The 230,686-nt window shown below is 68.0% G+C and carries 197 protein-coding genes, 4 tRNA genes, 1 other RNA gene, 2 pseudogenes and 1 riboswitch (2 of these 205 only partly in view); of the genes and pseudogenes, 65 read left to right on the top strand and 139 right to left on the bottom strand.

All coding sequences use genetic code 11. From position 1 onward, the window contains the following. Positions 1 to 250, top strand: partial view of an ABC transporter permease gene (locus AB6732_RS03955; RefSeq protein ID WP_370958485.1) — the end only. The gene continues 2,285 nt to the left of window position 1, outside the view; only the last 250 of its 2,535 coding nucleotides appear in the window; its start codon lies beyond the left edge, outside the window; it ends in the stop codon at positions 248 to 250. Between the two features lie 123 nt (positions 251 to 373). Here AB6732_RS03955 and metG read toward each other — a convergent pair whose 3' ends face one another. The 8 genes from metG to ilvD form a co-directional block, all read right to left on the bottom strand. Beyond that, a complete protein-coding gene (gene metG, locus AB6732_RS03950) occupies positions 374 to 1,930 on the bottom strand; it encodes a methionine--tRNA ligase (RefSeq protein WP_370958483.1) in 1,557 nt (518 codons plus the stop codon). Between the two features lie 43 nt (positions 1,931 to 1,973). After that, a complete protein-coding gene (locus AB6732_RS03945) occupies positions 1,974 to 2,786 on the bottom strand; it encodes an ABC transporter ATP-binding protein (protein WP_370958481.1) in 813 nt (270 codons plus the stop codon). After that, positions 2,783 to 5,578 (bottom strand): FtsX-like permease family protein, encoded by a 2,796-nt coding sequence (locus AB6732_RS03940; RefSeq protein ID WP_370958479.1) that lies wholly within the window; start codon positions 5,576 to 5,578, stop codon positions 2,783 to 2,785. The genes AB6732_RS03945 and AB6732_RS03940 overlap by 4 nt, the downstream gene beginning before the upstream one ends. A 181-nt stretch (positions 5,579 to 5,759) precedes the next feature. Next, positions 5,760 to 7,355 (bottom strand): phosphoglycerate dehydrogenase, encoded by a 1,596-nt coding sequence (gene serA / locus AB6732_RS03935; RefSeq protein ID WP_066210819.1) that lies wholly within the window; start codon positions 7,353 to 7,355, stop codon positions 5,760 to 5,762. A gap of 193 nt (positions 7,356 to 7,548) precedes the next feature. Continuing rightward, positions 7,549 to 8,574 carry a ketol-acid reductoisomerase gene (ilvC, locus tag AB6732_RS03930; protein WP_066210821.1) on the bottom strand — a complete coding sequence of 342 codons (1,026 nt, stop codon included), beginning with the start codon at positions 8,572 to 8,574 and terminating at the stop codon, positions 7,549 to 7,551. A 49-nt stretch (positions 8,575 to 8,623) separates the two neighbouring features. Beyond that, positions 8,624 to 9,136, bottom strand: a complete 513-nt coding sequence (ilvN, locus tag AB6732_RS03925) for an acetolactate synthase small subunit (protein WP_066210822.1) — start codon at positions 9,134 to 9,136, stop codon at positions 8,624 to 8,626. 2 nt (positions 9,137 to 9,138) lie between these two features. Continuing rightward, the gene (locus AB6732_RS03920; RefSeq protein ID WP_278266714.1) at positions 9,139 to 11,028 is read right to left on the bottom strand and encodes an acetolactate synthase large subunit; all 1,890 of its coding nucleotides are present in this window, start codon (positions 11,026 to 11,028) and stop codon (positions 9,139 to 9,141) included. Positions 11,029 to 11,347: 319 nt separating this feature from the next. After that, the gene (gene ilvD, locus AB6732_RS03915; RefSeq protein ID WP_370958476.1) at positions 11,348 to 13,051 is read right to left on the bottom strand and encodes a dihydroxy-acid dehydratase; all 1,704 of its coding nucleotides are present in this window, start codon (positions 13,049 to 13,051) and stop codon (positions 11,348 to 11,350) included. A gap of 287 nt (positions 13,052 to 13,338) precedes the next feature. Here ilvD and AB6732_RS03910 point away from each other — a divergent pair. The 5 genes from AB6732_RS03910 to AB6732_RS03890 all read left to right on the top strand — a co-directional run bounded on the left by AB6732_RS03910 (position 13,339) and on the right by AB6732_RS03890 (position 16,376). Continuing rightward, positions 13,339 to 13,414, top strand: a tRNA-Lys gene (locus AB6732_RS03910). Between the two features lie 630 nt (positions 13,415 to 14,044). Further along, complete coding sequence (locus AB6732_RS03905; RefSeq protein ID WP_370958474.1) at positions 14,045 to 14,941, top strand: hypothetical protein; 897 nt, start codon at positions 14,045 to 14,047, stop codon at positions 14,939 to 14,941. A gap of 105 nt (positions 14,942 to 15,046) precedes the next feature. Continuing rightward, positions 15,047 to 15,172, top strand: coding sequence for a hypothetical protein (locus AB6732_RS03900; RefSeq protein WP_370958472.1), 126 nt, complete (start codon positions 15,047 to 15,049; stop codon positions 15,170 to 15,172). 321 nt (positions 15,173 to 15,493) lie between these two features. Then, on the top strand, positions 15,494 to 15,709 hold the full coding sequence (locus AB6732_RS03895) for a hypothetical protein (protein WP_370958470.1): 216 nt from the start codon (positions 15,494 to 15,496) through the stop codon (positions 15,707 to 15,709). 457 nt (positions 15,710 to 16,166) lie between these two features. Continuing rightward, on the top strand, positions 16,167 to 16,376 hold the full coding sequence (locus tag AB6732_RS03890; protein ID WP_370958468.1) for a hypothetical protein: 210 nt from the start codon (positions 16,167 to 16,169) through the stop codon (positions 16,374 to 16,376). Between the two features lie 278 nt (positions 16,377 to 16,654). On the opposite strand, the gene AB6732_RS03885 is transcribed toward AB6732_RS03890, so the two are convergent. Together AB6732_RS03885 and AB6732_RS03880 are read right to left on the bottom strand one after the other, a co-directional pair. Beyond that, positions 16,655 to 17,107, bottom strand: a complete 453-nt coding sequence (locus AB6732_RS03885; RefSeq protein ID WP_370958466.1) for a hypothetical protein — start codon at positions 17,105 to 17,107, stop codon at positions 16,655 to 16,657. 88 nt (positions 17,108 to 17,195) lie between these two features. Further along, positions 17,196 to 17,396, bottom strand: a complete 201-nt coding sequence (locus AB6732_RS03880; protein ID WP_370958464.1) for a hypothetical protein — start codon at positions 17,394 to 17,396, stop codon at positions 17,196 to 17,198. Between the two features lie 325 nt (positions 17,397 to 17,721). On the opposite strand from AB6732_RS03880, the gene AB6732_RS03875 reads away from it, so the two are divergent. The 9 genes from AB6732_RS03875 to AB6732_RS03835 all read left to right on the top strand — a co-directional run bounded on the left by AB6732_RS03875 (position 17,722) and on the right by AB6732_RS03835 (position 28,818). After that, on the top strand, positions 17,722 to 18,975 hold the full coding sequence (locus AB6732_RS03875) for an APC family permease (RefSeq protein ID WP_370958462.1): 1,254 nt from the start codon (positions 17,722 to 17,724) through the stop codon (positions 18,973 to 18,975). A gap of 127 nt (positions 18,976 to 19,102) precedes the next feature. Further along, on the top strand, positions 19,103 to 19,588 hold the full coding sequence (bcp, locus tag AB6732_RS03870; protein ID WP_370958460.1) for a thioredoxin-dependent thiol peroxidase: 486 nt from the start codon (positions 19,103 to 19,105) through the stop codon (positions 19,586 to 19,588). A 129-nt stretch (positions 19,589 to 19,717) separates the two neighbouring features. Further along, positions 19,718 to 19,802: transfer RNA gene (locus tag AB6732_RS03865), tRNA-Leu, on the top strand. A gap of 77 nt (positions 19,803 to 19,879) precedes the next feature. Continuing rightward, positions 19,880 to 21,553: an ABC transporter substrate-binding protein gene (locus AB6732_RS03860; protein ID WP_370959587.1), complete on the top strand. Its 1,674-nt coding sequence runs from the start codon at positions 19,880 to 19,882 to the stop codon at positions 21,551 to 21,553. A 78-nt stretch (positions 21,554 to 21,631) separates the two neighbouring features. Then, positions 21,632 to 23,143, top strand: coding sequence for a malate:quinone oxidoreductase (locus tag AB6732_RS03855; protein WP_370958458.1), 1,512 nt, complete (start codon positions 21,632 to 21,634; stop codon positions 23,141 to 23,143). A 127-nt stretch (positions 23,144 to 23,270) separates the two neighbouring features. Beyond that, a complete protein-coding gene (locus AB6732_RS03850; RefSeq protein ID WP_370958456.1) occupies positions 23,271 to 26,378 on the top strand; it encodes an efflux RND transporter permease subunit in 3,108 nt (1,035 codons plus the stop codon). Between the two features lie 203 nt (positions 26,379 to 26,581). Then, positions 26,582 to 27,715 carry an LLM class flavin-dependent oxidoreductase gene (locus AB6732_RS03845; protein ID WP_307497380.1) on the top strand — a complete coding sequence of 378 codons (1,134 nt, stop codon included), beginning with the start codon at positions 26,582 to 26,584 and terminating at the stop codon, positions 27,713 to 27,715. After that, a complete protein-coding gene (locus AB6732_RS03840; protein WP_307497382.1) occupies positions 27,712 to 28,185 on the top strand; it encodes a MarR family winged helix-turn-helix transcriptional regulator in 474 nt (157 codons plus the stop codon). The genes AB6732_RS03845 and AB6732_RS03840 overlap by 4 nt, the downstream gene beginning before the upstream one ends. A 102-nt stretch (positions 28,186 to 28,287) precedes the next feature. Beyond that, positions 28,288 to 28,818, top strand: coding sequence for a GtrA family protein (locus tag AB6732_RS03835; protein WP_370958453.1), 531 nt, complete (start codon positions 28,288 to 28,290; stop codon positions 28,816 to 28,818). Between the two features lie 34 nt (positions 28,819 to 28,852). On the opposite strand, the gene AB6732_RS03830 is transcribed toward AB6732_RS03835, so the two are convergent. Genes AB6732_RS03830 through AB6732_RS03810 form a run of 5 tightly spaced genes read right to left on the bottom strand, consistent with a single transcriptional unit; the run spans position 28,853 to position 34,758 of the window. Next, a complete protein-coding gene (locus AB6732_RS03830; RefSeq protein WP_370958451.1) occupies positions 28,853 to 30,010 on the bottom strand; it encodes a cysteine desulfurase family protein in 1,158 nt (385 codons plus the stop codon). Further along, positions 30,007 to 30,909: a carboxylating nicotinate-nucleotide diphosphorylase gene (gene nadC, locus AB6732_RS03825; protein WP_370958449.1), complete on the bottom strand. Its 903-nt coding sequence runs from the start codon at positions 30,907 to 30,909 to the stop codon at positions 30,007 to 30,009. The genes AB6732_RS03830 and nadC overlap by 4 nt, the downstream gene beginning before the upstream one ends. After that, complete coding sequence (locus tag AB6732_RS03820) at positions 30,906 to 32,690, bottom strand: L-aspartate oxidase (RefSeq protein WP_370958447.1); 1,785 nt, start codon at positions 32,688 to 32,690, stop codon at positions 30,906 to 30,908. Before AB6732_RS03820 ends, nadC begins: the two co-directional genes overlap by 4 nt. Next, positions 32,687 to 34,000 carry a quinolinate synthase NadA gene (gene nadA / locus AB6732_RS03815; RefSeq protein WP_370958445.1) on the bottom strand — a complete coding sequence of 438 codons (1,314 nt, stop codon included), beginning with the start codon at positions 33,998 to 34,000 and terminating at the stop codon, positions 32,687 to 32,689. The genes AB6732_RS03820 and nadA overlap by 4 nt, the downstream gene beginning before the upstream one ends. Beyond that, on the bottom strand, positions 33,997 to 34,758 hold the full coding sequence (locus AB6732_RS03810) for an NUDIX domain-containing protein (RefSeq protein WP_370958443.1): 762 nt from the start codon (positions 34,756 to 34,758) through the stop codon (positions 33,997 to 33,999). The genes nadA and AB6732_RS03810 overlap by 4 nt, the downstream gene beginning before the upstream one ends. Positions 34,759 to 35,007: 249 nt before the next feature. Between AB6732_RS03810 and AB6732_RS03805 the strand changes: the two genes are divergently transcribed. Then, positions 35,008 to 35,832, top strand: a complete 825-nt coding sequence (locus AB6732_RS03805; protein ID WP_370958441.1) for an alpha/beta fold hydrolase — start codon at positions 35,008 to 35,010, stop codon at positions 35,830 to 35,832. A gap of 132 nt (positions 35,833 to 35,964) precedes the next feature. Here AB6732_RS03805 and AB6732_RS03800 read toward each other — a convergent pair whose 3' ends face one another. Beyond that, entirely contained in the window at positions 35,965 to 37,278 is a 1,314-nt protein-coding gene (locus tag AB6732_RS03800) for an MFS transporter (RefSeq protein ID WP_370958439.1), read from the bottom strand. A gap of 189 nt (positions 37,279 to 37,467) precedes the next feature. Here AB6732_RS03800 and AB6732_RS03795 point away from each other — a divergent pair, with 189 nt between their 5' ends. Then, entirely contained in the window at positions 37,468 to 38,886 is a 1,419-nt protein-coding gene (locus AB6732_RS03795; protein ID WP_370958437.1) for a DUF2130 domain-containing protein, read from the top strand. A 40-nt stretch (positions 38,887 to 38,926) separates the two neighbouring features. Here AB6732_RS03795 and AB6732_RS03790 read toward each other — a convergent pair whose 3' ends face one another. Beyond that, a complete protein-coding gene (locus AB6732_RS03790) occupies positions 38,927 to 39,292 on the bottom strand; it encodes a VOC family protein (protein ID WP_370958435.1) in 366 nt (121 codons plus the stop codon). A 93-nt stretch (positions 39,293 to 39,385) separates the two neighbouring features. On the opposite strand from AB6732_RS03790, the gene AB6732_RS03785 reads away from it, so the two are divergent. Then, a complete protein-coding gene (locus tag AB6732_RS03785; RefSeq protein ID WP_370958433.1) occupies positions 39,386 to 40,360 on the top strand; it encodes a helix-turn-helix transcriptional regulator in 975 nt (324 codons plus the stop codon). A 72-nt stretch (positions 40,361 to 40,432) separates the two neighbouring features. Here AB6732_RS03785 and AB6732_RS03780 read toward each other — a convergent pair whose 3' ends face one another. From AB6732_RS03780 to AB6732_RS03770, 3 genes are all read right to left on the bottom strand, one after another. After that, positions 40,433 to 41,371: an MIP/aquaporin family protein gene (locus AB6732_RS03780; RefSeq protein ID WP_370958431.1), complete on the bottom strand. Its 939-nt coding sequence runs from the start codon at positions 41,369 to 41,371 to the stop codon at positions 40,433 to 40,435. A 202-nt stretch (positions 41,372 to 41,573) separates the two neighbouring features. Beyond that, entirely contained in the window at positions 41,574 to 41,906 is a 333-nt protein-coding gene (locus AB6732_RS03775) for a DUF202 domain-containing protein (RefSeq protein WP_370958429.1), read from the bottom strand. A 2-nt stretch (positions 41,907 to 41,908) separates the two neighbouring features. Beyond that, a complete protein-coding gene (locus AB6732_RS03770) occupies positions 41,909 to 42,265 on the bottom strand; it encodes a YidH family protein (RefSeq protein WP_370958427.1) in 357 nt (118 codons plus the stop codon). Positions 42,266 to 42,336: 71 nt separating this feature from the next. Between AB6732_RS03770 and AB6732_RS03765 the strand changes: the two genes are divergently transcribed. Continuing rightward, positions 42,337 to 43,455: an ADP-ribosylglycohydrolase family protein gene (locus AB6732_RS03765; RefSeq protein ID WP_370958425.1), complete on the top strand. Its 1,119-nt coding sequence runs from the start codon at positions 42,337 to 42,339 to the stop codon at positions 43,453 to 43,455. Between the two features lie 89 nt (positions 43,456 to 43,544). On the opposite strand, the pseudogene AB6732_RS03760 reads toward AB6732_RS03765, so the two are convergent. From AB6732_RS03760 to AB6732_RS03745, 4 genes and pseudogenes are all read right to left on the bottom strand, one after another. Beyond that, positions 43,545 to 44,102: pseudogene (locus AB6732_RS03760) on the bottom strand (3'-5' exonuclease); the annotation flags it as partial. A gap of 63 nt (positions 44,103 to 44,165) precedes the next feature. Further along, positions 44,166 to 44,852, bottom strand: coding sequence for a hypothetical protein (locus AB6732_RS03755; RefSeq protein WP_370958423.1), 687 nt, complete (start codon positions 44,850 to 44,852; stop codon positions 44,166 to 44,168). Then, positions 44,849 to 45,796: an ABC transporter ATP-binding protein gene (locus AB6732_RS03750; protein WP_370958421.1), complete on the bottom strand. Its 948-nt coding sequence runs from the start codon at positions 45,794 to 45,796 to the stop codon at positions 44,849 to 44,851. Before AB6732_RS03750 ends, AB6732_RS03755 begins: the two co-directional genes overlap by 4 nt. Continuing rightward, complete coding sequence (locus tag AB6732_RS03745) at positions 45,793 to 46,200, bottom strand: GntR family transcriptional regulator (RefSeq protein ID WP_370958419.1); 408 nt, start codon at positions 46,198 to 46,200, stop codon at positions 45,793 to 45,795. Before AB6732_RS03745 ends, AB6732_RS03750 begins: the two co-directional genes overlap by 4 nt. Positions 46,201 to 46,364: 164 nt before the next feature. On the opposite strand from AB6732_RS03745, the gene AB6732_RS03740 reads away from it, so the two are divergent. Next, the gene (locus tag AB6732_RS03740; RefSeq protein ID WP_370958417.1) at positions 46,365 to 47,036 is read left to right on the top strand and encodes a DedA family protein; all 672 of its coding nucleotides are present in this window, start codon (positions 46,365 to 46,367) and stop codon (positions 47,034 to 47,036) included. Between the two features lie 91 nt (positions 47,037 to 47,127). Here the strand turns inward: AB6732_RS03740 and rdgB are convergent, their stop codons facing one another. Genes rdgB through clpS form a run of 6 tightly spaced genes read right to left on the bottom strand, consistent with a single transcriptional unit; the run spans position 47,128 to position 51,324 of the window. Continuing rightward, positions 47,128 to 47,781, bottom strand: coding sequence for an RdgB/HAM1 family non-canonical purine NTP pyrophosphatase (gene rdgB, locus AB6732_RS03735; RefSeq protein WP_370958415.1), 654 nt, complete (start codon positions 47,779 to 47,781; stop codon positions 47,128 to 47,130). Next, positions 47,778 to 48,563 carry a ribonuclease PH gene (gene rph, locus AB6732_RS03730; protein WP_370958413.1) on the bottom strand — a complete coding sequence of 262 codons (786 nt, stop codon included), beginning with the start codon at positions 48,561 to 48,563 and terminating at the stop codon, positions 47,778 to 47,780. Before rph ends, rdgB begins: the two co-directional genes overlap by 4 nt. 23 nt (positions 48,564 to 48,586) lie before the next feature. Next, positions 48,587 to 49,384 (bottom strand): MBL fold metallo-hydrolase, encoded by a 798-nt coding sequence (locus tag AB6732_RS03725; RefSeq protein ID WP_370958411.1) that lies wholly within the window; start codon positions 49,382 to 49,384, stop codon positions 48,587 to 48,589. Then, positions 49,381 to 50,379 (bottom strand): glutamate racemase, encoded by a 999-nt coding sequence (gene murI / locus AB6732_RS03720; protein WP_370958409.1) that lies wholly within the window; start codon positions 50,377 to 50,379, stop codon positions 49,381 to 49,383. Before murI ends, AB6732_RS03725 begins: the two co-directional genes overlap by 4 nt. Further along, a complete protein-coding gene (locus AB6732_RS03715; RefSeq protein ID WP_370958407.1) occupies positions 50,376 to 50,981 on the bottom strand; it encodes a DUF2017 domain-containing protein in 606 nt (201 codons plus the stop codon). The genes murI and AB6732_RS03715 overlap by 4 nt, the downstream gene beginning before the upstream one ends. After that, the gene (gene clpS, locus AB6732_RS03710) at positions 50,974 to 51,324 is read right to left on the bottom strand and encodes an ATP-dependent Clp protease adapter ClpS (RefSeq protein ID WP_066210903.1); all 351 of its coding nucleotides are present in this window, start codon (positions 51,322 to 51,324) and stop codon (positions 50,974 to 50,976) included. Before clpS ends, AB6732_RS03715 begins: the two co-directional genes overlap by 8 nt. 110 nt (positions 51,325 to 51,434) lie before the next feature. Here clpS and AB6732_RS03705 point away from each other — a divergent pair, with 110 nt between their 5' ends. Both AB6732_RS03705 and AB6732_RS03700 read left to right on the top strand, forming a co-directional pair. Next, positions 51,435 to 52,760, top strand: a complete 1,326-nt coding sequence (locus AB6732_RS03705; protein WP_370958404.1) for a nicotinate phosphoribosyltransferase — start codon at positions 51,435 to 51,437, stop codon at positions 52,758 to 52,760. Then, complete coding sequence (locus AB6732_RS03700; RefSeq protein ID WP_370958402.1) at positions 52,757 to 53,371, top strand: isochorismatase family protein; 615 nt, start codon at positions 52,757 to 52,759, stop codon at positions 53,369 to 53,371. The genes AB6732_RS03705 and AB6732_RS03700 overlap by 4 nt, the downstream gene beginning before the upstream one ends. Positions 53,372 to 53,478: 107 nt before the next feature. On the opposite strand, the gene AB6732_RS03695 is transcribed toward AB6732_RS03700, so the two are convergent. The 7 genes from AB6732_RS03695 to AB6732_RS03665 all read right to left on the bottom strand — a co-directional run bounded on the left by AB6732_RS03695 (position 53,479) and on the right by AB6732_RS03665 (position 62,085). Beyond that, complete coding sequence (locus tag AB6732_RS03695) at positions 53,479 to 55,257, bottom strand: DEAD/DEAH box helicase (RefSeq protein WP_370958400.1); 1,779 nt, start codon at positions 55,255 to 55,257, stop codon at positions 53,479 to 53,481. A 128-nt stretch (positions 55,258 to 55,385) separates the two neighbouring features. Then, the gene (locus AB6732_RS03690) at positions 55,386 to 55,694 is read right to left on the bottom strand and encodes a DUF3039 domain-containing protein (RefSeq protein ID WP_370958398.1); all 309 of its coding nucleotides are present in this window, start codon (positions 55,692 to 55,694) and stop codon (positions 55,386 to 55,388) included. Positions 55,695 to 55,782: 88 nt separating this feature from the next. After that, entirely contained in the window at positions 55,783 to 56,565 is a 783-nt protein-coding gene (gene nagB / locus AB6732_RS03685) for a glucosamine-6-phosphate deaminase (protein WP_066210911.1), read from the bottom strand. Positions 56,566 to 56,655: 90 nt separating this feature from the next. Beyond that, positions 56,656 to 58,227 carry a transporter gene (locus AB6732_RS03680; protein ID WP_370958396.1) on the bottom strand — a complete coding sequence of 524 codons (1,572 nt, stop codon included), beginning with the start codon at positions 58,225 to 58,227 and terminating at the stop codon, positions 56,656 to 56,658. Beyond that, entirely contained in the window at positions 58,209 to 59,027 is an 819-nt protein-coding gene (locus tag AB6732_RS03675) for an ABC transporter ATP-binding protein (protein ID WP_370958394.1), read from the bottom strand. Before AB6732_RS03675 ends, AB6732_RS03680 begins: the two co-directional genes overlap by 19 nt. A 168-nt stretch (positions 59,028 to 59,195) precedes the next feature. Further along, positions 59,196 to 60,182, bottom strand: a complete 987-nt coding sequence (locus tag AB6732_RS03670) for a tetratricopeptide repeat protein (RefSeq protein ID WP_370958392.1) — start codon at positions 60,180 to 60,182, stop codon at positions 59,196 to 59,198. A gap of 67 nt (positions 60,183 to 60,249) precedes the next feature. Beyond that, positions 60,250 to 62,085, bottom strand: a complete 1,836-nt coding sequence (locus tag AB6732_RS03665) for a hypothetical protein (protein WP_370958390.1) — start codon at positions 62,083 to 62,085, stop codon at positions 60,250 to 60,252. Positions 62,086 to 62,222: 137 nt separating this feature from the next. On the opposite strand from AB6732_RS03665, the gene AB6732_RS03660 reads away from it, so the two are divergent. Then, positions 62,223 to 63,566: an AI-2E family transporter gene (locus AB6732_RS03660; RefSeq protein WP_370958388.1), complete on the top strand. Its 1,344-nt coding sequence runs from the start codon at positions 62,223 to 62,225 to the stop codon at positions 63,564 to 63,566. A gap of 96 nt (positions 63,567 to 63,662) precedes the next feature. Here the strand turns inward: AB6732_RS03660 and AB6732_RS03655 are convergent, their stop codons facing one another. From AB6732_RS03655 to AB6732_RS03645, 3 genes are all read right to left on the bottom strand, one after another. Then, positions 63,663 to 64,478: an alpha/beta hydrolase gene (locus AB6732_RS03655; protein WP_370958386.1), complete on the bottom strand. Its 816-nt coding sequence runs from the start codon at positions 64,476 to 64,478 to the stop codon at positions 63,663 to 63,665. Between the two features lie 61 nt (positions 64,479 to 64,539). After that, complete coding sequence (locus AB6732_RS03650) at positions 64,540 to 64,881, bottom strand: ATP/GTP-binding protein (protein ID WP_370958384.1); 342 nt, start codon at positions 64,879 to 64,881, stop codon at positions 64,540 to 64,542. A 94-nt stretch (positions 64,882 to 64,975) separates the two neighbouring features. Next, positions 64,976 to 66,238 (bottom strand): hypothetical protein, encoded by a 1,263-nt coding sequence (locus AB6732_RS03645; RefSeq protein ID WP_370958382.1) that lies wholly within the window; start codon positions 66,236 to 66,238, stop codon positions 64,976 to 64,978. 264 nt (positions 66,239 to 66,502) lie between these two features. Between AB6732_RS03645 and nucS the strand changes: the two genes are divergently transcribed. Further along, on the top strand, positions 66,503 to 67,198 hold the full coding sequence (gene nucS, locus AB6732_RS03640; RefSeq protein ID WP_370958380.1) for an endonuclease NucS: 696 nt from the start codon (positions 66,503 to 66,505) through the stop codon (positions 67,196 to 67,198). 164 nt (positions 67,199 to 67,362) lie between these two features. Next, positions 67,363 to 68,595, top strand: a complete 1,233-nt coding sequence (locus tag AB6732_RS03635; RefSeq protein WP_370958378.1) for an N-acetylglucosamine-6-phosphate deacetylase — start codon at positions 67,363 to 67,365, stop codon at positions 68,593 to 68,595. 114 nt (positions 68,596 to 68,709) lie between these two features. Here the strand turns inward: AB6732_RS03635 and AB6732_RS03630 are convergent, their stop codons facing one another. The 13 genes from AB6732_RS03630 to AB6732_RS03570 form a co-directional block, all read right to left on the bottom strand. Beyond that, on the bottom strand, positions 68,710 to 69,141 hold the full coding sequence (locus AB6732_RS03630; protein ID WP_370958376.1) for a DUF2550 domain-containing protein: 432 nt from the start codon (positions 69,139 to 69,141) through the stop codon (positions 68,710 to 68,712). Between the two features lie 20 nt (positions 69,142 to 69,161). Then, on the bottom strand, positions 69,162 to 69,437 hold the full coding sequence (locus AB6732_RS03625; RefSeq protein ID WP_066210930.1) for a F0F1 ATP synthase subunit epsilon: 276 nt from the start codon (positions 69,435 to 69,437) through the stop codon (positions 69,162 to 69,164). Positions 69,438 to 69,439: 2 nt separating this feature from the next. Next, on the bottom strand, positions 69,440 to 70,894 hold the full coding sequence (gene atpD / locus AB6732_RS03620) for a F0F1 ATP synthase subunit beta (RefSeq protein ID WP_307497437.1): 1,455 nt from the start codon (positions 70,892 to 70,894) through the stop codon (positions 69,440 to 69,442). Positions 70,895 to 70,978: 84 nt separating this feature from the next. After that, positions 70,979 to 71,869 carry a F0F1 ATP synthase subunit gamma gene (locus AB6732_RS03615; protein WP_370958374.1) on the bottom strand — a complete coding sequence of 297 codons (891 nt, stop codon included), beginning with the start codon at positions 71,867 to 71,869 and terminating at the stop codon, positions 70,979 to 70,981. Positions 71,870 to 71,958: 89 nt separating this feature from the next. Further along, positions 71,959 to 73,596, bottom strand: a complete 1,638-nt coding sequence (gene atpA / locus AB6732_RS03610) for a F0F1 ATP synthase subunit alpha (RefSeq protein ID WP_370958372.1) — start codon at positions 73,594 to 73,596, stop codon at positions 71,959 to 71,961. Positions 73,597 to 73,678: 82 nt separating this feature from the next. Next, positions 73,679 to 74,506 (bottom strand): F0F1 ATP synthase subunit delta, encoded by an 828-nt coding sequence (locus tag AB6732_RS03605; protein ID WP_370958370.1) that lies wholly within the window; start codon positions 74,504 to 74,506, stop codon positions 73,679 to 73,681. Then, positions 74,506 to 75,060 (bottom strand): F0F1 ATP synthase subunit B, encoded by a 555-nt coding sequence (locus tag AB6732_RS03600; protein ID WP_370958368.1) that lies wholly within the window; start codon positions 75,058 to 75,060, stop codon positions 74,506 to 74,508. Before AB6732_RS03600 ends, AB6732_RS03605 begins: the two co-directional genes overlap by 1 nt. Before the next feature lie 50 nt (positions 75,061 to 75,110). Further along, a complete protein-coding gene (atpE, locus tag AB6732_RS03595; protein WP_066210942.1) occupies positions 75,111 to 75,329 on the bottom strand; it encodes an ATP synthase F0 subunit C in 219 nt (72 codons plus the stop codon). Positions 75,330 to 75,404: 75 nt separating this feature from the next. Further along, complete coding sequence (gene atpB, locus AB6732_RS03590; protein WP_370958366.1) at positions 75,405 to 76,205, bottom strand: F0F1 ATP synthase subunit A; 801 nt, start codon at positions 76,203 to 76,205, stop codon at positions 75,405 to 75,407. A 79-nt stretch (positions 76,206 to 76,284) separates the two neighbouring features. Then, a complete protein-coding gene (locus tag AB6732_RS03585) occupies positions 76,285 to 76,572 on the bottom strand; it encodes an AtpZ/AtpI family protein (protein WP_107002755.1) in 288 nt (95 codons plus the stop codon). Position 76,573: 1 nt separating this feature from the next. Further along, the gene (locus tag AB6732_RS03580; RefSeq protein ID WP_370958364.1) at positions 76,574 to 77,092 is read right to left on the bottom strand and encodes a hypothetical protein; all 519 of its coding nucleotides are present in this window, start codon (positions 77,090 to 77,092) and stop codon (positions 76,574 to 76,576) included. A gap of 101 nt (positions 77,093 to 77,193) precedes the next feature. After that, positions 77,194 to 78,201 (bottom strand): glycosyltransferase family 4 protein, encoded by a 1,008-nt coding sequence (locus AB6732_RS03575; protein ID WP_370958362.1) that lies wholly within the window; start codon positions 78,199 to 78,201, stop codon positions 77,194 to 77,196. Next, positions 78,198 to 80,051, bottom strand: coding sequence for a polysaccharide biosynthesis protein (locus AB6732_RS03570; protein WP_370958360.1), 1,854 nt, complete (start codon positions 80,049 to 80,051; stop codon positions 78,198 to 78,200). Before AB6732_RS03570 ends, AB6732_RS03575 begins: the two co-directional genes overlap by 4 nt. Positions 80,052 to 80,253: 202 nt before the next feature. Here AB6732_RS03570 and AB6732_RS03565 point away from each other — a divergent pair, with 202 nt between their 5' ends. Continuing rightward, positions 80,254 to 81,207 carry an NAD-dependent epimerase/dehydratase family protein gene (locus AB6732_RS03565; protein ID WP_370958358.1) on the top strand — a complete coding sequence of 318 codons (954 nt, stop codon included), beginning with the start codon at positions 80,254 to 80,256 and terminating at the stop codon, positions 81,205 to 81,207. Here the strand turns inward: AB6732_RS03565 and AB6732_RS03560 are convergent. The 11 genes and pseudogenes from AB6732_RS03560 to argS form a co-directional block, all read right to left on the bottom strand. Then, positions 81,187 to 82,209, bottom strand: coding sequence for a glycosyltransferase family 2 protein (locus tag AB6732_RS03560; protein WP_370958356.1), 1,023 nt, complete (start codon positions 82,207 to 82,209; stop codon positions 81,187 to 81,189). The two genes, AB6732_RS03565 and AB6732_RS03560, sit on opposite strands and share 21 nt — an antisense overlap. Further along, positions 82,206 to 82,976, bottom strand: coding sequence for a WecB/TagA/CpsF family glycosyltransferase (locus tag AB6732_RS03555; protein WP_370958354.1), 771 nt, complete (start codon positions 82,974 to 82,976; stop codon positions 82,206 to 82,208). The genes AB6732_RS03560 and AB6732_RS03555 overlap by 4 nt, the downstream gene beginning before the upstream one ends. A 234-nt stretch (positions 82,977 to 83,210) precedes the next feature. Beyond that, positions 83,211 to 84,026: pseudogene (locus tag AB6732_RS03550) on the bottom strand (L-threonylcarbamoyladenylate synthase); the annotation flags it as partial. Between the two features lie 81 nt (positions 84,027 to 84,107). After that, complete coding sequence (gene prmC / locus AB6732_RS03545; protein WP_370958352.1) at positions 84,108 to 84,992, bottom strand: peptide chain release factor N(5)-glutamine methyltransferase; 885 nt, start codon at positions 84,990 to 84,992, stop codon at positions 84,108 to 84,110. A 9-nt stretch (positions 84,993 to 85,001) separates the two neighbouring features. Continuing rightward, positions 85,002 to 86,075 carry a peptide chain release factor 1 gene (gene prfA, locus AB6732_RS03540; RefSeq protein WP_370958350.1) on the bottom strand — a complete coding sequence of 358 codons (1,074 nt, stop codon included), beginning with the start codon at positions 86,073 to 86,075 and terminating at the stop codon, positions 85,002 to 85,004. A 93-nt stretch (positions 86,076 to 86,168) separates the two neighbouring features. Further along, on the bottom strand, positions 86,169 to 88,304 hold the full coding sequence (rho, locus tag AB6732_RS03535; RefSeq protein WP_370958348.1) for a transcription termination factor Rho: 2,136 nt from the start codon (positions 88,302 to 88,304) through the stop codon (positions 86,169 to 86,171). Positions 88,305 to 88,513: 209 nt separating this feature from the next. Next, complete coding sequence (gene thrB / locus AB6732_RS03530) at positions 88,514 to 89,482, bottom strand: homoserine kinase (protein WP_370958346.1); 969 nt, start codon at positions 89,480 to 89,482, stop codon at positions 88,514 to 88,516. A gap of 3 nt (positions 89,483 to 89,485) precedes the next feature. Further along, positions 89,486 to 90,589: a threonine synthase gene (thrC, locus tag AB6732_RS03525; protein WP_370958344.1), complete on the bottom strand. Its 1,104-nt coding sequence runs from the start codon at positions 90,587 to 90,589 to the stop codon at positions 89,486 to 89,488. Further along, positions 90,590 to 91,894: a homoserine dehydrogenase gene (locus AB6732_RS03520; protein WP_370959586.1), complete on the bottom strand. Its 1,305-nt coding sequence runs from the start codon at positions 91,892 to 91,894 to the stop codon at positions 90,590 to 90,592. A 38-nt stretch (positions 91,895 to 91,932) separates the two neighbouring features. Then, positions 91,933 to 93,477 (bottom strand): diaminopimelate decarboxylase, encoded by a 1,545-nt coding sequence (locus tag AB6732_RS03515; RefSeq protein WP_370958342.1) that lies wholly within the window; start codon positions 93,475 to 93,477, stop codon positions 91,933 to 91,935. Continuing rightward, a complete protein-coding gene (gene argS, locus AB6732_RS03510) occupies positions 93,477 to 95,126 on the bottom strand; it encodes an arginine--tRNA ligase (protein WP_370958340.1) in 1,650 nt (549 codons plus the stop codon). The genes AB6732_RS03515 and argS overlap by 1 nt, the downstream gene beginning before the upstream one ends. Positions 95,127 to 95,313: 187 nt before the next feature. On the opposite strand from argS, the gene AB6732_RS03505 reads away from it, so the two are divergent. From AB6732_RS03505 to AB6732_RS03480, 6 genes are all read left to right on the top strand, one after another. Continuing rightward, positions 95,314 to 95,784, top strand: coding sequence for a hypothetical protein (locus AB6732_RS03505; protein ID WP_370958338.1), 471 nt, complete (start codon positions 95,314 to 95,316; stop codon positions 95,782 to 95,784). A 14-nt stretch (positions 95,785 to 95,798) separates the two neighbouring features. Then, positions 95,799 to 96,677: an FAD:protein FMN transferase gene (locus AB6732_RS03500; protein WP_370958336.1), complete on the top strand. Its 879-nt coding sequence runs from the start codon at positions 95,799 to 95,801 to the stop codon at positions 96,675 to 96,677. Beyond that, positions 96,677 to 98,206 (top strand): FAD-dependent oxidoreductase, encoded by a 1,530-nt coding sequence (locus tag AB6732_RS03495; protein WP_370958334.1) that lies wholly within the window; start codon positions 96,677 to 96,679, stop codon positions 98,204 to 98,206. Before AB6732_RS03500 ends, AB6732_RS03495 begins: the two co-directional genes overlap by 1 nt. A 129-nt stretch (positions 98,207 to 98,335) precedes the next feature. Continuing rightward, positions 98,336 to 98,411: transfer RNA gene (locus tag AB6732_RS03490), tRNA-Arg, on the top strand. Between the two features lie 294 nt (positions 98,412 to 98,705). Next, the gene (gene hrpA, locus AB6732_RS03485) at positions 98,706 to 102,794 is read left to right on the top strand and encodes an ATP-dependent RNA helicase HrpA (RefSeq protein ID WP_370958332.1); all 4,089 of its coding nucleotides are present in this window, start codon (positions 98,706 to 98,708) and stop codon (positions 102,792 to 102,794) included. A 111-nt stretch (positions 102,795 to 102,905) separates the two neighbouring features. After that, the gene (locus AB6732_RS03480; RefSeq protein WP_370958330.1) at positions 102,906 to 103,889 is read left to right on the top strand and encodes a beta-ketoacyl-ACP synthase III; all 984 of its coding nucleotides are present in this window, start codon (positions 102,906 to 102,908) and stop codon (positions 103,887 to 103,889) included. A 158-nt stretch (positions 103,890 to 104,047) separates the two neighbouring features. On the opposite strand, the gene AB6732_RS03475 is transcribed toward AB6732_RS03480, so the two are convergent. The 3 genes from AB6732_RS03475 to AB6732_RS03465 form a co-directional block, all read right to left on the bottom strand. Then, the gene (locus tag AB6732_RS03475; RefSeq protein WP_370958328.1) at positions 104,048 to 104,476 is read right to left on the bottom strand and encodes an HIT family protein; all 429 of its coding nucleotides are present in this window, start codon (positions 104,474 to 104,476) and stop codon (positions 104,048 to 104,050) included. After that, positions 104,473 to 105,636 carry an NAD(P)-dependent alcohol dehydrogenase gene (locus AB6732_RS03470; protein ID WP_370958326.1) on the bottom strand — a complete coding sequence of 388 codons (1,164 nt, stop codon included), beginning with the start codon at positions 105,634 to 105,636 and terminating at the stop codon, positions 104,473 to 104,475. Before AB6732_RS03470 ends, AB6732_RS03475 begins: the two co-directional genes overlap by 4 nt. 82 nt (positions 105,637 to 105,718) lie before the next feature. Beyond that, the gene (locus AB6732_RS03465; protein WP_370958324.1) at positions 105,719 to 106,558 is read right to left on the bottom strand and encodes a sulfurtransferase; all 840 of its coding nucleotides are present in this window, start codon (positions 106,556 to 106,558) and stop codon (positions 105,719 to 105,721) included. Between the two features lie 131 nt (positions 106,559 to 106,689). Here AB6732_RS03465 and AB6732_RS03460 point away from each other — a divergent pair, with 131 nt between their 5' ends. Beyond that, positions 106,690 to 107,799, top strand: a complete 1,110-nt coding sequence (locus tag AB6732_RS03460) for a PLP-dependent cysteine synthase family protein (protein WP_370958322.1) — start codon at positions 106,690 to 106,692, stop codon at positions 107,797 to 107,799. A gap of 96 nt (positions 107,800 to 107,895) precedes the next feature. On the opposite strand, the gene AB6732_RS03455 is transcribed toward AB6732_RS03460, so the two are convergent. Beyond that, positions 107,896 to 108,582 (bottom strand): MBL fold metallo-hydrolase, encoded by a 687-nt coding sequence (locus AB6732_RS03455; protein ID WP_370958320.1) that lies wholly within the window; start codon positions 108,580 to 108,582, stop codon positions 107,896 to 107,898. A 51-nt stretch (positions 108,583 to 108,633) separates the two neighbouring features. Then, positions 108,634 to 109,467: an aldo/keto reductase gene (locus tag AB6732_RS03450; protein WP_370958318.1), complete on the bottom strand. Its 834-nt coding sequence runs from the start codon at positions 109,465 to 109,467 to the stop codon at positions 108,634 to 108,636. A gap of 163 nt (positions 109,468 to 109,630) precedes the next feature. Here AB6732_RS03450 and AB6732_RS03445 point away from each other — a divergent pair, with 163 nt between their 5' ends. Further along, the gene (locus AB6732_RS03445) at positions 109,631 to 110,068 is read left to right on the top strand and encodes a Fur family transcriptional regulator (RefSeq protein WP_370958316.1); all 438 of its coding nucleotides are present in this window, start codon (positions 109,631 to 109,633) and stop codon (positions 110,066 to 110,068) included. Here the strand turns inward: AB6732_RS03445 and AB6732_RS03440 are convergent. The 6 genes from AB6732_RS03440 to AB6732_RS03415 all read right to left on the bottom strand — a co-directional run bounded on the left by AB6732_RS03440 (position 110,010) and on the right by AB6732_RS03415 (position 116,553). Then, entirely contained in the window at positions 110,010 to 111,323 is a 1,314-nt protein-coding gene (locus AB6732_RS03440; protein WP_370958314.1) for an MFS transporter, read from the bottom strand. The genes AB6732_RS03445 and AB6732_RS03440 overlap by 59 nt on opposite strands. Further along, complete coding sequence (locus tag AB6732_RS03435) at positions 111,316 to 112,200, bottom strand: metal ABC transporter permease (protein WP_370958312.1); 885 nt, start codon at positions 112,198 to 112,200, stop codon at positions 111,316 to 111,318. Before AB6732_RS03435 ends, AB6732_RS03440 begins: the two co-directional genes overlap by 8 nt. After that, positions 112,201 to 113,004, bottom strand: coding sequence for a metal ABC transporter ATP-binding protein (locus tag AB6732_RS03430; protein ID WP_370958310.1), 804 nt, complete (start codon positions 113,002 to 113,004; stop codon positions 112,201 to 112,203). Between the two features lie 54 nt (positions 113,005 to 113,058). Then, positions 113,059 to 114,075 carry a metal ABC transporter solute-binding protein, Zn/Mn family gene (locus tag AB6732_RS03425; RefSeq protein WP_370958309.1) on the bottom strand — a complete coding sequence of 339 codons (1,017 nt, stop codon included), beginning with the start codon at positions 114,073 to 114,075 and terminating at the stop codon, positions 113,059 to 113,061. Positions 114,076 to 114,158: 83 nt separating this feature from the next. Next, a complete protein-coding gene (locus AB6732_RS03420) occupies positions 114,159 to 115,241 on the bottom strand; it encodes a hemolysin family protein (RefSeq protein ID WP_370958307.1) in 1,083 nt (360 codons plus the stop codon). After that, positions 115,234 to 116,553: a hemolysin family protein gene (locus AB6732_RS03415; protein ID WP_370958305.1), complete on the bottom strand. Its 1,320-nt coding sequence runs from the start codon at positions 116,551 to 116,553 to the stop codon at positions 115,234 to 115,236. Before AB6732_RS03415 ends, AB6732_RS03420 begins: the two co-directional genes overlap by 8 nt. 345 nt (positions 116,554 to 116,898) lie before the next feature. On the opposite strand from AB6732_RS03415, the gene AB6732_RS03410 reads away from it, so the two are divergent. The 4 genes from AB6732_RS03410 (at position 116,899) to AB6732_RS03395 (ending at position 123,119) form a co-directional block, all read left to right on the top strand. Continuing rightward, positions 116,899 to 120,747, top strand: a complete 3,849-nt coding sequence (locus AB6732_RS03410) for a multifunctional oxoglutarate decarboxylase/oxoglutarate dehydrogenase thiamine pyrophosphate-binding subunit/dihydrolipoyllysine-residue succinyltransferase subunit (protein WP_370958303.1) — start codon at positions 116,899 to 116,901, stop codon at positions 120,745 to 120,747. A gap of 170 nt (positions 120,748 to 120,917) precedes the next feature. Further along, on the top strand, positions 120,918 to 121,520 hold the full coding sequence (locus tag AB6732_RS03405; RefSeq protein WP_278266808.1) for a GDSL-type esterase/lipase family protein: 603 nt from the start codon (positions 120,918 to 120,920) through the stop codon (positions 121,518 to 121,520). Positions 121,521 to 121,683: 163 nt separating this feature from the next. Next, positions 121,684 to 122,502 (top strand): DUF4097 domain-containing protein, encoded by an 819-nt coding sequence (locus AB6732_RS03400; RefSeq protein ID WP_370958301.1) that lies wholly within the window; start codon positions 121,684 to 121,686, stop codon positions 122,500 to 122,502. Continuing rightward, on the top strand, positions 122,502 to 123,119 hold the full coding sequence (locus AB6732_RS03395) for a PadR family transcriptional regulator (protein ID WP_370958299.1): 618 nt from the start codon (positions 122,502 to 122,504) through the stop codon (positions 123,117 to 123,119). The genes AB6732_RS03400 and AB6732_RS03395 overlap by 1 nt, the downstream gene beginning before the upstream one ends. Before the next feature lie 118 nt (positions 123,120 to 123,237). On the opposite strand, the gene AB6732_RS03390 is transcribed toward AB6732_RS03395, so the two are convergent. The 4 genes from AB6732_RS03390 to AB6732_RS03375 form a co-directional block, all read right to left on the bottom strand. Beyond that, entirely contained in the window at positions 123,238 to 123,312 is a 75-nt protein-coding gene (locus AB6732_RS03390; RefSeq protein WP_369299106.1) for a 50S ribosomal protein bL37, read from the bottom strand. A gap of 150 nt (positions 123,313 to 123,462) precedes the next feature. Continuing rightward, a complete protein-coding gene (locus tag AB6732_RS03385; protein ID WP_370958297.1) occupies positions 123,463 to 124,629 on the bottom strand; it encodes a zinc-dependent metalloprotease family protein in 1,167 nt (388 codons plus the stop codon). A 282-nt stretch (positions 124,630 to 124,911) separates the two neighbouring features. Further along, positions 124,912 to 125,163 (bottom strand): mycothiol system anti-sigma-R factor, encoded by a 252-nt coding sequence (gene rsrA / locus AB6732_RS03380; protein ID WP_066211000.1) that lies wholly within the window; start codon positions 125,161 to 125,163, stop codon positions 124,912 to 124,914. Continuing rightward, positions 125,160 to 125,972 carry a sigma-70 family RNA polymerase sigma factor gene (locus AB6732_RS03375; protein WP_370958294.1) on the bottom strand — a complete coding sequence of 271 codons (813 nt, stop codon included), beginning with the start codon at positions 125,970 to 125,972 and terminating at the stop codon, positions 125,160 to 125,162. The genes rsrA and AB6732_RS03375 overlap by 4 nt, the downstream gene beginning before the upstream one ends. A gap of 165 nt (positions 125,973 to 126,137) precedes the next feature. Between AB6732_RS03375 and AB6732_RS03370 the strand changes: the two genes are divergently transcribed. From AB6732_RS03370 to AB6732_RS03320, 11 genes are all read left to right on the top strand, one after another. Continuing rightward, on the top strand, positions 126,138 to 126,599 hold the full coding sequence (locus AB6732_RS03370) for a DoxX family membrane protein (RefSeq protein WP_370958292.1): 462 nt from the start codon (positions 126,138 to 126,140) through the stop codon (positions 126,597 to 126,599). A gap of 3 nt (positions 126,600 to 126,602) precedes the next feature. Then, positions 126,603 to 127,970, top strand: coding sequence for a 3-phosphoshikimate 1-carboxyvinyltransferase (gene aroA, locus AB6732_RS03365; RefSeq protein WP_370958290.1), 1,368 nt, complete (start codon positions 126,603 to 126,605; stop codon positions 127,968 to 127,970). A 1-nt stretch (position 127,971) separates the two neighbouring features. Continuing rightward, positions 127,972 to 129,096 carry a ribosome small subunit-dependent GTPase A gene (locus tag AB6732_RS03360; RefSeq protein WP_370958288.1) on the top strand — a complete coding sequence of 375 codons (1,125 nt, stop codon included), beginning with the start codon at positions 127,972 to 127,974 and terminating at the stop codon, positions 129,094 to 129,096. 64 nt (positions 129,097 to 129,160) lie between these two features. Further along, on the top strand, positions 129,161 to 129,982 hold the full coding sequence (hisN, locus tag AB6732_RS03355) for a histidinol-phosphatase (protein ID WP_370958286.1): 822 nt from the start codon (positions 129,161 to 129,163) through the stop codon (positions 129,980 to 129,982). Between the two features lie 72 nt (positions 129,983 to 130,054). Then, a riboswitch (SAM riboswitch) is annotated at positions 130,055 to 130,170 on the top strand. Positions 130,171 to 130,209: 39 nt separating this feature from the next. Further along, positions 130,210 to 131,619 (top strand): aminotransferase class V-fold PLP-dependent enzyme, encoded by a 1,410-nt coding sequence (locus AB6732_RS03350; protein WP_370958284.1) that lies wholly within the window; start codon positions 130,210 to 130,212, stop codon positions 131,617 to 131,619. 120 nt (positions 131,620 to 131,739) lie between these two features. Then, positions 131,740 to 132,516, top strand: coding sequence for a class I SAM-dependent methyltransferase (locus tag AB6732_RS03345; protein WP_370958282.1), 777 nt, complete (start codon positions 131,740 to 131,742; stop codon positions 132,514 to 132,516). 91 nt (positions 132,517 to 132,607) lie between these two features. Beyond that, positions 132,608 to 133,867: an Nramp family divalent metal transporter gene (locus AB6732_RS03340; RefSeq protein ID WP_370958280.1), complete on the top strand. Its 1,260-nt coding sequence runs from the start codon at positions 132,608 to 132,610 to the stop codon at positions 133,865 to 133,867. Between the two features lie 74 nt (positions 133,868 to 133,941). Then, the gene (locus AB6732_RS03335) at positions 133,942 to 134,655 is read left to right on the top strand and encodes a metal-dependent transcriptional regulator (RefSeq protein ID WP_066211017.1); all 714 of its coding nucleotides are present in this window, start codon (positions 133,942 to 133,944) and stop codon (positions 134,653 to 134,655) included. A gap of 73 nt (positions 134,656 to 134,728) precedes the next feature. After that, positions 134,729 to 135,478 (top strand): DUF3592 domain-containing protein, encoded by a 750-nt coding sequence (locus tag AB6732_RS03330; protein WP_370958278.1) that lies wholly within the window; start codon positions 134,729 to 134,731, stop codon positions 135,476 to 135,478. Between the two features lie 62 nt (positions 135,479 to 135,540). After that, on the top strand, positions 135,541 to 136,071 hold the full coding sequence (locus AB6732_RS03325; protein ID WP_370958276.1) for an SRPBCC domain-containing protein: 531 nt from the start codon (positions 135,541 to 135,543) through the stop codon (positions 136,069 to 136,071). 52 nt (positions 136,072 to 136,123) lie between these two features. After that, positions 136,124 to 138,334, top strand: coding sequence for a transglycosylase domain-containing protein (locus AB6732_RS03320; RefSeq protein WP_370958274.1), 2,211 nt, complete (start codon positions 136,124 to 136,126; stop codon positions 138,332 to 138,334). Between the two features lie 99 nt (positions 138,335 to 138,433). Here the strand turns inward: AB6732_RS03320 and ssrA are convergent. From ssrA to AB6732_RS03250, 14 genes are all read right to left on the bottom strand, one after another. Continuing rightward, positions 138,434 to 138,802, bottom strand: a transfer-messenger RNA (tmRNA) gene (gene ssrA / locus AB6732_RS03315). A 103-nt stretch (positions 138,803 to 138,905) separates the two neighbouring features. Further along, positions 138,906 to 139,376, bottom strand: a complete 471-nt coding sequence (gene smpB / locus AB6732_RS03310) for an SsrA-binding protein SmpB (RefSeq protein WP_066211021.1) — start codon at positions 139,374 to 139,376, stop codon at positions 138,906 to 138,908. A 148-nt stretch (positions 139,377 to 139,524) separates the two neighbouring features. Next, entirely contained in the window at positions 139,525 to 140,973 is a 1,449-nt protein-coding gene (locus tag AB6732_RS03305; protein WP_370958271.1) for a peptidoglycan DD-metalloendopeptidase family protein, read from the bottom strand. A 25-nt stretch (positions 140,974 to 140,998) separates the two neighbouring features. Then, the gene (gene ftsX, locus AB6732_RS03300) at positions 140,999 to 141,913 is read right to left on the bottom strand and encodes a permease-like cell division protein FtsX (protein ID WP_370958269.1); all 915 of its coding nucleotides are present in this window, start codon (positions 141,911 to 141,913) and stop codon (positions 140,999 to 141,001) included. Next, positions 141,910 to 142,662, bottom strand: a complete 753-nt coding sequence (gene ftsE / locus AB6732_RS03295) for a cell division ATP-binding protein FtsE (protein ID WP_066211025.1) — start codon at positions 142,660 to 142,662, stop codon at positions 141,910 to 141,912. The genes ftsX and ftsE overlap by 4 nt, the downstream gene beginning before the upstream one ends. Before the next feature lie 244 nt (positions 142,663 to 142,906). Next, positions 142,907 to 144,022, bottom strand: coding sequence for a peptide chain release factor 2 (gene prfB, locus AB6732_RS03290; RefSeq protein ID WP_370958267.1), 1,116 nt, complete (start codon positions 144,020 to 144,022; stop codon positions 142,907 to 142,909). 30 nt (positions 144,023 to 144,052) lie between these two features. After that, complete coding sequence (locus AB6732_RS03285) at positions 144,053 to 144,640, bottom strand: GNAT family N-acetyltransferase (protein ID WP_370958265.1); 588 nt, start codon at positions 144,638 to 144,640, stop codon at positions 144,053 to 144,055. Positions 144,641 to 144,738: 98 nt separating this feature from the next. Beyond that, positions 144,739 to 145,362, bottom strand: a complete 624-nt coding sequence (locus AB6732_RS03280) for a pilus assembly protein TadG-related protein (RefSeq protein ID WP_370958263.1) — start codon at positions 145,360 to 145,362, stop codon at positions 144,739 to 144,741. Beyond that, positions 145,359 to 145,742, bottom strand: coding sequence for a hypothetical protein (locus tag AB6732_RS03275; protein WP_370958261.1), 384 nt, complete (start codon positions 145,740 to 145,742; stop codon positions 145,359 to 145,361). Before AB6732_RS03275 ends, AB6732_RS03280 begins: the two co-directional genes overlap by 4 nt. Before the next feature lie 121 nt (positions 145,743 to 145,863). Then, complete coding sequence (locus AB6732_RS03270; RefSeq protein ID WP_370958259.1) at positions 145,864 to 146,211, bottom strand: TadE/TadG family type IV pilus assembly protein; 348 nt, start codon at positions 146,209 to 146,211, stop codon at positions 145,864 to 145,866. Positions 146,212 to 146,354: 143 nt separating this feature from the next. Next, on the bottom strand, positions 146,355 to 146,549 hold the full coding sequence (locus tag AB6732_RS03265) for a hypothetical protein (protein ID WP_370959585.1): 195 nt from the start codon (positions 146,547 to 146,549) through the stop codon (positions 146,355 to 146,357). Positions 146,550 to 146,962: 413 nt separating this feature from the next. Continuing rightward, the gene (locus tag AB6732_RS03260) at positions 146,963 to 147,901 is read right to left on the bottom strand and encodes a type II secretion system F family protein (protein WP_370958257.1); all 939 of its coding nucleotides are present in this window, start codon (positions 147,899 to 147,901) and stop codon (positions 146,963 to 146,965) included. Continuing rightward, positions 147,898 to 148,752, bottom strand: coding sequence for a type II secretion system F family protein (locus AB6732_RS03255; RefSeq protein ID WP_370958255.1), 855 nt, complete (start codon positions 148,750 to 148,752; stop codon positions 147,898 to 147,900). Before AB6732_RS03255 ends, AB6732_RS03260 begins: the two co-directional genes overlap by 4 nt. Next, on the bottom strand, positions 148,752 to 149,999 hold the full coding sequence (locus AB6732_RS03250; RefSeq protein ID WP_370958253.1) for a CpaF family protein: 1,248 nt from the start codon (positions 149,997 to 149,999) through the stop codon (positions 148,752 to 148,754). The genes AB6732_RS03255 and AB6732_RS03250 overlap by 1 nt, the downstream gene beginning before the upstream one ends. 174 nt (positions 150,000 to 150,173) lie before the next feature. Between AB6732_RS03250 and AB6732_RS03245 the strand changes: the two genes are divergently transcribed. From AB6732_RS03245 to AB6732_RS03230, 4 genes are all read left to right on the top strand, one after another. Continuing rightward, entirely contained in the window at positions 150,174 to 152,876 is a 2,703-nt protein-coding gene (locus AB6732_RS03245; protein WP_370958251.1) for a GH25 family lysozyme, read from the top strand. 61 nt (positions 152,877 to 152,937) lie between these two features. Then, entirely contained in the window at positions 152,938 to 154,950 is a 2,013-nt protein-coding gene (locus AB6732_RS03240) for a DUF6541 family protein (protein WP_370958249.1), read from the top strand. Continuing rightward, entirely contained in the window at positions 154,947 to 155,918 is a 972-nt protein-coding gene (locus tag AB6732_RS03235) for a hypothetical protein (RefSeq protein ID WP_370958247.1), read from the top strand. The genes AB6732_RS03240 and AB6732_RS03235 overlap by 4 nt, the downstream gene beginning before the upstream one ends. Before the next feature lie 396 nt (positions 155,919 to 156,314). Next, on the top strand, positions 156,315 to 156,362 hold the full coding sequence (locus AB6732_RS03230; RefSeq protein WP_370959584.1) for a hypothetical protein: 48 nt from the start codon (positions 156,315 to 156,317) through the stop codon (positions 156,360 to 156,362). 748 nt (positions 156,363 to 157,110) lie between these two features. Here AB6732_RS03230 and AB6732_RS03225 read toward each other — a convergent pair. Together AB6732_RS03225 and AB6732_RS03220 are read right to left on the bottom strand one after the other, a co-directional pair. Further along, positions 157,111 to 158,175, bottom strand: coding sequence for a glycosyltransferase family 2 protein (locus tag AB6732_RS03225; RefSeq protein ID WP_370958245.1), 1,065 nt, complete (start codon positions 158,173 to 158,175; stop codon positions 157,111 to 157,113). Further along, entirely contained in the window at positions 158,172 to 159,932 is a 1,761-nt protein-coding gene (locus AB6732_RS03220) for an ABC transporter ATP-binding protein (protein WP_370958243.1), read from the bottom strand. Before AB6732_RS03220 ends, AB6732_RS03225 begins: the two co-directional genes overlap by 4 nt. 185 nt (positions 159,933 to 160,117) lie before the next feature. Between AB6732_RS03220 and AB6732_RS03215 the strand changes: the two genes are divergently transcribed. Next, a complete protein-coding gene (locus tag AB6732_RS03215; RefSeq protein ID WP_370958241.1) occupies positions 160,118 to 161,116 on the top strand; it encodes a hypothetical protein in 999 nt (332 codons plus the stop codon). On the opposite strand, the gene AB6732_RS03210 is transcribed toward AB6732_RS03215, so the two are convergent. Genes AB6732_RS03210 through AB6732_RS03200 form a run of 3 tightly spaced genes read right to left on the bottom strand, consistent with a single transcriptional unit; the run spans position 161,089 to position 163,270 of the window. Continuing rightward, positions 161,089 to 161,463 (bottom strand): DUF2304 domain-containing protein, encoded by a 375-nt coding sequence (locus tag AB6732_RS03210; RefSeq protein ID WP_370958239.1) that lies wholly within the window; start codon positions 161,461 to 161,463, stop codon positions 161,089 to 161,091. The two genes, AB6732_RS03215 and AB6732_RS03210, sit on opposite strands and share 28 nt — an antisense overlap. Before the next feature lie 3 nt (positions 161,464 to 161,466). Continuing rightward, on the bottom strand, positions 161,467 to 162,132 hold the full coding sequence (locus AB6732_RS03205; protein WP_370958237.1) for a glycosyltransferase family 2 protein: 666 nt from the start codon (positions 162,130 to 162,132) through the stop codon (positions 161,467 to 161,469). Positions 162,133 to 162,178: 46 nt separating this feature from the next. Further along, on the bottom strand, positions 162,179 to 163,270 hold the full coding sequence (locus tag AB6732_RS03200) for a glycosyltransferase (protein WP_370958236.1): 1,092 nt from the start codon (positions 163,268 to 163,270) through the stop codon (positions 162,179 to 162,181). Between the two features lie 60 nt (positions 163,271 to 163,330). Between AB6732_RS03200 and wecB the strand changes: the two genes are divergently transcribed. Further along, positions 163,331 to 164,398, top strand: a complete 1,068-nt coding sequence (gene wecB, locus AB6732_RS03195) for a non-hydrolyzing UDP-N-acetylglucosamine 2-epimerase (protein ID WP_370958234.1) — start codon at positions 163,331 to 163,333, stop codon at positions 164,396 to 164,398. Positions 164,399 to 164,499: 101 nt separating this feature from the next. Here the strand turns inward: wecB and AB6732_RS03190 are convergent, their stop codons facing one another. The 9 genes from AB6732_RS03190 to glf all read right to left on the bottom strand — a co-directional run bounded on the left by AB6732_RS03190 (position 164,500) and on the right by glf (position 174,548). Then, the gene (locus tag AB6732_RS03190; protein ID WP_370958232.1) at positions 164,500 to 165,663 is read right to left on the bottom strand and encodes a glycosyltransferase family 4 protein; all 1,164 of its coding nucleotides are present in this window, start codon (positions 165,661 to 165,663) and stop codon (positions 164,500 to 164,502) included. Then, positions 165,663 to 166,655 carry a Gfo/Idh/MocA family protein gene (locus tag AB6732_RS03185; RefSeq protein WP_066211065.1) on the bottom strand — a complete coding sequence of 331 codons (993 nt, stop codon included), beginning with the start codon at positions 166,653 to 166,655 and terminating at the stop codon, positions 165,663 to 165,665. The genes AB6732_RS03190 and AB6732_RS03185 overlap by 1 nt, the downstream gene beginning before the upstream one ends. 3 nt (positions 166,656 to 166,658) lie before the next feature. Further along, positions 166,659 to 167,750 (bottom strand): DegT/DnrJ/EryC1/StrS family aminotransferase, encoded by a 1,092-nt coding sequence (locus tag AB6732_RS03180; RefSeq protein ID WP_370958229.1) that lies wholly within the window; start codon positions 167,748 to 167,750, stop codon positions 166,659 to 166,661. Continuing rightward, on the bottom strand, positions 167,747 to 168,346 hold the full coding sequence (locus AB6732_RS03175; RefSeq protein WP_066211068.1) for an N-acetyltransferase: 600 nt from the start codon (positions 168,344 to 168,346) through the stop codon (positions 167,747 to 167,749). Before AB6732_RS03175 ends, AB6732_RS03180 begins: the two co-directional genes overlap by 4 nt. Positions 168,347 to 168,364: 18 nt before the next feature. Beyond that, positions 168,365 to 169,654 carry a nucleotide sugar dehydrogenase gene (locus AB6732_RS03170; protein ID WP_370958227.1) on the bottom strand — a complete coding sequence of 430 codons (1,290 nt, stop codon included), beginning with the start codon at positions 169,652 to 169,654 and terminating at the stop codon, positions 168,365 to 168,367. A 111-nt stretch (positions 169,655 to 169,765) separates the two neighbouring features. Continuing rightward, positions 169,766 to 170,512, bottom strand: a complete 747-nt coding sequence (locus AB6732_RS03165) for an ABC transporter ATP-binding protein (protein ID WP_066211072.1) — start codon at positions 170,510 to 170,512, stop codon at positions 169,766 to 169,768. A 3-nt stretch (positions 170,513 to 170,515) separates the two neighbouring features. After that, entirely contained in the window at positions 170,516 to 171,379 is an 864-nt protein-coding gene (locus AB6732_RS03160; protein WP_370958225.1) for an ABC transporter permease, read from the bottom strand. Continuing rightward, positions 171,376 to 173,364, bottom strand: coding sequence for a glycosyltransferase (locus tag AB6732_RS03155; RefSeq protein WP_370958223.1), 1,989 nt, complete (start codon positions 173,362 to 173,364; stop codon positions 171,376 to 171,378). The genes AB6732_RS03160 and AB6732_RS03155 overlap by 4 nt, the downstream gene beginning before the upstream one ends. Then, positions 173,361 to 174,548 (bottom strand): UDP-galactopyranose mutase, encoded by a 1,188-nt coding sequence (gene glf, locus AB6732_RS03150; protein WP_066211078.1) that lies wholly within the window; start codon positions 174,546 to 174,548, stop codon positions 173,361 to 173,363. Before glf ends, AB6732_RS03155 begins: the two co-directional genes overlap by 4 nt. A gap of 166 nt (positions 174,549 to 174,714) precedes the next feature. Here glf and AB6732_RS03145 point away from each other — a divergent pair, with 166 nt between their 5' ends. Further along, positions 174,715 to 178,779 carry an FtsK/SpoIIIE domain-containing protein gene (locus tag AB6732_RS03145; RefSeq protein WP_370958220.1) on the top strand — a complete coding sequence of 1,355 codons (4,065 nt, stop codon included), beginning with the start codon at positions 174,715 to 174,717 and terminating at the stop codon, positions 178,777 to 178,779. A gap of 254 nt (positions 178,780 to 179,033) precedes the next feature. Here AB6732_RS03145 and AB6732_RS03140 read toward each other — a convergent pair whose 3' ends face one another. Next, the gene (locus tag AB6732_RS03140; protein ID WP_370958218.1) at positions 179,034 to 179,525 is read right to left on the bottom strand and encodes a hypothetical protein; all 492 of its coding nucleotides are present in this window, start codon (positions 179,523 to 179,525) and stop codon (positions 179,034 to 179,036) included. 290 nt (positions 179,526 to 179,815) lie between these two features. Between AB6732_RS03140 and AB6732_RS03135 the strand changes: the two genes are divergently transcribed. Continuing rightward, positions 179,816 to 180,064 (top strand): WhiB family transcriptional regulator, encoded by a 249-nt coding sequence (locus AB6732_RS03135; RefSeq protein ID WP_066211085.1) that lies wholly within the window; start codon positions 179,816 to 179,818, stop codon positions 180,062 to 180,064. A gap of 175 nt (positions 180,065 to 180,239) precedes the next feature. Here the strand turns inward: AB6732_RS03135 and AB6732_RS03130 are convergent, their stop codons facing one another. The 4 genes from AB6732_RS03130 to AB6732_RS03115 all read right to left on the bottom strand — a co-directional run bounded on the left by AB6732_RS03130 (position 180,240) and on the right by AB6732_RS03115 (position 188,664). After that, on the bottom strand, positions 180,240 to 181,742 hold the full coding sequence (locus AB6732_RS03130; protein WP_370958216.1) for a sensor histidine kinase: 1,503 nt from the start codon (positions 181,740 to 181,742) through the stop codon (positions 180,240 to 180,242). Positions 181,743 to 181,757: 15 nt separating this feature from the next. After that, complete coding sequence (locus tag AB6732_RS03125; protein WP_370958214.1) at positions 181,758 to 186,605, bottom strand: NAD-glutamate dehydrogenase; 4,848 nt, start codon at positions 186,603 to 186,605, stop codon at positions 181,758 to 181,760. A gap of 83 nt (positions 186,606 to 186,688) precedes the next feature. Beyond that, the gene (locus tag AB6732_RS03120; protein WP_370958212.1) at positions 186,689 to 188,161 is read right to left on the bottom strand and encodes a CpaE family protein; all 1,473 of its coding nucleotides are present in this window, start codon (positions 188,159 to 188,161) and stop codon (positions 186,689 to 186,691) included. After that, positions 188,158 to 188,664: an SAF domain-containing protein gene (locus AB6732_RS03115; RefSeq protein WP_370958211.1), complete on the bottom strand. Its 507-nt coding sequence runs from the start codon at positions 188,662 to 188,664 to the stop codon at positions 188,158 to 188,160. Before AB6732_RS03115 ends, AB6732_RS03120 begins: the two co-directional genes overlap by 4 nt. Before the next feature lie 280 nt (positions 188,665 to 188,944). Between AB6732_RS03115 and AB6732_RS03110 the strand changes: the two genes are divergently transcribed. Beyond that, the gene (locus AB6732_RS03110) at positions 188,945 to 189,175 is read left to right on the top strand and encodes a helix-turn-helix domain-containing protein (protein WP_370958210.1); all 231 of its coding nucleotides are present in this window, start codon (positions 188,945 to 188,947) and stop codon (positions 189,173 to 189,175) included. A 9-nt stretch (positions 189,176 to 189,184) separates the two neighbouring features. Here the strand turns inward: AB6732_RS03110 and AB6732_RS03105 are convergent, their stop codons facing one another. Both AB6732_RS03105 and AB6732_RS03100 read right to left on the bottom strand, forming a co-directional pair. Further along, positions 189,185 to 189,793, bottom strand: a complete 609-nt coding sequence (locus AB6732_RS03105) for a hypothetical protein (protein ID WP_370958208.1) — start codon at positions 189,791 to 189,793, stop codon at positions 189,185 to 189,187. Positions 189,794 to 189,916: 123 nt separating this feature from the next. Then, complete coding sequence (locus AB6732_RS03100) at positions 189,917 to 190,144, bottom strand: hypothetical protein (RefSeq protein WP_370958206.1); 228 nt, start codon at positions 190,142 to 190,144, stop codon at positions 189,917 to 189,919. Between the two features lie 764 nt (positions 190,145 to 190,908). Here AB6732_RS03100 and AB6732_RS03095 point away from each other — a divergent pair. After that, the gene (locus AB6732_RS03095; protein ID WP_370958204.1) at positions 190,909 to 191,373 is read left to right on the top strand and encodes an Rv3235 family protein; all 465 of its coding nucleotides are present in this window, start codon (positions 190,909 to 190,911) and stop codon (positions 191,371 to 191,373) included. Positions 191,374 to 191,411: 38 nt separating this feature from the next. On the opposite strand, the gene secA is transcribed toward AB6732_RS03095, so the two are convergent. From secA to AB6732_RS03035, 12 genes are all read right to left on the bottom strand, one after another. Continuing rightward, positions 191,412 to 194,129 carry a preprotein translocase subunit SecA gene (secA, locus tag AB6732_RS03090; protein ID WP_370958202.1) on the bottom strand — a complete coding sequence of 906 codons (2,718 nt, stop codon included), beginning with the start codon at positions 194,127 to 194,129 and terminating at the stop codon, positions 191,412 to 191,414. A 115-nt stretch (positions 194,130 to 194,244) separates the two neighbouring features. Further along, on the bottom strand, positions 194,245 to 195,462 hold the full coding sequence (locus AB6732_RS03085; RefSeq protein WP_370958200.1) for a winged helix-turn-helix domain-containing protein: 1,218 nt from the start codon (positions 195,460 to 195,462) through the stop codon (positions 194,245 to 194,247). 46 nt (positions 195,463 to 195,508) lie between these two features. Next, positions 195,509 to 196,189 carry a ribosome hibernation-promoting factor, HPF/YfiA family gene (gene hpf / locus AB6732_RS03080; RefSeq protein ID WP_107004430.1) on the bottom strand — a complete coding sequence of 227 codons (681 nt, stop codon included), beginning with the start codon at positions 196,187 to 196,189 and terminating at the stop codon, positions 195,509 to 195,511. A 141-nt stretch (positions 196,190 to 196,330) separates the two neighbouring features. Further along, complete coding sequence (locus tag AB6732_RS03075; RefSeq protein ID WP_370958197.1) at positions 196,331 to 197,308, bottom strand: ComF family protein; 978 nt, start codon at positions 197,306 to 197,308, stop codon at positions 196,331 to 196,333. A 101-nt stretch (positions 197,309 to 197,409) separates the two neighbouring features. Next, the gene (locus AB6732_RS03070; RefSeq protein WP_370958195.1) at positions 197,410 to 199,218 is read right to left on the bottom strand and encodes an LpqB family beta-propeller domain-containing protein; all 1,809 of its coding nucleotides are present in this window, start codon (positions 199,216 to 199,218) and stop codon (positions 197,410 to 197,412) included. Beyond that, positions 199,215 to 201,098 (bottom strand): MtrAB system histidine kinase MtrB, encoded by a 1,884-nt coding sequence (mtrB, locus tag AB6732_RS03065; RefSeq protein ID WP_370958193.1) that lies wholly within the window; start codon positions 201,096 to 201,098, stop codon positions 199,215 to 199,217. Before mtrB ends, AB6732_RS03070 begins: the two co-directional genes overlap by 4 nt. 37 nt (positions 201,099 to 201,135) lie before the next feature. Then, entirely contained in the window at positions 201,136 to 201,810 is a 675-nt protein-coding gene (gene mtrA, locus AB6732_RS03060) for an MtrAB system response regulator MtrA (RefSeq protein ID WP_066211108.1), read from the bottom strand. A 66-nt stretch (positions 201,811 to 201,876) separates the two neighbouring features. After that, positions 201,877 to 202,944 carry a hypothetical protein gene (locus tag AB6732_RS03055; protein ID WP_370958191.1) on the bottom strand — a complete coding sequence of 356 codons (1,068 nt, stop codon included), beginning with the start codon at positions 202,942 to 202,944 and terminating at the stop codon, positions 201,877 to 201,879. After that, on the bottom strand, positions 202,941 to 203,336 hold the full coding sequence (locus AB6732_RS03050; RefSeq protein WP_066211110.1) for a chorismate mutase: 396 nt from the start codon (positions 203,334 to 203,336) through the stop codon (positions 202,941 to 202,943). The genes AB6732_RS03055 and AB6732_RS03050 overlap by 4 nt, the downstream gene beginning before the upstream one ends. A 224-nt stretch (positions 203,337 to 203,560) precedes the next feature. Beyond that, the gene (gene mnmA / locus AB6732_RS03045) at positions 203,561 to 204,685 is read right to left on the bottom strand and encodes a tRNA 2-thiouridine(34) synthase MnmA (RefSeq protein WP_370958188.1); all 1,125 of its coding nucleotides are present in this window, start codon (positions 204,683 to 204,685) and stop codon (positions 203,561 to 203,563) included. 123 nt (positions 204,686 to 204,808) lie between these two features. Then, positions 204,809 to 206,032 (bottom strand): cysteine desulfurase family protein, encoded by a 1,224-nt coding sequence (locus tag AB6732_RS03040; protein WP_370958186.1) that lies wholly within the window; start codon positions 206,030 to 206,032, stop codon positions 204,809 to 204,811. A gap of 43 nt (positions 206,033 to 206,075) precedes the next feature. Further along, positions 206,076 to 207,005 (bottom strand): diacylglycerol kinase family protein, encoded by a 930-nt coding sequence (locus AB6732_RS03035; RefSeq protein WP_370958184.1) that lies wholly within the window; start codon positions 207,003 to 207,005, stop codon positions 206,076 to 206,078. A gap of 112 nt (positions 207,006 to 207,117) precedes the next feature. On the opposite strand from AB6732_RS03035, the gene AB6732_RS03030 reads away from it, so the two are divergent. Together AB6732_RS03030 and AB6732_RS03025 are read left to right on the top strand one after the other, a co-directional pair. Beyond that, positions 207,118 to 208,065, top strand: a complete 948-nt coding sequence (locus AB6732_RS03030; RefSeq protein WP_370958182.1) for a J domain-containing protein — start codon at positions 207,118 to 207,120, stop codon at positions 208,063 to 208,065. A gap of 49 nt (positions 208,066 to 208,114) precedes the next feature. Beyond that, on the top strand, positions 208,115 to 208,582 hold the full coding sequence (locus tag AB6732_RS03025; protein ID WP_278266872.1) for a tRNA (cytidine(34)-2'-O)-methyltransferase: 468 nt from the start codon (positions 208,115 to 208,117) through the stop codon (positions 208,580 to 208,582). Positions 208,583 to 208,735: 153 nt separating this feature from the next. On the opposite strand, the gene AB6732_RS03020 is transcribed toward AB6732_RS03025, so the two are convergent. From AB6732_RS03020 to AB6732_RS02995, 6 genes are all read right to left on the bottom strand, one after another. Beyond that, the gene (locus AB6732_RS03020; protein WP_370958180.1) at positions 208,736 to 210,118 is read right to left on the bottom strand and encodes a gluconate:H+ symporter; all 1,383 of its coding nucleotides are present in this window, start codon (positions 210,116 to 210,118) and stop codon (positions 208,736 to 208,738) included. Further along, the gene (locus AB6732_RS03015; protein WP_066211119.1) at positions 210,115 to 210,660 is read right to left on the bottom strand and encodes a gluconokinase; all 546 of its coding nucleotides are present in this window, start codon (positions 210,658 to 210,660) and stop codon (positions 210,115 to 210,117) included. The genes AB6732_RS03020 and AB6732_RS03015 overlap by 4 nt, the downstream gene beginning before the upstream one ends. Positions 210,661 to 210,762: 102 nt before the next feature. Next, positions 210,763 to 211,524: a PIG-L deacetylase family protein gene (locus AB6732_RS03010; protein WP_370958178.1), complete on the bottom strand. Its 762-nt coding sequence runs from the start codon at positions 211,522 to 211,524 to the stop codon at positions 210,763 to 210,765. Between the two features lie 5 nt (positions 211,525 to 211,529). Beyond that, positions 211,530 to 212,468 (bottom strand): electron transfer flavoprotein subunit alpha/FixB family protein, encoded by a 939-nt coding sequence (locus AB6732_RS03005; protein ID WP_370958176.1) that lies wholly within the window; start codon positions 212,466 to 212,468, stop codon positions 211,530 to 211,532. A gap of 18 nt (positions 212,469 to 212,486) precedes the next feature. Beyond that, on the bottom strand, positions 212,487 to 213,287 hold the full coding sequence (locus tag AB6732_RS03000) for an electron transfer flavoprotein subunit beta (protein WP_370958174.1): 801 nt from the start codon (positions 213,285 to 213,287) through the stop codon (positions 212,487 to 212,489). A 218-nt stretch (positions 213,288 to 213,505) separates the two neighbouring features. Next, positions 213,506 to 215,134, bottom strand: coding sequence for a S1C family serine protease (locus AB6732_RS02995; protein ID WP_370958172.1), 1,629 nt, complete (start codon positions 215,132 to 215,134; stop codon positions 213,506 to 213,508). Between the two features lie 284 nt (positions 215,135 to 215,418). Between AB6732_RS02995 and AB6732_RS02990 the strand changes: the two genes are divergently transcribed. Together AB6732_RS02990 and AB6732_RS02985 are read left to right on the top strand one after the other, a co-directional pair. Beyond that, positions 215,419 to 217,440: a TPM domain-containing protein gene (locus tag AB6732_RS02990; protein WP_370958170.1), complete on the top strand. Its 2,022-nt coding sequence runs from the start codon at positions 215,419 to 215,421 to the stop codon at positions 217,438 to 217,440. Positions 217,441 to 217,557: 117 nt separating this feature from the next. Further along, on the top strand, positions 217,558 to 218,367 hold the full coding sequence (locus tag AB6732_RS02985; protein ID WP_370958168.1) for a PspA/IM30 family protein: 810 nt from the start codon (positions 217,558 to 217,560) through the stop codon (positions 218,365 to 218,367). Between the two features lie 132 nt (positions 218,368 to 218,499). On the opposite strand, the gene AB6732_RS02980 is transcribed toward AB6732_RS02985, so the two are convergent. The 4 genes from AB6732_RS02980 to AB6732_RS02965 form a co-directional block, all read right to left on the bottom strand. Next, positions 218,500 to 219,033: a GNAT family N-acetyltransferase gene (locus AB6732_RS02980; RefSeq protein WP_370958166.1), complete on the bottom strand. Its 534-nt coding sequence runs from the start codon at positions 219,031 to 219,033 to the stop codon at positions 218,500 to 218,502. 168 nt (positions 219,034 to 219,201) lie between these two features. Then, positions 219,202 to 219,275: transfer RNA gene (locus tag AB6732_RS02975), tRNA-Met, on the bottom strand. Between the two features lie 102 nt (positions 219,276 to 219,377). Further along, entirely contained in the window at positions 219,378 to 222,365 is a 2,988-nt protein-coding gene (locus AB6732_RS02970; RefSeq protein ID WP_370958164.1) for a UPF0182 family protein, read from the bottom strand. 232 nt (positions 222,366 to 222,597) lie between these two features. Beyond that, positions 222,598 to 223,728, bottom strand: a complete 1,131-nt coding sequence (locus AB6732_RS02965) for a PDZ domain-containing protein (protein ID WP_370958162.1) — start codon at positions 223,726 to 223,728, stop codon at positions 222,598 to 222,600. A gap of 168 nt (positions 223,729 to 223,896) precedes the next feature. Between AB6732_RS02965 and AB6732_RS02960 the strand changes: the two genes are divergently transcribed. Next, positions 223,897 to 225,351 (top strand): zinc-dependent metalloprotease, encoded by a 1,455-nt coding sequence (locus AB6732_RS02960; RefSeq protein ID WP_370958160.1) that lies wholly within the window; start codon positions 223,897 to 223,899, stop codon positions 225,349 to 225,351. 87 nt (positions 225,352 to 225,438) lie between these two features. On the opposite strand, the gene AB6732_RS02955 is transcribed toward AB6732_RS02960, so the two are convergent. The 3 genes from AB6732_RS02955 to nudC form a co-directional block, all read right to left on the bottom strand. Beyond that, entirely contained in the window at positions 225,439 to 226,002 is a 564-nt protein-coding gene (locus AB6732_RS02955) for a M48 family metallopeptidase (RefSeq protein WP_370958158.1), read from the bottom strand. Further along, positions 225,999 to 228,134, bottom strand: coding sequence for an ATP-dependent DNA helicase UvrD2 (locus AB6732_RS02950; protein WP_370958156.1), 2,136 nt, complete (start codon positions 228,132 to 228,134; stop codon positions 225,999 to 226,001). The genes AB6732_RS02955 and AB6732_RS02950 overlap by 4 nt, the downstream gene beginning before the upstream one ends. A gap of 285 nt (positions 228,135 to 228,419) precedes the next feature. Then, positions 228,420 to 229,475, bottom strand: a complete 1,056-nt coding sequence (nudC, locus tag AB6732_RS02945) for an NAD(+) diphosphatase (RefSeq protein ID WP_370958154.1) — start codon at positions 229,473 to 229,475, stop codon at positions 228,420 to 228,422. A gap of 89 nt (positions 229,476 to 229,564) precedes the next feature. Between nudC and AB6732_RS02940 the strand changes: the two genes are divergently transcribed. Further along, positions 229,565 to 230,686 carry the 5' portion of a phosphotransferase gene (locus AB6732_RS02940; RefSeq protein WP_370958152.1) on the top strand. 330 nt of this gene lie beyond the right edge of the window, so the window shows 1,122 of its 1,452 coding nt (coding positions 1–1,122); the start codon lies at positions 229,565 to 229,567; its stop codon lies beyond the right edge, outside the window.

The raw sequence follows: 230,686 nt of genomic DNA, 5'->3' as shown, positions 1-230,686 counted from the left end.
CATGCTGGCCCTGGAGGCGGTGCTGATCGCAGGAGTGTCGGCACTCCTCGGCGTGCTGCTCGGCGGAGCGTTCGGTTGGCTCGGGGCGAAGTCCGCCCTCGGCGTGATGGGGCCCGTGCCCTTCGACGCCCCCTGGCTCGGCATCGCCGGAGTGCTCCTGGTGGCGATCGTGGCGGCACTGCTCGCCTCCATCGTCCCGGCCCGGCGTGCGGCGCGCCTCTCCCCCGTGGAGGGGCTGGCCGTGAGCTGAACGGCTCTGTGAGTCGGGGCAACCCCTGACGCGAGACCCACGAGAGAACAGCTGAGGCCCGGAAAACATGGTTTTCCGGGCCTCAGCTGTTCCTTCGCGAAACGCGTGGAGGAAGACGGAGAGTCAGGCCTCCTCGGGCTCCTCGTACTTGGGGAAGACGGGGGCCGGTGCGGGCAGTGCCGTGCCGGCCACCAGACGAGTGCCCAGGGCCGAGAACAGGCGGCTCTCCTCGGACTCCTGGCCGAGCAGGTCGAGCACCTTGCCGGCGGAGCCCGGCATGACCGGCTGGCTCAGGATCGCGACCTGGCGCAGCACCTCCAGGGTCACGTAGAGCACGGTGTTCATGCGGGCGGGGTCGGTCTTGCGGAGGACCCACGGCTGCTGCTCGGCGAAGTACGCGTTGCACTCCCCCAGCACGTGCCACATGGCCTCCAGGGCCCGGGAGAACTGCTGCTCCTCGAACTCCGCGCGCACGGTCGCGAGCAGCGCGTCCGCCTGCGCCAGCATCGCCTCATCCGCGGCGGTGAAGTCGCCGGGGACCGGCACGGCGCCGTCGCAGTTCTTCGCCACCATGGACAGCGACCGCTGTGCGAGGTTGCCGAAGTTGTTGGCCAGATCGGCGTTCATGCGGCCGACGATCGCGTCGTGGCTGTAGCTGCCGTCGGCGCCGAACGGGACCTCCCGCAGGAAGAAGTAGCGCACCTGGTCCAGGCCGTACTGTGCGACGAAGTCCGCCGGCGCCACCACATTGCCCAGCGACTTGGACATCTTCACGCCGTTGTTGTGCAGGAAGCCGTGGATCATCACGCGCTTCGGCAGTGGCAGTCCGGCGCTCATGAGGAACGCCGGCCAGAAGATCGCGTGGAAGCGGGAGATGTCCTTGCCGATCACGTGCACATCGGCGGGCCAGAACCGCTGGAATTTCTCGCTGGATTCGTCCGGGAACCCGACGCCGGTCAGGTAGTTGGTCAGCGCGTCCACCCAGACGTACATGACGTGCTTGTCATCGCCCGGAACCGGGACGCCCCAGTCGAACGTCGTGCGGCTGATGGAAAGATCCTCCAGGCCGCCCTTGACGAAGCTGATGACCTCGTTGAAGCGGCCGCGCGGGTAACCGAACTCCGGCTGCTCCTCATAGAGGGCCAGGAGCTTCTCCTGGTACTGGGAGAGCCGGAAGAAGTAGCTCTCCTCCTCGGTCCAGGTCAGCTCGGTGTCCGTGGCCTTGGAGTAGCGCTTGCCGTCCTCGCGGAGCTCGGTTTCGTCCTCGCCGTAGAACGCCTCGTCACGCACCGAGTACCAGCCCTCGTACTTGCCGAGGTAGATGTCGCCGTTGGTTTCCATGCGGCGCCAGATCTCCTGGCTCGCCGCGTAGTGGTCCTCGTCCGTGGTCCGGATGAAGCGGTCGTAGCTGATGCCCAGCTCGGCGTGCGTGGCCTTGTAGACCTCGGCGTTGCGGTCGACAAGCTCCTGGGGCGTGATGCCCTCCTTCTCGGCGGCCTGCGCGATCTTCATGCCGTGCTCGTCCGTCCCGGTGAGGAACATGACGTCATAGCCGTCCAGCCGCTTGAAGCGGGCCATCGCGTCCGTGGCGATGTACTCGTAGGCGTGCCCGATGTGCGGGACGCCATTCGGGTACGTGATGGCCGTGGTCAAGTAGTAGGACGGCTTCTGCTGCGTCACGGTGTGTTCTCTCCTGCGGTGCGTGCGGGGCGCTGGGCGGTGATCAGTTCAGTTCGGTCATCGAGTCGGACACGCGGATGAGCTCGTGGTCGTGCGAGGCGACCAGGACCGAGATGCCGTCCTTGGTGGTGTCCTTGAGGATGCCGATGATCTTGTTGGCCGCGGCGCGGTCCAGGCTGGCGGTGGGTTCGTCGACCACCAGCACGCGGGTGCCGAGGATCAGCGCGCGGGCGATCGCCACGCGCTGACGCTCGCCGCCGGACAGCTGGGCCGGGCGGTGCTTGATGCGCTTGCCGAGACCGACCAGCTCGAGCAGGTCCTTCGCGGCTTCGGTGCGCTGTTCCACCTCGCCGTCCGGAACGGCGGGCAGCAGGACGTTCTCCAGGGCGCTCATGCCCTCGATCAGGGCGCCGCCCTGGTCGACGTAACCGATGAGCGCGCGACGGCGGTCGGCCACCTCGTCGTCGTTCATCGCGTCGAGCGGGGCATCCTCCCAGAAGACGCGGCCGCTCGTGGGCAGCGTCAGGCCTGCGCTCACGGTCAGGATGGACGTCTTGCCGGAACCGGAGCGGCCCGCGACGCAGTGCATCTCGCCGGCGTCGAGGTCCATGTTGAAACCCTCGACCACGGTGACGCGCTCGGCGCCGTTGCGCTCACCGCCGTAGCGGATGGTGACGTCCTCGAGGCGCAGCGGGGTCTCGTGGTCGGCCACCTTGATGATGGTGTTCGCACGGGTCTGGAGTTCGGCGCCGTCCACGGCGGACTGCTCCACGCTCACGGTGTTCTCCTCGTCCTGGGTCGGGGCGGGGCGCTCTTCGGCGCGGCGGTTCTTCCGGGATTCCGGTTCAATGGTCATCGAATGATCCTTGTCGCTACGGGAACCCACACCACGACGGCGAGCAGACCGGCAATGCCGGCCCAGACAGCCGCGTAGGGGGCGAGGAAAATACCCAGGAGCGCGGCACCCAGCACGCCGATGGGGAGGGCGTACAGGCCCACGAGGGCGTGTTCGAAGAAACGGACCTGACGGAGCATGTCAGGGTTCCAGCCCATCGCATTGAGCACACCGATCTGTTCGCGCTTGGCGCCCAGTTCGAAGCGGCCGGTCACGATGGTCAGGAAGAGGCCGACGACGGCGCCCGCGACGGCCAGGATGATGGCCGGGAGCACGATGCTCCCCGCCGCCAGACCGCCGAGGGCGGAAGCGCCGGCTGCTCGCGGGATGTCCACCAGGACGGACACGAGCGCGCCGACCGCGGCGCCGAAGACGCCGACCGCGACGGCCAGGGCCAGGGTGTTGAAGCGATGGGTCTTCAGCTGACGGTTGGCGAAGGTCAGCGGCGAATCGATCGTGATGAGACTCGAGTCGTCCACCACTTCCTGGTCCACCACGTGGTGGTGGCGCAGCTGACGCACGGCCAGCCAGGCCGCCACGGCGTAGATGACGAGGACGAGCAGCGAGACGATCGCGGTCGCCAGGTTCCAGCTCAGGAGGCTGAGGATCAGGCCTGCGGCCGCCAGTGCCGCGGCGCCCACGCCGAACTCCTGGAGGACCCACTTCCTGATCTGCTTCTGGTTCCAGCCCATGGCCCGCAGGATCCCGGCGTCACTCCGCCGCTTGCGCACGTAGCTGACGGTCGAGGCCGCGGTCAGCAGCGTGGCGCCCAGCAGGGCGAGGAAGAGGAGCATGATGTTGGTTCCGGAGAGCGAGCTGCTCACCGCGGCCGCGGCGTCCTGGCGGACCCACGACTGCTGGACGGTGCCCAGGGCCTGCTCGGCGCCGGAGGCATCCTTGCTGTAGCCGGGCACGAAGATGTTCGCGTCCTCGCGGGCGGAGCCGGAGACGATGGTGGCCTTCAGGCCCAGGGCACGGATCTGGTCGGCGAGCTTGGCGATGTCGCCGCCGGCCTGACGCCAGCCGCCTTCTGCCTTGGCGCGCACGCGGATCGCGTCGACGACGTCGGCGTCCTTGGTGTAGCCGCGGGCGGCGGCCAGGCCGTAGTAGTCCGTGATCGCGCCGGCGGACTGGCTGACCAGGCCCGTGGCGCTCAGGCTCGGCTTCAGGGCCTTCGACCCTGCGTCGTTGCCCGAGGCGTCCTTCGCGAGGCTGAACGGCACGGGATCGTAGCCACCGAGCGGCAGGCGGTTGATGTCACCCGCGGCCTTCTGGACGGCGGAAGGGTCGAAGGTGCCGTAGACGATGGGCAGCGGGGTCGCCTTGGCGTCGCCGCGGGCCACGTCCTTGCGGTAGGAGCGGTCCTGGACCGGCTTGCGCTGGCCCTGGTCGACGGCGGTGCCGTCGAGGGCACGCTCCGGCAGGCTGTTCACCGTGACCCAGTCACCGGGGACGGCCTGCTTCTCCTCGGAACCGTTGGCCTCGGTGCTCTTGGCGGAGTAATCGGGCGCGGCCGCGAACTGGGTGCTCCAGGTGGCGGGGTCGTAGAGGCCGGACGCGAAGCTGGACGTGGAGCCCAGGAGGTCGGAGTGGTCCGTGCCGCCCGGCCACTGCAGCACGAACGGGGACTTCGAGACGAACGGGAGGTAGCCGTCACCGAGGTTCTTGGAGACGGTGCCGACCTCCTTGGTGACGTTGCCGGCGTCGTCGAGCTCTTCGATCTTGACGTTGTACTTGACGTCCAGGTTGGTGCCCTGGCGCACCACGAGCGGGATGGCCTGGGAGTCGTCCGTGATCTGCTTGCTGCGCACGCTCGCCTCGTACTGCATGAGCGTGGGGGCCCAGTACTTCAGGCGCACGCCGAGGAAGTCGGGACCGTCCTGGATGTCCTGCTGGGACATGCCGGAGGAGAGCTTCTCCTGGAAGAAGCGGCCGATGGCGCCGGCGTTGCGGCCGTCCGCGGGCGGGGCCTTCTCGAGCGGTGCGAGGAACGCGCCGGCCTCACCGAGCAGAGCGCGCTCGGCGGTCGGGTCCACGGCCACCACGGACTCGCTGATCTCGGGAGCCAGCGGCAGCGCGATGTTGGCGTTGAAGAGAGTGTGGGTGGAATTACCGGCGGGAGCGGGGAACTTGATGCCCGTCTCGCCTTCCGGCGCCTGGATCTGCACGGACTTGCCGCCGGCCACGGTGGTCTGCACGACCTTGGCCTTGCCGAGCGTCCCCTCGCCCACGGTGCTGAACAGCTGCCGCTCGGTCACCCCGTCCGAGCTCGTGGCACTGGCCGTGATCCGGTACTTCGTGGCCTTGTCCGGGAGCACGGATTCGGCCTGCGGCCACTTCGAGCCGTCGGTGGAGCCGGGGGTGCTGGTCTGCTGCAGCCCCACGAGGCCCGAGTTGTACCCGAGGTAGTCCATGGCACGCAACTGCGGGGCTTCGAGGTTCTGCGTCACGCGGGACACGAGCGAGATGGGCGCGGCCACCGCGGTGCCGTCCATCTGGCGGATCTTGTCCAGCTGATCGAAGCTGATCCCGCCCTGGCCGGTCACGATGTCCGGCTGCATGAGCTTGCCCTCGCCCTGTCCCGGCGCCTGCACCAGGATGTCGTAAAGGCCACGGGAGTTCTGGTCCACGGTCTTGACCAGAGCCGCCTGCGAGCTGCTCTGGACCAGGACGGACAGCGCCATGGTCGCGATCAGGATGGTCGCGGTCAGCAGCAGCACGCGGCTCCTGATGAACCGTTCAACGGCGTTCATTGCACTCCTGGGGTGAGGGAACGGGAGAGGGCTGCACTGCAGACATGGCTTCGCCCACGCTCCGACGGGGTGGTTCAAGACTTCGGGCCGGCCTGCCGACCGCTACGACGCTCACAGCGCCGTAACTATTGTAGGCAGACCGGCCCGGGTTCCCGGGACCCTCGGTCCCGTCAGTGTGGCCCTACGACTCGAGGTCGACCTCACGCACGGCGTTCGCGCCCACGCCCGCCTTGATGGCGTCGAGGACCTGCTGCGGCACCGAGGAATCGACCGTCAGCAGGGCCAGGACGTCGCCGCCTTCGGCACTGCGGGCCACCTGCATGCCGCCGATGTTGATGTTGTTCATGCCCAGGATGTGGCCGATGGTGCCGACCACGCCGGGACGGTCCTGGTAGCTGACCACGATCAGGTGATCGGTGATCGGGATCTCGATGTCGAAGCCGTTGACGCCCACCAGCTTCTCGACCTGCTTGGGGCCGGTCAGCGTGCCGGACACCGTGATCTGGGAACCATCGCTCAGCGCGCCGCGGAGGGTCAGCACATTGCGGTAGTCCTCGGCGTTCTCGGTGGTGATCAGCCGGACGTTGATGCCACGCTGCTCGGCGATCACCGGGGCGTTGACGTAGGAGACCTGCTCCGACACGACGTCGGCGAACACGCCCTTGAGCGCGGACAGCTCGAGAACCTTGACGTCCAGGGCGGCGATCTCACCGGCCACCTCGACGTCGATCTGGGTCACCGAGTCGTGCGTGAGTGCGGTGAAGATCCGGCCGAGCTTCTCGATGAGCGGGATGCCCGGGCGGACGTCGGAGTGGATGACGCCGCCGGCCACGTTGACCGCGTCGGGGACGAGCTCGCCGGCCAGGGCCAGACGGACCGACTTCGCCACGGAGATGCCGGCCTTCTCCTGGGCCTCCGCGGTGGACGCGCCGAGGTGCGGGGTGACGACCACGTTGTCCAGGCCGAAGAACGGCAGGTCCGTGGACGGCTCCTTGGAGAACACGTCGATGCCGGCGCCGGCGATCTTGCCGGCCACGAGTGCCTCGTGCAGCGCGGTCTCGTCGACCAGGCCGCCACGGGCGACGTTGACCACGTACGCGGTCTCCTTCATCTTCTCGAAGGCGTCCGCGCCCAGCATGCCCACGGTCTCGGGAGTCTTCGGCATGTGGATGGTGATGAAGTCGGACTGCGCCAGGAGCTCATCCAGGGTCACGAGCTTCACGCCGAGCTGCGCGGCACGGGCCGAGGTGACGTAGGGGTCGTAGGCGAGGATCTCGGTGCCGAAGGCCTGGAGGCGGGCGGCGACCAGGGCGCCGATGCGGCCGAAGCCGATGATCCCGATCTTCTTCTCGAACAGCTCGGTGCCCGAGTACTTGGAGCGCTTCCACTCCCCCGCCTTGAGGGCGCCGCAAGCCTGCGGGATGTGGCGGGCCAGGCTGAGGATGTGGCCGACCGTGAGTTCGGCGGCGGAGATGATGTTCGAGGTGGGCGCGTTGACCACCATGACACCGGCCTGGGTGGCGGCCTTGATGTCGACGTTGTCCAGGCCGACGCCGGCGCGGGCGATCACCTTGAGGTTCGGCGCGGCGGCGATGGCTTCGGCGTCCACCTGCGTGGCGGAGCGGACCAGGATGGCGTGGGCGTCGGCCAGGGCCGGCAGGAGCTGGGAACGGTCAGCGCCGTCGGTCTGCCGGATGTCGAAATCCGGTCCCAGTGCCGCCACGGTGGCAGGCGATAGTTCTTCGGCAATGAGTACTACGGGCTTGGTGTCTGTCACCGGTGACCTCTTTGTGGCGATCGATACTGCAGTGGCTTGTCTCAGGTGTCCTGAGCGTGGAATCGCCGGGCCCGCACAGTGTGCGGGCCCGGCGTCCTTGCTTCACACGCCTGCCACCGAGATTACTGGCTCGGTGCGGCGTGCCGGGAATCGGCTTCCCTTTTGTGAAGGATCGCGATCCCCCGGGCGGGGATCAGCGAGCGGCGGAACCGTCGACGTAGTCGGAGTCCTGCTGCTTCCAGGAGAACAGGGCACGGAGGTCCTTGCCCACGGCCTCGATCGGGTGCTGCTCCGCCTTGGCACGCAGTTCCTTGAACTCGACGGCGCCGTTGTCCTGGTCGTCGATGAAGCGCTTGGCGAAGGCGCCGTTCTGGATGTCGGCCAGGACGGCCGCCATGTTCTCCTTGACGCGCGGGTCGATGACGCGCGGTCCGGAGACGTAGTCACCGAACTCGGCGGTGTCGGAGACGCTCCAGCGCTGCTTGGCGATGCCGCCCTCCCACATGAGGTCGACGATCAGCTTCAGCTCGTGCAGCACCTCGAAGTAGGCGATCTGCGGCTGGTAGCCGGCCTCGGTCAGGGTCTCGAAGCCGTACTGGACCAGCTGGGACACGCCACCGCAGAGGACGGCCTGCTCGCCGAAGAGGTCCGTCTCGGTCTCTTCGGTGAAGGTGGTCTTGATGACGCCGGCGCGAGTGCCGCCGATGGCCTTGGCGTAGGACTTGGCGGTCTCCCAGGCGGTGCCGGTGGCATCCTGCTCGACGGCGATGATGTCCGGGATGCCTCGGCCGGCGACGTACTCGCGGCGCACCGTGTGGCCCGGGGCCTTCGGAGCGACGAGGATGACGTCCACGCCTTCGGGGACCTGGATGTACCCGAAGCGGATGTTGAAGCCGTGGGCGAAGGCCAGGGTCTTGCCTGCGGTCAGCTTGTCCTTGATGGAGTCGTTGTAGATCGCGCGCTGGTGCTGGTCCGGTGCCAGGATCATGATGAGGTCGGCCCAGTCGGCGGCGTCTGCCACGCTCTTGACCTCGAAGCCCTCGTCCTCCGCCTTGGCGATGGACTTGGAGCCCTCCTTCAGGCCGATGACGACCTGGACGCCGGAGTCGCGCAGGTTCTGGGCGTGGGCGTGGCCCTGGGAGCCGTAGCCGACGATGGCGACCTTCTTGCCCTGGACGATCGTCAGGTCTGCATCGTCATCGTAGATCAGCTCGGTCATGGAAATTCTCCTTGGAATGGTGGGGGTGGAACGGTGTCTCGTGTGGGATTCAGGCGGACCGCAGAGCGCGGTCACTCATGGAGCGGGGTCCCCGTCCAACGGCCAAGGTGCCGGACTGCACAATCTCGCGGATGCCGAAGGGCTCCAGGACTGACAGCAGTGCTGTGATCTTCTCCGGATGACCGGTGGCCTCGATGATCAATGAGTCGGTGGACACATCGACCACGGAGGCGCGGAACAGGTCTGCGGCTTGGGTGACCTGCAGACGCGTTGCGGCATCGGCCCGTACTTTGACCAGGATATGGTCGCGCTGCACGGAAGCGTCGCTCGTGAGCTCTACGATCTTGATCACATTGATCAATTTGTTGAGCTGCTTGGTGACCTGCTCGATGAGGTCACCTTCCGCCTCGACCACCGCGGTGATGCGGGACGTGCCCGGCACCTCCGTGGGGCCGACGGCGAGGGAATTGATGTTGAAGGCCCGGCGGGCGAAGAGGCCGGAGACGCGCGTAAGCACGCCGGGCTTGTCCTCCACCAGCACGGAGAGAGTGTGACGGCTCATGATCAGTCCTCTTCTTCCCACTCGGGGGTCATGTTCCGGGCGACCTGGATCTGGTCATTGCTCACGCCGGAGGGCACCATCGGCCACACCATGGCGTTGGGGCTGACCACGAAGTCGATCACGACGGGGCGGTCGTTGATCTCCAGGGCCTTCTGGATGGTGGCGTCGATGTCCTCTTCCCGCTCACAGCGCAGCGCGGCGCAGCCGTAGGCGTCGGCGAGCTTGACGAAGTCCGGGATCCGGACGGTGTCATGGCCGGTGTTCAGGTCGGTGTTCGAGTACCGGCCTTCATAGAACAGGGTCTGCCACTGGCGGACCATGCCCAGCGAGGAGTTGTTGATGATCGCGACCTTGATCGGGATGTTGTTGATGGCGCAGGTGGCGAGTTCCTGATTGGTCATCTGGAAGCAGCCGTCGCCGTCGATCGCCCAGACCACGCGGTCCGGGTTGCCGACCTTGGCGCCCATGGCCGCCGGGACGGAGTAGCCCATGGTGCCGGCGCCGCCGGAGTTCAGCCAGGCGTGCGGGCGCTCGTACTTGATGAACTGCGCGGCCCACATCTGGTGCTGGCCGACGCCTGCCACGAAGACGCCTTCGGGACCGGTCAGCTCGCCGATCCGCTGCAGCACGCGCTGCGGGGCGATCAGGCCGTCCTCCGGTTCGGTCCAGCCGAGCGGGTAGGTCTCCTTGAGGTTGTTCAGGAACGCCCACCAGGCGCCGAGGTCCGGCTTGCCGTTGGCCTCGAAGTACGCGCGGAGGACCTCGGTCAGCTCGGGGATGATCTCCTTGACGCTGCCCACGATCGGCACGTCCGCGGTGCGGTTCTTGGAGATCTCGGCCGGGTCGATGTCGGCGTGGATGACCTTGGCGTTCGGCGCGAAGGTCTTCAGCACGCCGGTCACGCGGTCGTCGAACCGGGCGCCGAGCGTGATGAGCAGATCCGCCTGCTGCAGTGCGGTGACCGCGGACACCGTGCCGTGCATGCCGGGCATGCCGACGTGCTGCGGATGGGAGTCCGGGAAGGCGCCCTTGGCCATGAGGGTGGTGACCACGGGGGCGCCGCTCAGCTCGGCGAGTTCCTTGAGTTCTTCACAGGCGTGGCCCTTGAGCACGCCGCCGCCCACGTAGAACACGGGCTTCTTGGCGGCGCCGATCAGCTTGGCGGCCTCACGCAGCTGCTTGCTATGACCGCGCAGCACGGGACGGTACCCGGGCAGGTCGATCTTCGGCGGCCAGGAGAACATGGTCTTGGCGACCTGGGCGTCCTTGGCGAAGTCCACCAGGACGGGGCCGGGACGGCCCGTGGAGGCGAGGTGGAAGGCCTCGGCCATGACCCGGGGGATCTCGTCCGGGTCCGTGACCAGGAACGAGTGCTTGGTGATCGGCATGGTGATGCCGACGATGTCAGCCTCCTGGAAGGCGTCCGTTCCGATCACGCCACTGCTGACCTGACCGGTGATGGCGACCATCGGCACGGAGTCCATGTGGGCGTCCATGATGGCGGTGACCAGGTTGGTGGCGCCAGGACCGGAGGTGGCGATGCACACGCCCACCTCACCGGTGACCATGGCATAGCCCTGCGCGGCGTGGCCGGCTCCCTGCTCGTGACGGACCAGGATGTGATTCAAACTGGAAGCCATCAACGGGTCGTAGGTGGGCAGGATGGCACCACCGGGCAAACCGAAAATGTCCTTGACGCCGAGTTCTTCGAGCGAGCGGACGAGTGCTTGTGAGCCGGTCATCTCCGTTGGGGGTACAACGTTGTTCGGCCCGAGGACAGGAGAGAGGGCCGCTGCGTCATCGGCAGCGGTGACGGCGCGCTCGGACTTTTCCGCATTCTTCGCGGACTTTGCAGCCAACAGCGTGGGGCTGATGGGCGATCCTTTGCTCATCGGACTCTTCCTCGTTGGTGCCCCAAACGGGGCGATTTCGGGTGGGCGACTGATCGTGGCGTCTGTAGCAACAAAAAAACCCCTCAGCCGTGAGGCTCTTCGAGGGGTTGCGCGTGACTGACCGTTACCAGCTTGGCTTATGCCACGCGCTTGGTAAGGACTACGACGATCACGGTTTCAGTCATGGCTACAGTGTTCCCCGTGGCGCGATTTAGTGTCAACTGCTGGACGCCTCGTCTCACAATGTGGACGCTCGCGTCCGGCATGCGGTCACGACGACGGCGGTGAGGCACCGCCGTCGTCGTTGCAAGAGCGTGGGCTAGCCGCAGTACGCCCCTGTTGACGCCGAATTGACCAGCTTTGCGTACTTGGAGAGGACGCCCGTGGTGAAGCGCGCCGGCAGGGGCGCCCAGCCGACCTTGCGGGCCGCGAGCTCGTCCTCGTCCACCAGGAGATCGAAGGACCGGGCCGCGATGTCCACCCGGATCCGGTCGCCGTCCTTGACGAAGGCGATGGGCCCGCCGTCGACGGCTTCCGGCGCGACGTGTCCGATGCAGAGCCCGGTGGTGCCGCCGGAGAAGCGCCCGTCCGTCAGCAGCAGGACGTCCTTGCCGAGGCCCGCGCCCTTGATGGCGCCGGTGATGGCGAGCATCTCGCGCATGCCGGGGCCTCCCTTGGGGCCCTCGTAGCGGATGACGACGACGTCGCCCTTCTGGATCTCGCCGCGGTCCAGCGCGTCGAGAGCACCCTGCTCCCGCTCGAAGACCCGGGCCGTGCCTTCGAAGATATCGGCGTCGAAGCCCGCGGTCTTGACCACGGCGCCCTCCGGGGCGAGCGATCCGTGCAGGATGGTGATGCCGCCGGTCTTGTGGATCGGGTTGTCGAGGGCCCGCAGGATCTTGCCGTCGACGTCCGGTGGGTTGATCGCCTCGAGATTCTCGGCCACGGTGCGCCCGGTGACGGTGAGGCAGTCGCCGTGGAGGAGGCCGGCGTCGAGCAGCGCCCGCATGATGACCGGCACGCCGCCGATGCGGTCGACGTCGGTCATCACGTAGCGGCCGAACGGTTTGAGGTCACCCAGGTGCGGCACCTTGTCGCCGATGCGGTTGAAGTCGTCGAGGACGAGATCGACGCCGGCCTCCCGCGCGATCGCGAGGAGGTGCAGCACCGCGTTGGTCGAGCCGCCGAAGGCCATGGTGACGGCGATGGCGTTCTCGAACGCGGGCTTGGTCATGATGTCCCGCGCGGTGATGCCCAGCCGCAGCAGATTGACCACTGCCTCGCCGGAGCGCCGCGCGAAGTCGTCACGACGCCGGTCGGCCGAGGGCGGAGCGGCGGAGCCGGGCAGGGACATCCCCAATGCTTCGCCGATGCACGCCATGGTGTTCGCCGTGTACATGCCGCCGCATGCGCCCTCCCCCGGACAGATCGCGCGCTCGATGCGGTCCAGGTCTCCCCTGCTCATCCGGCCCGCGGCGCAGGCGCCCACCGCTTCGAAGGCGTCGATGAGGGTGACTTCCTTCTCAGAGCCGTCCTCCAGACGGACCCAACCGGGCATAATCGAACCCGCGTAGAGGAAGACGCTCGCGAGATCCAGGCGCGCGGCGGCCATCAGCATTCCGGGGAGGGACTTGTCGCAGCCCGCGAGGAGCACCGAGCCGTCGATCCGCTCGGCCTGCATCACGGTTTCCACCGAATCCGCGATCACTTCGCGGGAGACGAGCGAGAAGTGCATGCCGTCGTGGCCCATGGAGATCCCGTCTGAGACGGAGATCGTGCCGAACTGCATCGGGAACCCGCCCCCGGCGTGCACGCCCTCCTTCACCGCCAGCGCGAGGCGATTGAGCGACAGATTGCACGGGGTGATCTCATTCCAGGAACTCGCGACGCCGATCTGCGGCTTCGCGAAGTCCTCGTCGCCCATGCCCACGGCGCGGAACATGCCGCGCGCCGGAGCCGCGTGGATGCCGTCCGTCACCACCCGGGAACGCGGCTTGATGTCTGGAGTGGGTTCTGCGGTCATGGCATCCTCCGTCGCTCGGGAGCCAGGGCCCAGCAAGCAAGGCCCGGCACGTTGCGGCCAGTCTATGACGTGCCTCACAGAATGGCACCGGACGAGTTGCTGGCGGTCTGATTGCGACAGCGCCCGGCATCCACTCCCCCGGAAAACCGGGCCGGAAGGACCTGCGGGACCGCTCCGAGGCGCCCCGGAGGCCTCGATTTCACTTTTGCGGAAAACTCCAGTAGAGTTCTTACTCGTTGCGGGGAACGCAGACGGGAAGAAAAGCCCGGCTGATAAGCCACAACGATGCACCTCTAGCTCAACTGGCAGAGCAATTGACTCTTAATCAATGGGTTCCGGGTTCGAGTCCCGGGGGGTGCACCAACGAGTCCCGCTCGATCTGCTGAAAGGCATGATCGGGCGGGACTTTTTTGTGCCTGGCATCGTCGCAGCTCTTAGATGCTGCGGGAAGTCCGTGCGCCTGCGCTTCAGCGCCATGCGACCTGCTTCTTCGAGACTCCGTTCCTTGACGCGGACGCCCGGGTAACCATGTCGCGCGCGGGCACCATGGACAGGACCTCGAGGCCCCTGCTCGACGGGACGCGCGAGCCGGTGACCGCTCTGAGGAGCCGTGGCCACCCGAACCAGCGTATGCACGCCCCCGTCGAATGCACCCGCCGGGCTGCACTCGGCGCAGAACCGCCACATACCTGCTTGGCGCGGTCGGCACCCGCCTCGCGGCGGTCGAGCTCTGGACGCAAACCGGCGCACTCACCCATCCCGATTCCTGATTCCCCCACAAGGTCGGGCTGTCCCCAGAACGCTCCAACGTGCCCCGCCGCTTCGCCAGCTTCGGGCAGGCCGCCTGAACAAGCCCGAGTTATTCTCAAATCGGTGTATAAAATACCCCCTGGGGGCGACAGAAACTGTCACGTCGCGTCGGTTAGCGTGAAAAATGGCCAGTACGATCGGTCAAAAATTTCCAAGTCAACAAGCAGTTCAGGGGAGAACTAAATGTCAGCACTGAAGAAGTTACTGACGGGCGCGGCAGCCGCACTCGTCGTCGCAACATCCTTGGGAGTCGCCGGACCGGCGAACGCCGCCGAGGCGAACCACCTCAAGGATCCGCTCGCCGTGGTCCAGCAGCAGGGCCTCATCGGCTCACCTGCCGCCAAGGCGCAGAACGAGATCGCCGCACGAAACCTGGCGGCCAAGCCCGCGAGCGAGTCGAAGCTCGCCACCGTGGACCTCACGGCCTCCTTGCCCGGCACCACCGCCACCGTCGAGAACGGCGCCAAGGTCAACCGCTCCCGCGGGAACGACTACGGAACCGTCGTCGGCACCGGCCCGAACGGCACCAAAGCCGGCTACGTGGTGATCAACACCCCCATGGCGCCGAGCGAGTACAAGTTCATCGTCGGTGACGCCAGCACCAAACTGAGCCTCAACAAGAACGGCTCCGTCACCGTCAAGAACGCCGCCGGCGAGCAGGTGAACAACATCCTGCCCCCGTGGGCCAAGGACGCCACAGGGAAATCCCTCCCAACCTCGTACACGGTGTCGGGGAACACGCTGGTTCAGAAGGTCGACCACCGTGGCGCGGCGTACCCCGTCGTGGCCGATCCTGAGTACGGATGCGGCGTCCCCTGGTGCTCGATCTACTTCAACAGGGGCGAAACAAGCCTCATCGCCGCCGGTGGTTCTTTCGGTGCCCTGACAATCAAGGACGCCTGCAAAATGGCTCCTGGCCCGGCTGCGTTCGTCTGTGTGCTCGGAACGGGCTACGTGACCGTCACCGCCCTGGCGGCGAACGGCCAGGGTAAGTGCGTAGGGATCATTGCCTACCCGTCTCCAATGCCACCCTTCGCTTCCTGGAACACATTTATCTACACTGGAAGTCAGTGTCACTAGAAGGGAGCCAAGCAGATGAACAAGAAGAACCTGCCCAAGGTCCTGAAAGCAATTGCCGCTGTCGTAGTAGTCGCGGCAATCGCTTGGGCTGCATCCCCCATGTTAATGAATAATCCGACACCTACGTCGTGGATCTTCATGGTCCTCATCGGCCTCGTCGGGCATCTCGGATACAAGGCAATCGGCAATTTCATCGACTACATGAGCACCAAGCAGTACCTTTACGAGTAGCGCTCCTCATCTTCACTTGAACGTCCTCACCGGACGGCCCCGGCCATTCGGTGAGGACGTTTTTGCATCCCCGCCCCGTTTCCGGGGCTCATGAGGCCACCAGCCCCCAACACCCACAAGCACCCAGGCACCAGCCGCGGGTGCTTTTTTCATGCCCGAAAGCCCGACCATGCCCACCCTCCTCCTCTTCCCACCGCCGCTCTGCGGACAGTGCAAACACCCAGCCCACCTGAACAGCAGGCGCGTGTGGGTATGCACGCCCTGCCGGCTCTGGTGGCCCTTCACCGACCAGCCCGCCAACACCGAACAAGGACAAAGAACATGACTTCCGCACTCTTCCCCGGCATGGAGCCGAAGGAACCCCCAGAACCCCCGGCACCGCCGGCCCTGCGGACCTTCATCTACGAAACCATCGACGGCGAACACGAGATCGACGCCACGGCCATCGAGTTCTACCCCTCCGGCCACGTCGCGTTCCTCCGCGAGGCGGGCGTACGAGCGACCACGTCTCGTGCGGTTGCCACGGACAAGCGCTGAATGCACACGTGGGCTTCCCCTCGGCGCCGGCTCGCCAAGTATCTGCCTGACCCGGTCGGCGCCCGCCTCGCAGAGGTCGACCTCAAGCGCCAAGCAGGGCTCGCTCGTCCAGAAGGTCGAGCACCGTGGCGCGGCGTACCCGGTCGTGGCCGATCCGGAGTTCGGATGCGGTGTCCCTTGGTGTTCGATCTACTTCAACACGGGAGAGACCACGGCTATCGCCTCCGGTGGTTCACTCGGGCGACAGTACGTCTCTGCGACCTGCCAAGCAGCTCCTGGCCCTGCTGCGATCGCCTGCCGACTCGCGACGGCGTATGTGAGGGTCACAGCAGGAGTTGCAACGGCGCCGCAGAAGTGCGTCCGAATTATCGGTTACCCAATCCCCTTTCCTGCCCGGCGCTTCGTGGAACACCTTCGTCTACAGTGAATGTAATGCCACTAGTTAGGAGTCGAGGTCATGAAGAAGAACGTCCCCATGATTCTGAAAGTCGTCATGGCATTGATCGCGACGTCCTTCGTGGGCTGGCTCGGCGGCCCACTACTGCTCCACCCAACGGTTGAGAGCTGGTTCTACATCGCACTCATTGCCGGTGGTGGATACATCATCTACGTCGAGGGCACGAGGACGATTTTGTACTTCGTCCATAAGGAATGGCTCCGAAATTGATGAGTACCCCTATCGGGTAGGTTGTGGCGTTATAGGTCGCGCCACAAAGAGGCCCGGGCCGACAGTCTGTCGGCGCGGGCCTCTTGCGTACCACGGTCAGTCGATTCAAAACCTGCGGTGACGCCGCTGCACGTCCAGCGGCGTATTCCACCACGCCGCCCAGCCCCTTTCCCCCGCGCACCCTTCCCGCCACGCCTCTGCGGACAGTTCAAACACTCAACACGCTGAACCGCTCCCGCGTGGGGGTGTGCACGCGCGCCCAGTCTGTGCGGTCCACATCACCCCGCGTGGGCCCGCACCAGGTCCGCCTCCTTGACCAGCACACCGTTCTCCGCGCTCGTCAGGCCATACAGCATCGCCCCCGGGGCGGCGTCGGCGGCGAGCGCCTCCACGTCGTCCCACAACGGCCGGCACGTGCGGCATTCCCCGTGCGCGAGATAGTCCGCCGGGACCCAGAAGGACACGAACGGGTCATCGGCGAAGCGGACCTTCAGCAGGACGCCTGCCGTGTAGGGCGACGACGCGGAGAACTGGCCCAGGAACTCCACCTCAGGGCTCATGCCCCGGTCCATGGCGGTCCGGTGCCCGAGCCGAGCGAACGGGAGGTACACCGCTCCCCCGGACAAGATGTGGTCGACGACGGCCAGCGCTTCCGAGCTGAGCCCGTCGCGATGGTCCCCCGTGAGACGATGCGTCGCCGGCAGACGGTCGATGAAGGAGAGGGTGCTCACGGTGTGCCGCCTTCTGGTGTGGTCAGGATCCATATGCAAGAATTCGGAGCCACACGCGGGAACGGATTGGAGCCGCCCGGCCCCCGCGCTATTCCCGGGCCGACCCTCGCGGCGGCGGTTCGCGACGGTCGCGCCACAGCCATCCCGCGATGACCACGACGGCCATCACCGAGCTCACCGTCACCAGCCCGATCTTCCACCCCGGGCTGTGGTCCGACAGCGCGTTGCTCACCGCCAGGAAGATGAACAGTGATCCTTGCCAGAATGCGACTTTCCTGCAGTAGCTCATCGTGGTCCTCTCGTCATCAACAGCACAGCAGTCTCCCCCTGACTCTCCGGCCGCGCCCACTCCGGGGCGTGGCGCTTTCCGCGCGTCGCGTGCAAGATTGCCCGATGGCGTCGTGCACACGGTGCAATGTCCTGACGTGATGCGATGTCCTGACGTGAACCGTCCTCTGATCCAAGCACGCCTCCGTGACAAGCGATAGTCGCGGGAAACCCCGGATCCTGTGCTCGCGGGATGCGTCCCGCGCCGAGAGCGTGCAACCATCTGTAGGAGAGGCACGGTTCCCGACACCAACCTCCCGAGCGACGACACCCGAGAAGGAACCCGCATGAGTGAGACCCCTGCGCTGGCACGCCGTCTCGGCACCCTCGACGCCGTGCTGATCGGGCTCGGGTCCATGATCGGCGCCGGAGTGTTCGCGGCCTTCACCCCGGCGGCTGCGGCGGCCGGGTCGGGTCTGCTCATCGGACTGCTGGTGGCCGCGTTCGTGGCCTTCTGCAATGCGAGCTCCTCGGCGCAGCTCGCCGCGGCCTATCCGGCCTCGGGCGGCAGCTACCTCTACGGCAGGGAGAGGATCGGTCCGTGGGCCGGATTCCTCGCCGGCTGGGGGTTCGTGATCGGTAAGACCGCGAGCGCCGCCGCCATGGCCATGACCTTCGCCGCGTATGTGGCCCCACCCGGCTGGGAACGCCCGGTGGCCATCCTGGCCGTGATCGCGCTGGCCGCGGTGAACTACCACGGCATCACCCGGACCGCTCGGCTGACGCGCATTCTCATGGTCCTGGTCCTGGCCGCGCTGACCCTCATCGTCGCCGCCTGCTGGGCGGGCTCCTCCCCCGATCCTGGCAAGATCGTCGGAGAGGGACTCCTGGCGCACGGCTGGTACGGCATTCTGCAGTCCGCAGGGCTGCTGTTCTTCGCGTTCGCCGGGTACGCCCGCATCGCGACCCTGAGCGAGGAGGTCCGCGAACCCCGGCGGACCATCCCCCGCGCCATCCTCATCGCCCTGGCCGTGACCGCCGTCGTGTACGCGGCGGTGGCCGTCACGCTGCTCGCGACGCTCGGGCCGTCCGGCATCGCCGCGGAACCAGCGCCGCTCGCCGCCGCCGTAGCTTCCGGAACCGCCGGATGGGCGACGCCGGTCGTTCGCGCGGGAGCGGCGGTCGCCGCGCTCGGTGCACTCCTCGCCCTCATCGCAGGGCTGGGAAGGACGAGTCTGGCGATGGCGCGGGAACACGACCTGCCCCACTGGCTCGCGGCCGTGCACCCCCGGTACCGGGTGCCGCACCGGGCCGAGGTGGCGGGCGCCGTCGCGATCTGCGGGATCATCGCGGTGGCTGACCTCCGCGGGGCGATCGGCTTCTCGTCGTTCGGCGTGCTGATCTATTACCTCGTGGCCAACCTCGCCGCATTCACCCAGAACGGCGCCGACCGACGGTACCCGCGCGTGTTCCAGGTGCTCGGGGCATTGGCCTGCGTCGCACTGGCCGCGACCCTTCCCCTGCCATCCGTGGTAGCCGGGGCGGCGGTGTTCGCCGTCGGGATCGTCGTGCGCTGGATCCGCATCACCCGGACCTCCTGAAGCGGCCGCGGTTGAGTGCCCCCGTGTGATTAGGGCGCCCCTGGCCCGGACTATAGGCTGAAAGACACCGACGGCCCCGCGTAGCCGGCTGCCCCGTCCCCGGATCACCGTTCCAAGGAGGAGACCCTTGCCCACGTCCAACACCCCCCGTCTCACGCCGGGAACCCCGGCGCCGGACTTCACGCTGAAGAACGCTCAGGGCGACGACGTCACGCTCTCCTCGCTCCGCGGCCAGCGGGCCATCCTCTTCTTCTACCCGCAGGCCGACACCCCGGCGTGTGCGCAGCAGGCCTGCGACTTCCGCGACAACCTCGCGCGTTTCGGTCAGGAAGGCTACACGGTCCTGGGCATCTCCCCGGACCCGGTGGACAAGCTCGCCGCCTGGGACCAGCGGGAGCACTTCGGCTACACGATGCTCGCCGATGAAGGCCATCTCGTGGCGGAGCGCTACGCCGTCTGGGGCGAGAAGCTCAACTACGGCAAGCCGTACCAGGGGATCATCCGCAGCACCTTCGTGATCGACGAGGACGGCAACGTCGCGGTGGCCCAGTACAACGTTCGCGCCAAAGGCCACGTGGCCAAGCTGCGGCGGGACCTCAAGCTCCCCGCCTGAACCACGGCAGTGACCTGATGCGGCGATGCCTGACCGCCGCATCAGGACCCACATCACGCAATTCGCTGAGTCTGCTGCCCGGTGATTGCGTCTAGACTTGAGCGTGGCGTTCCGCGCCGCACAGCACCAGCGCGAGTGGTGAAATTGGCAGACACGCAGGATTTAGGTTCCTGTGCCTTCGGGCGTGTGGGTTCAAGTCCCACCTTGCGCACCAGTGAAACAGCACTACCCCAGAACACCAAGCAGTCCACGGGCCGCCGGACAGCCGGCGGCCTTTCCACACGTGAGGTGATGAAGCCAGTGGCACCAGCCCGCTCCGTCCGTGTCCCGCGCGCGCGGCGCTTGCTGGCGGCCGCAAGCGCCGCCGTCGTCCTTCTCAGTGGCTGTACGCCCACCACGACGCCCGAGCCGAGCATCAGCTCCTCCGCCGCCCCCACCAAGGCGTTCCGCTTCGGAACTCCGGCGCCGCCTGTGGGCCTCGACCCGGCGCTCACCTCCGATCTGGAGTCCTACCGGGTGACCCGGCAAGTGCTGGAGGGTCTCCTGACCGTCGACGCCATCACGGGCAAGCCCGCGCCGTCCCTCGCCACTGAATGGAAGGCGTCCGACGACGGTCTGCGCTACGACTTCACCCTCCGCCAGGGCGTGAGCTTCCAGGACGGGACCCCCTTCAACGCCCAGGCCGTCTGCGCCAACTTCCAGCGCTGGTACAAGCTGAGCCCGGCCCTCCGCAAGGAGAGCAGCGCGACCTTCGGCACGATCTTCCGCGGCTATTCGGACGAACCGGCCAAATCGATCTACCGGGGCTGCACCACCAAGGACGCCCATCACGTCTCGATCGATCTGGCGGAACCCTTCACCGGTTTCCTCCAGTCGCTCACGATGCCGTCGCTCGCGATCTCCTCCCCCAAGGCCCTCACCGAGGGCAAAGCCGACGCCCTCACGCAGACCAAGGCCGGGACGAAGGTGTCCGCCTATGGCACCCACCCCGTGGGGACCGGGCCCTTCCAGTTCGCGTCCTGGGACGACTCCGAGGTCACTCTGAAGGCCAACCCGCGGTACTGGGGCGACCGTGGCGAGATCGGCACCGTGACGTTCCGTGTCATCTCGCACCCCGAGGTGCGCCGCGAAGCCCTCGACAAGGGTGAGATCGACGCCTACGACAACATCACCGTGGACACCATGGAGGCCCTGGTCAAGAAGGGTCAGCAGGTGGTCCAGCGCGACCCCTTCTCCGTGATGTACCTGGGCATGAACCAGTCCGTGGCCCCGCTGAACAATCTCAAGGTCCGGCAGGCCATCGAGTACGCCGTGGACAAGAACACGATCGTGCGGCGCTTCTACCTGGATGGCACCGCCCAGGCGACGCAGTTCGTCCCGCCGCGGCTGTCCGGTTTCAACAACGGCGCCCCGGCGCTCGGCTACGACCCGAACAAGGCCAAGGCCCTCCTCAAAGAGGCCGGCTACGACGGCAAGCCCATCCCGTTCTACTACCCGGTCAACGTCACCCGGGCGTACCTGCCGTCTCCGGAGAAGGTCTACGCCGAGATCGCCCGCGAGCTGACCGCCGTCGGCCTGGTGATCAAGCCGGTGCCCGTCCCCTGGACGGACGGCTACGCGCAGAAGGTGACCTCGGCGGGAAACCACGGCCTTCACCTGTTCGGCTGGAACGGCTCGTACGCCGATCCGGACAACTTCCTCTCGCCGCTTTTCGGCTCCACGCGCAGTGAGTTCGGTTACACCGACGCGGACGTCTTCAAGGACATCGCACGTGCCCGCACCCTCCCGGACGGGGACGAACGCTCCACGCTCTACCGCTCCATCAACGAGCGGATCGCGAAGGCGCTGCCCGCCCTGCCCATCGCCTATCCGATCTCGGCTCTGGCGATGTCGGACCGCGTGGTGAGCTACCCTTCGTCCCCCGTTCTGAACGAAGTCTTTTCGAAGGTAAAACTCAAAGGATAACTCCCAGGGGCAATTTTTGATAGAGACCGCCAGGGGATATTCTGCTACTGCCCAATGTTGCTGCAATCGGAGTTCACCGTGACCTTCATTTCCAAGACTTCCTCCGCCGACGTCGTCCTCATCGGTGGAGGCATCATGAGCGCCACCCTCGGTGCGTTCCTCAAGCAGCTCCAGCCGGACTGGTCGATCGTGCTCTACGAGCGCCTCGACCAGGCGGGCCTGGAAAGCTCCGATCCCTGGAACAACGCGGGCACCGGCCACTCCGCCTTCTGTGAGCTGAACTACATGCCGCAGGCCAAGGACGGCTCCGTGGACCCGGCCAAGGCGCTCGGCATCGCCGAGGGCTTCCAGCTCTCCCGCCAGTTCTGGTCCCACCTGGTCTCCGAACAGCTCATCGGCTCCCCCAAGGGCTTCATCAACACCGTGCCGCACATGAGCTTCGTGCTCGGCGACGACCACTCGGATTACCTCAAGAAGCGCTACGAGGCCCTCAAGCCCCACCCGCTCTTCTCCACCATGGAGCACAGTGAGGACGCCGCGACCATCGGGGGCTGGGCACCCCTGGTGATGGAGGGCCGTCAGCCGGGCCGCTTCGCCGCCACCCGCGTGGCCGAGGGCACCGACGTCGACTTCGGCGCCCTGAGCCGCGAGCTCACCTCATACCTGGAGCGCTCCGGCGTCGAGGTCAACTACTTCCACGACGTCACCGACCTGGAGAAGCTGTCCTTCGGCCGCGGCTGGGAAGTCTCCACCCGTCACCTGGGCTCCAACGAGCGCGGCAGCGTCAAGGCGAAGTTCGTCTTCGTGGGCGCGGGCGGCGGCGCACTCCACCTGCTCCAGGCCTCCGGCATCCCCGAATCCAAGGGCTACGGCGGATTCCCGGTGTCCGGCAAGTTCTTCCGCTGCACCGACGAGACCGTCACCGCTCAGCACAACGCCAAGGTCTACGGCCAGGCCTCCGTGGGCGCCCCGCCCATGTCCGTGCCGCACCTCGACACCCGCTACGTGGGCGGCCAGCGCTCCCTGCTGTTCGGCCCGTACGGCGGCTTCTCCACCAACTTCCTCAAGAACGGCTCCTACTGGGACCTCCCCGGCAGCGTGCGCCCGAACAACATCGTGCCCATGCTGGGCGTCGCCAAGGACAACCTGGACCTGGTCGCGTACCTGGTCAAGGAGGTCACCAAGAGCCACGGCGCCAAGGTCGAGGCCCTGCGCGAGTACTACCCCGAAGCCGACGGCGACAAGTGGGAGCTCATCACGGCAGGCCAGCGCGTGCAGATCATCAAGAAGGATCCCAAGCGCGGCGGCGCCCTGCAGTTCGGCACCGAGGTCATCACCAGCCGCGACGGCTCGATCGGCGCCCTGCTCGGTGCCTCCCCCGGAGCCTCCACCGCGGTGCCGATCATGCTCGAGCTCCTCAAGCGCTCCTTCCCCGCGCAGTTCAAGGGCTGGGAGGGCAAGATCAAGGAGATGCTCCCCGGCTATGGCGTGCGCCTGAACGACAACCCGGAACTCGCCCGTGAGCTGGCAACCCACACCGCGACCGTGCTCCAGCTGGACGAGGCGAATACCGTCAGGACCGCACAGTAAGATTGCCCTCAGCAACAGTGTTTGGCAGCACGGGTCCTTGAACCCGTGATGAACCCCCGCCCTGTGGCGGGGGTTCTCTGCATTCACGGCCGAGTCCCGCACTGACCGTTCCTGCTCAAGGAGTACCGTGTTCCGCCTCTCCCAGCTCTCCCTCGCCAACAGGGCCCTGATCGCGCTGATCACGGTGTTCGCCGCGGTGTTCGGCGTCATCACGATGGGCTCCCTCAAGCAGGAGCTCATCCCGTCGATCGAGTTCCCCCAGATCTCCGTCCTCAGCACCATGCCGGGTGCCTCCGCCGAAGTGGTGGACAAGCAGGTCGGCGAGCCACTGTCGCAGGCTCTGGGCGGTGTGGAAGCGGTCGAGTCGACCACCTCCACCTCCCGCAGCGGCGTCTCCACGGTGAGCCTCAAGTTCGCTTACGGCACCAATCTGGACCGGGCCCGCAACCAGGTGGACCGCGCGATCTCCAGCGCCAAGCGCAACCTGCCGGCCGACGTCGACCCGCAGTCCTACGCCGGCAACATCAACGACTTCCCGGTCGTCTACCTGGCCGTGTCCTCGGACCAGCCGCTGAGCGTGCTCAGCGAACAGCTGAACCGCCTGAGCGTGCCGCGCTTGCTCAAGCTCGACGGCGTGCGCGGCGCCGAAGTCAGCGGCGCCACCGGTCAGTACGTCTCAATCCTGCCCCAGGCCGGAGCGCTCGCCCAGCGCGGCCTCAGCGCCCAGTCGATCCGGCAGGCCCTCAAGGACAACGGCTCGGTCATCCCGGTCGGGACCATCACCGAGCAGGGCAAGGAGCTGTCCCTACAGGTCGGCACGCGCGTCGACACGCTGGACGCCGTGAAGGCGCTCCCGCTCACGGGCGCGAACACCCCGACCACGATCGGCGACATCGCCCAGGTCCAGCTCAAGGACAACCCCGCCACCTCCATCACGCGCACCAACGGCGTGCAGACGCTCGCGCTCTCCGTCACGAAGAAGCCCGAAGCCGATACCGTGGCGCTCTCCCACGCGGTGCGGGACGCGATCCCGGCCCTGCAGGACGAACTCGGTCACGGCGCCAAGTTCACCTCGGTCTTCGACCAGGCGCCCTTCATCGAGAAGTCCATCAAGGACCTCACCACGGAAGGCCTTCTGGGCCTCGGATTCGCCGTGGTGATCATCCTGCTGTTCCTGCTCTCCGTGCGGTCCACGCTGGTCACGGCCATCTCGATCCCGCTCTCGCTGCTCATCACGTTCATCGGTCTCGGGGCGGCGAAGTACTCCCTGAACATCCTGACCCTCGGCGCCCTGACGATCGCGATCGGACGCGTGGTGGACGACTCGATCGTGGTGATCGAGAACATCAAGCGGCACCTCAGCTACGGCGAGGACAAGAAGACGGCCATCCTTACCGCCATCCGTGAAGTGGCAGGCGCCGTGACGGCCTCCACCCTCACCACGGTGGCCGTGTTCCTGCCGATCGCGTTCGTGGGCGACATCGCGGGCGAGCTGTTCCGGCCGTTCGCGCTCACGGTCACCATCGCGCTGCTCGCCTCTCTCTTCGTGTCCCTCACGATCGTCCCCGTCCTCGCGTACTGGTTCCTGAAGTCCGGGAACGTCCAGGGCCGTGAGCAGGCGGAGATCGAGCGGGAAGCCCACGCCAAGGAGGAGCGCTCGTGGCTCGCCCGTGGCTACGTCCCCGTCCTGCACGCCACGCAACGGCACCCGGTCATCACCCTGGTCTCCGCCGTCGTGATCCTGGTGGCGACCTTCGCCATGACGCCGCTGCTGCCCACCAACCTGCTGGGCGACTCGGGCCAGAACAGTTTCACCGTCCGGCAGTCTCTGCCCGCGGGCACCACGCTGGACGATTCCAGCAAGGCCGCGGCGAAGGTGGAGAGCGCGCTCAAGGACGTCGATGGGATCAAGGACGTCCAGGTCATCCTCGGCAACGCAGGGACCGGCTACGGCGCCATGGTCTCCAGCGGCTCCTCCGACGCCAACTTCACCGTGACCACGGACGAGAAGAAGAACCAGCTCAAGCTCCAGGACGCAACCCGGGCCAAGCTCGACGACCTGAAGGACGCGGGCAAGCTCACGATCGGCTCGCAACAGGGCGGCTTCGGCAGCTCCAACACGGTCGACGTGACCATCCGTTCGGGCGACTCGGACGCCCTCGCCAAGGCCTCCCAGCAGCTCGTCACGGCCTTCGGCGACGTGCCCAACACGACCTCCGTCACGAGCAACCTCGCCGCCTCCTACCCGGTGGTCCAGGTGGAGGTGAACCGGGCGAAGGCCGCGGCGCTGGGCCTCTCGGAGCAGCAGATCGGCGGCCTGCTGGCCAGCGCGTCGAACCCTCCGCTCGATGTGAAGCTGCGCCTCGGCGTCACGGACTACTCCGTCCGCGTGGGCGAGGCCCAGCCGTTCCGCAGCATCCAGGAGCTCAAGGACAGCAAGATCCCGGGCACTCCCCTGACGCTCTCCGCGGTGGCCGACGTCAAGCAGGTCAGCGTGCCGTCCAGCATCACCAGCAGCAACGGTCAGCGCACCGCCGTCGTCTCGGTCACCCCGGACGGCAGTAACCTGGGCGCGGTCAGCACGGAGGTGCAGAAGCGTCTGGCGTCCATCAGCCTCCCGGCCGGCACGACGGCGGCGGTCGGCGGCGCGACGACGCAGCAGGCCGACTCCTTCCGCCAGCTGGGGCTGGCACTGCTGGCCGCCGTCGCGATCGTCTACGTGATCATGGTGGCGACGTTCAAGTCCCTCATCCAGCCGCTCATCCTGCTCGTGTCGATCCCGTTCGCCGCGACCGGCGCCATCGGGCTGCTCCTCGTGTCCCGTGTGCCGCTCGGTCTGCCGTCCCTGATCGGCATGCTCATGCTCGTGGGCATCGTGGTCACGAATGCGATCGTGCTGATCGATCTCATCAACCAGTACCGCAGGCCCGAGCCGGGGCGTGAGGCGATGTCCGTGGCGGATGCGATCGAACACGGCGCCCGCCGCCGTCTGCGGCCGATCCTCATGACGGCGGCGGCCACGGTGTTCGCCCTGACCCCGATGGCGCTCGGCCTGACGGGCGGTGGCGGTTTCATCTCGCAGCCGTTGGCGATCGTGGTGATCGGCGGGCTCGTGTCCTCCACTCTCCTCACCCTGGTCCTTGTGCCGGTCCTCTACCGCCTCGTCGAGGGGCGGAGGGAACGGCGTCAGGAGCGGAAGCGGGAGCACCACCGGCACGTCGCCGTGCAGGACTGATCGTTCTCCCAGGGCTGACCTGGGAGATCACCGCAGGACCTGGCCCGCCCGGGCCCCGGCAGGGCGCCGGCGACCCGGGCGGGCCATTCCGTTCCGGGTCCGGTTCCCGGGGAATAGATCCAGACCCTACAGCGCTGACACGAGTGAAATTAGATGCAAATGCATATAATTTGATAGAGTTGGACGTGGCCAAGGAGGCAGCAATGCAATTCGGAATCTTCACCGTGAGTGACATCACCACGGACCCCACCACGGGCACCACCCCCACGGAGCACGAGCGGATCAAGGCGACGGTTGAGATCGCCAAGAAGGCCGAGGACGTGGGCCTGGACGTGTTCGCACTCGGCGAGCACCACAACCGTCCGTTCTTCTCCAGCTCCCCCACCACCACGCTGGCGTACATCGCGGCGCAGACGGAGAAGCTCATCCTCTCCACGTCCACCACGCTCATCACCACGAACGACCCGGTGAAGATCGCCGAGGACTTCGCGATGCTGCAGCACGTGGCCGATGGCCGCGTGGACCTCATGCTCGGCCGTGGCAACACCCCGCCGGTCTACCCATGGTTCGGCAAGAACATCCAGGACGGCGTGAACCTGGCGATCGAGAACTACAGCCTGCTGCGCGAACTGTGGGACAAGGACATCGTCAACTGGCAGGGCAAGTTCCGCACCCCGCTGCAGAACTTCACCTCCACCCCGCGGCCCCTGGACGACGTCGCGCCGTTCGTCTGGCACGGTTCCATCCGCACCCCGCAGATCGCCGAGCTGGCGGCCTACTTCGGCGACGGCTTCTTCGCCAACAACATCTTCTGGCCGAAGGAGCACTTCCAGCGGCTCATCGCCCTGTACCGCGAGCGCTACGAGCACTACGGCCACGGCACGGCGGAGCAGGCCATCGTGGGTCTCGGCGGGCAGTTCTTCATGCGCCGGAACTCCCAGGACGCCGTCCGCGAATTCCGCCCGTACTTCGACAACGCCCCGGTCTACGGCCACGGCCCGTCCCTGGAGGACTTCACCTCGCAGACGCCGCTCACCGTGGGCAGCCCGCAGGAGGTCATCGAGAAGACTCTGAGCTTCCGCGAGACCTTCGGCGACTACCAGCGCCAGCTCTTCCTGGTGGACCACGCCGGCCTGCCGCTGAAGACGGTCCTGGAGCAGCTGGACCTGCTCGGTGAGATCCTGCCGGAGCTCCGCAAGGGCTTCGCCGAAGGCCGTCCCGCCACCGTGCCGGACGCCCCGACGCACGCCTCGCTCGTGGCCGCCAAGGAGGCCAAGCAGGCCGAGGGTGACGCCGCAGGACAGGACGAACCGGCCGGGCAGGTCGCGACGTCATGAGCAAGGCACCGCACGTCCGCACCGCTGCCGCCACCTGGGAGTCCCTCTTCCGGGCCCAGGTGGCGGTCATGCGGCGCCTCAATGAGGCTCCCGCCTTCCGGCAGGTCGGCGTGTCCCACAAGGTCAGCGTGAAGGAGTACGACGTCCTGTTCACGCTCAGCCGCTGTCCGGAGGGCTGGCTGCGCCTGCACGAGATCAACGATCGCGTGCTCCTCAGCCAGTCGAGCCTGAGCCGGCTGGTGGAGCGCCTGCAGAACCGTGGGCTGATCGAGCGTCAGACCGCGCCGGACGACGGTCGGGGCATCCTGATCCGCCTCACGCCGGAAGGCCGCGCGGTGCAGAAGGAGATCGGCCGGGCGCACGTGCGGGACATCGCCGCCGTCGTGGGCCCGGCGCTCAGTGAGGACGAGATGGCCGACCTCATGCGCCTGACCGAGAAGCTGCGGCAGGGACTCGGGCACCCGGAATAGGGCCCGGCCCTCCGCACGACCGGAGGTGGCCGGCCAGGAAATCCCCAGCCACCGCACAGCAATCCACCGGCACGCCACAGGGTGCCGTGAAAGACTGAGAACATGAGCAGCAGCACCACCGGGACCGTCGGAAGCACGGCCGCCGCGGAACCCGGACCCGGGTCGCCGGCGGCCGTCGCCGTGGCGGCTGAACCCGGGGGTGCCTCCGCGACGCGACCCACGACGGCGGCCTCCCGCCTCTGGGGCCAGATCGGCCGCTTCACGGTGGTGGGCGTGCTGTGCACGGCGGCGTCGATCGGACTGTACGCGCTGCTGCGCCCCTCCGTCGGACCCCAGTGGGCCAACGCGCTCGCTCTGGTCTCGACGTCGATCCTCAACACGGCCCTGAACCGCGCCGCCACGTTCCGCATCCAGGGCGGACAGGGCGCGGCCCGGGATCACGCACGAGGACTCCTCGTGATGGGCATCGCCTGGGTCATCACGGCGTCCAGCCTGGCCCTGCTGCACTGGCTCCAGCCGGAGGCGACCGTCACCGAGGAACTCTGGACCACCACCCTGGCCGGGTTCCTGGCCACGGTGGTCCGGTTCACCCTGTTCCGGCAGTGGATCTTCCGCCGTGCACGGAACGCGTGAGCACGGAACGGACAGCTCCCTCCCTGAGCCGGTCTCAGCCGGCGCCCACCCCGAGACGGCCGAGGATCTCCCCGACGGCTCGCGCCGTGACTTCGAGGTCATCGTCGCTCGTGTCCCGCGGCAGGCTGAAGCGCACCGCCGTGAGCGCCACGTCCGCCGGATAACCCATGGCCGTCAGGACGGCCGACGGCTCGCTGGACCCGGCGGCGCACGCCGAGCCGCTCGAACAGACGATTCCCCGCCGCTCCAGTTCGAGCAGCACCGTCTCCCCCGCCACACCGGGGAAGCAGAACGACGCCGACCCCGGGAGCCGGTTCACGGGATCGCCCGTGAGAACCGCATCCGGGGCCGCGTCCTGAACGGCGCGGATGAAGCGGTCTCGCCGAGCCGCCGCGGCAGGCCCGTCCGCGGTGCGGCGTTCCGTCTCGGCGAGTTCCAGCGCGGTCGCGAACGCCACCGCTCCCACCACGTCCTCGGTTCCCGAACGGCGGTCCCTCTGCTGGCCGCCACCGTGCAGGAGAGGTTCAAAGGGAGTCCGGGACTTCAGGTACAGCACGCCGTTGCCCTTGGGCGCCCCCAGCTTGTGACCCGCGAGGGACAGCGCCGCGACACCCAGCTCCCGGACGTTCAGCGGGAGCGCGCCGGCCGCCTGCACGGCGTCGCTGTGCAGCGGGGCGCCGGCCTGTTGCGCGAGAGCCGCCAGGGCCGGGATGTCTTGAACGGTGCCCACTTCGTTGTTCGCATACATGACGCTCGCCACCGCCGTGCGTTCCCCCAGGAGCGCGGCGAAGTCCTCGGCGAGGATCACGCCTCGGTGGTCCACCGGAACGACATCCACCGCGAAGCCGTGCACCCTGGCAAGATACTCCGCCGATTCCGTCACCGCGGGGTGTTCGATCGCGCTGATCAGGACCCGGTCGAGCCGGGGATCGCGCGCCCGGCGGGCGAGGGCGATGCCCTTCAGCGCCGCGTTGTCGGCTTCGGTGCCGCCGGAGGTGAAGAGCACCTCCGCGGGGCGGCAGCCGAGCACGGCGGCCACCCGGCGTCGCGCGTCCTCCAGGACCGCCCGGGCGCTTTCGCCCACCTCGTGATGGCTGGCCGGATTGCCGAATGTCCCGGACAGCACCGGCCAGAGCGCCTGCAGGACCTCGGGGCGGACCGGCGTGGTGGCCGCCGCATCCAGGTAGATCACGGGGTGCCCTGAGGGTGGATGTCGATGTCGAGGCCCAGGTCCAGATTGGCCACGCTGTGCGTGATCGCTCCGGAGGAGATGATGTCGACGCCGGTGGCCGCGATCGCGGCGATGGTGTCCAGCCGGACGTTGCCGCTCGCCTCCACGAGCGCCCGCCCCGCCACCCGGCGCACGCCCTCGGCGAGGTCCTCGAGCGAGAAGTTGTCCAGCATGATGGTGTCCACGCCGGCGGCCAGCACGGGTTCGATCATCTCCAGACCGTCGACCTCCACCTCCAGGTGCACCGTGTGGCCGAGTCGGGACTTGCCGTCCAGAAGCGCCTGGGTGATCTTGCCGGGGTCTCCGCCGGTGAGGACGGCCAGGTGGTTGTCCTTCACCATGACCGCGTCGGACAGGCTGTAACGGTGGTTGTGGCCGCCACCGCAGCGCACGGCGTACCGTTCAAGGTTCCGCAGGCCCGGCGTCGTCTTCCGGGTGTCGACCACTCGGGCTCGGGTCCCGGCCACGGCCTCCACGAGGGCATGCGTGGCGGTGGCGATCGCGCTCATCCGCTGCATCAGGTTCAGCGCGATCCGCTCGCCCAGCAGCACCGAGCGTGCCGGACCCTCGATCACGGCCAGGCGGTCGCCCGGCGCAAACGCCCGGCCGTCCTCCACGAGCGCGGTCACCCGGACCCGGGGATCGACCAGCGCGAACACCCGCCGCACCACGGGCCCTCCGCTCAGTACACCTGGGACGCGAGCCCGCACCACTGCCTGCGCGGTCGCCTCCAGCGGAATGAATGCCTCGCTGGTGACATCACCGTGAGCGGCGTCCTCCTCGAGCGCGGTCAGGATGACCCGGTCCAGGGCCCGTTCATCCGGGCCTGCCAGAAATCCGGTGGTCGGCGTCTGGTTCATGGGGTGGGGATCCTTCCGGAAGGCGAGGGGACGACGACGGCGCGCGGCTCGGCGCGCCAGCTGAGGTGCCGGGGGTCGACGGGCCGACCGTCCGGGGAGTCCGCGCGGAAATGGGCGCCGACACTGACTTCGCGGGAGAGGGCTCCCGCCACGAGGGCCCGGGCGGCGAGAAGACTGTGCCGGAAGGCCGGGGTGTTCGACCGCGCGAGCCAACCGTCCAGCACGGACGCGGCGTGGGACAGCCCCTCCGCGGTGCGGGACATGCCGGCCTCCGCGGTCATGAGGTGCTGCAGCGCCTCCAGCCCGGGGGCCTCAAGGCGCGGCACGGTGCTGGCGGGCACTGCCACGCCGCCTTCGGTGTCCTCGCCGAAGGTCGCCACCGGCAGCTCCACGGCACCCACCGGCAGACTGCGAGCGGACCACGGGTTCACCGCGGCGCCGCCGTCACCGGCCCGCTCCTCCACGAGCGCCTCGATGGCACGGCGGGCGAAGACTAGACCTTCCAGCAGCGAGTTGGAGGCGAGCCGGTTCGCACCGTGCACCCCGGTGCACGCCACCTCGCCGGCGGCCCAGAGGCCGGGGACAGAGGTCCTGCCCCACAGATCGGTGGCGACTCCGCCCATCCAGTAGTGGGCGGCGGGAGCCACCGGGACGGGTTCGCGCTCCCAGTCGATCCCCGCGAGCGCCAGCGCCGCGCTGATGCTCGGGAAGCGGCGCGCCAGGAACCCCCGGCCCTCGCGTTCCACGATCGGCCGGGCATCCAGGAAGACCGCGCCGTCCGGGGTGCCTCGCCCGGCGAGGTGCGCGGCGACCGCCCGGGAGACCACATCGCGAGGGGCCAGCTCGGCCTGGGGGTGATACTCCGGCATGAAACGGCAGCCCTCGTCGTCCAGCAGCACGGCGCCCTCGCCGCGGACGGCCTCGGACACCAGCCAGCCGTCCTGGGCCTGGCCCGGGAGCCGCAGCGCCGTCGGATGGAATTGCAGGAATTCGGCGTCGGTGACCACGGCCCCGGCCTCCAGCGCCAGACCCACGCCCTCCCCCAGAGCCCCGGACGGATTGGTGGTCCGGGCGAAGAGGCGCCCGGCTCCCCCGGTGGCCAGCAGCACGCCCTCGGCCGTCAGCTCGTGGCGCATGCCGTCCCGTTCGAAGACGACGCCACGGACCCTGCCGGCGTCGCGAGCATCAGTCAGCAGTGCCGTGACCCACGCGTTCTCCACCAGGCTGACCCGTCCGGCCAGCACCTGCGCGATGACGGCCGACACCAGGGCGCGGACGATCCCTGCTCCGGTGGCGTCCCCGCCCACATGGAGGATCCTGGGATGTGAGTGCGCGGCTTCCAGGCCGAGCGCCGGAGCGCCGGACGCAGCGGCATCGAAGCGCACGCCGAACCGTTCCAGATTCCGCACGTCCTCCTCGGCGCCCGAGCAGAGGATGCGGACGGCCTCCGGATCGCACAGCCCGGCGCCGGCGGCCAGCGTGTCCCGGACGTGGGCCTCCACCGAGTCCCCGGGGGCCCGGCGGGCCTCGTCCAGCACGGCGCAGATGCCGCCCTGGGCCGCGAAGCTGTTGCTGGCCTCTAGCTCGCTCCGGGTCAGGAGCACTACGGGGATTCCGGCTTCGGCGGCGAGCAGCGTGGCGTAGAGGCCGGCGATCCCGGCGCCCACCACGGCGAGGCCCGCGGACGGTGCGGGGGCGAGCAGTGCTGGAGCGGACGGCGCGGGGGCGGACTCCGGCGTGGCGGCGTCGTCGGCCCTGGGAAGGTCCGGGCGGGCTGTCATGGCCGTGCCGCCAGCATCCGTTCCAGGGCGACGCGGGCGCCCTGCTGCACGGCGTCGTCCACGACGATCTGGTTCACGACCCGGCCCTGCACCAGTTCCTCCAGCACCCAGGCCAGGTAGGCGGGGTGGATGCGGTACATGGTGGAGCAGGGGCAGATCACCGGGTCGAGGCAGAAGATCGTGTGCTGCGGGTACTCAGCGGCGAGCCGGTTGACCATGTTGATCTCGGTGCCGATCGCGAACGTCGTGGGCTCGGTGGCGGCCGCGACGGCCTTGCGGATGTGGTCGGTGGACCCGGCAGAATCCGCCGCATCCACCACCTCCATGGGGCACTCGGGGTGAACGATCACGGTCACCCCCGGGTAATCCTGACGGGCCTTCTCGATCTGCGCCACGGTGAAGCGCTTGTGCACCGAGCAGAAGCCCTGCCAGAGGATGACCTCGGCCTCTTCCAGGGTGGCCTCGCTGTTGCCGCCGAGGTCCTTCCGAGGGTTCCAGAGCGGCATGTGCTCAAGCGGCACGCCCATGGCCTTCGCCGTGTTGCGGCCCAGGTGCTGGTCCGGGAAGAACAGGACCCGCTGCCCGCGCTCGAAGGCCCATTCCAGCACCGTCGCGGCGTTGGAGGAGGTGCAGACGATCCCGCCGTGCTCGCCGCAGAACGCCTTGAGCGCGGCCGAGGAGTTCATGTACGTGACGGGGATGACGGGGAGCTTCCCGTCGGCATCCGGTGCGGTGCCGTAGATCTCTTCGAGCTGCTCCCAGCAGTCCTGCACGGAGTCGATGTCCGCCATGTCCGCCATGGAGCAGCCGGCCGCCAGGTTGGGGAGGATCACGGCCTGGCGGTCTGTGGAGAGGACGTCCGCGGTCTCGGCCATGAAGTGGACCCCGCAGAAGATGATCGCCTCCGCCTCGGGGCGGGTCAGGGCGGCGTTCGCGAGCTGGAAGGAGTCGCCCACGAAGTCGGCGTACTTGACCACTTCATCGCGCTGGTAGAAGTGTCCCAGGATCACGGCCCGGTCTCCCAGCACCTCTTTGGCGGCCAGGATGCGGCGATCGAGTTCGGCGTCGCTCGCCTGCTTGTACTCGGCCGGGATCTCGCCCTGCCGGGGCGTGCTCGCGGGCGCCACGTCGGCGCTAGACGCGCCCGGCCCGTACTCGGGGACACCGCGCGCGGCCTCGGCGGCGTCGTACTCCCAGGGCCCGTTGGCCAGCTCCGTGCTGCAGGTGCTCTGCCCGGCGGCCCGGGACAGCGCCGCGCTTTCGGCCTGTTCGCGGGTCAGGAGCTGAATGGTGGCGTTGACACTGCTCATGAGGGGTTCCTTGCTGTGTTCGGTGCTGTCCGGGGAGTGCTCGACGGCGCGGGGCCGGTGTAGCGGTAGAGGCGCGGCGGGCGGTGCTTGCCGCCCTGGAGGTAGCGGTCGCTGGGCTCGATGCCGACGGCGCTGGTCACGTGCCGCCGGAAGTTCGCGGGATCGAGAGGCTTGTCGAGGACGGCCTCGTAGACCTCCCGCAACTGGGCGAGCGTGAAGTACTCGCCGAGGAAGTGGAACGCGATCGAGGCGTATTCCATCTTGTTGCGGAGCCGCCAGAGGGCGTAGTCCACGATCTCCTGGTGGTCGAAGGCGAGGTCCGTGACCTTGTCCGCCCGGAACCAGCGGACGTTCTCCTCTTCGCCGGGCAGTTCGGCCTCTTCCGGCTGAACCAGCGCCCAGTAGACGATGCTCACCACGCGCTGGGCAGGTGAACGGTGCAGGCCCCCGAAGGCGTAGAGCTGTTCCAGGTATCGGGGCGCGAGCCCAGTGGTGTCAAGAAGGTTCCGCGAGGCCGCCTCGGGCAGCGATTCATCGTGCCGGAGAGGCCCGCCCGGGAGGGCCCACTGTCCCTTGAACGGCTCCCGGATCCGGCGGACCAGGGGAAGCCAGAGTGTGGGACGGCCGGAGGTCTCACTGGGTTTGAGCGCGAAGATGACCGTGGAGATGGCCAGCCCGGGCGCCGCGAGGCGGCGTTCCTCCACATTGCCGACCGGATTGGCCTGCACGGGGACCGTCAAGGGCTGCCACTGGTCCATCGCCGCTCCTTCCCGCGATCCCGGTTCCCGGTTCCTCCACCGAGTTAAAGTCACTATGACTATAACTGAGGATAGTCCTCCACAGGCCGGGCGGACAAGCGGATGAAGCATGGCCCGGAGGGCTCCTGCCCGGACCCGCGCGAGCGGTAGAGTGACTTCACGGGCCGGAGGAGGCCCCCGGACCCCGACGACGGCGCCTCGGAGGCAGCCGGCGCGGCGTCCGCGACATCACCCAGGAGGGACACGGACATGACCCGGCACGCAGGCCAGAATCAGCCGCACACCGTGGAGGGACGCGACCCCGGGCTCAACGTCGAAGTGTTCCGCGGCGAGACCGACGCCGGGCTGCCGCCGATTCTGCTCGTCCACGGCTTCTCGTCCAGCATCGAGCTCAACTGGGTCCAGAGCGGCTGGATCCGCGACCTCCTGAAGGCCGGCCGCTGGGCCATCGCGGTGGACCTCCCGGGCCACGGGCGCAGCGAGGCCCCCGCGGACATGGACTCCTACTCCCCCGGCAAGATCCGCGCCGATCTGCTGCAGGCCGTGACCGACGTCGGGGCCCGGCCATTGCGCGATGGCGACCCGGGCAGTGGCCTGGACGTGATCGGCTACTCGCTCGGCGGGCGCATCGGCTGGGAGATCGCCGGCACGCAGCGCGGGCTCGTCCGGCGTGCGGTGCTCGGCGGCCCGAGCCACAACGACCCGCTCGCAGAGTTCGACGTCGTGGCCGCACAGCGTCACCTCGCCGACGGCACTCCGATCGCCGACGCGTCGACCGCAGCATTGCTCACCATGGCGCAGCTCGTGCCGAGCAACAACATCTTCGCGTTCCTCCAGCTCATCGAAGCCGCCAAGGTGGAGCCGTTCGACCCCGAGGACGCCGTGCCCCATCAGGACGTGCTCCTCGCGGCGGGTTCGGAAGACCCCCGGGCGGCATCGCTGCCCGCCCTCGCGGCCCTGGTCGAGGGAGCGGGCGGTCATGCCGAAACGCTCCTGATCCCCGGGCGCAATCACACGAACGCCGTCACCAGCCGGGTGTTCAAGGAAGCCGCACTGGAGTTCCTCTCCCGCTGATCCCGGGCCGCCCCACGCCCAGTGCGTTGAGTGCTCAGTAGTTGCGGGTTCTGTGCATCAGGACTCGCAACTACTGAGCACGCAACGGGGAGCGCACTCAAGGAGAAGCGGTACTCACGGGCGAACCAGCCCTCAGCGGGACAGCGCCTTGAGGATCCGTCCGGCCACGAGGCCGAGCAGCATGAGCAGCAGCGCGGCCGAGCCGGACACCAGGAACGCCGGACGCGAGCCGCCGGCTTGCGCCGCGGCGCCCGCCACGGCATAACCGAGAGCCGTTCCGGCGACGATCCCGCTCGAGAGGGCGGTCATGACGGTCGACATGCGCGCCGTGGGGGCCACCTGGGCGCCGATGGCGAACACGGTCACCATGAGCGGCCCCACCGCGACACCCAGCAGGAGCAGCACGGGGATGATGCTGCCGAGTGTGAGCGGCAGGAGCAGCAGCGCACTGCCCGCCGTGAGGAGCAGGGCGCAGAACACCCATCGCGCGCCGTGGCGGAACTTCTCGGGCCAGGCGGCGATGGACAGCGCCATGACCGCGGAGCTGAGCCCCATCGCCGAGTAGAGCAGGCCCGCGAGTTCCGGATTGGCGAATTCACCGGCGAAAGCGCTCAGTGCGGCTTGGGTGCCGCCGAAGAAGGTGCCCATGCAGACCATGGCCAGCACGGCGACGACGACCATCGCCAGACGCAGCCGTTCCGCGCCGTCCGGGGCCTCCGCCGTCGTCGTCCCGGCCGGCGCGTTCCGCGTCCCCTGGACGGCGGTGACACTCGGATGGAGGGCGAAGAGCGGGACGAGGACCAGCGTGAGGAGCGCGGCGAGCGCGAGCGGCAGCCAGGGGGCGAGGAACGCCGCCAGGACTCCCACGAGCGCAGGGCCGAGGACGAAGGTGAGTTCGTCGGTGGTGCCTTCGAAGGACATCGCGACGTCGTTCATGCCGGCGCGCGAGCCACGCTTCCGGCCGATCAAGGCGAGCCAGCGCACCCTGGAGAGCGGCCCGACCTGCGGCGAGGTGAAGCCACCCGCGAAGGCCGCCGCCACGATCCACGGCACGGACGGATCCTGCGACGCCAGGCACGCCCCCAGAAGAAGAGCGAGCGAGACGACGTTGGCGGCCGCGTAGCCGAGGAGCACGGGACGCTGGCCCAGGCGGTCGGCGAGCATGCCGACCAAGGGCGCGCCCACCGCGGAGCCGATGCCCACGGCGCCGGCAGCCAGGCCGGCCGAGGCGTAGGAATGCGTGACGGCGGTGACCAGACTCATGGTGCCGATCGTCAGCATGGCCAGCGGGAGGCGGGCCAGCATGGTGAGGAAGATGTACCAGCCGCCGCTGAGGCGGGGAAGCTGCGCGTACTGCCGGAACATGCCGACGATGCGCTCCCAGGCGGAGACCGGGGATGCCGCCACGGAGGGGCGGTCTTCGGAGGTACGGGAGGGTGCTGTCATGGGCAGAACTCCTGAAAGGTGATACTGCAGAACGCAGTGCGCACCGTCCCTGCCACCCGATGCGCCCGACCCTTTGTACTCCCTCCAGTATACCGGCGTTCCCGTCCACGCAGCGCGTCAGAGTGTCGCCCGTCCACTATAGGCTGGGGGCTGCGGAATGGATCCCGGCGACGCGGAAGGAACACGGACATGCACGAGGTGGTTTGCCCCCATTGCGGGAAGGCCTTCACGATCGATGAGGCGGGCTACGCCGAGATCGTCCGGCAGGTCCGGGACCGCGAGTTCGAGGATCAGTTGCATCAGCGGCTCGAGCTGGCCGAGAAGGAGAAAGCCGCGGCCGTGGAACTCGCCGAGTCCCGCATGGCCCAGGAACTCCAGAAGGCCGCCACCGCGAAGGATTCTCAGATCCAGGATCTGAAGGCACGGCTCGAAGCCGAGGAGACCGCGCGGCGCCTCGCCGTCGCCGAAGCCCTGGGCGATGTGGAGAAGCAGCGGGACACCCTCCAGAATGAGCTCCAGCAGGCCCGCCGTGACCAGCAGACCGCCACCGAACTGCTCGAGGCGAAGCTGCGCAGTGAACTGCAGGCCGCGGCCGCCGCCAAGGACGCGGAGATCCAGAACCTCAAGGCGAAGCTCGACGCCGGCGAGACCGCCCGGCGGCTGGCGATCACCGAAGCGGTGGGCAACGTGGAGAAGGACCGCGATGCGCTGCGCAACGAGCTGGAGCGCGCGGCCCTGGAGAAGAAGCTCGCGGAGCAGGCGCTCAAGGACAAGTACGAGACCCAGCTGAGGGACCGGGACGACGCGATCGAACGCCTGCGGGACATGAAGGCCCGCCTGTCCACCAAGATGGTGGGCGAGACGCTGGAGCAGCACTGCGAGACCGAGTTCAACCGCCTGCGGGCCACCGCGTTCCCGCGCGCGTACTTCGAGAAGGACAACGACGCCCGCAGCGGCAGCAAGGGCGACTACATCTTCCGCGACAGCGATGAGAACGGCACCGAGATCGTCTCCATCATGTTCGAGATGAAGAACGAGAACGACGGCACGGCCACCAAGCACAAGAACGAGGACTTCCTCAAGGAACTCGACCGGGACCGCGCCGAGAAGGGCTGCGAGTACGGCGTGCTGGTCAGCCTCCTCGAAGCCGACAGCGAGCTGTACAACGGCGGGATCGTGGACGTGTCCCACCGCTATCCGAAGATGTACGTGGTGCGGCCGCAGTTCTTCATCCCGATCATCACCCTGCTCCGCAACGCCGCGCTGAACTCGCTGAAGTACAAGACCGAACTGGAACTCGTCCGGGCGCAGAACATCGACATCACGGAGTTCGAGGATCAGCTGGAGGACTTCAAGAGCCGCTTCGGCAAGAATTACGAGCTGGCGTCGCGCCGCTTCCACGAGGCGATCGAGCAGATCGACAAGTCCATCGCGCAGTTGCAGAAGGTCAAGGAGTCGCTGCTGGGCTCTGAAAGGAACCTGCGGCTGGCCAATGACAAGGCGCAGGACGTGACCATCAAGAAGCTCACCCGCGGCAACCCGACCATGGCGGCCAAGTTCGCCGAGCTCTCGCGGCCGGACGGCCCGGAACAGCCCACGCTGGAGTAGCGCGGGCCGCCTCGGGCTCCCGCCCGGTGTCGACGGCCCCCTAATCCACCGGTGAGACCCGGATGAGATTCCCGTCCGGGTCGGCGATGACGAAGGTGCGCCCGAAGACGTCGTCGTGCGGCGCCTCCAGGACCGTGACGCCCTTGGCGGACCACCTCGCGAACACCGCGTCCACGGCCGCCGCCGAGCCGGGCACCATGAGACCGATCTCGCTCGTGCGGGTCGTGTCCGGGGTGGCGTGTTCACTCCGGCCTGTCCACAGGGCGAACAGCACGCCGGGCGCCACCTCGAAAGCGACATACCGCGGGCTCGTGAAGGTGGGCGACATCTCGAACAGATCACTGTAGAAGGCGGTCGCCGCCTCGGCGTCGCGGACGTAGAACAGGAAAAGATTCGGTGCGGACATGAGAACTCCTCGGGTCGCTGATCATCAGTACGGGACCAGCTGACCAGGAAATCACGACACCTCTTGTCACCTTTTCTGGGATTATTGCTGTTCATGAAAGCATCCCGGCTGCTGCACCTGCTGCTCCTGCTGCAGGTCCGCCAGCGACTGACCACCACGGAGCTCGCGGAACGCCTCGAAGTGTCCCGCCGGACCGTCCTGCGGGATGTCGAGGCGCTCTCCGCGGCGGGGGTGCCGGTCTACGCGGAACGGGGACGCCGAGGCGGCATCGTGCTGCTCTCCGGCGCCCGACTGAACGCCTCCCACCTCGACCCCGCGGAACTGGAGGCGCTTTCGCTCACGGGTCTGGACGCCCGGCAGCTCGAGTCGCTGGGACTGTCCGGCGCCCACCAGGCGGCCGCGCGGAAGATCGACGCGCGGGCCGCGGCGGGCGCGGGAGACCCGGCCCTGGCGCGCCTCGCCGATCTGGTCCACGTCGAGAGCACGGCCTGGTTCGCCGGCCCGGGCGCCGGCGTCGACGTCGCGGACCTCGCCTGGGCGCTCCGCGCCATGCGCCGGATGAGGATCGAGTACCGGCGCAGCGCCGAGACCCGGACCTCCACCCTCGTCGTGGACCCCTACGGACTCGTCGCGAAATCGGGCCGCTGGTACCTGGTCGGTGACGTGGACGGTGAGGGCCGGCTGTTCGCCCTGGAGCGCCTGTCCGGTTACCGGTCCCTGGACACTCCTGCGGTGCTGCGCGACGGCGAGACGCTGCGGTCCGTGTGGGCGGCCCTGAAGGCACGCACCGAGTCGGCGGGAGGGGCGAGCGTCACGGTCCGGCTCCGTGCGAGCCGCGTCGACCTGGCCCGCCGGATACTCGGCACCCGGCTCGGATCCGTCGCGGTCGCGCAGGACGGCTGGTGCACTGCCGTCGTCCGCTATCCGGACCTCGCTTCGGTGCGTCAGCTGCTCCAGTTCGGGGACCACCTCGAGGTCCTCTCCCCCGATGCCGCGCGCGAGGTGATCCACCGGCTCGCCCAGGACCTGGCCCTGCGCCATGCGCCGCGCTCCCCCGGCAACGACTGAGCCGGGCGCACCGCAGGGACGGCAGAGGCCGCCGACCTCAGGGTCGGCGGCCTCTGCTCGGGGCGGGTCGGGCTACTTCTTGTCGAAGAAGTCCCGGGCCTCCTCATGTTCGGCGGCGGCGCGGTCGCTCTCCGCCGGTTCCTGCGGAGCCTCCACCACGACGGTCTCCTCGACCTTCTCGACGACGACGGCGGCCACCGGCTCAGCCTCCGCCGGAAGAGTGGCCTCCGGCGTCGTGGGAGCGGCGCTGGAGAGGCTGATGAGCCGCGCCACCATGCCGGTCAGCAGGGCGCCGGCGAGCGGTGCGACCCAGAAGAGCCACTGCTGCTGCAGGGCCCACGGCTCGGCGAACGCCGCCGTCGCCAGGGCACGCACCGGGTTGAACTGGCTGTTGGACAGGCTCTGGGCGAACTGACCCAGGACGGCCACGGTCAGACCCACGGAGACCGCGGCGGCGGCGAGGCTGTTGCCCTTCCCGTCCTTGCTGGCGGCCAGGTAGACCGCGGCGAGCACGGCCGCGCCGATGATCTCCACGATCAGCACGCCGGGCAGCTGCACCTGGAACGGCGAGTGCTCGGCGTACCCGGCGGCCACCACGCGGAACACCGAATCGATCTTGGTGCCATCCACGTTGCGGAGCACGGCGACCAGCGCCAGCGCGGCGCCGAAGGCGCCCACCAGCTGTGCCAGGAGGTACACCGCGGCGTCGCGCCAGCCCGAACGGCCCGCGACGGCGGAGGCCAGGGTCAGGACCGGGTTGAAGTGCCCGCCGCTGATCCGGCCCAGCGCGTACATGGCGGCGATGGTCGCCAGACCGGTCGCGATGGGTCCCGGGAACGGCGCGAGGGACGTGTTGGTGAAGATCACCACGCCCGCCCCGGCCAGGACCACCAGGAAGGTGCCCAGGAGTTCGGCTCCGGCGCGCAGCAGCAGGCCGGTGGCCGGCTGCTGTCCGTTGCCGGGAATCGTGCGGGGGGCCGTTTCGGCGCGCTCAGCGTCGACGGAAGTCATGAATGTCCTGTCCTTCGAAAGTCGGCTTGGTGGGGGTGCGCGGCGAGGTTCCGGCCACGCGGACCACCTCACCATGGCATCACAGCCTGTGAGCCCCCTGTGGCCTCTAAGTCTAGTGCCAGGGGTCCCCGGGCTGAGCTCTGCGAAGTTCGGGGCCGGCACTGGACGCCAGTGCCGGGGTACCCGGGCTGAGCTCTGCCGCTCAGCGCACGAGCATGACCGCCACGGCGCAGCACGCCAGCAGGCACACGGCGGCGGAGGTCCCGGCGATCGCCAGCGCTCGAGGCGCGCCCTCGCCGTCGCGCAGGTGACGGACCCGGAGGACGGCGAACGCGCACACGACCACCGTGGCGACGGCCGCGGCGGCGACAGCGACACCGTTGACCACGGTCACGGGACCACTGCCGTCGGCACGGGGGAAGAGCCAGGACCGCAGGATGAAGAAGTCCACCACGAGCAGAGAGAGCAGCGTGCGGCGCCAGGCGAGCGCCGTGCGCTGCGGCTGGAGCCCAGGGTCGCGCTCGGCGTCCTCCACGCTCAGTGCCGCACCACGATCAGGACGGCCAGCACCAGCGCGGCCAGCACCACCACCACGCTCATGACGAGCAGGATCCAGGAGAAGGGCAGTTCCCGGCCCTGGCGCATGGCGTCCTCGGCCTGTGCCCAGCGGCGGTACGCCATCCCGGCCAGCCCGGCGCTGATCAGCGCCAGAACCACGCACAGCGTGATGCGGAGGAACACCGGGGCGATGCCGGGCGCCAGCTGATCCACGGCGACGGCGCCCGCGAGCAGTGCCAGCGAGGTCCGGAGCCAGGCCAGAAAGGTCCGCTCGTTGGCCAGGGAGAAGCGGTAGTCAGGGGCAGTGCCACGCTGCCGCCACCGGGGTTGTCGCATGCCTCAAGGGTACCGTCGCCGCCCCGGCCGCCCGTGCGTCCGGCACCGCTCGGGGACGATAGATTGGCACCATGGCAATCGCATCGAAGATCCGCGGCTCACTCCTGGGCGGAGCCCTGGGAGACGCCCTCGGTTACGTCGTCGAATTCGACCAGATCCCCGTCATCCGCGAGCGCTTCGGCGCCGAGGGCCTGCAGGGATTCGAGCAGCTGGACGGGCCCGTCGACTTCTCCGATGACACGCAGATGACCCTCTACAGCGCGGACGGCCTCTCCGAGGTGCTCGCGTGGGCCAGGGACGGCGTGGCCGCCGACGAGCTGGCCTGCGTCTGGCTCGCCTATCTCCGGTGGCTGCAGACTCAGGGCATCGAGCTGCCGGACTCCGCCCCGCACCCGCAGCCTCGCTGGATCGACGCCCAGGAAGTCCTCCGCCATCAGCGCCATCCGGGGAACGCGTGCCTCACCGGGCTGTCGACCGGTCAGATGGGCACCCCGGCGCGCCCCGTCAATCCCGACAGCAAGGGCTGCGGCACCGTGATGAGGTCCGCGCCGTTCGGCCTGGTCCCCCAGCTCGCCCCCGAGGCGGTGCTGCGCCTGAGCGCCGACGCCGCGTCCCTCACCCACGGACATCCGTCCGCCCGCCAGTCGGCCGCGCATTTCTCGTTGCTCATCCACGCACTGCTCCTCGGGGCATCCCTTGAGGACGCTGTCGAGGCGCTGGCCGCACGGCTCCGGGAGGATTCCGCGACCGACCCGGCGCTCCTGCTCCGCGTCTCCCGCGCACTGGAACTCGCCGCCGAGGGCCGTCTCCTGTCCCCGGAGGAACTGTGCGCGGAGCTCGGCGAAGGGTGGGTGGCCGAGGAAGCACTCGCCATCGCGCTGTACGCCGTGCTGGCCACTCGCCCCCCGGGTGATGCTTCCGCCACGACGACGCCGGGCGACGACGCCGCTGAGGCCCAGCCGGCTGCCGGGCCGTCCGCCGTGGCATCGTCCCAGCGGCACTTCCGCGCCGCCGTCGCGCTGGCGGTGAATCACGACGGCGATTCCGATTCCACGGCGTCCCTGGCCGGCAACATCCTCGGCGTGCTGTACGGCGAGGAAGCGCTTCCGGAGGCCTGGCTGAGAGGCGTCACGGGTCTGTACGTGGTGGAGCACATCGCGGACGAACTCGCACGACTCGTGGCGGAGTAGGAGTAGAGGGCCGCCGGCCCCAGCCTGTGCCGCGCGCCCGTGAGCGCAGCTCTGCACTGCTCGGCTCAGCGCGTCGGCACACCCGCGGTCTGGGGCAACGCCATGCCGAGGCCTTGATACAGCTCCTCGACCGAACCGGCTCCCTGCCGGGTGGCGATGTCGACCAGGATGCCGGCGCACGCCCGCGCATCCTCGGCCGGATCGTGGTGATTGATGAGGGGCACGCCCGCCTGGTGCGCCGCGAAAGGCAGCGAATTGGACGGCAGTCGGTAGCAGCGGCGGGAGAGCACCACCGTGCACGCGTAGCGGTACCGGGGTGCGCGTTCGCCTGAAACCCTCAGTGCGGCGTCGATGACGCCCAGATCGAACGCGGCGTTGTGAGCGACCACCACGTCGTTCCCGATGAACTCCTGGATCCTGGGGAAGAGCTCGAGGAAGCGGGGTTCCCCGGCCACTTCATGCGGGTGGATGCCGTGGATCGCGATGTTGCGGGGGTCGAAATGATCGTGGCCCGCAGGTGGCCGGATGAGGAAGCAGTCCTCCTCCACGACCAGGCCGTCACGGACCCGGGTCATCCCCAGGGCACAAGGAGAGCCCCAGAATCCGTTCGCGGTCTCGAAGTCGATCGCGGTGAAATCCAGGGGCACTCCTCAAGCCTACGCCTTCGCGGGGACGGTCCGGGTCAGGCCGGACCGGTCACCGCCCGACTGTCAGGGCACCGCCCGCCGGATGGTGAGGAACGCGCCCAGTCCCATCGCGGCCGCCAGCAGTGCGAGAATTCCGGAGAGCCCCAGGATCGAGATCTGGACGAGGAAGTCGCCCACGGCACCCCAGAACCCGCCGAGTGTGACGACGAAGATCGCGGCCACGACCAGCAGGGCCAGCCCGATGCTCACCACGAGGACTCCGGTGACGCCCCACCGCTTGTAGAGCGTGGCGCCCCAGAACCCGAGGGTGAAGAAGAACAGCGTGATCACGAAGGACACGATCATGCTCTGCCACCACGGCCCGTCGAAGAGGTACGGCACCCGGAAGAAGTACCCGTCCATCCCCCAGCCGTGAGTGGCGAGTTCCACCTGCGTGCCGATCCCGTAGATCACGGCCATGCCGAGCGCCACGGCGGAGAACGTCACGTAGGTGCCGAAGAAGTACGCGCGACGGGTGACACTCATGCCCAGGGAGAACGGGAAGGTCAGCGTCAGGCTCTGGATGCCCAGGGCGAAGAAGTACCAGAGCGGGGCGAACGGCGCTCCGCCACTGAACTTCGGTCCGGACGGGATGATGGCGAAAAGCGCCAGGCAGAGGGCGAACGCCCCGCCGAGGATGACGGCCGGGATGCCCAGGAACGTCCACTTGTTGATGAGCTGCATGCGGCTGACCGCGAGGACCCTGTTCACCGGGCCACCTCCTTGCTGTCCGTGCCGCGACCGGAACGGGCGGCGTCGTTCAATGAGCTCTCCGTGCCCTGAGCGGACAGGGAGGCGTGCACCACCAATTGCTGGAGCGAGACCTGGCCGAGTGTCAGGCCGAGCTCGGCCGCCTCGCGGCGCTGCGCCGCACTGAGCCGTCCGGCGATCGACACCGACACCGTGTTGAGCAGTCGCTCCTCGAACAGGACCGGGTATCCCTCGATGAAGGAGGCGACCACCTCGGCCGGGCCCGCCACACTGACGGCCGAACCGCGGATCTCCTCGGCCTCGTCGTCCATGATGATCCGGCCCCTGTCGATGACCACGATGTGCTCCAGCAGGTTCGCCACCTCGTCGATCAGGTGGGATGAGAGCACCACGGTGCGGGGATGGTCCGCGAAGTCCTTGACCAGGTGGTCGTAGAACAGGTGGCGGGCCACGGCGTCAAGCCCGAGGTACGGCTCGTCGAAGAACGTCAGCTCGGCCCTGCTCGCCAGGCCGATCACGATGCCGACGGCGGACAGCTGCCCCCGTGAAAGCTTCTTGATCCGCCGCTTGAGGGGCAGCTGGAAATCCTCCGCGAGACGCTCGGCGAACGCCTGGTCCCAGTCCGCGAAGAACAGGGCGGCTGCGCTGAAGGCCTGTGCCGGCGTGAAATCGTCCGGGTACTTCTGCGACTCGCGGATGAAGCAGATCCGGCGCAGGACCCTTTCGTTCTCGTAGGGGTCCTCGCCGAACACACGGACCGTGCCGCTGCTCGGGAAACCCTGAGCCGTCAGGATCGACATGAGGGTGGTCTTCCCCGCGCCGTTACGCCCGAGCAGGCCGTAGATCCTGTTCTGCCGGAATTCCAGATTCACTTCGTCCAGCGCGATGACGTCCTTGTACCTGCGGCCGAGACCGCGTACCTGGACCACTGTCTGTTCGTTCATGGTTGTGCCTTCCCCTGGGTGCTCGTGTCATGACCGGCCGGCGTCTCGTCGTCCAGCGCTGCGGTCAGCATCGCCAGCAGCTCTGTGCGGGCGATGCCCAGCTTCCCGGCCTCACGGCAGAGCGGCTCGACGAACTGTGACGTGAAGTGCTCGCGACGCCGGCCGAGCAGCTTGTCCCTCGCCCCGGCCGCGACGAACATGCCGATGCCGCGGCGCTTGTACAGGATTCCTTCTTCCACCAAGGTGTTCACTCCTTTGGCTGCCGTGGCCGGATTGATGCGGTAGTACTGGGCGAACTCGTTGGTCGAGGGGACCTGGGTTTCCTCCGGGAGGGCTCCGGAGACGATGTCGTTCTCAATCAGAGCCGCGATCTGGAGAAAAATCGGACCGGAGTCGTCGATCACCGCACACCTCCCAACCACACTGGTTCATTACTCATGTAACTAACCATAGAACCATTGAACCTTGCTCGCAAGCCCGTGGAGGGAACGTCCAGCGAAACCCCAGTGGAGACCCGTAGGCTGGGACGGTGATTGATGCCTCTTTTGCCGCCGATACCCTGCACGCCATGGCGCGTGTACCCGTACCGACCGCTTCCTTCCTGCCGGACTGGCTGAACCCACAGATCTTCCTGGCCGATCCGGCCCTGGCTCCCTGGGTGGTCCTGCTGGTCTGTGGCATCGTCTTCGCGGAGACCGGTCTGCTGGTGGGATTCTTCCTGCCGGGTGATTCCCTGCTGTTCACGGCCGGCCTGCTCGTGGCCACCGGAACCATCAAGTTCAACATCGTCGCCCTGATCACCCTCGTGGTCATCTCCGCCATCATCGGCAACCAGTGCGGCTACCTGATCGGCCGCAAAGCCGGCCCCGCGCTCTTCAACCGGCCCGAATCGCGCCTGTTCAAGCACGAGAACGTCGAGAAGGCCCACCTCTTCTTCGAGAAGCACGGCGGCAAGGCTCTGATTCTGGCCCGCTTCGTGCCCATCATCCGCACCTTCGTCCCCGTCATCGTGGGCGTCGCGGAGTACGACCGGAAGAAGTTCTTCCTGTTCAACGTGATCGGCGGCGTGCTCTGGGGCGGCGGCGTCACGCTGCTCGGCTACATCCTCGGCGACCGGGTGCCGTGGGTCTCCAAGAACCTCGACCTGATCTTCATCGTGATCGTCCTCGTCTCGGTCCTGCCGATCCTCATCGAGGGCATCCGCGGTTACCTGGACAAGAAGAAGTCCGGCCAGGCCTGAGTCCTGCCGCGGATCCCGTCCGGCCCCGGACACACGAGAGCCCCCACTGGATTCCAGTGGGGGCTCACGTGTTTCACAGGTGGATCAGCGGCTAGGACAGCGCCTTCACGATCGCGGGCAGCAGGGCCCGGAACGCCTTGCCGCGGTGGCTGATCGCGTTCTTCTCCTCGCGGCTCAGCTCAGCGCAGCTGCGGGTCTCCCCCTCCGGCTGCAGGATGGGGTCGTAGCCGAAGCCGCCGTCGCCGCGCGGCTCGCGGAGCAGGGTGCCGTTCAGCGTGCCGTACTCGACGACGTCGTACGCCTCCTCCGTGCCCGCCGGCACGGTGAGCGCGGCAGCGCAGACGAAGGCGGCGCCGCGGTGCGGCTCGGCGATGTCCCCGAGCTGGGCCAGCAGGAGATCGAGGTTCGCCTGGTCGTCGCCGTGACGGCCCGCCCAGCGGGCCGAGAAGATGCCCGGGGCGCCGCCCATGATCTCCACGCTCAGGCCGGAGTCGTCCGCGATGGACGGCAGCCCGGTGGCTGACGCCACGGCGCGGGACTTGAGCAGGGAGTTCTCCGCGAAGCTCGTGCCGTCCTCCACCACGTCGGGCACGCCCGCCGTCGCGGCGTCGATCACCTGGGTGTCGACGTCCAGGCCGGGCACCTGCCCGCGCAAGAGGTCACGGAGTTCGTTCAGCTTGCCGGCGTTCCGGGTCGCGAGCACCAGGCGGGCGCCCTCGGGAACGGTGTGCTCGGGGGCCGTCACAGGATGCCGTCCAGGGTCTCGCCGAGCGTCTCCCGCTGGATCGCGGCGAGCTGGCTCGTGCCGATCAGGGCCAGATCCAGGAGACGGTTCAGCTCGTCACGGTCGAACGGCGCACCCTCGGCCGTGCCCTGGACCTCCACGAATTTGCCGCCACCGGTGACCACCACGTTCATATCGGTCTCGGCGCGGACGTCCTCCACGTACGGCAGGTCCAGCATCGGCACGCCGTCGATGATGCCCACGGAGACCGCGGCGATCGTGTCGGTCAGCGGCTTGGCCTTCGGGGCGATGAGCTTGTTCTCCCGCGCGAAGCGGATGGACTCGGCGAGCGCCACGAAGGCGCCCGTGATCGCGGCGGTGCGGGTGCCGCCGTCGGCCTGGAGCACGTCGCAGTCCAGGACGATGGTGTTCTCGCCCAGCGCCTTGGTGTCGATGATGGAGCGCAGCGAACGGCCGATGAGCCGGGAGATCTCGTGCGTGCGGCCGCCGATCTTGCCCTTCACGGACTCGCGGTCGGAACGCGTGTTCGTGGCACGGGGCAGCATGGCGTACTCGGCGGTGACCCAGCCGCGACCCTCTCCCTTGAGCCAGCGCGGCACCCCTTCGGTCAGGGACGCGGTGCACAGCACGCGGGTGTTGCCGAACTCGATGAGCGCGGACCCTTCGGCCTGGTTTGACCAGCCGCGGGTGATGCTGATGGGCCTCAGCTGCTCGGGGCTGCGCCCGTCGGCGCGCGCCACGGTGGCGGGCAGGGATGACTCGTTCGAAAGGTTGGGGGTCATGACACCAAGCCTATCGCGGGCGGTCAGAGCTCGTAATGCACGCCCGCCACGGCCACCGAGACGCCACCGCCGAAGACCTCCTTGGCCTCCGCGAGGACGGTGTTCGGATCCGTCCAGACCGGGATGTGAGTCAGAAGGAGCCGCTTGGCCTCGGCCTCCACGGCCGCCTCGCCTGCCCTCTTGCCGGTCAGGTGCACGTCTTTGATCGCATCGTCGCGGCCCTCCTGGAAGGCGGCCTCGCAGAGGAACAGATCGGCATCGCGGGCCGCCTCCACCAGCGCGGGGCAGCTGTCCGTGTCCCCCGAGTAGCTGAGCACGGTCTCCTTGACAGTCCCGTCTTCAAGCTCCTGACGGCACTCGACGCGAAGGGCGTACGCCTCTTCGATCGGGTGGTTCACGGCGTAGGGCGTGACGGTGAACGGGCCCACCTGGACCGGCTTCTCCACGGTCCAGGTGCCGAAGTCGAAGTCCTCGTGCATGCCCGGGTCCAGTTCCAGGCCGTAGGCGGTGGCCAGGCGGTCCGCCGTCGCCTCCGGTCCCCAGACCGGGATGCGGCCACGGTCCCAGCCACCGGGCTTCCAGTGCACGGCGACGTGCAGTCCGCACAGATCCATGCAGTGGTCCGGGTGGAGATGGCTCAGGAAGATCGCGTCGATGTCCTCCAGATCCGTGTACCGCTGAAGCGAGCCGAGAGCGCCGCTGCCGAGGTCCAGGATGATCTTCCAGCGGCGTCCGCCGCTGTCCGCGGTCAGGAGATAGCACGACGCCGGCGAACCGGGCCCGGGGAAGCTCCCCGTGCAGCCCACGATGGTCAGCTTCATGCCTGTCCCCCGTCCGCCGTGGCGTTCGCCACGAAGTGGGAGATGCGCGGCTGCCGGGCCGCCGCCCGCGCCGCTTCCAGCATCTCCGGTGTGATCTTGGCCAGGCTTCCGGTGGGGTAACTCGCCGAGACGTGATCCACATGCTCCACGCTGACCACCTCCGGTCCGAGGAATCGACGGGCCAGCTTCCCGAATCCGGTGGCGTCACCCGTCGCGACAAAATGGTGCTTCGGAGTGGCCGGATCCTGGCGTTCCAGACCGTGCCTGATGAGTGAACGGTACACGTCCTTGGCCGTCTCCTCGGCACTCGAGACCAAGGTGACGTCCTCCCCCATGACATAGGAGATGACACCGGTGAGCAACGGGTAGTGCGTGCAGCCGAGCACCAGGGTGTCGACCCCGGCGGCCTTCAGCGGCGCGAGGTAGTCCTCCGCGAGGGCCAGGAGCTCCGGCCCCGTCGTGATGCCGGCCTCCACATACGGCACGAACTCGGGGCACGCCACCGAGAGGACCTCCAGGTCAGGGGCGGCCGCGAAGGTGTCCTCGTAGGCCCGCGAGCCCACCGTGGCGGAGGTCCCGATGACGCCGATCCGTCCATTGCGGGTGGAGGAGACCGCGCGTCGCACCGCCGGCTGGATGACTTCGATCACGGGGATCCCGTAGCGGGCCTCGTAGCGTTCGCGAGCGTCACGGAGCACCGCCGCCGACGCCGTGTTACAGGCGATCGTGAGCAGTTTCACGCCGGAGTCGACAAGTTCGTCCATGATGCCCAGCGCGTTGGCCCGCACCTCCGCGATCGGCAGAGGGCCGTAGGGTCCGTTGGCGGTGTCCCCGACGTACAGCACGGCCTCGGTGGGCAGCTGGTCGATGACCGAGCGCGCCACGGTGAGGCCCCCGACGCCGGAATCGAAGATCCCGATCGGACGCTCGGAACGTGGCAGCTGTGTGCTCTCGTTCCCGGCGGACACGAGCTGCTCGGAACCCGGAAGACTCATGCCCGGCTCTCCCCCTCGCCCGTCTCCCCTGCCCGGGACGGCGCGTCCTCCAGGCTGTAGCTGAGGGCCTGGACCAGGGATTCCTGAAGCCAGCTCACGAAGTTGTAGACCACGGAGAGATACGTCTCCAGGTCATCGGCGTCCGACCACTCCTGCATGGCGTACACGGCTTCGGCGTCGTCCTGGGTGCGGATGTTGAGACGTTCGCTGACCACGAGGCGCACGTCGTTCAGGGCCATGGCGAAGTTCCGGGCCTGGTTCTCATCCAGGTGAAGCTCATTGCTCTCCAGCGCCAGGGAGGCGGCACGCAGCGTGCCGATCTTGCTCTCCCGCAGCGAGCGCTCGGTGAAGCGGCGGAATTCGAGGGCGGCCTCGTCGTCGTCCTTCACGCCGTCCGGGAGAAGGCGGCGCAGCGCGGCGTCTTCGGGAGGGGCGATGTGGGGGTCGAAGCCGACCAGCGCCACGAGCGGGTCTTCGGAGTCCAGTACCTCGGGCTCCAGCATGTGGATGACGTCGGAGAACAGCTTCCGCAGGAGTTCCCGTTCCTCTTCCTCGAGGTAACCCGTGATCCCCCGGCTGCCCGGTACGAATGTCTTAGCCATGCTGTCCCTTTCCACCGGCGCCGGCGCGTTCCACGGTGGCCCAGAGGCCGTACCCGTGCATCGCCACCACATGCTGTTCCATGCGCTCCCGGCCACCGTGGGCCACGACCGAACGGCCCTTGCGGTGCACCTCCATCATGAGCCGGTCGGCCTTCTTCTGGGAGTAGCCGAAATAGCTCCGGAACACGTAGCTGACATAGCTCATGAGGTTCACGGGGTCGTTCCAGACCACCAGATTCCACGGGGTGTCCGTGAGCGTCCGTTCCTCCAGGCCCTGCTCCTCACGGACCTCCGGGTCCGTCAGGGCGGCAAGCCGCACCTCTGCCGTGGCTGTGGGATTCATTAGTCCATTCTAGGCAGTGTCCGGGGTCCGCCGTGTCCGCGGCGGGTCGGCCGGCGCCGGTCGCGGACCGGACCAGCGCCGGATCACGGCGTGGGGATAAAGTGTGTTGCGTGAGTACACCCTGGCAGCAACCCCGCGCTTCGCTGTATACCGACCACTACGAGCTCACCATGGTGCAGGCGGCTCTGGAGTCAGGCGCCGCCCAGCGGCGCTCCGTCTTCGAGGTCTTCGCCCGTCGCCTTCCGGACGGCCGCCGTTACGGCGTCGTCGCGGGCACGGGCCGCCTCCTGGAGGGCATCCGGAACTTCCGTTTCGGGCCGGAGGAACTCGAATTCCTCCGCAGCACCGGAGTGGTCAACGAGAAGACCCTGGCCTTCCTCGCCTCGTACCGTTTCACGGGCGACATCTGGGGCTACGCGGAGGGCGAACTGTACTTCCCTAACTCTCCTCTTCTGGTGATCGAGTCGACGTTCGCCGAGGCATGCATCCTCGAGACCTACGTTCTTTCGGTCCTCAACCACGACAGCGCGATCGCCTCGGCGGCGTCCCGCATGGCGCTGGCAGCCCGCGGCCGCCCGTGCATCGAAATGGGCTCGCGCCGCACGCATGAGGAGTCCGCCGTCGCGGCCGCCCGCGCCGCCATCATCTCCGGCTTCGTCAGCACCTCCAATCTGGAGGCCGGTCTGCGCTACGGCCTGAAGACCTTCGGCTCCGCCGCACATTCCTTCACCTTGCTGCACGACACCGAACGCGACGCGTTCACCGCGCAGCTCAGCTCGCTGGGCCCGGAGACCTCTCTCCTGGTGGACACGTACGACGTCGAGACCGCCGTCCGCACGGCCGTGGACCTGGCCGGGGACAGGCTGGGCGCGGTGCGCCTGGACTCCGGCGACCTGGTCGCTCAGGCCCAGTGGGTGCGTCAGCTGCTGGACGAACTCGGCGCGGTGAACACCCGGATCGTGGTCACGAGCGACCTGGACGAGTACGCCATCGCCGCCCTGCAGTCCGCGCCGGTGGACTCCTACGGCGTGGGGACCTCCCTCGTCACGGGCAGCGGCGCCCCGACCGCGGGCATGGTCTACAAGCTCGTGAGCCGCACGAACGACGACGGCGAGTTCATCTCCGTCGCCAAGGCCGCCAAGAACAAGGCGAGCGTCGGAGGCCGCAAGTACGCGCTGCGACGGCTCAACGAGCGCGGCACGGCCACCGCGGAGCTCGTGGGGATCGGCCACCAGCCCGAGAACGACGGCAACGACCGCCCGCTCCTCGTGCAGCTCGTGTCCGGCGGCGAAGTCATCCCCGGCTGGACCGGCCCCGAGGCCGTGACGCGCGCCCGCGAACGGCACGCCGCGTCCCTGGCCGAGATGCCGCCGGCCGTGAACAGGCTCCAGCGAGGAGAACCGGTCATTCCCACCCTCTATGAGGAGGCACCATGAGCAAAGCCCTGATCATCGTGGATGTGCAGAACGATTTCTGCGAAGGAGGATCGCTGGCCGTCGAGGGCGGCGCGGCCCTGGCCGCGGCCATCAGCGAATACCTGGACGATCACGGCCACCTGTATGACCACGTCGTGGCAACCCAGGACTGGCATGTCGATCCGGGCAGCCACTTCTCCGACGATCCGGACTTCCAGGACTCCTGGCCGCGCCACTGCGTCGCCGGGACGGCGGGCGCGGATCTCCATGACGATCTGGACCAGGAGTTCATCGAGGCGATCTTCCGCAAGGGCCGCTTCGCCGCCGCCTACTCCGGCTTCGAAGGACTGCTCGCCCCTGAGGACGCCGTGTCCACCGGGGACCGCCAGCCCGGCGCCCTGCCTTCGGAGGACGAGGACGGCGAATCCCTGGACGAATGGCTCCAGGAACGTGACGTCGAGGACATCGTGGTGGTCGGGATCGCCACGGATCACTGCGTCCGCGCGACCGCGCTCGACGGCGTCCAGGCCGGTTACGCCGTCACGGTCCTCCGCGAGCTGACCGCCTCGGTGGCGGACGACCCGGAGCCGACCTTCGACGAGCTCCAGGAGTCCGGCGTCGTCATCGCCTGATCCGGCGTTGCGTGCTCAGTTGTTGCGGGTGTTTTTCCTGAACACCCGCAACAACTGAGCACACAGTCTTTCTGGCCAGGCTGCGCTCCGGGCACCGCGTCTGGACGCTACTTCCGTCCGACGAACCAGCCCTGGATCTTCGCCAGGCGCGCCTTGAGCTGCTCCTCGCTGGCCTGAGCCACGGCCGGACCTCCGCACACCTCGCGCAGCGTGTTGTGCACCATGCCGTGCGGCGTGCCGGTGCGCGCCGACCAGGCCGAGACGTTCTTCGCGAGTTCATTGCGCAGATCCATCAGTCGGCGGTGATCCGCGACGCCGGGCGCCTCGGCAGGAGCGGCGGCGGAGGGCTTCCTCCGGCGGGACTGCTGCTCCGCCTGGCGCTGCCGCAGCAGCACACCCACCTGGTCGGCGTCGAGCAGACCGGGGATCCCGAGGAAGTCCAGCTCGTCCTCACTGCCGATGTCGCCACCGGTGCCGAACTCGCCGCCGTCGAACAGGACGCGGTCGAAGGAGGCCTGCGAGTCCAGCGCCTCGAACTTGCCCTTGGTGAGGGAGTCGGACGCCTTCTCCTCGCGGTTCGCCTCGTCCATCAACGAGTCCTCGGGGTTGAACAGCCCGTCTTCGTCCTCGTTCCGGGGCCGGTCCAGCGCGTGGTCACGCTCGGCCTCCATGGAGTTGGCCAGGCCCATCAGCTGCGGGACGGACGGCAGGAACACCGAGGCGGTCTCGCCGCGCTTCCGGGCACGCACGAAACGTCCGACCGCCTGGGCGAAGAACAGCGGGGTGGAGGTCGAGGTGGCGTACACGCCGACGGCGAGACGCGGGACGTCGACGCCTTCGGACACCATGCGGACCGCCACCATCCAGCGGCTCTGACCGGCGGAGAACTCCTCGATCTTGCTCGACGCCTTCGCGTCATCGGAGAGGATCACCGTAGGCGACTCCCCCGTGATCCGGCGGAGCTGACCGGCGTAGGCACGGGCGTCCTCGTGGTCCGTGGCGATCACCAGCGCACCCGCGTCCGGCACGGTGCGGCGGACCTCGGAGAGCCGCTTGTCCGCCGCGGAGAGGACCGCCGGGATCCACTCGCCCTGGGGGTTCAGCGCCGTCCGCCACGCCTGCGACGTCACGTCCTTGGTGACCGCAGCCTCACCGAGCGAGGCGGCCATCTCCTCACCGGCGCTGGTCCGCCAGCGCATCTGACCCGAGTACGCCATGAAGATGACCGGACGGACCACGTGATCCTTGAGCGCGTTGCCGTAGCCGTAGCTGTAGTCGGCCTTGGAGCGGCGGATGCCGTCCTTGTCCTCGATGTACTCCACGAACGGGATGGGCGAGGTGTCGGAGCGGAACGGCGTACCCGTCAGGGACAGACGCCGCACGGCCGGCTCGAACGCCTCCCTGAGGCCGTCGCCCCAGGAAAGGGACTCACCGCCGTGATGGATCTCGTCCAGGATGACGAGCGTCCGGGCCGCCTCGGTGCGGGCCCGGTGCAGCATGGGCTTCGACGCCACCTGGGCGTACGTCACCGCGACGCCGATGAACCCCTGGCCGTGCCGGCCGTCCGAGTTCTTGAAGTTCGGGTCGATCGACAAGCCCACGCGGGCGGCCGCATCGGCCCACTGCCGCTTCAGGTGGTCGGTGGGCGCCACGATGCAGATGCGATTCACGACGCCGGAGTCCACCAGGGTGGTCGCCACCCGGAGGGCGAAGGTCGTCTTACCGGCGCCCGGCGTGGCCACCGCGAGGAAGTCCCGGGGGCGCTCGCTCAGGTACTTGTCCAGAGCCTCCTGCTGCCAGGCACGCAGTTTGGGCGCGGTGCCCCAGGCGGCACGCTCAGGGTAGGCCGGTGGGAGGGTGGGGCCGCCGAAGAGCGTGTCAGTCATGGGGAAAAGAGCCTCGCTAGGGTCGTCGGTCATCAGCGGAAGAGAAGTGACGGAGTGGGACGCCAGGGCACATCGATGCCCGGCCGATCCGTCGGGAGGCCCGCGCCTGCGGCGCGGAAGGGCGCGCGCTACTTGGCGCCGTCGTCGTCCTTGCCCGGACGCAGACCCTCGTAGATCTCCTTGCAGGCGGGGCACACGGGGAACTTCTGCGGGTCGCGGCCCGGGGTCCAGACCTTACCGCAGAGCGCGATGACGGGTTCCCCCGTCAGCGCGGATTCCATGATCTTCTCCTTGCGCACATAGTGCGAGAAGCGCTCGTGATCACCCGGTTCCACCTGCTCGCGCTGCTCGGTGCGCTCGATCGTCGCGGTCGAACCGCCCGGGCCGGAGAGCTCGCGCGAGGGGTCGTTCTCAAAAGGATCGGGAGGCAACGTCATGACATCCACTCTACCGTGCCCGGACCCGAAGAAGGGCTCCCGGCGGACGTCTGAACGTCCGCTGGGAGCCCTTCGCCGGGAGGCTGGATCAGAGACCCTGCCACTCCGGCTTGCTCTCGAAAGCATGCCGGTAATAGTCGGCCAGGCGCAGTGAGGAGGCGGCCGCCTCGTCGATCAGGATCGTCGCGTGCGGGTGCAGCTGCAGGACCGAGGCCGCGCAGATCGCGGCCACGGGGCCCTCCACGAAGTCGCGCACCGCCTGCGCCTTCTGGGCGCCGGTCGCCACCAGAACCACGTGCCGCGCGTCCATGATGGTGCCGAGCCCCTGGGTCACGACGTGATGAGGGACATCGTCGATGCTGTCGAAGAACCGGGCGTTGTCCTTGCGGGTCTGCTCCAGAAGGGTTTTGATCCGCGTCCGGCTGGCCAGCGAGGAACCCGGCTCATTGAACCCGATGTGCCCGTCGGTGCCGACCCCCAGGATCTGCAGGTCGACTCCCCCCGCCGCCGCGATGGACTCCTCATACTCCCGGCAGGCCGCCTCAAGGTCTTTCGCAGCGCCGTTCGGGCTGTGCACCTTGTCCGGATCGATGTTGACCCGGTCGCTGAACTCGCGGCGGATGACCTCGCGATAGGACTCCGGGTGCCCCAGGGGCAGTCCGACGTACTCGTCCAGCGCGAAGCCGCTCGCTCGGGAGAAATCCAGGCCTTCCTCGGTATGGCGGCGGGCCAGTTCGTCATAGATCGGCAGCGGCGAGGAACCCGTCGCCAGGCCCAGCACCGCCTCCGGCTTGCGCTTCAGAAGCGCCTCGATGGCGTCCGCCGCCATGGCACCGATGTGAGCGGCATCGGGGAGGATGACAACTTCCATGCTCTTGCGGCCTCATTTCCTACTCAGGAGCTGTGAACTGCTTCGATCTTATACAGTCCAGCCCCAAAAAACGATAGAAAGTGAGTGGAATCAGCTATTTTTAATCAATTGCGCTAAAAGTTCAGGCCCTCGGCGCTCAACGTCACGTCCGCCCAGACGCACTCCGAGCCAGAGAAGGAAGGCTCCCCAGGCCGATCCGGCCAGGAGGTTGATCCATCCCCAGACGTGATTCCCCGTCACGAGCTCCGCAATCAGCAGGCCCGCCAGCGGCAGGCAGATCACCAGGAGCACGAGCATGCCGAGGCCCTGCACGGCCAGGGTGAGGCCCTTGCCACCCGGCGGGTTCTTGAACGGGCTCTCGCCGGGCTTCGGAACCGCTGTGACGTACCGGGCCGAGATCACGGAGGCCAGGCCCAGGCCCGCCATGAGGACGCCCGCCGAAGCACCCAGGATGCCGGGGAGCAGCTCCCACCGCCCGCTGAGCGCGATGGAGGCGAAGACCACGACCACCACGGCCGGCACCGCCAGGATGCAGCAGCCGAGGACACGGCCCCAGCGGTCCGCACGTCCCGGTGTGCCCGTGGAGAGGTGCAGGGCGAAGGCGGTGTCGTCATAGGAGACGTCCGAACTGATGCTCCAGGACATGAGGAACGCCACGAGCGGGCCCACCACCAGCAGCATGGTGAAGTTCCCGTTCTGCATGCCCATGAAGTACAGGAGGACCGGCATCAGCGGCACCACGATCAGCGACGCCGAGTACCGCGGATCGCGGAACCAGTACGTGGCCGTGCGGGCCGCGACAGCGCCCGTGGGCGTCGCGGGGAACCAGGAGAAGAAGCCGAGCTTGCCCGCAGCGCGCTTGGCGCCGGACGCTCGCGGCGGATTGACCATGGACCGCACCAGCGCGATGTTCCAGAGCCAGACCGCCAGCGCCATCATGGCGAGGCAGATCAGGATCCGGAGGGCGGCGGCCCCGAAATCCCCGGCCGCGACGTCGGCGGGCAGCGCCCACGGGGCGCCGAAGGGCGTCCATGCCAGGGCGGACGCAAGATCCGGCAGATACCGCGCGTTGTCCTTGAGGCCCTGAGCGGCGCCGCTGATGATCGGGCCCAGGAGCACGAGCGGGATGAAGATCAGGATGGTGCCGATCTCCCGGTAGCGGCGGGACTGGGAGAGGTTGTTGCCCCACGCGGCGGCACAGCGTGAGTAGAGCAGGCAGCTCGCGACACCCAGGAACGCGCCCACGAGCGCGGCGACCACCTGCAGCGGCGACCTCCACCAGCTCACCACGGTGGTCAGGCTCAGGATGGCCGTCAGGAGTCCGGGGATCCCCACCAGCCCTGCCAGCGCCATGCCGGTCATGAGGTCACGCTGCGGGATGCCGAAGGCGGCGAACCGCTGCGGATCCAGCGTCATGTCCATGCCGGAGGCGAGGATCGGGACCACGGTCCAGCCCAGCACGGCGGCAAACCCGGCGAGCACCAGGATGGTTCTGGCCAGGTCCACGTCGGCCAGGCGGAGCAGGACGAGGCCGATGACCATGAACGTCAGGACGCCCAGGCCGTACAGCCCGCCGAGGACCAGGCCCACGATCTGCCACGGACTGCGGCGGAATCCGTTGGCCAGGATCTGGAGCTTGAGCCTCAGGAGTGTCGCAACCATGCCAGCCCCTCCCCCTCGTGACGGCCGCCCACCAGGCTGACGAAGCGCTCTTCGAGGCTCTGCCCCGCACGCACCTCGTCCACGGTGCCCGCGGCCAGGAGCCGCCCACCGGCCACGACGGCGACGTGATCACACAGCCGCTGGACCAGGTCCATCACATGGCTGGAGATCACCACGGTGCCGCCCGAGGCGACGAAGCCCTTCAGGATGTCCGTGATGTTCGCGGAGGACACCGGGTCCACGGCTTCGAACGGCTCGTCCAGCACCAGGACCCGCGGTGCGTGGATCAGCGCCGACGCCAGGGCGATCTTCTTGGTCATGCCGGCGGAGTAGTCCACCACGAGATTGCCCGCGTCCGCCGTGAGGTCGAGTGCGGCCAGTAGTTCCTGGGCGCGCACGGCCACGGTCTCCCGGTCCATCCCCCGCAGGAGACCGGAGTACGTGATCAGCTGTTCGCCGCTGAGACGGTCGAACAGGCGGACGCCGTCGGGAAGGGTCCCCAGCAGCTTCTTCGCCGCCGTCGGGCCCTGCCACATGTCCACCCCGAGGATCTCGGCGCTCCCGAAGTCGGGGCGCAGGAGTCCTGTCGCCATGGACAGCGTGGTCGTCTTGCCGGCGCCATTCGGGCCGACCAGACCGAAGAAGGACCCCACGGGGACATCCAGGCTGATGCCGTCGACGGCGATCTTCTCACCGAAGCGCTTGGCCAGGCCCCGGAGGGCGATGGCCGGGACGTGCGACGGGGTCCTGGGGACTTCCACCGGGGAAAATGACTGGGATTCCGGGTGCGAGTGAGTCATGCGTTTCACGCTAACAAGTGTGATGACTCTCCGGGATGCTACTTCAGGACGATCTTTGCCTACGCCCAGCGGGTGCCGTGCACCCGAGGCCGGAGAAGTTGCCGGACGCACCGCGGGGAGGGCATCCCTTCCGGAATGCCCTCCCCGCGCGGTCAGCCCGGTGTCAGCTCAGAACAGGACCCTCGCCAGGGCCTGTCGCGCCGCCGCCACCCGAGGGTCCTTGACCCCCACGACCTCGAAGAGGTCCAGCAGGCGGACGCGTGCGGTTTCCCGTTCCGGTCCGAAGTGCCGCCCGATGAAAGTGACGATCCGCGAGAAAGCGTCCTCGACGTGGCCGCCCGAGACGTCCAGGTCCGCCAAGCGCAACTGGGCCTCGACGTCGTCGGGGTCGGCCGCGGCCTGCTGGCGCAACGCTTCGGCGTCCGTGGCGCTCAGACCCTCGAGACGAAGGAGGAGGCGCACCTGCGCCAGTCCCGCCTTCGCTTCGTGGTCGGCCGGCTGCTCGTCGAGAGCCTGCTGATATGCCCGCTCTGCTGCCGCATAGTCGCCGGATTCGATCGCGTCCAGGGCCTCCTGGTGCAGTGGGGGCAAAGGCGCCTCGGCGGGCTCAGCACCGGCTCCGCCACCGGAGACCGGGCCGATCCGGCCGTGCACGCCGTTCGCCTGGGCCAACTGCAGCAGCTCGGTGAAGAGTGCCTCGAGATGGGCCTCCTCCACCGGTCCCTGGAACAACGGCACGGGCTGGCCCTTCACCACGGCGACCGCGGCGGGAACGCCGGAGATCTGCATCGCTTGCATGATCTCAGGGAACGCCTCGACGTCCACGGCGCCCAGGACCATCGCGCCATCCTGACGATTGACGAGATCCTCGACGAGACTCAGCGCGCGCTGCGACTCCGGCGAGTACTGGGCCCAGAGTGCCAGGATCACGGGCACCTGAACGGAGAGCTCCACGACGTCCTGGAAGTTCGCCTCGGTGACGTTCGCACGGTAGGACCCGGCGCCGCCGGCGGGCGCCTCCGCCCCGTCGGCGGAAGGCGCGGCCGGACGCGCAGCCGGGGCCGGAGCCTGGGCACGCGCCTTCACGGCGGAGAGATCGACCGCGCCGCGCAGGCTGGCGAGGGAATCGAATGGGTTCTGTGCTGCCTGGGGCAACTGTCCTCCTCGGTGTTCGGCCGGTGAGGGATCACCTCACCGGCCGGGGAACGATGCGTGGACGGGCTCAGCCCAGCTTGACGCCCGTCAGGTAGCGGTCCGCGGACAGCAGCGTGAAGCTCTCCTTGGACCCGGACGGCGGGATCCGGAGAGTCACCGAATCGATGAAGTGCTCCGTCACCTTCTTGTTCGTCTTCTTGGTGCCCGCCAGAGTGGCCACGGCCTCATCCGCGAGGTCGACGGTGTCGCCCTCGTTCGGCGGAGTCAGCGTGACCGTGAACTCGAGGTCCGCCACCACCACGGCGCCGCCGTCGTCCGACGTGTACACGGCGTCCGGCTGGCCCACGAGCTTGAAGTCGAAGGCCGGCTTGACGTCCGCGCCGTTGTTCTTCGGATCGATGACGTTGTTCTTCAGCTCTTCGGTCTGCTGGAAGTAGGTGTTGTCACCGAACTTGGTCTTCGCCGACCCCTTCGGATCCTTCAGACGGGCCACCAGAGCGGCGATCGCATCCGAGGGGCTCGCGGTCAGACCATTGGCGCTCTTCGCGTCCCGCGCCTTGACTCCGTCCGCGCTCATCGCGGGGAAGGTGTTGCCCGGCAGGAGGTACGACGCGCTCACGAGCTTGTAATTCTCCCGGGCCGACTTCTGGGTCAGCGTGAGGATCAGGGGCGTGGGGTTCTTGGCGCCCTGGGTCACGGCGGTCACCGTGCGCGGCCACCCGCGATCCGTCGGGACCACCTGGGTCAGCAGCTTCTGCGCCGCCACGGGTGCGACCGCCGGGTGGCTGGTGGCCGAAGCGCGGATCTTGTAGTTCTGCGTGCGGATCGTCAGTGCCTCACCGGTGGCGCGGTCGCCGAGGTCCTTGGCGTTCTTGGCGGCGTCGGCGCTGCTCACGGCATCGGCCGTGCTGGAAAGGATGCGCTTGAGCTGGTCATCGGTCACCACGGGCAGGTCACCGGAACCGCCGGCGGAGGCCGCAGGACTCGGCGTGGCGCTGTCGGCGTGGGCGGGCGCCACGCCCGCCAGTGCACCGACGACGGCGAGGCTCAGCGCGCCGGCGATCGCCGGGATCCTGCGGAAAGCCGACGGCTTGTCCTTGGGTTCGGCGTCTTGAGGTTCGGCGTCCTGAGCCTCGGCGTTCTTGGGCTCGCCGGCCTTCGGCTCGGCGATCTCCGCGGGCTTGTCGTCCGAGACGGTGGTCTCGGCATCGGAGGCCGGGGCGTCCGCCACGGCGTCCTTGATCGACGGCGACTTCGAGCCCACACCTGCCGCAGGTCCTGCCGCGGTGGCCTTGGCCGGCGTGGACCCGCCCTTGCCGAAGAGGAAGGCGAAGAGGAGCGCGCCCAGCATGAGCAGGCCGCCCAGCACCATGAGCGGCACACTCCACGGCGTGCTGGTGTCATTGGCGTAGCTGAACTCGAGCTGGGACGGAGCGGGCTTGGTGCCGTCGCTCGCGATCACCAGAGACCAGTCGCCCTGGTCCGGTGCGGACCAGGCGAACTTGAGGTCGCCGTTGCCGGACTGGGTGCTGGCCCAGATGTCGGCGCCGGCGGGGTTCGGAGCCTTGGCCTCGCCGTCGACGTGCTGGACGTCGAGCGCCTTGCCTTCCGCGTCCGCTCCCTTGACGGTGTTGTGAGCGGTCTTGTCCACCCAGGCCGCGACGTCGTCGGGGCGTCCGACGGCGACCGTGAAGGCGCCGTCACCCTTGATGTCCAGGTCGACCTTGCCGTCGCCGAACTTCGCGAACGCAGGGTCGACCACCGTGAGCGGGGCCTGCTGAACCGAGGACGGGAGCGCAACGCTCACCCTCTCGGGCGGAGCCCAGAAGGTCTTCTGGCCGATGCCCAGGAACAGGACTACCAGTCCCAGGACAAAGACGGCGATCGCTGACTTCAAACGCACAAATGCACCTAACATCGGGGTCATGGTCTCTTTCATGGTATCCGCTGAGACTGGGAAGCAGGGAGGAAAGGGCTGCGCTGATAGTGTGAATCCGGCCCCAGCCCCATCATTTCGCCTGACCACCCAAGGAAGACCCCATGAGTGAACACCAGCCGGAGAACACCCCGCCCACCGAGGGGACGGTGCAGCCGTCCTCCGAGACGGAGTCCGTCGCGTCCGTCCCCGCGCCGACACCGGCCGCCCCCGCCTCCCGGGATGACGTCGAGGCAGCCGCGGCGAAGGCGCCGGAAGCCGGGGTGGCGGACGCGGGTCTGCTCGGCAGGGTCAAGCGGGCCTTCGGCCAGCTCAAGAAGCCGGTGCCCGGCGCACTGCCGCGCGCTCACTTCGCCCTCCCCGAAGCCAGCGACGACGACGGGAACCTCACGGAGCCGGCCGCCCAGGGCTTCGCGGTCCAGCGCCCCGTGCTGCTCGGCTTCATGCTCACCGTCGGCGTCGGGCTGGCGCTGCTGCTCTTCTACGTCGGAAGTCACACCACGCAGCTGATTCTGTGGATCATCGCGGCGCTGTTCATCGCACTCGGGCTCGACCCGGTGGTCCGCACGCTGGAGAACCGCCGGATCCCGCGCCCCGCCGGCATCGTGATCGTCCTGCTCGGGCTGCTGGCCGTGGTGGGCGGCTTCTTCGCGACCCTGATCCCCACCGTGGTGGATCAGGTCAATCAGATCATCACGCAAGGCCCTGTCTGGATCAACGACTTCCTGCGCTCGGACTTCTACAACAACCTGAACGAGCAGTTCGGGCTGAAGGACCGCGTGACGGAGGAGATCCAGAAGTTCATCAAGGACTCCAGCGCCGTGGGTGGCGTGTTCGGAGGAATCGTCGGATTCGGCACCTCGGTGGCGAACGGCCTGTTCGGCGCGTTGATCGTTCTCGTCCTGACGCTGTACTTCCTGGCTGCGCTGCCGTCCATGAAGTCCTTCGCGTACCGCCTGGCCCCGCGCACGCGCCGTCCGCGGGTCATGGAGCTGTCCGAGGAGATCACCCGCTCGGTGGGCAACTACGTGATCGGCCAGGTCTGCGTGGCGCTCCTGAACGCCACCTTCGCCTTCATCGTGATGTCCATCCTGAACGTGCCGTTCTCGGTCCTGCTCGCCTTCGTGGTCGCTCTGCTCGCCTTCATTCCGCTGGTGGGTGGCCTGATCGCAGGGATCCTTGTGACGCTCGTGTCGTTCACCATGGGCTGGCAGACCGCCGTCATCTACGCCATCTGCTACTTCGCGTACCTGCAGTTCGAGGCGTACTTCGTCTCCCCGCGCATCATGCAGCGCGCCGTGTCCGTCCCCGGCTCGGTGGCGGTGATCTCCGTGATCGCCGGTGGCAGCCTCCTCGGGGTGCTCGGCGCCCTGATCGCCATCCCGACCGCCGCCGCGATCATGCTCCTGATCAAGGAAGTGCTGGTCCCCCAACAGGACCGGAAGTAGTCCCCTCGAGGAACAACCAGCACTGACGGGAAGGGCCCCACCGCTGATGCGGTGGGGCCCTTCCCGTCGAGGACGCTGCTCGTCTGAGGTGCTGCGCTACTGCCCCTGCGCGATCGGGCCGGACCACTCGGTCGGCAGCGGCGTCGGGACCTCCGGCGCCACGGTGGCCACGATCTCGTTGAGCACGCGCTGCACGTGCTTCTCCCCCACCCAGAGGTGCTTGGCGCCGTCGACGCCGATCACCTCGGCCTGCGGGACGAGCGAGAACCGCTGAGCGGCCTCCGCCGGCTGCAGGTAGTCGTCGTGCTCGGGGACGAGGACCTTCAACGGCAACGGGGCCGCGCCCCAGCGGCGCAGGTCGTCATCTCCCGCGCGGTGCAGCGGCGGGGACAGCAGGATCGCGCCCTCGATGGCCTCGACGGCCGGGCTGACGCTCCCATGGCGGAGCGCGAGTTCGGTGCCGAACGACCAGCCGAGGAGCCAGCGGCGCGGGAGTCCGCGGTCGACGGCGAACCGCACCGCGGCCTCAAGGTCGTGACGTTCGGCCACGCCGCCGTCGAACTCCCCGTCGCTCGTGCCGCGCGGCGAAGAGGTGCCGCGCGTGTTGAAGCGCAGCACCGCGATGCCGGCGAGGGCCGGCAGGCGGTAGGACGCCTTGCGGTAGACGTGCGAATCCATGAACCCGCCGTGCGTGGGCAGCGGATGGAGCGTGATGAGGGTGGCGCGGACCTGCCCGTCCGCCGGGAGCGCGAGTTCACCGTAAAGGGTCAGCCCGTCCTCGGTCCGCAGTTCGATGTTCTCCCGCACCGCGGGGAGGACCGTCGATGCCCGGATGGGCTGAGGTCCTGCCGGGTCGGTGAAGGTGAGCGTCGCCGGATCGGCGGGGTCATAGGCGGAGGGCACTGCTGTCATGCTCCCAAGCCTAAGTCAGGAGCGCCCGCCGTCGTGCCGGGTGACGGCGCACGACGCCGGGTCAGCGGTAGCGGTAGCTGCGGCCCGTCCAGCAGCGGGTGTGCCAGTGCCGGCGCTCATTGATCCCCGCCTGCTCGCCGAACAGGTGGTCCTCCTCCCAGACCACCAGGTGGGCGAGTCCGGGCGGGATCTGCCGATGGCAGCCGGGGCAGGTGTACTCCTTGCCGGCCCTCAGCGCCGTCATCGTGCGGACCATCCAGACGCCGTCCGGGGCGACCTCCCGCCGGTCGATGCCGATCCGTGCGCGCTCCAGCCCTTCGAGCGGAGCAGGCGCCGCACCGTGCTTCCCGCTCCCGGTGGAGGAACTCGCCGGACGACGGCGGGGGCGGTTGCTGCGGGGCATGACTCCATTGTGCCAAAGCCATCGCCCCCGGGCCGCCGCTGTGTCGCCCCGGGACGTGCCCGGGACGTGCCCGCGACCAGGCCGGAGGAGCCGGTCAGCGCAGCGCGACGACGGGCTCCCCGCCGAGCAGGCCCGTGCTGGAGCGCACGCAGTTCCCGCTCTTCGGAGCGCCCTGGTTGTAGGCCTGGCGCAGGCAGGACCGCAGCGCCAGCTGGCCCCAGTAGTTGGGATGCAGGGATTCCTGGACGAAGTAGTCCGAGTTCGCGGTGCTGACGGTGCGGATCTGGTTGACCCACTCCGTGGCGTCCGACGCGCCGGCCTGGGTCCAGGACGTCACACCCTTCTCCTCCAGCAGACCCACGGTGTTCTCGCAGAGCCGTCGGCCGGAGAAGAGCGATGTGACGTCCAGGGTCTTCACGTTGCTCAGCCCGCTCTGGGCGGCGGCCTGAGTGACGGCGCCGTTGATGGTGGGCAGCAGGGTGTTCGCCGCGTAGTCGACATCGGCGTCCCAGAGTCCGCACCCGCCGGTGTTCTGCCGGGTGTATCCGCTCTGCCCGTAGCGCATCGCGCCACTTGCCGGCAGCGGCGACGGGTAGTTCTGGACGAGCAGCGTCCAGGAACCGTCACTGTACCCCGCGTTCCGCATCGCCGTGCGGATGTTCTGCATCGCCGTCGCGATCTTGGCGGTGTTGGCGGTGACCGTGCTGGAGCTCATGGCGGTCGCGACGGTGCTGCCGTTCTTGCAGTACTTCGGGCTCCAGCTGAAAGAGGTCAGGAAGTCCGTGACGCATTCCTGCATGATCGTGCCGAATTCGAAGTCATTGCCTCCGATGGAGAGCGCCACCATCTTCACGTTGTGGCTCGCCGCGAAGTTCTGGAGCATGAGCGCCTGGCCCTGCTGCCCGCCGGAGTTGTAGAAGTCCAGGCCGGGTTTGAAGTAGCCGCTCGAATTGGTGAAGGTCGAGGTGCGGGCCCCGGAACAGGCGAGGTTCAGACTGTTCACTCCTCCCCCGATGCCCACCTCGGCCGCATGACTCCGGTGGCAGCGGGCGATGGTCTCGGCGGTGTTCGAAGCGTTGTCGTTATACGCCGTGGCACCCAGGGCGTCGATGGCCCCGGCACTGCCGTTCGTGTTCCCGGCCCAGCGCCCCGCCTCCCCCGAGATGTACGAGTCGCCGACGGAGACCACCCACGGGTCACCGGCGCCGGGACTGTCTGCGCTGGCGGCAGGCGGGGCCGACAGCAGGGCGGCAAACGCCAGGGCGGCGATGCCCAGCGTCGAGGTCAGCGCTGTGGTAAGTGTTCTGGTCAGTGCTGGGACGAGACGGGAACGCATCCCGCGGGCATGATGCTGCATGTCTGGAGACTCCTGATCGGTGACGCGTCCCCGGATCGTGAGGTCCGGTGGACGGCCCCGGCGGTGGGGCCGAGACTGAAATTACCAACGGGTAACCTGGCTGCCCAGAGGCTCTGCGGCCTTCCGGTGAAGAGTTCATGGAGCGCTCGCGCGCTGTTCAGACGACGTTCGTCGGGCACCCGGGAGGTTCACCCGCGGAGGGCGGGACGCTCGGGACCGTGCCCCGCACGTCCGTTCGGGGCCCGAGCCGGTATTGTTCTGTGCGTGCGTTTGGTGATTGCTCAGTGCTCCGTGGACTACGTCGGCCGGCTCAAGGCCCATCTGCCGTTGGCTAAGCGCCTCCTGGTGGTCAAGGCGGACGGTTCCGTTCTCGTCCACTCCGACGGCGGCTCCTACAAGCCCCTCAACTGGATGAGCCCGCCCGCCACCCTGCGGGTCCAGGCCCCTGAGGACACGGAGCTGGAGACCGGTGTGTCCGAACAGTGGGTGGTGCAGTCCTCCAAGACCGACGACCGGCTGATCGTCAACATCCACGAGATCTTCCACGACACCGCCCACGACCTCGGCATCGATCCCGGGCTGATCAAGGACGGCGTCGAGGCCGACCTCCAGCGACTTCTCGCCGAACAGATCGAATTGCTCGGGACCGGATACAGCCTCATCCGCCGCGAGTACTTCACGGCGATCGGGCCCGTCGACATCCTGGCCCGCGACGCCGCCGGCGCCACCGTGGCGATCGAGCTGAAGCGCCGCGGCGACATCGACGGCGTCGAGCAGCTCACCCGGTACCTCGAACTGCTCAACCGCGACCCGGTGCTCGCCCCCGTGCGCGGCATCTTCGCCGCTCAGCAGATCAAGCCTCAGGCCCGGGTGCTCGCCCAGGACCGCGGCATCGACTGTGTCACCCTCGACTACGACGCGATGCGCGGCGTGGACGACGCGGAGAGCCGCCTGTTCTGAGCTGTCTAATCTGGGCTGCAAGTTCTAAGCTGCCCGTTCTGAGCCACTTGCCCTGACCACCCGCTCCCGAGCGGCTCCTCCGTGTGCCGCCCGGACGGCAAGCCGGCGCCACCCCAAGCAGGTCACGCTTCAGCCCTCCGCGGTCCTGCCCGTAGACTCATGGCATGCCTCTGGACAGCACCTCTTCCCCTGATGGACAGCGCGTCATCCTGCGCGGCCGCATCGTCTCCGACGGCGACTCCCTCGCCGACGGGCTGGTGGCCATCGCGGATGGGCGGATCGTCCACGCCGGGCCTGCGGCCGGATTCTCCGACCCCGGCTTCGAGGGTGTCGAGCCCACTCCCCTGCCGGAGGGCGCAATCCTGATCCCCGGCCTGGTGGACATCCACTGCCACGGCGGGGACGGCGGTGACTTCCCGTCCGGTCAGGAGGACTCGGCCCGCACGGCCATCGCCTTCCTGCACCGTTCCGGCACCACGTCACTGCTCGCGAGCATGGTGACCGCATCCCGCGAGGATCTCCTGCACGGCATCGGCCTCTACGTGGGTCTGACCGAGGAAGGGCTCCTGGAGGGCATCCACCTCGAAGGTCCCTTCCTCTCTGAAGCACGCTGCGGCGCCCAGAACCCGGCCTTCCTGCTCAATCCGGATCTGGAGTTCGCCGAGGAGCTCATCCTCGCCGCCAGCGGAAAGCTCCGCACCATGACCTACGCCCCGGAGCTGCCGGGTGCGGCGGAGCTCGTGGACCTGCTGACCACCCACGGCGTGGTCCCGTCCCTCGGGCACACCGACTCCGATGACACGACCGCCGCCGCCTCCCTGGCAGCGGCCCGGGACGGCCTCGCGGCCGCTGGGTTCGACGGCTCCACGAGCCGCCCGACCGTCACGCACCTGTTCAACGGCATGCGGCCCATCCACCACCGCGATCCCGGCCCCGTGACGGCGTGCCTCCGAGCCGCCCAGGCCGGTCGCGCCGCCGTCGAGCTCATCGCCGACAACACCCATCTGGACCCGCAGACCACCCTGACGGTCTTCGATCTGGTCGGCTCCGCGAATGTGCTGCTGGTGACGGACTCCATGGCCGCGGCCGGTCTGAGCGACGGGCACTACATGCTCGGCCCCTCCCCCGTCACCGTGGCCGACGGGGTCGCGACCCTCGACGCCACCGGTTCGATCGCGGGTGGCACCGCCACGCTGCTCCAGGTGGTCCAGCGCACGGTCGCCGCGGGCGTCCCCCTGGCCGACGCCGTCCGCTCGGCGACCGCGGTCCCCGCCGACGTTCTGGGACTCGACGACGAGGTAGGGAGCCTGCGCCGCGGCCTGCGTGCCGACGTCGTGGTGCTCGACGCCGATCTCCAGCTCCAGCGCGTCATGCGCCAGGGGGAATGGCTCGTCTGAGCCGCGCGCCCCTCACAGACGCCGAAGGCCGGGCCGTGTGCCGCCGTGGAGAATCCCACAGCGGCACACGGCCCGGCCTTTCGTCATCCCCGGAAGGTGCTCCCGGACACGCGCTCAGTCCAGCCGGTTGAGTCCCGGTCTCGGCCCGGCCTCCAGCCAGGAGGACAGCCCGGTGTACTCGTCGAAACGCATCGCGAGCAGCACTTCCTGACCCTCATAGCTCAGCTCCACGATCACCGAGCCCGGCTGGATCCTGGAGGACTCCGACTCGCCCGGTTCGCGCCGCCGCACCAGATCGAGCTGGTTGCGTTCGAAGCTGTAGCGCGGAGTGGGGCTCAGGGAGAACATCTTGAACCACTCGAGTTCCGAACCCTGGAAACGACAAACCCCCATCTGCCAGCGGCCGTTGGCCAGGCAGATGGAGGCGTCGATGGTGCCCAGGGAGCGCCGCAGATTGACGCGGCGCACCCCTACCAGGCACAGAGCACCGATGATGATCGCGAGGATCGCTGCGATGCCCAGAGTGACAATGACCGAATCACCCATCTAGCGCGGACTATTCAGCCCTACGCCGCGGCGGAATCGTTGAGCTGAGCATTGTCAGCCACGATCACCACTCGGTCATTGTCAACGGAGAAGAATCCCCCATCCACGGTGACGTGGATGCGGCTGCCCGTGACCGGCTCGATCGACAGCTCACCCTCCGCGAGGATCGCCAGAACCGGCGCGTGCCCGGGGAGAATGCCGATCGCGCCATCGCTGGTGCGGGCGTTGACCACCTTGGCCGCGCCGGACCACACGAAGTGGTCCGCCGCGACGACCTCAACGTCGAGCTCAGCCATGATCAGCGGGTCTCAGACTGGATCTTGGCCCACTGACGCTCGACATCGTCCATGCCACCGACGTTGAAGAACGCCTGCTCGGCGATGTGGTCGACGTCGCCGTTGCAGATCGCCTTGAAGCCCTCGATGGTGTCCTTGATGGACACGGTCGAACCCTCGACGCCGGTGAACTGCTTGGCGGTGTAGGTGTTCTGGGACAGGAACTGCTGGATACGACGGGCACGGGCCACGACGATCTTGTCCTCTTCGGAGAGCTCATCGACACCGAGGATGGCGATGATGTCCTGGAGTTCCTTGTTCTTCTGCAGGATCTGCTTCACGCGCACAGCGGTGTCGTAGTGGTCCTTGCCGATGTACTGGGGATCCAGGATTCGGGAAGTGGAGGTCAGCGGGTCCACGGCCGGGTACAGACCACGGGAAGCGATCTCACGGGAGAGCTCGGTGGTGGCGTCCAGGTGGGCGAAGGTGGTCGCCGGAGCCGGGTCGGTGTAGTCGTCAGCAGGGACGTAGATCGCCTGCATGGACGTGATCGAGTGGCCCTTGGTCGAGGTGATGCGCTCCTGGAGGAGACCCATCTCATCGGCCAGGTTCGGCTGGTAGCCCACGGCGGACGGCATGCGGCCCAGCAGGGTCGACACCTCGGAACCGGCCTGGGTGAAGCGGAAGATGTTGTCGATGAAGAGCAGCACGTCCTGGTTCTGCACATCGCGGAAGTACTCCGCCATGGTCAGAGCGGACAGGGCCACGCGCAGACGCGTTCCCGGCGGCTCATCCATCTGGCCGAACACCAAGGCGGTGTCCTTCAGAACGCCGGCCTCGTCCATTTCGACCCAGAGGTCGTTGCCCTCACGGGTACGCTCGCCGACACCGGCGAACACGGAGGTGCCACCGAAGTTGCGGGCGACACGGGTGATCATTTCCTGGATGAGCACGGTCTTGCCCACACCGGCGCCGCCGAACAGGCCGATCTTGCCACCCTTGATGTACGGGGTGAGAAGGTCGATGACCTTGATGCCGGTCTCGAGCATCTCGGTGGAGCCTTCGAGGCTCGCGAAGCTCGGGGCCTTGCGGTGGATGGGCCAGCGCTCGGAGACCTGGAGCTCGGACTCTTCGACGTCCAGCGGCTGCCCGAGCACGTTGAAGATGTGGCCCTTGACGCCGTCGCCCACGGGCACGGAGATGGGGGCGCCGGTGTCGAAGACCTGCGTGCCGCGGACCAGGCCGTCGGTCGCCTGCAGCGAGATGGCGCGGACCAGGTTGTCACCCAGGTGCTGCGAGGTCTCGAAGGTGATGGTCTTGGTCTCACCGTTGAGGGTGACCTCAGTGGTCAGGGCGTTGTAGATTTCCGGGATGGCGTCGGCCGGGAATTCGACGTCGACAACCGGCCCAATGACGCGGGCAATACGACCGGTGGCGCCGGCCGCGGTGGCTGCGTGCTCGGTAGCGGTGGCAGTCATCTCTCTCACTTCACTCAGTAGATGGCGTGTGTTAAGTCTAGCTTTGGGTACAGCCGCGAAGGCTGCGCCGGGATTCTCGGGCGATTACGACGCGAGAGCGTCGGCACCGGCCACAATCTCGGTGAGCTCCTGCGTGATCTCGGCCTGACGGGCCGTGTTGCGCAGTCGCGTGTACTTTTTGATCAGCTCGGTCGCGTTGTCGCCTGCGGACTTCATGGCACGCTGACGGGCAGCCAGCTCGGACGCGGCAGCCTGCAGCATCGCCGCGAAGATGCGGGATTCGATGTAGCGCGGCAGCAGCGAGTCCAGCACCTGCTCGGTCTCGGGCTCGAAATCGTAGAGGGGCAGGATCTCCGCTTCCGGAGTGTCCTCCTCTTCCACGACCTCCAGGGGCAGGAGGCGGACGACGGTCGGCTCCTGGGTCACCATGGACTTGAAGCGCGTGTACACGACGTGGATCTCCTCCACGCCGCCCTCTTCGAAGTCGGTGGCGAAGTCATCCAGGATGACCTTGCTGACCTCCTGAGCGGTTGCGAACTCCGGAGCATCGGTGCCGCCGGTCCAGACGCGGGCGTAAGGACGAGAACGGAAATCGAAGTAGGCCTGCGCCTTGCGACCCACCAGGTAGGTCTTGACGTCCTTGCCTTCGCTGTGAAGCAGCTCGATCAGGCCCTCGGCCTGCTTGAGCACGCTCGCCGAGTAAGCTCCGGCGAGACCACGGTCAGCGGTCATCACGACGACGGCGGCGCGGCGCACCTGAGCGGGCTCGGTGGTGAGCGGGTGCTCCACCTGGCTCTGGCTGGCGACTGCAGAAACGGCACGGGTGATGGCGCGGGCGTAGGGCTGCGATGCAGCCACACGGGCACGTGCCTTACCGATGCGAGAGGTCGCGATCAGTTCCATCGCCTTGAAGATCTTGCGCATCGACGTGGTCGAGGCGATCTTCTGGCGGTAGACCCGGATCTGGGCTCCCATACTTGTCCTTTCTTAGGATCCAGCGGATCCAAGGCTCCGGTGCGGTACCCCGGGGCCACCCGTGAAGGTGGCCCCGGGGTGATGCGCCTCTAGCGCTTCTGCTTGACGATCTTTTCCTGGTCGACGGAGTCGCCCGAGATGGCCTCGTGCTCCTCGTGACCGGCGCCGACCAGCTGGCTGTGACCCTCGCCGAAGAAGCCGCGCTTGAAGTCGGCGATCGCCGTCTTCAGAGCCTCGACCGTGTCGTTCTCCAGCAGGTTGGTCTGGCCGATGGTGGTCAGGATGGACGTGCTGTGCTTCAGGTGCTCGAGGAACTCGGACTCGAAGCGGGACACGTCCTCGACCGGGACATCGTCCAGGTAGCCGTTGGTGCCGGCCCAGATGGAGACGACCTGGTTCTCGACCGGGTACGGCTGGTACTGGCCCTGCTTGAGCAGCTCCATGAGGCGGGCGCCACGGGTCAGCTGCTGGCGGGAAGCCGCATCCAGGTCCGAGGCGAACATGGCGAAGGCCTGCATGTCGCGGTACTGGGCGAGGTCCAGCTTCAAGGTGCCGGAGACCTTCTTCATGGCCTTGACCTGAGCGGAACCACCCACGCGGGACACCGAGATGCCCACGTCGACAGCCGGACGCTGGTTGGCGTTGAAGAGGTCCGACTGCAGGAAGATCTGGCCGTCGGTGATGGAGATGACGTTCGTCGGGATGTAGGCGGACACGTCGTTCGCCTTCGTCTCGATGATCGGCAGACCGGTCATCGAGCCCGCGCCCAGCTCGTCGGAGAGCTTGGCACAACGCTCGAGCAGACGGGAGTGCAGGTAGAACACGTCACCCGGGTAGGCTTCACGTCCCGGCGGGCGGCGCAGGAGCAGCGACACGGCGCGGTAGGCTTCGGCCTGCTTGGAGAGGTCATCGAAGATGATGAGGACGTGCTTGCCGCCGTACATCCAGTGCTGGCCGATGGCCGAACCGGCGTACGGAGCAAGGTACTTGAAGCCCGCGGGGTCGGACGCCGGGGAGGCCACGATCGTGGTGTACTCCAGGGCGCCCTTCTCTTCCAGGGTCTGGCGGACAGCGGCGATGGTGGACGCCTTCTGACCGATGGCGACGTAGATGCAGCGAACCTGCTTGTTGACGTCGCCGGACTCCCAGTTGGCCTTCTGGTTGATGATGGTGTCCACCGCGATGGCCGTCTTACCGGTCTGGCGGTCACCGATGATCAGCTGACGCTGGCCACGGCCGATCGGGATCATGGCGTCGATGGCCTTGAGACCCGTCTGCATCGGCTCGTGGACCGACTTACGCTGGGTCACGCCCGGCGCCTGGAGCTCCAGTGCGCGGGTGCCCTCGGCCTTGATGTCGCCCAGGTCGTCGATGGGCTGGCCCAGCGGGTCAACCACGCGGCCGAGGAACGCGTCGCCGACGGGGACAGAAAGAATCTGACCCGTGCGGTGCACTTCCTGGCCCTCTTCGATACCGGTGAAGTCACCGAGTACGATCACGCCGATCTCACGGACGTCAAGGTTCTGAGCCAGGCCCAGAGTTCCATCCTCGAAGCGAAGGAGTTCGTTGGCCATGACCGAGGGAAGGCCCTCGACACGGGCGATACCGTCGCTGGCGGCGGTCACACGGCCGACCTCGACGCGCTCGGCATTGCCGGGCTCGTAAGACGCCGCGAACTCGTTCAAGGCATTGCGGACGTCGTCGGCATTGATGGTCAATTCGGCCATCTGCAGTCCCTGCTCTCCTGTTTCGTGATCATCGCTGCTCACGATGACCTGGTGTTCTGTCGGTAAGTTGTGCTTGCCTGGCTCAGCCGGCCAGCTTGCGGCGCAGTTCGCCGAGTTTGGTCAGCACGGAAGCGTCAACCACTTCGTCACCGACCTTGACGCGGATACCGCCGATGAGCTCCGGATCCACGACGGTGTTGACCTTGAGCTCCCGGCCGTAGAGCGCGTTCAGACCGGCCTGGAGGCGGGCCTGCTGCTCATCGGTGAGGGGGCGGGTCACTTCCACCGTGGCGATCCAGCGCTCCTGGCGCTTGGCGGCCAACTCTGCAAAGCGCTCCACCAGCTTGGCCGGCTTGACGCCACGCGGGGCGACGACGGCCTGACGGATGAGGAGCTGTGCCTCTTCGCCGGCTCCGGGCACGAGCTTGCGTGCCAGGTCCGCCTTCTGCTGCGGTGCGGCAGCCGGCTCCACGAGGGCACGCTGCAGCTCATGGCTGCCATCGACCACCGTGTTGAATGCGAAGAGATCGTTCTCCAGTGCTTCCAGCCCGGAAGCGCCGAGACCTGCTGCGGCGCCCTTGGACTCAGCGACGGCGATCGCCACGGTTGCGGCGATTGTTTCGAGCGCATCGCCGATGTCGCGGGAGTCAGCCCAGCGGGAGGCCGCCAGCGAACTGACGATCTGCTCTGCATCGGCTGAGACCTTGCCGGCCAGCAGTCCGCGGATCAGACCTGCCTTCTCCTCCGCGGTGCGCGAAGGATCCGTCAGAGCCCGGCGCAGACCGGCCGAGCCGTCAAGAGCCTCGAGGGTTCCGAAAAGCTCGTTTGCCAGGGACAGCGGAGCCGTGGGGAGCTTGGGCTCCACCTCGGCCAGCGCCGCCTTCAGCGATTCGCTCGATACACCTGCCATTACTGTGCTGCACCTGCGCTCTGGTTCTCCAGATCGGCAAGGAAGCGATCGACCACGCGGGAAGCGCGGGCGTCGTCGTCCAGCGACTCACCGACGATTCGCCCGGCGAGCGTCGTGGCAAGGCTGCCGACTTCGCTGCGCAGGGAGACGACGGCGGCCTGACGCTCTGCCTCGATCTGTACGTGGGCCTGCTCGGTGATGCGGGCAGCCTCGGCGGCGGCCTTCTCCTTGAGCTCAGCGAGAATCTGGGCGCCTTCAGCACGGGCTTCTTCGCGGATGCGATTGGCCTCAGTGCGGGCGTCCGTCAGCTGCTGCTTGTACTCTTCGAGAGCGGCCGTGGCCTCAGCCTGGGCCTTCTCAGCCTTGGCGATGCCGCCCTCGATGGCCTCTGCGCGCTCGGCGTAGGTCTTCTCGAACATCGGGACAACGAACTTGACCACGATGAAGAGCAGAACCAGGAAGCCGACCAGGACCACGCCCATTTCCCAGACATTGGGAACAAGCGGGTTCGGAGACTCATGGGCTTGGTCTGCAGCAAGGATCAGCTGATCCATATTCACCCGTCCTATCTACTCGTAACTGATTTGGCGTAGGGGCTGAAGGTTTACTTCAGAACGAACGCGAAAACCAGGCCGAGGATGGCGAGAGCTTCGGTCAGGGCCAGACCGAGGAATGCGATCGGCTGCAGGACACGCTGCGCCTCGGGCTGACGAGCCACACCGTTGATGTAGGCCGCGAACACGAGACCCACACCGATGCCACCGCCGATGGCGGAGAGGCCGTAGCCAACGAGGTTGAGGGAGCCGTTGATTTCGCCGTTCATGGTTTTCCTTTCAGTCGCCGCGGAGCGGCTGTTACGGGGTTGTTTTTCCCCGAGAGGGGAAGTGTGGGTGAAGACTTAGTGGCTGTCCGCGTGGAGAGCGCCTTCGATGTAGATGGCGGTCAGCAGCGTGAACACGTACGCCTGCAGCACCATGATCAGCGCTTCCAGCATGTACATGGCCACAGCGCCGGCCAGCACCAGCAGCGAAGTGCCCTTCAGCAGGACGTTCTCCTGGGCGATGAGGAACTCGATGCCGGAGCCCGCGATCATCACGATCAGGTGGCCTGCCAGCATGGTCGCGAACAGACGGAGGCTGTGCGTGATCGGGCGGACCACGAAGTTCGAGATGATCTCGATCGGGACCACGAGCGGCAGGATGTAGAACGGAACGCCCGAGGGGACGGTCGCCAGCTTGAAGTAGCGGATGCCGTTCTTCTTGACGCCGATGACGATCCAGGTCACGTACACCAGACCCGCCAGCACGTAGGCGCCGCCCACGTGAGAGAAGGACGGCAGCTGGATCACGGGGATCGCGCCGTAGATGTTGTTCACCAGGATGAAGAAGAACAGGCTGAACAGCAGCGGGACGTACTTGATGAAGTCCTTGCCACCGATGATGTCCTTGGCGATGCCGTTGCGGACGAAGCCGTAGGCGGACTCACCGGCGAACTGGAACTTTCCGGGCACCAGCTGGCCCTTGCGGGCGGCGGCCACGAAGAACGCCGCAATGATGACCACGGAGAGGATCACCAGGAGCATCTGCTTGGAGAAGCCGTCCGCTGCACCCCAGGGCAAAATCGCCGGGAGGTGCATTTCGTCAATACCAGGCGGGTTGAAAGAACCCGAATCCTGAGCGGGGAGCGTAAGCGCGAACAACGCGTTTCCTCTCTGCAGTGTCCATCGTTGGGCAAATTAGCGGGGCTCCACGCTCGGTGAGCGGCTCCCCCATGTGAAATTATTCGGAAGGTGTGTGAGGCTTCTTCGAGTCCGCGCCGGAACTGTCAGCGCGGTGTTTGAAGAATCCATGCATCTGGGCCAGATAGAAACCGCCGGCCGCGCCGAGCAATGCTCCGGCGAGCACAATCCAGCGGGTCCCCCACAATGAATCCAGTCCCCACCCTATCAAACTCCAGACCAGGATTCCGCCGACGATATAGCTGAAGACCGCCATTCCGGCGTTGTAACCGCCGTCGCCTTCGTGCGCAGGATCGGCTTCCGACGGGCGCTTGTTTTCTTTCGCCATGTCAGCGGCCTCCTTCTGCGCTGCCGGAGGAGTCCTTGCCCTGTTCAGGGGCCTGTGCGGGCTCGTTGAAGATCAGAAGCCTGGCCCGGGAGAAACCGTAGAGTTCCGCGATCTGCCACAGGACGACGGTCACGACCGCCGCTGTAACAAACCACCGGCCATGGAGCCAGCCCGGGGCGCCGAGCACCAGGAACACCACGCCGAACACGACGACCTTCACGAAGTACAGCGCCACCATGAGGCCGATGGCCCCGGACGGGTTGTTCCTGCCGACGAAATGTCCGGCGAGCAGGGAGATCGCGAAGAAGACCATGACCAGCGCACCGCCGCAGAGCACCGAGAGCGCGCCCAGTCCGCCGTTCAGCACCGCCGCGATGACCGCGGTGATGAGAAGCCCGACGGCCGCCGTCGCTGAGCTGAGTGCCAGGAGCCGGAGCCACAGGGACCCGGTCTCCCCTGCCGCCGTCGTCGACAGCCGACGCCGGGAAGCCCTGGAGGGGCGAGGCGAGGATGCAGACATGGAGGCCTATCAGCGAGCGGGTGAGGGATCGGAAGATGAAGTGAACTTCCGGAGTTGAATTCTACACGAGATAGAAGTGCCGGTGTCCGTCCGGACGGCCGTCACACCACCCGGCGCGCGCGGCGCTTCTCGAGGACGGTCGGCAGGGCGAGGTACGTGACGAGCACGGCGACGGTCAGCACCTGAGCGGCGAGAGCGCCCCACCACGGGGCGCCGGCCGCCACGATTCCGCAGATCCCGGTCACGGCGCTGAACGCCCCGACGAGCACGGCGACGCCCACATGGCTGAATCCGACGTCGGTGAGCCGCTGGTAGACGTGCTCCCGGTGGGACTCATACCAGCGCTTGCCCTGCCGGTACCGGCGGACCAGGGTGTATCCGGTGTCGGCGAGGTAGATCATGAGCGGCGACAGCAGGTATTCGATGGCGATCCCTGAGAGGAAGCCCGCGACCGCCATGGCCGCGATGCCCCCGCCCAGAAGGTAGCTTCCGACGTCCCCGAGGAAGACCTTGCCCCGGCCGAGGTTCCAGGGCAGGAACGCGGCGAAAGCGGCGGCCAGGATCACCCCGGCCACGGTGAGCCACGGCTGTCCCGAGAGCACACCGGCGGCGGAGTACAGCGCACCGACCACGAGCCCGTGAATGCCGGAGATGCCGTTCACGCCGTCCATGAAGTTCGCCGCGTTGATGTAGCCGCTCACCGCGAGGACGCCCAGGGGAAGCCACCACCACGAGACATGGAGATTTGCGGTCATCGCGACGGTGACCACCAGGCCGAGCAGGAGCTGGGCGGAGGCGCGAACGCGGATGGAGAGGCCGCGGATGTCCTCGATCCAGCCCAGGAGGGCGGAGCAGAGTGCGCACGCGGCCACGGCGAGGGCGAGGAAACGGTTGGTGGGGACCGCCTGGCTGAACAGCGCAGTGAGCGCCCCGGCGAACACCCCGAGGCTGGTGGCCAGTCCCATGCCGCGCAGCGTCACCTCGGTGTGGGAGGAACGCGACGTCGGCACGTCGATGACGCCCAGCTTCACGAGGAACGGCTTCACCACCCAGGGTGCCACGAGCGCCACCGCGAACGTGACGGACGCGGTGAGGATGACGGGGGTCACGACCCGACCCGCCCCAGGTCCACCGGGTCTTCGGACTCCTCGTCGGCGATGCCCGAGGCGCTCAGCCTCTCCTCATCGAGCCGGCAGGCTTCCAGCCAGGACTCGAGGTCGAGGTCATCCGGATTGATCGGCTGGATGCGCGCATGGGAGATCTTGGGATGGATCCGGGTGGCGTCCACTTCACCGTCACCGATGAGTTCCTCGTGCATCTTCTCGCCCGGCCGCAGACCGGTGAAGACGATGTCGACGCTCTTTCCGGACATGGCGATCATCCGCTGTGCGACATCCAGGATCCGCACGGGCTCCCCCATGTCCAGCAGCAGGACCTCCCCGCCGTGGCCGATGGCGCCGGCCTGGATCACGAGCTGGCACGCCTCCGGAATGGTCATGAAGAAACGGGTGACGTCCTTGTGCGTCACGGTGACCGGTCCCCCGGCCTGGATCTGCTGGGTGAACAGCGGCAGCATGGAGCCGCGGCTGCCCATCACATTGCCGAAGCGCACCGAGACGTACGGAAGACCCGTCTCCTGGGCCATCCAGGCCGTCAGGCGTTCCGCCATCCGCTTGGAATGACCGAGGGCCGTGCTCGGGTTCGCCGCCTTGTCCGTGGAGATGTTCACGAACCGGCTCACCCCTGCCGCACGGGCGGCCCGCAGAACGTTCAGCGAGCCCAGCACGTTCGTCTTCCAGCCTTCGCCGGGGTACTGCTGCAGGAGCGGGGCGTGCTTGAGAGCCGCGGCGTGGAAGACGACCTCCGGCTTCCTCTCCCGGAACACCGCTTCGAGGCCGGCCTGGTCCCGGATGCTGCACAGGACCGTGTCCTGGCCGTTCAGGAGGCCGTGACCGGTCAGGGAGATCTGGGTCTGCTGGAGGGCCGTCTCATCGTGGTCCAGCATGATCAGTTCGGCCGGGCTGAACTGGCTGATCTGACGGCAGAGCTCGCTGCCGATCGAGCCGCCCGCGCCCGTGACGATGACACGGCGGTCGGAGATGTATCCGGCGATCTTCTCCACTTGGATGTCGACCGGACGCCGGCCGATCAGGTCCTCCACCGAGATGTCGCGGAAGTCGGAGAAGCCCTGCGGTGCACCGCCGCTGAGCATCTGGTTCAGGGGCGGCAGCACGAGCACCCGGACGTTCAGACCGGCGACGCTGTCGGAGACCCGGGTGACGACGTCGCGCTCCACACTGCCGAAGGCGAGCACGAGCACTTCTGCCTTGGTCCGGTGGACGATCGAGCGGATGTCCTCGCCGCGGCCCAGGACCTGCACCCCGGAGAGACGCAGGTGCTTCTTGCTGGGGTCGTCGTCGATGAGGCCGACAGGATAATACGGCGAATCCGGGTCCTGCAGCATGCGGGTGACGAGGGAGTTGCCCACGAACCCCGCGCCGTAGATGAGGGTGTTGCGGGCGGAGTCGCCCGGGCGGGACTTGGCCTCACGGTAGAGCCTGCGGAGATAGCGGATGCCGGCCATCCCGATCAGGGCGATCGGCGCGGCGATCAGCGCGACGCTGCGGCCGACGTCGAGCTGGCGGTACGCCACCAGCAGGAGCGCGGTGACCGCCGTCGCGACGAGCAGGGTGGCGATCAGGAGCGCCTGGACTTCACCGAAGGAGCCGGATTGATAGCGGCCCCGGTATACGGAGAGGAGATAACCGAAGATGAGCTGGGCGAGTGCGGCGACGCCGGTCACGGCCAGGAGGCCGGGCAGCTGGGCCCACTCGACATGCAGTTCGTAGCGGAGCACGAGGGCCAGGCCCATCGCGAGGAACCAGCAAAGGGCGTCGAGGACGAACTGGATCCACTCCCAGGAACCGGTTCTGCTCTCAGCAGTCTTGGAGTACGACAATGGCCACCTTGCTCGAAAAACCAACGGGCGAAAGAGACCTCCCGCCCTCAGTATCCGCACTGTGCGGCCACGCCCGGAGGACGTGAAGACCGCAGGGAGCGGCATCGGACACCTCGTCCAGCTTAGCGCGCCGGGCATCGGCTATTGTGGATTTCCGGCAGCCCCGCGGCTGCGCAGGCAGCACGCCGTCGAGAGGGGCTCCATGAAAGTCGCAGTCACCGGAGCCACGGGGTTCGTGGGCCGACATGTGGTGCGCGGGCTGCTCGACGCCGGCCACGAGGTCGTGGCGCTGGTCAGGACCCTGCCGCTGGAGGATGCCACGGCCGCGGCGTTTCACGGCGCGACGACGCGGGCCACGGGCGATCTCGAACGGTTCGACGACTGCGCCTCACTGTTCGCCGGCGCGGACGCCGTGGTGCATCTCGCCGCCCGCGTCCACCGTATGGCCGACGACAGCGAGAATCCGCTCGCCGCGCACCGCGCCGCCAACACGGACCTGACCCGCCGCCTGGCCGAAGGCGCCGCGGCCGCGGGAGTCACCTCGTTCGTCTTCCTCAGCAGCATCAAGGTCAACGGCGAACGGACCACGGGAACGCCGTTCTCGGCCTCGGACGCGCCACGGCCCGTCGATCCATACGGGGTCTCGAAGTGGGAGGCGGAGCAGGCCCTGGCCGCCGTGAGCGCAGGGTCGACACTGCGCGGCACCAGTATCCGCATCCCGATGGTGTACGGCCCCGGAAACAAGGGGAATGTGCAGCGGCTCCTGGGGGCCGTCCGGCGTGGGATCCCCCTCCCCCTGGCCTCGGTGCGTAACCGCAGGACGATGGTGGCGGTGGCCAACGTCGCTTCGGCGATCCGGTACGCCCTGGAACACGACGCCGAGCGTTACCAGCTGATCCTGGCGGCCGACTCCCGGCCGGTCTCGACCGCGGAGCTCTGCCGCGCACTCGGCGCGGCCGCCGGACGTCCGGCCCGTCTCATGCCCTGTCCCCCGGCCCTGCTGCGCCTGGGCGCCCGTCTCCTCGGCAAAGGTGCAGAGGCCGACCGGCTCACCGAGGACCTGGAAGTCCGGGTCAGCGGCAGCGCTCAGGACTTCTCCTGGACTCCCCCGGTCTCCTTCGACGAGGGGATCCGCTCACTCGCCGACGGCGGCTGACGCTCTCGGCCCGGGGATCTCGCGGAGCGGGTACACCCCGTCCAGGACTTCGCTGTTCGGACGAGGGCCCCGCAGGGCGTCCTTGACTCCGCGGGCCAGGCCCTTGAGCAAACGGCCACGCCGGCTGGAACGGGCGATGGTCCGGATCCAGTTGCGCGCTGAGGCGCCCAGGAACAGCACGCGCTCCCACCAGTGCAACGCCGGCGAGCGGAAGTACGCCCACAGCTTGTTGCGCACCTCGTAGTAGAAGCGGTCCCCCGGGTCCGCCTGAGCGTCCCCGAAGGTCTTGGTGTGGTGCAGGACCTCCGACGCCGGCACGGCGAAAGCCTCCTCGGCACGGGTGATCCTGGCCGTGAATTCGAAGTCGTCGTTCCAGATGAAGTAGTCCGCGATCGGCAGGCCGTGCCGGCGGATCGCGTCGGCGGAGATGAAGATCGAGACGAAGGACGCCGTCCGGATGCTCGTCAGGCCCAGCGACTCCGCGCGGGTCTTGCCGGCGGCATCGAGGCGGAGCCGCTCCTTGGTCCGGTTCATCGGGTGCGGACGGCCATCGGTCCACCGGACCAGGCTGGCCAGGTACGCCGGCGCCGGAACGCCCTGTGCCGCGATGGTCTCCAGGGCGGAGAGCGCCTCGGCCAGTGAATCGGCCTGGGGCTCGGTGTCGTCGTCCATGATCCAGACGTAGTCCGCCTGATGATCGAGGACGGCGCGCTCCATGCCCACCACGAAGCCGCCGGCGCCACCGGTGTTGGTCTCCAGGCGCACCAGATCCAGCACGGTGCCGCGGGCGGTTCCGGCGCCTTCGCCGGCGGCCCAGTCGCTCAGGAACTCCGGCGTTCCGTCGTCGGACGCGTTGTCCACCACGATGAGGACGTCGGGCCGCACCGTGGCCGTCAGAAGCCCCTGGAGGGTGCCTTCCAGCAGGTCTCTGCGGTTGTAGGTGACCACGACGGCGGCCACGCGGGGACGCGGGCCGGTCTCGGCCGGGGCCTGCTCGGTCACGAACTCACATCCTGTCGCTTGTTCCCGCGGCCTGCGCGGCGGCGCAGGAGAAGATAGCCGAGCTTCCAGGGCTCCGCGAATACGCGGTACGCGACTCGCCGCGGGTCGAACAGCAGACGCCATGCCCATTCGAAGCCCAGACGGCCGATCCAGCGCGGGGCGAGCTTCTGGATGCCGGCCACCTGGTCGATGGCGCCACCCACGGCACAGTGCACGGCCGGAACATCGGTCAGCAGCCGGGTGATGACCTGCTCCTGCAGGGGCATCCCGAGGCCGGTCAGGACCAGCTGCGGCCGGAACTCCCGCAGCCAGGCGACCGCTTCCCGCTCCGCTTCCGCGGACCAGCCCGCTCCGGGGCGACCTTCCACGACGGCGCCCGGAACACGGCGGCGCAGTTCCTCGACCGCCCCGGCATTGGCTTCGGACCCGGCTCCGAGCACGGCGATGCGCTCCAGGCCGGGCACGGTACCCAGCCGGGCGAGCCAGTCGACGGACCCCACGCGGTGCGCCCCAGCGCCCTGCCCCCGGTTGAACGTCCGCGCCCACAGCTTGGCCAGGGGTGCGCCGTCGAGCAGGATCACGGAACTGCGGTCATAGAACGCGGCGAAGGCCGGATCGCTGTGATACAGCGTCACGCTGTGCAGATTGTGCCCGACGACGGTGTGCGGCTCCCCGGAGGCGACCAGACGGCCGATCTCCTGTGCAGCCTCGTCGGCGGTGAGCGCGGTGACCTCGACGTCCAGGAGCGGAAGGCGGTCCTTCCGCATTCAGCTCTCCGACCCGGTGGCCCGGGGGGTCGCGGCATCCTGACGCTCGGAGTCTTCGCCCTCGACAGCGGGCGCCGCCTCGGGAGCGGCGGATTCCGCCGGCTGCTCGGCGACAGGGGCGTCCGGGGTGGTGTCCGGCGTGGTGTCGTCAGCCGTGGTGTCGGTCGTGGCGACACGGGCGGAGGTGTCGTCCGCCGTGGTCTCGGTCGCCGCAGGTGCCGCCGATCCGTCCTCCGGGGACGTCTCCGCGGCGGCGTCAGCGGTGTCCGGCGCGCGCTCCCCCGCAGTCTCGCCCTCGGCGGCGGTCTCACCGGACGCGGTCTCCTCCGACCCGGTGGCGTTCAGCGCGCTGTCGGCGCCGGGCTGCCAGACGGGGACCTCCTGGCCGAACGCCAGGATCGAGGGGACGACGTCACGGAGGTCCTCCAGGGCGATCGCGCCCTGACGCACCACACGGGCACGGCTGCCGGTGCAGTCGACGATCGTGGACGGCAGAGCGATGTCCTCGGTGCCGGATTCGGCAGGGCGCGGGCCGCCGTCGAGGTAGACCTCCACGGACTCGGCGAGCTGTTCCTGGGCGTTGGCGGCCGTCTGCGCCGCCGGCTGACCGCTCCGGTTGGCCGAGGACACGGCCAGCGGGCCGGTCCGCGCCAGGATCTCGAGCGCCAGTTCGTCATCGGGCACGCGCAGCGCGACCGTGCCCTTGGTCTCGCCCAGATCCCATTCGAGGGACGGCTGGGCATGCAGGATCAAGGTGAGCGCGCCGGGCCAGAACTTCTCGGCGAGCTTGCGGGCGTCGTCGCCGATGTCCACGGCCAGTCCGTCCATGGTCTGAACCCGCGGGATGAGCACGGGAGGAGGCATGGTCCGGGAGCGGCCCTTGGCGGCCAGCAGCAGCCGGACGGCCAGCGGGGAGAAGGCGTCCGCGGCGATGCCGTACACCGTGTCCGTGGGGAAGACGATGCACTGCTGTTCGGCGATGGCACGCTGGGCGTGCGCCAGTCCCTCGAAGCGGGTTTCTTCCGTTGAACAGTCGTAGCTAGAAGTCACGCTGACATTCTCCCATTCTTTTCGGGTCCACAGTCCGTGCCACTTCGCACGTCTACCGGGGTGATCGGCCCGGCGATCGCTTCAGGCTCGGCAGGCTGACGTGGCGCGGTCCAGGCCGTTGAGGTCCTGATGCGTCCTCACCTCGGTCCAGGCGGGGTCCTGACCCAGACGGGCAGCGAGCCACGGCGCCTGCACCTCGGCATGTTCCATGATGAACCAGCCTCCCGGCCTGAGCAGACGCGCCGCGCTGGCCGCCGCGGCGAGCGGCAGCTCCATGCCATCCGCTCCCCCGCCATACAGCGCCATCTCCGGGTCGTGCTCGGCGACCTCGGGTTCGCGGGGCACCGCTTCACTCGGGATGTACGGAGGATTGGACACCACGACGTCCACCAGACCGTTCAATTCCGGCAGCGCGTCCCGCAGATCCCCTTGATGAAGTTCGACGCCGTGCGGCCGGGTGTTGCGCTCGGCCCAGGCGATCGCCAGCGGGCTCAGCTCCACGGCGTGCACGCGCGAGCCCGAAACCTCGTGCGCCAGAGACGCGGCGATGGCTCCTGACCCGGTGCCGAGGTCCACCAGGAGTGGCGCGAGGATCCCCTCGGCCCGCAGCTCGGCGCACCGGTCCACCGCCCACTGGACCACGGTCTCCGTCTCCGGCCTGGGGATGAAGACGCCCGGGCCCACGGAGAGCTCCAGGTGCCGGAAGGAGGCGACCCCGGTCAGGTGCTGGAGCGGGATGCGTTCCGCGCGCTGAGCCACCAATGCCGAGAACCCCTCGGGCACCTCACGGGAGCCCATGAGCACCGCGTGCTGCAGCTCCTTGAGATCGAGGCCGAGGGCGTGCGCCAGGAGCAGCTCGGCGTCCCGGCGCGGACTCGGCACGCCCGCCGCGGTGAGCACGGCCGCGGCGGCCCGGACCGCGGGGGCCAGGGGCGCGCCGGGGCGCAGCGCGTCGTCGTCGTACACGGCGTTCCGCTACTCGCCGATGGCGTCCAGGCGGGCCTGCTCGTCCATCTCGATGGCGGACTGGATTACCGGCTCCAGATCACCGTTCATGACGGCGTCCAGGTTGTAGGCCTTGTACCCGGTGCGGTGATCCGCGATGCGGTTCTCCGGGAAGTTGTACGTGCGGATGCGCTCGGAACGGTCCATGGTCCGGATCTGGGACTTGCGGTGTTCGGCGCTCTCCGCGTCCAGCTGCTCCTGCTGGTGCGCCAGAAGGCGCGCCCGGAGCACGCGCATGGCGGCCTCACGGTTCTGCAGCTGAGACTTCTCGTTCTGCATGGCCACCACGATGCCCGTGGGCAGGTGGGTGATGCGGACGGCGGAGTCCGTGGTGTTCACGGACTGACCGCCGGGGCCGGAGGACCGGTAGACGTCGATCTTGAGATCGTTCTGGTTGATCTCGATCTCTTCGGGCTCATCCACTTCAGGGAACACCAGGACACCCGCGGCCGAGGTGTGGATGCGGCCCTGGGATTCCGTCGCGGGGACGCGCTGCACACGGTGCACGCCGCCTTCGAACTTCAGGCGCGCCCAGACACCCTCGGCAGGATCGTTGGAGGAACCCTTGATGGCCATCTGAGCGTCCTTGTATCCACCGAGATCCGACTCGTTGGCGGAGATCAGCTCGGTCTTCCAGCCACGGGATTCGGCGTAACGGGTGTACATGCGGAGCAGATCGGCGGCGAACAGGGCCGCCTCCTCACCGCCTTCGCCGCCCTTGACCTCGATGATGATGTTGCGGGCGTCGTCGGGATCACGCGGGATGAGCAGACGGCGCAGCTTCTCCTGTGCCGCCGGCAGCTTCTCTTCGATCTGGGCGACCTCTTCAGCGAAGTCTGGGTCTTCGGCGGCCATCTCCCGGGCGGCTTCCAGGTCATCGCTGAGTCCACGCCAGGTCTTGTACGCTTCCACGATGCCGTTGAGCTGTGCGGAACGGCGTCCCAGTTTACGGGCCAGCGACTGGTCGGCATAGACGGCGGGATCGCTCAACTGCGCCTGGATCGCGGCGTGCTCATCGAGCAGACCCTGGACGGACTCAAACATGTTCTAAACCTCTTTCAACCTGGAGACAAGTTTATCGGGAGACGGCAAACGGGGATGGGACCGGCATGCGGCCGGTCCCATCCCCGTCAGGAGCTACTTGTCGTTCTCCGACTTGGCAGCCAGGGTGGTGCGCTGCACCTGGAGCAGGAACTCGGCGTTGCTCTGCGTCTCACGGATCTTGCTCGTGAGCAGTTCCAGGCCCTGCTGCTGCTCGAGACCGGAGAGCAGGCGGCGCAGGCGCCACATGATCTTGACCTCATCGGCCGAGAGCAGGTTCTCCTCGCGGCGGGTGCTGGACGCGTTGACGTCCACGGCCGGGAAGATGCGCTTGTCCGCCAGGTGGCGGGACAGGCGGAGCTCCATGTTGCCGGTGCCCTTGAACTCTTCGAAGATGACCTCGTCCATCTTGGAACCGGTCTCCACGAGAGCCGTCGCCAGGATGGTCAGCGAGCCACCGTTCTCGATGTTGCGGGCTGCGCCGAAGAACCGCTTGGGCGGGTACAGCGCGGCGGAGTCGACACCACCGGAGAGGATGCGGCCGGAAGCCGGCGCGGCCAGGTTGTAGGCGCGGCCCAGACGGGTCATGGAGTCCAGGAGGACCACCACGTCCTTGCCCATCTCCACGAGGCGCTTGGCGCGCTCGATGGAGAGCTCGGCCACCGTGGTGTGGTCGTCGGCGGGACGGTCGAAGGTCGAGGCGATGACCTCACCCTTCACCGTGCGCTGCATGTCGGTGACTTCTTCCGGACGCTCGTCCACCAGGACCATCATGAGGTGGACCTCGGGGTTGTTGGTGGTGATGGCGTTGGCGATCGACTGCAGGATGAGCGTCTTACCGGCCTTCGGCGGGGAGACGATCAGGCCGCGCTGGCCCTTGCCGATGGGGGCAACGAGGTCGATGATGCGCGGGCCGATCTTCTTGGGATCGGTCTCCAGGCGCAGGCGCTCGGACGGGTAGAGCGGAACGAGCTTGTTGAACTCGACGCGGTTCTTGAGCTCCTCCGGCTGCAGGCCGTTGACGCTCGTGACGCGGACCAGCGCGTTGAACTTCTGGCGGTTGTTCTGCTGGTTGTTGTTCTCGCCCTCGCGGGGAGCGCGAATCGCACCGACGACCGCGTCGCCCTTGCGCAGGTTGTACTTGCGGACCTGGTTGAGGGTCACATACACGTCCTGCGGGCCCGGCAGGTAGCCGGAAGTACGGATGAACGCGTAGTTGTCCAGGACGTCGAGGATGCCGGCCACGGGGACCAGGACATCGTCATCGCTCAGTTCGGTGTCGTCCACCTCGGGGCCCTGGTTGCGGCCGCGGCGGCGCTCGTTGCGATCGCGGAAACGGTCGTTGCGATCGTTACGGTCATTGCGATCGTTACGGTCGTTCCGCTCGTTGCGGTCCCGGCGGTTGCGACGGTTCCGGCGGTTGCCGCCCTCTTCCTCGTCAGCTCGGTTGTCCTGCTGGCGGTTCTCCTGCTGACGGTTGTCCTGCTGGCGTGCGCCCTGCTGGTTGCCGTTGTTCTGGCCGTTGCCCTCGCCGTTGCGAGGCCCGCGCTCGGAGCGCTGGCGGTTGCGACGGTTGCCTTCGCCTTCACGGGCTTCGCCCTGCTCGGCCGCGGCGTCGGCGGACTCCACGGGAGCCTCGGCGCGCTCACCGGCGTTCTCGGCGCCTTCGGCGCGGCGGTTGCGGTTGCGCGTGCGGGTGTTGCGGCGCTCGGAGCCCTGCTCACCGGAGGCGTTGTCGGCGTTGTCGGCACGCTGCTCGGCGGCCGGAGCCGCCGTCTCGGCGGGCGCGGTCTCGGCTGCGGTTTCGGCCGCGGCCACGACGCCGTCGCTGCCTGCGCGGCGAGAGCGTCCACGGGCGCGGCTGCGAGCGGGCGCGGCCTCGGAGGGGGCGTCCTGCTCGGCAGAAGCGGCGGGCGCCTCGGCCTTGGCCTGAGGCGCGGCGGCCTTGGTGGCGGTCGCCTTGGCGGCGCTTGCCTTGGTGGTGGCAGCAGGGGCCTTGGCGGCTTCGTCACCCTTGGCGGGGCGATCGGCCACGGAGGAACCGCGCTGGTGGTCGGAGATGGCGGTCACGAGGTCGCCCTTGCGCATCCGGGAACTCCCCGAAATGCCGAGCTGGCTGGCAAGCGCCTGCAGCTGGGCGAGCTTGAGGCCCGCCAGGCCGCTGCTCTTCGCTGCCGGTGCAGCGGAGCTTGTCTTGTCCACATCCGTTGTCAGGACAGTGGTTTCAGTCACGAAGGATCCTTCCCCCTCGATGGCGTCCGGGCTGGAGCCGGACGGTTGGGTTGACAGCACAGGCCTTCAGATCATCCTGGGCTGCTCATGACCGCGCAATGGGGCGGAGCACGAGTTTTTGCAAGGAATTTGCCGCGCGAAACACACGGTCCAAGAAGAGGATCCGCGGGTGGATTCCCCGCGCGCAAAAAGTGGCATCCACTGCGGATTTACCGCGGATGCACTTCCACTTTAGCACCTTCGCGGTCCACCGCCGGTCGCAGAACACGCCACGACACCTCCGCGGATTGCCGCTGCCGGATGAACTCCTCCACCGCGTCTGCTTCCTCCGCCGACCGCGTGAGGGTCATGACCGTGGGGCCGGCTCCGGACACGACGGCGGCGTGGCCGCGTTCGCGCAGGGCCGCGATGAGATCCGCACTGGGCTGCATGGCCGTGGCGCGGTAGTCCTGGTGCAGGTAGTCCCGCGTCGCCGGCACGAGCAGATCCGGCTGAGCCGTCAGGGCTGCCACGAGCAGCGCGGCACGGCCGGAGTTCATGGCCGCCGCATGGTGGTCGACCTGGGCAGGCAGCAGGGTACGGGCGAGTTCCGTGGACAGTTCGAAGTCCGGAATCGCGACGACGGGGACCACGTCCGCGTGCACCTCCGCGCGGGCGCTGCGGAACTCAGCCCCTTCTTGCCAGGAGAGGGCGAGAGCGCCGAAGATCGCCGGTGCGACGTTGTCCGGGTGACCTTCCAGCTCACTCGTGAACTGCAGCACCCAGTCGGACCCGCGGCGGGACTCCTCCGGCACCAGGCCGTTGGCCGCCAGAGCGGCCGCGACGACGGCGGCGGCCGAGCTTCCCAGTCCGCGGCCGTGCGGGATGACGTTCTCGGCGCTCAGGTGCAGACCCTGGTGGCGGTACCCGAGCTGGGCCAGAGCCGATTCGAGAGACCGGATGACCAAGTGGCTGCCGTCGCGGGGCACGGATTCCGTCCCCTCGCCCGACAGCGTGAACTGGAGTTCGCCCGAGTCCAGGGTCTCGACCGTCACGGTGTCGAAGAGCTGGACGGCCAGGCCGAGGCTGTCATAGCCGGGGCCGAGGTTCGCGCTCGTCGCCGGGACGCGGACGGTGACGGAAAGACCGGACGGCAGCGCGGCGAGAGACGCCGCACCGCCGTCGTGATGGTGAGCCAAGACCTAGCCCTCGAAGCCGAGGGCCGCGGCCACGGAGACGACGTCGTTCTGCACCTTGACCGGGGAGACGTCGCTGCCGTCCTCGGTGCGCAGGGCCCACTGGGGATCCTTGAGGCCGTGACCGGTCACGGTGATGACGATGGTCTTGCCGGTGGGGACTTCGCCCGCGGCGTGCTTCTTGATCAGACCGGCGACGCCTGCTGCGGAGCCGGGCTCCACGAAGACGCCTTCCTTGCTGGACAGCCAGCGGTGGGCCTCGAGGATCTCCTCATCGGTGACAGCCTCGATGAGGCCGCCCGACTCGTCGCGCGCGGCGACGGCGGTGTCCCAGGAGGCGGGGTTGCCGATCCGGATGGCGGTGGCGATCGTCTCGGGGTGCGTGATGGGGTGCCCGGCGACGAACGGCGCCGCGCCGGCGGCCTGGAAGCCCCACATGGCGGGCGTGCGCGTGGCGACGGCGGCGAGCTCGCCGGCGGTCGCGGACTGGTACGGGGCGGCGTACTCCTTGTAGCCCTTCCAGTACGCGCTGATGTTGCCGGCGTTGCCGACGGGCAGCACGTGGATGTCGGGGGCGTCACCCAGGGCGTCGACGACCTCGAAGGCGCCGGTCTTCTGGCCTTCGATGCGGGCCGGGTTGACCGAGTTCACGAGGAACACCGGGTATGCCTCGTTCAGCTTGCGGGCGATCTCGAGGCAATCGTCGAAGTTGCCGTCCACCTGCAGCAGGGTGGCGCCGTGGGCGATGGCCTGGGACAGCTTGCCCATGGCGATCTTGCCCTCGGGGACCAGCACGGCACAGCGGAGACCGGCCGAGGTGGCGTACGCCGCGGCGGAGGCCGAGGTGTTGCCGGTGGAGGCGCAGACCACGGCCTGCGCTCCGGCCTGCACGGCGGCCGTCATGGCCATCGTCATGCCACGGTCCTTGAACGAACCCGTCGGGTTCATGCCCTCGACCTTGAGGTAGACGGTGTTGCCGGTGAGCTCGGAGAGCTTCTGGGCGTGCACCAGAGGAGTGCCGCCCTCGCCCAGGGTGATGACCCTGGTGCTCTCGTCGACAGGGAGACGTTCGGCGTATTCGCGGATCACGCCGCGCCACTGATGAGCCACTTAGACACCTTCCACACGGAGGACGGACGTCACGTCCTGCACGACGTCCAGTTGAGAAATGGATGCGACGGTCGCCGCGAGATCTGCCTCGCTGGCCCGGTGCGTCACGATCCGCAGTTCGGCGGACTGATCAGCGCTGCTGATGCTCTGCCGGAACAGTTCGATGGACACGCCGTTGTCGCTGAAAACCTGGGCGATGCGGGCGAGGACGCCCGGCTGGTCCGCTACGCGCAGACCGACGTGGTAGCTGGTCCGGCTCGCCGAGATGGGCAGCGCCGGGACATGGCCCGTGGTGGTCTCGGTCCGGCCGGGGCCGCCGAGCACGATCCGACGTGCCGCGGACACGAGGTCACCCAGGACGGCGGACGCGGTCGGAGTGCCACCCGCGCCCTGGCCGTAGAACATCAGCTCGCCGGCGTTCTCGGCCTCGACGAACACGGCGTTGAACGCTCCCCGGACCGCAGCCAGCGGGTGTTCCCGCGGCAGGAGCGTCGGGTGGACGCGGACGCTGACACCCTCGGCGCCGGCGTCGTCCGTCAGCTTCTCGGCGATGGCGAGCAGCTTGATGACGAATCCGGCGTCCTTGGCGGCGGCGATGTCCGCAGCGCTCACCTTGGTGATGCCCTCGCAGTACACGTCGTCGAGGGAGAAGCGGGTGTGGAAGGACAGCGCGGCCAGGATCGCGGCCTTCGCCGCGGCATCATGGCCTTCCACGTCAGCGGTGGGGTCGGCTTCGGCGTACCCGAGGCGCTGCGCCTCGGCCAGGGCGTCCTCGAACTGGGCGCCGGTGGAGTCCATCTGGTCCAGGATGAAGTTCGTGGTGCCGTTGACGATGCCGAGCACCCGGGTGATCCGGTCGCCGGAGAGACTGTCGCGGATGGGGCGCAGGATCGGGATCGCACCGGCGACGGCGGCCTCGTACGAGAGCTGCACGCCCGCCTTGTCCGCCTCCTCGTACAGGGTGGGGCCGTCCTGAGCCAACAGGGCCTTGTTCCCTGTCACCACGCACGCGCCGTGACGGACCGCGGACAGGATCAGGCTGCGGGCGGGCTCGATGCCGCCCATCAGCTCGATGACCAGATCGGCGCCGGCCACGAGGGACTCGGAGTCGGTGGTGAAGAGTTCCCGGGGAAGCTCGACCTCACGGGGCGCGTCGATGGTGCGGACGCCGATGCCCACGAGCTCCAGCCGGGCGCCCGTACGGGCCGCCAGGGTGTCCGCGTCCTCGAGGAGGATGCGCGCCACCTGGGATCCGACGTTGCCGCACCCCAGAAGCGCGACCTTGAGGGTCTTGGTCTCATTCACGTCAGTCTTCACGACATCAGAGTTCACAACGTCGGTGTTCACAGCTCTCCGGCTCCCATGTCTCGGTTCAAGAGGTCTTCCTCGGTTTCCCCACGAATGATCCACCGGGCGGTCCCGTCAGAGACCGCGACCACTCCCGGACGCGCCAGGTAGTTGTAGTTGCTCGCGAGTGCCCAGCAGTAGGCGCCGGTCCCCGGCACGGCCAGGAGGTCACCGGCACTGACATCCGAGGGCAGGTAAACATCTTTAACAACAATGTCCCCGCTCTCGCAATGTTTGCCCACCACTCGGGACAGCTGAGCGGGCGCGGCCGAGGAACGGCTCGCCAGAGCGGCCGAATAGTCGGCGTCATAAAGAACCGGACGGGCGTTGTCACTCATGCCGCCATCGACGGACACGTAGCGCCGCGGGTAGGTCTTCTCCGCGTCGTCCGGCGCCTCGACCTGGACGGTCTTGCGGGTGCCGACTTCGTACAGCGTGAAGGTGGTGCTGCCGACGATCGCCCGTCCGGGCTCGATCGAGATGCGCGGGCACTCGATGCCCAGCTCACGGCAGGTCTCCCCCACGACGCCGGCCAGCGCTTGGGCGATCTCGGCGACCGGCCGCGGGGTGTCCACGGGGGTGTACGCGATGCCGTGGCCTCCCCCAAGGTCCATTTCCGGCAGGACGATCCCGTGCTTGCGCTGCATCGCGTCATGGAACGCGAGGAGCTTCCGGGCCGCGACCGCGAATCCGTCGGCCTCGAAGATCTGCGATCCGATGTGGCAGTGCAGGCCGAGAAGCTCGATGCCTTCCAGCGCCACGGCCGCGTCGACGGCCTGTTCCGCCGCGGACAGAGCCGGGTCGATGCCGCGCAGATCCGCGTCCTCCGCGGTGCCCGGCTCCATGGACAACCCGAATTTCTGGTCCTCGTGTGCCGTGGCGATGAACTCGTGGGTGTGCGCGTGCACGCCGGGGGTGAGACGCAGCATGACCTTGGCGGTCACCTGGCGGCCGGGTTCCTGAGCACCGTTGTCCTGAACGCCCTTGTCCTGAGCGTCCTCGGCCCGCCGGCGCTGGACGATGCCGGCCACGCGCTCCAGCTCGTCGATGCTGTCCACCACGATCCGGCCCAGGTTCATGTCCAGGGCGCGGTTGATCTCGGCGGCCGATTTGTTGTTGCCATGCAGACCGAGCAGCTCACCGGGGAAGCCGGCTCGCCGGGCGACCGCCAGCTCGCCGCCGGAACAGGTGTCGAGCCGGAGCCCTTCCTGATGGACCCACCGTGCGACCTCGACACTCAGGAAGGCCTTGCCCGCGTAGTAGACGTCCACTCCCCCGCAGAGGTCGGCGAAGGCCTCGTTGAACGCATCACGGAACGCCCGGGCACGGGCCCGGAAGTTGCCTTCGCTCAGCACGAAGAGAGGAGTGCCGAACTGCTCCTTCAGAGAACTGACCGTCACCCCGTCCACGGTGAGCTCGCCGGCGCCGGACCGTGCGACGTCGTGCGCCCAGCTCGGGGCGTGCAGAGCATTGAGGTCCGATGGGAGCTGCAGCCAGTCAGGCGCCAGCGGGCTGGCCCCTGACACGTCCATGCCGCTCATTACATCCGCTCCGGAGCGGACACGCCGAGGAGGGCGAGGCCGTTGGCGAGGACCTGGCTCGTGGCGTCGTTGAGCCACAGGCGGGTGCGATTGACCGTGGTCACCTCTTCGTCCCCCAGCGGCGTGACGCGGCAGGCGTCGTACCAGCGGTGGTAGGCCCCGGCGATGACCTCGAGGTGACGGGCGATGCGGTGCGGCTCCCGCAGCTCGGCGGCCTTGGCCACGATGGACGGGAAGCTGCCCAGCTGGGACAGCAGCTCATTCTCAGTGGGATCGGTCAGCAGCGACGCGTCGAACTCGCTGCGGTCCACACCGGCCGCCGCCGCGTTGCGCGCCGTGCCGCGGGACCGGGCGTGCGCGTACTGCACGTAGAACACGGGATTCTCGTTGCTGTTCTTCTTGAGGACCTCGGGCTCCAGCGTGATGGGCGAATCCGCGGGGAAGCGAGCCAGCGAGTAGCGCACCGCATCCTTGCCGAGCCAGGAGATAAGGTCCTTGAGCTCGATGATGTTGCCCGCGCGCTTGGACAACTTCGCGCCGTTCACCGACACGAGCTGACCGATGAGGACCTCGATGTTCTTCTCCGGATCGTCACCGGCGCAGGCCGCGATGGCCTTCAGGCGATTGACGTAGCCGTGGTGGTCGGCGCCGAGCAGGTAGATCTTCTCCTCGAAGCCGCGGTCCCTCTTGGTGAGGTAATAGGCGGCGTCGGCGGCGAAGTACGTGGGCTCGCCGTTGGCACGGATGAGGACGCGGTCCTTGTCATCCGTGAAATCCGTGGTGCGCAGCCAGACGGCGCCGTCCTGGTCGAAGACGTGGCCCTGCTCGCGCAGGCGGTCCACCGAGGCTTCGAGCGCGCCGGACTCGTGCAGGGTCCGCTCCGAGAAGTAGACGTCGAAATGCACGTCGAAATCGGCGAGCGTCTGCTTGATGTCTTCGAGCTGCGCCTGGTAGGCGGCCTCGCGGATGATGGGCAGCGCGGCCTCATCGGTCAGCTCACGGATGGCGGGGTGTTCCCGGAGCACCTCGTGGCCCAGGTCCACGATGTACTGGCCGGGGTAGCCGCCTTCCGGCACGTCACGACCGCGCAGGCGGGACAGCACCGAGTTGGCGAACACGTTCATCTGACTGCCGGCGTCGTTGATGTAGTACTCGGCGGTGACGTCGGCGCCGGCGGCACGGAGCACACGGGCGATGGAGTCACCCAGCGCCGCCCAGCGGGTGTGACCGATGTGCAGCGGGCCGGTCGGGTTGGCGGAGACGAACTCCATGTTGACCGTGTGGCCTGCGAGCGCGTCGTTGTTGCCGTAGGTGTCACCTGCCTCGACGATGGTGCGCGCCAGCTCGCCGGCGGCGCCTGCGTCCAGGGTGATGTTGATGAAGCCGGGGCCCGCGATGTCCACCGACGCGACGCCGTCCACGCCTTCGAGCTTCGCGCCGAGAATGGCGGCGAAGTCGCGGGGCGACAGACCGGCGCGCTTCCCGAACTGCATGGCGGCGTTGGTGGCCCAGTCACCGTGCTCCCGGTTCTTCGGTCGCTCCACACGGACCTCGGCCTCCAGCGCCTCGGCGGGGAGGTTGATCGAGCCGTCAGCGACGGCGTCCTTCAGGCATGCGGTGATTGCTGCGGAAAGCTGTTCGGGAGTCACCCCTCAATCCTACGGGGAGGGGCCTGCCCGGCGGAAAAGCATGAACCTGGTATGTGGACAGCCTCGGACAAGTTTGTCCACATAGAGCATCCATTCTCAGGAAACTCTGGACATACGCCCAGCAAGCCGAATTACGGTGGAGCCAGCCCCCTGGGTCTCCATCCCTTCTTCCCCCTCAGGAGCATCGATGACCACCTCCACTCCTTCTCTGAAGATCCTCGCCGGCACCGCCGCTGGACTCGCCATGCTGGCGGGCGCCACCGCCTGCGCCCCGGCGAAGCAGGGCACCTCCACGGCAGACGTGTCCCCCACCTCCGGAGCGTCGAGTGCCGCGGGCAGCACCGGGGCTCCTGCCACCCCTGGTCACTACAAGGACGGCACCTACAGCGCGGACGGACATTACACCTCCCCCAACGGCGAGGAGACCGTGGGCGTCACTCTCACCCTCGCCTCGGGCAAGATCAGCGACGTCAAGATCGCCACCCATCCGACCAGTGCGAACACCCAGCTGTTCCAGAACCGGTTCGCCGGTGGCATCAAGGACCTGGTGGTGGGCAAGAGCATCGACCAGCTCGACGTGAGCCGGGTGGCCGGCTCGAGCCTGACCAGCGGCGGGTTCAACGACGCCGTGGAGGCCATCAAGAAGCAGGCGGGCTGAGTTCCCGTATGCCCATGACGACCAATCCCCTGGAATTCGACGCCATCGGAACGCGGTGGTGGATCAGAGCCGAGGGACTCACCGACCGGATCGAAGGGCGGATCCGGCAGAGGATCGACGAGTTCGACGCCGTGTGGTCCCGGTTCCGCTCGGACTCCGCGGTGGCACGCTGGGCCGCGGAACCCGTCGACCCGGACGGCGCCGAGCGGACCCTGACGCTCCCCGCCGAGGCAGGCCCCCTCGGACGCCTGTACCGGGAGCTCCATGACCTGACCGACGGCTCCGTCACCCCGTTCATCGGCGAATCCCTCGTGCGGCTCGGCTACGACGCGGCCTACTCCCTAACCCCGCATGGACCGGCCGTCGCCGCGCCCGTCTGGGGTGTGGACGCGGGCTGGGAGGACCTCACGGTGACGGCGAGCGGCCCCGTTCTGCTGGACATCGGAGCCGCCGGCAAGGGACTTCTGGTGGACCTCGTCTGCGGGATCCTCGAGGACGCCGGGGTGTCTGACCACCTGGTCGACGCCGGCGGTGACCTCCGGCACTCCGGCCCCGCGGCTGACCGGATCGGGCTGGAGAGCCCGTTCGACAGCAGCCGGGCGATCGGCGTCGTCGAGGTCCAGCAGCAGGCGCTCGCAGCCTCCGGGACCGCGCGCCGAGCGTGGGGCCGCGGGCTGCACCACGTGCTGGACGGCCTGACGGGTGAACCCGTGCGGCGAGTGGTGGCAAGCTGGGTTCTGGCACCCGAGGCCCTGCAGGCCGACGGGCTCGCCACGGCGCTGTTCTTCGTCCCGGGCCACGAGCTGGCTGCGCGTTACAGCGTGGAGTGGCTGACCGTGCACAGCGATGGGCACGCCGAAGGTTCCGAGTACTTCCTGGAAGGCTTGTTCTGATGTCCGCACTACTGAGCGTCACGCAGCGTGTGACCCGGCCACTGGGTCGCCTGTCGATGACCCGCGTGGTGGCCCTGTCCCTCGGCGTCCTGATCGTTTACAGTCTCCTCCTGGACGCCCTCGGCTGGACCGAGTTCGGTGTTCCCGAGCTGTGCCTGCACCTGATGCTCTGCCTTGCGGCGACCACGCTGTCCAACGGCGCCTGCGCTCTGCTGTTCCGGATGCGGCCCTACTGGGATTCATCGCTGGTCACCGCGGGGCTGCTGTACTTCCTCTTCTGGCCGGCGGCGGGTTTCCGGGAGGGACTGGGCGTGGCGCTGGCCGCCGTGCTGGCCTCCGCGTCGAAATACGCTCTCGCCTGGCGCGGCCGTCATCTGTTCAACCCCGCCGCGCTCGGCGCGTTCGTGGTGTCCCTGACCGGCCTCAATGCGGCCACGTGGTGGGTGGGGTCGCCCTTGCTGCTCTGGGCCGTCGTGCCCCTGGGCCTGCTGGTCCTCTACCGGGCCGGGCAGTTCCCGGTGGCCCTGACCTTCCTGGGTGTCTCGCTGCTGACGGCGGTCTCCGTCGCCCTGGGCCGCGGGATGCCGGCGGCCGACGTCCCGACGCTGTGGTTCACCAGCCAGGCCACCGTGTTCTTCGCCTGCTTCATGCTGAGCGAACCGCTCACCCTTCCGCCGCGACGATGGCAGCGGATCCTGGTGGGCGCCGCGGTGGGAGTGCTCTTCAGCCTGCCGTTCTCCCTCCAGCTCGGCACCGTGATCCTCTCGAACGCCCCGGAGGCGGTCCTGCTGGTGGGCAACATCCTCGCGTTCGCGCTGCGCCCCAAGGGGTCCAGCGTGGTGACGTTCCTCGATCACCGGCCGGTGGGCAAGGACATCACGGAGTTCACCTTCGAAGCTCCTGACGACCCGCGTCTCGCCGCAGGCCAGTATGTGGAACTGACCATTCCGGTGCCGGGCATCGGCTCGTCACGGCGGGTGTTCAGCCCGGTCGCGGCCGGCGACGGCGTCCTCCGGATCGCCACGCGTCTGCCCAGCCAGCCGTCACCCGCCAAGAAGGCCCTCCATGACCTCGAGACCGGCGCCGCACTCCGTCTGAGCCGCACCGGGGGCGAATTCCTGCTCGGCCCATCAGACCGCCCGGCGCTCCTGGTGGCCGGCGGCATCGGAATCACCCCCTTCGTGGGGATGCTGGACGGCGCACCCGCCGGGTCTCTCCCTGACACGGTGGTCCTCTACTCGGTACGGGACGTCGACGACGCCGCCTACCTGGGTGCGCTGGCCCGCTCCGGCGCGCGGGTCCTGCTGCGCACCTCCGCGCCCCTTCCCGAGGGCGCCCGGCTGCCCGACGGCGTCGAACATGTGGGCAGCGAACGATTCAGTGCCGCCCGGATCGCCGAGCTGGTGCCCGACGCCGCGGGGCGGCACGCGCTCGTGTCCGGCGCCCCGGACTTCGTCGCCACCCTCCGGGGTGCCCTCCGAGCCGCAGGAGTCCGACGGGTGAAGAGCGATTCCTTCCTGGGGTACTGAATCCTTCCGTGAGAACCGGTCCGCGGTCGGCGTGTCCAGGCCGCGCCCCGGACGCGTCGATTTCGCATCCGGAGGTGGATTCCTGCTAAGCTCGAGGACGTTCCGGGGCCACCCCGGGATCCCTGGCCCGCCCTCGTAGCTCAGGGGATAGAGCGTCTGCCTCCGGAGCAGAAGGCCGTAGGTTCGAATCCTATCGAGGGCACCAGATACAGCGAGAGCCCCGGTTCCACGGAACCGGGGCTCTCGTCATTTCTCCCTTCCCCGGATCGGCACGACTGATCAGTCCGCAAGGCACCGAGCACGGGGCGGGCAATCACGCAACGCAGCGCCCGGGAGACCGAGGTGCGGCAGCTTGCGTCAAGGGGCCCCGCGCCCAGGCCCCATCGTCAGCCAGCAACAGAGCGCGGGGAAAGCAAGCAGAGCACCTCGGTCACCCGGGCATCCACACCGAAGCATTCCTTTCAGCCGGGCGATCCGGGACAACTAGACTGATCAGGTCATGCCTCTGAACATCACATACCCCGCCGCGCTCCCCGTCTCCGAACGCCGTGAGGACATCATGGCCACCATCTCGGAGAACCAGGTGGTCATCGTGGCCGGCGAGACCGGCTCCGGCAAGACCACTCAGCTGCCGAAGATGTGCCTCGAACTGGGTCTGGCCGAGCACGGCCTGATCGGCCACACGCAGCCCCGTCGTCTGGCGGCCCGCACTGTCGCGGAGCGCATCGCGGAGGAACTGGACGTGGAACTCGGCCAGGAAGTGGGCTACCAGGTCCGCTTCACGGGCGAGGTGGGGCCGCAGACCCAGGTCAAGCTGATGACGGACGGCATCCTGCTCGCGGAGATCCAGCGGGACCGTCTGCTGCGGAAATACAGCGTCATCATCGTGGATGAGGCCCACGAGCGCAGTCTCAACATCGACTTCATCCTCGGATACCTCAAGCGCCTGCTGCCCCAGCGGCCGGATCTGAAGATCATCATCACCTCGGCCACGATCGATCCCGAGCGCTTCGCCCGGCACTTCGGCGGTGAGGACACCCCGGCGCCGATCGTCGAGGTCTCCGGCCGCACGTTCCCCGTGGAGATCCGCTACCGCCCCCTGTCCGAACCAGGGGAAGAGGAACTGGACGACGAGCTCGAAGAGGACCGCGACCCCGTGGACGCGGTCTGCGACGCCGTGGATGAACTCTCCCGGGAGGCCCCCGGCGACATCCTGGTGTTCTTCTCCGGCGAGCGCGAGATCCGCGAGGCCGCGGAAGCGCTGCAGGGCCGTCTCCCCCGGAATCCCCGCCTGGCCGACGCCGAGATCCTGCCGCTCTTCGCCCGGCTGAGCCTCGCGGAGCAGCACAAGGTGTTCAACCCGGGACCGCGCCGTCGCATCGTCCTGGCCACCAACGTCGCCGAGACCTCGCTCACCGTGCCCGGCATCAAGTACGTGATCGACACCGGCACCGCCCGCATCTCGCGGTATTCGCACCGGACCAAGGTGCAGCGGCTGCCCATCGAACGCGTCTCCCAGGCGTCCGCGAACCAGCGGTCCGGCCGTTGCGGCCGTGTCAGCGACGGCATCGCCATCCGGCTGTACTCGGAGGACGACTTCCTCGGCCGTCCCGAGTTCACCGACCCCGAGATCCTGCGCACCAATCTCGCCGCCGTCATCCTCCAGATGATCGCGATCGGTGTCGCACGCACCCCGAAGGACGTCGAGGGCTTCCCGTTCGTCGAGTCGCCGGACACGCGCGCGGTCAACGACGGCGTCACCCTCCTGCGGGAACTCGGAGCCCTTCCGGCGCCCGGCGAGACGGCCGACGGCGCCCCTTCCGAGGGGACCCGTGCCAAGGGGACCGGCGCGGACGGCGTCACCGAGTCGCGCCGTACCGGCCGCGGGGCCGGACGTGGCCGCGGCGAGCACGGCGGGGGCCGCAAGCCGTCCGGGCTGACCGCCGTCGGACATCAGCTGGCCCAGCTCCCGGTGGATCCGCGCCTCGGCCGCATGATCGTGGAGGCCGCCCGCCGCGGCTGCGCCCGTGAGGTCATGGTGCTGGCCGCCGCGCTGACCATCCAGGACCCTCGTGAACGGCCCACCGACAAACAGCAGCAGGCCGCGGAGAAGCACTCCCGCTTCAAGGATGAGAAGAGCGACTTCACCGGTTACCTGAATCTGTGGAACTACCTGCAGGAGAAGCAACGGGAACTGTCCTCAAGCCAGTTCCGCCGCCTGTGCCGCACCGAGTTCATCAACTACCTGCGGGTCCGCGAATGGCAGGAGCTCTACTCGCAGCTCCGGCAGCTCGCGAAGCCGCTCGGCATCGCGGTGGACAACAGCCGTGACACCGATCCGGTGGGCCTGCACGACGTGATCCACCAGTCGTTGCTGTCCGGTCTGCTCAGCCAGATCGGCCTGTATGACGAGCGCAAGCGCGAGTACGCGGGCGCCCGCGGCACCCGCTTCGCCATCTTCCCCGGCTCGGCACTGTTCAAGAAGTCCCCCGCGTTCGTCATGGCGGCCGAACTCGTCGAGACCAGCCGTCTCTGGGCACGGGTCACCGCCGCGTTCGCCCCGGAGTGGGCCGAACTGGTGGCCCCACAGCTGGTCAAGCGGACCTTCAGTGAACCGCATTGGTCTTCGAAGTCCGGCTCCGTCATGGCCTATGAGAAGGTCACGCTCTACGGCGTGCCCATCATCCCCAAGCGCCGGATCAACTACGCCTCCGTGGACCCGGAACTCTGCCGTGAACTGTTCATCCGGCATGCCCTGGTGGACGGCGAATGGCGCACCCACCACAAGTTCTTCCAGCGCAACCGCGCCCTCCTGCGGGAGGTGGAGGAGCTCGAGACCCGCATGCGCCGCCGCGACATCCGGGCGGATGACGAGACGCTGTTCGAGTTCTACGACCAGCGGATCGGCCGCGAGGTCGTCTCCGAGCGGCACTTCGACGCCTGGTGGAAGCAGGCACGCCAGCAGGATCCGGGGCTGCTCGACTTCGACCGTGCCCTCGTCATGAGCGACGACGCCGATGACCTGGACGAGTCCGCCTTCCCCCGGACGTGGCATCAGCAGGGCTTCGAATTCCCGCTGAGCTACGAGTTCCATCCCGTCGCTCCGGGTGCCACGCCCGATCCGTCCGACGGCGCCACCGTGGAGATCCCGGCGCTGTTCCTGAACCAGGTGGATCCCGAGCCGTTCCGCTGGCAGATCCCCGGCCAGCGCGTGGAGCTGGTCACCGCGCTGATCAAGTCCATGCCCAAGGCGGTCCGGAAGAACTTCGTCCCGGCCCCCGACGTCGCCCGGCAGGCCGTGACGGCACTGGAGGCCGACTTCTCCCCCACCGAGGACCGGATCGAGGAGGCCCTGGCCCTGACGCTTCGGCGGCTCCGCGGTCAGGTGGTCCCCGACGGCAGCTTCGCCTGGGACTCCGTGCCGCCGCATCTGCGCATGAGCTTCCGCGTGGTGGACGCGAAGGGCAAGGTCCTCGGCGAGAGCAAGGATCTTGCTGCGCTCCAGTACGAACTCGCCCCCGCCACCCGCCGCGCCATCGCGGAAAGCCTGGGCGCCACGCCCAAGTCCGTGAACGGCACGCCGGGCCGGGCCGCCAAGGCCGGGGGGAAGGGCGCCGCCAGTGCCCGTACCTCGGACGGCTCGCGCACTCCGAACGGCTCGACGACGGCGGGCGCCCAGCCGGGCCTGCACGCCTCGGGCATCGCGGAGCTGAGCGGGCTCAAGGACTGGGCCGCGCTGACAGCCGCGAGCGGTGGCGTGATCCAGCGCAGCGTGAGCCGGCAGCTCGGTGGCCACACGGTCACGGGGTACCCGGCACTCGTGGACGAGGGCGGCGCCGTCGGCCTGCGCGTGTTCCAGACCGCGGAACGCCAGGAAGCCGCCATGCGTGCCGGCGTCATCCGTCTGCTCGCCCTGAAGATCCCTGCCCCGGACCGCTACGTCCTGGAGCACCTGAGCAACACCGAGAAGCTGACGTTCAGCCAGAACCCGCACGGCAGCGTGAGCGAGCTGATCGCGGACTGCGCCCAGGCCGCGATCGACAAGCTCGTGCCGGCGCAGCTCCCGTGGGACGCCAAGGCGTTCGACGCGCTCTACGAGCAGGTGCGGGCCGACCTCATCGACACGGTGTTCACCGTGACCGCGGTGGTCGAGCGCATCCTCGCCAGCGCCCGCCGCATCGAGAAACAGCTCAAGGGCAGCACGAGCCTGGCGCTCATCAGCGCCCTGAACGACGAGAAGAGCCATCTGTCCCAGCTCGTGTACCGCGGGTTCGTCGCACAGACGGGTTACCAGCAGCTCGCGCAGCTGCCCCGGTACCTGAATGCCATCGAACGCCGACTCGAGAAGCTGCCGACGAATGTCCAGCGCGACGCCAACAACATGGCGATCGTCCAGCGCCTGGAGGATGAGTACGACGACGCCGTGGCGGCGCTCCGCTCGGGCGAAGGGCCCGGCCCCGAGTTAACCCATGTGCGCTGGATGTTGGAGGAACTGCGGGTCAGCCTGTTCGCCGTCGAGCTCGGCACGCAGTACTCGGTGAGTGAGAAGCGGATCCGCGTCGCGCTGAACAAGGCCCTCGCACCCTGACCTTTCTCCCCTGATCCTTCGCGTCCTTCGCGCCGGACGTCATGGAAGCAAGGATGCGGCCCGGTCAAATAAACTTGGGGGGTCCGCCCATCCGCAACCTAAGGACTCCACATGAAGCTCAGCTTCCCTACGCCGAATGCCGGCACTGAAATCCTCGGCCTCGGCCATGCCCAGCCGGAACGGGTCATGGACAACCATGAACTCGAGGGGATGATGGAGACTTCCGACGAATGGATCCGTCAGCGGACCGGCATCGTCACCCGGCACATCGCCGGTGAGGAGGAGACGGTCAAGGACCTGGCGATCCGCGCGGCCAGGATGGCACTGGAGGACTCCGAGGTCGCCCCCGAGCAGATCGACCTGGTCATCGTGGCCACCACCACGGCTGCGGAACGCTCCCCCAACACGGCCGGCCGCGTGGCACAGGCCCTGGGGCTCGGCAACGCCGAGCGTGGCCCGGGCATCATCGACATCAACACGGCCTGTTCGGGCTTCGAGTACGCCCTCGGCCTGGCGGACCAGTCGATCCGCTCCGGCACCGCGAGCCACGCTCTGGTGCTGGGCGCCGAGACGCTCTCCAAGGTCACGGACTGGACCGACCGCAGCACCGCCGTGCTCACCGCCGACGGCGCGGGCGCCATGGTGATCGGCGCGACCGACGAGCCGCGCATCGGCCCCGTGGTGTGGGGATCCAAGGGCGACTTGGCCGACGCAGTGCTGATCGCACCGCCCACCAACAAGTTCTGGCAGAACGGCCGCGAGGTGCTCCGCTGGGCGCTGAAGGACGCGGAGAAGCACGCCCGCGCCGCCGTCGAGCGCGCCGGACTCCAGATGGAGGACATCGAGGTCCTCGTGACGCACCAGGCGAATCTGCGCATCATCGAGCCCATGGCACAGGTTCTCGGCCTCACCGACAAGGTGGTGGTGACGGACGTGACCGAGTCCGGCAACACCTCCGCAGCGAGCGTCCCCCTCGGCTACAGCAAGTGGTGGCACGCCGGCAAGATTCCGGCCGACGTCCCGGCGCTGCTTTTCGGCTTCGGCGGCGGTTTCACGTTTGCGGGCATGGTCGCCATGACCCCGCGCAAGAAGTAACACCCTCGATCGACTGCTCCCACCGGCTCCCAGCGCTCGTACCTCGCGCTGGGGCCCTCGCCGGCGTGGGCCCCCCACACGATGCTGGAACCCCGGAAAACCGGGGAAATGCGCATCCTATGGAGCAGTCGATGTGTTTAAGGGGTCGGCTTAAGGCCTCACGCCTCCGGGACGAACTCGGCGTAACCCGCTGCGCGGAGGCCCTCGCGGATCTTCTCCGCGTTCGCCTCCAGCTCCACGGGATCCGGGTTGGTGTCCACCGCGGCGAAGTCATAGTCCTTCATCGAGTTCGACGGCCACACATGCACGTGCAGGTGGTCGATCTCGTACCCGGCCACCAGGAGACCTGCCCGCTCCGAGCCGAAGGCCTCGACCTGCACCTTGCCGATCCGTTGGGCCACGATCATGGCCTTCGAGAGGGTCTCCGGCGAGGCGTCGGTCCAGCGGTCGACCTCCTCGACCGGGACGACGAGGGTGTGCCCGGGAGCCAGCGGGCCGATCGAGAGGAAGGCGACCACCTCAGGATCGCGCCAGACGAACCGTCCGGGGATGTCTCCGTTGATGATCTTGGTGAAGAGAGTGCTCACGCGTCTGCTTCCTTCCCTGCGGGCTGCAATGTGCTGTTGTCCAGGACAAAACGGTACTTCACGTCGCCGGCCACCATCCGGTCGAAGGCTTGGTTGACCTGCTCCGCGCCGACCAGTTCGATATCGCTCGTGAGCGAATGCTCCGCGCAGAAATCGAGCATCTCCTGGGTCTCCGCGATCCCGCCGATCAGGGACCCCGCATAGGCCGCGCGCTTGCGGATGAGCAATCCGGGGTCCACGGGCGGCATCTCACCGGACGGAAGCCCGAGCTGGTAGATCACCCCGTCCCGCCGGAGGGTCCGCAGGAGCGCGTTGAGGTCATGCGGAGCCGCGACGGTGTCGATGACGACGTCCACGGAATCCGAGGCGTCCCGCATCTGTTCCTCGTCCCGGGAGTTGACCACACGGTCCGCGCCGAGCCCGGCCGCCGCCTCGCGCTTCGACTCCGAGGTGGTGAAGACCGTGACCGTCGCGCCCATGGCCTTGGCCAGCTTCACGGCCATGTGGCCGAGCCCGCCCAGCCCGACGACGCCGACGTCGTCGCCTGCCTCCACGCCGGCATGGCGCAGGGGCGAGTACGTCGTGATCCCCGCGCAGAGCAGCGGCGCCGCTGCTGCAGGGTCAAGGGATGCGGGAATGCGCAGGACGTAGTTCCGGTCCACGACGATGGTCCGCGAGTAGCCGCCCTGGGTCCGCTCGCTGCCGTGGCGGACGTCGGAGGCGCCGTAGGTGCCCACCATGCCGCGGGAGCAGTACTGTTCCAGGCCGTCCTCGCAGGCCTCGCACTCGCGGCAGGAGTCCACCATGCACCCCACGCCCACGCGGTCGCCGACGGCGTAGTCCGTCACCGCGGACCCCGCGCGCAGGACCCGCCCCACGATCTCGTGACCGGGGACCAGCGGATAGTTCGCGCTCCCCCACTCGCCACGGGTCGAATGGACGTCTGAATGGCACAGGCCGCAGAATTCGATCAGGATCTCGACATCCTCAGGGGCAGGAGCCCGGCGCGCCAGCGTGAGCGGCTCCAGGCCGCCGTCCGCCGAGCGGGCGCCGAGGGCCGCGACCAGGCGCCCTTCGTCGTCGCGCGGATCACCGAGCGGGGAGGCGAGATCGGGAAGGGGTCTGCCCAGCGGAGGGGGCACGGGACGTCCGGGAGTCATACCCGAAACGCTACCGCCCGGGCCGCGCGGCTGACCAGACGACCGGGTCCGGAGGCGCGGCGGGATGGCCGCCCGGCCCGCTTCACTCCCCCGTGGCGACCTCGCGGGAGGCGTCGTGAGACCACTGGGAGAACGATCCGGGGTACAGCGTGGCGTCGATGCCCGCGAGCGCCAGGGCCGCCACTTCGTGCGCCGCCGTCACCCCGGAACCGCAGTAGACGGCCACGCGGCTGCCGGGCTCGACGCCGAGGCTCGCGAAGCGCTCCCTGAGCGCCTCCGGTTCGAGGAACAGCCCGTCGTCGTCGACGTTCCCGGTGGTGGGCGCGCTGACAGCGCCGGGGATGTGGCCCGCGCGGGGGTCGATGGGTTCGGTCTCGCCGCGGAAACGCTCGCCGGCGCGTGCGTCCAGGAGGATGCCGTCCGATGGCCACTCTGCGGCCTGATCGATGGTGATCGCGGCGTCGTCCGCCAGGGGTCGGAGCGTCACGTTCCCCGCGGGGAGGACCACCTCGTCCTTCTCGATCGGGAAGTCCTCCTGAACCCAGGCCATGAGCCCGCCGTCGAGGATGCGCGTGTCCGCATGGCCGTATGCGCGCAGCAGCCACCAGGCGCGGGCGGCCGCCATGGACCCCGAGTTGTCATAGACCACGACCGTGTCGCCGTCGTTGACACCCCAGCGACGCGCCGCGGCCTGGAAGCTCTCCAGATCGGGCAGCGGGTGACGGCCGTCCGCCGGACTGGCGGGGCCCGCCAGATCGGTCTCCATGTCCACGAACACGGCGGCCGGCAGGTGACCCATGAGGTACTTCTCGCGGCCCAGCGGATCGCCCAGCTTCCACCGGACGTCGAGAAGGACGAGCTTGTCCGGGTCCAGATCGTGGACGTCGGCAGGGGCGATGGTCACGGGGAATTCTTGGTCCATGAGGCACACTCTATGCCGGGCGACGCGCTCCCCGGCAACACCTCACCACCAGCTGAGCTGGGCGTGGACCGGCTCCGGAGACAGGTCCGCCACGCCCGCGCGCAGCCGGCACGCCCAGTAGGCTAGTGCCCGTGAGCGCAGCAGATTTCCCGCAGGTGGTCCGTTCCGGCGAACGGGCCTGGGCCGACGAAGCCATCCGGATCATCACGGCGGAGGCCAACCGCTCCGCCGACACCCACCTTTACAGCGTGCCGCTTCCGGAGCAGTGGGGCATCGAGCTGTTCATCAAGGACGAATCCACGCATCGTTCCGGCAGCCTGAAGCACCGGCTGGCCCGCTCGCTCTTTCTCTTCGGCCTGGTCAACGGCTGGATCGGGCCGGGGACCACCATCGTGGAGGCCAGCAGCGGCAGCACGGCCGTCTCCGAGGCCTATTTCGCGCGGCTGCTCGGCCTGCCGTTCATCGCGGTCATGGCCCGCAGCACGAGCGAGGAGAAGATCCGCCTCATCGAGGACTTCGGCGGCTCCTGCCTGCTGGTGGACCACCCCGGCGAGGTCTACTCGACGGCGGAGGAGGTCGCCCGGACCACCGGCGGCCACTACATGGACCAGTTCACGTATGCCGAGAGGGCCACGGACTGGCGCGGCAACAACAACATCGCCGAATCGATCTTCCAGCAGATGTCCCGTGAGAAGCACCCGGTCCCCGAGTGGATCGTGGTGGGCGCCGGGACCGGTGGGACGAGCGCCACGATCGGCCGCTATCTCCGCTACCACCGGCACCCGACGAAGCTCGCCGTGGTGGACCCGGAGAACTCCGCGTTCTATCCCTCCTGGCGGGACGGCGACCCGGACCTCACCACCGGGATGCCGTCCCGGATCGAGGGGATCGGCCGTCCGCGCGTGGAACCGAGCTTCGTCCCGGCCGTCATCGACGCCATGATCCCGATCCCGGACGCCGCGTCCATCGCGGCGATGCGCCACCTCAAGCGCTACGCGAACCTCGACGCCGGCCCCTCCACGGGCACGAACCTCTGGGGCGTCTGGCAGATCATCGCCGGCATGGTCGCGCGGGGTGAGCAGGGCAGCGTGGTGACGCTCATGTGCGATCCGGGGAACCGTTACGCGTGCAGCCACCAGAACGACGCGTGGCTCGCCGGCAAGGGCCTGGACCCCTCGCCGCACGAGCGCACCATCGAGCGATTCCTCGACACCGGTGTGTGGGAGCAGTTCGCGGAGTAATCCGCTAGCGCTCCACCCTTCCCGTTGTGTGCTCAGTAATTGCGGGTTCCACGCTGGATCATCCGCATCTACTGAGCACGCAACGGAGGAAGGCGCTCACCCGAGGTCGCGGGTCTCCCCCGGGTCGAGGTGCTCGTAGCTGGTGCCGTACAGGCCGCCCAGTCGGGTGACGTGTCCTTCCAGCATCGACAGGCCCGCGGGGTTGAGCAGCGCCTCATGAATGTTGAACGCGCGGCGTGCCCGGACGCTGATCACGAAGTCGACCACTTCCTGGATCTTGGACCACGGCGCGTGCACCGGCACGAGCAGCGTGTCCACCTCCACCTCGGACGGCACCGTGAAGCTGTCACCCGGGTGGAACAGCGTCCCGTCCACGAGGTATCCGGTGTTGGCCACGAGCGGCACGAGCGGGTGGATGAGCGCGTGCTGGCTGCCGAAGCCCCGCACCGAGTACCCGGCCACGACGGCGTCGAGCCCGTCGCCGGCGTCGTGCACCCGGCCGTCCGGATCAGCGGCGCCCGCTTCCGCGGCTTCGCGCCGCAAGGTGCCCGCGATCCCGGCCGGAGCATAGACGACCAGTTCCGGCGAGCTCACGAGCGCCGCGACGACGGCGGGCACGTCCACATGGTCCGCGTGCTCGTGCGTGATGAGGATGGCGTGGGCCCCCTCCAGGGCGGGCCCGGTCTCCGAGAACGACCCCGGGTCGATGACCAGGGTGCGGGGCCCGTCAGGGGTCTCCTTGTCGAGGCGGACGCAGGAATGGGTGTACTTGGTCAGCTGCATGACCTCAGGGTACGCCTGCACACTGTCATGGCATCAGCGAATCCGGAACCCTCACAGCATCTCCAGGGGAACCTTTCGGGTGGGCGCCGGGAACGCGGCGTCGATGCGGCCCAGCTCGGCGGCACTGAGCTCCAGACCGGCGGCGGCCGCATTGTCACGGACATGCTCGACGCTGGACGCCTTCGGGATGGCGATGACGTCCCCGGAGCGGATCGCCCAGGCCAGCAGCACCTGGGCCACGGTCACGCCTCGTTCCGCCGCGATGTCCCCGAGCGTAGGGTCGTCCAGCAGACGGCCCTGCTCGATCGGCGAGTATGCCATGGCCTTCACCGGGCTGGAGAGCCGCGCCTGCGCCGGGAACAGGTCGAACTCGGGGCCGCGACGCGAGGGGTTGTAGAGGACCTGATTCACGGCGGGCGCGCTCGGGAAGCGTCCCAGCGCGTCGGCGTCGAAGTTGCTGATCCCCCACGCGCCGATCAGCCCACGCCGGATCAGCTCCTCGAACCCTTCGACGGTCTCCTCCAGCGGATGAGAGCCGGGCCAGTGGAGCAGATACAGATCGATCCAGTCGGTTCCGAGCACCTCGAGGGACCGTTCGCACGCCTGCACGGTCCCGCGCCGGGACGCGTTGTACGGCAGGACCTTGTCCACCAGGTACACCCGGTCCCGGACCGGGGCGATGGCCTCCCCCACCAGATCCTCCGAGCGCCCGTCGCCATACATCTCGGCGGTGTCCACCAGGGTCAGGCCGAGGTCGATCCCCTCCCGCAGCGTGGCGATCTCGGCGTCGCGGCGCCAGGGGTCGTCCCCCACGAACCAGGTGCCCTGACCCAGCGCGGGCAGAACGGCGCCATCGGACAGCGTGACGGTTTTCAAGGAGGCCATGGCAGTGAAGCCTAGCGGCCGGACCGCCGGGGCGCCCTGGGAAGCCGATTGTTGCCATCCCGGCTGAGCCCGACGTCTCACCGCGCGGGGGCCCGATGGGACTAATCCCCACCCGCTCCTTGTTAAACTGAACGTTCAGGACAGGACAACCAGGAGAGTAGTCGTGGAGCAGAGCTCAGAGGCCCGGGTGCAGACGAGGGTGACCAAACAACGTCTCGCAGTGGACGCCGCCCTGGACCAGCTGGAGGACTTCGTCAGCACGCAGGAGCTCCACCGTTCCCTGCAGGACTCCGGCGTGTCGGTCTCCCTGGCCACCACCTACCGCATCCTGCAGTCCATGGCGGACGAGGGCGCCGTCGACGTCCTCCGCAGCACCGACGGCGAGGCCGTCTACCGCCGCTGCGAGGCCGACAGCCATCACCATCACCTGCTCTGCCGCCGCTGTGGCAAGGCCGTGGAGATCGAGGCGCCCGCCGTCGAGGCCTGGGCCGCGAAGATGGCCGCCGAGCACGGTTTCACGGCCGTCACCCACACCGTGGAGATCATGGGGCTGTGCGCCGAATGCTCCGCGTCTTCTGGGACCACAGCACGACAGGAATGAGCAGGAGGGCGAGCACCCCGCCCGCGATGGTGACCGCGGAGTAGTCCCCCGCCGCCATCACCACACCGGCCATGGCGCTTCCGCCGGCTCCGGACAAGGCGACCAGAACGTCGACGCCGCCCTGCACCCGCGCGCGGCTGTCCGGTTCGGTCGCGTCCACCAGGAGCGCGGTCGCCGTGATGAGGCCGAAGTTCCAGCCGAGGCCCAGCAAAGCCAGCGCGAGCAGGAGCAGCCCCAGGGAATCGCTCGGGGCGAGCGTCGCCAGGATGGCCGAGGCCACCAGCACGAGCCCGCCGGCGCAGGCCATCCAGACCCTGCCGATCCGGTCGACGAGCCAGCCCGTGACGAGGGACGGCAGGTACATCGCGCCGATGTGGACGCCGATCACCAGACCGACCTCGCCCAGACCGTGGTGGTGTGCCCGCATGTGCACCGGGGTCATGGTCATGATCGCGGTCATGGTCACCTGAGTGAGCACCATGATGAGCGCGGCCAGCGCGACGCCGTGACGCGCGGGCTTCTTCTCCGGCACGACTCCCGCGTCACCCGGCGTCGGCGACTCCGAATCCTCCGGAACCGCCACGGCCTCCGCCTCCCGCCGCAGCTCGTGGGCCAGGCGGTACGGATCGGGCCGCAACAGGACCCAGAGCACGAGACCGGCGGCCGCATAGGCCACCGCGGCCAGCAGGAACGGCCCCGAGAGGACCGGCAGACCCCACGACCCGGCCAGTGCGCCGAGCGGCTCCACCAGATTGGGGCCCGCCACCGCGCCCAGGGTGGTGGAGACCAGGGCGATGCTCACGGCCCGGCCCCGCTGATCGGCCGTCGCGAGATCGGTCCCGGCGTAACGGGCCTGGAGGTTGGTGGCGGATCCGCCACCGTACAGGAACAGCGAGACGAAGAGCAGAGCCGGGTTCCACAGGATCGCGGCCAGCACCACGCCGGCCGCGCCCAGAGCGCCCGCGCCGAAGCCGAACGCCAGCCCGGGCCGGCGGCCGAAACGCTGCGTCGTCCGGCCCACGAGATAGGCCGCGAGGGCGGAACCCAGGGTGAAGAGCGCCGTCGGCAGCCCGGCGACGCCGTCGCTGCCGAGCATCTCCTGCGCCAGGAGAGCGCCCACCGTGATGCCGGCCGTGAGCCCCGCGCCGCCCAGGATCTGACTGATCACGACGACGGCGAGGGTCCGCCGCTGCACGCGCGCCCGGCCGTCGTCGTCGGTCAGAGTGCGGGCAGGGGCCGCCGCCGGCTCAGGCACCTGCCACGACCTCGACGCGACGCCCGTTGCGGCCCTTCCGTTTGCGCCAGGACCCGATGCCCCAGCACACGAGGTAGATGAGGAACGAGATGGTCGTGACGTACGGGCTGATCGGGATGCGTCCTCCCAGCGCCAGCAGGATGCCGCCCACGGTGGAGGTCGTGGCGAAAACGACACTCAGCAGCACCACGAGCGCCGGCGAACCCGTGACCTTGAACGCGGCCGCCGCCGGGGTGATGAGCAGGGCGAGGACCAGCAGAGCGCCCACCACCTGGATGGACAGCGCCACGGAGACGCCCAGGATCAGCATGAAGGCCATCGAGAGGCCCTTGACCGGGACGCCCCGGGCCTCGGCCACATCGGGGTCGTCGCTGGCGAAGTTGAGCGGGCGCCACAGCACCACGAGAGCCACCATCACGAGCGCGGCGGTGATCGCGAGCATCTGGAGCTGCACCGCGTCCACCGAGACGATCTGGCCGGTGAGCAGGGAGAACTTGTTGGCCGCGCGGCCCTCGTACAGCGAGAGGAACAGGATGCCCAGACCGAGGCCGAACGGCATGAGCACCCCGATGAGGGAGTTCTTCTCCCGGGCCCGCAGACCCATCACACCCAGGAGCAGGGCCGCGGCCACGGAGCCGAGCAGCGAGCCGAACACCACGTCCGCGCCGATCAGCAGGGCGAAGGACGCGCCGGCGAAGGACAGCTCGGAGATGCCGTGCACGGCGAAGGAGAGATCCCGCTTGACCACGAACACTCCGACCAGCCCGCCGAGCACGCCCAGGACCGCTCCGGCCCAGAGGGAGTTCTGGAGCAGGGCCAGCAGTTCGCCGTAATTCTCGAAGTTGAAGATGGCGCTCAGAACGGAGTTGAAGTCCACTTACTCGCTCTCCTGTTCGTGGTGCACCTGTTCGGGGATGCCCGAGACCATCAGCCGGTCACCGGACCGGATCACTTCCACACGACCCTGGTACAGCTCGGACAGGGTCTCGGTGTTCATGACCTCGTCAGGAGTGCCGATGCAGAAGCGTCCCCCGGCCAGGTAGAGGACCTTGTCCACATAGGGCAGCACAGGGTTGAGTTCGTGGGTCACGAACACCACGGCGGAGCCCTCATCGCGGCACTGCCGGTTGACCAGTTCGCTCACGATGTTCTGGTGCCGCGGATCCAGGGAGAGCAGCGGCTCATCGCAGAGCAGGATGGCGGGGTCAGCTGCAAGCGCCTGCGCGATCCTCAGGCGCTGCTGTTCGCCGCCTGAGAGCTGCCCCACCGGGACCTTGGCATAGTCCGTGGCCCCGACGTGCGCCAGCAGCTCATCGACCTTGCGATTGACGCCGCGCCGTTCCAACCGGACGCCCCAGCGGTGCCCGTCGACACCGAGCGCCACGAGATCGCGCGCCCGGAGGGCGGTGTCCGGGGCGAACGACTTCTGCTGGGGCACGTAGCCCACGCGTTCCTTGGGGACCCTGCTCTCCAGCGTTCCGGCGGTCAGCGGCAGGAGCCCCAGCAGGACGCGGAGCAGCGAGCTCTTGCCGCTGCCGTTGGCGCCGAGCACGGCGAGGAACTCCCCCGCCTTGAGGTCCAGGTTCAGGTCCTCCCAGAGGACGCGCTGACCGAAGCCGAGCCCGGCCTCCCTGAGTGACATCAGGGAGGCCGGGGCCGGATGAATCGTGTTCTCGTTCATGTTCTCCCTGAGCACGGGACGATGGAGGATGCGCAGCGGCGCACCACTCTCACTTTAGCCCCGGACCTTCTCCACGGCCTTCTGGACGGCGTTCACGTTGTCCGACATCCAGCTCAGGTAGTCCTTGCCCTCCGGCAGGGTCTCGGTGAAGGACACGACCGGCGCGCCGGCGTCGGTGGCGGCCTTCTTCACCGCTTCGGTCTGCGGGCCGGAGGTCTGCTCGTTGTAGGCGAGGAAGGACGCCTTCTTCGCCGAGAACAGCTTGAGGGTCTCGTCGAGGACGGAGGCTGGGACGTCATGCCCCTCCTCCACGGCGCTCGTGAACTCCTCCGGAGTGACGTTGTGCAGGCCCGCCGCCTCCAGGAGGTAGAGCGGGACGGGCTCGGTGACCGCCACATCCACATGGCTGCCCTTCGTCAGTTTCTCCAGGGTCTGCTGGTAGTCGCCCAGACGGGCGGTGAAGGCCTCCGCGTTGTGCTTGAACTCCGCCGCCGACGCCGGGGCCAGCGCGCTCAGACGCTGCTCCACTTGGGCGGCGACCTTCTGCATGGCCGGGAAGTTGTACCAGACGTGCTCGTTGAAAGAGCCGTGGTCGTGATCGTGCCCGTGGTCGTGGCCGTCCGCTGCGGAGGCGCTCGGGGCGGGGCTTTCGGTGCTCTCCTGCTGGAGGCCGGAGACGGTCACCGCGTTGATGACATTGGCGGGATCGAGTTTGGCGTCGGCCACCATGCCGTCCATGAACGCGTCATAGCCCCCGCCGTTCACCACGACGAGGCCGGCCTTGGAGACCTTGAGACGATCCTGTGCCGTGGCCTCGTAGGAGTGGGGGTCCTGGCTGATCTTGGAGACGATCGACTCGACCGTCACCTTGTCACCGCCGATCGCCTTGACGAGACTGCCGTAGGCGCTCGTGGACGCGACGACGGTGATCCCGCCGGACGTGCCACTCTCCGTGCCCGCGGCGCTGCTGCCGGGGGTGGAGCAGGCGGCGACGCCGAGGAGGACGACGCCGGACAGCGCGGTCAGGGACAGGGTCTTCTTACGGAACTGCACGTTCTTTCGGGACTGCACGGGCACCTCTGGTTCAGGCTGGGGGAAGGTTGCTTCCCCCAGCCTAGACCTAAATGAGAATCATTTCCATTTAAGGGCGGAACTCACTGATCCTCGTGCGCCCGCTGGCTCTCCCAGTACCGCACGGCGTCCTTCGCCTGGGTCTCGTCCTGGATCTCGCCCACGAGCTCCTCGATGACGTCCTCGAGGAAGAGGACGCCCAGGGTGTGACCCTGCCCGTCCACCACCCGGGCCACATGGGACCCGCTCTTCTGCATCCGGGCCAGCACGTCCTCGATCTCCATCTCCGGGTCGATGTTCACCAGCGAACGCTGGCGGACCACGGCGATGGGCTGGTCGTACTGGGACTCCGGAATGGAGATGACGTCCTTGATGTGGAGGTAACCGGACAGCTCTCCCTCGTCGTCCTTCAGCAGGATGCGGGAGTACCCGGTCCGGGCGACCATCCGCTCGAACTGCTGCGGGGTGGCGTCCTCGCTGAGCGTGGCCAGCCGGTCCAGCGGGACCATGACCTGGGACGCGCGGCGCTCGGAGAACTCCAGAGCACCGGTGAGCAGGCCGGCGTCGTCCTCCACGAGGCCGTGCCGCGTGGATTCGTGGACGATCGACTGCACCTCTTCGAGGGTGAAGGTGGACGTCACCTCATCCTTCGGTTCCACGCGCATGAGCTTCAGCACGTGGTTGGCGCACCAGTTCAGCGTGGCCACGACCGGACGGAGCATGGTCGCCAGCGCCGCCAGCACCGGGGCCAGCAGCAGGGCCGCCTTGTCCGCGGCGGACACCGAGATGTTCTTCGGCACCATCTCGCCGAAGGTCACGTGCAGGAAGGTCACCACGATCAGTGCCGCGGCGAACGCCAGCGCGCCGGCGAGCGTCTCCGGAATGCCCAGATGCTCCAGCGGCTCCGCGATCAGGTGATGGATGGCCGGTTCGGCCACCTGCAGGATCAGCAGCGAGCACACCGTGATGCCGAGCTGCGCACAGGCGAGCATGAGCGAGACCTGTTCCATGGCCTTCAAGGTGGTGGCCGCGCGTCGCGACCCCGCCTCGGCCAAAGGCTCGATCTGGCTGCGCCGGGCGGACATGATGGCGAACTCGGCCGCCACGAAGAAGGCGTTGCCGAGCAGCAGCACCACCAGCCAGAGGATTCCCATCCAGTCACTCATGGCGTGCCCCCTCTCCGGTCTCCTCGTCACGGGGCAGGAAGGCGAGCCGGTCCACCCGGCGTCCGTCCATCCGCACGACGCGCAGTTCGCCGCCGTGGACCGCCACGTGATCGCCGGCCACCGGGATGCGTCCCAGGCTGCTCATCACGAAGCCACCCACCGTTTCGTAGGAACCGTCCTCGGGGATCACGAGGCCCTTGATCTGAGCGCCGACCTCGTCCGGACGCAGGAGGCCCGGGAAGAACCAGCGGCCGTCGGCGCCCTGGAGCACACCCGGCCTCCGCCGGTCATGCTCATCGGCGACCTCGCCCACGATCTCCTCGACCAGGTCCTCCAGCGTCACGACGCCGGCGGTGCCACCGTATTCGTCCAGCACCACGGCCAGCTGCATATTGGAGGCCCGCAGCTCGGCGATCAGATCGTCCAGCGGGATGGTCTCCGGAACCCGGAACACCTCGGTCATGAGGGACCCGACCTCCAGCTCGGCACGCTTGACCGTCGGCACGGCCACGGCCTTCTTGATATGCACCACTCCCCTGATGTCGTCCACGGACTCTCCGGTGACGGGGAAGCGGGAATAGCCGGTGGCGCGGGCCGCGTCGACGACGGCCGTCACCGGCTCCACCGCATCCAGCGTCTCCATGCGGAAACGCGGGGTCATGACATCGGCCGCGGTCTTGTCGGAGAAGCGCAGGGTCCGTGCCAGGAATTCGGCGGTGCCGGGATCCAGCGTCCCCATCTCCGCGGAACGGCGCACGAGCGAGGCGAGCTCGTCCGGGGTGCGCGCTCCGGAGATCTCCTCCTTGGCCTCCAGGCCGAAGATGCCGAGCACCTTGTTGGAGAAGCCGTTGAGAACGATGATCGCGGGCTTGAAGATCATGGTGAACACCAGCTGCGGGCGTGCCACGGCCTTGCCGACCGCCATCGCCTGGGCGATCGCGAGGTTCTTGGGCACCAGCTCGCCCAGGATCATGGAGAACACGGTGGCCGCGATCATCGCGATCACGAGGGACACCGGCGTCGGATCGGCGATGCCGAGGCCCCGGAGGGGTTCCTTCAGCAGACTGCCGACTGACGGCTCCAGCACGTAACCGGTGAGGAGCGTGGTCAGGGTGATGCCCAGCTGACAGCTGGACAGCTGGGTGGAGAGGGACTTCAGGCAGGCCAGCAAGGGCTTCGCGGCCTCGTCGCCGTCGTCGACGGCGGCCTGGACCTGTGCCTGATCGAGTGCCACGAGGGAGAATTCCACGGCCACGAAGAAGCCGGTGCCGAAGATCAGCAGGATGCCGAAGACGAGGAAGAGCCATTCCATGGAGCGTGGTCACCCCCTCGACTGGCAGCGGTCAGTCCGCGGGTGGGTGGATGGGCATGGGATCGGGGTCTGCCGGCTGGATCGGACGCCGCGGGGGCAGCATGGCTGCGGCGGCGTCGGGAGCGTCCAGGCCGGCACCTGGAATGACTGTCCATAAGAACACCAGTCTATCCAGAGGAGGGCCCGGATGGCACGCAAACTTTTACGCTCTGTAGATTAGCCCTCAGCAAGCCTCGTCACTAGACTGGCAAAGGTCTGGGTTCACGCAACCCGGCACTGGACCAGGCCGGCACCGAGGCCGGCTCTCATTCCAGCGGGCAAACAAAAATGGAAGAGGCGTATCACGTGCCAGAGCAGCCAAACCACCGTCTACCCGAAGAGTTCGGCGGAAATGAGTGGCTTGTAGATGAGCTCTACGAGCAGTTTCTGAAAGACAAGAACTCTGTGGACTCCAAGTGGTGGTCTGTCTTCGAGAACTACGGTTCAGGCAACCCGGCCCCGTCGACGCAGACTCAGGTGCTGCCGACCGTGGCCACGGCGACCAAGACCGCCACTGCGACCGAGGCCCCCGCCTCATCTGCTCCCGCGACGGCGCCGCCCGCCGCCGCAGCACCGGCGCCTGCCGCTCCGGCACCCGCCACCCCGGCCCAGGGAAGCCCGGCCCAGGCTGAATCGGCCCAGAGCGCCCCCGCCGCGCCCGCGCCCAAGGCCCCGCCGCGCGTCGTCGCGAAGGATGGCAACCGCACCACGGCCACCGCGCCCATCCCCGCCCAGCTGCCCAAGAGCGCTCCCGCGGAATCCGGCCCGCAGGAGGAGAACGTGGTCCAGGTCCTCCGCGGCCCGGCGAAGGCCATCGCGGCCAACATGATCACCAGCCTCGAGGTGCCCACGGCGACCAGTGTGCGCGCCGTCCCGGCCAAGCTCCTGATCGACAACCGCGTGGTCATCAACAACCACCTGGCCCGCGCCCGTGGTGGCAAGGTCTCCTTCACGCACCTCATCGGCTTCGCCGTGGTCAAGGCGCTCAAGCAGTTCCCCTCCATGAACGTCACGTACGACGTGCAGGACGGCAAGCCGGTCGCGGTCGAGAACGCCCACGTGAACTTCGGCATCGCGATCGACATGCCCCGGCCGGACGGCAGCCGCCTGCTCGTGGTGCCGAACATCAAGAAGGCCGAGACCCTGCGGTTCGCCGAGTTCTGGCGCACCTATGAGGACCTCATCAAGCGCGCCCGCAACGGCAAGCTGACCGCCGACGACCACTCCGGCACCACGGTCTCCCTCACCAACCCCGGCGGCATCGGAACGGTGCACTCGGTCCCGCGTCTGTCCAAGGGCCAGGCCGCGATCATCGGCGTCGGCGCTCTCGAGTACCCGGCCGAGTTCCAGGGCTCCAGCGAGAAGAAGCTCGCCGAGATGGCCGTGGGCAAGATCATCACCCTGACCTCCACCTATGACCACCGCGTCATCCAGGGCGCCGGTTCGGGCGAGTTCCTGCGGATCGTCCACCAGCTCCTGCTGGGAGAGCAGAACTTCTACGACGAGATCTTCGAAGAGCTCCGCATCCCGTACGAGCCCGTGCGCTGGAGCCCGGACGTCCAGGTCGACCCGGCCGACGAGATCAACAAGGTCGCCCGCATCCAGCAGCTCATCCACTCCTACCGCGTGCGCGGCCACCTCATGGCGGACACCGATCCGCTCGAGTACGTCCAGCGCAAGCACCCGGACCTGGATGTGCTCAACCACGGCCTGACCCTCTGGGACCTGGACCGCGAGTGGCCCACCGGAGGCTTCGGCGGCAAGCAGTTCCTCAAGTTCCGCACCATCCTCGGCGTGCTGCGCGACGCCTACTGCCGCACCACCGGCATCGAGTACATGCACATCCAGGATCCCGAGGAGCGCCAGTGGTTCCAGGATGAGCTGGAGCACCCGTACTCCAAGCCGAGCCGGGAAGAGCAGCTGCGCATCGTCTCCCGCCTGAACGCCGCGGAGGCCTTCGAGACCTTCCTGCAGACCAAGTTCGTCGGCCAGAAGCGCTTCTCCCTGGAAGGCGGCGAGTCCCTCATCCCGCTGCTGGACGCCATCATCTCGGACGCCGCGGACAAGGGCCTCGACGAGGTCGCGATCGGCATGGCCCACCGTGGCCGCCTCAACGTGCTGACCAACATCGCCGGCAAGACCTACGCCCAGGTGTTCCGCGAGTTCGAAGGCACGCAGGACCCGCGCAGCGTCCAGGGTTCCGGTGACGTGAAGTACCACCTCGGCACCGAGGGCACCTTCACCTCCGAGTCGGGCAACACCACCAAGGTGTACCTGGCCGCCAACCCGTCCCACCTGGAGGCCGTGGACTCGGTGCTGGAAGGCATCGTCCGCGCCAAGCAGGACCTTCTCGACCAGGGCACCGCCTTCCCGGTCCTGCCCATCCTGGTCCACGGCGACGCGGCCTTCGCGGGCCAGGGCGTGGTGGCGGAGACGCTCAACCTCTCCCAGCTGCGCGGCTACCGCACCGGTGGCACCATCCACGTGATCGTGAACAACCAGGTCGGCTTCACCACGTCGCCGTCCTCCTCGCGGTCCTCCACGTATTCCACGGACGTCGCCAAGATGATTCAGGCGCCGGTGTTCCACGTGAACGGCGACGACCCGGAGGCCGTGGTCCGCGTGGCACAGCTGGCCTTCGAGTTCCGCGAGCGGTTCCACAAGGACGTCGTGATCGACATGGTCTGCTACCGCCGCCGCGGTCACAACGAGGGAGATGACCCCTCGATGACCCAGCCGCTCATGTACAACCTGATCGAAGCCAAGCGCAGCGTCCGCAAGCTGTACACCGAGGCCCTGATCGGCCGTGGCGACATCACCGAGGAAGAGGCGGAGCAGCTGCTGCGCGACTACCAGGAGCGCCTGGAGCGGGTCTTCGCGGAAACCCACGCCGCCCAGACCTCCCCGATCCCGGTCATCACCTCCGATTCCGCGGCCGTGTCCGGCATCGAGCGGCCGATGGCCCAGCGCAACGACGGCATGGTCAACACGCCGAGCACCACCGCGATCAGCGCGCAGACCCTCGCCCACATCGGCAAGGCCTTCCTCAACATCCCCGAGGGCTTCACCGTCCACCCCAAGCTCAAGCAGCTGCTTGAGAAGCGTGCGCAGATGTCCGTCGACGGCGGCATCGACTGGGGCTTCGGCGAGATCGCGGCCTTCGGCTCGCTCGTCATGGAGGGCGTCCCTGTCCGTCTCACCGGCCAGGATTCCCGCCGCGGCACGTTCGTGCAGCGCCACGCGGTGTTCCACGACCGCAAGACCGGCCAGGAATGGGCTCCGCTGGACAGCCTCTCCGAGGACCAGGCCAAGCTCTGGATCTACGACTCGCTGCTCTCCGAATACGCGGCCATGGGCTTCGAGTACGGCTACTCCGTCGAGCGTCCGGATGCTCTCGTCATGTGGGAGGCGCAGTTCGGTGACTTCGTGAACGGCGCCCAGACCGTGATCGACGAGTTCATCTCCTCCGCCGAGCAGAAGTGGGGCCAGCGCTCCTCGCTCGTCCTCATGCTGCCGCACGGCTACGAGGGCCAGGGCCCGGACCACTCCTCGGCCCGCATCGAGCGCTTCCTCCAGATGTGCGCGGAGAACAACATGGTGGTGGCGGAGCCGACGACCGCGGCGAACCACTTCCACCTCCTGCGCCGCCATGCCTACAGCCGCCCGCACAAGCCGCTGATCGTCTTCACCCCGAAGCAGCTCCTCCGCCTGAAGGGCGCCGCCAGCTCGGTGACCGACTTCACCACGGGCGGCTTCCAGCCGGTGATCGGCGATCACGCCGAGCTGGATCCGGCTGCCGTGAAGCGGGTCATCCTGGTGGCAGGACGCCTGTACTACGACCTGCTGGCGAACCGGGACAAGTCCCAGGACTCCAGCACGGCGATCGTCCGCGTCGAGCAGCTCTACCCGCTGCCCGAAGAGGAGATCCGCGCGGAGCTGGCGAAGTACCCGAACGCCGATGTGGTCTGGGCCCAGGACGAGCCCGCCAACCAGGGCCCGTGGAGCTTCATGGCCCTGAACCTGGTGCCGTCCCTGGACCGCCCGGTCCGCCTGGTCAGCCGCCGTGCTTCCGCCTCGACCGCGGCCGGCACCGGCAAGCGGCACGCGGCCGAGAACGCACTGCTCCTGCAGCAGGCCTTCGACCACCGCGCCTGACCCTGCCGACGCGCCGTCGTCGTCTCCGCCCTATGGCTGACGACGACGGCGCGTCGCGGCATTCAGACGCCCGTCACCTGCGCTTCGTGGCGCAGGCGGCGGGCGTCTGTCGTTTAATGGAGTGGGGACGCTGCGCCGGACACGGCGCTTCAGCTGCGCGAAAGGACATTGTGGAGGACAGGAAACTTCGAATCGCCGCGATCGGCGACGAACTGCTGGCAGGACTCGGCGACCCCCGCGCGCTGGGCTGGTACGGACGAGTCCTGGCGCGCACGCCGCGGGACCAGTTCGCCCTGGAGAGCTATTCGCTCCCGTGTCCCGAAGAGGGCACCGAGGGCCTGTCCGCGCGCTGGGCGGATGAGACGGGCCGCCGTTTCGGTCAGGGCTACGAGAACCGCCTGGTGATCGGCCTCTCCGGACGGGACATCGACTTCGGGCTCTCCACCGCGCGCAGTCGCCTGAATCTGGCGAACATCCTGGACCACGCGTCGCAGGCGAGCGTCTCCGTCTTCGTGGTGGGTCCTCCCCCCAGCCTCGACCCCGCCAAGAACCGGCGCCTGGCAGAACTCAACACGGCCTTCGCCGATGTGACCACTCGCCGGCACCACCTGTATGTCGACACCTTCGCTCCCCTGCTCAATCACGAGCAGTGGCGCAACGACCTGGCGGCCAATGCCGGCGCTCCGGGCCAGGCCGGGTACGGGCTGATGGCATGGCTCGTCCTGCACCGCGGCTGGTTCCAGTGGCTCAAGATCGCGGAGCCCACGGACTGACCCTCCCTTCTTCCACTGAGTGCTCAGTTGTTGCGGGTGTCGGACGCCGACACCCGCAACAACTGAGCACTCAGTGCGTTTAAGGAACCTCTTGACTCGAGATATATCGCGATATATCGTGAAATCACAAACGCGATATATCGCAAGATCCGAGGAGGAGAGCATGGCAGAGGAACGCTGGGCCGTCACCGGTCCGCAGACGATCGACATCGAAGGTGTGACATCCCTGAAGCTCGGCATCGTGCACGGGCGCTTCGACGTGGTCACCCACGACGACAGCCTCACCCGCATCGAGGTCTCCGAGATCTCCGGTGATCCCCTCGATGTCAGTTTCAACGCCGGACGCCTCGAAGTCCGGCACCAGGAACCGGGCCCTCAGGGCTGGTTCAAGAACGTCATGAACACCGTCACCCAGTCCCAGGAGAACTCGGTCATCATCAGCATCGCCGTTCCCGCCGGCATCCAGGTGGACGCGTCCACCGTCGCCGGCAACGGGCTGGTCTCCGGCACCACGGCCAAGACCTCCCTCAACACCGTCTCCGGCGATGTGGTGGCCGACCGGACCGCCTCCCACCTGGACGTGAACTCGGTCAGCGGCGAGGCGATCGTGCGCAATCACCACGGCAGCCTGTCCGTGAACACCGTGTCCGGAGCCGTCACGGCCACGGGCGCGCTCAACCACGTCCGGCTCAACAACGTCAGCGGCGAGATCCTCCTGGACGTCTCCGCGGACACGCAGGACATCGGGGCCAACACCGTCTCGGGCGACATGACCATCCGTCTCCCCCACACCGTGGGCGTCGACCTGAAGGCCAAGACCGGCTCCGGCCAGGTCACCATCGACACGCAGCGGTACATGCCCGTGAAGAACACGGTCGCCACGATCGTCGGACCGGAGGAACACCTCCTGGTGCTCCGCACCAACTCCGTGTCCGGCGACGTCTCGGTGGTGCACGCCCCGGACGAGGAAGGAGAACTGTAATGCCCCCCGTCTTCGCCCACGGCGCCTTGCGTCTCTACCTTCTGGCCCTGCTGGAGGACGGCGCCAAACACGGCTACGACCTCATCAAGGCCCTCAGCGACCGCTTCAACGGGACCTACTCCCCCAGCGCCGGGACCATCTATCCCCGGCTCGCCAAGCTGGAGGAGGAAGGGCTGGTCAGCACCCAGGTGGACGGACGGCGCACGAGCTACAGCCTGACCGACGCCGGCCGCCGCGAACTCGCGAACCGCCGGGAGGAGCTGTCCGGCGTGGAGAACGACATCTCGGCCTCCGTCCGGCGCCTGGCGGACACGCTGCGGGAGGACATCGGGAGCAATATCCGGTCCCTCCGCGAGGAACTGACCTCCACCACCCGCCAGGCCCGCGCCGAGGCCGCGCACCACGGGTATGTGAAGCCGGGAACGTCGGCGTCGCAGGCCCGGGCCACCGCCCTCAGCCAGGCCGCGGAACAGCTCATCACGGGCTTCCGGTCGGAGCTCCTGATGCTCGTGAGGCTCCGCAAAGCCCACGGCGAGCTGACGGAGACCGAGCTGGAATCCCTGCGCATGATCCTGGACAGGGCCCGAGCCGACGCCAAGGAGCTCTTCAGGAACTGATCCCGCCACGGACCCACCCGGCGGACAGACGCCTCGGGCCCTGGAACCGCAATGGTTCCAGGGCCCGACTGTTCAGCGTCACGCTGAGATGATCTGCCGCACCGGGCGGCAGTCAGTCTCAGGTGTTGGGGCGCTTGCCGTGGTTGGCACCGCCACGCTTACGATCACGACGCTTGCGTGCACGCTTGCTCATAGCTGGACTCCTTCTGTTCTCGACTCTCAAAGAGCTGCCCTCAAGTCTCCCATATGGAGGGGACCGGAGCGAAACCGCGCCATCGGCGCGGGATGAGGGCCGACGTCGGGCGTTCAGGGTGTGAGCCGGCGCTCGGCACGCTCACGCCGCTCAGCGCTTGGCCGGGACCTTGTCCGGGTGGAGCTGCCGGGCCAGTTCGTAGGTGAGTTCATTCGTCTCGGCCACGAGCGGGACCGGAGCGCTGCGGGCGGTCCGGCCGCTGTACGCCTTGCCCTTGGTGCCGACCGCGAGGCTCAGGTTCTGCAGATCATTCGGGGCGTTCAGGGTGCCCACCGCATTGTCCTTGTTGATGTCCTGCTTCACGGTGCCCGCGTTGATGGCCCCGTTCCAGTTCCAGTCGATCGCGGCGTCGGCCCGGGCCTGGTGCCGGGTGCCACCGGTCCACCAGTACAGCTGATTGCCCGCCGCCGCGGGGCCGAGACCGGCCGCCTCGTTGAGGGCCGCCTCATTGAGGCTGATCTGCGAGCGGGTGGAGTAGCCGAAGTAGGCGCCTCCGGCGGTCTGCGGGACTCCCGTCAGCTGATAGGAGTAGTTCATGATGCTCAGGTAGTTCGGCTTGTTGTTGACGTTGTCAGCGCCGCCGTGCGTCAGGCCGAGGTTGTGCCCGAGCTCGTGGATGAAGGTTCCCACACGGGTGTCGCTGCTGGCGTTGCCCCAGTAGCGGGGGCCCACCGTCACCAGGAGCTCCAGCCCGTTGATCCAGGCCTGCCCCGAGGACGAGCCGCTGCCGTAACTGTCCCCGAACACCGCGTAGTGGAAGACATTGGCACGGTTCGCGTCGGAGTACTGCTGCCGGAGCGTGCGGACCTCGTCCACGCCGCTCAGGTTCTGCTTGTACGGGATCTCATTGCCGCCGCCCAGGTCGTAGGCCGCTCCGCGCGCTGATCCCGCGTCGAGGTGGATGGTGACGCCCGTGGTGCCGTCGGGGTTGTTGACGGGAAGGTCGGCGAAACCCTGCCGGATCCTGTCGAGTTCCGCCGTGGAGGGCAGGAGGCCGGGCATGTAGTCCAGCTCGACGAAGAGATCCGCCCGGTGGGGGTCGGCCCCCAGTGCGGGAAGGTCGAGGTCGATGACCCCGTCCCCGTCCGTGTCGACGCCGTTGGTCTCCCAGGCGTCCGGCAGGCCGTCGCCGTCGGAGTCCGTGGCGGTCGGCGTGATGGCCGCCTGCGCCGGGACGGCTGGGAGCAGCACACCGAAGAGTCCCAGACCCAGGGTCAGGGCGCCGGCGGAGGCCGCGCTCACGATCTTCTTTCTCATGGTGGTCACCTTTCAGGGTGGAGGTGCGAGGACCACAGGACGCCCGGGCCGGGTCGGCCGGGGTGTGATCACTTCCACAAGACCAGATCGTCACAGTCCGCTTCAATGACTGTTACAGAAAAAGTTAAACAATTAACAATAGGCGACTCCGTGGAAGACCGTCTGCCACGAGGCCGGTGCCAGGGCACGGGAAAGCCCCCGGGCCTGTCCACGAGGGACGGGCCCGGGGGCTTCCCCGGGAATCAGCCGCTGACTGCGTGCGACTCCCGGCGATTCACGGGATCAAGCGCGGGCGGCGTGGATCCTCTCCAGGATGCTCTGCTTGAGCTGATCCGGAGCGGCCTCGGTGCAGGAACGCTTCACCATGGAGCGGATCATGCATTCGAGGTCATGCTGCTCCAGGCAGTTGGGGCAGTTCGCCAGGTGATCTTTGATCTCCTCCACATCGGCGCGGGGCAGCGCGCCGTCGAGGTATTCGTAGATGCGTTCAATACGGGCGTCTTCGCAATCGCCCAGGCCTTGGCAGTCTTTCATTTCGCTTTCTCCACTGGTGCCGTGTCAGCTGCGGTGCGCCGCACGCCGATCCCCCGCTCGGCCGCGTACTCCGCCAGCATCTCGCGGAGCATCCGGCGTCCACGGTGCAGGCGGGACATGACCGTCCCGATCGGGGTGTTCATGATCTCTGAAATCTCTTTGTAGGCGAAGCCTTCGACGTCCGCGAAGTACACCGCCAGCCGGAATTCCTCCGGAATGGCCTGCAGGGCCCGCTTGACGTCCGAGTCCGGCAGGTGATCCAGGGCTTCCGTCTCTGCGGAACGGAGGCCGGTGGACGTATGGGACTCCGCCCGCGCCAGCTGCCAGTCCTCGATGGTCTCGCCATGAGACTGCAGAGGCTCGCGCTGCCGCTTGCGGTAGAGGTTGATGTACGTATTGGTCAGGATGCGGTACAGCCAGGCCTTCAGATTCGTTCCGGGCTTGTACTGGTGGAAGGCAGAGAACGCCTTGGTATAGGCCTCCTGCACCAGATCCTCAGCGTCGGCAGGGTTCCTGGCCATGCGCATGGCCGCCGAATACAGCTGGTCCACGTACTGCATGGCGTCCCGCTCGAAACGGGCCCGTCGCTGATCGTCGCTCTCGGACGCGACGTCCACCGCACTGCTGTCCGAGGCGGACCGCCCCGTTGCTTCTTCATCCGTCTTCCGGGCCGCGGCGGCTCCGGACCCGGGATTCTCCGATTCCGTGGTGTTCATCGCGTCCCAGTCTAGCCCCGCGGGCAGCGCCGGAAGCGGGGAACCACCGGCCCGCACCGCGGGTGCTGCCGGGCGATCCAAGACCACGGGCATGGGCTCTCCTGAAACATCCTCCGCACGAGGCTTCTCCTCGTGTCATCACTGCTTCGGACAACGGCTCCCGCGGCGCAAATATTCCGCAAAGGTGTAAGACTAGAGGTAGTCCGGGCGATCCTGTCCCGCGACCCACCAGGTGAACCCATCTCTCCAGGAGGTCTCGTGTCCGTGGTTCGAATCCTTGCCCGTCCGCTCCTCGCCAGCAGCTTCATCGCTGACGGCATCCGCAAGATCAAGAAGGCGCAGGATCCCACCGTCCGGCCCGCCGTGCTGGCACGCCGTGTGGCGGACACCCTGCCGGTCGAGCTCGGGGACGCCTTCCTCAACCGCGCAGCCGGTGGCGCACAGCTCGGCGCCGGAGCACTCTTCGCGTTCGGCAAGCTGCCCCGCCTCGCCGCCCTGATCCTCGCCGCCTCCGCGGCCTGCACCACCGCGCTGGACTACCGCGCCGCTGACGCGACCACCAAGGAGGGCCGCGCCGCCCGCCGCCATCAGTTGCTGAAGAACCTCTCGCTTAACGGCGCCGCCCTGCTGGCCATGGTGGACACCGCGGGCAAGCCGAGCCTGGTCTGGCGCGTCCAGAACCGCCCCGAGGGTGGCTCCGGCGCCGCCAAGGGAGACTGATTCGTGCCTCAGCAAGTCCCTGCCGCCCAGCCCTGGGCGGCTCCCCTGGCCTCCGGCCCGGTCGACGCGACCGTCTCCGTGCCGGGTTCCAAATCCCTGACCAACCGTTACCTCGTGCTCGCCGCCCTGGCCGATGGCCCCTCCCGGCTCCGCGCGCCTCTGCATTCCCGCGACTCGGCGCTGATGATCGCGGCCCTGCGCAGCCTGGGCGCCACCGTGGAGGAGGTCCCCGGGGACGGGTCCTTCGGTCCCGATCTGCTCATCTCACCGATCCCCCAGGACGCCCCCGCTTCGCCGGTGAGCGTGGACTGCGGGCTCGCCGGGACCGTCATGCGATTCGTCCCCCCGCTGGCGGCCCTGCGCCGGGGTGACACCCACTTCGACGGTGACCCCCATGCACGCCAGCGCCCCATGGGCGCGATCATCCAGGCTCTCGCGGCACTCGGCATCACCCTGACGTCCGACGACGGCGGCGCCCCGGCGGCGCTCCCCTTCACCGTGCGCGGCGAGGGCTCCGTCCCCGGCGGCCACGTGATCATCGACGCGAGCGGCAGCAGCCAGTTCGTCTCGGCCCTCCTCCTGGTCGGCGCCCGTTTCGAGGACGGCCTCCACATCGAGCACGCCGGGAAGCCGGTGCCCAGCCTGGACCACATCCGCATGACCGTCGAGGTCCTCCGCTCCCTCGGCGTCACGGTGGACGACTCCGTGCCGGATCACTGGTTCGTCTCGCCAGGTCCCATCAGCGCCTTCGACGTGCGGATCGAGCAGGACCTCAGTAACGCGGGTCCTTTCCTCGCCGCGGCCCTCGTCACGGGCGGCACCGTCCGGGTGCCGCACTGGCCGAGTCCCACCACGCAGGTGGGCGACCTCTGGCGGGACATCCTCCTCCGGATGGGCGCCACGGTCACCCTGGACGGCACCACCCTCGTGGTGCAGGGCGGACCGCGGATCCTGGGCGGCGACTTCGCGGACACGAGTGAGCTGGCTCCCACGGTGGCCGCGCTGTGCGCCCTGGCCGGCTCGCCGTCGCGCCTGAGCGGCATCGCGCATCTCCGCGGTCACGAGACCAACCGGCTCGAAGCCCTCGTCACGGAGATCCGCCGCATGGGCGGTGACGCCGAGGAGACCACTGACGGTCTGATCATCCGGCCGGTTCCCCTGCACGGCGCCGTGCTGGACAGCTATGCGGACCACCGCATGGCCACCGCGGGCGCCATCTGGGGCCTGGCCGTGCCGGACACCTTCGTGGAGGACATCGCCACCACCGCCAAGACCATGCCCGATTTCCCTGCACTCTGGACAGCCATGCTGGACGGCGCCGCCGGCAGCACAGGACCGACCACGGCGCCCGGCGCCCAGGCGGGCTCCTGACGTGGGGCATGGACAGTCCGGTCGTTCCCTGTCCTCCTGGGATGAATCCGATGTCCGGCTCCGGCCGAGCAAACGAGGGTCCCGGCCGCGCACGAAAGACCGCCCGAGCCATTCGGATGCGGTGATCGGGCGCATCATCACCGTGGACCGCGGACGCTACACCGCCGTGCTGGATGAGGGCACCCCGCAGGAGCGGACCATCATCGCCGCCCGGGCCAAGGAGCTCCGCCGCAATCCGGTGGTGGTCGGTGATTTCGTGGCACTGGTGGGCGACGTCTCGGGCGATCCGGACACGCTGGCCCGCCTCGTGCGGATCGAGCCCCGCAAGACCCTGCTGCGGCGCAGCGCCGATGACACCGATCCGGTGGAGCGCGTCGTCGTGGCCAACGCGGACAAGCTCGTGGTCGTGGTCGCCGCCGCGAACCCCGAACCCCGCACCGGTTTCATCGACCGCGCCCTCGTGGCCGCCTACGACGCCGGCATCGAGCCCATCCTGCTGATCACCAAGGCCGATGTGAAGGACCCCGCCGAACTGCTGGCGAACTACCAGGCCCTGGATCTCAAGGTCATCATCAGCCGCACCACGGAGGCCGGCGCGAGCGGGATCGACGCCCGGAGCGCCGACGGCGGCTCCGCCTCCCTGCTGGGCACCGCCGTCGAGGAACTCCGGGAGGAGCTCGACGGCTCCGTCAGCGTCCTCCTGGGGCACTCCGGCGTCGGCAAGTCGACCATGGTCAACGCCCTCACCGGTTCCGAACGGGCCACCGGCCAGGTCAACGCGGTCACGGGCCGTGGACGCCACACCTCCAGCTCCGCCCTGGCGCTCCAGATGCCGGGAGCACGGCCCGGGACCTGGATCGTGGACACTCCCGGTGTCCGCTCCTTCGGGCTCGCGCTGGTGGATCCCGAGCGCATCCTGCAGGCGTTCCCGGACCTGGCGCCTGGCACCGAGGCCTGCGAGCGCGGCTGCAAGCACGGCGCGCAGGCGATCGGCTGCGGCCTGGACGCCTGGGTGGCCGAGGGCCACGCCGGACCCGCCGGCGCCTCGCGGCTGGAGTCGCTGCGCCGGGTGCTGGACGCCGGAACGCAGGAGGAACGCGAAGCCAAGGAGCTCGGCACTCCCTGACGGCGCGGTCACGTCCACGCCCCGGATGAGCTGGGATGCGTGCTTTGTGGGTACGGTTTAACCCATGATGGACTCCTCCCAGAACTACACCGATGACCTCCGGCTTGCCCATGTCATGGCGGACCAGGTGGATGCCCAGACCATGGCGCGCTTCAAAGCCCAGGATCTGAAGGTCGAGACCAAGCCTGATCTGACGCCGGTGAGCGATGCGGACCGGAGCGCCGAGGAGTACATCCGCGCCCAGCTGTCCCGGGCCCGGCCGCGGGATTCCGTCATCGGCGAGGAGTTCGGCACCACGGGCCACTCCTCCCGCCGCTGGGTGATCGATCCGATCGACGGCACCAAGAACTTCGTGCGCGGTGTGCCGGTCTGGGCCACGCTGATCGCCCTCATCGAGGACGACCAGGTGGTGGTCGGCGTCGTCAGCGCTCCCGCCCTGGGCCGCCGTTGGTGGGCTTCCAAGGGCCATGGCGCCTACACGGGCCGTTCCCTCGCCTCGGCCACTCGGCTGAAGGTGTCCGACGTCCACCGCCTCGAGGACGCCTCCCTGTCCTACTCCAGCCTGGGCGGCTGGAAGGAGCTCGGCCTGCGGGACGAGTTCCTCAACCTCCACGACACGGTCTGGCGCACCCGCGCCTACGGCGATTTCTGGTCTTACTGCCTCCTGGCCGAAGGCGCCGTGGACCTCGCCTGCGAGCCGGAGCTGAACCTCTATGACATGGCCGCGCTCGTGCCGATCGTCACCGAGGCCGGCGGCCGCTTCACCTCGCTGGACGGACAGGACGGGCCGTTCGGCGGCAATGCGGTGGCCAGTAACGGCATCCTCCACTCGGAGTTCCTCCGTCGGCTCAATCCCGGCCTCGACGATCTGCTGCAGGCCCCCTGATCAGGTCATATTCCACGTAATATTGGCGGCGCGTTCCTTCGGGGACGCGCCGCTGTTTTACGCTCGTAATCAGGTCACGAGTGCCAGCGCTAAACCCCGGTTTGCTGGCCGGCAACCCTCCAGACGCGGTGGGGTGCCCCGGGTGACGACCAGGCCGGCCACAGAAAGTGGTGCGGCAAGCGCGGTGCCCGCCTGTGCGGGCCCCTCCACGATGCAGAGGTCCCAGCATGTCCGTCAACACCCTTGCCCCCCGCTCCGCCGTCGCCGGAAGCGGACGCTCCCACGCGCCGTCGCTGGCCGCCAATCCGTTCGCGGCGGTCACCGGCGCGGAGATCCAGGCCCCGCTCATCCAAGGCGGCACGGTCCGGTACGCCAATCTCGATTACGGCGCCTCGGCCCCCGCGCTCAGCGTGGTGTCCGCCTACCTGAACGAGATCCTGCCCTACTACGCGAGCGTGCACCGCGGCGCCGGCTACGCCTCGCAGATCAGCACCTCGGTGTACGAGAACGCCCGGGAGATCGTGCGCGGCTTCGTGGGCGGACGCCCGGATGACCTGGTGATCTTCACGCGCAACACCACCGACTCGCTGAACGTGCTGGCGGGCTGCCTGCCCCAGCGCCAGGGCGAGCAGGCCGGTGACGTGCTCTACCTGGACATCGAGCACCACGCCAATCTGCTCCCCTGGCAGCGGGTCGGTCACCGGAGCCTGGTGGCGCGGGAGACCATCGCGGCCACCGTGGACGCCCTGCGCGAGGAGCTCGAGACCGGAGGCGTCGCGCTCCTGGCCGTCACCGGCGCGTCGAATGTCACCGGGGAGATCCTGCCGATCGCCGAGCTCGCCGCCCTGGCACACGAGTACGGCGCGCGGATCGTCGTGGATGCCGCTCAGCTGGCGCCGCACCGCCGGATCGACATCACCGCGCTCGACGTCGACTTCCTCGCCTTCTCCGGCCACAAGCTGTACGCGCCGTTCGGCGCCGGAGTCCTGGTGGGCCGTGCCGATTGGCTCGACGCCGGCACCCCTCACCTGCTCGGCGGCGGCGCCGTGCGGGAGGCCCGCCTCGACTCGGTCGTGTGGACCACCGGCCCGGCACGCCATGAGGGCGGCTCCCCGAACGTCCTCGGCGCGGCCACCCTGGCCCGGGCGACCCAGGTCCTGGCGTCCCTGGACCACGACTCCTGGCAGCAGCACGAGGCGGATATCCGCCGCCACCTGGAGGATGGCCTCTCCGCCCTGGACGGCGTCACCGTGCACCGGATCTTCAGCGATTCCACCGACTCGATCGGCGTGGTGAACTTCTCCGTAGAGGGTTACGACGCCGGCCTCGTGGCCGCGTACCTCTCCGCCGAGCACGGGGTCGGCCTCCGGGACGGCAAGTTCTGCGCCCACCCGCTGCTCAAGCGGATGGGCCTGCCCGCCGGATCGCTCCGCGCCAGCTTCGGTCTGGGATCACGGCTTGAGGACGCCGAGCGCCTCATCGAGGGGATCCGGCAGCTGCGCGAACGCGGTCTCGGCTGGGATTACGTCGTGGACGCCGGCCGCTGGGTTCCCGCGAACGACCAGCGCAGCTACCCGCACTGGGCGCCGAACACCCCCGGCACGGCGGGCGCCGCCCCCTGCAGCACCACTGACTGACCCTCTGACGTGGCACGTCCGGTCGCACAGAGGCGGGCCTGGCCGTCCCCTGTGCGACCCTTAAACGGCAAGCCTCCCGCGCGCTCCGCGGGCGGATCCCGTCGTCGTCCAGGAGCTAGCATGTCAGCCCGTCACGTGTCCCCGCCCGGTGGTCCCCGCATGGACACCAGCACCCGCCGGGAGATGGGCCGCGCGTTCGAACGGGGCGGCGAGCACTACGCCCAGGTCCGGCCCTCCTATCCTGCGGAGTCGGCCGCCTGGTGCGTGCCCGCCGGGGCACGGTCGGCGGTGGATGTGGGCGCCGGAACCGGGAAGTACACGGCGCTGCTCGTGGATCTCGGCCTGGACGTGACGGCCGTGGAGCCCTCCGCGGACATGCTGGCTCAGCTGCATGCGGAACTCCCCGGCGTGGCGACCGTCCAGGGAACGGCGGAGACCACCGGGCTTCCTGCGGAGAGCGCCGATCTGATCGCCGTGGCCCAGGCCTGGCACTGGTTCGATCCTCACGCCGCGAGCGCGGAAGCCGTCCGGGTCCTGCGGCCGGGCGGGACCCTGGCCCTGATCTGGAACCAGCTGGACACGTCCGTCCCGTGGGTGCACCGGCTGTCCCGCATCATGCACGCCGGCGACGTCATCAAGCCGCACTTCGTTCCCGCCGTCGGGCCCGGCTTCAGCGAGCTGCAGGGCGCCGTGATCCCGTGGCAGGACGAGGTGACGCCGGAGGATCTCCTGGAGTTGACCAAGTCCCGCAGCTACTATCTGCGAGCGTCTCCCGCGACCCGCGAGAAGGTCATGGGAAATCTCGAGTGGTACCTGTACGAACACCTCGGCCACCACGCCGGCGAAGTCCTCACGCTCCCCTACCGCTGTTACGCCTGGAAGACCACGCGGCTCTGACAGTCACACTTGCGCCGACAGGACTCTGACTCTACAGTTTTAGGCAAGCCGAAATTGCTGAGTTCGGCTTGCCTAAGCAAGAGGAGATGAGATGAAGACCGAACTGTCCCCAGGAGTCGTCGCACCGCGCCGTGGCGCGGGAGTCCTGCTCCTCGGACCGGCCTTCGTCGCGGCGATCGCCTACGTGGACCCGGGCAATGTCGCGGCCAACCTCACCGCTGGCGCTCAGTTCGGCTACCTGCTCGTCTGGGTCCTCGTCGCCGCCAACATCATGGCCGTGATGGTCCAGTACCAGTCCGCCAAGCTCGGTCTGGTCACCGGACACTCCCTGCCCGAACTCCTGGGACAGCGGTTCCCCACGTGGGGCCGGCGGCTCTTCTGGCTCCAGGCCGAGACCGTCGCCGTCGCCACGGACCTCGCGGAGGTGGTCGGCGGCGCCATCGCCCTCAACCTGCTGTTCGGCATCCCCCTCCCGCTCGGCGGCATCATCATCGGCGCGGCCTCCATGTTCCTGCTCATGATGCAGAACCGGCGGCGGCAGCGCAGTTTCGAGAACGCGATCATCGTCCTGCTCGCCGTCATCACGGTCGGCTTCCTCTGCGGGCTGATCGTCAGCCCGCCCAGCGCCGGAGGAGTCCTCGGTGGCCTGGTCCCCCGCTTCCAGGGCACCGAATCGGTGCTCCTCGCGGCCAGCATGCTCGGCGCGACCGTCATGCCCCACGCCATCTACGTCCATTCCGCCCTCTCCCGCGACCGGCACCGCCCCGTCGGAAGCGCCGACCCGGACGAGCGCACCCTGAGCCGTCTCATCAGGGCCACCCGCTGGGACGTCGTCTCCGCGCTGGCCATCGCCGGCGCCGTGAACATCGGCATGCTCCTGCTGGCGGCCTCCGCCCTGAGCGGCCGTGAAGGCACCGACAGCATCGAGGGCGCCCACGCCGCCATCACGACGACGCTAGGCCCGGTCATCGGCGCCGTGTTCGCCGTCGGGCTGCTCGCCTCAGGCCTCGCCTCCACCGCGGTCGGGTCCTACGCCGGCGCCACCATCATGGGCGGCCTGCTCAAGGTGCAGATCCCGCTCCTGCTGCGCCGGGTCCTCACCCTCATCCCCGCCGTGATCATCCTGGCGGTCGGCATGGACCCCACGCAGGTGCTCGTCCTGAGCCAGGTCGCCCTGAGCTTCGGCATCCCCTTCGCCCTCATCCCGCTCTTCCTGCTCAGCAGGGACCGCCGCATCATGGGCCGTCACGCGGACCATCCCGCACTCCAGGTGGCGGCAGCGGTGAGCGCCCTCCTCGTGATCGTCCTCAACGGGGTCCTGATCTGGCTGACCTTCGTCCCCGGAGGGTGAGAGAACGCGGCGCCGGCACGACGGCGGCCGGTCACCACCCCGGCGCCGTCACCGGCCTCGACTAAACTGGGGCCGTGAAGTCTGCCGTCGCCTCCTCCTCGATCGAGGACTACGTCAAGGTCATCTACTCGTTCACCGAGTGGCAGGACAAGCCCATCAGCAGCACCCAGCTGGCCCAGCGGCTGGGCGTGGCGAACTCGTCCGTGTCCGAGATGGTGCGCAAGCTCAAGGACCTCGGCCTGGTGGACCACAAGCCCTACGGCGCCGTGACGCTCACGGCGGAAGGCCGGACTCTGGCCCTGGCCGTGGTGCGGCGGCACCGCCTCATCGAGACGTTCCTCGTCCGCGAACTCGGCTACGCCTGGGACGAGGTCCATGACGAAGCCGAGCTCCTGGAGCACGCCGTCTCCGAGACTTTCGTGGAACGCCTGGCGGAGAAACTCGGCCACCCGGACCGTGACCCCCACGGCGACCCCATCCCCACGGCCGACGGCACCGTCGCCCTTCCCGAGGCCCGGCTGCTCTCCGAGCTGGATGAGGGGCACCACGGGCACATCACCCGCATCAGCGACGACGACCCGGAGCTTCTGCGCTATCTCAGCAGGGAGGGCGTGGACGTCGACGCCGTCGTCGAGGTCGGCGAACGCAAGCCGTTCAGCGGGGCACTGCAGGTCCATGTGGCCCCTCCCGGCGGCCAGGAGGGCCATACGGCGGAGCTGGGCGAGCAGGCGCTGCACGCACTCTGGGTCGCGGACGACTCCCCGCACGAGGGCTGCATCCTCCCCTGACGTCCTCCCCCGGACCGGCACTCTGATGGGCTGGGACATTGCGGATCGCGGGGCATCGTGTTTGCATCCTTGCATGAGCACCATCGACCCGGATGCCGCCGCACGCGCCAAGGCGACCAGGACCCCACAGGCCCAGGACCTCTGGGGGCCCGGCCTCACGCTACTCCTGGGCGCATTCGTGACCGCGTACAGCATCACCGCATTCGTGAGCGTGATCGACACGGAGAACGAAGATCCGGAGCCCTGGCAGTGGATCATCCGGATCACCGCGCTCACGGTCGCCGCGGGGGCCACGATCATTGGCCTCAACACCTGGGTCTCCCGCTCCGTGCGGAATCCGCGCCTTCCCGGCTTCGGCGCTGCGCAGGCCCTCGCCTGCGCCTCCGCCGCGTTCGGAACGACGGTCGTCGCTCCCGCCCCGGCCTGGTTCCAGGCGCCGCGCATGGTTCCCGGCACCTGGTGGCTGGCCGGGATCGCCCTGTTTCTGGGGATCCTGTCCGTGGTCTCCTGGGCCGCGCGTGCCGCCGACCGGCGCCGTGAAGAGGAGACGGTGCGGAGCGGCCGCCTGACCACGGGTGTGGTCACGAACCAGGGCTACGACCGGTTCCACGAGTCCAACCGCATCCTGACTTCTGTCACCTACTCCTTCGACGACCTCAACGGAACGCGCCGGTTCGTCCGCCGGCCGGTCATGATCACGGCAGACGATCCCGTGGTCACCGGCGAGCTCGTGGATGTCTGGTTCGACCCCGCCCGGCCCGATCACCTCAAGACCATCGCCGTGCGACGGCGGCCCGCGGAACGTCGCCAGGCTGCGGGCTGACGAAGCACTGCTGAACACTGCACACGGTCCGGACGTTCCGGGCCCTGAGAAAAGGAGAACTCATGGAAGACCAGGACAACGGGCACCAGAAGCCGACCACCTCGCAGGAGCCCAGCGCCGACGGCACCCCGGTGACGGACTTCCGATTCGAGGTCTTCGGCTTCATCGCGCGGCCCATCTCGGAGGTCTACGAGGCGGTGGCGGATCCGGCGATCCTGAGTGAGTACTTCACCACCGGGGGCGCAATCGGACGCCTGGAGACCGGCGCCACCGTCCAGTGGGACTTCGCGGACTTCCCGGGGGCGTTTCCCGTCACGGTCCTTCGCGCAAAGCCCGCTGAGACGATTTCTCTGCGCTGGGGCGCCGCTCCCGGCACTTCGGTCGAGCAGGACGGCACCGTGGTCGACTTCCTCTTCACCTCCGTCGACGACGGCGCCCGCACCAAGGTCGCGGTGCGGGAACAGGCCTGGAAGCCCACCGGCGACGGCGCCGCAGCGGCCTTCGGCAATTGCATGGGATGGACCGGGATGCTCGCCGCGATGAAGGTCTGGCTGGAGCACGGAATCCGCCTGCGGGACGGTTTCTACCGCTGACGGACGTCACCTTCGAAGCGTCCGTCCAGGCACTTCCGTTAGGCTCGAAGGGATGAGTCCTGCGAGAAATGTCCTGAAGTCCGTGGCCGGAGTGGGAGGAAGACTCCTGGCCTTCACCACCGTGAGTGCCGTGATCGGAGCGCTTCTGGTCGGTTTCCTGGCGCCCCTGGTGGCCGCCACGGACGCCGCCACCGAAGGCTCGGTGCAGTTCTTCGACAGCCTCCCGGAGGAGCTCACCATCAACCCGCCCGGGCAGGTGAGCAGGATCCTGGCCGCCGACGGATCGCAGATCGCCTCCGTCTTCAGCGAGAACCGCCAGGATGTGACGCTCAAGCAGATCGCTCCTGACATGCGCAACGCGCTCGTGGCGATCGAGGACTACCGGTTCTACGAACACGGCGGCATCGATCCGATGGGCATCATGCGTGCGCTGGTCAGCAACGCGTCAGGCGGCCGGCAGGGCGCCTCCACCCTGACCCAGCAGTATGTGACCAACGTCCTGAACGACAACCGGACCTCCCGGGGTGACGCGTCCGACGTCGTGCTCAACGGTCAGAAGACCACCGGCGACAAGCTGCGGGAGATGAAACTCGCCCTCGGTTTGGAGAAGCGGCTGAGCAAGGACCAGATCCTCCAGGGCTATCTCAACATCGTGGCCTTCAGCGGCAACGCCTATGGCGTCCAGGCCGCCAGCCAGTACTTCTTCTCGGTGGACGCCGCGAAACTCAGCCTGCCGCAGGCCGCACTGCTGGCCGGTCTCGTGAACGGTCCCGGCTACTACGACCCCATCGCCCACCCGGACCGCGCCGTCGACCGCCGCAATCTGGTGCTGGACGCCATGCTCAAGCACGGTTACATCACCGCCAAGAAGCACGACGCCGCCGTCAAGACCCCGCTCAAGCTCGCCGTGAAGCAGCCTCGCCAGGGCTGTGCGTACGCCTCGCAGTCGCCGTACTTCTGCGACTACGTGCTGCATCAGTTCCTGAACGACCCCGCCTACGGCGCCACGCCGGACGAGCGCCTCAAGCTGCTGCAACGCGGCGGGCTCACCATCCGCACGACGCTCGACCCCCGTCTGCAAGGACCGGCCCAGCGCCAGGTGGATGCGACCACCGGCGCCAACCCGGACAAGTGGGGCGCCTCGCTCGTGACGATCCAGCCCGGCACCGGCAAGGTGGTCGCGATGGCTCAGAACTCCCGGATGCTCGCCAAACAGGGCTCCGGATTCGTCACGGCGTACAACTTCAACGTGGACAAGACCGACGACGCCGGCCAGGCCCTGGGCGGCGTGGGCGGCATGCAGCCCGGTTCCACCATGAAGCCCGTGACGCTGGCGGCCTGGCTCGGTGAGGGCAAGTCCCCCGACCAGACGGTGGACGCCGCACGCCGCGTCTACCCTTTGGACTTCCCATGGAAGAGCACGTGCGGTCCCGTCGCGGGAGCGTACAACTCGAAGGAGATGGCCAAGGGCGCGGCGCCGGACCTGCAGAACGACACACCCGGCTTCTACCGTCCCATGACCGTCCGGATGGGCATCTACTACTCGATCAACACGGCCACGTTCGCCTCGGCGGCCGGCTTGAACGACTTCTGCGACATCCAGCGCGCGGCCGACGCCCTGGGCATGCACGACGGCGCGGGCAAGGGTCAGAAGCTCCAGCTCAACACGCTCGGAAACCTTCTGGGCGGCGCCAACGTGGCTCCGCTGACCATGGCGAACGCCTTCGCCACCTTCGCCAGCAACGGCACCTACTGCACCCCCATCTCGATCACCCGCGTGGACGACGGGAAGGGCAAACGCCTCGGCGGTCAGAGCCCATCCTGTAAGGCCGGAGCCATCACGCCCGAAGTGGCCAAACGCGCCACGAACGTGCTGCAGGACGTGCTGTCCAAGGGGTCCGGCCTCCTCATTCCGGACAAGGTCACCGCGCCCGCCGCCGCCAAGACCGGCACGAACCAGTACAACAACCAGACCTGGATCGTCGGCTACACGCGTGGCCTCGCCACGGCGTCCTTCTTCGGGGACCCGTTCAACGCGAGCGAATCGCGCCCCGGGACGAACGTGACCATCAACGGCAGGACGTACCCCGCCGTCGACGGTGCAGACATCGCGGGACCTCAGTGGGCCCGGTACATGCAGGCCGTCTACGGCCTCTATGACCACCGGAACTTCGATCCTCCGACGCTGCCCAAGAAGGCCACGCCGAAGAAGCCGGATCAGAAGAAGCCGGACACGGAGAAGAAGGCCAAGCCCCGGCGCTGACCGGGCGTCCGCCGAGCGTGCGGAACACGCCCACGCGCAACGCGCCCGGCGCCGAAGACGGCGAAAGGCCCTGGATCTCGAGGATCCAGGGCCTTTCAACAGTGGAGATGGCGGGAATCGAACCCGCGTCCGATGTTGCTTCTGCAGGGCTTCTCCGGGCGCAGTTTGCGTCGGAATTTCTCGGCCCCAGCCATGCTGCAAACAGCTGGCTGATCCGGGCCCAGTCATCTAAAAGTCCCAGAAGCCCCGATGACGAGGGCCCCTGGCAGTGGCTATCTAGACGACGCCAGATTCCACGGCGATAGCAACCGTGGGCTGACGGACTGTCTTACTGCTTAGGCAGCAAGAGCGAAGTCAGTGCGCTTAGATTCGGCACTTATTGGTTTGCAGACATCGTTTACGAGATAAGCCTGCATCCTCGGCCCGCTTCACCTGCGTCGACAGACATCGTCGAAACCGATCATCCCCATGTTCATTTACCAATCCCTGCCAGGTCTCCCCAACAGGACTCTCCAGCATACCTCCACTGGCGCACGAAGCCAAGCCCGGAGGCATCCTCGGGCGAGGCGGATCAGCGCTTGTTGCGCGCCCGAAGGACCCGCTGAGCCTCGCGCTTGTCCTGCGCTTCGCGCAGGCTCTGGCGCTTGTCGTACTCCTTCTTACCGCGGGCCACGCCGATTTCGACCTTGGCCCGCCCGTCGACGAAGTACAGCTGCAGGGGGACGATCGTGAAGCCGCTCTCCCGGATCTTGTGTGAGATCTTGATGAGCTCGGCACGGTGCAGGAGCAGCTTCCGGCGGCGGCGCGAGGAGTGGTTGGTCCAGCTCCCCTGGCTGTACTCCGGGATGTTGACCTGCTCCATCCAGAGCTCGTCGTTGTAGAACGTGCAGAACGCATCGCCCATGTTGGCGTGCCCCTCGCGGAGGGACTTCACCTCGGTCCCCATGAGCGCGATCCCCGCCTCATAGGTGTCCAGCACTTCGTAGTCGTGGCGTGCCTTGCGGTTCGTGGCCACGACTTTCCGGCCACTTTCCTTCGGCACGGCTGACTCCTTCGGTCTGAAAACAGTCCTTCCAGTCTACCCATGCGGCGCGCCGTACCGCGCATTGTCCGCTCAGGAAGAACGCGGCAGACGCCGGAAGGCCCGCTCCCCTCGGGGAACGGGCCTTCCGGACGATGCTCTGGAACGTCTAGAGCATGGTCATGGGATCCACCGGCGAGCCGTTGACCCACGTCTCGAAGTGGGCGTGGCAGCCGGTCGAGTTGCCGGAGCTGCCCGAGTACGCGATGACCTGACCCTGCTCGACGTGCTGACCTGCCGACACGACCACGGAGCTGTTGTGGTAGTTCACCGTGGTCAGCGCGTTGCCCTGCACGACGCCGTGGGACACCTGGACGGTCCAGCCGCCACCGGTGGTGATCCAGCCGGCCAGGGTCACGGTGCCGGAGGCCGCCGCGTGCACCGGGGTGCCACAGCCGACGCCGAAGTCGACACCGGTGTGCATGTAACCGCCGGTGCCCCAGAAGTCGATGGTGCCCGGCGGCACGGCGCGCCAGCCCCAGCCCGAGGTGATCGGCGGGTTTCCGTCGAACGGGGCCCGGATCCCGAAGGAGGAGATCGGTCCCGGCGCCGGCGGCACGTACGGCGGCTGGGCCGGGGGCTGTGCCTGGCCCTGCCGCGCAGCCTCAGCGGCGGCTGCGGCCGCTGCCGCTTCCGCCTTCCGGCGCTGCTCGGCCAGCCACTCCTGCCGGAGCCGCTCGTCGCGGGCCTTGATCTGCGATGCCACCTGGTCCTGCGCCTGATTGACCTTGGCCAGCTGCGCCTGGATGGCGGGCTTGGAGGCTTCGAGTTCCTTGTTCAGCCGCGTGGTGTCCGAGACGAGCTTGTCCACCGCCGCTTTCTGGCGTGCGGCCTCGTCACGGGCGGACTGTTCCCGGGCCAGGGCGGCATCCGCCTGCGCCTTGAGGTCGGCGATCTCCTGCTCGACGGCGGCGAGACGCGCGGACTGATTGACGTTGACGGCGCTCTGCTGGTTGAGCTTCTCCATCGCGGCGTTCTGGGTGCGCAGCGCCTGGTCTGCCAGGTCCATGCTGCTGACCAGCTTCTCCGTGTCCGTCGCGCCGAAGAACAGCGTGAGGTCGTTGGGAACGCCGCCGGACTTGTAGGCCTGGGTGGCGATCTGCCCGATCAGCTTCTTGGTCTCGCTGGACTTCGCCTTGTCCTGCGTCATCTCCTGCGCCAGCTTCGCCTTGCTCTGCTGCGCCGCATCGACGCGCACGGCCAGGGACTGCGCCTCGGACGCTGCCGCCGCGACACGTCCCTGGGCATCCGCCAGGGCCTTCTGAGCGCCCGGAAGCCGGCCCTGGAACAGGGTCAGGTCGGCCGCGGACTTGGCGATCTTGCCGTCCAGGAACTCCAGCGAGGACTGCACCTGGTTCGCACGGTTCTGGAGCGCCTGCTGCTGATCATCCAGATTGTCGGCCTGGCTGGGCGTGAGGCCGAGCCCCAGCAGCAGCACGACGACGGCGGACGCACCGATGGTGCGGCGCGCAGCCTTGCGGCACTGCTCGCCGTCGTACGGGAAACGGAGACGCGCAGCCTTCGCGAGAGCCCTCTGTGTCGGTCCTGCAACGTTCATGACGTTCCTTTCCATGGGCCCACGCTCAGGCGTTGAGCGGCTTGCGGAGGGTGAACAGGGATGAGACGCCGGCGATCACGGCACCCAGAGCGATCAGGCCGGGAACCAGCCAGAGCGTCTGCGCATCCGAGATGAAGGCGGTCTGCTTGTACTGCTCGGCAAGGTAGCCGGTCAGGAAGAAGTGCGAGATCCCCCAGATGGCAGCCGAGGCGAGCAGCGCTCCGATCACGGCCGCGATCACGCCTTCGAGGATGAAGGGCAATTGGATCACCGCCTTGGAAGCTCCCACCAATCTCATGATGGCAGTCTCCTTGCGCCGCATGAAGGCCGAGAGCCTGATGGTGGTCGCGATCAGCAGCGCCGCACAGATGATCATGATCGCCGCGATGCCGATGGCGACGAACGAAGCCGTGTTCATGGCGGAGAAGAGCTTCTCCAGGATCTGGCGCTGATCGATCACGCTCTCCACGCCGGGCTGGGCGGAGAAGGTCTCCGAGATGACCTTGTACTTCTCGGGATCCTTCAGGTTCACACGGAAGGAGGAGGGCAGCTGATCCGGCGTCACCGAGTCGACGATCGGCGAATTGGCGAACTGCTCCTTGAAGTGCTTGTACGCCTCGTCCTGGGACTCGAACTGGAAGTCGTTGACGTACTGGCGGATCGCATCCGAATCCAGGGTCTTGCGCAGATTGTCCTGCTGCTCCTTGGTCACGGGACCGGAGGAGCAGTTGGCGGTGGTGGAGCCGGGGCTGCAGAGGAAGATCGCCACCTGGACCTTGTCGTACCAGTAGCCCTTCATCTGGTTGATCTGCATCTGGAGCATCCCGGCCGCGCCCACGAAGGTGAGCGACACGAAGGTCACCAGGACCACGGAGACGAACATGGAGAGGTTCCGGCGGAGGCCGTTGGCGATCTCCCCGAGGATGAACATGGGCCTCATGCGCGCTCCTCCCCTGCCGTGGCGGCGGTCTCAGGAGCGCCGGCGGACGTCTTCACCTTGGGGATGAGTGACGTGTACGTGGCCTTGGCCTCGTCACGGACGACCTTGCCCTTGGTGAGTTCGATGACACGGCGGCGCATCTGGTCCACGATGTCGTCATCGTGCGTGGCCATCACGACCGTGGTGCCGTTGGCGTTGATCTTCTTCAGCACCTCGGTGATCTCCACACTCGTGGTCGGGTCGAGGTTGCCGGTGGGTTCGTCGGCCAGCAGGATGTCCGGCTGATTGACGACGGCGCGGGCGATCGCGACGCGCTGCTGCTCACCACCGGAGAGCTCATGCTGCATGCGCTTCTCCATGCCTTCGAGCCCCACCATCGCGAGGACATCGGAGACGCGCTCCTTGGTGCGCGCACGGCTGGCGCCGATCACCTGCATGGCGAAGGCGACGTTCTGGTACACGTTCTTCTGCGGCAGGATGCGGAAGTCCTGGAACACCACACCGATCTTCCGGCGCAGCTTGGGCACGCGCCAGCTGGAGAGGGTGGAGACGTTGTGGCCGGCGACGTAGACGGAACCGGTGGTGGCCACGTCTTCGCGGTACACCATCTTGAGGAAGGTCGACTTGCCGGAACCGGAAGCGCCCACGAGGAAGACGAATTCGCCGCCCTCGATCTCCACGCTCACCGAGTCGAGCGCGGGTCTGGCCTTGGGGTCGTGGATTTTGGTGACATTTTCGAATCGAATCATGGCTTCACACAGCCCGGTCGGCAGGCGCGACGGAACCGCTCCAGCGGCCGGGGCCTGGGCCTAGTGTTGGGGGAAGTGATGGCACCGGCTCCTCGAGTTTATGGTCGCACCGCGGGAACGCCGCCCCATTCGGGCGGCGTGTCGTGCAAAGGCTTGCACTGCGCCGCAGGTGAGGCCGGTGTCGTCCGGCCCGGAACCGGGGTGTTGCACCCGGCCCTGAGGCCGCGTGCCACGCCGGGCTCGCTCAGGCCTCGGCCTTGCGGCTGTCGGCGCGCCAGCGGATGCCGGCGTCGATGAAAGCGTCGATGTCACCGTCGAGGACGGCACTCGTGTTGCCGACTTCGTGGTTGGTCCGGAGGTCCTTGACCATCTGGTACGGGTTCAGGACGTAGGACCGCATCTGGTCGCCCCACGAGGCCTTGATGTCACCGGCCAGAGCCTTCTTCTCCGCGTCCTCCTGCTCCTTCTTGAGGAGGAGGAGACGGGACTGAAGCACGCGCATGGCGGCTGCACGGTTCTGGATCTGGGACTTCTCGTTCTGCATCGACACCACGATCCCCGTGGGGATGTGCGTCAGGCGGACGGCGGAGTCGGTGGTGTTGACCGACTGGCCACCCGGACCGGAGGAACGGAACACGTCCACGCGGATCTCGTTGTCCGGGATCTCGATGGAGTCGGTCTGCTCGATCAGCGGGATGACCTCGACGGCGGCGAAGGACGTCTGGCGACGGCCCTGGTTGTCGAAGGGGCTGATCCGCACGAGGCGGTGCGTGCCGGCCTCCACGCTGAGGGTGCCGAAGGCGTAAGGGGCGTTGACCTCGAAGGTGGCGGACTTGATGCCCGCTTCTTCGGCGTAGGAGGTGTCCATGACCTTCGTGGGGTAGCCACGGCGCTCGGCCCAGCGGAGGTACATGCGCATGAGCATCTCGGCGAAATCGGCGGCGTCCACGCCACCGGCGCCGGAACGGATGGTGACCACGGCCTCGCGCTCGTCGTACTCACCGGACAGGAGCGTGACGACTTCGAGCTGTTCCAGGGAGGAACGGATCGAGGCGAGCTCCGTGCCGGCCTCGGCCATGGAGTCCTCATCCCCGGCTTCCTGACCGAGCTCGACCAGGACCTCCAGGTCCTCGATGCGGCTGGCCAGCGTGGTCAGGCGTTCGAGTTCCGACTGGCGGTGCGAAAGCTGTGAGGTCACCACCTGGGCGGCGGCGGGGTCGTCCCAGAGATCGGGGACGCCGGCCTTCTCGCTGAGTTCGGCGATGTCCCGGCGCAGGGAATCGACGTCTGACACTTGTGCGATGGAGTCGTAAGTAGCCCTCAGTGCACGGATCTCTGCAGGAAAATCAATCTCAGCCATGGTCTTCCAAGACTACGGCATGCGCGGCGATCAGCGTCCGGGGGTGGGTGCGGGGCCCGGCCCCTGGCTGAAGCGGGACTCGTTGATCTTGCTGTAGACGAACATGTCCCGTCGGGCCTCCCCCACTGCTTGCCACGAGCGAAGCAATCCTTCGCGTTGAAACCCGCAGCGCTCAGCGGCCTGCCATGACCCTCGGTTCCATGGTTCGACGTAGAGCTGCAGCCGCTCGACTTCTTCGAGTTCGAGAGCCCACGTGGCCAGGGCATGCAATGCGGCGGTGACATAACCTCGACGCCGATGAGCCGGAGCCACCCAGTACCCTGTGGTCACACGCCCCTGATCGATGTCGCGGAGCCACAATCCGATCTGGCCGACAGCGACATCCGAGACGGAGTCGGTCACGGCAAACGAATAACCGGTCCCGGCGGCGAGCCGATGATGCTGCCGTGCGATGAAGGCCAGAGCATCCTCGTGCGTTCCGCTGCTTGGAACAGTCGTGATGGACGGGATCAGAGCGTCGTCGGCCACCGACTGCACAAGTGTCGCGTCGCGGCTTTCAAAGGCCCGTAGCACGACCCGCCCGTACTCCAGGCGCGGCATCTGGTTCGGCAGCATCATTCAGTAGACCAAGCGGACCGGACACTCAAAGGGGCGACGCGCCGTACCAGCAGCCAGCGATCACTCCAACGCGCTACTGTCGTCACTTCGCATGCCTTTCACCTCACTAGCCGGGCACGCGCCGTCGAACCTGACTCGATGGTGATGCCGTCAGGGACGAAGACGCCGAGCAGCGGTGGGCGCGCCACTGCTGTGAGGCGAACCGTCGCGCTCCGTCCATCGGGGCTGCCCGAGGCGTCGACGAGCGCCAACCCGTCCAGGGTCACCGCCGCCGGGCTGCGGCGCAGGTAGTCCGCCGCGGCCGCGCGGACTCTGCCGTCGTCCAGTCGCACGGTTACATGGCCTTGTCGGTCGCCCGCGATTCCGGTGATGTCGAACGCATCGGCGGCCGCGGACGCCGCGCCGTCAGCCAGGGACAGGAGCTTCTTGTGGTCCAGATACACCGACGAGACGTCCAGCAGCACCACGGCCGCGAGCAGGGCGATCACCACGTAACCGAGCGTGAGGATGTTGAGGCTCCCCGTCTGTGCGGCATTCCGCCTCCTGCTTCGCCGCGTGCTCTGCGACGGGTCGGCGCAGTTCCAGGGGAGGGCGTTCTGCGATGGTTCAGCCTTCTTACAGAGGTTGACGCTGTGCCCAAGGCCGGGTTGCAGTCCCCTGGCGGTCCGCCCGCTCTGCGGATTCGGCCAGGGCTCTGTCGACGTACATTCTCGCGATGTCATCTGAACCTGCCGACGATCTGGGTGCCGCTCGCGCTGACGTGCGCGACGTCAAGGCCTAGACCCGGCGGAGTGAATGGCAGCTCGACGTCGACCGTCACCTGCACAGTCACCGCCGTGCCGGGCCGTCGGCAATCATCGGGCTGACAGGTGACGGTCATCTGGGCCGTGCCGGGCGGAATGTCCTGGTCGGCGAGCGCGAGGCCGACGGCACGGTCCATCGCAAGCCGGGCACTTTGTTCATCCTTCGCGTGGACGGCCAGCCGTGCGGCCTGGTCCGCGGCGCCACTCACTGCGAACCCCGCCGCCTGGATCCGTGTGACGGTGAGGACGAAGTACAGGACCGGTATGAGCACCAGGAGGGACAGGAAGACGAATTCCACGGTGGCGCTCCCCTCTTCGCCGGCGCGGCTGCCGCTATGCCACCCTCTTACTCCGGGTGCTGGGTCCAGCGACCCACACCGTGCCGCCACGGAACTCGTCCGGGACCCCGGTCCACCACTCTCACTCCACGCGTTCAGCATGGCCGGTCACCTCCAGAAGCCGATCCGGCCCCAGAAGTCCGACGACGGGGAACGGCGCGCGGATCGTGACGGTGAGCAGCATCTCGTCTCCTTCGCGGGCCTCGGTGACGGTGATGTCCTGCGCGAAGCCGGGTCCCACGGCCCCCGAGATGAGTTCCCTGGCGCGGGCCACGGCATCGGCGGGAACCCGGTCCGCGAGCGCACCGTAGCGCGCACCTGATGAGGCGGCGTCGATCAACGAATTACGGACATGCAGAATCAGCGTGAGCTGCAGGACTCCGAGGAACAGGATGGTGAGCAACCCCGAGACGAGGACGAAGTCCACCACCGCCGATCCCCGTTCCCGGGCGGGACCTGGCGTTCGGAATGGCAACAGCGGGCCTGGGCTCAGGAGCCAGCATTTCGTGGCTCGCTCTGCACTTCGGTGAGCTCGCCGTGCACGTCTCCCCGTGCGCCGGTCGTCACGCGTGGTCACTTCCGGGTGACGGTGTCGATGGCCTGACGGAACAGCCCCTCGAGAGCGGGGCCCGCCACGGCCAGCAGCAGGGCCACGAGCGCAGCCGTCATGAGGGTCACCATCACCCAGCCGGGCACGTCTCCACGTTCCGGATGACTCCTCCGGTCGGTCCTCTCCGCTCGGAGCCGGACGACGAGCAGGTTGCTCACGCGCAGTACCACGGTCAGGAGCAGAGTCGTCCAGGCGAAAACCGTCCTCGGCAAGGTGGATTCCGTGGACCAGTGCGTCCTCGGCTGGGAGCCGGGCACGGGACAGCCTGGGCCACCGCCCGCGAGCCGTGGCGACGCGTGCCGCCACCGCAGGGGTTGGATCGTCCAACCGGGCCGGTGGGGCCGGCACTGGAGATGGTTCATCGGGATGCCTTTCATCGGTGGTGCGCCTTTCTTCCGGTGTTCACGTTTCTTTCGATGTTCACGGCACTCTTCTTCCCGTGGTGATGTTCCCGTGGTCATGGCTCTTTCGGTGCCCAGGTCGCTCGGCACCCATGTCTCCCAGTGCCTATGACTCTCGATTCCCGCGTGTCTCTCCGTGTCTTCAGCGGCACGATGCCCGAAACGGCGCGTCACAGCATCAGGGTGATGGCGGCCAGTCCGGGGAACACGGCGAAGAGGACGGTCAACGGCAGCACACCGAACACGACGGGCACCATCATGAGGATCTCCTTGCGCCCCGCCGACTCCATGAGTTCGCGTTTCCCGAGGTCCCGGACATCCTGGGCCTGAGCCCGCAGGACATCGCTGAGCGGGGTGCCCCGTTCCATGGCGACGATGAGACCGTCCACGAAGCGCTCCACCGGGATGAGCCTCACTCGCCGGGCCAGCCCGCGGAGTGCGTCAAGGAACGGTGTTCCAGACCTGGCGTCCGCCACCGTCCGGGCGAACTCCGCGGCCAGCTCACCATGAGCGATCAGCGCGATTCTCTCGACCGCGCCACGCGCATTCATCCCGGCGCCGACCGCCAGCGCCATCATTTCCGCCAGCCCCGGGAACTCTCTCAGGATCTTGGCCTCACGTGACCTGATCCGCTGGTTCAGCCACTGTTCGTGCCCCAGGGCTACGAGCACCGCCGCACTCAGCGCAGCGAACACCGCCTGAAGCGGAGCGACCCGCCCCGAGAACACCCCCAGTAGGCTCACTAGGAGAACAGCCCCGAAGGCCGCCCCGCCCAGGAGCAACTGGGCCGCCCGGAAATCCAGAGGAGTCCTTGCGCTCCCGGCGCGGGCCAGACGTTCCTGGAGCGCCGAGTTGCCCCACCTGAACCGTCCCAGCCACGCGACGGCATCACGGAGGATCGGAGCCAGGATCCGTTCCAGCGGGCCGAAGGGGGTGATGGTGTGTGCGGCCGTGATGAGCAGGCGGGAGCTGGTGTCCTGGGCGCGCAGCTGGGGAGCGACGCGTTCCGTGAGGGTCACCGCTCTCATGAACGGCAGACGCACCACGGTGAGCCACAGCCCGGATCCGAAGAGGAAGCCGCACAGTGCGGCGCAGAGTGACGTGCTCATCCGAGGACTCGTTCATCGGACGGGAGCGCACCGATCCGTTGCATGACCCGGTAGCAGAGCACTGACACGACGAGTCCTCCCCCGAGGACACCCAGGCCCTCCACGGAGCTGTAGGCACTGACCGCCTCATGCCGGGTCGACATCATCAGCAGCACCAGCCAGGGCGCCGCCACCGCCAGCCGGGCCGCGTTGACCGTCCACGACTGCCGGGCCTCGAGTTCGCTCCGGGTCCGTGCGTCGTCCCGGAGGAAGTCGGCCAGAGCGGAGAGGAGAATCCCCAGATCGGCTCCGCCGACATCACGGGTCAGCTTCAAGGCTTCGATGATCCGGTCTGCAACGGGATCGGAGAGCCGTGCTTTCAGGCGTGCCAGCGATTGATCGAAGCTTCCGCCTGACCGGTAGTCCGCCGCGAACTCCTCGAAGAACGGGCGCAGATCCTCCGGTCCTTTCCGGGCGAGCTGCATGAGCCCTTCCGGAAGCGACAGTCCTGCCCTTATCGCCGACCGCAGGTGGTCCACCGCATCCGGCCAGGACCGGCGCAGAGCGGCCACCCGTCGTCGTGCGCGCCACGTCACGAGCGACCACGGAACCCACGCGGCGAATGCCGCGAAACACGACGCGATGGGCACGGAGCGGGTGAAGGCCAGAAGCACGAGACCCGCCGCCAGCGCAAGGATGAGGGCGGAACCCACCAGTCCGGCCGGCGAGACCCTCTCCACACCGGCCGCCTGAAGTGCCCGCGCCAGACGGGAAGGACGTGCGGGCTTGCCACCCCCACCGCTCCGCGGCCAGCACGACCACCAGACGAGCAGGAGACCCAGGCCGAGCGCCAGTCCAAGGACCGCCGACATCAGGCGGCACCGACCAGAGAGTGGAGGCGGAACCCCGCCCGGACGAATTTGTCCTCGGGAGGGAGCTGACCTGTCGGTTCGAGCGCGCCATCCTGCAGCGCGAAGATCACGCTGGATTCGATGACATTGTTCTCCACACGCCGGCCGAGAGCCACGATCTCGGACACCAGCCGCCGACCGTTGGGCTGCCTCTGGCAGTGCACGACGAGGTCGACGCAGGAGGCGACGGTGGGAACGACGAAGTCGCTGCTGATATTGCCACCGGCGAGCAACGGCAGGGTGCAGATCTTCGTCACGGCGTCCCGCGCCGAATTGGCGTGGACACTGGCCATCGCTCCCACCCCGGAATTCATGGCGATCAGAAGATCGAGACTCTCCGCCGAGCGGACCTCACCCACGATCAGACGGTCCGGCCTCATCCGCAATGCCTCTTTCACGAGCCGTCGCAAAGGAATCTCCCCTTCTCCCTCGAGATTCGGCTGGCGGCACTGCAGGCCCACCACGTCCGGGAGCGGACACTGCAGTTCGAAGACCTCCTCCACGGTGATGACCCGCTCCCGCGCGCCGATGGCCGACGTCAGGCAGTTCAGGAGTGACGTCTTCCCGGCTTGGGTGGCCCCCGAGACGAGGATGTTGAGCCCACTGCTCACGGCGGCACCGAGGAATCGCGCCGCCACGCGAGTCAAGGAACCTAACTCCACCAGATGTTCCAATCGGCTGGCCCTCACCACGAACTTCCGGATGTTGACGGCCCAGTGCCGCCGGGTGATGTCCGGAATCACCACGTGCAGACGGGACCCGTCCGGGAGCGAGGCGTCCACGAAGGGGGAACTCAGATCAAGACGACGCCCGGACGTCTTGAGCATCCGCTCCACCAGGTCCTCCACCCGCGCCTGGGACATCTCCAGGCCCGTGCGCTCGGATTCCCCACCCCGTGCGACGAAGATCTCGCTGGGCCCATTCAGCCAGATCTCCTCCACCTCGGGGTCATCGAAATAGACCTGCAACTCACCGAAGCCGGCCACGGAGTCCAGGAGGTGGCGGACCGTGTCCTCATGCCCCTGAAGTGGCGGCAGCCCGCCGCGCACTGCCCGCTCCTCATAGTCTGCGACCGCCTCCACGATCAGTTCGCGGATCGGCTCCCCGTCCGCCCACGGATCGATCCCCCGCCGGCGCACCAGCTCCCGCACCTCGGCCTCGATGAGTCCCACCGCCTCCACGGGCAACCTTCCGTTGATTTCTGTCATGTCGATGTCATGTTATGAAATATTCCACTTCGCGCCAAGTGGCAGCCCGTTCCCCTGTGGACAACCTCTCGACGTCCTCTGACTCATCCGAGAGCGCGCTGTTAGTCTGGTGGCACGCGTGAGTCCGCCCCACTCCCGTGTTTCCCCCTCCTCCTCTGCCCACGGAGACGTCTCATGCACCACGGGTTCCAGCCCGCTTCCCCCGCCCACCGTCGTCGATCTTTGGCCAGGAGTCTGACGTCGGCTGCGCTGTCCACCGTGCTGCTCGTCTCCGTCGCGTACACCGCGGCCGCGGCCCCCACGCCTGAGCCGAGCGGACCGTCGACCGCCGCGCCGGCGCCCACCCGGCTCCCCCAGGCGCCGTCCGAGCCTCTGCCGAACGGACAGACCGCGGGCGACCCCGCCGTCGCACGCCATGCGGTCGGGCGCGAAGGCGCGACCATGCGCACGAACGGCGAGAAGAAGCGGCTCCTGACGCCACCCGGCGATGGACCCGCTCCGAAGCCCGAGGCGCTCACGGCGCCGGAGACAGCTGATGAATCACCGACGAGCGGGCTCTCGGGTTCGGCGACCGGGCTGTCCCGCACCGCCCCCGCCGCCTTCAGCACTTCGCACTGGCGGCCATCCTTCGGAGTGCCCGGCCAGGACGTGAGCGCCTGGCAAGGAAATGTGAACTGGGCGAGCCAGTGGAGCCTCGGCTCCCGCTTCGCTTATGTCAAGGCCAGTGAGGGCACGTACTACACGAACGACAACTTCGCCTCCCAGTACAACGGGTCCGCGAACCAGGGCATGGTGCGCGGCGCCTACCACTTCGCCATCCCCAGCTGGTCCTCCGGCGCGGACCAGGCGCGGTACTTCGCCTCCCACGGTGGCGGCTGGAGCGGCGACGGCCGGACCCTCCCTCCCGTCCTCGACATCGAGTACAACCCCTATGTGGGGCGCACCGACCTCGGATACAACTCGGGCGACACCTGCTACAACCTCGCGGGCGCCCCGATGGTCAAGTGGATCACCGACTTCGGCAACACCATGCGGCAGCTGACCGGCCGCTACCCCGTCATCTACACCACCACCGACTGGTGGACCCGCTGCACCGGCAATTCCGCGGCCTTCTCCTCCTACCCGCTGTGGATCGCGGCGTACCCTTCGTCCGCGAGCAACACCCCCGGAACCCTCCCGGCCAGCTGGCAGCAGTACAGCATCTGGCAGTACAGCGACGAAGGACCCTTCGCCGGCGACTCCAATGTGTGGAACGGCGACCTGACCGGCCTCTCACGCTTCGCCACCTATGGCGACTCCACCCGGTTCACCGCCGTCGGCGACTTCAACGGCGACAAGCGGCCCGATCTGGTGGGCATCCGGCCGGACGGCACCCTCGCCTTCTTCCCGGGGAATGGCGCCGGTGGGTACGGAACGCCCACCTCGATCGGTCGTGGCTGGAACGTCTATCAGCAGCTCATCGGAGTCGGAGATCTCAACAGCGACGGACGACCCGACCTTCTCGGCATCCGTCCCGATGGCTCGGCCTGGTATTACGCCGGAACCGGAGCCGTCAACTCCGGAAACCAGGGCTACGCACCCGCGGTCCGGCTCCCCGGCCTCCAGTGGTCCTCCTACAGTCGGATCCTCGGTGGTTCAGACCTGAACGGTGACGGACGCCCTGACCTCCTGGCCCTCGGTCAGGACAATTCCCTCTACCTGATCCCCAGCCTGTCCGCCCCCAGCGCCTCCGCATCGGGATTCGGCCCGGTACGGAAGCTCGCCGGGACGAACTGGGGCAGTTATCCCCTCATGACGCTCAGCGCGTCCTTCACGAAGTCCGGAACTCCCGGCCTCATCGCCTCAGACACCACGGGTGCCCTCCTGCTGTTCCCCGCGCTGGGGACGGTCGACACGGCAGGCAACGCCTTCGGCGCGCCGCTCAAGGTCGGGAACAGCGGCTGGGGGCAGTTCAGCGCGCTTCTGAGCACGGGCGACGCTGATCAGGACGGACAGCCCGACCTGCTGGCTTTGCGGGCCGACAGCACGGCCGTGTTCTACCCTGGCGCGGCGGGTGATTCCACCGGGTACTCCACGGCGAAGAAGATCGGCAACGGCGGTTGGACGGCGTTCGCCGCTGTGACCGGCGGGTTCAACCTGAACGGCAGCGGTCCTGCCGACACGCTGGGCATCTATCCCGATGGCAAGACCCTGTTCTACTCCGGGACGAATTCGGGCCAGCTTGGTGCCGGAACGGTGCTGACCACTTCGTTCGGGCCCGTGAAGACAGCCTTCCTCGGTGACTTCACCAGCACGGGGCGTGGCGACGTCCTGACCATCCGCCCGGACGGCACACTGTGGTTCTCCGCTAACAACGGTCCCGCCAACGGCCTGCCTCGTTTCGCCGCCCCGCGTCAGATCGGTGGCGGCTGGAACATCTACCAAACGGTCCAGGCCGTGCGCAACCTCAGCGGCAGGGGAAGCTGGGACTTGGTGGGCATCAAACCTGACGGCACCTTGTGGCTCTACCCGGGCAACGGCAACACTACCTTCGCCACGCCCCAGAAGATCGGCAACTCGTCGTGGCAGAACTTCACCTCGGTGCTGGCACTCGATGGCAATGCGGACGGAAGAACTGACCTCTACGCGGTCCGCCGCGACGGAACGCTCTGGTATTACCAGGGGACCGGAACGGCGCCCTATCTGGCGCCAGGCCGGCAGGTCGGCAGGAGCGGCTGGACGGCCTACAAGGACCTCGCGCCGACGGGCGATCTGACGGGTGACGGCCGGCCGGACTTCATCGGGATCAACACGGCGGGCTCGCTGTGGTTCTATGGCGGCACGGGGATGCCTGAGTCCGCTCTCGCACCGGGAGTGGCCCGCGGCTCACTTCGGTGATCGGTTGCTAGACTGACCGGGGCCTCAGGGCCTCCTCAGTCCGATCCGAGAAAGGCCTTCAGTGCTGAATTCCTGGCTTCCGGCCCTTCCGGCGACGATCGCCGCCGCCTTCGTCCTGGTCCTCCCAGGAGCCGTCGTGGGACGGATCCTGGGAGCGCGCGGGCTCACCTGGGCAGCGGTTTCAGCACCCCTCTCGATCACCCTGATCGCACTCGCCGCCATCGCCGGTGGTCTGGTCAGGGTCCCGTGGAACGTTTGGGTGCTCGTGGGATTCACCGCCCTCGCCGCGGCACTCAGCGTGCTGCTGATGTGGTTCCTGAGGAAGCGTGGATGGTTGCCGGAAGCGGAGGCTGGGCGGGCTGGGCTGCGGTCCGGGCGCATCGTCCACATTCTCAGCGTGGCGCTGGGGCTACTTCTCTCGGCGGCATTCATGATGCGCCGCCTCGCGCAGATGATCGGCGTCCCGGAACACTTCTCCCAGCGTTATGACAACGTGTTCCACCTCAACGCCATCCGCTACATCCTCGACACCGGCAAGGGGTCCTCGCTGACGTTGACGGGCTTCGACCCGACCAACAACCCAGGCTTCTACCCCGGGGCATGGCACGACACGGTTTCGCTTGTGGCCCAACTGTCGGGCGCCGACATCCCTCTGGCAGTGAATGGCACCACGGTCGCTCTCCTCACCCTGGTCTGGCCGCTGGCGTGCTTCCTCCTGACCCGGGCTCTGGTGCCCTCCACGGCAGGAGCCGCACTCACCACCTCTGCCGTGTGCTGCGCCTTCGCATTCTTCCCCCTGCACCTGCTGGACTGGGGAACGCTCTACCCCAATCTCCTCTCGCTCGTCCTCCTGCCCGCCGCCCTCGCTTTGGCGCTTGCGGTCTTCCAGAGTCCATTCCGCGCCTGGCGGCGTCGCGTCGTTCCGGCCGTGCTACTGGTCGGTGTCCTCCCGGGAGCGGGTCTCGCCCACCCCTCGGCGATCCTGACACTCCTCCTGCTCGGATCGGTGCTGTTCGCCGTCCTCTGGTGGCGCGAGTTGCGCCGTTTCGTCCACATGCGAGGCCTCCGCCGGTTCCTCTGGTTCACCGCGGCGCTTGCCGCCTATCTCGTGGTATTCGTCGTACTCTGGCTCAAGCTGCGGCCTTCGAAATTCGGCGCGCATTGGCCGCCTGTCACCTCCCCCGGTCGGGCCCTCGGCGAAGCCCTGACGTTCTCCATGCCCGGTTTGCCGGAGGCCTGGTTCATGACGCTCCTGGTGGTGTCGGCTCTGGTCATCCTGCTCCGCCAGCACCGGGCACCGTGGTTCGTGATGTGGTTCGCGCTGACGTGTTTGCTCTATGTCTCAGCAACGGGCATGCCGGACAGCCCGTACCGAGACTTCCTGACCCAGACCTGGTACCACGATTTCCATCGGCTTGCAGCGCTCAACGTGGTGCTCGCCATCCCACTGGCCGCGTTCACACTGTGGGCGATCTGGGGATTCATCTCGAAGGTCTTGACACGGGCTCTCGCCGCGATCGGCGCGACAGGCCCGTCCGTGCTGAAGCCCCTTGCCGCGGTGCTCGCCGTCGTGCTGGCCGGAGGTTTCGGACTTGCTCTTCAGAACAGCACAATCAACCCCAACCTCAACTCCGGGGTGCTCCGCGGGCAGTGGGCCTTCAGGCCAGACTTCCCGAAGAATCTGCTCAGCTCGGATGAGGAAAAGCTGTTGAGGCGCCTGGACCGCGAGGTTCCCGCCGGCTCAGTGCTGATCGGACTGCCGTCATCCGGGGCTGCCCTGGCATACGCCTACACGGGCCGATCCGTGATCCTGCCCGCCATGGGCTCGACTCCCTCTCCCGATGATCTCAACCTGACCACCGGGCTGAACAGTCTGGACACCGACCCCTCAGTCTGCGCGAGCGCCAAGAAGCTGAACGCCATGTATATCCTCGACTTCGGGACCACCGATCTGGCACCCAGCACGGCAACCTACACGTTCCCCAGTTCCGCCGACCTGTCGCGGCTCAAAAAGGTCAAGCTGGTCGACCAGCAAGGCCAGGCACGCCTCTACAAGATCGAGGGCTGTCGATGAGGGGCCCCCGCGTTCTCCATCTCGGCGACCTCTCCGGAACGTCGCGGGCCGTCATCGAAGTGGCCCGTTCCCTCGGGCTCGACTGGACGCTGCGCGACGTGCCTGCCGGTCGTGGCCGCTCACCGCTCGCAATTCTCGTGGCCCGGCTGAAGGACCTCTTCGCAGTCCGGACCCTGAAACCAAAGCCTGATGTTCTCCACATCAACTATGGCGTGTCGGGTTACTACGGTTGGGGCCGGCGTGGTGTCGTCCTCCACCTGCACGGGACCGACGTGCGCCAGGATCTGAACTCACGGTGGCTCGGCCCCGTCGTGCTGCATTCCCTGCGCACAGCGGATGTCGTCCTCTATTCCACCCTCGATCTACGGGAGGCGGTCACAGCCATCAGGCCCGATGCGCAGTGGTTCCCCGCTCCCGTCACCATGGCCTCCTTGGAAGAGCCCACGGAGCAGCCGGTCACTGGCGAAGTCTTCTTCGCGAGCCGCTGGGATGACACCAAAGGTGCCGTCGATCTCCTCCAGGCCGCCAAGATCATCGCGGAGCGGCATCCGGAACTGACCTTGGCCGGGCTCGACTGGGGAACGCACCGCGAAGCGGCGGCCGCGGCAGGGATCGCACTCTTGCCGCATCTCGAACCCACGGAGTTCAGAAAGCGGTTGGAACGGTCTCAGATCGTGATCGGACAGCTTGCGTTCGGGGTGCTGGGGATCAGCGACGTCGAGGCGCTGTGCGCCGCGCGGCCTCTCATCGCGAACTTCGCCCTCGCCCCCGTCCCGGAGGACGTGGCGCTGTTCCAGGCCGCTTCAGCTTCAGAAGTGGCCGAGCAGGTGGATTCGATCCTGCAAGCACCCCACGACGCCGAGGCGCGCGCCCGACAGGGCCGTGCCTGGGCGATCACGCACCACAGCCCGGTGGCCCTGGAGCAGACGCTGGAGTCGATCTACTCCGGGCTTCCCGGAAGCCGCTGAACGCGCCGGGCCCCGGACGATCAGGCCCGGCCCGCGATGGCCGCCAAAGCGTTCTCCCAGCCCTTGACCTGCTCTTCGGCGGAGAGAGGCGACGCCGCCCGGTGGGCAGCCCGCTTCCATCCGTCCACGGTCTCCGGCGTCAGGCTCTTGATGGCTACAGCCAGTGTCTCCGGCGCGAAATCATCGATCACCGTGCCGAAACCGTACTGCTCGACCAGCGTCTGCATGGCCGGTGACGGGCCGATGATGACGCCCAGACGCGCCTGGACGGCCTCAAACAACTTGTTCGGCAAGCTCTGCTTCAGATTGAACGTGCTCGGTGGGAGGAAGACGAGGGCAACGTCGTAATCCCGCAGATCCGAAACGATCTCTGCATGAGGGACGGGGTCGCGGAAGCTGACGCTCGAGACACTCGAACCGCGCTGGCGAAGCTCCTCCAGGTAGTCGAGCTCGTTCGGCATCAGGACCAGGTCGAGAGTGACTCCCTCGGGGGCTTCTTCCATGGCGTCGATCATCAACTCAAGGCGGCGGTACCGCTGAGCGGCCCCGCTGTGGATCAACCGGATACCGGGCCCCGTGGCCCCAGGTGACCATTCCTGGAAGGGCGCCGCGTTCGTGACCACGCCGAACGGCATGCCGAACTCCGCCGAGTAACGGTCGGCGATGCCCTGGGAGACGGTGGTAGCACTGGAGAGCGACGGGAAGTAGGTGCGGCACAGCCAGCGCTGATACGGGGCGACGAACCAACGCCAGGTCCGTACGGTCTCCTTCTCGCTGGGCGCGTACTCGTGCAGATCAGCGTGCACTCCCAGCCGGGGCTGGAGTTCCACCGCCAGAGGAACGGCATTCAGGTCGTTGGCCAGGATCATGTCGAAGCGGCGCCCTCGGAGCGCCTCCCGTGCAGCCGCGATCGCCGGGATCGCGCCGTAGACATGGGCGTAACGGCGCAGTATCAGCGAGGCCTTGTCTGACGGCCATGCCTGGGCATCTACAGGCAAGGCAATGTGCTCGTCAACACCCTCTGGTCCCTCTCCCAACCCGCACGTGGTCACCCGGTAACGGCTCTTGAACAGTTCCACTTGCTTGAGGACACGCGGGTCAGATGGAATCCGGGAAAAGGAGATGATGAGCAGGGACGGTGTGGTCGTCATGGTTCCTCTGGCTTGGACAGTGTGAGCGGATCGTGTACGAGTCAGCGCACAGGAAGGTATGAACGGAGAAAACCTCTGAGGGGCCCCTCGGCGCGGAGGCCGCACCGCCAGACGGCGGGAAGAATTCGCGACAGCCGCCCGGAGCGCCGATATGCATCCGCCACCACGGGCCATCGCTCCGGCTGGCTCGCGGACGAAGAGATCCCGTCCGCGAAGGCTTGCTCCGCGATGCTCAGCGGGACCTCGGGGGCGAGTTCACGGACGACGGCGCATGCGGCCGAGAGCACCTCAGTGTCAGTTCCGCCGCGTGCCGGGTCGTCAGCGTGGCGGAGGAAGGCGGCGAAGACGTTGATCCTCCACAGTTTCGCGGCGATCGCGCTCCGCTGCCGCACCCCCAGGGACTGGAGCCAGTTCTGATCGAGCCGCAGAATCGGTTCAAGTTCCTCCTGCAGCGTCCAGCGGCGGGCGCTGACACGGTCGGGACCGCCACTCGTCAGATGGTAGACGCCGCTCCGGGGATACTCGATCCGGGCGTCGGAAAACCACAGCCTGAGGCCGATCTCGAGGTCCTCGCCCGTGCCGAGACCTTCGGTGTAAGAAGCGCCCGCGGATTCCCAGACATCCGCACGCCACAGGCCACGCGGTGCGCTGGCATAGGCCAGCCCGTCTCGGGCAGGGTCCAGGGCACTCGTGCGGCCCCAGCGGCTACGAGGCGTGAGAATCCGGTTGCCGTGTTCATCCTGCAGGGGTGCGGCCAGCAGCCCCGCGTCGGTCTCGTCCAGGACTTTGGACCATGCGGCGAGCGAACCGGGAGCGAAGAAGTCATCCGAGTCGAGAACCGTCAGGTATCGTCCGGTGGCCGCCCTCAACCCCAGATTCTTGGGGCCTGCGGGCGACGCCGTCCCGTCTTCGAGTTCCAGGAATCGCACGTCTTCGCGCCCCACCAGTCCGGGCACCGAGGCCGTCAGCGTATCCCGAGTGATGTTGTGGCAGACGATGGTCACCCTCACCGACACGTCATCGTTTCCGGCGAAGGCGGACTGCACGGCACGTTCCAGCGGCCGATCCACCGTGTGCACTGGAACCACGACTTCGACATCGATCACCGGATGGTCCGCTCATCGACGAGACCCGCCAGCGCTGCCTGCTGAGCGAACTCCGGAACCGTGCGGACGAGTTCTTGGAAGGTGCCGGACGCGACGATCGTGCCACCCGCCATGTAGTGGATCACATCGGCGTGGAGGATCGTCGAGAGGCGGTGAGCCACCAAGATGACAGTCACCTTCCCGTGGAGCTGCTGGACCGACTTGCTGATCGCCTCCTCCGTCGCGTTGTCGAGAGCGGACGTCGCCTCATCCATGACCAGAACCGTCGGCCGGGCGTACAGGGCTCGGGCGATGCCCAGCCGCTGGCGCTGGCCGCCGGAGAACGAGAGTCCGCGTTCGCCGATGACGCTGTCCAACCCGCCGTCGCGCCTTTCGACGACTTCCAGCAGCTGAGAGCCATTCAGGGCTTCGCGCACTTGATCGCGGTCGAAGTCACTGGACCAGCTCAAGGCCACGTTCTGAGCGACCGTGCCGTCGAAGAGCGACACGTCCTGCGGCACGTACCCGACACGCGACCGCCAGTCGGTCAGCATCCCGCTCAGGGGCTTCCCTCCGATGGAGATCTCGCCCTGGTCCGGCTCGACCAGACCCAGGAGCAGATCCACGAGGGTTGACTTGCCGGCGCCCGAGGAACCGACGAACGCCACCGTGCTGCCGAACGGGATCGTCAGATCGACGTCACGAAGGGCGGGCTCCGCGTCCGGTCGGTACCGGAATCCGACGTGGCGCAGTTCCAGGGATGTGGCATGCTCTGGCAGTGTGCCCGCCGTCGTCACCGTGGTCGCACTCTCCGCGGCCAGCTGGATCGACTTCACGTCCGCGACCACCACTTCGGCATGCGGCGCCGCCGTGGCGCATTGCGTGATGATGTTCTGGAATCGCTGGATGCTGGGAGCCATACGGAAGCCCGCAAGGGCGAAAAGTGCCACCGAAGACGCTGCACCCGCAGTGCCGGCGGTGAGGAAGCCCACCAGCCCGACCACCACGAATCCGCCGATGAGGGCCGACTCCAGCACATAGCGCGGGACGATTCCCAGGAACTGGATGTTCGCCCGAGCGCGGGAGGTGTGGATCCGGTCAGCATGAACCACCGCAGCGACTTCGGCGCTCTTGTTGCGCAGCGTGATCTCCTTGAGCGCACCCACCATCTCGGTGAGAAGCTGCGCCACTTTGAAGGAGTAGTCCCGGTTGACCCGGCCTGCGACCATCGACCGACGGGACACCAGGAGGTGGAGCACCAGACCCACGGCGCCGAGGTAGATGACCGAGGTGAGCGCTGTGATCGGCGCAGACACCACGAGCACGAGAAGGACGACGACGAACGTCAAGGCCTCCCCGACAAGTGAGACGGCGGGAAGCAGGAATCCTGCAATGGTGTTGGCGATGCCCACGTCCGCGATACGCACCAGATCCGAGGAGTTCCGGCGAAGACGTTCCACCCACGGCGCTTTGAGATACGCGTCGAAGAGCCGGTCACCCATTTCCAGCTCCACCGCCGCGAAGCGCCGAGTGGCCCACCACTGGAGGAGAACCGCGAAAACGCCCTTCAGCACGATCAGCGTGCAGATGGCTCCGATGACCCAGAACAAGCCAGGACCGGACACCTCCCACCCGAGGATCGGCACCCGGAAAACTCCGCCACTCGTCAGAGGGGCGATGACCAGAGCCAGCAATGCCATGGCGAAGGCGTCGAAGAAGGAGAGCACTGCCAGGAGGAACGAATACAGGCCGAGGAAACGCACACTCGACGCCGGCATGATGCTCAGTACGTTCCGGTAAGTCCTCAAAAGTGCCTTCACAGCTGCCCCGTCCTGCTGGACCGGTCTGCATTCACACGCACAGCACGCCGGACAGGCGCCGAAGAAGTCACATTGCTCATCTGGACAAGTCTACAGTCGCGACACCTGAACTCCGCGAGAGCCGGATCGGCGATAATAGGACGGTGCCAGCTGAACTCGAGCCCCGCGTCATCCACATCAACGACTGTGCGAACGTGGCCAGAACCCTTGTCGACGAGGCGCACCGCCGGAACCTCAGCTGGGACTTCATGCCACCAGATGCCGTCCGCCCGGGACAGGGATTCGGCTCAGGGATGAAGGCCCGCCTGGCTCAGCTGCCCTACCAGCTGCGGCATGCCAGCGCGGCCCTGGGGCATGACGTCCTCCACTTCCACTACGGGACGACGCCGTCCGTCTTCGACAAGCCGTTCCTGCCCCGGAAGCCGTATCTCCTCCACCTGCACGGCACAGACATCCGGACGCAGTGGCCACAGCCTGCGTTCCATGACCAGATCCAGCGTGCGATCGACGGCGCCCAGGGCGTCTATTACACGACGCTGGACCTCGAGGAGAACGCCACCGCCGCCCGGCCGGACGCGCAGTACCTACCGGCTCCCCTGATGTTCGACAGGATCCCGGAGTGGTCCGCGCCCGAGGGAAGGACCCGGATCTCCTTCGCGTCGCGCTGGGACGACTCCAAGAATGTGGCCCTGCAGCTCGAAACCGCGGCCGCCCTGGTCAAGGCTTTTCCCGACGCCGAGGTGCTCGGTCTGGACTGGGGTCCGGGAGCCGCCGAAGCGCAGCGACTGGGCGTCCGCCTGGTCCCCAAGATGCCCCACGGCGACTTCCTGGACTATCTCGCGGGGGCGAGCGTCGTGGTCGGCCAGTCGGCGGGCATTCTCGCGGTGAGTGAACTCGAAGCGCTGGCCGCCGGCGTCGTGGTCGCCTGCCCAGGGACCCAGTGGACCGGCCCTGCGGGCGAACCACCGGTGCTGCAGGGCACGCCGGAGGAGATCGTGGAGCAGGTCAGAGTCACCCTCGAAGATCCGGCGGCGATGGCCTCACGTCTGAGCGGTCCTGCGTGGGTCCGTAAGAACCACAGCGCCGCTGACCAAGTGGCCCTCCTGCAGTCGGCTTACCGTGCGGCGGCGTCGTCTTCCTGAGCATCGCGCTCCCACGGGCGGTCCGCCTCGTCAAGGGCGATGCGGCGAGCCAGCTTGGTGGTGGTGCTCTCCATCTGGCGGAAGCGCTGGAAGGTCGTGGCGGACGACACCAGGAAGGCCACGATGAAGCCGTACAGCACCAGGTCGGCGCCGCGGCCGATGCCGAAGAAGTGAGCCACGGCGCTGAGAATCTCAGGGAAGATCACGGACAGTGCCGCGACAAAAGCGAACACCACCAGGAAGATCCGGCGGATCGCCATGTGACGTGCGTTCACGCCGCCCCGCATGAGGGCGAGCGAAATGAGGATGACGGCGAGAACCAGGACGATTTGTACGAAGATCTGCACGGTTCACCTAAAGAAGAGGTCGGCGATGATGTTCACCGAGTTCAGCAAGGACTGTCCCTTGGCTTTGGAATAGTCCGTATAAATGATTTCCACGGGGTGCTCGACCCACACCGGCTTGATGGTGGCCAGCTGGTTGACCAGTTCCGAAGCGTGCGCCATCCGGTTCTGCTTCAGATCGATCTGGCTCAGAGTGGAGACCCCGATGGCCCGGAGACCGTTGTGGGCGTCCGTGAGGTTCATGCCCGTGGAGAACCGGGACTGCACCGCTGCGACCTTCAGCACCAGCCGCTTGAGCCAGCCGATCTGCGTGCGACCATCGAGGAACCGGGAACCCAGCACGACGTCGGCGTCTCCCCGGCGGATGATCTCCACCATGTCGAGGGCATCCTCGACGCGGTGCTGGCCGTCGGCGTCGAATGTCACGACACAGTCCAGCTCGGGATCCTGAAGCGCAAAGGCGAAACCGGTCTGGAGCGCAGCGCCCTGACCGAGATTCACCGGGTGCTGTACGACGGTGGCTCCCGCACGGCGGGCCACCTCCTGTGAACCATCCGTGCTGCCGTCATCGACACAGACGACGTGAGGGAAATACGGGAGTAGCCCCTCAATGACCGATCCGACAACGCTTGCTTCGTTGTACATCGGTATCACTATCCAGGTGCGGCTCACCCGTCCAGTATTCCACAATCCCGTTGTTCCCCGTGGATCCCCGCCGTCACCGCAGGAGAACTGAGGCCACCATGAACCGCAGAGGAGCGTCCGGCGCCAGCAGCTTCGCCGTATCCGACGTGAGCAGTGTTCCCGGAGTCCCGAACCGCCGTCGGCGGCTCAAGGCGGTCCGTAGCTCGGCGTCCCCGGCTCTGCGCCTGATCAGGGAGAACGCGGTCGCGTCCTCCCGTGACAAGACATCCAAGGCGGCCGGGACCGCGCTGATCAGCAGCTCCGCCGTGGTCGCTGCGGCTTCCCTGGCTCCGTCGTCCCACAGCGCGGCTTCCACGCGCGCCTGCACCGAGGCGAAGAACTGAACCCGGATGATCCGCGCACCCACCGACCTCTGCTCCACGGCGCTGAGCTGCGGGAACCACTCCGAGTGCAGGATGCCGTCGACGAAAGCGAAGTCCTCGGAGAGCGGCCTGAAGTCCCTGGTGACCCGGTCCGCCGCGTCATCGCCCACGACGTAGCTCCCGCGGCGGCCCGCGAAGTCGATCCGGCCCCCCTGGAACCACAGGCGGGTCGAGAACTCCTGGTCCTCACCGCTGCGACGGCCCACCGAGAAGGCCAGCCCCAGCTCATCGACCACGGACCGGCGCAACAGGCCGAGCGGCGCCGTCCGGTATCCGAGCCGGTCCTTGACCGCGTTCAGCTCGCCACGGCGCCACGACCGGATCGGCGGCGTCCTGACGATGCGGCCGTCAGCGTGGACCTGGCGAGGGATCACCGCGCTGCTGTGGCGGGCTTCCGCGAGTTCCCACCAGCCACGGAGGGCTCCAGGCTCCAGCCAGTCGTCGCTGCCCATGATGGAGACATAGGGGGCCGTCGCCTGGGACAGTCCATGGTTGAAAGGACCGGCAGGACTCGGAATGCCGTCCCGGAGTTCGAGGAAGCGGACCTGCGGGGGAAGTTCGTCACCGAATCGCTCGCGGATGGGACCGGAGTCGGTGTTGTGGCATACGACGGACACCCGGACTGCGCCGTTGGCTGGGTCCCAGCCGTCCAGCACCGAGCGGGTTGCACGCTCCACAGGCCGTCCGGCGTTGTGCGTGGCGATGATGACGTCGACTGCCGGAGAGACGGTGGCTTCCTTCACCCAGGCAGGCTACCACTCGTCGTTCATCCCTCCGTCGGACGGACCGATATCCTGAACCCCATGAAGATCCTCTCCGTCGTCGGCGCGCGACCCCAATTCGTCAAGCTCGCACCCATCGCCAAAGCCCTGGAGGGCAAGGCGGATCACGTGATCGTCCACACCGGACAGCACTACGACGAATTGATGAGCGACGTCTTCTTCCGCGATCTGGGCATCCCCCAGCCCGACCACAATCTGGCGGTCGGCTCCGGCAAGCACGGCGAGCAGACCGGGGCGATGCTCTCGGGCCTCGAGCGTGTCTTCGAAGAGGAGCGGCCCGACGTCGTGCTCGTCTACGGCGACACGAACTCGACCCTCGCGGCGGCACTCGCCGCGGTGAAGATCCACATCCCCGTGGCTCACCTGGAGTCCGGCCTGCGCTCCTTCAACCGCCGCATGCCGGAGGAGCACAACCGCGTCCTGACGGACCATGCCTCCGATCTCCTCCTCGCCCCCACCCAGGTCGCCATGGATCACCTGGCCACTGAAGGTCTGAGCGAGAAGTCCATCCTGGTGGGCGACGTCATGACGGACGTCCTGTACGCCGTCCGCGACCGTCTGGCCACCGAGCCCGCGGCACTCCCCCACGGCCTGGAGGACGGCGGCTACTACGTGTGCACCATCCACCGCCCGGACAACACCGACAGCCCCGAGCGGCTCTCCGCGATCATCGAATCGCTCGCCGGCCTCGACAAGCCCGTGCTGTTGCTCGCCCACCCGCGGCTCCGTGCCCTGGCCGACAAGCACGGCATCGATCTCGCGGCGGGTTCCCTGGTCCCGAATGAGCCCCTGGCCTACCCGCAGCTCGTGGATGCCGTGTCCCGCAGCGCCGGCGTGGTCACCGACTCCGGCGGGCTCCAGAAGGAGGCCTTCCTCCTCCGCGTCCCGTGCACGACGATCCGCCCTGAGACCGAGTGGGTCGAGACCGTCGACCTCGGCTGGAACGTCCTGGTCGATCAGGACCTGAGCATTCTGGCCTCCACTGTCCAGCGTCCCGCGCCGGCTCCCACGGACGCCGCCCCGTACGGCGACGGCCAGGCCGCCGCCCGCACCGCCCAGGCGCTCCTGGACACCTTCGGCGGCGAGTGACCCCACCCGGTACGACAGACGACGGCGGCGGGACACCTGAGGTGTCCCGCCGCCGTCGTCTGTTCCGCCGGGAGATCTCCCTCCCTGAACGCGTCGGCGCGTCAGCCCGCGCTGCGCGCCGCCGTCCGGACGACCGCGGCGGCACGACGCCCCGCGGCCGCGAGGGAGGCGTTCTCGCGGACCCAGTCGACCCGGCCGTCACGGCTCTGTGTCCCACCGAAGGTCGGGTCGTCCAGCACCGCACGCATGGCTGAGGCGACCGCCTCCGGGGTGAAGTCGCTCGCAGCGCCGAGACCGCCGTCGGACACGAGCTGCGCGGCGTCTCCCGTCCCGGCATAGAGGACGGGGGTGCCGCAGGCGGCCGCGGCGTAGATCTTGGTGGGCTTGGCGAAGTCGTAGCCCTGGCCCGGCTTGATGCTCACGACCGCGGCAGCGGCGCCCCGGATCCACCGGGCGGCCTCCTCCGCGGGAATGACCCCGCCGAAGTGCACCCGGCCGGAGGCTTCACGGTCCGCGAGGGCCTTGAGTGCCTCCTCATCGGAGCCCTGGCCGAAGAAGCGCAGTTCCACGTTCCCGGGCAGCTGAGCCAGGGCCTTGATGAAGATCCCGGCGTCCTGCCACTCGGACATGGTGCCCGTGTACACGAAGTAGGGCTTGGCATTCTGATCGGCGACGGCGCCGTCCGGCACGAACGTCGACATGTCGATGCCGTTGCCCACGGAGTGGATCCGGTCCCGGGGGACGCCGAAAGACGCCACCTGGTCCGCGACACCGTCCGAGACCGCGATCACGGCGCGCGCCCGGCGCAGCACGAATCCCTCGATGCCCCGGAGCGCCTTGTGCACCGGCCCGCCGACGTTCATCGCCTGCAGGGCGTCGCTCCAGATGTCCGCGGCATAGTAGACGAACGGACGGCGCCGGAGCAGGGAGCTCACCGCCACCACCAGTCCGGTGGTGGGCGGCGGCTCCGAAACCACCACGTCCGCCCGGCTGAGCAGCAGGCGGAAGAACAAGGGCACGTCGAAACTCAGGTACTGCACGTAGCCACGGACGTTACCGCCGGCGTCTCGCAGGACGGGCCAGCGCCGCACCCGCACCGAGTCCCGGCAGGGCCCGGCGGAGCGCGGCGGCGTCGTGCTGAGGACCTCGACGTCCAGTCCGTCCTCCACCAGGCCGTCGGCCAGGGCCTGCAGCCGGAAGGCCGCGGCCCCGACCTCAGGAGTGAACAGCCTGGTGGCGATCAGGGTCTTGGTGGGCACTGACACTACGCGGAGAGCTCCACGGTGCTGCCCGTCGCGGCGGACTCCAGGCAGGCCTCGGCAACGCGCAGCGTCGCCAGGCCTTCGCGCATGGTGACCACATCGTTGCGGATGCCCAGAATGGCGTCGCGGAAGGCTTCGTGCTCGGTGCGCAGCGGCTCCGGCTTGGCGATCGCCAGGCGGGTCACATTGCCCTCGGACACGCCGCGGAAAGCCGCCATGGACTCCCACTGCGTGGCCACGGTGCCGTTCTCGAAGAACGTCAGATCGGCCGTCACGGTGTCGGCGACGAAGGCGCCCTTCTCACCCGTGACGATGGTGATCCGCTCCTTCATGGGCGAAAGCCAGTTCACGAGGTGGTTGGTGATCACGCCGCCCTCGAGACGGCCGGTCGCCACCACCATGTCCTCGTGCGGGCGTCCGCTGCGAGTCGTGGTCTGCGCGTAGATCGTGGCGAACGGGCTCTGGGCGAGCCACGCCGTCAGATCGATGTCGTGCGTGCCGAGGTCCTTGACGACGCCGACGTCGGCGATGCGGGCCGGGAACGGGCCCTGGCGGCGCGTCGCGATCTGGTACACGTCGCCGAGTTCGCCGGCTTCGATCCGCGCCCGCAGCGACTGCAGGGCCGGGTTGAAGCGTTCGATGTGCCCGACGGCGCCGACAAGACCCTTCGCGTCGAACGCCTCCACGAGACGCTCTCCGGCGGGGACGGAGGCTGCGATCGGCTTCTCCACGAGCGTGTGGACACCGGCCTCGGCGAGGGCGAGTCCCACTTCCTCGTGCAGACCGGTCGGAACGGCCACCACGGCCATGTCGAGACCCTGGGCGATGAGTTCCTCCACGGAGGACAGCAGCGGCACTCCCCCGGCCACGCCGTGGGGATCACCGAAGGAGTCGGCGACGGCCACCAGGTCGACGCCGTCGATCTCCTTCAGCACGCGGGCGTGGTGGCGCCCCATCATGCCGAGGCCGATCAGGCCTGCGCGCAGATTCGCCATGGCTCAGGCACCTGCCTTGACGAGCGTGTTCACCGCGGTGACGATGCGCTCCAGGTCGTCCTGGCTGAGGGACGGGTGCACCGGGAGGGACAGCACCTCGAGGGCCGCCGCCTCCGTGTTGGGCAGGTCCTCCGTGCGGTCGAAGGACGGCAGGCGGTGGTTCGGGACCGGGTAGTAGACGCCGGAGCCGATGTTGTACTCCTCGCGCAGGGCCTTGGCCAGGCCGTCGCGGTCCTCGGGGACGCGGATCGTGTACTGGTGGTAGACGTGCACGGCGCCGTCGGCGACCTTGGGGGTGCCCACGCCTTCGAGGTTCGCGTCCAGGAATGCGGCGTTCGACTGCCGCTGCGCGGTCCAGCCTTCCACCTTGGTCAGCTGCACGCGGCCGATCGCGGCGTGCAGATCGGTCATGCGGGCGTTGAAGCCCACCAGCTCGTTCTCGTACTGCTTCTCCATGCCCTGGTTCCGGAGGAGACGCAGGCGGCGCTCGACGTCGGCGTCCGGCGTGGAGACCATGCCGCCTTCGCCGCTGGTCATGTTCTTGGTCGGGTACAGGCTGAACATCGCGAAGGTGCCGAAGGTGCCGACCTTGCGTCCGTTCAGGCTGGCGCCGTGCGCCTGGGCGGCGTCCTCGTAGAGGTCGACGCCGCGCTCTTCGGCCAGCTTGGCGAAGGCCTCCGCGGCGAAGGGGTGGCCGTACAGGTGCACCGGAAGGATGCCCTTGGTCTTGTCCGTGATGAGGGAGGCCACGTGATCCACGTCCAGCGTGTAGTGGTCCAGCTCGATATCGGCGAAGACGGGGGTGGCGCCGGTCAGGGCGACCGAGTTGCCCGTGGCGGCGAAGGTGAAGGACGGCACGATGACCTCATCGCCCGGGCCCACCCCGGCGGCCAGGAGGCCGAGGTGCAGGCCCGAGGTGCCGGAGTTCACGGCCACGGAGGCGCGGCCGTCCAGCAGGACGTCGGAGAACTCCTTCTCGAACGCGGCCACCTCCTTGCCCTGGGCCAGCATGCCCGACGCGAGGACGGCGTCGACGGCTGCGCGCTCCTCGTCCCCGATGATCGGCTTGGCTGCCGGGATGAATTCCGTGCTCATGCGTTGTCCTCGACTTCCGAAAGAGTGTTTCCGTTTTCGCGGTACTGCTGACCCGTGGCGGGGCAGACCCAGTACTCGCCGTCCTGCTTCAGGGGCTCGCCGGCCTTGCCGACCCAGCCGACCCGGCGTGCCGGGACGCCCACCATGAGCGCGAACGCCGGGACGTCCTTGGCCACCACGGCGCCCGCCGCGACGGTCGCCCAGCGGCCGATGGTCACCGGGGCGACGCAGACCGCGCGGGCGCCGATGGACGCGCCGTCCTCGATGGTCACGCCCACCGGGGTCCAGTCGTGTGCGCTCTTGAGCGAGCCGTCGGGGCTCACGGACCGCGGGTAGGTGTCGTTGGTCAGCACGACGGCGGGGCCGATGAAGACACCCTTGCCGAGCTTCGCCGGCTCGTAGACGAGGGCGTAGTTCTGGATCTTCGTGTTGTCGCCGATCTGGACCCCGGTGCCGACGTAGGCGCCACGGCCCACGATGCAGTTCTCACCGAGGGTGGCTTCCTCACGGATCTGGGCGAGGTGCCAGACCTTGGTCCCTTCGCCCAGGACTGCGGCGTCCGAGACGTCCGCTCCGGGTGCGATGAATGCGCTCATGACTGTTCCCTTCCGGCCTCAGGCCTTGCCGATGACCCGGTAGGTCACGCCCGGCCACTGCTCCGCGCTGCTGACCCGGCGGCCGTCGACGAAGACCTTGATCCCGGGCAGCGCCTCGGGCGTCAGCTCGCGGTACTCGGCGTGGTCGGCCTGGACGACGGCAGCGTCCACGGGCTCGCCCAGGTGGTGCGCCGTGAAGCCGAGCTTCTCCAGCTCCGCGTCGGTGTAGAGGGGATCGTGCACGGTGACGGTGGCTCCGCGGGCTTCGAGCGAGCGCACGGCGTCGAACACGCCTGAGAACGCGGTCTCCTTCACGCCGCCGCGGTAAGCGGCGCCGAGCACGGCGACGCGGGCTCCGCTGAGGTCGCCATAGGCGCCTTCCAGCAGGCCCACGGTGTAGTCGGGCATGTCGGCGTTGGCGGCACGGGCCGCGCGCACGACGGTGGCCTCCGGATCGTTCCAGAGGTACAGACGCGGGTACACCGGGATGCAGTGGCCGCCGACGGCGATGCCGGGCATGTGGATGTGGCTGTACGGCTGCGAGTTGGACGCCTCGATCACCTGGTAGACGTCGATCCCCTGAGAACCGGCGAAACGGGCGAACTGGTTGGCGAGGCCGATGTTGACGTCGCGATACGTGGTCTCGGCGAGCTTCGCGAGTTCGGAGGCCTCGGCGGAGCCCAGGTCCCAGACACCGTTGGGGCGCTTGAGGTCGGGGCGCTCGTCGAAGTCGAGCACGGCTTCGTAGAACTCGACCGCCTTGCGGGCGCCTTCCTCGCTCAGTCCGCCGACGAGCTTGGGGTACTTGCGGAGGTCCTCGAAGACGCGGCCCGTGAGGACACGCTCCGGGGAGAAGACCAGGTGGAAGTCCTTGCCCTCCACCAGACCGGAACCGGCCTCCAGGGCCGGCTTCCAGCGGGTGCGGGTGGTGCCGACCGGCAGGGTCGTCTCATAGGAGACGAGGGTGCCGGGGGTCAAGTGCTTGGCCAGTTCCGCCGTCGCGGCGTCCATCCAGCCGAAGTCCGGACGGGCCTCGGAGTCGACGAACAGCGGGACAACGAGGACGATCGCGTCGGCGCCGGGGACGGCCTCCGCGTAGCTGGTGGTCGCTTTCAGCTTGCCTGCGGGCACCAGTTCGGAGAGCTTCTCCTGAAGGTGGGCCTCACCGGGGAACGGTTCCTGCCCCTGGTTGATCAGGTCCACCACCGTCTGGTTCACGTCGACGCCGACCACCTCGTGGCCCTTCGACGCGAACTGGACGGCAAGCGGGAGCCCGATCTTGCCCAGGGCGATGACTGCAATTTTCACGTGTCGGTGATCCTCATCTTCTACCCGCCAGGTCAGGATCTGACCGGCGTCGTCTTCTTCATGTCCAAGAATAGCCAAGCGGCAGGTGTCGCGGAGCGCATGTCGGCAACATCAGCGATTCTCACGGCTGCGCAGGAGTTCCACCACGTCGTGGCTCGGTCCGTCCATCACGAGGTTGCCATGTTCCAGGAGCACGCCCCGGCGGCAGATCCGCTGCACGAGGTCCAGATCGTGGCTCACCACGACGAGTGTCTTCCCGGCGTTGACCAGTTCCTCGATCTTGGTGAGGCACTTGCGCTGGAAGGGCTCGTCGCCCACCGCGAGGATCTCGTCCACCAGGAACACCTCGGGATCGGTGTGCACCGCCACCGAGAAGGCCAGCCTCAGGTACATGCCGGAGGAGTAGAACTTCACCTCGGTGTCGATGAACTGCTCGATCTCGGCGAATTCGACGATCGAGTCGAACCGTTCCGTGATCTGCTCCTCGGTCATCCCCAGGATGGCGCCGTTGAGGAAGACGTTGTCCCGGCCCGAGAGGTCCGGGTGGAAGCCCGCTCCGACCTCGATCAGGCCGGCGACCCGGCCCCGCGTGCGCACCGTGCCCTCGTCCGGCGTCATGACACCGGAGATGTGCTTCAGCAGCGTCGACTTGCCGGACCCGTTCAGGCCGAGCAACGCGACGCTCTCACCCTGACGGATCTCCAGGTTGATGTCCTTGAGGGCGTGGAACTTGCTGGAGAGGTCACCCTTCCGGCCCTTGAACAGCCAGACGATGGCTTCTTTGATGGAGCGGGAATGTCTCAGCACGAACTGCTTGCTGATGCCCCGGACCTCGACGGCGATCGGAGATTCGTTCACGGTCTACAACTCCTGGGCGAAACGGGCTTCGAGCTTGCGGAACGTCCACTGGCCCAGCAGCATCACGAGCGCCGAGACCACGAGGCCGATCGGCAGCCAGAGGCTCAGCAGGTGGTCGGGAGCCGCAGGGGCCCGGCCGTCCGTCGTCGGCATCCAGAATGCGTAGTGGAAGAGTTCGACGGCGATCGTCAGCGGGTTGCACTGATAGACCGTGTACCAGGTGCTCCCGAAAGCGTTGCGCACCATGGTCCACTGGTACATCACGGGCGAGGCCCAGGTGGCGACCATGAGGAACAGGTCGACGATGTTCTCCACATCGCGGAAGAACACGTTGACGGCGCTGAAGAAGAGACCCAAGCCGATGGCGAACATCGCCACGACCAGGAACCCTCCGACCATCGCGATGGCGCTGTGCCAATCGGGCTTCCAGCCCGTCGCGATACAGGCGATCAGGAGCACCGCGAGCTGGGGCACGAAATGCACCCCCGAGACCCAGACGGAACTGACCGGGAACAGCTCCCGCGGCAGGTAGATCTTCTTGATCAGGCCGGAGTTGCTCACGATGGACCGGGACGCGTTGCTCAGCGACTCCGAGAAGAAGTTCACCAGGACGATGCCGGAGAAGAGATACACCGCATAGTTGTGCAGGCCCTTCTCCAGGCCGAGGAAGATGCCGAGCGCCACATAGAACACGGCGAACTGCACGCCGGGCTTCACATAGGACCACAGAAGCCCCAGGACCGAGCCCCGGTAGCGGATCTTCAGTTCCTTGCCCACCAGGAGCTTCAGGAGATAGCGCTCCCTGAAGACGTCCCGGAGGCCACGTCCCAGGCCTGGCTGGACCAGACCCGTCTCTGCCTGCGTCATTCAGCCCCCGGCTGCGTGTGCTTCTCGAAGGTCTTCCGCCAGGACTCGACGGAGGTCATCTCCGGCAGAGCCTTCTGGTAGACCTCGCGGAGGGTCTTCCACTCCTTCAGGAGCGACGCGTGACGGCGGCTCGAGCCGGCCAGATAATTGCGGACCTTCTCCGGGCTGCGGCGGTACCAGGACGCGCCGGTGCCTTCCGCGTTGGAGACCACGGCGGAGTCGTACTGGGAGACCGTCCACCACTTGTTGTCCTGGTGGGCCACCTTGCTCTGCGGGTATTCCTTGCTGAGCTCGTTGACCGGGACGAACAGCTGGCGGATCACAGTCCTGGCAGTCCACGGCAGCAGGGTCACCAGATTCGGCTTGCTGAAGCCCCTGCCGTTCTTCGGGGGCTTCGCCATCTTGGGCGTCGGGAACGCCTCAGGATCGCTCTTGAAGACGGTGTCCTGGTGCTGCGAGAGCATGCCACGGATCTCCGGCAGCCGGGTGTTCAGCATCTCGTGCAGACGGTCCGGACCGGCCATGAGGTCATCGAGGGCCCACTGGCGGCCTTCCACGGTCGCGTACTGCATGGACACGATGTGCTTGATGTCCGCGAACTGGGACTCCTTGAGCACTCGGCCGCCGAGCTCGTACGGGCTGTGGAGGAGCGCCGCGATGGCACGGTTCCGGGCGTGGAAGTAGGCCTGCCAGCCGACCAGGTCGTCCTTGTCGATCCAGGAGACGTGCCAGACGGCGGAACCCGGAAGGCTGACCGTGGCGTAACCGTTCGCCTTGGCACGCAGGCCGTACTCGGCGTCGTCCCATTTGATGAAGACCGGCAGGGAAAGGCCGATCTCGCGGATCACGGACGTGGGGATGAGGCACATCCACCAGCCGTTGTAGTCGACGTCGACGCGGCGGTGCAGCCAGGGGGTCTGCCGCAGGTTGGAGGCCATGAAGTCGTGGCCCATCTGCATGTCCGGGTGCGGGGCATCCGGCTGGAAGCGGTAAGGGTTCACGACCTCGCCGAAGGTGTGCAGCACCGTGCGGTTGTAGAGGTCGAACATGTGACCGCCCACCAGGGTGGGCTTGCGGCAGAACGCCGCGAAAGTCAGCAGGCGCGGGATGGACTCCGGCTCGACGACGATGTCATCATCCATGAGCAGCACATAGTCGCTGCCATTCTCGAGCGACTCGTACATGCCGCGGGCGAAGCCGCCGGACCCGCCCAGGTTGTCCTGGTTGATGATGCGGAGGCGGTCGCCGAGCTGTTCCTTGACCTCGTCGAACCCTGCGGCGTCCGAGACCTTCTGCGTGCCCTGATCGACGATCAGGATCTCCTTGACGTGGGTCAGCGCGTCTTCGTTCTGCGCGAGGAGGCGCAAGTTGTTGATGCAGTAGTCGGTCTTGTTGAGCGTGGTGATCTGCATCGTCACGGAACCGAGTTCCGGACCGCGCGTGGGAGTCCCCCACTCGGCGGATTTGAGGAGCAGCGCCTCGGAGCCGGCCACGAGGTCGAACCAGTACCAGCCGCCGTCGCCGAACGGGGCGAGCGTGAGGTCGAAGATCGACTCCGCCGTCCCGGACACCCGCTGGGTGGCCACGCGCTGGAGCGAGCCTCGCGCATTGGACTTGTAGACGATCACGGTGCCCGTGCCGGAGGTGTGCACGCGGAGCTGCACGGCATCCAGCGTGGTCCAGCGGCGCCAGTAGCTCGCGGCGAAGGCGTTGAAGTAGGTGCCGAAGGAGGCTCGTTCACCCTCACGGACCTTCGTCGAGGTGCGGCTCAGGAAGTCCTCCGAGTGGACCTCGCGGGTCGGCGCGCTGGTCCCAGCCCGGGAAGTATCGGAAGGCGCCGCGCCGGGAATCGTGGGGATGGAGCGTCCGATCGCGGACCCCATGTCGATGTACAGAGGAGCGGTGTCCATCTGCGTCACCTCGGGCAGGATCACCCTCTGGAGACAGGTCCACTCGTTCGCTGCTGCCGTCGTTTCGGAGCTCATGCGTCCACCCCACCGCTTTCCATCTTGGCGCCGTCCGCGAAGGCGGGACGGATCTTGTTCTCGAACATGGAAAGGGCGGAGCCGATGGCCATGTGCATGTCCAGGTACTTGTAGGTGCCGAGCCGGCCGCCGAACAGGACCATGTCCTCCGCTGCTGCGAGGTCACGGTACTTGAGGAGCTTCTCGCGGTCCTCGGGCGTGTTGATCGGGTAGTACGGCTCGTCACCCTTGTCAGCGAAGCGCGAGAATTCGCGCATGATGACGGTCTTCTCCTCCTGGTAACCGCGCTCCGGGTGGAAGTGGCGAGGCTCGATGATGCGGGTGTAAGCGACGTCCTCGTCGTTGTAGTTCACCACGCTCGTGCCCTGGAAGTCGCCCATCGGCAGGACTTCCTCTTCGAAGTCGATCGTGCGCCAGGACAGATCGCCCTCGACGTAGTCGAAGTAGCGGTCCACGGGGCCGGTGTAGACCACGGGGATCCTGCCGACGACCTTGGACTTGGAGTACTCGTGCGAGTCGTCGAAGAAATCGGTGTTCAGGCGCACCTCGATGTTCGGGTGCTCCGCCATCTTCTCGATCCACGCGGTGTAACCGTTGGTGGGCAGACCCTCGTACTTGTCGTTGAAGTACCGGTTGTCGTAGTTGTAGCGCACCGGGAGTCGGGAGATGATGCTCGCCGGCAGGTCCTTGGGATCCGTCTGCCACTGCTTGCCGGTGTAGTGCTTGATGAACGCCTCGTACAGAGGGCGGCCGATCAGCTGGATGCCCTTGTCGTTGAGGTTCTGGGGATCCGTGCCCGCGAGCTCGCCGGCCTGCTCCTGGATCAGTGCCTTCGCCTCGCCGGGCGTCAGATTCGCCCGGAAGAACTGGTTGATCGTGGCGAGGTTGATGGGAAGCGAGTAGACCTCGCCCTTGTGCACGCCGTAGACCTTGTGCACGTAATCCGTGAAGGTGGTGAAACGGTTGACGTACTCCCAGACCTTCTCGTTGGAGGTGTGGAAGAGGTGGGCTCCGTAGCGGTGCACCTCGATCCCGGTCTGGGGCTCGGTCTCGCTGTACGCGTTGCCACCGATGTGATGACGCTTGTCCAGGACCACCACCTTGAGTCCCAGCTCGCGCGCGGCCCGTTCCGCGATGGTCAGACCAAAAAAGCCTGAACCGACAACAACCAGATCAGCGTTCACCAATTCTCCTGAACTACTCGGGGCGGAACGGCGCCCATGCACGGAGGAGCATGCGCCTGCTGAACTAGGGTACCCGAGTTTATGTGCACAGGCCGGAGGCCCGGTTTGTCCACATAGCGAGACGAAGGGGTCTGTTCGAAGGAAATCCCTCCCTAGTCTTCAGGTCATGAAAGCTCTCAAGCCGCCGGTGATCCTGGAGTGCACGCTCGTCATGCCCGACGGCGCGCGGGCGCCTTCCGGTTTCGGCTCGCGGCAGGTGGAACTCACCGTCGAGTGCGGGCCGGCGGCGAGCGGAGAACACCTGTCCGCCGCGCTCGGCCGCCGCTATGGACCGGGACCTTACACCGTCGCGGGCGAGCCCCTGGACGCGCTCGCCCCCGGCCGTGAACCACTCGTGACGGGATGCGTCATCCTCGCGCCGACCGTGCTGGGCGGCCAGGGCGGCCTCGATCCTGACGACGCCGAGCCCCATCTCGACCTGGTGGTGCTCTCCGGACCGGACTCGGGAGCCGTCCTCCCCCTCCGACGTGGCGATCATCACCTCGGACGAGGGAGTTCACCCCTCCATCTCACCGATCCGAGCCTGTCGAGGAATCATGCGATCCTCTCAGTGTCGCCCGACGCCATCCGGTGGACGGATCGCGGCAGTCTGCACGGCACCACCCTCAACGGCGCTGAAGTCCGCGGCACCTCGGACCTCTCGACGGAAGTCATCCTCCGGTGCGGCGCGACCGCTTTCGCGATCAGGCCGACCGCACTGTGGGAGGCGGATCTGGGCGCGCTCGGGGAACCGCCCGGGCCGCCCCAAGAGATCGCTGCGCCGCACCAGCACCAAAGCCGGCTGGCGACCGTGCTGTTGTCCGCCGGCCCCCTGCTCGGTGGCGTGGCACTGGCCTGGAGCTCGGGATCGTGGCAATTCGCCCTCCTCTCACTGCTGTCGTCGGCGCCTTTCCTTTATCCCGCGATCGCGGGGAACGGAGCCGCGCGATCGTTCCGTGCGCATCTGTGCCAGGCGGTCGCCCTGGATCGCGAGCGCCAGGAGACCGCTTTCCCTCCCCTGGGAACGCTGCTCCTCGCCCGTGCGGCCTCCACGTCGCCGCAGGACGGCCCACCGCCGGGAGTTCGGGGCGGCGATCGGCCACCCGGGGCCGACCCCACCGGAAACTCGTCCGGGAGCGCACGTCCGCACCGGGACGCTTCGGACGGCGGCCTCTGGCTCCGGTTTGGCACCGGTGACGCCGAGGCCGATGTCGAGTGCCGGCCGGACTCGCCGCTCGCCGCCCGGGAGATCCGGAAGTGGAACGCCCGTTCGGGAGGCACGGGACAGGATGCGGGGGCCGCCCGCGGTGAGAAGTGGGCGGGCCTCCGTCTGAGCCGAGGCGCGGGCCGCGTGGCGGGCCTGCATCGGGGCCGGCGGGCGTTGTCGTCCTCGGAACGATACCCGGAGGCCCGACAGGGATCGCTCGGGCCCTTCCGCGCTCGTCGTCTCTGGCGAGCGCCAAGTCTCCCCCGGATACTGGGGGGCCGGCGCCCGGGTGGATCGGGAGGAACGTTCACAGGATCTTCCCCGTTGGTTCATCCGGACGCCCCGGTCATCGTCCGGGCCGATCCCGGGCTGGTGGTCGTGGCCGAACCTTCCGACTACGTGGAATTCGTCTGCGGCCTGATCGTCCAGCTCGTCCGGAGACCCGAGGGCCGTCGGCCAGGAATCGTCTTGGTGGATCCGCGGAAGGTCCTGCCGTCATCCCTCCGGTTCCTTTCCGGTGTCCGATGGGCCGAGGACTGGGCCGGACTCGTTCCAACTGGCGAGGAGACTACAGAGATGACCGAAGTCGTCGCGGTCGGCTCGCCGGACATGCCGTTCCCGCGTCATTCCGGAACACGCACGTTCTCCGCGGTCGTCACCCCTGTGCTGCGCAACCCGCCCGGCCGCAGCGGTTCGACTCTCCGAGCACCTCACGGGTTCGCCGTGGCAACGGTCCACCGCACCCAGGGCACGGTCACGTCGATCCACGGCGTTCCAGGCCGGACAGCGCAGCGTGGCACCACGGACGGCCGCACTCGGAACTTCATCCCCGACTTCGTCTCCTCAGAAGTCCTGGATCGGTTCTGCCGGGGCTTCCGAAGTCTCTCCACGGGCGGAACTCCTGAAGCCACCCCGGGCCATCGGGCCCTGGATCGCAGGATTCCTCTCGCCGCGCTCGCGCCCAGCTCCTCCTCGATGGTCCTTGAGGCCTGGCGCTCTTCCTGGGGCAAGGATTCCTTCCTCTTCCCCATAGGTGCGACGGAGGAAGGGGCCGCCGTTCTGGACCTCGTCCAGGACGGACCGCACTTCCTCGTGGCCGGAACCACCGGCTCAGGAAAGTCAGAGCTTCTTCGCACCCTGGTGCTCTCCGCGGCCAGCCACCTGCCGCCGTCGGAGGTGGGATTCATCCTGGTCGATTTCAAAGGGGGCGCCGCGTTCGATGGACTGAGTGGCCTGCCCCATGTGCACGGCGTGGTCACCGACCTCGGCCCGTCCGAGCTGGATCGGGCCCTCACTTCCCTGAGGGCCGAGATCACCTACCGGGAACAACGGTTCCGGGAGCTCGGAGTCTCGGACTGGATCGGGTACCGGAGCCTCCGGCAGCCCGACGAACCGGTGCTCCCCCGGGTCTGTCTGGTCATCGACGAGTTCCGCATGATGATGGATCACGCGCCGGACAGCCTCCGCGAGCTGGTCCGGCTCGCAAGTATCGGACGGTCCCTGGGCGTGCACCTGATCCTGGCCACGCAGCGGCCTCAAGGTGCGGTCAGCGCCGACATCCGGGCCAACCTCGGCACGAGCATCGCCCTCAGATTGCCGTCCGAGCTCGACTCCCTCGACGTGATCGGCACGCCTGAAGCTGCCGGAATCGCGTCGGACATCCCCGGCCGCGCCCTCGTGGCCAAGGGTGCCGTCCGGACACTGATCCAGGTCGCCGACACGGCCTCGGTACCGCCCTTGGGCGATGACGAGGTGCGCGTGACGGACTGGCACGATCCGGAGACGAATCCGGAGGGAGTCGTCGGGCCGGAAACCCCCGGAGGAGTGGATGCGCCACTGGCAGTGCCGGACGATTCACACCTTGCGACCTGGTGCGCGGAGATCTCCTCCGCCTGGGAGGCCTGGACGGGCGACCCTCCTCGGAACGCCGACCGGTTCACTCATCAACGGCCTTCCGAACCCTCGGAGCCGAGCGAGCGGAAAGACGGCCGAGGACAGCTCCGCAGAAGCTCCGGCGACAGTCGTTCGCTGCCCTCACACGATCGGTCACCCCAGCCGCGACGAGTTCTTGCGCCCTCACTTCCCAGCCGTTTCGATCCGGCGACGTACCTGGATGTCGGGTCGGCCTCGAGCGATGGCCTCCCCGCTCTGGCGCTGGTAGACCTTCCCGCGTCACAACGGCTGGCGGTCTTGACCTGGTCGCGGGGCGATTCGGTAGGCCTGCTCGGGGCTCCCCAGGACCGGGCGACACTCACCGCGCATCTCCTCGGCAGAGTCCTGAGAAGCCCCTCGCGGCGCCTCACCTCCATCACCGCACACTCGCCATCCGGTGTGACTGCTGCGCGGCACGACACCCAGCGGGTCCCTCCTACCCCTGCAGACGGCCACGAAGGGCGGGACGGTCAGGAGGTTCAGCGCGGCCACGAGTGGCGAGGCGGTCAGGAAGTTCAGCACGATCGGGACGTTCAGCACGACTCCGGCTCGGACTCGTTCACGCAGGGGAACCCGGCCCGGATCCTGCCGCATCGGATCATCTCCGCCCGGGACACCCCTGGCCTCGCGCAGCTGGTCCGCGAACTACGCGATCGTCCACCCGGCGCCGGGCGGGAGTACGTCGTTCACGTCGAGTCCTGGGAGGCCACGCTCGCGGCGATACGGCACTCCGAGCACTACGGGCTGGAGGGCGAACTGCTCGAACTGCTCCGTGACGGCGGAAACTCCGGAATCCGGTATCTCCTCGGCGGAGAGGAAGGTCTGGCCGCCTCCCGTGCCCTGGGAGCCCTGAATCACACGCTCTATCTGCCGTCCGCCAGGATCGAGGATGATCTCCGGCTCTCCCGGGCGTTAGCCGCGCTCGACCCGTCTTCCTCCCGCGTCCTCATCAGAAGCTCACGGCTTGGAACAGGACTGCACCTTGCGCAGCCGGCATCCGACCCACGCATCGGCACGCCCCGGACGCACGATTCATTGCTCGGCCTGTCATAGCTCGGCCTGCCACTGGCGGGCGTCACGGGCAGGACCCCGCTGCCGGCCGATAGATGAACGGGCGACCGGTGATAGGGCAGCGGGCGAAGAGCCGGTCGGTGAAAGGACGGCCAGTGAGAAGCCCGCGAGTCAAGAACAGTGAGTGAAGAGCTGTCGGCCAAGGCGCGAAGAAGGGCGCCGAGCGGTTTGCCATGTACTCAATCCCGCTCTGAAGACGACTTCACGTGCTGAACCGTCGCCTGCCGTGAAGCCGGCTACTGAGAGGACGTCGGCTGGCCGTTTCCCGGCCCGCCGTTCCGCTTCTCCTCAGCTCCGGTCTCTTCGTCGGGGTCCGCGGCCTGAGTGCTCCAGCGTCCGTAGGCGACCGCCCTCGGGTCGAAAATGAGCACGGCCGATACCGCGGCGGGAATGATGATGAGGAGCCCCTGCCAGATCAGTCCGGCCTGAAGGGTCGGAATTCCGATCGCCAGGATGAAGAGCTGCGCCACCAACGCACCCGAACGGGGCCAGCGGTAGCCACGGAAGAGGAAATGACCGATCGCCATGAGGCCCACACCGAGCGCGGCGAACAGCACTGCGAGGAAGATGGCGCCCGCGAGAGTGAGGACCGGCGTCCCCGCCAGGAGATTGACCACGTAGATCCCGGCCACCACGAGGAGGACGAGTCCTTCCACCAACGCCACCAGGGAGACCACCGTGACCGACAGTGGCCTGGACGTCGGGGCACCGGATTGGTTGGGATTCATCTGCATGCTTTCTCTCTCAGCCAAGAGGCCGTGACGGGCGCCCTTCCGCGGGGCCCTTGACACATTCGCACCCTACCGGACATAGTCAAATTCGGGACATCACTGAGCCGGGGATGTGATGCACCACTCATGTTTTCCGGCGATTTGACGGCTTTCACCCCTTGTTTGCTCCGCGTTAACGTGACACGCTTGTTAATAGAGTCGCGGGGCCAGAAATGGCCCCTTTCCTATGAAGGGCCAAGTGAAATTTTTCACAAAGCCTGAGACACAGATTTGGAGTGAGTGATCGCATGGATTGGCGTAGCCGTGCCGCCTGCCTGGACAAGGACCCCGAGCTTTTCTTCCCTGTCGGCAACACGGGCCCAGCGCTTCTCCAGATTGAAGAAGCCAAAAGCGTCTGCCGTCGGTGCCCCGTCGTGGACACCTGCCTGCAGTGGGCGCTCGAGTCCGGCCAGGACGCCGGCGTCTGGGGTGGCATGAGCGAAGACGAGCGCCGCGCGCTCAAGCGCCGCGCCGCAAGGGCTCGCCGAGCCTCCTGAGAGGCACTGGAGCAGCTGAACATCTGAGCAGTACAACGCAGTGGCGGGCCGGAACCTGAGGGTTCCGGCCCGCCACTGCGTTGTGGTGCCCCGAGCGGATGATATTGCTGAAGGTCGGCGTCGGTGCTGATTCTGGTGCGGGTTGCCCGGGACAGCCCGAACGGACCACGCAGCCTCAGGCGTCGAGCGGGATCACCAATCGGACATCGGTTCCGCCGCCCTCCCGGGCCAGCCATCGGATCGTCCCCCGCAATTCCGAGGTGATGAGGGTTCGCACGATCTGCAGGCCGAGTCCCCCACTGGTCCCGCCGAGGAGGCCGGGGCCTGCTGACGGCTCGGCATCGGGCGGCAGCCCCACGCCGTCGTCGGAAATCGTGACGGTGAGCTGACGCTCACCCGCCTCGGTCACACTGCGCCGAGCGTCGAGCCACACGGTGCCCTCACGGTCCTGCAGGCCGTGTTCGACCGCATTGGTGACCAGTTCGTTGATGACCAGGGCCAGCGGTGTGGCGAGGTCGCTCGGCAGCTTGCCGAATTCACCGGTCAGCTCCGTGCTCACCTTCTGCGACGGAGAAGCGACCTCCGCCGACAGACGGAACTGAGGGCTGATGAGCTCGTCGAAATCGACCACCTGAGAAAGCCCCTGCGACAGGGTCTCGTGGACACGGGCGATCGTCGCCACCCTGCGCATCGCCTGCTCCAGGCCTTGACGGGCTTCGTCGCTCACCATGCGGCGCGACTGCATCCGCAGCAGAGCCGCGACGGTCTGAAGATTGTTCTTCACCCGGTGATGAATCTCCCGGATGGTGGCGTCCTTGCTCACCAGCTCCTGCTCACGGCGCCGGAGTTCGGAGACGTCGCGGCACAGGACAAGTGCGCCGAATCGATGGGTTCCATCGCGCAGCGGGATCGCCCGCAGCGTCAGCGAAACGCCTCGTGACTCGATCTCGCTGCGGAGTGGCATCCGGCCGGTGACCACGAGCGGAAGGGTCTCATCGGCCAGACGCCGGTCCTTGATCAGGCCGGCGGTGACCTCCGCGAGGGAGCGGCCCTCCAGCGATTCGATGTCACCGAGCCGGCGGAAGGCGGACACCCCGTTGGGGCTGGCGTACTGCACGATGCCGTCGGCATCCAGCCGGATCAGCCCGTCCCCCACTCGGGGGGCGCCACGGCGCGATCCCGTGGGGGATGCGAAATCCGGCCAGAGACCCTGAGTGCCCATCTTGAGCAGGTCATAGGCACACTGCCGGTAGGTGAGTTCGAGACGGGACGGCATCCGGGAACTCGACAGATCCAGATGGGACGTGACCACCGCCAGGGTCCGGCCGTTGCGGACCATGGGGATGGCCTCGACCCGGAGCGCCGAGTCACCGTTGCTCCAGGCCGCCTCGGAGGACCGCTCGATGTGGCGGGACTTCCAGGCCCGCTCCACCAAAGGCTGGAGGTCGGAGCGGATGCCTTCGCCGACGAAGTCCGTGTGGAACACGGTGTGGCTCGTGGACGGCCTCACATGGGCGAGGGCCACGAATCCCAGTTCGGGATCCGGGAACCACAGGGCGAGGTCGGCGAAGGCGAGGTCGGCCACCATCTGCCAGTCGCCGACCAGCAGATGGAGCCACTCCGCGTCCCCGGGGCCGAAATCAGCATGTTCCTTGATGGGATCAGTGAATATGGCCACGGGGAGTCTCCTGGATCAGTGCCGGACGATGGAACGCAAGAGCCTCAATGCTACCGAGAGAGACGCCATGTCGTCCTTCTCCAGCGAGTTGACCTCTTCGAACATGTTCCGGGCACGCATCAGCTGCTCGGCGTTCCGTTCCTCCCACTGAGCCAGCCGGTCATCAGGAGGGGTCTCCCCCTGGCTGACCCCGAGGACCGACGTGGTCATGTCGGCGACCGTCGAGTAGAGGTCGTCGCGCAGCGCGGCACGGGCCAGGGCCTGCCAGCGGTCGTCCCGCGGAAGGGCACTGATGCGCTCGAGCAGCGAATCCACGTGGAAGCGATCAAAGACCGTGTAGTACACGCGTGCCACATCGTCCATGTTCTCGCCGGTCTGGCGGGAGATCCGCGCCATCTCCAGGAGCGGGAAGCTCTCGAAGAGTTCGGCCCAACGGACACCGAGCTCCTCCGGCAGACCCCAGGAGGTTGCACGGTTCCGCCAGGCCTCGAAGCGGACGAGGTCCTCGCCACGGAGGTAATCCGCGAGCCGGCCACGCAGGGCGGCGACCTTCGGACCGAAGTCCGCCACGATGTCGGCGACCGGAGCGCTCGTCGCGCCGTCTGCCACCAGCCAGCGCACGGCGCGGTCGAGGAGCCGGCGGATGTCCAGGTGCACGGTGGTCCAGTGCGCGGTGGGGAACGACGCCGGCAGGCTGTTCAGAGCGTTCAGCATCTCCGGCAGCTTGTAGATCTCGCGGAGGGCGATGAACGCCTTCGCCACAGCGGACTCCGTCGCCGAGGTCTCTTCGATCGCGCGGAACGCGAAGGTGATGCCGCCGACGTTGATCATCTCGTTGGCCACCACGGTCGCGATGATCTCGCGGCGCAGCGGGTGGCTGTCCAGTTCGGCGTCGAAACGCTCCGCCAGCGCCTTCGGGAAGTAGGCGCGGAGAGTCGAGCCGAACCACGGATCGTCCGCGAGGTCACTGTCGCGCAGCGCGTCGGCGAGCTCGATCTTGGCGTAGGCCGCGAGCACGGACAGCTCCGGGGAGGTCAGGCCCTGGCCCTGCGCCAGGCGCTGACGCAGAACCTCGGTGGAGGGCAGTGCCTCGAGCTCACGGTTCAGATCGGCCTTCACGTCCAGCCAGTCCATGAGGCGCTCGTAGCTCGGGCTCCACTCGGCGACCCGCGTGCGGTCGTTGAGCAGCAGGATGTTCTGCTCGATGTTGTCCTCAAGCACCAGCTCGCCGACCTCGTCCGTCATGGACGCCAGGAACGCGGCGCGTTCCGCAGGATCGAGCTTGCCGGCCGACACCATGCGATCGATGAAGATCTTGATGTTGACCTCGTGATCGGAGCAGTCGACGCCGGCGGAGTTGTCGATGGCGTCCGTGTTGAGGATGACGCCCTGCAGGGCCGCCTCGATACGACCACGCTGGGTCATGCCCAGGTTGCCACCCTCACCGACGACCTTGACGCGCAGGTCACGGCCGTCGACGCGGATGCCGTCATTGGCCTTGTCGCCCACCTCGGCATGGCTTTCGGCGCTGGCCTTGACGTAGGTCCCGATGCCACCGTTGTAGAGGAGGTCGGCCGGCGCCAGCAGGATCGCTTTGAGGAGCTCCGGCGGGCTCATGGCCTCGGTGCCGTCGGGCAGACCCAGGGCCACGCGGACCTGAGCGGAGATCGGGATCGACTTCGCGGAACGGGGGAAGACCCCGCCACCGGCGCTGATCAGATCGCGGTTGTAGTCGTCCCAGGACGAACGCGGCAGCTCGAACAGGCGCTTGCGCTCCGCGAAAGAGGATGCGGCGTCGGGGTGGGGGTCCAGGAAGATGTGCCGGTGGTCGAACGCGGCCAGCAGCCGGATGTGCTCGGACAGGAGCATGCCGTTGCCGAACACGTCGCCGGACATGTCGCCGACGCCCACCACGGTGAAGTCCTCGCTCTGGGTGTCGAGATCCAGCTCCGAGAAGTGCCGCTTCACGGACTCCCACGCACCGCGAGCGGTGATCGCCATGGCCTTGTGGTCGTAGCCCACCGAGCCGCCGGAGGCGAAGGCGTCGCCCAGCCAGAAACCGTACTCGGCCGAGATGGCGTTGGCGATGTCGGAGAAGGACGCGGTGCCCTTGTCGGCGGCCACCACCAGGTAGCTGTCATCCGCATCGTGACGGACGACGTCGCGCGGCGCCACCACGTGCTCGCCGTTCGCGTCGGTCACCAGGTTGTCCGTGATGTCCAGGAGGCCGCGGATGAAGGTCTTGTAGCTTTCGATGCCTTCGGCCATCCAGGCGGAACGGTCCACGGAGGGATCCGGCAGCTGCTTGGCGAAGAAGCCGCCCTTGGCGCCCGTCGGAACGATCACGGCGTTCTTGACCATCTGAGCCTTCACCAGACCGAGAATCTCCGTCCGGAAGTCCTCACGCCGGTCGGACCAGCGCAGGCCACCACGGGCCACGGCGCCGAAGCGCAGGTGGACACCCTCGACCCGCGGCGAGTACACCCAGATCTCGAATGCCGGGCGCGGGAAGGGAAGCCCTTCGATGCCGGCCGGGTTGAGCTTGAAGCTGAGGTAGTCCTTGCCCTGGTAGTAGTTCGTCCGGAACGTCTGATCGATCAGGTTGATGAACGTCCGCAGAACGCGGTCGGCGTCCAGGGTCGCGACGCCCGCCACGGCTTCCTCCAGCGCGGCGTGAGCCTGTTCGACGGCGGCGGCGCGGCCGTCGTCGTCGAGCTCGCCGCCGGCGGTCGGCAGGGCAGGATCGAAGCGGGCCTCGAACAGGGCCACCAGGCCGCGCGTGACTTCAGCGTTGGCCAGCAGCGTGTCCGCGATGAAGCCGTACGAGTTGGTGTTGCCCATCTGGCGCATGTACTTGGCATAGCTGCGCAGGATGAGGACCTGACGCCAGGTCATGCCTTCGGCGAGCACCAGGCGGTCGAAGCGGTCGGATTCGATGGTGCCGTTCAGCGCCGCGGAGAATGATTCGGCGAGCAGGCTGCTGCTGGCCAGCGGATCGGTGCCGGCCGGGTACTTCAGGCCAAGGTCGTAGAGGAAGAAGTCCCGACCGTCCTTGGTCTCGATCTCGAAGGGGCGTTCGTCGAGCACCTCGAGACCCAGGTTGTGGAAGACCGGCAGGATCTTGCTGAGGCTTCGCGGAGCAAGCAGGTAGATCTTGACGCGGGCGTCCTCCTCGAGGACTTCGCCGGCGCCTTCCGGGAGGTACGCGTGCAGCTGGATCTGCTGTTCGACCGCCTTCTCGCCGCCCTGCGCCGCCGCGTGGGCGAGGCAGTCCTCGAAGCGCCGGATGTCCAGCAGGGCATCCTCCACCTCGTAATCCACGCGATAACTGGCCGGGAAGGCGTCGCTCCACTGGGAGGCCAGGCGTTCCGCAGTCGCCTCCGGGTAGTTCTCGCCGAGGACCTCGCCCAGTCCCTCGGACCAGGAACGGGCGGCGCGCACCAGGCGCTCTTCAAGGCCATCGGTGTCGAATGCGCTCAGATCGGCGCCCTTCGGCAGCCGGATCCGGAAGAACACGCGGGCGAGGGCGGACTCGCTCATCCGGGCCTCGAAGTCGATGGAGACCGCGTCGAACGTGCGGGTCAGTTCGTCCTGGAGGCGCAGGCGCACGGACGTCGTGTACCGATCACGCGGAATGAAGACCACCGCGGACATGAACCGCCCGTAGATGTCGGGGCGGAGGAAGAGGCGCGTACGGCGGCGCTCCTGCAGCAGCATGATGGCCTGAGTCGTGGCGACGAGTTCCGGCACGTCCATCTGGAACAGCTCATCACGGGGATAGGTCTCCATGATGCCGAGGAGATCCTTGCCCGAATGCGACTCCGTGGGGAACCCGGAGGCTTCGAGGACGGCGCGCACCTTGTCCTTGATGATCGGGATCGTTCGCACGGAGCCCGTGTACGCGTTAGTGGAGAAGAGCCCGATGAAACGGCGCTCTCCGGTCACGTTGCCCGCGGCGTCGAAACTCTTGATGCCGATGTAATCGAGGTACGCGGCGCGGTGCACGGTGGACCGCGAGTTCGCCTTGGTGATCACCAGAGCGCGCTTCTCGCGGGCCTTGGAACGACCGGAATCCGTGAGGTGCTGAATCTTCGGAGAGTCCCCGAGGCTCCGCATGAGGCCGAGGCCGCCCTCTTCGTGCGCTTCCAGGACGTCCTCGCCATTGACGTCGAGAAGGTCGTATTCGCGGTAGCCCAGGAACGTGAAGTTGTCGTCCTCCATCCAGCGCAGGAGTGCCTGGGCGCCGGCAACTTCCTGGATACCGGCCGTGGCGGGGAGCTGTCCCAGCTCATCGGCGACCTCGGAGGCCTTGTCACGCATCTTCTGCCAGTCCTCGACGGCGGTGCGGACGTCGTGAAGGACCTTTTCAAGGCCGGAGACCAGCTCCGCCGCCTCTTCCTCGCCGGCGCGATCGATCTCGACGGCGATCCAGGACTCGAGACGCGTGGTGGCGCCTTCCGCGGCGACGAAGGCGGCGAGCGACGGAATGGCCGCGGTGTCACCGCTGGTCTGTCCCACATGCGCGGGGACCTGCGAGATCTTCCCGGCTTCATGGGTGGCGGAGTCGCGCTGCACGACGAGCATCGGGTGGACCACGAGCCGGATGGCACGGTGCTGGCGGACCAGCTCGGCGACGACGGAGTCCACCAGGAAAGGCATGTCATCCGTGACGATCAGCACCACGCTGCAGCCGGGTTCGGTCCGGACCTCGACCAGCGCCTGCTCCGGAGAGCGGCGGCTTCCGAGACCGTGATGGGCGAGCGCACGCTCGCGGAGCACGTCCGCGTCGTAGCGCGCCCGGTCCTCGGGAGCGAGGTGCTGGTAGTAGTTGTCCAGGAAAGTGTCGACCGTTTCCTTGGTCATCGTCGGATTGCTGTCTGCCAGCGACACGTTGCACGCCTCCAGGGAGAATGATTCACCGCTTCATTGCGGTCTTAGTGGCGAGCCTAGCGCGATCCCACCCACCGCGTCGTGGTGTAAAACACAGAGGATTTCCGAGAACGCTGTGCAGGTGCACAAACCACAGATCGGACCGCCCGGCGCAGTTCCGATTGCGGAGCGGACTCGGCCAGGACGTTCCCGTTCCTCAACGCGGTGTCCACAACTTCGGGAGAGAACGGGAGAAATGACTTGATCGGCAGCGAGGGCCCGAACCGTTCCCATGCTTCCCGCACTTGCCGCTCCGGAAACCGGCCGACGGCATCCTGTCGCACCTTGTTCATCAGCACAACCGCTTGAGCCTGCGGCGCGGCGTCGAGCAGAGTGGGGATGGAACGGACCAGACGGGGCAGGCCCACCGCCGTCGCCTCCCCCACCGCATAGACCCGCTCGGCCGCGCCGAGGGCTGTGAGAGCAGCGGCATTCCGCCGGGGAGCCATGGTGTCGAAGCTGAGCTCCTCATCCGCCTCCAGGCAGAACCCGACGTCGATGACCACGTGGTCGTACATCGAGGAACAGACGTCGAGGACGAGCGACAGCGCCGGCCCCCTGAGCTCCGTCCACCGTTCCGGACGGGTGAGCCCGCTCAGGACGTCGAGATTGCCCTGGCCCATGGCGAGCGGGACGCGGCATCGCTCAAGTGCCGTCGCGTCGAGCCGGCCTTGGTCCGCCAGACGGCAGGCCTGCGCGAGACCGGCGGACTCGTCCAGCAGCCCGAGGTGGGCCGCCACGCTCGCACCGTAGGAGTCGGCGTCGAGGAGGACGACGCTTCGCCCTTCCGTCGCCAGTTCGGCGGCAAGGTTGACCGCCACCGTGGTCCTCCCAGGCGCTCCAGCCGGGCCCCACACGGCGAGGACACAGGGCGGTCCCGGATCGTCCCCCGTCGAGCGCGCCTGGTCTGGACGCGTGCGGGCGGGCCCTGCGTCCACGCCGGGATCCTCACCGGGAAGTTCGCCGGGATCCTCACCGTCCGGGGCTGTCGGGCGAATCGGATCGGGCGCAGTCGGCTCGGCGAGGGCCGAGTGACTTACCCGCGCCCATGAAGCACCAGGCCGGGCCTTGGGACCGCGCGAGCCGCCGTCGTCCGTCACAGCAGGCGGGTCCGAGCGCCGGCCCGGCCCGTCCAACGCACCCGGCCCGTCCAACGCAGAGGAGAGGACTTCCTCCACCTGTGCGACGCCGGCGTCAGCCGGCAGGGTCACCGCCCCGACTCTCGTCAGGCGCTCTCGCTCATCACGGTCGTGGCTCAGGATGAGCACGATGACCCCGAGCGCCCTGAGCCGGTCCACCGTGGTGGCGTCGAGGGGATGGTCGTCTCCGATGAACAGGGCGACCTGCGCGAGACCCGCCTGACACGCCCCCATGAGCTCCTCAAGGCTTTCACTCTGCCGGACCACCCGGAACGCGCCGTGTCGTCGCCCGTTCAGCTGCTCCGCCAGGTCACCCGAACCGTTGCCGTGGGTGGCGATGCTCACCGTCACGAAGCCCGCCCTGCAGGGTTCCAGACCAACGAGATCCTGGATTTGTTCGCTTGAGCGGCGAGGACCTGCGGCAATTGAGCGTCAGGAATCAGCACGATGACCACTTGGGACGCATTCGAACCGAACGCCTGCTGACTCTGCACCACTTTCACCACCTCGCCCGCCCGCACCACAAGACGCGGTTCTTTGAAACCGTTGCGCTCATCCGGGGCAGCCACCCAGAGGTCGGCGGCGGCACCTTCCTGAAGCTGTTCAGGCAGCACCCCGTCGACGGGAACGGCAACGGGTTTGCTGGTCAGTGCGCGCACCGCGCCGATACTGCTTCTGGGGACCAACTGCCCCTTCCCGACGAATGCCGTTGCGATCATTCCGTCCGGGAGCGGTTCGTCTGCTCTGACGTACTGGGCCTCGGCGTTTCCGAGTCGCACCGTGGCCCGGTCGAAGTCATCGGCCGTGAGCCGCTCCCCCACCGGGATCCCCTTCCGTGCCACATAGACGTCCACGCCTCGGTCCAGACCGGCGACCAGACTGATGGTGCCCGCCGTGGACAGAAGAACCAGAAGCAGGCCCAGGAGCAAACGAGGATCTCTCCAGGACGGCTTCCTCAGACGGGTCGAGGGGGTTTCACTCACGAATCTCTCCTATCCATCAGGCGAAGATCACGCCTTCGTCCGGATCAGTATTCATCATCATTGACGAAACTTTCAGTCGATTGACTGTTCATGATGCCTCTCTGTGGATAACCGACTCTCCTGCGTGTCCACAAGATGGCAGAATGGACCCATGCGCCGCTTTCTGACCCTCGCCGATGTGGAGGAGATTCTCCAGATCAACTCATCGCAGGCCTATGCGCTGGTGAGAAGCGGACAGCTGAAGGCCATCCGGGTGGGCGGTCGCGGTGTCTGGCGGATCGAATCCGAAAAGCTCGAGGAATACATCCAGGAGCAGTACGAACAGACCAGGCTCAGCATCGAGAACCCTGCGTCTTCTGCAGAGGACTCCCCGGCGAACTGACGCCTCGCATCACAGCTCGCGAAACGTCCCCGGCCCGCTCCCACTCCGGACGGCCCTGACGGCGCCGAACGGAACGGCAGCCACGGACTGACGCCGCCCGCCCTCACTGCCCGGAGTGACGTCCCAGAGCTCCAGAAAATCAGCACCCACCCGGGCGATCACGCCTGACAAGACCAGGGGGTCCGGGCCTTCCGGCTCCAGGAACACCTGGACCATCGAGCGGTCACGGGCCACCGTTCTCAGCGCGGAGGCCATCCCCAGGCGTCCCCAGATGGCATCGTCTTCGGATCCCGCGGAGCGCATCAGCCCCGAAGCCCACCTGATCGAGCGTGCGGGAACGAGCCAGTCCGACGTTCCCCCCTCCAGGATCAACCAGTCCGCGCCGACCCGCCGCACCACGCCATCCAGTCGACCGGCGCCGGGGACGTCCAAGGTGACTACGCGCGCTTCCGCTCCCCGCAGCCGTTCCAGGAAGAGAACCCGGGCGAACTCCGCTCGTTCAAGCTCGGCAGCACTGGATTCGCGGTCCAGACGCAGAGCCTCCTCCAGTTGAGCTTCCATGTCCCCGAACAGCAGTCCCCAGCGCATGCGAGCACCGTAGTGCCGATGCTTTGTCATTCAAAAGTCACCCACGATCGAACATGCTCTGGACAAACACATCGAACCGGATCAAGATTGATCTACTTTCATCAAATCCCATCAAACTTCATCAAAGGAGCTCAACATGAGCCTCAGAGCGTCTCACTCCGCACCGCCCGCGCCCGCTGCAGGCCGGACCGAGGCGATGCTGTCCTTGTGTGTCCTGGCTGCAAGCTCCTTGCTCCTGCTGCTCGGCTGGTCCGGGCACATGGCCGGGAACCCCACGCGCTGGGCGGGGCCGAGCGCCTCGAACCAGCGGCTGGAGACACTGGTGGGGTCCCTCGCCTTCTGGGCCGGGTCAGCGGCCGTGATCTGGTGGCTGTTGTCCATGTCGATGGCATTCCTCGCTGCCGCCTGTGAGCTGCACGGGCGGCACGCCTCCGCAGAGCGGATCGGACTGTGGGCGCCGGCGTTCATGCGGCGCCTGGCTCTGACCGTCTTGGGTCTCACGCTTCTCGGCGCTCCAGGAGCTCAGGCAGCCGCCACCGCCCCACCCGGCATGTCCCTTTCGGCCGACCCGGGCTCCCTCGATCCAGGATGGACTGCTGATGCTTCTCGGCCCGAAGCCCTGGACGGGAATGTACTCGCAACCCGTACCCGTCCTCCGATACCTTCGCACGGAACCCATTCACTGGATCCGGGATGGACGCCCTCCACCGTCGCCCCGGAGCCAGGGCTCATGGCACCGGAACCGCGGCGGAGCACTTTGGACCTTCAGGCAGCACCTCGCGAGGTGGTGGTCCGGGCCGGGGATTCCCTCTGGATCCTGGCGTCCAGAGAACTCGGTCCGCGCGCAACAGATCTGGAGATCGCACGGTACTGGCCCCATTGGCACTCCGCCAATCGCGACGTCATCGGGCCAGACCCAGATCATCTCCTGCCCGGAACAGTCCTGAGAGTCCCCGCGAAAAAGTGATAAAGCCGGGACTGTCGGCTCGGCTTCAGTCCACGCCACCTCAGATCCTGGCGCTCAGCCTGTCACCCGGGCCCGGTCGACCACCTGGCCCCGGTGCTGGACATCATCCACCTCCGAAGGAGCGCACCACATGACACCGTTCGCGTCGACGCCTTCGACGGCGGGAGATCCACCGGCAATGAGCGCCCCACACCCCGGGCTCTCCTCCGATGACCACGAAACGGTGACGCTGCGCACCATCACTCCGCCGCGCCCGGCGCCGCCGCCGGTTCCTGCGTCCTTCGACGAGGCCCGACGGCTGAGCCAGCTCAAGGGTCAGGTGCAGCGGCTCGTGCAGGCCGTCATGGAGGCGTTGAACGGCAGCCGTCCCTTGCAACAGCTCTCCCGCTGGATGGAGCCCGAACTGTTCGCCTCGCTTCAGCTCCGCAGGGCACTGGTTCAGGAGTCTCAGGAACACTTCGGGCGAGGCCGCCCTTCGCCCTACGCCGACGCACACGTTCAGAGCGTCCACGCCCAATGCCCCACGTCCCAGATCGTCGAGGCCACTGCCGTGGTCCGGTGCCGCAAACGCACCAGGGCCGTCGCGATCCGGATGGAAGCACGGCGTACTTCCTGGATCGTGACGGCCCTGGAGATCGGATGATGCCCGGACAGGTCTACCGTCCGGGCATCACCTCGTGGCTAGCGACGCTTGCGATTGCCCTTCTTGCCGCCACTGCGCGCGGGATTTCCAGACCTCGAGTCACGGGTGGCCTCCGTCGCGGAGTCCTTCCGCTCGACATGGGTCTCGGTTTCGCCGTCCTCGCCGGGAGCGGAGTACTGCAACTGCGCGGGCTGCTCAGGCGTTTCGAGGCCTGCGGCATGAATATGCGGCTCCGAAGCGGCCTCGGCGGCAGGAGTCTCGGTGACCTCCACCTCCAGGTTGTACAGGAAACCGACCGACTCTTCGCGGATGCCGGCCATCATGGCCTGGAAGAGCGTGTAGCCCTCGCGCTGGTACTCCACGAGCGGATCACGCTGGGCCATGGCCCGGAGGCCGATGCCCTCCTTCAGGTAGTCCATCTCATAGAGATGTTCCTGCCACTTGCGGCCGATCACCGAGAGCACGACGCGGCGCTCGAACTCCCGCATGTTCTCGCTGCCGAGCTGCTTCTCCCTCGCCTCGTAGGCCAGGCGGGCATCGGACAGGATCTCCTCTTTGAGGAAGGAAGCGGTCACTCCGCTCTTTCCGCCGGCCTCGTCGAAGATGTCCTTCTGGCTCAAAGTCATCGGGTAAAGCGTCTTGAGATTGCTCCAGAGCACCTCGTAGTCCCACTCTTCGCTGTGACCCTCCGCCGTCGCGTCGTCGATCACCGCGTTGATGGTGTCCTCCAGGAAGAACTGGACCTTCTCGTGCAGGTCGTCGCCCTCAAGGATCCGGCGGCGGTCACCGTAAATGGCCTCACGCTGACGGTTCAGGACATCGTCGTACTTGAGCACGTTCTTGCGCTGCTCGGCATTCCGGCCCTCGACCTGGCCCTGAGCGGATGCGATCGCGCGGGAGACCATCTTGGACTCCAGTGCGGTCTCGTCGTCGAGGGTCGACGCCATCAGGCGTTCCGCGGCGCCGGAGTTGAACAGACGCATGAGGTCGTCCGTCAGCGACAGGTAGAAGCGGGATTCACCCGGGTCGCCCTGACGGCCGGAACGGCCACGAAGCTGATTGTCGATACGACGGGACTCGTGACGCTCGGTGCCGAGCACGTACAGGCCTCCGAGTTCGAGGACTTCCTCGTGCTCGTCCTTGACCGCCTTCTTCGCGGCCTCCAGAGCCTCGGGCCAGGCGGCCTCGTACTCTTCCGGGTTCTCTTCCGGATCCAGACCACGGGCTTTCAGCGCCGCGACCGCGGTGAACTCGGGGCTTCCGCCCAGCATGATGTCCGTACCACGGCCGGCCATGTTCGTCGCGACCGTCACGGCGCCCTTACGTCCGGCCTCAGCCACGATCGCTGCTTCGCGAGCGTGGTTCTTGGCGTTCAGGACCTCGTGGCGGACGCCCTCCTTGGCCAGCTTCTGGGAGAGGTATTCGCTCTTCTCGACGCTGGTGGTGCCCACGAGGACCGGCTGGCCCTTTTCGTGGCGCTCGACGATGTCCTGCACGACGGCGTCGAACTTGACCACTTCGTTCTTGTAGACGAGGTCGGGCTGGTCGATGCGCTGCATCGGACGGTTCGTGGGGATCGGCACCACGCCGAGCTTGTACGTGGACATGAACTCCGCGGCCTCGGTCTCGGCCGTGCCGGTCATGCCGGAGAGCTTGTCGTACATGCGGAAGTAGTTCTGCAGGGTCACGGTCGCCAGGGTCTGGTTCTCCGGCTTGACCTCGACCTTCTCCTTGGCCTCGATCGCCTGGTGCATGCCCTCGTTGTACCGGCGGCCGGCCAGCACACGGCCGGTGTGCTCATCGACGATGAGGACTTCGCCGTCCATGACGACGTAGTCCTTGTCCCGCTTGAAGAGTTCCTTGGCCTTGATGGCGTTGTTGAGGAACCCGATGAGCGGAGTGTTCGCAGACTCGTAGAGGTTGTGGATGCCGAGGTAGTCCTCGACCTTGGCGATGCCGGACTCCAGGACGCCGACGGTGCGCTTCTTCTCGTCGACCTCGTAATCGCGGCCCTCGTCGAGCTTCTGCACGAGGGAGGCGAACTCGCCGTACCAGCGGTTGGCGTCGCCCTGGGCGGGACCGGAGATGATGAGCGGGGTACGGGCTTCATCGATGAGGATGGAGTCGACCTCATCGACGATCGCGAAGTTGTGACCGCGCTGCACCAGCTCGGACTTGTCCCACGCCATGTTGTCGCGCAGGTAGTCGAAGCCGAACTCGTTGTTGGTGCCGTACGTGATGTCCGCGTCGTACTGTACCTTGCGCAGCGCCGGGTCCTGGTTGGCCAGGATGCAGCCGCTGGTCAGACCGAGGAAGCGGTACACGCGGCCCATGAGTTCGGACTGGTACTCGGCGAGGTAGTCGTTGACCGTGACCACGTGCACGCCCTTGCCGCTCAGCGCATTCAGATACGCCGGGGCGGTGGCGACCAGGGTCTTGCCTTCACCGGTCTTCATCTCGGCGATGTTGCCGAGATGAAGTGCGGCGCCACCCATGAGCTGGACGTCGAAGTGCCGCATGCCAAGGGTGCGGGACGATGCTTCACGGACGGCGGCAAACGCCTCCGGCAGCAGCGCGTCCAGCGACTCGCCATCCTCGTGGCGTTCCCGCAGCCGGTCCGTCTCAGCACGGAGTTCGGCATCGGTGAAGCCTGTGAAGGAATCCTCAAGTGCATTGATGGCGTCCGCATAGTTGCGGAGACGCTTGAGCGTCTTCTTGTCGCCGGTGCGCAAGAGTTTTTCAAGAAGTGAGGCCACGTGCGGGTACTCCCAATCGATACGCGTGTCTTGGCATGCCGTTCACGGCGTGTTCAGTCTACGTGAGACACGTGTGGGAACCGCCCAGGGTTCCCGTCTGCGGGGTCGAATGCGCCTACAGCGAACGCTTCAGCTGCGCGGCGAACTCGTCCTGGCCCGCGACGTCGACATCGGCCAGTCCCAGCCAGCCCGCCATGGTCCGGAGTTCCCCGGCCAATCTGACGGCCGTGTCCGACGGGGCACCCGGTTCCTCGTAGGCGCCGCGCACCACCAGACGCGACGCCGCGCGGTCCGCTTTCAGGTCCACCCGGGCCGCCATCGTGTCCCGGAGCAGGAAAGGCAGCACGTAGTAGCCGTACCGACGCCGGTGGGCCGGGGTGTAGATCTCGATCCGGTAGTGGAACCCGAACAGCCGCTCCAGGCGGGTGCGCTCGAACACCATCGGATCGAATGGGCTCAGCAGAGCCTGTCCGGAAGCCGCACGCGGGAGCTTGACCCCGAGATGCCGGTACAGCCCGCTCCCCCAGCCGTCGACGTCGACCGGACGCACGACGTCGCGCGCGGCCAGCCGCTCGAGCGCTTCGCCGACGGGGCGGACCGGCAGCCGGAAATAGTCCGCAAGGCACTTGACCGTGCCGATGCCGTGAGCCCTGGCGGAGGCTTCCACCAGCAGGTCGAGGGACGCCTCGCGGGCCGCGGGGTCGTGCAGATCATGACCCCGCTGTGCCTCGAGGAGCGGGAACGCCCGGGCCGTCAGGGTGTAGCGGCGCTCGAACTGATCCGTCCGGCCCGCCGAGGTGACCTCGCCACGCGCGAACAGGAATTCCAGCACCACCTTCACGGCGTTCCAGTTCCAGCCCCAGTGGTCGTTGCGCTTCTCCTCGACGTGGCCGAGGCGCTCCGTGAGCTGGGAGGCTGTCAGGGGCCGTGACCGTCCGAGCACGTCGAGGATGCTCTCCCGCAGTTCCTCCCGCTGGGTGGCGTCGAGGTGCTCGGCACTCACCCACCGCCGACGCTGCCAGTGCCGCAGCGCGTCGAAGTGGCCGGGCTGGATGAAACTGGCCTCGTGCGCCCAGAACTCCATCATGCTGCGCGGGGCCTTCTGCGACATCCGGTCCACCAGGGCCTTGTCGTACGCACCCAGACGCGAGAAGAAGGGCAGGTAGTGGCTGCGGGACAGGACGTTGACGGAGTCGATCTGCACCAATTGCATCTGGGCGAAGGAACGGCCCACCGACCTCGCCGTGGCGGGGTCCGTGGGCCGTTCCTTGGAGAGCCCCTGTGCCGCCAAGGCGATTCTTCTCGCCTGGGCGAGAGTCAGCGTTTCCGGCACGGTGCTCCTAGTCTGTCCTGCGCGCCTGTCTTACGGCGCGCTTCCGTCAGGCGACGACCACCGCATCCTCATCGTCGGAGCGGTAGGCGTGGATCTTCTCCTGACCCTCGGCTTCGGTGCATTCGGGGTCAAGGGTGATGACGCCATAGGTCCATCCCGTGCGACGGTACACCACGGAATGCTGTTCGGTCTCCTTGTCCACGAAGAGGTAGAAAGCGTGGCCCACGAGCTCCATGTTGTCCACGGCCTCGTCCACCGTCATGGTGGTGGCGGGGAAGACCTTCCGGCGGATCAGAACGGGCGAGTCACCCGCGGGAATGTCGTTGGGGATCTCGTAGGGCGCCGGAGGCTCGGGGGATTCGGGAGCCGGTGGTTCGAGGCTTGCGGTCGCTTCATGCACCGCTTGTGGGGTGTGCCTGCCGTGGTGCACCTTGCGCCTGTCCTTGGCCCGGCGCAGTCGCTCGAGGAGCTTGCCGTAGGCCAGGTCGAAGGCCGCGAACTTATCACCCGAAACAGCCTCAGCCCGGATCACCGGGCCACGTCCCAGAACAGTGACCTCGACGGTGAGATCGTTATCCGCCGACCGGGAGTGGGCTTTCTTGGAGACCTTCGTGTCGATCCGCTGGACCTTATCGCCCAGCGTCTCCAGCTTGGAGAGTTTCTCGCTCGCGTACTCGCGGAAACGATCCGATACAGTCACGTTGCGGCCGCTGATCATGAACTCCATGGTGTCCTCCACAGTGTTTCGGTGGCACGACGACGGCTGGTTCCTGGGGCCGGTCTGTTTGACAGTCGAGCCCCTTTCCGAGCCGCTATCGACAGGTACCTTCTTGGCTTGGTACCCAGTACTGACGTTAGTGGATAGCGCTCAGTAATTCATCCCTTGTTCACTTATTTCTTCCTGGGAACTCCCCCGGTGCGCCGGGGGCCTGGTGGCGGCGATCGCGACCGCGCCGAGCACCCTGGCCCCGGCTTCCTCCAGCACCCGCCCCGCCTCGGCCAGGGTGGCGCCGGTGGTCAGGACATCGTCCACGAGGACGCAGCGGGCGCCCGTGAGCGCGTCTCCCCCGTAGGCGCATCGGAAGGCCCGGGAGAGCCTCATGCTGCCGGCCAGGCGGCGTCGGCGCGCCGTAGCCCCCAGCCCCTTCTGCCCGTTGCCCGGCCTCGGGAGGGACTTGAGCAGCATCCGGCCCAGCCTGCGCAGCGCTGGTTCCCGGACGCCGTCGTCGTCCATCGGACGGGCCACGACCAGCAGCGCGTGCACGAGGCGTTCGGGAAGTCCACGGACGGCGAGCGCAGGCACCAGGACGCCACCGGGCGGCAGTCCGGTGGCGCCACAGCACCGCAACACCAGGTCCAGCGGATCGAAACCGCGCTTGCGGAATGATGCCCCACTGCTCGGCACCGGGACGAACCACAGCTCACCCGACTGCTCCGGACCGACGGCGCCTCCGGCTGTGCCTGCGAACGCCCACATCGCCCGTTGCAGCAGAGCGCCGAGTTCCCGCGACAGCACCCGATGACCGCGCCGCTTCTGCGCCAGCACCACCTGGGAGACCACCCCTCCGTAATCCGCGGCAGCCAGCACCGTCCACTCAGGATGGTCCGCCAGCGCCGGCGCCCGATGACCCGCCGGGAACGGCGCCAGCCCGTGGGCGTGCAGCTCGCTGAGGCATGCCGCGCAGAGCACCACCTCTGTCTGCCCGCAAGCCGCGCATTCTGCGCCGGTGACCAGACTCGCCATCGCGGACAGCCCGTCGATCGAACACGCCACGGCCCGTGACAGTCCGGTGCGTTCAGCCGCGCGTCGCCCGGTCCGGTGGACCGGCGGTGTGAAGGAGTCCATGCACCGATCCTGACCCAGGCCGGTGCGCCCGGGAAGCCCCGGATCCCGCCCTGTGGATGACGATCCGCACAGGGATCCCCCTCACGTCCGAAGGTCCGGTCTCAGCCCGCGAACTTCGGATCCTTCACGCCCGCGCCCTGCTGGACCCAAGTGTTGCCCACGCGCTGCGCCAGCCCGGTGGCTGTCTGCACATAGATGTCCTGAATGCCGTTGCCGACGCTGATACCGCGCAGGCCGACCACCTCGGACAGGCTCTGACTCTGGAAACTCCGCAGCGACAGCAGGAGGGGCGACTCGGCGCCGGTTCCCGAGGTGTTGGCGACCAGGACCTGGGTGTCACTCACCCAGGCGCCCTGGGTGACGTTCTTCCCGTCCGACAGCTGGAGCGGCGTCGTCAGGCCCCGTGGGGTGCCGTCGGCCCCGCGGATGACGCCAGCGATCAGGACCTTGGTGCCTTCGCCCTTGCCGGTCAGGATCAGGATCCTGGTGCCGTCCCGGGACAGCTGGGCGTCCTTGACGACCTGACCGCGCAGCCAGTCGGGGGCCAGCGACACGGAGGCCGGCGGAGCGGCGCCGAAGGCGTTGTCCGAGTTGAACGCGGTGAGCTTCCCGCCCGCGGTACCGCTGTTCCCGCTCCAGACCCAGCCCTGCGGATCGAAGCTCGGCCGGAGCAGCTCCGGGCCGTCCAGGACTTCCTTCAGCGTCTTGCCTGCGCTGGCCATGTACAGGGCCGAACGCTGCTGGTTGAGGAAGGCGAAGCTGTCCTGCGTGTAGGACACGGCCGGATTGCGGGGGTTGTACTCCGCGGTGTCCAGCCCCTTCACCCTTTCGGCCTTGTTGTTGTCGTAGATCCCGAGCTGTTTCTGCAGCACGGACACCTGCCAGGACGGGACCGTGGCGTTCAGGATGGGCGGCACCACAGAGTCGGAGCCGTCCATCGTCAGCGCGGTGGAACCGGCCAGCAGCTGCACGTTCACCACGGACGCGGGGGCCCGGAGCGCGATGGTCAGCTGGTTCAGCATCCGGTGCCGGTCCGTCACGGAGCTCTGCAGCAGTCCTGCGGTGAGATCCACTTGCGCGGTGCCCGACACGATCGGCACCGAATCCTTGGCGAGACGGGTCCCCTCCGGGAACGCGCTCACCACCGCACCCTTCAGATGCGGCGCCGGCCCTGCCAGGATCGCCCTCACGATCGACGTCGGGGTGGTGGAACGGGTGAGGAACCACCGGACATCGGGCACGGCGTAGCGGAAGCTCGGATCGTAGAAGTAGAGCGTGTACGGGTCGTACAGGCGCTGGAAGACGTCCAGCGGGATGACCGTCCCGTCCCCCACCTGCGTGATGCGCCACTCACCGTCGACCTGTGACAGGCTCAGCGGGATCCGCCGGTGCGTCCCCTTCGGATGCGTGGTCACGATGCCCTGGGCGTCCACCTCGTAGGCAAGGTCCAGATCGTAGAAGAACTCGCGGTCCTTGGCGCCGGGCACCACCTTCGCGGAGCGGTACACCAAGGTGCCCGCCTCCGGCTTCCACGTGGTCGCGGTGTTCTGCGCCAGGTACAGGCGGGCGACTTGGTAGTCGGCCTTGTAGCTGTTGCCTGCGTTGTAGAAACCTTCGATGATCGAATCCTCGGACGCGCCGGCGGTCGGGTCCGGCGGGTAGAAGACCTGCGGGTCCTTGACCTGCGGGGCGGAATCACCCTGGCTTTTGCTGACCGGACCGGAGCGCGGGATCGAGGCGCACGCTCCTGCCGTCAGGAGCACGACGACGGCGAGCAGCAGGGCGAGGGCCGATCGCACCCGAGGTGCGCCCCGGCGTCGTGCGCGGCCCCGAGCGTGCCGGACTGCCCCGGAAGCCGGCGTCTCGCGCGCAGCGGTCGGGTGTTCCGTGGTGAACCGCGTCCGCGTCATCGGGGTTCCTCCGGGCTGATCTCCTCGAAATGCTGTTCGGCGATGCCGGGCCCTGCTGGCAGGGCGGGCGGCAGGAAGCGGGGCAGGCTCACGGGCGCCTCGGCGGGCTGATAGTTGTCCACCGGAAGCGGGGACTCGACGAACGTGCCGCCGGCCTTGAGCGGCAGGGTGAGCCGGAAGGTGCTTCCGTCCCCCTTACGGCCACGCGCCTCAAGCCAGCCGTTGTGCAGCTTGGTGTCGGCCAGCGCGATGGACAGTCCGAGTCCGCTGCCGCCGGTGGAGCGGGCGCGCGCCGGGTCGGCACGCCAGAACCGGTCGAACACCCGGGCTGCCTGAGCTGGGTCCAGACCCAGGCCGTAGTCCCGCACGGTCACCGCGGCCGCCTCGTCGTTGGCGGCGACCGTCACGTCGACCCGCCGCCCCTCACCGTGCTCCAAGGCGTTCAGCAGGAGATTGCGGAGGATCCGTTCGATCCGCTTCGCGTCCATCTCCACCACGACCCCTTCGGAGGGCGCATGGAGGCGAACGGCGGAACCGTACTCGTGTGCGACGGGCTCCGCACCCTCGATCACGCGGCCCATGAGCGCGGCGAGATCGAGCGGTTCGGCGTCCAGCTGCGCGGCGCCCGCGTCGTAGCGGGAGATCTCCAGCAGATCCGCCAGCAGGGACTGGAACCGCTCCACCTGGGTGTGCAGGAGCTCCGCGGAGCGCTTGTTGATCTGATCGAAATCGTCGCGGGACTCGTAGAGCACGTCGGCCGCCATGCGGACCGTGGTGAGCGGGGTCCGCAGCTCGTGGGACACGTCCGAGACGAAGCGCTGCTGCATCTGGGACAGCGTGTTGAGCTGGGTGATCTGCTCCTGCAGGCTCGCGGCCATGTGATTGAAGGAGGCCCCCAGACGGGCGACCTCGTCCTCGCCCTTGACCAGCATTCTCTCCTGGAGCTGCCCGGACGCGAGGTTCTCGGACACATGCGCGGCGTGACTGATGGGCCGCACGACCGCGCTCGTCACGTACCAGGCGAGCACGCCGATCAGGACGACGAGGACACCGGCGCCGATCAGCAGCACGCTCTGGATGTCGTTGAGCGTGGTCTCGGCGGAGGAGATGTCGTAGATGAGGTACAGCTCGTAGACACTGCCGTTGAAGGACACCTTGTTGCCGATGGCGATCGCGGGAGCGGTTCCTCCCTTGATCGGAAGCGCGGTGGAGGCCCAGTACTGCTCATGGCCGGCCTTCTGGACCGCTTCCCGTAGATCGTCCGGGAGGACGCTCAGGCCGATGTCGTTGGAGCTCCGCGAGTCCACCCAGCGGGTCCGCGGCTGAGTCTGGTCCGGAACGGCCAGGAACACGAAACGCCGGTTCAGCTGGGTTCCCCTGCTGTCCAGGGCCGCGAGGGTGTCCCCCACGAGTTTCTGGACGGAGGCACGGTCGGTGACCTGGGCGCCGTCGAACGTGTTCTGAACCGTCGCGACGCTGCTCCGCGTGTCGCTCTCGGCCTGGTGCAGGCGCTCCTGGAAGAGGTTGCTGGCGATCTGGCTGCTCAGGTACGCGCCCACGGCCACCAGGGCGACGGAGGCGAGCAGCACCGTGACAAGCACGGTGCGGAACTGGAGCGACCGGCGCCAGCGATGGATCAGAGATCCGCCGAGCCACGTGACACCGCGCCAGAGCATCCGGGCGGCACGACGCAGCAACGCCAGGGTCCGGAGGCCGAACAGGCGGACCAGCCGTCCGCCCCGACCGCCATAGCGTTTCAGGACGCCGCTCGTGTCCTGGGTTTCGGGGACGACGGCGGCCGGCTCGCCTTCCATCGACCGGGGAGTCTGGACGGCGGCGGGAAGCACACGGACCAGGGCTTTGCCCGGCCTGGACGTCATGGGACCTGCCGTCGCGGGGCCTGCGGGATCTCCTGGCTCAGGAACCGGCTTTGTATCCGACACCGCGCACCGTCAGAACGATCTCCGGGGACTCCGGGTCCTTCTCGATCTTCGACCGCAGCCGCTGGACGTGAACGTTGACCAGGCGGGTGTCCGCGGCATGGCGGTAACCCCAGACCTGCTCCAGGAGCAGCTCACGGGTGAAGACCTGCCAGGGCTTGCGGGCCAGGGCCACGAGGAGATCGAATTCCAGCGGGGTCAGGGAGATCGGAGCACCCGCGCGGGTCACGGTGTGACCGGCCACGTCGATCGACACGTCCCCGATCTTGAGAGTTTCGGGGGCCTTCTGATCGCCGGGGCGCAGACGGGCGCGAACGCGGGCCACGAGTTCGGCGGGCTTGAACGGCTTGGGGACGTAATCGTCCGCGCCGGACTCCAGCCCGCGGACCACGTCGGTGGTGTCCGACTTGGCGGTCAGCATGACGATCGGGACGTCCGACTCCGCCCGGATGGCGCGGCAGACCTCGATGCCGTCCGAACCGGGCAGCATGACATCCAGCAGGACGAGGTCCGGCTTGGCGCTGCGGAAGGCGCTGAGAGCCTGGGCGCCGTCAGCGCAGAAGCTCGGGTCGAAGCCGTCGTTGCGCAGCACGATGCCGATCATCTCGGCCAGTGCCTCGTCGTCGTCAACTACCAGAATGCGTCCCTTCATGGCACCCATCTTCCCTTAACGTCCGCGGCTTTGTCGTATCCGTGTCGTCAGCGGTGATTCGCCCGGTCAGGACGCGATGGACTGCTCGAGCGAGTCCGCCAGCGCGGTGACGCGCCGCAGGGTCCGGAGGGCCTCCTCGGGGGTGCGGCTCCGCCCGCCCCGTTCGGAGACGAAACGCGATTCCGGCAGAAGGCGCAGCCGTGTCATCAGCGACGACGGCAGGCCCAGATCGCGGAAGGTGCGGAGCAGCGAGTCTGCGAGCGCCGTCGTCGTGCGGGCCTCCTGGCCGGGCTCGACGGTCAGCGGCACACAATCCGCCCAGACGGTCCCACCGCGTTCGAGCAGCCCCGCGAGCCGTTCCCACTGCCGGGTGGTGAGGGTCGCCGTCTTCAGGCCCACCCCGTCCGCGCCCGCCTGCACGATCCGGTCCAGCGGCGCCTCGACCCCCGGGACGGCAATGGCCACCTCGGTGGCCCCCGCGGAGTGCAAGGCGTCCACCAACAGACGCCAGGACGCGGTCACCTCCTCGCCGGGTATCGAGCGCAGGGTGCGGTAGCCGCTCGCGGTGGGGATGGTTCCGGCGAGAGCCTCCGTCACCAGGGGTTCCTCCACGACGACGGCGATCTCGGCGCCGGGGACCGCACGCCGGGCGGCGGCCACGTGCTCCAGGACCCCCTCCGCGAGGGCCTGCGCCACATCACGTCGCGCACCGTGGTCGGAGATCACGCGTTCGCCATGGTGCAGATACAGGGACCCCGCCAGGGTGACGGGCCCGCGCAGCTGAAGCTTGAGAGGACCGGGCGCGGCCTCCTCCGTCCCGGCGACGTCGGCGAGCACCTGGAGATCCGTGGCCAGTGCCGAGAGCGCCCGGTGGTGGTCCGCGGAACCGGCCTCGCCGAGCCGCCACCCATGGGGCTGCACATCGACCGACAGTCCGGCGAGGAGCGCGGCGCTTCGTCCGGTCGCATCGGAGCCCACACCTCGGGACGGCAGCTCGGCCAGCGGAGCCGCGTGCGGCGCCCCGAGTTCTCCGCGCAGGGCCCGCGTGGCTTCGAGTGGGTCGGTCCCGGGCCAGGGGCCATGGGCCGACCCGATCACGCGGGTGCCGCTCAGGCCTCGCTGGTCGGCGGTCACGCCGGGGAGCCGGCCTGCCCGGCCTGGCGCTCGTGATCGGCGGAGATCGCCTCGTGGTGCCGGATGACCTCGCTGATGATGAAGTTCAGGAACTTCTCGGCAAAGGCCGGATCCAGATGGGCCTCGGTGGCGAGGGCCCGCAGGCGGGCGATCTGCGCCGCCTCACGACCGGGGTCACCCGCCGGGAGCTTGTGACGCGCCTTGAGCACGCCGACGCGCTGCGTGGCCTTGAACCGCTCGGCCAGGAGGAACACGAGCGTGGCGTCGATGTTGTCGATGCTGGACCGGATGGTGAGCAGCTCGTCCATGACACTCTGGTCCACTTCACCGGCGAGCGAGCTCGCTTCGGGATCGAAATCAAAGGCCTGGCTGATGTGGTGCTCCGCGGTCATGGCAACCAGTTTACTGACGCCGAGTGGCAACCAGGGCGGCCGTCCGCTGAGTGGGACGGCGAGGTGGGGCTGGGCGGGCTTGTCAGGTACCCCGTCGGAGGGGGTTCCCTCGCGGCTTAGACACCCGCCGCCGCTCGTTCCTCGCTCTGGCGTGCGATGCGCCGCTTCCGGGAACCCGCTCCGTCGGGACAGACATCACCACACAGGCCCGCCCGGCGCCCGCCTCAGAGTTCGGCGCGCTGGAGGGAACGGGCCTTGTCGATGGTCGCCTGACCCAGCACGCGCGAACCCTGGTAGAGCACCACGGTCTGGCCGGGGGCGACGCCGCGGAGTGCTTCGTCGAGCGTCACGACGAGCTGCGGCGCGCCGTCGCGCTCCTCGACCCGTGCGCGGGCCGGCACCGGGTCGCCGTGGGCCCGGACCTGGGCATGGCAGGGGAACTCCTCGCCCGTGGCGACCTCGGCGATCGGGAGGCCGGCCCAGGAGATCTTGATGCCGCGGATCTCGTCGATGGCCAGGAGGGCCTGCGGACCCACCACCACAGTGTTCTCCTTGGGACGGATCTCGAGGACGAAGCGCGGCTTGCCGTCCGACGCCGGGCGGCCCAGCTTGAGGCCGCGGCGCTGCCCGACGGTGAACGCGTTGGCGCCGCCGTGCTCGCCGACCTTGGCGCCGGTCTCGTCCAGGATGTCCCCCGGCTCCATCTCGATCTTCTCGGAGAGCCAGCCGGCGGTGTCGCCGTCGGGGATGAAGCAGATGTCGTGGCTGTCCGGCTTGTTGGCCACGGAGAGTCCGCGGCGCTCCGCTTCGGCCCGGACCTCCGCCTTGGACGGGGTCTCGGCCAGCGGGAACATGGCGTGCTTGAGCTGCTCGTGAGTGAGGACGCCCAGGACGTACGACTGATCCTTGGCCCAGTCGGCGGCACGGTGGAGTTCGCGGTTGCCGTTCTCGTCCTCGATCACCTTGGCGTAGTGCCCGGTGCAGACGGCGTCGAAGCCGAGGGCGACGGCCTTCTCCAGGAGCGCGGCGAACTTGATGCGCTCGTTGCAGCGCATGCACGGGTTCGGGGTGCGGCCCGCGGCGTACTCGTCGATGAAGTCCTGGACCACGTCCTCCTTGAACCGCTCCGAGAAGTCCCACACGTAGTACGGGATGCCGAGCACATCGCAGGCGCGGTAGGCGTCGCGGGAGTCCTCGATGGTGCAGCAGCCGCGGCTTCCGGTCCGCAGCGTGCCGGGCATGCGGGAGAGCGCCAAGTGGACGCCGACGACGTCGTGGCCGGCCTCGACCGCCCGTGCTGCGGCGACGGCGGAATCGACTCCGCCACTCATGGCTGCTAGAACTCGCATACCGGCTTTCTCATCAGGTTTCTCGGGGAGGGGATGTGGAAGGACGCGCACCGCAAGCGGTCTGCGCGTCCTTCCATCTTAACGCCCACGGCTGAGCGGTATTCCCGGATCCGCCCCGAGAGCTCAGGCTCCGCTCCCCCGTGCGACCGTCGCCGCGGTCTGGATGCTCGACTCATGACCGGCCATGCCCGCCTTGCGGGCCTGGGCGAACGCACCCGGCAGGGCCTTGAGCAGGGCGTCGACGTCGGCGTCCGTCGTCGTGTGCCCCAGGCTGAACCGCTGGGCGCCGCGCGCCGTCTCCTCGTCCAGCCCCATCGCCAGCAGCACATGGGACGGTCGCGGAACGCCCGCGGTGCACGCCGAACCGGTGGAACTCTCCACGCCCGACATGTCCAGCAGGAAGAGCAGAGAATCCCCTTCGCAGCCGGGGAAGGTGAAGTGCGCGTTGGCCGGGAGGCGTCCCGGGCCCGGGGCGCCGCGAAGGACGGCCTCGGGCACGGCGGCCCGCACGCCCTCGATGAGACGGTCCCGGAGCGCGGAGAGCCTGGCCCCTTCCTCCTCCAGCCCTTCTGCGCAGGCGGTCGCTGCTGCTGCGAAACCCACGATCGAGGCGGTGTCCAGCGTGCCGGACCGCACATCGCGTTCCTGGCCTCCGCCGTGCTGCACGGGGACCAGTTTCACGTCGCGGCGCAGGAACAGCGCCCCCACGCCCACGGGTCCCCCGATCTTGTGGCCGCTGACGCTCATGGCGGCCAGGCCGGAGTCACGGAACCCCAGCGGCAGTGCTCCGAACGCCTGCACGGCGTCTGAGTGCACCGGCACCCCGGCAGCCTCCGCGAGGTCCACGACCCGGCGGATCGGCTGGATGGTCCCCACTTCGTTGTTGGCCCACATGACGGTGACGAGCGCGATCTCCTCCGGGTCTCGCTGAAGTTCCGCCTCCAGGGCCGCCAGGTCCAGGAGCCCTTCTCCGTCCACGGGAAGCCAGGTCACTTCGGCGCCTTCGTCACGCTCGAGCCACTCAACGGTGTCCATGACGGCGTGGTGCTCGATCGTCGAGCACAGGATGCGCACCCGGCGGGGATCCTCGGCCCGGCGCTGCCAGAAGAGCCCCTTGACCGCCAGATTGTCCGCCTCGGTGCCGCCCGAGGTGAAGATCACCTCGGAGGAATGCCCGCCACCGGCCGCGGCGATGGCCTCACGGGCCTCTTCGACGGCGCTCCGGGCCCGGCGTCCCGCGCCGTGCAGCGAGGACGGGTTTCCGGTGCGCGTCAGCTCACGCGTCATGGCTGCGAGCGCGGCGGGGTGCAGGGAGGTGGTGGCGGCATGGTCGAGATAGACAGGCACCCCACCAGTTTAAGTCCGCGATGACGACCGCGGGGCGCCCCCGTCAGACGAGCACGCGCAGCGCCCCGGGCAGCACCGTGACCGAGAGCGGTGGCGCGGCGAGGGCTTCCCCGTCCGCGTGACACACGGGACCGCCGGATTCCAGGCGCACCTCCCGCACCCGGCGCACCGTCACGGCCGGGTGCAGCACATGCAGGCCGAAGAAGGCGAGCGGGAAGATCAGCACCAGGAGGAGCCGGGAGATCGGTGCGACCGTGACCAGGTCCAGCATCCCGTCGTCCGGCACGGCCCGTGGAGCGATCCTCAGCCCTCCGCCGAAGGACGAGCCGTTCGCCACCGTGAGGATGACGGCGTCGGTCTCCTCCGTCACGCCGTCCACCCGCAAGCGGTAGTGCACCGGGCGGAATCCTCCGATCCGGCGGAAGATGGCCGCCACATACCTCAGGGTCCCCCGCGGGCGGGTCCACTCATTGGCCTGCCGGTTCACGACGGCGTCAAAGCCGGTTGCGAGCGCGGTCACGTAGTGCCGCACGGCTCCGTCGGGCAGATCCACGCGGGCCACGTCCACCGCGCTGCCACCCGAGGCCCAGGCGGCGACGAAACGGTGGACCGCGGCGTCACCCCGGCGGGGCACTCCGAGGGCGCGGGCCGCGTCGTTCCCGGTGCCGGCCGGGATGATCCCCAGGGGGAGCCCACTCCGGAGCGCCGCCTCGGCGCCGGCCTGGACCATGCCGTCCCCGCCCACGGCGACGAGCGCATCCGCGGAGGAGGCGGCGTCGTCGGCCATCGCGGCGAGGGTATCCGGGTCCGCGGCTGACAGCACCGTGGTCAGGGCGCCGGCCTCCTGCAGCACCGCGACCGCGCGGGCGGCCCGGAGCATGCCCTGCCGGCTGCCGGCCGAGGGGTTGACCAGGACGGCGAGCCTGACGCCGTCCAGGGGCCGTGGTTTGACGGGGCGCGGGCGATTGATCACGCTTTATTGTGCACGCCAGGAACCGGCCCGGCGAACGATTCGTTGCACCACCACCCGGCGGACGCGGGATGGCCCCGGTGAGGTGGGACGTCGTACAGGAGAGGCAGTGCTGATGACCGCAGTACCTGGTGAGAACCACTACCAGGTCCTGGGCGTGGCCATGACGGCCAGCACCCAGGAGATCAAGGTCGCGTACCGCAGAGCCGCCCGCCTGACGCATCCGGACCACGGTGGCGATCCCGAGCGCTTCCGCGCCGTCACCCTCGCCTACGAGGTCCTGGTGGATGATCAGTCCCGGGCACGGTACGACGCGAACTACGGCTCGGGCCGCGGTGCGGGCCAGGGCGAGGGCGGCTGGGGCAGCCCGCCCCGGGACGGTTTCTCCACGGCGTGGGAGGCGGGCACGGATTCGCATGCCACGACGCGCTCCTCCGGTCCGCGGCCCAAGGCCTCCGACCCCGCGGTGTTCGCTCCCCCGCTCGACCTTCCGGGAGCGCTCCTTCCCGCGGACCTCGCGAAGCTCCAGATGCACGGCGTGCCCCGGAAGCGCGGCATCTTCGGAGCCGAGGCCCGGATCCGGCGCGAGCAGCGGACGATGCAGCTCCTGCTGCGCCACGTGGTGGCTCAGCAGCCGTCCGCGCGCCTCATCAACGGCCTGAAGGCCCCTGACGGCCGGACCCACATCGATCACGCGATTCTGGCCGGGTACCGCCTGGCCCTGATCGATTCGATGGTGCTCCCCCACGGCGCATACGCCTGGGACGGCGAGAGCCTGCTGCACGGCGGACGCTCGGTGCTCCCACCACTGCTCGCCCACTCGGTGCGCCATCTCCAGGACCTCTTCCCGGAGCTCCACGTCACGGGCTGGACCATGGTCCTGGGCCCCGGGGACAATCTGCACGAACCCGTCATCGACCGCAGGCCGGGCGTCACGGGCGGGGTGGAGGTGGCCAACGCCGCCGGGACCATCCGCGGTCTGCGCGAGTTCCTGGCCAACGGGCCGCAGCCGAACGTGGTGCACGTGCCGTCCCTGGCCCGGCTCATCCGTGGGATGCACTGAGCGGGCCGTCCTGAGCAGGCCATCCCCTCCGTCCGGATAGGATGATCGGGTGTTCCGCATCCTGTTCTACACCCCCGAAATCCCTGGCAACACCGGCAACGCCATTCGTCTGGCGGCCATCTCCGGGGCGGAGCTCCACCTCGTGGAACCTCTCGGATTCGACTTCGATGACGCCAAGCTGCGCCGCGCCGGGCTCGACTACCACGACCTCGCCGTCGTGACGGTCCACCCCACCCTCGAGGCGGCGTGGGAGGCTCTCAAGCCCCGCCGAGTCTTCGCGTTCACGAGCGACGGCGAGACCTCCTACACGGACGTCGACTACCTGCCCGGCGACGTGCTGATGTTCGGCCCGGAGTCGGTGGGCCTGCCGCGCGAGGTGAAGGACGACCCCCACGTGACGTCCCGGGTCCGGATCCCCATGCTGCCCTCGCGCCGCTCGCTGAATCTCGCGAACTCGGCGTCGATCGTCCTCTTCGAGGCCTGGCGCCAGAACGGCTTCCAGGGCGCCCAGCTCTGACCCACTCCCCTCTCTGATCGACTGCTCCACAGGATGTCGTTTCCGGGTCTCCGGGACCCTGGAATGACCTCGTGTGGAGCAGTCGATCGGGTTAAACGACGACGGCGGGTGGTCACCCTGAAAAGGTGACCACCCGCCGTCGTCAGCGTGCTGTTACGGGACCACGAAGGAGAGCAGCATGACGCAGACGAAGCCGACCACGGAGATCAGGGTCTCCATCACGGACCAGGTCTTGAACGTCTGACCCACGGTGAGGCCGAAGAGTTCCTTCACGAGCCAGAAGCCGGCGTCGTTGACGTGCGAAAGGAAGAGCGAGCCCGCACCGATCGCGAGGACGAGGAGCGCTCCGTGCGCCGGGGAGAGGCCGCTGGCGAGCGGGGCCACGATGCCTGCCGCGGTGACCGTGGCCACCGTGGCGGATCCGGTCGCGAGCCGCAGGGCCACCGCGATGAGGAAGCCGAGCACCAGCACCGAGATGTTGGCGCCGGTCGCCCACTTGGCCACCGCGTCGCCCACGCCCGCGCCGATCAGCGTCTGCTTGAAACCGCCGCCCGCACCGACGATCAGGATGATCGCGGCGATGGGGCCGAGGCTCGCGCCGAGCTTGGAGGTGATGGTGGAGCCGTTGAACCCGACCGCGTAGCCGAAGGTCACCATGGCCAGGATGACGGCCAGGGTCATCGCCACGAGGGGCTCGCCGATGAAGTCGGCGAAGATCCGGAGACTGGACGGGTCCTTGGCCGGCGTCGTGATGTCCACGATCGCCTTGAAGAGCATGAGGATGACCGGGAACACGATCGTGAAGAGCGTGATGCCGAAGCTCGGAACGCGCCTGACCTCGTTGAGGTCCGGACCGGACTGGGTGTCGATGCCGCCGGCCACGGCCGGAGCATCCACCGGGACCCAGCGGGCCGCGAGCTTGGAGAACAGCGGACCGCAGATGATGACCGTCGGCACGGCGACGGCGAGGCCGAACATCAGCGTGAGGCCGAGGTCGGCCTTCAGCGCGGCGATGGCCACGAGCGGACCCGGGTGCGGCGGGACCAGGCCGTGCAGCACGGACAGGCCGGCCAGTGCGGGGATGGCGACGCGCATGAGCTTGAGCCCGGAACGCTGGGCGACCAGCACGATCACGGGAAGCAGCAGGACGAGACCGATCTCGAAGAACATGGGCAGACCGATGATGACCGCGACGAGGGTCATCATCCAGACGAGCTTGTTGCCCTTGGCCTTGTCCAGCAAGGTGTCGACCACGCGGTTGGCGCCGCCGGAGTCGGCGAGGAGCTTGCCGAGCATGGCGCCCAGGGCGATCAGGAGGCCGACCTCCTTGAGGACACCGCCCACGCCGTCTTCGAAGTTGGAGATCACCTTCGGGAAGTCGACTCCGGAGGCCAGGCCCACGAACGCCGATCCCAGCACGAGGGCCAAGAAGGGGTGAACCTTGAGTTTGGTGATGAGGAGGACGATCGCGGCGATGCCGAGAAGCGCCACGATGATGAGCTGAGTGTCATGCCCTGTCCACGCCGTCGTGTTCATGCGATTTCTGCCTCTCCATACGGGGTGGCCTTCAGTCCGAGACCCTGGATGATGCGGTGTGCTTCCTCTGCGGGGGTCCCCTCGATGTCCACGATGAGGACGTTCTCGTCCTCAGTGGGCTCCTCGAGAGCCTCGAACTGGGACTGGAGGAGTTCCGGCGGCATGAAATGCCCGTGGCGCGCCTGGAGGCGGTCGGAGATCTGCCCCTTGCCGCCGTGCAGGTAGACGAACACGACGTTCGGGCCGCGGAGCACGTCCCGGTAACGCTTCTTGAGCGCGGAGCATGTCACGACGCCGGGTTCACCCAGTGTGTCCCTGTTACGGATCCAATCGGCGATGGTGTTGAGCCACGGCCACCGGTCTTCATCGGTGAGCGGCTGGCCGGAGGCCATCTTGGCGACATTGGCCGCGGGGTGGAAGTCGTCGCCCTCGGCGAGTTCCCACCCCAGCGCGCCGGCCAGGAATCCGCCCACGGTCGACTTGCCGGAGCCCGAGACACCCATGATCACGAGGACCGGGTGCTCGATTGCAGTCTTCTCCATTGAGGTCTGCCCTTCAGAGGAATAAGTATTATTTAATTTCTCTAGAACTGTAGACCCAGCCTACTCCTCGCGCAAGATGGCGCTGTGGAATAAATCACATTTTTAGAAGCCGGCGAACGTTGACTCCGCGTTCACGAACACCACATGGAAGCACTCGACCAGAGCGCGCTCCCCCGCCTCGGTCCGCGCGCCGTTCTCCCGCAATTGGGCCCTGACCTGGGCATCCATGGCGTCCGGATCTGGATGCTGGGAAGCGTGGATGCGGATGGCGGCGAGCTTGGCCTCCACCGTCCCGGCGACGTCCACGAAGTGGTTCTCGCGCTCCCGGGGCGCCGCCATGAACCAGAGCTGCGGAACCTTGTACGCCCGCAGACCGCGCTCCTCAAGCTCCGGGTACGCGAAGGGGTTCTCCGAGGCGGGGTACACCGCGCGGGTCACGATCTCGCCCGCCGCCAGGTGATCCGGGTGGCTCTTCTGGAGACGCTCCCAGTTCCGCTCCGGATGCATGGTCAGCACCACATCCGGCCGGTACTGCCGGATCAGCGCGACCACCTGGCTGATGACCTCGTGGTTCGGCTCGAGATACCCGTCCCGTTCGTGCAGATAGTGGACCGTCTCCACGCCCACCAGGGCGGCGGCACGGCGCTGCTCCTCGACACGGCGGGACGCGATGTCCTCCTCGGCCTCGAAGCCGCCCGCGTCGCCGTCGGTCATGACGCAGTAGATGACCTCCACCCCCGCGGCGGTCCAGGCGGCGATGGTGCCGGCCGCGCCGAAGTCCACGTCGTCGGGGTGGGCGGTGAAACAGAGCACCCGCCCGCCCTCACGCGGAGTGAAAGCGGACGGGTGATGAGTGATGCTCACGTGGTTCAGCCCCTCCGGCGCCGGATCTCTTCGCTGGCCTGCGGCAGCACGGTGAACAGGTCACCGACGATGCCGAAATCGGCGATCTCGAAGACGGGCGCGTCCTCGTCGGTGTTGATCGCGACGATCACCTGTGCCGTCTGCATGCCGGCCTTCTGCTGGATCGCGCCGGAAATGCCGGCGGAGACGTACAGCTGCGGGGACACGACGACGCCGGTCTGGCCGACCTGCGAATCGTGGCCGATCCAGCCGTTGTCAGTGGCGACGCGGGACGCGCCCACGGCGGCGCCGAGCAGGTCCGCGAGTTCCTCGACGGGGCCGAAGTCGCCGTCCACGCCGCGGCCACCGGCCACGACGATCCGCGCGTCGGCCAGGTCCGGACGGCCCGTGGCCGGCTTGGCCTCACGGGACGTGATGCGGGCTGCCGCGCCATAGGCGGACTCCGGAAGGTCGATCGCCTCGGTCCGGCCTTCAACCGGAGCCTCGGACGGCTCGACCGCGTGGGCCTTCACGGTGTAGACGGCCACGGCGGTGCGGGCGCGGGCCACGGTGGTGTAGGACCCGGCCAGGACGGACTTGGCGGCCGCGCCGTCGGCGCTGAGGGACACCACATCGGTCACGACGCCGGCATTCAGCTTCACGCCGAGGCTCGCCGCGAGCTCCTTGGCCGCGACGCCGTTCTCGAGCAGGACGACGTCGGCGCCGGATCGCGACACCGCTTCGGCGACGAAGGCGGCCCGCGCGGAGCCGCCGAGCGTGCTCACGGCGGCAGGGGCGGTGTACGTGACCGCGGCGCCGTAGCTCGCGGCTTCGGTGGCCGCGGCGTCGTCGCCGATCAGGGCGACGGAGACGTCACCCAGGCCGCGGCCGAGGGTGAGGAGTTCGCGCTGGTTCTTCTTGAGGGCGCCATCGGGGCTGGTGATGACTGCAAGGACATGTGCCATGGTTCGCTCCTGGTAACGCTAGATCAGCTTCTCGGCGGCCAGGAACTCGACCAGCTTGATGCCGGCGTCGCCCTCGTCCGTGATGATGGTGCCCTGAGTGCGGGCCGGACGCTCCTGCGCGTTCTCCAGGACCGTGAGCGATCCTGCGGCGCCGACCGACGCCGCCTCGAGGCCCAGGTCGCCCAGCGCCAGGGGGTGGGTCTTCTTGCGCTTGGCCGCGATGATGCCCTTGAAGTTCGGGTACCGGGGCTCGTTGATCTGGTCCGTCACCGACACCACGGCCGGCAGGGACGCTTCGAGGGTCTCGGCGAAGCCGTCCACTTCACGGGCCGCGGCGACCGTCGCCCCGTTCACGTCAAGGGACTTGGCATGGCCGACATAGGCCCAGCCAAGGCGCTCGGCCAGCTGCGCGGGGACCAGCGAGGTCTCACCGTCCGTGGAGGCCATGCCGCCGATCACCAGGTCCACGGGACCGCCCTGGGCGATGCGCTGGATGGCCGCCGCGAGCGCGAGGGACGTGGCCGCCGCGTCCGAACCTGCCAGGGCCGGATCGCTCAGGTGATAGCCCTCGGACGCGCCGATCTGCAGGGACTTCTTGATGGAGTTGGAGGCGCCGTCGGCGCCCATGGTCAGGGCGATCACGGTGTTGCCGCCCTTCTCACCGCCGTTCGCCTCACTGATCTGCAGAGCCGCTTCCAGGGCGTACTCATCGAGCTCGGACAGGATGCTCTCCGAACGGTCGACGGTGTGACCCGGACCGGACAGATGGCGCTCGAATTGAGCGTCCGGGACGTGCTTGACCAAGACCACGATCTTCATGGTTCTCCCATAGTGTTCTCACGCAGGCCTCGGTTCAGGCCCTGGCTGACGGGAATCACCGCGCGGGGCGGGCAACCGCATCTGCCCGCGGCGATGCGGGCGGTGAGCTGCATCTCCAAGCTTGCCACACGACGGAGGCCGGGTCCTGCCGCCGGTCACGGTGCGTCACCACGACCAGCCGCAGCGCCCGGCCTCACTGCGAGGACGGAGCCTGACGCCTACTGCTTGGCGGCGTCCAGGGTCACCTCGATCTGCTTGCTCTGACCGTTCCGCAGCACGGTCACCGTGGCCTTGCCGCCGGCGGGCTGCTCGCGGACCGCCGCGGTCAGCTCTTTGGCGTCGGAGATGGTGTACCCGGCGAACTGCGTGATCACATCGCCCTTCCGGATACCGGCCTTGTCAGCCGCGGAACCCGGCACGACACTCATGACGAGGCCCCCCACAGAGAACGCCGAGGAGTCGCTGGAGCCGGCGGACTGGCTCTGCACCGTGGTGCCGAACTGACCGTGCGTCGCCTTGCCGTCCTTGATGATGTCCTGGGCGATCCGCTTGGCGTAATTGATCGGGATGCTGAAGCCGACGCCGATGTTGCCGGTGCTGCCGCTGCCGTCGCTGGAACCGCTGCCCGCCGTCGCGATGGCGACGTTCACGCCGACCACCTCACCCTTGCCGTTGACGAGGGCGCCGCCCGAGTTGCCGGGGTTGATGGCCGCATCCGTCTGGATGACGTTGAGGTACACCGAGCCGCCGGAGGACGAGGACTTGTTCTGGCCGAACGGCGGGGCGAAGTTGTAGCCGCCGTCGTCCTTGCCGGAGTCACTGCCGTCCGAGGGCGCAGCCGAGGACTGCACCGAGATCGTGCGGTTCAGGGTGGAGACGATGCCGTCCGTCACCGTGTTGGTGAGGCCGAGCGGCGAGCCGATGGCCACCGCCGTGTCACCGACGTTCAGCTTGCCGGAGTCCCCCAGCGTGGCAGGAACCAGTCCGGAGGGGTCGACCTTGATGACCGCGAGGTCGGAGAGCGGATCCGTCCCGACCACGGTGGCCTTGAGGACCTTGCCGCCGCTCGTGCGGACCTCCACCGTGGGCTTGGAGACGGCGCCGTCCAGCGTCACGACGTGGGTATTGGTGAGGATGTGGCCCTGATCGTCGAGGACGATGCCCGATCCCGTGCCCGAGGAGTTCCCGCCACTGGCCGCGATGGTCACGACGCTCGGGGCCGCCTTGGCCGCCGCGGCCGTGACCGCGGTGACGCTGTCCTTGTTGTTGATGACGATCCCGCCCTGACCGCTGCTGTTGGACTGGGTCGCCGCCGCGGGCTGGCCGGCGTTGAGCAGGGAATTGCCACCGACGCCGACGGCGCCGCCGACCAGGCCTGCCGCGAGCACGGCCGCCACGAGCGTCCCGACGCCGATCTTCCGCGCCGTCTTCGGCTGCCTCGACTGAGTGGTGTACGGCTGAGCCGGGGCCGCGTGCTGCGCGTAGCCGCTCTGCTGGCCGTAGAACTGGCTGCCCGGCGTGCCGGGCGCCTGTGTGCCCCCGTCGTGAGCGCCGCCGTGCTGCGAAGCGGCGGCGCCCGCCATGGCCGGCGCCGCCGGCGCATACCCCGGCTGAGGCGGCTGCTGCGGCTGGGGCTGCTGGTAGCCGCCCTGCTGATAGGGGGTCGGACGCGTCTGGGCCTGCGGCTCCTGAGGCTGGTCCTGAGAAGGAGACCCCGAGGCGGCCGGGTGGCTCGGGAGTGCCTGAGTGGGCTCCGTCGCGCGCTCGAGAGGCATGGTCGGGTGCTCCTGTGGACGGGGCTCGGGGGAGGCCGGTCCGCCGTGCTCGTTGCTGGGGTTCTCCGTCATCGTTCTGCCTTTCAGATTCGTCTTCTGGCTTCCACTATCCATAAGGAGTCTGAGCGGACTGAAAGCACTGGCTGACTGTTTGCTGAAAGCCTAGACGGCACGGGTGACCGGCCGGGGAACCTTTTCGCCACGGGCGGAGTTCCTTTGATGGACGCCCCTTTCGGGGCATGCCTAGAATCAAGGAAATGCCACAGCGGCCAACGGCTGAGCAGTACGGCTGGGGGACGTTCATGACAGCGGGTCCGACTACGCCAGCGGGTCCCGTGACTGCTGAAAGGTAGCGGATGCGCACCCTGTTGAAACAGGCCAGGACGATTCTCGCCGTGGGGCTGGGCCTCTCGGCCTCCCTCCTCCTCGGCACCACCGCCGCGCAGGCGGCCGACCCGGTGACCATCGGTCCGGGTCAGAACATCGTGGATCCAGGTAACAAGCTGGACCACGGCAAGGTGCAGTCCGCCATCAGCAAGCTGTACAAGGACCAGAAGATCAACCTCTACGTCGTGGTGGTGGACACCTTCACGAACCCTTCGGCCCCGACCGACTGGGCCAACGCCGTGGCCAAGAAGAAGAGCTTCGGTTCCAAAGACCTGCTGTACGTGGTGGCCTCCTCCGAAGGCAAGGCCAATCTGACCCGTGGCCCGAAGAGCCCCATCAGCAATGACCAGCGCGGCAAGATCAGCGACGCCGCCACCGCCCAGCTCGCCCAAGGCAAGCTGGACTTCACCGCGGCTGCGGTCGCCGTCGCCGATCAGACGGACAAGGAACTCTCCGGCCCCGGCGCCACGCCCTTCCTCGTCGGCGGCGCCGTCGTGGTCGTCGGCGGCGCGGGCGCCTTCTGGCTGATCCGCCGACGTCGTCAGGCCGCGCAGGCCGCCGGCGTCGAGAACGCCCCCACCGAGCAGGACCGTCTCGACCGCATGAGCATCGAGCAGCTGCGGGCCGAAAGCGGCCCTCTCCTGATCGCGGCCGACGACGCCATCAAGTCGAGCGAGCAGGAACTCGGCTTCGCGGAGGCACAGTTCGGCACGGACGCGGTGAAGGAGTTCGCCGCGGCCGTGCAGCAGGCCAAGGCCCAGCTCAGCGAGTCGTTCAAGTTCCAGCAGCAGCTGGACGACCACATCCCGGACACCCCGGAGCAGCAGCGCACCTGGCTGACTCAGATCATCGGCTACTCCGAGGCGGCCATCGCCTCCCTCAAGGATCAGCAGGCTTCCTTCGACTCGCTGCGTGAGCTCGAGAAGAACGCCCCGCAGGCCGTGGTCCGCATCAAGTCCGACGCGGGCGCTGCCAGCCAGGCCATCCAGGACGCCGAGCAGAAACTCGAGGGTCTCCGCCAGGGCTACGCCCCGACGGCCCTCGCACAGGTCCAGGACAACATCGCGCAGGCACGGGAGCGTCTCGACTTCGTCGGCAACGCCGTGAGCACCGCCGAGCAACGCCTGCAGGCCGGCGACGGCGGTCAGGCCGCCGTCGCGGTCCGCGCCGCGGAAGGGTCCCTGGGACAGGCGCAGAAGCTGGTGGAAGCCATCTCCTCCGTGGACCAGAACCTGGCGCAGGCCAAGACCTCGTTGGAGGCCGCCGTCTCCCAGGCCGCACAGGACCTGGCCCAGGCGAAGGCCTATGCCCAGACCGGTCAGCATCCGGAACTGAACGGGCCCGTGGCGGGCGTCGAGGCCGCACTGGCCGGAATCAAGGCCCGCTACCAGGACGGCCACCTCGACCCCGTCGCGGACCTGCAGGCCCTGTCCAACTCCACGAGCGCTCTGGACCAGGTCCTCACGGGCGTGCGGGATCAGCAGGAGCAGGCTCAGCGGGCGCGCGCGTCGCTGCAGCAGAGCATCGTCACGGCCCAGTCGCAGATCAGCGCCACGAGCGACTACGTCGCGGCCCGCCGCGGCGGCGTCGGAACCGAGGCCCGCACGCGTCTGGCCGAGGCCCAGCGCAACCTCGATTACGCGATCTCCATCTCCCAGAGTGATCCGGTGCAGGCCCTCAACTACGCCAACCAGGCCAACGCCCTGGCCGGACAGGCCGCGCAACTGGCCCAGTCCGATGTGGACCAGTTCGGCATGAACCAGCGTGGCTACGGTGGCGGCGGCATGTTCGGCGGAGGCAACGGCAACGGGCTGGGAGGCGCGATCCTCGGCGGCCTCCTGATCAACTCCATCCTCAACAGCGGGAACCACCACGACTCCGGCGGGGGCTGGGGCGGAGGCTTCGGTGGCGGCGACTCCGGCGGAGGCTGGGGTGGAGGCGATTCCGGCGGGGGCTGGGGCGGCGACTCAGGCGGCGATTCCAGCTTCTGACCCTGTCAGACCAGACCTTCCGACTTCAAACACTTTCAGACCCACATCACCCACGCGTCCATGACCACGCCGGCGGCGGCCGCCTTCGGCATCACGGGCCACACGAAAGGTAACACCATGGCAAAGCAGTCCATTTTCGGTCGCATCGCGCAGCTGGCCAAGGCGAACATCAACGCGCTGCTCGATTCCGCCGAAGACCCGCAGAAGATGCTGGACCAGATGGTCCGCGACTACACCAACAACATCGCGGAAGCTGAGTCGGCCGTGGCTCAGACCATCGGCAACCTGCGCATGCTGGAGCAGGACCACGCCGAAGACGTCCGCAACGCCCAGGACTGGGGCAACAAGGCCCTCGCGGCATCGCGCAAGGCTGATGAGTACCGCACCGCCGGCAATGCCGCCGACGCCCAGAAGTTCGACAATCTGGCCAAGGTCGCCATCCAGCGCCAGATGAGCTCCGAGAGCGAAGCCCGTGCGGCCGAGCCGAACATCGCGTCGCAGACCGAGGTGGTGGACCGCCTCAAGACCGGCCTGGACCAGATGCGCGGCAAGCTCAATGAGCTGACCTCCAAGCGCAACGAACTCGTGGCACGTGCGAAGACGGCGCAGGCCCAGACTCAGGTCAACGACGCTCTCCGCAGCATCGACATCATGGATCCCACCAGCGAGGTCGGCCGCTTCGAGCAGAAGATCCGCCGCGAAGAGGCCAAGGTCCTCGGTCAGCAGGAACTCGCCGCGTCGAGCCTGGACGCCCAGTTCAACCAGCTCGAGGACCTCGGCGAGCAGACCGAGATCGAAGCCCGCCTGGCCGCTCTGAAGTCCGGCGGCAGCCCTGCCGCGATCTCCGGCACCCCGGCCGCGCCTGCAGCCGCCAAGCCGCTGGCCGGCGCCGGCACCGTGAACGAAGAGGACTTCGACCGCCTCTGAGGTTCACCGTCTCCTGACGGAGTCTGAACGGCTGCGCCCTTCAGCAGAAGAGCCCCCGGACCTTCGTGGTCCGGGGGCTCTTCTGTTCGCTCTCGACGCCGGCGCCTGCCCGGGGGCGTCGGCGCCAGGGGGTCAGTCCTCGTTCAGCCGCTGGAACAGCCGATGGTCCTGCCACCGGTCCCGGATCCTCAGATACCGGGGCGCTGTGCCGAATTCGGTGAAACCGTTCTTGAGGAGAACCCGTTGGGACGCCTCATTGTGCAGCAGCGTGCCCGCCTCCAGCCGGTGCAGTCCCAGCTCTTCGAAACCGTGCTCCACGGCCTCTCCGACGGCCCTGCCGGCCAAGCCGCGGCCGGTCCGCCCGGCGGCGACCCAGTAGCCCAGGCTGCCCGATTCGAAGGCGCCCCGCACGATGTTGTTGATGTTCAGCCGGCCGGCCACGGCGCCGTCGTCGTCCAGGATGACGAAGGGCGCCCGTGTCCCCTGGGCCAATGCCTCCAGCGCCCCGCGGATCTCCGCGCGCTGGCCCTCCTCCGTGAAGAAGAACTCGGGCCGCACGGGCTCCCAGGGCGCCAGGTGTTCCCGGCTCTCCCGGAGCAGGGCGGCGACGGCGGGGGCGTCGTTCAGGGTGATCGGGCGCAGGGCGTGGGGGCGCAGGGTGGTCATCAGCTCATCCTGGTCGGCGCCGGGCCGGACGGCAAGCGGGCAGCTCCCAGCCAGGGGTTGAGCTTGCACTTTCTCGGGGCTCCGGCGGCAGAGCCCCGAGAAAGTGCAAGCTCAACCGGTGCCAGGGCATGAAAAAGGGCCGGAACCCATGGTTCCGGCCCTTGCCAGTTGCGGGGACAGGATTTGAACCTGTGACCTCTGGGTTATGAGCCCAGCGAGCTACCGAACTGCTCCACCCCGCGTCGCATGAACTACTCTACCGGCTGATGAACCGCAGACCAAATCGAGGTGACGTGATCAGCGCCTCACCTGCCGCGACACGCGACGCGGGGCGGGCTTCCGGGCTACTTCCCCGGGCTGGCCGAGGGGCTCGACGACGGCGACGGGCTGGGCGTCGCCCCGCCCTGAGCGCCCTCGGCGGCCAGAGCCCGGTTCAGCGCGTCCTGCAGCTTCTTCTGCTGCTCGCCGTAGGCCGCGAAGTCGCCGTTCTTCAGAGCCGTCTGGCCTGCGTCGATCGCCTTCTTCGCGTCGTCCAAGGCCGCCTTCAGCCCCGGCGCGGGAGCAGTTCCGCCGCCGTTGCCTCCGGTGTTGCCCGAGGCCGAGCCGGAACCTGTGCCACCGGAGCCGCCGTTGTTGTTGGCGGCGTCGCCGGCCTTGGTGCCCGAGTTGCCGCCGAACAGCTGATCGAGCGCCGCATCCAGCGTCGGGGCGAACCCGACCTGGTCGCCGAACGCCACCAGCACGCGCTGCAGCGTGGGGTAGGCGGTGCTGCCGGTGGACTTCAGGTAGACCGGCTGCACGTAGAGCAGACCGCCGCCCATCGGCACCGTGAGCAGGTTGCCGCTCACCACGGAGGAGGCGCCCTGCCGCAGCAGGTTCAGCTCTCGGGAGACGTTCGGATCCGAGTCGAACTTGTTCTGAGCCTGCCCGGGACCCGGCACCAGCGTGTCGGTCGGCAGCTTGAGGAGCTCGAGCTGGCCGTACTGGGGATCCTTGACGCCGGTCTTGTCGCCGGCGTCGCCGTTGGCGGCCAGGAAGCCGTACAGCACGTTGCGGGCGTTGCCGCCCACGGTCTGCGGGATGAAGGTGCTCGTGAGGCGGAACGCCGTGCTGGACTCGCCCGGCATCTGCAGGGACATGTAGTACGGCGGCTGCTTCACGGGAGTGACGTCATTGCCCTTGACGGTCGGATCGTTCGGCACGCTCCACGCGTCGTTGTTCTGGTAGAAGCCGTCGGCATTGGTCACGTGGTACCGGCCGAGCAGTTCACGCTGGACCTTGAAGAGATCCTCCGGGTAACGGACGTGGCTGATCAGATCGCCGGACATCTCGGAGAGCGGCTTCACCGTGCTGGGGAAGACCTTCTGCCAGGCCTTGAGGATCGGATCCTGATCGTCCCAGGCGTACAGCGAGACGGAGCCGTCATAGGCGTCCACCGTGGCCTTGACCGAGTTGCGGATGTAGTTCACCGACTCGCCGGGCAGTGCCGAGAGGCGGCCAGCAGCGGTCTGCGAATCACGGGTGGCGGTGTCCAGCTCCTGCGACTGCGAGTAGGGCAGATCGCTGCTGGTCGTGTATCCGTCCACGATCCACTTCACGCGGCCATCCACGACGGCAGGGTACGCGTTGCCGTCGATGGTCAGGTACGGGGCGACCTTCTCCACGCGCTGACGCGGGTTCCGGTCGTACAGGATCTGGGAGTCCGCGTTCACGCCGTCGGAGAGCAGCAGATCGGAGGACTGGAACTTGATCGCATACAGCAGCTTGTTCAGCGGGTTGCCCACGTTCGGGCCGCCGTTGCCGGTGAAGGTGTACTGGGTCTCGCCCTTGTCCTTGCTGGCCGGGCGGTCCTGCTCACGGTGCGGGGAGCCGTCGGGGGCGCCCACGATCGAGTACTCCGGCGAGTTCTCACCGAAGTAGATCCGTGGCTGGTACTTGCTGTCGTCACCGAACATGCCGTTGCTCGGGATGCCCGCCTGCAGGAAGTCCGGTTTGCCGTCCGACGTGAACTTGTTGCCCTTGGCCGCCACGACGCCGTAGCCGTGCGTGTAGACGATGTGCTTGTTGTACCAGGACTGCTGGTTCGCGTTCAGGCCGTCCGGGTTCAGCTCACGCAAGGCGATCACCGTGTCCTGGACCTTGCCGTTGACCTTGTAGCGGTCCACGTTCAGCGTTTCAGGGAACTGGTAGTACGGGCGGTACTGCTCGAGCTGCTCGAACGACGCCGACACCAGGTTCGGGTCCAGCAGACGGATGCTGGCCGCGGTCTCCGCGTCACCACGCAGGGCGCCCTGCGCCGCCGTCGTGGTCGCCTTGTAGTCCTTGACCGCGATCTTGTCGAGGCCGTACGCGGCGCGGGTGGCGTCGATGTTCCGCTGGATGAACTCCTTCTCCAGGGTCTGCTCCGAGGGGCGGACCTGGAATTGCTGGATGACCCACGGGTACAGGCCGCCCGCGAGGAGGGAGGTGATGATCAGCATGGCGGTGCCGATGACGGGCAGACGCCACTTGCCGATGACCGCGGCCACGATGAAGAGCACGGCCACGATCGCGGCGGCGACGGCCAGGATCGAGCGGGTGGGCACCACGGCGTTCACGTCGGTGTAGAGGGCGCCGGCCCAGCGTCCGACGTTGGGGTTCTGCACGGTGGTGTAGCGGCCGAGCCAGTAGTTGGCGGCCAGCAGGAGGAGGAAGACGGCGATCGTGATGCCGAGCTGCAGACGAGCGGCGTGGCTGAAGAACACACCGCGCGGCTGGATCCGGATGGCGCCGTAGAGGTAGTGCGTCAGCAGGCCCGCGAGTCCCGCCACGGCCACGATGCTCATGAGCAGAGACAGCAGGAAGCCCAGGAACGGCAGCGAGAAGACGTAGAAACCCAGGTCGAGGTTGAACTGGGGGTCGGTCCGGCCGAACGACTCCTGGTTGAAGAAGAGCAGGACCTTCGGCCACTGCCCCATCGCCGCGGTGCCCGCGAAGAGACCGAGGACCGCCGGAAGGCCGATCATCACGGCCCTGCGCACTGGCTCCAGCTGTGCCTGGTAGCGGCCCAGATTGTCCTGGGCGGCCTGATCGGGCGCATAGACGGGGCGGGCCCGGTAGGCCACCCGGATGGAGAAGTAGACGGCCAGTCCCATGAGCAGGAACACGGCCAGGAAGACTCCGATCCGCGCCAGGTTCTGGGTCACGAAGACCCCGATGAACCCGAGCTGCTGGTACCAGAGGACATCGGTCCAGACATTGGCGAAGAAGACGAAGCCGGCCACGAGTGCGGCCACCACGATGAGTGTTGGCACGAAGGCTCCGCGTCGCCTGCGGGGCCCGGGGGCTGACATGGGATGGGGTGTTCCTGACACGCTCAGTACCTCGATGGAAGTTTCGCTGCGGTGATGGACGGGGGACCCGTCACACCTGTTCCACGAACGGATCAGCCGTGAGGTTCCCCGCCTTCAGCCTAACTCCCCCACCCCTTCCCCTGTCCGGGCGGTTCGCGCCCGCCCGGCCGGATGACGTGGCACGACGCATTGGAGTGGGCCGGAAGCCACCCGGCCACGCGCCGTCGGAGGCTCAGCCTGCCGTGCAGTGCGGCAGGGCGGCGAGGTCACCACCCTTGGCGTACGTCTCCACCGCGGTGCGGGCGTCCGAGACCGTTCCCACCTTCACGACCTCCAGCCCGTCCGGAATGTGGCCCACCACTTCATCGCAGTTGGCCGCCGGGGCCAGGAAGAGGCCTGCGCCGGCCGAGCGGGCGCCGTGCATCTTCTGGGCGATGCCGCCGATCGGACCCACCTGGCCGTCCGGGGTGATGGTGCCGGTGCCGGCGATGTGCTTGCCACCCGTCAGATCGCCCGGGGTCAGTGAGTCGATGAGACCGAGGGTGAACATGAGGCCGGCGCTCGGACCACCCACCTGGTCCAGCTGGTACTGGACCTTGAACGGGAACTCGAAGGAGAAGGCGAGCCCGATTCCCATGAGGTATCGGCCGTCGTCGCCCTTCACCGGGGCGAAGCGGACGGTCGGCTTGTCGCTCCCGCGCTGCACCTGGACGGCCACCTCATTGCCGTTCGACGCGGCGAGCGCGTCACGGACGGCGGTCATCGAGGTGGAGGGCTTCCCGTTGATGCTCAGGAGGACGTCGCCGTCCTTCAGCTTGCCCTCGGCCGGAGAGTTCTGGGTGAAGCCGCCCACCGTGAGCTTCTGCTGGAACGGGATCTTCAGCGCACCCAGGGCCGCCGCGGTGGCGTTCTCCTGGGAGCTGGTCATGGCCTGGGCGTTCTCCTTCTGGTTCTGCTCCTTGGTGACGCCCTTGGGGAAGATCTGTTCCTCGTCGTAGACCGCCTTGGACGGATCGAGGAACGCCTGGATCAGCTCGAAACCCGTCACTTTGCCGCCCGGGCCGCCCGAGACGTACACGGTGGTGAGGTCGAGGTCGCCCTGGGCCGGGAAGCTCTCGTGCCCGGTGATCTGGATGACCTTCTTGTCCTCGACGGTGCCGATCGTGTTGTACGTCGGGCCCGGGGACTCGATCACGTACGGCAGCGGCACGAGCGAGCCGAACGCGAGCACCACGAAGAACAGCCCCCAGAGCACGGCGCCCAGCGGGAAACGACGACGGCGCCGCCCTCCTGGCGTGCCCTCCGGCGGGGCCGGCGTCGAATAGGGCTGCGCCGGCGGGGTCGCCGGGAACTGCTCGCTCATGGTTTCCTTCCGGATCAACGGTGCTCACTCAAGGGTAGGTGGCGAAACTGGGTGTCCCCCGCCGTCGGACTGTGCTTTGCCCTCAGCGAAACCGCCATCTGCACCGGCGACATGGGCACCCGGCCAGAGGTACCGTGAAGTAAAAGGCCCAGGAAAGATCGGTGGACCATGAGCAACGAGCCCAACACGAACAACCCCGGCGAGGATCCCCAGGACCAGTTCCAGGAGATGCTGCGGCGACTCATGGGAGGTGCTGCGCCGGAGGGCTTCGACGTCCAGGAGTTCGCCAAGGCGAGTGGTCTGCCGGATGACCCCCAGTTCCTGGCCTCCATGTTCCAGCAGGTGCAGGCGATGCTCTCCTCCAGCTCCGAGGGCCCGGTGAACTGGAAGCTGGCTCACGACACCGCCCGGAACGTCGCCGCGCAGTCGAGCGACCCGACCCCCAGCTCCGTCCAGCAGCGCGACGTCGATCAGACCCTCCGCCTCGCGGACATGTGGCTCAACAAGGTCACCGATTTCCCCGAGCCGAACATCATCGGCAAGGCCTGGTCCCGGGCCGAGTGGGTCGAAGCCACCATGCCGACCTGGCGCCGCCTGACGGAGCCTGTGGCCAACAGTGTCGCCAAGGCCCTTACCGACGCCATGACGCAGAACCTGCCCGAAGAACTCAAGTTGCAGGGCCTCGGCGGCATGATGGGCGGGGCCGGCTCCATGCTCCAAAACATGGGCGGCGCCATCTTCGCGATGCAGCTGGGCCAGGCGATCGGTTCGCTGGCCACCGAAGTGGTGGGCTCCACCGAGATCGGCATCCCGCTGGCGGACCTGGAGATGGCCCTGCTGCCCACGAACGTCGCGGCGTTCGGCGAAGGCCTGGAGATCCCTGCCGAGGACGTCCGGATCTATCTCGGCGTCCGCGAAGCCGCCCACGCCCGCCTCTTCACCTCCGTGCCGTGGCTGCGCGGTTACGTCCTGGGAGCCATCGAGGACTACGCACGCGGCATCCACATCGACGTCTCGCGCATCCAGGACCTGGCGCAGGACGTCGACCCGTCCAACCCCGAGTCCCTGCAGGCCGCGCTCCAGGAAGGCGTGTTCATGCCGGAGCGGACCCCTGCCCAGCAGGCCGCGCTCGACAAATTGGAGACCGCGCTCGCCCTCATCGAGGGCTGGGTCGACGAAGTGACCACGGAAGCGCTCGAGGGCGTGCTGAGCACCGCCCCGGCACTGCGGGAGACGGTCCGCCGTCGGCGCGCCACGGGCGGTCCCGCCGAGCACGCGTTCTCCTCGCTCGTGGGCCTGGAGCTCCGGCCGCGCCGCCTCCGTGAGGCCGCCGCCCTCTGGGCCGCGCTGAAGGAGGAACGCGGGACCGAGGGCCGCGACGCCGTGTGGAAGCACCCCGACCTCATCCCGACCACCGAGGATCTCAACGACCCCCAGGGCTTCGGCGCACGCCGTCAGCTGGCCGAGGCGAGCGACGCCGAGGTGGACGACGCGATCGAGAAGCTGCTCTCCGGAGGCTTCGACGAGCCGGCGGAGGGGTCCTCCTCCGAGGAGTCTGCGGACGGACCGGCCGAAGGCTCCGGCGAGGGGTCGTCCGACGAGGACGGCAAGCCCGGCGCCTGAGTCGCTGAAAGCTTGTGTGCTCAGTTGTTGCGGATGATCCGCCGGATGACCCGCAACAACTGAGCACACAAGCTCACCGGGCCGTCGTCAGTCCTCGGTGAGGCCTCTCGACTGGGCATACGCGACGCCCGAGAGGAACGCTTTCGCCTTCTCCAGATCGGGGTAAGCGGAACACAGTTTCCAGAAGTCCGGGCCGTGCCCCGCCACGAGCAAGTGCGTCAGTTCGTGCACCAGGACGTAGTCGACCACCCAGTCGGGCATGCCCTGGAGCTTGTCGGAAAGCCTGATGGAACGGTCCGCGGGAGTGGCGGATCCCCATCGCGAATTCTGGTTGCTGACCCAGCGGACGCTGCTCGGCCGAGACTGACCGCCTAGGTACCGCTGGGACAGGAGCCGGGCGCGCTCGGCGAGCTCGTCGTCGTTCCGGCCTGCTGCCTTGCCGGACGCTTCCCTCGACTGGAGGCGGAACAGCATCTTCTGCACCCATTCGTCCTCCTGAGCGTGGGTGAAGCGCGCCGGGATGGCGACGACGACGGTCCCGCCCTCCCAGAACGCGCTCACGGTCCGCTTGCGGCGGGCCGAGCGGCGCACCACCACGGGGGTGCCGTCCGGTGCGAACCGGGGCTGCTCCGCTTGGCCCGCACGGCTCATTGAGCCGCCACCACCTTCAGCACGGCCTCTCCGTACTTCTCGAGTTTGCGCTGCCCCACGCCGGAGAGCACCGCGAGCGCCTCCATGGTCTCCGGCTTCTCCTCCGCGATCAGGGTGAGGGTGGCGTCGGTGAAGACCACGTAAGCCGGGACGTCCGCCGACGACGCCTCCGCCTTGCGCCACTCGCGCAGCGCCTCGAACAGCTTCTCGTCCAGCGACGGCGGGCAGTCGGAGCAGCGTCCGACCTTCCGTTCCGGGCCGGTGGTGAGCTGCGTGCCGCACACCTTGCACTGGGTCGCGACGGCCTTGACGCGGTTCTTGCGGAGCCGCGCCGCGGATTCTCGCACCGTGGCGCCGTTGCCGCCGGGCCGCAGCGCGTCGAGGAACCGGGAGGGCTTCCGGTGAGCCCGGCCGCCCGGGGTGCGCGCCGTGGACCAGGTGAAGCAGAGGTCGGTCCGCGCACGCGTGATGCCGACGTAAAGCAGGCGGCGCTCCTCATCCACGTCGGACGGGGTCTCGGCGAAGGAGATCGGCATGAGTCCCTCGCTCATGCCCACCAGGAACACGGCGTCCCATTCGAGGCCCTTGGCTGAGTGGAGCGAGGCGAGGGTGACGCCCTGCACTGTCGGGGCGTGCTGGGCCGTGGCCCGCTCCTGGAGTTCCGTCACGAAGTCGAGCAGGGAGAACTCCTCCCCGCGGCTGGACGCCAGGTCCTGCGCCAGATTGACCAGGGCCGCGAGGGATTCCCAGCGCTCCCGGACGGCGCCGCCGCCCACCGGCGCCTCGGCCGTGTAGCCCAGGCTCGACAGCACATCAGCCACGGTTCCGGCCACGGAGGCGCCGCGGGTCGAATCCGCCCGTGACGCGGCGCGCAGCTGGAGCATGCCTTCGCGCACTTCACGGCGCTGGAAGAACCGTTCCCCGCCACGGAGCTGATACGGGATGTCCCGGGCGGACAGGGCCTGTTCGAAGGCCTCGGACTGCCCGTTGGTACGGAACAGCACGGCGATCTGTGCCGCCGGGGTCCCGGCGGCGATGAGCGTCGCGATGCGTTCGGCCACGACCGCGGACTCCGCCTCGTCGTCAGGGCACTCGATGAACACGGGTTCGGCCGCGTGCGGGCGCTGAGCGACGAGTTCCAGGGGTTTCGCCCAGACCTTCTCGGCCTCCGGGCCACCCGAGGGGCGGCTGTGCAGGAGGGTGTTCGCGAGCTTCACGACTTCCGGAGTCGAGCGGTAGTCCCGGATCAGGCGCACCACCTGTGCCTGCGGGTAGGTCTTCGGGAAGTCGAGGAGATGCCGCGGCGTCGCGCCCGTGAAGGAGTAGATGGTCTGGCTGGCATCACCCACGACGCACAGTTCCTCACGGCCGCCCAGCCAGAGCTGGAGGAGCCGTTCCTGAAGCGGGGAGACGTCCTGGTACTCGTCCACCACGAAGTGCCGGTACTGGTCGCGGACCGTCGCGGCCACCTTGGGATCCTCTTCCAGGATGCCCACCGTGATGAGCAGGACGTCCTCGAAGTCGATGATGTTGCGGTCCGTCTTCACCTCTTCGTACGCCTCGAAGATGCGCGCGACGGCGGGCAGCTCCAGACCGCCCGGCTCGCCACGGCCCTGCGCGCGGGCGAGGTAATTGGCCGGAGTCAGCATGGACACCTTGGCCCACTCGATCTCGGCGGCGATGTCCCTCACCGCTGCCCGGTCCACCGTCAGGCGCAGTCTGCGGGCCGATTCGGCGATGAGACCGGCTTTATGGTCCAGGAGCTGTGGGACCGAGCCGCCGATCGCCTGCGGCCAGAAGTACTGGAGCTGGCGGAGCGCCGCCGCGTGGAAGGTGCGCGCCTGCACAGCGGGAACACCGAGATCCCGCAGCCGGCTGCGCATCTCCGCGGCAGCGCGTGCCGTGAACGTCACGGCGAGCAGACGCTGCGGGGTGTACACCCCGGAGTGGACGCCGTAGGCGATGCGATGCGTGATGGCGCGCGTCTTACCGGTCCCGGCGCCGGCCAGGACACACAGCGGCCCGGTCAGCGTGGTCGCGACCGCTCGCTGTTCCGCGTCCAGTCCTCCGAGAATCCGTTCCTCGAGGCTGCTGCCATTCTCCACGTCCAGGGTGGTTGCTCCTTCAGTCACTGCGGCGCCTGAAGCGCCGTGTCATGCGTGGTCTAGCGGGTGGTGATGCTGTCGGTCACGCGGTGCGGTGCGCCGTGTGGTGTCGGGGGGCGGGGCGCCGGTGTGTGCCGGCGTGTGGTTCCGGTGTGTGGTTCCGGTGTGCGGTTCCGGTGAGCGCCGGCGGCGTTCCACCCTTCCGGTCCTGCTGGATCCGCCTCGGTGCTGCGGCCGGGTCGATGGGCGCCCCCCAGTTGCCTGAGCACCGGTCGTCAGAACCACAGGTGCCGGGGACCGCCGCCTGCCGGTTCAGGTCCGCACGCTCACCGGCGGCGCCGGAGGTTCCAGCACTTCACCGCCGTACCAATGTTCGATCAGATTCCTGGCGATCGACAAACGGCTCGGGATGATCACCGTGCCCGCCAGGACGGCCTCCTGCAGCTCCTCACGGGTGAACCAGCGGGCGTGAGTCACCTCGACACCGTCCGGCCGGGCATCGCTGTTCCGAGTCCGCGCGGTGAATCCCAGCATGAGGGAAGCGGGGAAAGGCCAGGACTGTGATCCAAGGTACTGAACCGCGTCCACTTCGACCGCGACCTCCTCCCCCAGCTCGCGGACGACCGCCTGCTCCAGGGATTCCCCCGGGTCGACGAAGCCCGCCAGGACCGAATGACCTTTGCCGTCCGCCGGTCCGCCTCCACCCAGCAGGATCCGGCCGTCCGGTCCGACCACACTGACGATGATCGCCGGATCCATCCGCGGGAAGATCTCCACGTTCTCGCGGGGACAGCGCCGCACCCAGCCGCTCTGCTCGATCTCGGTCGGCGTTCCGCAGCGGGGACAGAACCCGTGGCCCTCGTGCCACGCCGCGATCGCCTGTGCTTCGATGAACAGCTCCGACTCCAGATCGGAGAGCCACGCGCCGCTCTCGCGGTAGCCACGCCACACGGTTCCCGCGGGAAGTGCGGGACTGTCCGCGGCGAGCGGTTCGCTCAGGACGAGGGCGACGACGGCGGTGCCCGCCGGCAGCGGACCGTCGCCGGGCGCGGGGGCCGGGTCGGCGTCGTCGTCGTGCGGCGGGAGCACACGGCCCAGGTGGATCTCCTGCAGAACCCGGACCGGACCCAGGGATTCGACCTCGGCGGGCGAGAGGAAGATGAGACGCTGCGTGTCCTCGCCGGACAGCACCGGGGTGCTGCGCTGGGCCAGAAGAAGGTACCGCGTGGCGGGGTCTTCGCGGAGCGCGGCCAGGGCCCCAGCGCCGGCCCGTTCCCCCGAAACGCGGTCCATGAGGGCCGGGGGCGTCCCGAGAACCGTTGGTGAGAGCAGACCTGCGGAAGTGGTGGAAAGCCCTGGGGAATGCATGTCTCAACCGTACCCACTGCCCTCCGGGATTGGCGACTCGCCGCCCGTGCTGGGGACAGTCGGGGACACACCCCTCTACGGTGGAAGATGTGAAGCGCTCCCCCCTCGAACTGGCGGCCCTGGCTGCCGCTGCAGTGCCTGGACTCTCCCCCACCGCCGTCCGGGCCGATCTTGACGACCCCGCGGACTTCGACGCCGTTCTCCTCTTCGGCGAGGACGACCAGCGCTGGCGCGTCCGTTCGCCCCGCCACGAAGAAGCAAGTGCGCGGCTCGAGAGCGAGTTCGCCATTCTCCGGGCTTTCCCGGCCGGCCTGCGCGCCGAGCTGCCGTTCCGGATCCCCACCGTGCTCGGCTGCGTCCGTCGCGGTCCGCTGAGCACCTTCGTCTACACCCATGTCGCCGGGCAGTCGCTCCAGCTGGATCAGCTGGAACGGTCCGGGGATACGGCGGCGAAGGAGGTGGCCTCCGTGCTCGCTGCCATCCACGCACTCCCGCAGGACGTGGTGGACCGCGCCGACCTCCCCCGCTACAGCGCCAATGAGTTCCGGCAGCGCCGCCTGAACGAACTGGACCAGGCCGCCACCAGCGGGAAGATCCCCGCCGAACTTCTGGTCCGCTGGGAGCACGCGCTGGAGGATGTCACGCTGTGGCGTTTCAACGCCTCCGTCGTGCACGGCGATCTGCACGAGGACAACCTCCTGTTCGACGACGGCAAGGTCACCGCCGTGACCGGCTGGACCGATCTGCACATCGGCGATCCTGCGGACGACTTCGCCTGGCTCGTCGCCTCCCATGACTCCGCCTTCGTGGACGCCGTGCTGCACCACTACCGCGACGCGCTGCCGGGCCCCGCCGGGCAGGACCCGGACCCCCATCTGCTCCGTCGCGCGGCGCTCTCCGCGGAGTTCGCGCTGGCGCAGTACCTCATGAAGGGTCTGGCCAAGAACGACGCCGCGGTGATCGCCGAAGCGGAGACCATGCTGTCCGACCTCGCCTCCGACATCCGGGCGAGCGAAGCCGCCGCCCGTGAACTCGAGGAAGCGGAGGAAGCGGCCGCCGAGGCGGAAGCCGCTGAGGAGCATGAACGTCTGGCCTACGAGCAGCCGGCACAGGATCGGCCGGCGCCGGATCGGGAGGAGCACGGCTCCACCCCCACGACCGGGCCGGGCGCCAAGGTCACCGTGACCTCGCTGTCGGCCACGTCTGGAGCG

It is taken from the genome of Arthrobacter sp. RCC_34 (assembly GCF_041360795.1).
Classification (GTDB): Bacteria; Actinomycetota; Actinomycetes; order Actinomycetales; family Micrococcaceae; genus Arthrobacter_E.
This window is presented reverse-complemented; position numbering and strand designations above follow the sequence as displayed.

Coding starts and splice junctions, on each gene's coding strand:
- AB6732_RS03840 (WP_307497382.1), top strand. CDS start 27,712: ATGAGCAAGGCACCGCACGTCCGCACCGCTGCCGCCACCTGGGAGTCC.
- AB6732_RS02995 (WP_370958172.1), bottom strand. CDS start 215,134: ATGACGGAGAACCCCAGCAACGAGCACGGCGGACCGGCCTCCCCCGAG.
- AB6732_RS03565 (WP_370958358.1), top strand. CDS start 80,254: ATGAAAGTCGCAGTCACCGGAGCCACGGGGTTCGTGGGCCGACATGTG.
- AB6732_RS03795 (WP_370958437.1), top strand. CDS start 37,468: ATGCACGAGGTGGTTTGCCCCCATTGCGGGAAGGCCTTCACGATCGAT.
- AB6732_RS03430 (WP_370958310.1), bottom strand. CDS start 113,004: ATGAACGAGAACACGATTCATCCGGCCCCGGCCTCCCTGATGTCACTC.
- AB6732_RS03185 (WP_066211065.1), bottom strand. CDS start 166,655: ATGGCGAATCTGCGCGCAGGCCTGATCGGCCTCGGCATGATGGGGCGC.
- AB6732_RS03385 (WP_370958297.1), bottom strand. CDS start 124,629: ATGAGAAAGAAGATCGTGAGCGCGGCCTCCGCCGGCGCCCTGACCCTG.
- AB6732_RS03690 (WP_370958398.1), bottom strand. CDS start 55,694: ATGACGTTGCCTCCCGATCCTTTTGAGAACGACCCCTCGCGCGAGCTC.
- AB6732_RS03635 (WP_370958378.1), top strand. CDS start 67,363: ATGCCTCTGGACAGCACCTCTTCCCCTGATGGACAGCGCGTCATCCTG.
- AB6732_RS03695 (WP_370958400.1), bottom strand. CDS start 55,257: ATGACTGACACGCTCTTCGGCGGCCCCACCCTCCCACCGGCCTACCCT.
- AB6732_RS03340 (WP_370958280.1), top strand. CDS start 132,608: ATGAAGACCGAACTGTCCCCAGGAGTCGTCGCACCGCGCCGTGGCGCG.
- AB6732_RS03220 (WP_370958243.1), bottom strand. CDS start 159,932: ATGCCGGCGTCGAGTGTGCGTTTCCTCGGCCTGTATTCGTTCCTCCTG.
- AB6732_RS03450 (WP_370958318.1), bottom strand. CDS start 109,467: ATGGCCTCCTTGAAAACCGTCACGCTGTCCGATGGCGCCGTTCTGCCC.
- AB6732_RS03625 (WP_066210930.1), bottom strand. CDS start 69,437: ATGGCTGAGCTCGACGTTGAGGTCGTCGCGGCGGACCACTTCGTGTGG.
- AB6732_RS03400 (WP_370958301.1), top strand. CDS start 121,684: ATGGCAGAGGAACGCTGGGCCGTCACCGGTCCGCAGACGATCGACATC.
- AB6732_RS03175 (WP_066211068.1), bottom strand. CDS start 168,346: ATGAGCGCATTCATCGCACCCGGAGCGGACGTCTCGGACGCCGCAGTC.
- AB6732_RS03515 (WP_370958342.1), bottom strand. CDS start 93,477: ATGAGCGGCATGGACGTGTCAGGGGCCAGCCCGCTGGCGCCTGACTGG.
- atpA (WP_370958372.1), bottom strand. CDS start 73,596: ATGGCCGAATTGACCATCAATGCCGACGACGTCCGCAATGCCTTGAAC.
- AB6732_RS03895 (WP_370958470.1), top strand. CDS start 15,494: ATGACTTCCGCACTCTTCCCCGGCATGGAGCCGAAGGAACCCCCAGAA.
- AB6732_RS03330 (WP_370958278.1), top strand. CDS start 134,729: ATGAGCACCATCGACCCGGATGCCGCCGCACGCGCCAAGGCGACCAGG.
- AB6732_RS03585 (WP_107002755.1), bottom strand. CDS start 76,572: ATGGCGAAAGAAAACAAGCGCCCGTCGGAAGCCGATCCTGCGCACGAA.
- AB6732_RS03320 (WP_370958274.1), top strand. CDS start 136,124: ATGAGTCCTGCGAGAAATGTCCTGAAGTCCGTGGCCGGAGTGGGAGGA.
- AB6732_RS03020 (WP_370958180.1), bottom strand. CDS start 210,118: ATGAACACGACGGCGTGGACAGGGCATGACACTCAGCTCATCATCGTG.
- AB6732_RS03740 (WP_370958417.1), top strand. CDS start 46,365: ATGGCGCGTGTACCCGTACCGACCGCTTCCTTCCTGCCGGACTGGCTG.
- AB6732_RS03845 (WP_307497380.1), top strand. CDS start 26,582: ATGCAATTCGGAATCTTCACCGTGAGTGACATCACCACGGACCCCACC.
- AB6732_RS03250 (WP_370958253.1), bottom strand. CDS start 149,999: ATGACAGAAATCAACGGAAGGTTGCCCGTGGAGGCGGTGGGACTCATC.
- AB6732_RS02965 (WP_370958162.1), bottom strand. CDS start 223,728: ATGAGCGAGCAGTTCCCGGCGACCCCGCCGGCGCAGCCCTATTCGACG.
- AB6732_RS03125 (WP_370958214.1), bottom strand. CDS start 186,605: ATGACCAAGGAAACGGTCGACACTTTCCTGGACAACTACTACCAGCAC.
- AB6732_RS03015 (WP_066211119.1), bottom strand. CDS start 210,660: ATGGAGAAGACTGCAATCGAGCACCCGGTCCTCGTGATCATGGGTGTC.
- AB6732_RS03095 (WP_370958204.1), top strand. CDS start 190,909: ATGAGCGCCCCACACCCCGGGCTCTCCTCCGATGACCACGAAACGGTG.
- AB6732_RS03470 (WP_370958326.1), bottom strand. CDS start 105,636: ATGACTCCCGGACGTCCCGTGCCCCCTCCGCTGGGCAGACCCCTTCCC.
- nadA (WP_370958445.1), bottom strand. CDS start 34,000: ATGAGCAGTGTCAACGCCACCATTCAGCTCCTGACCCGCGAACAGGCC.
- AB6732_RS03155 (WP_370958223.1), bottom strand. CDS start 173,364: ATGAGCTCCGAAACGACGGCAGCAGCGAACGAGTGGACCTGTCTCCAG.
- atpD (WP_307497437.1), bottom strand. CDS start 70,894: ATGACTGCCACCGCTACCGAGCACGCAGCCACCGCGGCCGGCGCCACC.
- AB6732_RS03500 (WP_370958336.1), top strand. CDS start 95,799: ATGACGACCAATCCCCTGGAATTCGACGCCATCGGAACGCGGTGGTGG.
- AB6732_RS03600 (WP_370958368.1), bottom strand. CDS start 75,060: ATGGATCAGCTGATCCTTGCTGCAGACCAAGCCCATGAGTCTCCGAAC.
- AB6732_RS03580 (WP_370958364.1), bottom strand. CDS start 77,092: ATGTCTGCATCCTCGCCTCGCCCCTCCAGGGCTTCCCGGCGTCGGCTG.
- AB6732_RS02970 (WP_370958164.1), bottom strand. CDS start 222,365: ATGTCAGCCCCCGGGCCCCGCAGGCGACGCGGAGCCTTCGTGCCAACA.
- prfA (WP_370958350.1), bottom strand. CDS start 86,075: ATGTTTGAGTCCGTCCAGGGTCTGCTCGATGAGCACGCCGCGATCCAG.
- AB6732_RS03305 (WP_370958271.1), bottom strand. CDS start 140,973: ATGAACGTTGCAGGACCGACACAGAGGGCTCTCGCGAAGGCTGCGCGT.
- prfB (WP_370958267.1), bottom strand. CDS start 144,022: ATGGCTGAGATTGATTTTCCTGCAGAGATCCGTGCACTGAGGGCTACT.
- AB6732_RS03005 (WP_370958176.1), bottom strand. CDS start 212,468: ATGGCACATGTCCTTGCAGTCATCACCAGCCCCGATGGCGCCCTCAAG.
- murI (WP_370958409.1), bottom strand. CDS start 50,379: ATGAGTCTTCCGGGTTCCGAGCAGCTCGTGTCCGCCGGGAACGAGAGC.
- AB6732_RS03605 (WP_370958370.1), bottom strand. CDS start 74,506: ATGGCAGGTGTATCGAGCGAATCGCTGAAGGCGGCGCTGGCCGAGGTG.
- ftsE (WP_066211025.1), bottom strand. CDS start 142,662: ATGATTCGATTCGAAAATGTCACCAAAATCCACGACCCCAAGGCCAGA.
- AB6732_RS03140 (WP_370958218.1), bottom strand. CDS start 179,525: ATGAATCCCAACCAATCCGGTGCCCCGACGTCCAGGCCACTGTCGGTC.
- hpf (WP_107004430.1), bottom strand. CDS start 196,189: ATGGAGTTCATGATCAGCGGCCGCAACGTGACTGTATCGGATCGTTTC.
- AB6732_RS03780 (WP_370958431.1), bottom strand. CDS start 41,371: ATGACTTCCGTCGACGCTGAGCGCGCCGAAACGGCCCCCCGCACGATT.
- AB6732_RS03875 (WP_370958462.1), top strand. CDS start 17,722: ATGAGTGAGACCCCTGCGCTGGCACGCCGTCTCGGCACCCTCGACGCC.
- AB6732_RS03480 (WP_370958330.1), top strand. CDS start 102,906: ATGAAGCTCAGCTTCCCTACGCCGAATGCCGGCACTGAAATCCTCGGC.
- AB6732_RS03660 (WP_370958388.1), top strand. CDS start 62,223: ATGAGTGAACACCAGCCGGAGAACACCCCGCCCACCGAGGGGACGGTG.
- AB6732_RS03800 (WP_370958439.1), bottom strand. CDS start 37,278: ATGACAGCACCCTCCCGTACCTCCGAAGACCGCCCCTCCGTGGCGGCA.
- AB6732_RS03675 (WP_370958394.1), bottom strand. CDS start 59,027: ATGACTCACTCGCACCCGGAATCCCAGTCATTTTCCCCGGTGGAAGTC.
- nudC (WP_370958154.1), bottom strand. CDS start 229,475: ATGCATTCCCCAGGGCTTTCCACCACTTCCGCAGGTCTGCTCTCACCA.
- AB6732_RS03615 (WP_370958374.1), bottom strand. CDS start 71,869: ATGGGAGCCCAGATCCGGGTCTACCGCCAGAAGATCGCCTCGACCACG.
- AB6732_RS03835 (WP_370958453.1), top strand. CDS start 28,288: ATGAGCAGCAGCACCACCGGGACCGTCGGAAGCACGGCCGCCGCGGAA.
- AB6732_RS02985 (WP_370958168.1), top strand. CDS start 217,558: ATGGCAAAGCAGTCCATTTTCGGTCGCATCGCGCAGCTGGCCAAGGCG.
- mnmA (WP_370958188.1), bottom strand. CDS start 204,685: ATGCGAGTTCTAGCAGCCATGAGTGGCGGAGTCGATTCCGCCGTCGCC.
- AB6732_RS03725 (WP_370958411.1), bottom strand. CDS start 49,384: ATGAAGCTGACCATCGTGGGCTGCACGGGGAGCTTCCCCGGGCCCGGT.
- AB6732_RS03820 (WP_370958447.1), bottom strand. CDS start 32,690: ATGACAGCCCGCCCGGACCTTCCCAGGGCCGACGACGCCGCCACGCCG.
- AB6732_RS03630 (WP_370958376.1), bottom strand. CDS start 69,141: ATGGGTGATTCGGTCATTGTCACTCTGGGCATCGCAGCGATCCTCGCG.
- hrpA (WP_370958332.1), top strand. CDS start 98,706: ATGCCTCTGAACATCACATACCCCGCCGCGCTCCCCGTCTCCGAACGC.
- AB6732_RS03350 (WP_370958284.1), top strand. CDS start 130,210: ATGTCCGTCAACACCCTTGCCCCCCGCTCCGCCGTCGCCGGAAGCGGA.
- ilvD (WP_370958476.1), bottom strand. CDS start 13,051: ATGACCGCAGAACCCACTCCAGACATCAAGCCGCGTTCCCGGGTGGTG.
- mtrA (WP_066211108.1), bottom strand. CDS start 201,810: ATGAAGGGACGCATTCTGGTAGTTGACGACGACGAGGCACTGGCCGAG.
- AB6732_RS03000 (WP_370958174.1), bottom strand. CDS start 213,287: ATGAAGATCGTGGTCTTGGTCAAGCACGTCCCGGACGCTCAATTCGAG.
- AB6732_RS03750 (WP_370958421.1), bottom strand. CDS start 45,796: ATGAACGAACAGACAGTGGTCCAGGTACGCGGTCTCGGCCGCAGGTAC.
- rsrA (WP_066211000.1), bottom strand. CDS start 125,163: ATGAAAGACTGCCAAGGCCTGGGCGATTGCGAAGACGCCCGTATTGAA.
- AB6732_RS03890 (WP_370958468.1), top strand. CDS start 16,167: ATGAAGAAGAACGTCCCCATGATTCTGAAAGTCGTCATGGCATTGATC.
- wecB (WP_370958234.1), top strand. CDS start 163,331: ATGAAGATCCTCTCCGTCGTCGGCGCGCGACCCCAATTCGTCAAGCTC.
- AB6732_RS03110 (WP_370958210.1), top strand. CDS start 188,945: ATGCGCCGCTTTCTGACCCTCGCCGATGTGGAGGAGATTCTCCAGATC.
- AB6732_RS03810 (WP_370958443.1), bottom strand. CDS start 34,758: ATGGACCAGTGGCAGCCCTTGACGGTCCCCGTGCAGGCCAATCCGGTC.
- AB6732_RS03655 (WP_370958386.1), bottom strand. CDS start 64,478: ATGACAGCAGTGCCCTCCGCCTATGACCCCGCCGATCCGGCGACGCTC.
- nagB (WP_066210911.1), bottom strand. CDS start 56,565: ATGGAAGTTGTCATCCTCCCCGATGCCGCTCACATCGGTGCCATGGCG.
- AB6732_RS03375 (WP_370958294.1), bottom strand. CDS start 125,972: ATGCCCGTGGTCTTGGATCGCCCGGCAGCACCCGCGGTGCGGGCCGGT.
- AB6732_RS03495 (WP_370958334.1), top strand. CDS start 96,677: ATGTCCGCACTACTGAGCGTCACGCAGCGTGTGACCCGGCCACTGGGT.
- AB6732_RS03905 (WP_370958474.1), top strand. CDS start 14,045: ATGTCAGCACTGAAGAAGTTACTGACGGGCGCGGCAGCCGCACTCGTC.
- AB6732_RS03030 (WP_370958182.1), top strand. CDS start 207,118: ATGACCGCAGTACCTGGTGAGAACCACTACCAGGTCCTGGGCGTGGCC.
- ilvC (WP_066210821.1), bottom strand. CDS start 8,574: ATGACCGAGCTGATCTACGATGACGATGCAGACCTGACGATCGTCCAG.
- nadC (WP_370958449.1), bottom strand. CDS start 30,909: ATGAACCAGACGCCGACCACCGGATTTCTGGCAGGCCCGGATGAACGG.
- atpE (WP_066210942.1), bottom strand. CDS start 75,329: ATGAACGGCGAAATCAACGGCTCCCTCAACCTCGTTGGCTACGGCCTC.
- AB6732_RS03790 (WP_370958435.1), bottom strand. CDS start 39,292: ATGTCCGCACCGAATCTTTTCCTGTTCTACGTCCGCGACGCCGAGGCG.
- AB6732_RS03100 (WP_370958206.1), bottom strand. CDS start 190,144: ATGGACAACAGCCACCAGATCACGGCCGCTGACCCGGCCCAGAAGGCG.
- AB6732_RS03135 (WP_066211085.1), top strand. CDS start 179,816: ATGGATTGGCGTAGCCGTGCCGCCTGCCTGGACAAGGACCCCGAGCTT.
- AB6732_RS03420 (WP_370958307.1), bottom strand. CDS start 115,241: ATGAGTGACTGGATGGGAATCCTCTGGCTGGTGGTGCTGCTGCTCGGC.
- AB6732_RS03770 (WP_370958427.1), bottom strand. CDS start 42,265: ATGCGACAACCCCGGTGGCGGCAGCGTGGCACTGCCCCTGACTACCGC.
- AB6732_RS03245 (WP_370958251.1), top strand. CDS start 150,174: ATGCACCACGGGTTCCAGCCCGCTTCCCCCGCCCACCGTCGTCGATCT.
- mtrB (WP_370958193.1), bottom strand. CDS start 201,098: ATGACGTCCAGGCCGGGCAAAGCCCTGGTCCGTGTGCTTCCCGCCGCC.
- AB6732_RS03785 (WP_370958433.1), top strand. CDS start 39,386: ATGAAAGCATCCCGGCTGCTGCACCTGCTGCTCCTGCTGCAGGTCCGC.
- AB6732_RS03555 (WP_370958354.1), bottom strand. CDS start 82,976: ATGCGGAAGGACCGCCTTCCGCTCCTGGACGTCGAGGTCACCGCGCTC.
- AB6732_RS03455 (WP_370958320.1), bottom strand. CDS start 108,582: ATGCAGCTGACCAAGTACACCCATTCCTGCGTCCGCCTCGACAAGGAG.
- AB6732_RS03070 (WP_370958195.1), bottom strand. CDS start 199,218: ATGACGCGGACGCGGTTCACCACGGAACACCCGACCGCTGCGCGCGAG.
- AB6732_RS03395 (WP_370958299.1), top strand. CDS start 122,502: ATGCCCCCCGTCTTCGCCCACGGCGCCTTGCGTCTCTACCTTCTGGCC.
- AB6732_RS03285 (WP_370958265.1), bottom strand. CDS start 144,640: ATGATGCTGCCGAACCAGATGCCGCGCCTGGAGTACGGGCGGGTCGTG.
- AB6732_RS03280 (WP_370958263.1), bottom strand. CDS start 145,362: ATGACATCGCGAGAATGTACGTCGACAGAGCCCTGGCCGAATCCGCAG.
- AB6732_RS03700 (WP_370958402.1), top strand. CDS start 52,757: ATGAGCAAAGCCCTGATCATCGTGGATGTGCAGAACGATTTCTGCGAA.
- AB6732_RS03715 (WP_370958407.1), bottom strand. CDS start 50,981: ATGGCTAAGACATTCGTACCGGGCAGCCGGGGGATCACGGGTTACCTC.
- AB6732_RS02980 (WP_370958166.1), bottom strand. CDS start 219,033: ATGACCACCCTGCGCCCCCACGCCCTGCGCCCGATCACCCTGAACGAC.
- rph (WP_370958413.1), bottom strand. CDS start 48,563: ATGACCCCCAACCTTTCGAACGAGTCATCCCTGCCCGCCACCGTGGCG.
- AB6732_RS03160 (WP_370958225.1), bottom strand. CDS start 171,379: ATGACGCAGGCAGAGACGGGTCTGGTCCAGCCAGGCCTGGGACGTGGC.
- AB6732_RS03235 (WP_370958247.1), top strand. CDS start 154,947: ATGAGGGGCCCCCGCGTTCTCCATCTCGGCGACCTCTCCGGAACGTCG.
- AB6732_RS03345 (WP_370958282.1), top strand. CDS start 131,740: ATGTCAGCCCGTCACGTGTCCCCGCCCGGTGGTCCCCGCATGGACACC.
- AB6732_RS03415 (WP_370958305.1), bottom strand. CDS start 116,553: ATGGAATGGCTCTTCCTCGTCTTCGGCATCCTGCTGATCTTCGGCACC.
- AB6732_RS03650 (WP_370958384.1), bottom strand. CDS start 64,881: ATGCCCCGCAGCAACCGCCCCCGCCGTCGTCCGGCGAGTTCCTCCACC.
- AB6732_RS03465 (WP_370958324.1), bottom strand. CDS start 106,558: ATGGACCAAGAATTCCCCGTGACCATCGCCCCTGCCGACGTCCACGAT.
- AB6732_RS03260 (WP_370958257.1), bottom strand. CDS start 147,901: ATGAGCACGTCACTCTGCGCCGCACTGTGCGGCTTCCTCTTCGGATCC.
- ilvN (WP_066210822.1), bottom strand. CDS start 9,136: ATGAGCCGTCACACTCTCTCCGTGCTGGTGGAGGACAAGCCCGGCGTG.
- AB6732_RS03325 (WP_370958276.1), top strand. CDS start 135,541: ATGGAAGACCAGGACAACGGGCACCAGAAGCCGACCACCTCGCAGGAG.
- hisN (WP_370958286.1), top strand. CDS start 129,161: ATGATGGACTCCTCCCAGAACTACACCGATGACCTCCGGCTTGCCCAT.
- AB6732_RS03180 (WP_370958229.1), bottom strand. CDS start 167,750: ATGAGCACGGAATTCATCCCGGCAGCCAAGCCGATCATCGGGGACGAG.
- AB6732_RS03145 (WP_370958220.1), top strand. CDS start 174,715: ATGAAAGCTCTCAAGCCGCCGGTGATCCTGGAGTGCACGCTCGTCATG.
- clpS (WP_066210903.1), bottom strand. CDS start 51,324: ATGAATCCCACAGCCACGGCAGAGGTGCGGCTTGCCGCCCTGACGGAC.
- AB6732_RS03050 (WP_066211110.1), bottom strand. CDS start 203,336: ATGACCGCGGAGCACCACATCAGCCAGGCCTTTGATTTCGATCCCGAA.
- AB6732_RS03940 (WP_370958479.1), bottom strand. CDS start 5,578: ATGAACGCCGTTGAACGGTTCATCAGGAGCCGCGTGCTGCTGCTGACC.
- AB6732_RS03765 (WP_370958425.1), top strand. CDS start 42,337: ATGGCAATCGCATCGAAGATCCGCGGCTCACTCCTGGGCGGAGCCCTG.
- AB6732_RS03505 (WP_370958338.1), top strand. CDS start 95,314: ATGACCACCTCCACTCCTTCTCTGAAGATCCTCGCCGGCACCGCCGCT.
- AB6732_RS03900 (WP_370958472.1), top strand. CDS start 15,047: ATGAATAATCCGACACCTACGTCGTGGATCTTCATGGTCCTCATCGGC.
- AB6732_RS03255 (WP_370958255.1), bottom strand. CDS start 148,752: ATGTCGGCGGTCCTTGGACTGGCGCTCGGCCTGGGTCTCCTGCTCGTC.
- AB6732_RS03075 (WP_370958197.1), bottom strand. CDS start 197,308: ATGGACTCCTTCACACCGCCGGTCCACCGGACCGGGCGACGCGCGGCT.
- ftsX (WP_370958269.1), bottom strand. CDS start 141,913: ATGAGGCCCATGTTCATCCTCGGGGAGATCGCCAACGGCCTCCGCCGG.
- AB6732_RS03680 (WP_370958396.1), bottom strand. CDS start 58,227: ATGGTTGCGACACTCCTGAGGCTCAAGCTCCAGATCCTGGCCAACGGA.
- AB6732_RS02960 (WP_370958160.1), top strand. CDS start 223,897: ATGAGCAACGAGCCCAACACGAACAACCCCGGCGAGGATCCCCAGGAC.
- AB6732_RS03945 (WP_370958481.1), bottom strand. CDS start 2,786: ATGACCATTGAACCGGAATCCCGGAAGAACCGCCGCGCCGAAGAGCGC.
- AB6732_RS03105 (WP_370958208.1), bottom strand. CDS start 189,793: ATGACAAAGCATCGGCACTACGGTGCTCGCATGCGCTGGGGACTGCTG.
- AB6732_RS03920 (WP_278266714.1), bottom strand. CDS start 11,028: ATGAGCAAAGGATCGCCCATCAGCCCCACGCTGTTGGCTGCAAAGTCC.
- AB6732_RS02955 (WP_370958158.1), bottom strand. CDS start 226,002: ATGAGCCGTGCGGGCCAAGCGGAGCAGCCCCGGTTCGCACCGGACGGC.
- AB6732_RS03805 (WP_370958441.1), top strand. CDS start 35,008: ATGACCCGGCACGCAGGCCAGAATCAGCCGCACACCGTGGAGGGACGC.
- AB6732_RS02990 (WP_370958170.1), top strand. CDS start 215,419: ATGCGCACCCTGTTGAAACAGGCCAGGACGATTCTCGCCGTGGGGCTG.
- AB6732_RS03645 (WP_370958382.1), bottom strand. CDS start 66,238: ATGCAGCATCATGCCCGCGGGATGCGTTCCCGTCTCGTCCCAGCACTG.
- AB6732_RS03880 (WP_370958464.1), bottom strand. CDS start 17,396: ATGAGCTACTGCAGGAAAGTCGCATTCTGGCAAGGATCACTGTTCATC.
- AB6732_RS03860 (WP_370959587.1), top strand. CDS start 19,880: ATGAAGCCAGTGGCACCAGCCCGCTCCGTCCGTGTCCCGCGCGCGCGG.